At 72.0% G+C, this 181203-nt stretch carries 154 protein-coding genes, 2 pseudogenes and 1 riboswitch; of the genes and pseudogenes, 65 read left to right on the top strand and 91 right to left on the bottom strand.

Annotated elements, in window-relative coordinates; translation table 11 throughout:
• Nucleotides 1-48: 48 nt before the first annotated feature.
• From hutH to ACWF79_RS12000, 5 genes are all read right to left on the bottom strand, one after another.
• The gene (hutH, locus tag ACWF79_RS12020) at nt 49-1590 is read right to left on the bottom strand and encodes a histidine ammonia-lyase (protein ID WP_453727962.1); all 1542 of its coding nucleotides are present in this window, start codon (nt 1588-1590) and stop codon (nt 49-51) included.
• 111 nt (nt 1591-1701) lie between these two features.
• The gene (locus ACWF79_RS12015) at nt 1702-2826 is read right to left on the bottom strand and encodes a diguanylate cyclase domain-containing protein (protein ID WP_453727956.1); all 1125 of its coding nucleotides are present in this window, start codon (nt 2824-2826) and stop codon (nt 1702-1704) included.
• A 122-nt stretch (nt 2827-2948) separates the two neighbouring features.
• The gene (locus ACWF79_RS12010; protein WP_453727955.1) at nt 2949-3746 is read right to left on the bottom strand and encodes an enoyl-CoA hydratase/isomerase family protein; all 798 of its coding nucleotides are present in this window, start codon (nt 3744-3746) and stop codon (nt 2949-2951) included.
• Between the two features lie 47 nt (nt 3747-3793).
• Nucleotides 3794-4933 carry an adenylate/guanylate cyclase domain-containing protein gene (locus ACWF79_RS12005; protein ID WP_453727954.1) on the bottom strand — a complete coding sequence of 380 codons (1140 nt, stop codon included), beginning with the start codon at nt 4931-4933 and terminating at the stop codon, nt 3794-3796.
• A gap of 193 nt (nt 4934-5126) precedes the next feature.
• The gene (locus ACWF79_RS12000) at nt 5127-5978 is read right to left on the bottom strand and encodes a biotin--[acetyl-CoA-carboxylase] ligase (RefSeq protein WP_453727953.1); all 852 of its coding nucleotides are present in this window, start codon (nt 5976-5978) and stop codon (nt 5127-5129) included.
• 133 nt (nt 5979-6111) lie between these two features.
• Between ACWF79_RS12000 and ACWF79_RS11995 the strand changes: the two genes are divergently transcribed.
• The gene (locus tag ACWF79_RS11995) at nt 6112-7704 is read left to right on the top strand and encodes an acyl-CoA carboxylase subunit beta (RefSeq protein WP_453727952.1); all 1593 of its coding nucleotides are present in this window, start codon (nt 6112-6114) and stop codon (nt 7702-7704) included.
• Between the two features lie 16 nt (nt 7705-7720).
• A complete protein-coding gene (locus ACWF79_RS11990; RefSeq protein ID WP_453727951.1) occupies nt 7721-7933 on the top strand; it encodes an acyl-CoA carboxylase epsilon subunit in 213 nt (70 codons plus the stop codon).
• Nucleotides 7934-8006: 73 nt separating this feature from the next.
• Here the strand turns inward: ACWF79_RS11990 and ACWF79_RS11985 are convergent, their stop codons facing one another.
• Nucleotides 8007-9251 (bottom strand): SGNH/GDSL hydrolase family protein, encoded by a 1245-nt coding sequence (locus ACWF79_RS11985; protein WP_453727950.1) that lies wholly within the window; start codon nt 9249-9251, stop codon nt 8007-8009.
• 105 nt (nt 9252-9356) lie between these two features.
• The gene (locus ACWF79_RS11980) at nt 9357-10724 is read right to left on the bottom strand and encodes an MFS transporter (RefSeq protein ID WP_453727949.1); all 1368 of its coding nucleotides are present in this window, start codon (nt 10722-10724) and stop codon (nt 9357-9359) included.
• Between the two features lie 67 nt (nt 10725-10791).
• Here ACWF79_RS11980 and ACWF79_RS11975 point away from each other — a divergent pair, with 67 nt between their 5' ends.
• From ACWF79_RS11975 to ACWF79_RS11965, 3 genes are all read left to right on the top strand, one after another.
• Nucleotides 10792-11427, top strand: coding sequence for a TetR/AcrR family transcriptional regulator (locus tag ACWF79_RS11975; RefSeq protein ID WP_453727948.1), 636 nt, complete (start codon nt 10792-10794; stop codon nt 11425-11427).
• Between the two features lie 75 nt (nt 11428-11502).
• Complete coding sequence (mmpB, locus tag ACWF79_RS11970; protein ID WP_453727947.1) at nt 11503-11631, top strand: morphogenic membrane protein MmpB; 129 nt, start codon at nt 11503-11505, stop codon at nt 11629-11631.
• 130 nt (nt 11632-11761) lie between these two features.
• Complete coding sequence (locus tag ACWF79_RS11965; RefSeq protein ID WP_453727946.1) at nt 11762-12367, top strand: nucleoside triphosphate pyrophosphatase; 606 nt, start codon at nt 11762-11764, stop codon at nt 12365-12367.
• Between the two features lie 14 nt (nt 12368-12381).
• Here the strand turns inward: ACWF79_RS11965 and ACWF79_RS11960 are convergent, their stop codons facing one another.
• Complete coding sequence (locus tag ACWF79_RS11960) at nt 12382-12807, bottom strand: hypothetical protein (RefSeq protein WP_453727945.1); 426 nt, start codon at nt 12805-12807, stop codon at nt 12382-12384.
• A 362-nt stretch (nt 12808-13169) separates the two neighbouring features.
• On the opposite strand from ACWF79_RS11960, the gene ACWF79_RS11955 reads away from it, so the two are divergent.
• Together ACWF79_RS11955 and ACWF79_RS11950 are read left to right on the top strand one after the other, a co-directional pair.
• Nucleotides 13170-14924, top strand: a complete 1755-nt coding sequence (locus ACWF79_RS11955) for an acetyl/propionyl/methylcrotonyl-CoA carboxylase subunit alpha (RefSeq protein WP_453727944.1) — start codon at nt 13170-13172, stop codon at nt 14922-14924.
• Between the two features lie 78 nt (nt 14925-15002).
• Nucleotides 15003-15557, top strand: coding sequence for a TetR/AcrR family transcriptional regulator (locus tag ACWF79_RS11950; RefSeq protein ID WP_453727943.1), 555 nt, complete (start codon nt 15003-15005; stop codon nt 15555-15557).
• Nucleotides 15558-15782: 225 nt separating this feature from the next.
• Here the strand turns inward: ACWF79_RS11950 and ACWF79_RS11945 are convergent, their stop codons facing one another.
• Nucleotides 15783-16736, bottom strand: a complete 954-nt coding sequence (locus ACWF79_RS11945; RefSeq protein ID WP_453727942.1) for a DeoR/GlpR family DNA-binding transcription regulator — start codon at nt 16734-16736, stop codon at nt 15783-15785.
• A 177-nt stretch (nt 16737-16913) separates the two neighbouring features.
• A complete protein-coding gene (locus tag ACWF79_RS11940) occupies nt 16914-18353 on the bottom strand; it encodes an NAD(P)H-quinone dehydrogenase (RefSeq protein WP_453727941.1) in 1440 nt (479 codons plus the stop codon).
• Between the two features lie 204 nt (nt 18354-18557).
• Here ACWF79_RS11940 and ACWF79_RS11935 point away from each other — a divergent pair, with 204 nt between their 5' ends.
• From ACWF79_RS11935 to ACWF79_RS11920, 4 genes are all read left to right on the top strand, one after another.
• On the top strand, nt 18558-18995 hold the full coding sequence (locus ACWF79_RS11935; protein WP_453727940.1) for a gamma-glutamylcyclotransferase: 438 nt from the start codon (nt 18558-18560) through the stop codon (nt 18993-18995).
• 182 nt (nt 18996-19177) lie between these two features.
• Nucleotides 19178-19981, top strand: a complete 804-nt coding sequence (locus ACWF79_RS11930) for a purine-nucleoside phosphorylase (RefSeq protein ID WP_352190155.1) — start codon at nt 19178-19180, stop codon at nt 19979-19981.
• A 294-nt stretch (nt 19982-20275) separates the two neighbouring features.
• Nucleotides 20276-21928 (top strand): phospho-sugar mutase, encoded by a 1653-nt coding sequence (locus ACWF79_RS11925; protein ID WP_453727939.1) that lies wholly within the window; start codon nt 20276-20278, stop codon nt 21926-21928.
• Nucleotides 21929-22117: 189 nt separating this feature from the next.
• Nucleotides 22118-23308 (top strand): hypothetical protein, encoded by a 1191-nt coding sequence (locus tag ACWF79_RS11920; RefSeq protein WP_453727938.1) that lies wholly within the window; start codon nt 22118-22120, stop codon nt 23306-23308.
• A gap of 298 nt (nt 23309-23606) precedes the next feature.
• On the opposite strand, the gene ACWF79_RS11915 is transcribed toward ACWF79_RS11920, so the two are convergent.
• The 3 genes from ACWF79_RS11915 to ACWF79_RS11905 form a co-directional block, all read right to left on the bottom strand.
• Nucleotides 23607-24239, bottom strand: a complete 633-nt coding sequence (locus ACWF79_RS11915; protein ID WP_453727937.1) for a PH domain-containing protein — start codon at nt 24237-24239, stop codon at nt 23607-23609.
• 34 nt (nt 24240-24273) lie between these two features.
• Nucleotides 24274-24927 (bottom strand): class F sortase, encoded by a 654-nt coding sequence (locus tag ACWF79_RS11910; RefSeq protein ID WP_453727936.1) that lies wholly within the window; start codon nt 24925-24927, stop codon nt 24274-24276.
• A gap of 112 nt (nt 24928-25039) precedes the next feature.
• Nucleotides 25040-26242: a hypothetical protein gene (locus ACWF79_RS11905; protein ID WP_453727935.1), complete on the bottom strand. Its 1203-nt coding sequence runs from the start codon at nt 26240-26242 to the stop codon at nt 25040-25042.
• A gap of 233 nt (nt 26243-26475) precedes the next feature.
• On the opposite strand from ACWF79_RS11905, the gene deoC reads away from it, so the two are divergent.
• From deoC to ACWF79_RS11890, 3 genes are read left to right on the top strand one after another with little or no spacing between them, the layout of a single operon-like run.
• Complete coding sequence (deoC, locus tag ACWF79_RS11900) at nt 26476-27432, top strand: deoxyribose-phosphate aldolase (RefSeq protein WP_453727934.1); 957 nt, start codon at nt 26476-26478, stop codon at nt 27430-27432.
• Between the two features lie 5 nt (nt 27433-27437).
• On the top strand, nt 27438-28874 hold the full coding sequence (locus tag ACWF79_RS11895; protein ID WP_453727933.1) for an aldehyde dehydrogenase family protein: 1437 nt from the start codon (nt 27438-27440) through the stop codon (nt 28872-28874).
• Entirely contained in the window at nt 28867-29760 is an 894-nt protein-coding gene (locus ACWF79_RS11890; protein WP_453727932.1) for an aldehyde dehydrogenase family protein, read from the top strand. The genes ACWF79_RS11895 and ACWF79_RS11890 overlap by 8 nt, the downstream gene beginning before the upstream one ends.
• 54 nt (nt 29761-29814) lie before the next feature.
• Here the strand turns inward: ACWF79_RS11890 and ACWF79_RS11885 are convergent, their stop codons facing one another.
• Nucleotides 29815-30210: a hypothetical protein gene (locus ACWF79_RS11885; protein WP_453727931.1), complete on the bottom strand. Its 396-nt coding sequence runs from the start codon at nt 30208-30210 to the stop codon at nt 29815-29817.
• Nucleotides 30211-30264: 54 nt separating this feature from the next.
• Between ACWF79_RS11885 and ACWF79_RS11880 the strand changes: the two genes are divergently transcribed.
• Nucleotides 30265-30960: a uridine kinase family protein gene (locus ACWF79_RS11880; protein ID WP_453727930.1), complete on the top strand. Its 696-nt coding sequence runs from the start codon at nt 30265-30267 to the stop codon at nt 30958-30960.
• A gap of 115 nt (nt 30961-31075) precedes the next feature.
• On the opposite strand, the gene ACWF79_RS11875 is transcribed toward ACWF79_RS11880, so the two are convergent.
• Nucleotides 31076-31804, bottom strand: coding sequence for a SigE family RNA polymerase sigma factor (locus tag ACWF79_RS11875; protein WP_453727929.1), 729 nt, complete (start codon nt 31802-31804; stop codon nt 31076-31078).
• Between the two features lie 170 nt (nt 31805-31974).
• Between ACWF79_RS11875 and afsQ1 the strand changes: the two genes are divergently transcribed.
• The 5 genes from afsQ1 (at nt 31975) to ACWF79_RS11850 (ending at nt 35733) form a co-directional block, all read left to right on the top strand.
• Nucleotides 31975-32652 (top strand): response regulator transcription factor, encoded by a 678-nt coding sequence (afsQ1, locus tag ACWF79_RS11870; RefSeq protein WP_205628185.1) that lies wholly within the window; start codon nt 31975-31977, stop codon nt 32650-32652.
• 8 nt (nt 32653-32660) lie between these two features.
• Nucleotides 32661-34151 carry an ATP-binding protein gene (locus ACWF79_RS11865; RefSeq protein WP_453727961.1) on the top strand — a complete coding sequence of 497 codons (1491 nt, stop codon included), beginning with the start codon at nt 32661-32663 and terminating at the stop codon, nt 34149-34151.
• Nucleotides 34148-34768 carry a hypothetical protein gene (locus ACWF79_RS11860; protein ID WP_453727928.1) on the top strand — a complete coding sequence of 207 codons (621 nt, stop codon included), beginning with the start codon at nt 34148-34150 and terminating at the stop codon, nt 34766-34768. The genes ACWF79_RS11865 and ACWF79_RS11860 overlap by 4 nt, the downstream gene beginning before the upstream one ends.
• 89 nt (nt 34769-34857) lie before the next feature.
• A complete protein-coding gene (locus ACWF79_RS11855) occupies nt 34858-35439 on the top strand; it encodes a VanZ family protein (RefSeq protein ID WP_453727927.1) in 582 nt (193 codons plus the stop codon).
• 93 nt (nt 35440-35532) lie between these two features.
• Complete coding sequence (locus ACWF79_RS11850; RefSeq protein WP_315891756.1) at nt 35533-35733, top strand: PspC domain-containing protein; 201 nt, start codon at nt 35533-35535, stop codon at nt 35731-35733.
• Between the two features lie 77 nt (nt 35734-35810).
• On the opposite strand, the gene ACWF79_RS11845 is transcribed toward ACWF79_RS11850, so the two are convergent.
• Together ACWF79_RS11845 and ACWF79_RS11840 are read right to left on the bottom strand one after the other, a co-directional pair.
• Complete coding sequence (locus ACWF79_RS11845) at nt 35811-36176, bottom strand: hypothetical protein (protein ID WP_453727926.1); 366 nt, start codon at nt 36174-36176, stop codon at nt 35811-35813.
• 180 nt (nt 36177-36356) lie between these two features.
• Nucleotides 36357-37511, bottom strand: coding sequence for an adenosine deaminase (locus ACWF79_RS11840; RefSeq protein ID WP_453727925.1), 1155 nt, complete (start codon nt 37509-37511; stop codon nt 36357-36359).
• Nucleotides 37512-37626: 115 nt separating this feature from the next.
• Here ACWF79_RS11840 and ACWF79_RS11835 point away from each other — a divergent pair, with 115 nt between their 5' ends.
• Entirely contained in the window at nt 37627-38403 is a 777-nt protein-coding gene (locus tag ACWF79_RS11835; RefSeq protein WP_453727924.1) for an alpha/beta hydrolase, read from the top strand.
• A 13-nt stretch (nt 38404-38416) separates the two neighbouring features.
• Here ACWF79_RS11835 and ACWF79_RS11830 read toward each other — a convergent pair whose 3' ends face one another.
• Nucleotides 38417-39370: a LysR family transcriptional regulator gene (locus ACWF79_RS11830; RefSeq protein WP_453727923.1), complete on the bottom strand. Its 954-nt coding sequence runs from the start codon at nt 39368-39370 to the stop codon at nt 38417-38419.
• Nucleotides 39371-39432: 62 nt separating this feature from the next.
• Here ACWF79_RS11830 and ACWF79_RS11825 point away from each other — a divergent pair, with 62 nt between their 5' ends.
• From ACWF79_RS11825 to ACWF79_RS11815, 3 genes are all read left to right on the top strand, one after another.
• Nucleotides 39433-40695 (top strand): MFS transporter, encoded by a 1263-nt coding sequence (locus ACWF79_RS11825; protein WP_453727922.1) that lies wholly within the window; start codon nt 39433-39435, stop codon nt 40693-40695.
• A gap of 126 nt (nt 40696-40821) precedes the next feature.
• Complete coding sequence (locus tag ACWF79_RS11820) at nt 40822-41469, top strand: L,D-transpeptidase (RefSeq protein WP_453727960.1); 648 nt, start codon at nt 40822-40824, stop codon at nt 41467-41469.
• Between the two features lie 82 nt (nt 41470-41551).
• A complete protein-coding gene (locus ACWF79_RS11815) occupies nt 41552-42532 on the top strand; it encodes a sigma-70 family RNA polymerase sigma factor (protein WP_453727921.1) in 981 nt (326 codons plus the stop codon).
• 1 nt (nt 42533) lies between these two features.
• Here the strand turns inward: ACWF79_RS11815 and ACWF79_RS11810 are convergent, their stop codons facing one another.
• The 12 genes from ACWF79_RS11810 to ACWF79_RS11755 all read right to left on the bottom strand — a co-directional run bounded on the left by ACWF79_RS11810 (nt 42534) and on the right by ACWF79_RS11755 (nt 55994).
• Complete coding sequence (locus ACWF79_RS11810; RefSeq protein WP_453727920.1) at nt 42534-42806, bottom strand: STAS domain-containing protein; 273 nt, start codon at nt 42804-42806, stop codon at nt 42534-42536.
• Nucleotides 42807-42858: 52 nt separating this feature from the next.
• Nucleotides 42859-44136 carry a thymidine phosphorylase gene (locus tag ACWF79_RS11805; RefSeq protein WP_453727919.1) on the bottom strand — a complete coding sequence of 426 codons (1278 nt, stop codon included), beginning with the start codon at nt 44134-44136 and terminating at the stop codon, nt 42859-42861.
• Between the two features lie 82 nt (nt 44137-44218).
• Nucleotides 44219-44623 (bottom strand): cytidine deaminase, encoded by a 405-nt coding sequence (locus tag ACWF79_RS11800; protein ID WP_453727918.1) that lies wholly within the window; start codon nt 44621-44623, stop codon nt 44219-44221.
• Entirely contained in the window at nt 44620-45909 is a 1290-nt protein-coding gene (locus ACWF79_RS11795) for an ABC transporter permease (protein ID WP_453727917.1), read from the bottom strand. Before ACWF79_RS11795 ends, ACWF79_RS11800 begins: the two co-directional genes overlap by 4 nt.
• Nucleotides 45906-47018, bottom strand: a complete 1113-nt coding sequence (locus tag ACWF79_RS11790) for an ABC transporter permease (protein ID WP_453727916.1) — start codon at nt 47016-47018, stop codon at nt 45906-45908. Before ACWF79_RS11790 ends, ACWF79_RS11795 begins: the two co-directional genes overlap by 4 nt.
• Nucleotides 47015-48607, bottom strand: coding sequence for an ABC transporter ATP-binding protein (locus ACWF79_RS11785; RefSeq protein ID WP_453727959.1), 1593 nt, complete (start codon nt 48605-48607; stop codon nt 47015-47017). The genes ACWF79_RS11790 and ACWF79_RS11785 overlap by 4 nt, the downstream gene beginning before the upstream one ends.
• A 195-nt stretch (nt 48608-48802) precedes the next feature.
• Entirely contained in the window at nt 48803-49840 is a 1038-nt protein-coding gene (locus tag ACWF79_RS11780) for a BMP family lipoprotein (protein ID WP_453727915.1), read from the bottom strand.
• A 293-nt stretch (nt 49841-50133) separates the two neighbouring features.
• The gene (locus tag ACWF79_RS11775; protein WP_453727914.1) at nt 50134-51354 is read right to left on the bottom strand and encodes an amidohydrolase; all 1221 of its coding nucleotides are present in this window, start codon (nt 51352-51354) and stop codon (nt 50134-50136) included.
• Nucleotides 51355-51470: 116 nt separating this feature from the next.
• On the bottom strand, nt 51471-52610 hold the full coding sequence (locus ACWF79_RS11770; RefSeq protein WP_453727913.1) for a hypothetical protein: 1140 nt from the start codon (nt 52608-52610) through the stop codon (nt 51471-51473).
• Complete coding sequence (locus ACWF79_RS11765) at nt 52607-53500, bottom strand: N-acetylneuraminate synthase family protein (protein ID WP_453727912.1); 894 nt, start codon at nt 53498-53500, stop codon at nt 52607-52609. The genes ACWF79_RS11770 and ACWF79_RS11765 overlap by 4 nt, the downstream gene beginning before the upstream one ends.
• Nucleotides 53501-53514: 14 nt before the next feature.
• On the bottom strand, nt 53515-54696 hold the full coding sequence (locus ACWF79_RS11760; protein WP_453727911.1) for a cytidylyltransferase domain-containing protein: 1182 nt from the start codon (nt 54694-54696) through the stop codon (nt 53515-53517).
• Nucleotides 54696-55994: a DUF6716 putative glycosyltransferase gene (locus ACWF79_RS11755; protein ID WP_453727910.1), complete on the bottom strand. Its 1299-nt coding sequence runs from the start codon at nt 55992-55994 to the stop codon at nt 54696-54698. Before ACWF79_RS11755 ends, ACWF79_RS11760 begins: the two co-directional genes overlap by 1 nt.
• A 187-nt stretch (nt 55995-56181) precedes the next feature.
• On the opposite strand from ACWF79_RS11755, the gene ACWF79_RS11750 reads away from it, so the two are divergent.
• Nucleotides 56182-57180: a glycosyltransferase family 2 protein gene (locus tag ACWF79_RS11750; protein ID WP_453727909.1), complete on the top strand. Its 999-nt coding sequence runs from the start codon at nt 56182-56184 to the stop codon at nt 57178-57180.
• Nucleotides 57177-58490, top strand: a complete 1314-nt coding sequence (locus ACWF79_RS11745) for an alpha-2,8-polysialyltransferase family protein (RefSeq protein ID WP_453727908.1) — start codon at nt 57177-57179, stop codon at nt 58488-58490. The genes ACWF79_RS11750 and ACWF79_RS11745 overlap by 4 nt, the downstream gene beginning before the upstream one ends.
• A gap of 30 nt (nt 58491-58520) precedes the next feature.
• Here the strand turns inward: ACWF79_RS11745 and ACWF79_RS11740 are convergent, their stop codons facing one another.
• Both ACWF79_RS11740 and ACWF79_RS11735 read right to left on the bottom strand, forming a co-directional pair.
• Nucleotides 58521-59300 (bottom strand): DUF4253 domain-containing protein, encoded by a 780-nt coding sequence (locus tag ACWF79_RS11740; protein ID WP_453727907.1) that lies wholly within the window; start codon nt 59298-59300, stop codon nt 58521-58523.
• A gap of 71 nt (nt 59301-59371) precedes the next feature.
• Nucleotides 59372-65839, bottom strand: a complete 6468-nt coding sequence (locus ACWF79_RS11735) for an RHS repeat-associated core domain-containing protein (RefSeq protein ID WP_453727906.1) — start codon at nt 65837-65839, stop codon at nt 59372-59374.
• A 348-nt stretch (nt 65840-66187) separates the two neighbouring features.
• Between ACWF79_RS11735 and ACWF79_RS11730 the strand changes: the two genes are divergently transcribed.
• Entirely contained in the window at nt 66188-67270 is a 1083-nt protein-coding gene (locus ACWF79_RS11730) for a phage baseplate protein (protein WP_453727905.1), read from the top strand.
• 7 nt (nt 67271-67277) lie between these two features.
• Here ACWF79_RS11730 and leuE read toward each other — a convergent pair whose 3' ends face one another.
• Nucleotides 67278-67934 (bottom strand): leucine efflux protein LeuE, encoded by a 657-nt coding sequence (gene leuE, locus ACWF79_RS11725; RefSeq protein ID WP_453727904.1) that lies wholly within the window; start codon nt 67932-67934, stop codon nt 67278-67280.
• A gap of 90 nt (nt 67935-68024) precedes the next feature.
• Nucleotides 68025-69605, bottom strand: coding sequence for an acyl-CoA mutase large subunit family protein (locus ACWF79_RS11720; RefSeq protein ID WP_453727903.1), 1581 nt, complete (start codon nt 69603-69605; stop codon nt 68025-68027).
• Nucleotides 69606-69761: 156 nt separating this feature from the next.
• Here ACWF79_RS11720 and ACWF79_RS11715 point away from each other — a divergent pair, with 156 nt between their 5' ends.
• Nucleotides 69762-70619 (top strand): L,D-transpeptidase family protein, encoded by an 858-nt coding sequence (locus tag ACWF79_RS11715; RefSeq protein ID WP_453727902.1) that lies wholly within the window; start codon nt 69762-69764, stop codon nt 70617-70619.
• Nucleotides 70620-70777: 158 nt separating this feature from the next.
• On the opposite strand, the gene ACWF79_RS11710 is transcribed toward ACWF79_RS11715, so the two are convergent.
• Together ACWF79_RS11710 and ACWF79_RS11705 are read right to left on the bottom strand one after the other, a co-directional pair.
• The gene (locus ACWF79_RS11710; RefSeq protein WP_453727901.1) at nt 70778-71914 is read right to left on the bottom strand and encodes a hypothetical protein; all 1137 of its coding nucleotides are present in this window, start codon (nt 71912-71914) and stop codon (nt 70778-70780) included.
• The gene (locus ACWF79_RS11705) at nt 71914-72576 is read right to left on the bottom strand and encodes an RNA polymerase sigma factor (protein WP_453727900.1); all 663 of its coding nucleotides are present in this window, start codon (nt 72574-72576) and stop codon (nt 71914-71916) included. The genes ACWF79_RS11710 and ACWF79_RS11705 overlap by 1 nt, the downstream gene beginning before the upstream one ends.
• Before the next feature lie 393 nt (nt 72577-72969).
• Here ACWF79_RS11705 and ACWF79_RS11700 point away from each other — a divergent pair, with 393 nt between their 5' ends.
• Complete coding sequence (locus tag ACWF79_RS11700) at nt 72970-73704, top strand: Clp protease N-terminal domain-containing protein (RefSeq protein WP_453727899.1); 735 nt, start codon at nt 72970-72972, stop codon at nt 73702-73704.
• Nucleotides 73705-73762: 58 nt separating this feature from the next.
• Here the strand turns inward: ACWF79_RS11700 and ACWF79_RS11695 are convergent, their stop codons facing one another.
• The 3 genes from ACWF79_RS11695 to ACWF79_RS11685 form a co-directional block, all read right to left on the bottom strand.
• The gene (locus ACWF79_RS11695; protein ID WP_453727898.1) at nt 73763-74308 is read right to left on the bottom strand and encodes a hypothetical protein; all 546 of its coding nucleotides are present in this window, start codon (nt 74306-74308) and stop codon (nt 73763-73765) included.
• A 62-nt stretch (nt 74309-74370) separates the two neighbouring features.
• On the bottom strand, nt 74371-75003 hold the full coding sequence (locus ACWF79_RS11690) for a DUF4328 domain-containing protein (protein WP_453727897.1): 633 nt from the start codon (nt 75001-75003) through the stop codon (nt 74371-74373).
• 119 nt (nt 75004-75122) lie between these two features.
• Entirely contained in the window at nt 75123-76748 is a 1626-nt protein-coding gene (locus tag ACWF79_RS11685; RefSeq protein WP_453727896.1) for a beta-N-acetylhexosaminidase, read from the bottom strand.
• A gap of 255 nt (nt 76749-77003) precedes the next feature.
• Here ACWF79_RS11685 and ACWF79_RS11680 point away from each other — a divergent pair, with 255 nt between their 5' ends.
• The 6 genes from ACWF79_RS11680 (at nt 77004) to ACWF79_RS11655 (ending at nt 81734) form a co-directional block, all read left to right on the top strand.
• Entirely contained in the window at nt 77004-77525 is a 522-nt protein-coding gene (locus ACWF79_RS11680; RefSeq protein WP_453727958.1) for a 2-oxo-4-hydroxy-4-carboxy-5-ureidoimidazoline decarboxylase, read from the top strand.
• A 181-nt stretch (nt 77526-77706) separates the two neighbouring features.
• Nucleotides 77707-78087: a succinate dehydrogenase, cytochrome b556 subunit gene (sdhC, locus tag ACWF79_RS11675; protein ID WP_453727895.1), complete on the top strand. Its 381-nt coding sequence runs from the start codon at nt 77707-77709 to the stop codon at nt 78085-78087.
• A gap of 9 nt (nt 78088-78096) precedes the next feature.
• Nucleotides 78097-78585, top strand: coding sequence for a succinate dehydrogenase hydrophobic membrane anchor subunit (locus tag ACWF79_RS11670; RefSeq protein WP_453727894.1), 489 nt, complete (start codon nt 78097-78099; stop codon nt 78583-78585).
• Between the two features lie 25 nt (nt 78586-78610).
• Complete coding sequence (sdhA, locus tag ACWF79_RS11665; RefSeq protein ID WP_453727893.1) at nt 78611-80365, top strand: succinate dehydrogenase flavoprotein subunit; 1755 nt, start codon at nt 78611-78613, stop codon at nt 80363-80365.
• A complete protein-coding gene (locus ACWF79_RS11660) occupies nt 80365-81123 on the top strand; it encodes a succinate dehydrogenase iron-sulfur subunit (RefSeq protein WP_361864632.1) in 759 nt (252 codons plus the stop codon). Before sdhA ends, ACWF79_RS11660 begins: the two co-directional genes overlap by 1 nt.
• A 104-nt stretch (nt 81124-81227) precedes the next feature.
• Complete coding sequence (locus ACWF79_RS11655) at nt 81228-81734, top strand: hypothetical protein (protein ID WP_453727892.1); 507 nt, start codon at nt 81228-81230, stop codon at nt 81732-81734.
• A 15-nt stretch (nt 81735-81749) separates the two neighbouring features.
• On the opposite strand, the gene ACWF79_RS11650 is transcribed toward ACWF79_RS11655, so the two are convergent.
• Complete coding sequence (locus ACWF79_RS11650; protein ID WP_453727891.1) at nt 81750-82277, bottom strand: MarR family winged helix-turn-helix transcriptional regulator; 528 nt, start codon at nt 82275-82277, stop codon at nt 81750-81752.
• Between the two features lie 149 nt (nt 82278-82426).
• On the opposite strand from ACWF79_RS11650, the gene ACWF79_RS11645 reads away from it, so the two are divergent.
• A complete protein-coding gene (locus tag ACWF79_RS11645; protein ID WP_453727890.1) occupies nt 82427-83239 on the top strand; it encodes a TetR family transcriptional regulator in 813 nt (270 codons plus the stop codon).
• Nucleotides 83240-83249: 10 nt separating this feature from the next.
• Here the strand turns inward: ACWF79_RS11645 and ACWF79_RS11640 are convergent, their stop codons facing one another.
• Nucleotides 83250-84803, bottom strand: a complete 1554-nt coding sequence (locus ACWF79_RS11640) for an ABC transporter substrate-binding protein (RefSeq protein WP_453727889.1) — start codon at nt 84801-84803, stop codon at nt 83250-83252.
• Between the two features lie 206 nt (nt 84804-85009).
• The gene (locus tag ACWF79_RS11635; RefSeq protein WP_453727888.1) at nt 85010-86359 is read right to left on the bottom strand and encodes a metallophosphoesterase; all 1350 of its coding nucleotides are present in this window, start codon (nt 86357-86359) and stop codon (nt 85010-85012) included.
• A gap of 126 nt (nt 86360-86485) precedes the next feature.
• Between ACWF79_RS11635 and ACWF79_RS11630 the strand changes: the two genes are divergently transcribed.
• Nucleotides 86486-86725 (top strand): SCO4848 family membrane protein, encoded by a 240-nt coding sequence (locus tag ACWF79_RS11630; protein ID WP_453727887.1) that lies wholly within the window; start codon nt 86486-86488, stop codon nt 86723-86725.
• A gap of 21 nt (nt 86726-86746) precedes the next feature.
• Here the strand turns inward: ACWF79_RS11630 and galE are convergent, their stop codons facing one another.
• Genes galE through ACWF79_RS11610 form a run of 4 tightly spaced genes read right to left on the bottom strand, consistent with a single transcriptional unit; the run spans nt 86747 to nt 90424 of the window.
• Entirely contained in the window at nt 86747-87742 is a 996-nt protein-coding gene (gene galE, locus ACWF79_RS11625) for a UDP-glucose 4-epimerase GalE (protein ID WP_453727886.1), read from the bottom strand.
• Nucleotides 87739-88839 carry a DUF7405 family protein gene (locus ACWF79_RS11620; protein ID WP_453727885.1) on the bottom strand — a complete coding sequence of 367 codons (1101 nt, stop codon included), beginning with the start codon at nt 88837-88839 and terminating at the stop codon, nt 87739-87741. Before ACWF79_RS11620 ends, galE begins: the two co-directional genes overlap by 4 nt.
• On the bottom strand, nt 88836-89486 hold the full coding sequence (locus ACWF79_RS11615) for an NAD(P)-binding oxidoreductase (RefSeq protein WP_453727884.1): 651 nt from the start codon (nt 89484-89486) through the stop codon (nt 88836-88838). The genes ACWF79_RS11620 and ACWF79_RS11615 overlap by 4 nt, the downstream gene beginning before the upstream one ends.
• On the bottom strand, nt 89483-90424 hold the full coding sequence (locus tag ACWF79_RS11610) for a zinc-binding dehydrogenase (RefSeq protein ID WP_453727883.1): 942 nt from the start codon (nt 90422-90424) through the stop codon (nt 89483-89485). Before ACWF79_RS11610 ends, ACWF79_RS11615 begins: the two co-directional genes overlap by 4 nt.
• A 102-nt stretch (nt 90425-90526) precedes the next feature.
• Here ACWF79_RS11610 and ACWF79_RS11605 point away from each other — a divergent pair, with 102 nt between their 5' ends.
• Nucleotides 90527-91432 carry a LysR family transcriptional regulator gene (locus ACWF79_RS11605; protein ID WP_453727882.1) on the top strand — a complete coding sequence of 302 codons (906 nt, stop codon included), beginning with the start codon at nt 90527-90529 and terminating at the stop codon, nt 91430-91432.
• A gap of 113 nt (nt 91433-91545) precedes the next feature.
• Here ACWF79_RS11605 and ACWF79_RS11600 read toward each other — a convergent pair whose 3' ends face one another.
• The 6 genes from ACWF79_RS11600 to ACWF79_RS11575 form a co-directional block, all read right to left on the bottom strand.
• Nucleotides 91546-92622 (bottom strand): 3-oxoacyl-ACP synthase III family protein, encoded by a 1077-nt coding sequence (locus ACWF79_RS11600; RefSeq protein WP_453727881.1) that lies wholly within the window; start codon nt 92620-92622, stop codon nt 91546-91548.
• Between the two features lie 26 nt (nt 92623-92648).
• Nucleotides 92649-93428, bottom strand: a complete 780-nt coding sequence (locus tag ACWF79_RS11595) for an HAD family hydrolase (protein WP_453727880.1) — start codon at nt 93426-93428, stop codon at nt 92649-92651.
• Nucleotides 93428-94495, bottom strand: coding sequence for a ScbA/BarX family gamma-butyrolactone biosynthesis protein (locus ACWF79_RS11590; RefSeq protein WP_453727879.1), 1068 nt, complete (start codon nt 94493-94495; stop codon nt 93428-93430). Before ACWF79_RS11590 ends, ACWF79_RS11595 begins: the two co-directional genes overlap by 1 nt.
• A gap of 101 nt (nt 94496-94596) precedes the next feature.
• Nucleotides 94597-95685, bottom strand: a complete 1089-nt coding sequence (locus tag ACWF79_RS11585) for a ketoacyl-ACP synthase III family protein (RefSeq protein WP_453727878.1) — start codon at nt 95683-95685, stop codon at nt 94597-94599.
• Nucleotides 95682-97202, bottom strand: coding sequence for an FAD-dependent oxidoreductase (locus tag ACWF79_RS11580; protein ID WP_453727877.1), 1521 nt, complete (start codon nt 97200-97202; stop codon nt 95682-95684). The genes ACWF79_RS11585 and ACWF79_RS11580 overlap by 4 nt, the downstream gene beginning before the upstream one ends.
• A 151-nt stretch (nt 97203-97353) precedes the next feature.
• Nucleotides 97354-98835, bottom strand: a complete 1482-nt coding sequence (locus tag ACWF79_RS11575; protein ID WP_453727876.1) for an MFS transporter — start codon at nt 98833-98835, stop codon at nt 97354-97356.
• A gap of 167 nt (nt 98836-99002) precedes the next feature.
• Here ACWF79_RS11575 and ACWF79_RS11570 point away from each other — a divergent pair, with 167 nt between their 5' ends.
• The 7 genes and pseudogenes from ACWF79_RS11570 to ACWF79_RS11540 form a co-directional block, all read left to right on the top strand.
• Nucleotides 99003-99401 carry a nuclear transport factor 2 family protein gene (locus ACWF79_RS11570; RefSeq protein ID WP_453727875.1) on the top strand — a complete coding sequence of 133 codons (399 nt, stop codon included), beginning with the start codon at nt 99003-99005 and terminating at the stop codon, nt 99399-99401.
• Nucleotides 99402-99435: 34 nt separating this feature from the next.
• On the top strand, nt 99436-101952 hold the full coding sequence (locus ACWF79_RS11565; RefSeq protein WP_453727874.1) for an alpha/beta fold hydrolase: 2517 nt from the start codon (nt 99436-99438) through the stop codon (nt 101950-101952).
• 117 nt (nt 101953-102069) lie between these two features.
• On the top strand, nt 102070-102825 hold the full coding sequence (locus ACWF79_RS11560; protein ID WP_453727873.1) for a TauD/TfdA dioxygenase family protein: 756 nt from the start codon (nt 102070-102072) through the stop codon (nt 102823-102825).
• Between the two features lie 8 nt (nt 102826-102833).
• Complete coding sequence (locus ACWF79_RS11555; protein WP_453727872.1) at nt 102834-103631, top strand: TSUP family transporter; 798 nt, start codon at nt 102834-102836, stop codon at nt 103629-103631.
• A gap of 512 nt (nt 103632-104143) precedes the next feature.
• A complete protein-coding gene (locus ACWF79_RS11550) occupies nt 104144-105007 on the top strand; it encodes a helix-turn-helix transcriptional regulator (RefSeq protein ID WP_453727871.1) in 864 nt (287 codons plus the stop codon).
• 101 nt (nt 105008-105108) lie between these two features.
• Entirely contained in the window at nt 105109-105990 is an 882-nt protein-coding gene (locus tag ACWF79_RS11545) for a helix-turn-helix domain-containing protein (protein ID WP_453727870.1), read from the top strand.
• 211 nt (nt 105991-106201) lie between these two features.
• Nucleotides 106202-106924 (top strand): annotated as a pseudogene (locus ACWF79_RS11540) (D-alanyl-D-alanine carboxypeptidase family protein); the annotation flags it as partial.
• A gap of 346 nt (nt 106925-107270) precedes the next feature.
• Here ACWF79_RS11540 and ACWF79_RS11535 read toward each other — a convergent pair.
• The 3 genes and pseudogenes from ACWF79_RS11535 to ACWF79_RS11525 all read right to left on the bottom strand — a co-directional run.
• Nucleotides 107271-108245: a YihY/virulence factor BrkB family protein gene (locus ACWF79_RS11535; RefSeq protein WP_453727869.1), complete on the bottom strand. Its 975-nt coding sequence runs from the start codon at nt 108243-108245 to the stop codon at nt 107271-107273.
• 134 nt (nt 108246-108379) lie between these two features.
• Complete coding sequence (locus ACWF79_RS11530; RefSeq protein WP_453727868.1) at nt 108380-109354, bottom strand: decaprenyl-phosphate phosphoribosyltransferase; 975 nt, start codon at nt 109352-109354, stop codon at nt 108380-108382.
• Nucleotides 109355-109457: 103 nt separating this feature from the next.
• Nucleotides 109458-109955: pseudogene (locus ACWF79_RS11525) on the bottom strand (phosphatase PAP2 family protein); the annotation flags it as partial.
• A 267-nt stretch (nt 109956-110222) separates the two neighbouring features.
• Here ACWF79_RS11525 and ACWF79_RS11520 point away from each other — a divergent pair.
• A complete protein-coding gene (locus ACWF79_RS11520) occupies nt 110223-111587 on the top strand; it encodes an FAD-binding protein (RefSeq protein WP_453727867.1) in 1365 nt (454 codons plus the stop codon).
• 25 nt (nt 111588-111612) lie between these two features.
• Nucleotides 111613-112368, top strand: coding sequence for a decaprenylphospho-beta-D-erythro-pentofuranosid-2-ulose 2-reductase (locus ACWF79_RS11515; protein WP_453727866.1), 756 nt, complete (start codon nt 111613-111615; stop codon nt 112366-112368).
• Between the two features lie 19 nt (nt 112369-112387).
• Here ACWF79_RS11515 and ACWF79_RS11510 read toward each other — a convergent pair whose 3' ends face one another.
• From ACWF79_RS11510 to ACWF79_RS11500, 3 genes are all read right to left on the bottom strand, one after another.
• Nucleotides 112388-112975: a 2'-5' RNA ligase family protein gene (locus tag ACWF79_RS11510; protein ID WP_453727865.1), complete on the bottom strand. Its 588-nt coding sequence runs from the start codon at nt 112973-112975 to the stop codon at nt 112388-112390.
• A 94-nt stretch (nt 112976-113069) separates the two neighbouring features.
• The gene (gene trpS / locus ACWF79_RS11505) at nt 113070-114083 is read right to left on the bottom strand and encodes a tryptophan--tRNA ligase (protein ID WP_453727864.1); all 1014 of its coding nucleotides are present in this window, start codon (nt 114081-114083) and stop codon (nt 113070-113072) included.
• 207 nt (nt 114084-114290) lie between these two features.
• Nucleotides 114291-115556: a serine hydroxymethyltransferase gene (locus tag ACWF79_RS11500; protein WP_453727863.1), complete on the bottom strand. Its 1266-nt coding sequence runs from the start codon at nt 115554-115556 to the stop codon at nt 114291-114293.
• Between the two features lie 70 nt (nt 115557-115626).
• Nucleotides 115627-115717, bottom strand: a riboswitch (ZMP/ZTP riboswitch).
• Between the two features lie 107 nt (nt 115718-115824).
• Here ACWF79_RS11500 and rocD point away from each other — a divergent pair.
• Nucleotides 115825-117030: an ornithine--oxo-acid transaminase gene (gene rocD, locus ACWF79_RS11495; RefSeq protein WP_453727862.1), complete on the top strand. Its 1206-nt coding sequence runs from the start codon at nt 115825-115827 to the stop codon at nt 117028-117030.
• A gap of 77 nt (nt 117031-117107) precedes the next feature.
• Nucleotides 117108-117803, top strand: a complete 696-nt coding sequence (locus ACWF79_RS11490) for a polysaccharide deacetylase family protein (RefSeq protein WP_453727861.1) — start codon at nt 117108-117110, stop codon at nt 117801-117803.
• Here the strand turns inward: ACWF79_RS11490 and ACWF79_RS11485 are convergent.
• A complete protein-coding gene (locus tag ACWF79_RS11485; RefSeq protein WP_453727860.1) occupies nt 117793-118977 on the bottom strand; it encodes a glutathionylspermidine synthase family protein in 1185 nt (394 codons plus the stop codon). The genes ACWF79_RS11490 and ACWF79_RS11485 overlap by 11 nt on opposite strands.
• Before the next feature lie 16 nt (nt 118978-118993).
• Nucleotides 118994-119281 carry a hypothetical protein gene (locus tag ACWF79_RS11480; RefSeq protein ID WP_453727859.1) on the bottom strand — a complete coding sequence of 96 codons (288 nt, stop codon included), beginning with the start codon at nt 119279-119281 and terminating at the stop codon, nt 118994-118996.
• Between the two features lie 90 nt (nt 119282-119371).
• Between ACWF79_RS11480 and ACWF79_RS11475 the strand changes: the two genes are divergently transcribed.
• Entirely contained in the window at nt 119372-120214 is an 843-nt protein-coding gene (locus ACWF79_RS11475; RefSeq protein ID WP_453727957.1) for a hypothetical protein, read from the top strand.
• Between the two features lie 46 nt (nt 120215-120260).
• Here the strand turns inward: ACWF79_RS11475 and pdxR are convergent, their stop codons facing one another.
• The gene (gene pdxR, locus ACWF79_RS11470; protein ID WP_453727858.1) at nt 120261-121694 is read right to left on the bottom strand and encodes a MocR-like pyridoxine biosynthesis transcription factor PdxR; all 1434 of its coding nucleotides are present in this window, start codon (nt 121692-121694) and stop codon (nt 120261-120263) included.
• Nucleotides 121695-121741: 47 nt separating this feature from the next.
• Between pdxR and ACWF79_RS11465 the strand changes: the two genes are divergently transcribed.
• Nucleotides 121742-122257: a carboxymuconolactone decarboxylase family protein gene (locus tag ACWF79_RS11465; RefSeq protein WP_453727857.1), complete on the top strand. Its 516-nt coding sequence runs from the start codon at nt 121742-121744 to the stop codon at nt 122255-122257.
• 88 nt (nt 122258-122345) lie between these two features.
• Here ACWF79_RS11465 and ACWF79_RS11460 read toward each other — a convergent pair whose 3' ends face one another.
• The 4 genes from ACWF79_RS11460 to ACWF79_RS11445 form a co-directional block, all read right to left on the bottom strand.
• A complete protein-coding gene (locus tag ACWF79_RS11460) occupies nt 122346-123335 on the bottom strand; it encodes a malate dehydrogenase (protein WP_453727856.1) in 990 nt (329 codons plus the stop codon).
• Nucleotides 123336-123510: 175 nt separating this feature from the next.
• Nucleotides 123511-124524: a DUF2690 domain-containing protein gene (locus ACWF79_RS11455; RefSeq protein ID WP_453727855.1), complete on the bottom strand. Its 1014-nt coding sequence runs from the start codon at nt 124522-124524 to the stop codon at nt 123511-123513.
• Between the two features lie 210 nt (nt 124525-124734).
• Entirely contained in the window at nt 124735-125322 is a 588-nt protein-coding gene (locus ACWF79_RS11450; RefSeq protein ID WP_453727854.1) for a DUF3017 domain-containing protein, read from the bottom strand.
• 2 nt (nt 125323-125324) lie between these two features.
• Nucleotides 125325-126185 carry a bifunctional methylenetetrahydrofolate dehydrogenase/methenyltetrahydrofolate cyclohydrolase gene (locus tag ACWF79_RS11445; RefSeq protein ID WP_453727853.1) on the bottom strand — a complete coding sequence of 287 codons (861 nt, stop codon included), beginning with the start codon at nt 126183-126185 and terminating at the stop codon, nt 125325-125327.
• Nucleotides 126186-126443: 258 nt separating this feature from the next.
• Here ACWF79_RS11445 and ACWF79_RS11440 point away from each other — a divergent pair, with 258 nt between their 5' ends.
• Nucleotides 126444-127043, top strand: a complete 600-nt coding sequence (locus ACWF79_RS11440; protein ID WP_453727852.1) for a hypothetical protein — start codon at nt 126444-126446, stop codon at nt 127041-127043.
• Between the two features lie 59 nt (nt 127044-127102).
• Here ACWF79_RS11440 and ACWF79_RS11435 read toward each other — a convergent pair whose 3' ends face one another.
• From ACWF79_RS11435 to purN, 3 genes are all read right to left on the bottom strand, one after another.
• Nucleotides 127103-128557 carry a DUF2079 domain-containing protein gene (locus ACWF79_RS11435; protein WP_453727851.1) on the bottom strand — a complete coding sequence of 485 codons (1455 nt, stop codon included), beginning with the start codon at nt 128555-128557 and terminating at the stop codon, nt 127103-127105.
• A 177-nt stretch (nt 128558-128734) separates the two neighbouring features.
• Nucleotides 128735-130303 carry a bifunctional phosphoribosylaminoimidazolecarboxamide formyltransferase/IMP cyclohydrolase gene (gene purH / locus ACWF79_RS11430; protein WP_453727850.1) on the bottom strand — a complete coding sequence of 523 codons (1569 nt, stop codon included), beginning with the start codon at nt 130301-130303 and terminating at the stop codon, nt 128735-128737.
• The gene (gene purN, locus ACWF79_RS11425; protein WP_453727849.1) at nt 130300-130923 is read right to left on the bottom strand and encodes a phosphoribosylglycinamide formyltransferase; all 624 of its coding nucleotides are present in this window, start codon (nt 130921-130923) and stop codon (nt 130300-130302) included. Before purN ends, purH begins: the two co-directional genes overlap by 4 nt.
• Nucleotides 130924-131200: 277 nt before the next feature.
• On the opposite strand from purN, the gene ACWF79_RS11420 reads away from it, so the two are divergent.
• Nucleotides 131201-131944: a hypothetical protein gene (locus ACWF79_RS11420; RefSeq protein ID WP_453727848.1), complete on the top strand. Its 744-nt coding sequence runs from the start codon at nt 131201-131203 to the stop codon at nt 131942-131944.
• 73 nt (nt 131945-132017) lie between these two features.
• Here the strand turns inward: ACWF79_RS11420 and ACWF79_RS11415 are convergent, their stop codons facing one another.
• Nucleotides 132018-133571 (bottom strand): cell division protein PerM, encoded by a 1554-nt coding sequence (locus ACWF79_RS11415; RefSeq protein ID WP_453727847.1) that lies wholly within the window; start codon nt 133569-133571, stop codon nt 132018-132020.
• Between the two features lie 131 nt (nt 133572-133702).
• Between ACWF79_RS11415 and ACWF79_RS11410 the strand changes: the two genes are divergently transcribed.
• On the top strand, nt 133703-135145 hold the full coding sequence (locus ACWF79_RS11410) for a sigma factor-like helix-turn-helix DNA-binding protein (protein ID WP_453727846.1): 1443 nt from the start codon (nt 133703-133705) through the stop codon (nt 135143-135145).
• An 85-nt stretch (nt 135146-135230) separates the two neighbouring features.
• On the opposite strand, the gene sucD is transcribed toward ACWF79_RS11410, so the two are convergent.
• From sucD to ACWF79_RS11380, 6 genes are all read right to left on the bottom strand, one after another.
• Entirely contained in the window at nt 135231-136115 is an 885-nt protein-coding gene (sucD, locus tag ACWF79_RS11405; RefSeq protein WP_260229316.1) for a succinate--CoA ligase subunit alpha, read from the bottom strand.
• Between the two features lie 20 nt (nt 136116-136135).
• On the bottom strand, nt 136136-137314 hold the full coding sequence (gene sucC / locus ACWF79_RS11400; RefSeq protein WP_453727845.1) for an ADP-forming succinate--CoA ligase subunit beta: 1179 nt from the start codon (nt 137312-137314) through the stop codon (nt 136136-136138).
• Nucleotides 137315-137714: 400 nt separating this feature from the next.
• Complete coding sequence (locus ACWF79_RS11395; RefSeq protein WP_453727844.1) at nt 137715-138992, bottom strand: VWA domain-containing protein; 1278 nt, start codon at nt 138990-138992, stop codon at nt 137715-137717.
• Nucleotides 138993-139000: 8 nt separating this feature from the next.
• Entirely contained in the window at nt 139001-141340 is a 2340-nt protein-coding gene (locus tag ACWF79_RS11390) for a DUF5682 family protein (protein WP_453727843.1), read from the bottom strand.
• A gap of 266 nt (nt 141341-141606) precedes the next feature.
• Nucleotides 141607-142776, bottom strand: coding sequence for an ATP-binding protein (locus ACWF79_RS11385; protein ID WP_453727842.1), 1170 nt, complete (start codon nt 142774-142776; stop codon nt 141607-141609).
• 110 nt (nt 142777-142886) lie between these two features.
• Nucleotides 142887-143288, bottom strand: coding sequence for a hypothetical protein (locus tag ACWF79_RS11380; RefSeq protein ID WP_453727841.1), 402 nt, complete (start codon nt 143286-143288; stop codon nt 142887-142889).
• 145 nt (nt 143289-143433) lie between these two features.
• Here ACWF79_RS11380 and ACWF79_RS11375 point away from each other — a divergent pair, with 145 nt between their 5' ends.
• Both ACWF79_RS11375 and ACWF79_RS11370 read left to right on the top strand, forming a co-directional pair.
• The gene (locus tag ACWF79_RS11375; RefSeq protein ID WP_453727840.1) at nt 143434-144804 is read left to right on the top strand and encodes an SWIM zinc finger family protein; all 1371 of its coding nucleotides are present in this window, start codon (nt 143434-143436) and stop codon (nt 144802-144804) included.
• Between the two features lie 32 nt (nt 144805-144836).
• The gene (locus ACWF79_RS11370; RefSeq protein ID WP_453727839.1) at nt 144837-146468 is read left to right on the top strand and encodes a DUF5691 domain-containing protein; all 1632 of its coding nucleotides are present in this window, start codon (nt 144837-144839) and stop codon (nt 146466-146468) included.
• A 112-nt stretch (nt 146469-146580) separates the two neighbouring features.
• Here ACWF79_RS11370 and ACWF79_RS11365 read toward each other — a convergent pair whose 3' ends face one another.
• A complete protein-coding gene (locus ACWF79_RS11365; RefSeq protein ID WP_362426411.1) occupies nt 146581-146988 on the bottom strand; it encodes a cobalamin B12-binding domain-containing protein in 408 nt (135 codons plus the stop codon).
• A 296-nt stretch (nt 146989-147284) separates the two neighbouring features.
• On the opposite strand from ACWF79_RS11365, the gene ACWF79_RS11360 reads away from it, so the two are divergent.
• Together ACWF79_RS11360 and ACWF79_RS11355 are read left to right on the top strand one after the other, a co-directional pair.
• On the top strand, nt 147285-148082 hold the full coding sequence (locus tag ACWF79_RS11360) for an esterase/lipase family protein (RefSeq protein ID WP_453727838.1): 798 nt from the start codon (nt 147285-147287) through the stop codon (nt 148080-148082).
• A 256-nt stretch (nt 148083-148338) separates the two neighbouring features.
• Nucleotides 148339-149787 carry a M23 family metallopeptidase gene (locus tag ACWF79_RS11355; protein ID WP_453727837.1) on the top strand — a complete coding sequence of 483 codons (1449 nt, stop codon included), beginning with the start codon at nt 148339-148341 and terminating at the stop codon, nt 149785-149787.
• 67 nt (nt 149788-149854) lie between these two features.
• Here ACWF79_RS11355 and pcrA read toward each other — a convergent pair whose 3' ends face one another.
• The gene (gene pcrA, locus ACWF79_RS11350) at nt 149855-152314 is read right to left on the bottom strand and encodes a DNA helicase PcrA (RefSeq protein WP_453727836.1); all 2460 of its coding nucleotides are present in this window, start codon (nt 152312-152314) and stop codon (nt 149855-149857) included.
• A gap of 278 nt (nt 152315-152592) precedes the next feature.
• Here pcrA and ACWF79_RS11345 point away from each other — a divergent pair, with 278 nt between their 5' ends.
• Nucleotides 152593-153765: an NlpC/P60 family protein gene (locus tag ACWF79_RS11345; RefSeq protein ID WP_453727835.1), complete on the top strand. Its 1173-nt coding sequence runs from the start codon at nt 152593-152595 to the stop codon at nt 153763-153765.
• Nucleotides 153766-153775: 10 nt separating this feature from the next.
• Here ACWF79_RS11345 and ACWF79_RS11340 read toward each other — a convergent pair whose 3' ends face one another.
• Nucleotides 153776-154129 carry a hypothetical protein gene (locus ACWF79_RS11340; protein WP_453727834.1) on the bottom strand — a complete coding sequence of 118 codons (354 nt, stop codon included), beginning with the start codon at nt 154127-154129 and terminating at the stop codon, nt 153776-153778.
• Nucleotides 154130-154475: 346 nt separating this feature from the next.
• Here ACWF79_RS11340 and ACWF79_RS11335 point away from each other — a divergent pair, with 346 nt between their 5' ends.
• Nucleotides 154476-155567 (top strand): NlpC/P60 family protein, encoded by a 1092-nt coding sequence (locus ACWF79_RS11335; protein WP_453727833.1) that lies wholly within the window; start codon nt 154476-154478, stop codon nt 155565-155567.
• A gap of 118 nt (nt 155568-155685) precedes the next feature.
• On the opposite strand, the gene ACWF79_RS11330 is transcribed toward ACWF79_RS11335, so the two are convergent.
• Both ACWF79_RS11330 and ACWF79_RS11325 read right to left on the bottom strand, forming a co-directional pair.
• Complete coding sequence (locus ACWF79_RS11330) at nt 155686-156393, bottom strand: LuxR C-terminal-related transcriptional regulator (RefSeq protein WP_453727832.1); 708 nt, start codon at nt 156391-156393, stop codon at nt 155686-155688.
• Entirely contained in the window at nt 156390-157658 is a 1269-nt protein-coding gene (locus ACWF79_RS11325) for a PspC domain-containing protein (protein WP_453727831.1), read from the bottom strand. The genes ACWF79_RS11330 and ACWF79_RS11325 overlap by 4 nt, the downstream gene beginning before the upstream one ends.
• 171 nt (nt 157659-157829) lie before the next feature.
• Between ACWF79_RS11325 and ACWF79_RS11320 the strand changes: the two genes are divergently transcribed.
• Both ACWF79_RS11320 and ACWF79_RS11315 read left to right on the top strand, forming a co-directional pair.
• Complete coding sequence (locus ACWF79_RS11320; RefSeq protein WP_453727830.1) at nt 157830-159182, top strand: PspC domain-containing protein; 1353 nt, start codon at nt 157830-157832, stop codon at nt 159180-159182.
• Complete coding sequence (locus tag ACWF79_RS11315) at nt 159169-159429, top strand: hypothetical protein (RefSeq protein ID WP_453727829.1); 261 nt, start codon at nt 159169-159171, stop codon at nt 159427-159429. The genes ACWF79_RS11320 and ACWF79_RS11315 overlap by 14 nt, the downstream gene beginning before the upstream one ends.
• On the opposite strand, the gene ACWF79_RS11310 is transcribed toward ACWF79_RS11315, so the two are convergent.
• From ACWF79_RS11310 to guaA, 4 genes are all read right to left on the bottom strand, one after another.
• The gene (locus ACWF79_RS11310) at nt 159339-159884 is read right to left on the bottom strand and encodes a DoxX family protein (RefSeq protein WP_453727828.1); all 546 of its coding nucleotides are present in this window, start codon (nt 159882-159884) and stop codon (nt 159339-159341) included. The genes ACWF79_RS11315 and ACWF79_RS11310 overlap by 91 nt on opposite strands.
• Before the next feature lie 88 nt (nt 159885-159972).
• Nucleotides 159973-161205, bottom strand: coding sequence for a hypothetical protein (locus tag ACWF79_RS11305; protein WP_453727827.1), 1233 nt, complete (start codon nt 161203-161205; stop codon nt 159973-159975).
• Nucleotides 161206-161390: 185 nt separating this feature from the next.
• Nucleotides 161391-162191, bottom strand: coding sequence for a class II aldolase/adducin family protein (locus ACWF79_RS11300; RefSeq protein WP_453727826.1), 801 nt, complete (start codon nt 162189-162191; stop codon nt 161391-161393).
• 133 nt (nt 162192-162324) lie between these two features.
• The gene (gene guaA / locus ACWF79_RS11295) at nt 162325-163926 is read right to left on the bottom strand and encodes a glutamine-hydrolyzing GMP synthase (protein WP_453727825.1); all 1602 of its coding nucleotides are present in this window, start codon (nt 163924-163926) and stop codon (nt 162325-162327) included.
• A 323-nt stretch (nt 163927-164249) separates the two neighbouring features.
• On the opposite strand from guaA, the gene ACWF79_RS11290 reads away from it, so the two are divergent.
• Entirely contained in the window at nt 164250-164540 is a 291-nt protein-coding gene (locus ACWF79_RS11290) for a chorismate mutase (protein WP_453727824.1), read from the top strand.
• A 593-nt stretch (nt 164541-165133) separates the two neighbouring features.
• Here the strand turns inward: ACWF79_RS11290 and ACWF79_RS11285 are convergent.
• From ACWF79_RS11285 to ACWF79_RS11260, 6 genes are all read right to left on the bottom strand, one after another.
• Nucleotides 165134-166948, bottom strand: coding sequence for a GMC oxidoreductase (locus ACWF79_RS11285; protein WP_453727823.1), 1815 nt, complete (start codon nt 166946-166948; stop codon nt 165134-165136).
• A gap of 40 nt (nt 166949-166988) precedes the next feature.
• A complete protein-coding gene (locus ACWF79_RS11280; RefSeq protein ID WP_453727822.1) occupies nt 166989-168617 on the bottom strand; it encodes a succinic semialdehyde dehydrogenase in 1629 nt (542 codons plus the stop codon).
• 154 nt (nt 168618-168771) lie between these two features.
• Nucleotides 168772-170412, bottom strand: coding sequence for a serine/threonine-protein kinase (locus tag ACWF79_RS11275; RefSeq protein ID WP_453727821.1), 1641 nt, complete (start codon nt 170410-170412; stop codon nt 168772-168774).
• Nucleotides 170413-170549: 137 nt separating this feature from the next.
• Nucleotides 170550-173312 carry a protein kinase gene (locus ACWF79_RS11270; RefSeq protein WP_453727820.1) on the bottom strand — a complete coding sequence of 921 codons (2763 nt, stop codon included), beginning with the start codon at nt 173310-173312 and terminating at the stop codon, nt 170550-170552.
• Between the two features lie 164 nt (nt 173313-173476).
• Complete coding sequence (locus ACWF79_RS11265) at nt 173477-175822, bottom strand: protein kinase domain-containing protein (protein WP_453727819.1); 2346 nt, start codon at nt 175820-175822, stop codon at nt 173477-173479.
• Nucleotides 175823-176100: 278 nt separating this feature from the next.
• Entirely contained in the window at nt 176101-177807 is a 1707-nt protein-coding gene (locus tag ACWF79_RS11260) for a glycerol-3-phosphate dehydrogenase/oxidase (protein ID WP_453727818.1), read from the bottom strand.
• A gap of 226 nt (nt 177808-178033) precedes the next feature.
• Between ACWF79_RS11260 and ACWF79_RS11255 the strand changes: the two genes are divergently transcribed.
• A complete protein-coding gene (locus ACWF79_RS11255; protein ID WP_453727817.1) occupies nt 178034-179275 on the top strand; it encodes a nucleotide sugar dehydrogenase in 1242 nt (413 codons plus the stop codon).
• A 101-nt stretch (nt 179276-179376) separates the two neighbouring features.
• A complete protein-coding gene (locus ACWF79_RS11250) occupies nt 179377-179868 on the top strand; it encodes a hypothetical protein (RefSeq protein WP_453727816.1) in 492 nt (163 codons plus the stop codon).
• Nucleotides 179869-179943: 75 nt separating this feature from the next.
• Here ACWF79_RS11250 and ACWF79_RS11245 read toward each other — a convergent pair whose 3' ends face one another.
• Nucleotides 179944-181068: a GuaB3 family IMP dehydrogenase-related protein gene (locus tag ACWF79_RS11245; RefSeq protein ID WP_260229348.1), complete on the bottom strand. Its 1125-nt coding sequence runs from the start codon at nt 181066-181068 to the stop codon at nt 179944-179946.
• Between the last annotated feature and the right edge of the window lie 135 nt (nt 181069-181203).

Raw genomic sequence — 181203 nt, 5'->3', positions numbered from 1 at the left:
CCACTCCTCACCGGAGTGGCGGCCCTTCCGTTTTCCGGCTCCGTCCCGCTACGCCAGCGGACCGGTGACCGGCTCCACGGCGGCGACCAGCTTCCCTTCGCGTACGAACGCGTCGGCGGCCTCCAGGTCGGGGGCGAGGAAGCGGTCCGGGCCCGGGCCCTCGACCCCGGCGGCACGCAGGGCCTCGATGGCGGCCTGCGAGGCGGGGGCGGGGGTGAGGCCGCGGCGGAGCTCGATGCCACGGGTGGCGGCGTACAGCTCGACGGCGATGATCCGGTTGAGGTTGCCGATCGCGGTGCGCAGCTTGCGGGCGGCGGACCAGCCCATGGAGACGTGGTCCTCCTGCATGGCGGAGGACGGGATGGAGTCGGCGGAGGCCGGGACGGCCAGCCGCTTCATCTCGCTGACCAGGGCGGCCTGGGTGTACTGGGCGATCATCAGGCCCGAGTCGACGCCGGCGTCGTCGGCGAGGAAGGGCGGCAGGCCGTGGGACCGGTTCTTGTCGAGGAGCCGGTCGGTGCGGCGCTCGGCGATGGAGCCGAGGTCGGCGGCGGCGATCGCGAGGAAGTCGAGGACGTACGCGACGGGTGCGCCGTGGAAGTTGCCGTTGGAGCGGACCTGTCCGTCGGCCAGGACCACGGGGTTGTCGACGGCGGAGGCGAGTTCGCGCTCGGCGACCGTACGGGCGTGGGCCATGGTGTCGCGGCCGGCGCCGGCGACCTGCGGGGCGCAGCGCACGGAGTACGCGTCCTGGACGCGCGGGGCCTCCTCCTCCTGGAAGTGGCCGGTGAGCCCGGAGCCCTTGAGGACGGCGAGCATGTTGGCGGCGGAGGCGCCCTGGCCCGGGTGGGGGCGGATGGCGTGCAGCTCGGGTTCGAGGACCTTCTCGGTGCCGAGGAGGGCTTCGAGGGAGAGGGCCGCGGTGATGTCGGCCGACTTGTAGAGGGTGTCGAGGTCGGCGAGGGCCATGATCAGCATGCCGAGCATGCCGTCGGTGCCGTTGAGGAGGGCGAGGCCCTCCTTCTCGCGCAGCTCGACGGGCTGGATCCCGGCGGCGGCGAGCAGCTCGCCCGCGGGCCGCACGGTGCCGTCGGGGCCCTCGGCGTCGCCCTCGCCCATCAGGGTCAGGGCGCAGTGCGAGAGGGGCGCGAGGTCGCCGGAGCAGCCGAGCGAGCCGTACTCGTGGACGACCGGGGTGATGCCCGCGTTCAGGATGTCGGCCATGGTCTGCGCGACCTCGGGGCGGACGCCGGTGTGCCCGGAGGCGACGGTCTTCAGCCGCAGGAACATCAGGGCCCGCACGACCTCCCGCTCGACGCGCGGCCCCATGCCGGCGGCGTGCGAGCGGACGATGTTGCGCTGGAGCTGCGCCCGCAGTTCGGGGCTGATGTGCCGGGTGGCGAGGGCCCCGAACCCGGTCGAGACGCCGTACACGGGCTCGGGCTTGGCGGCGAGCGCGTCGACGACGGCACGGGACTCGGCGAGCGCCCGCACGGCCTCGGGGGACAGCTCGACGCGCGCGCCGTGGCGGGCGACGTCAAGGACGTCCTGGAAGGTGGTGCCGGACGTGCCGAGGACGACGATGTGCATATCCATATTCAGCACCCTACGGATTGAAGACCAACATGTCACTAGTCGGTCCGGAGGCAGGTCCTTACCGGCCGCCCCGGCGCACGGCCCGTCCCCGGGATCGTCGTGCGGCTACTCGCGGCCTCCGGGTGGCGCGTCGCGGAAGCGCCTGCGGTCGCGGGCTCCCGGCGGGGCGTCGGCGAGCTGGATGACCGTGCCGTCGCGGCCCGCCACCACCGGCTTCGACGAGCGGGCCGCCTTCGCCTGGTACTGGGCCGCGTCGGCGAGGCGGAAGAGGCGGCGGGCGGACGTGAGCGCGCCGATGGGGTCTCCGGTCGAGGCGACCCCGCATGCGACGCCCTCACCGAGCTCCAGTTCACCGGCGCGGACGCAGAGCTCGTCGGCGACCGCCACCACCTCGTCGGCCGTCGGGCCGAGGGAGAGCAGACAGAACTCGTCGCCGCCGAGCCGTGCCGACAGCGCGCCGGGCAGCATCGCCCCGCAGCGCGAGAGCACCGAGCCGAACCGTTCCAGCAGACGGTCGCCGACCGCGTGCCCGTGGGTGTCGTTGACCCGCTTCAGGCCGTTCAGGTCGCAGACCACCAGGCTCACCACGGAACCGTCCAGGCGGTAGCGCTCGATCGCCTCGTCGAGCCGGGTGTCGACCGCGCGGCGGTTCGCGAGCCCGGTCAGCGGGTCGGTGAAGGCCAGCTTCCGTACCTCCTCCAGGCGCTCCGCCTGCGCGATGCCCGCCGCGACGACGGCCGCGAGCACGGCCGCGAAATCGGCGTCGTCGCGGTCGAAGACCGGCGCCCCGGCCGGCCGGGCCACGTACAGCTCGCCCCAGGCCCGGCCGTGCAGCACCACCGGCGCGACCACGCAGCAGCCGCGCCCGCGCCTGCGCAGCCCGGTGACACGGCCGGTCGGGAGGCGGTCCCCCGCGGTCTCCACCCAGGCGTCCGGCTCACCGCCGCCCGCCCACCGCGCGTGCAGGAACTCGGTGATCTCGGGGAACTGGTGCACCGGGTACGTCTCGGAGTCGGGGAACTCCTCCTCGCCCACGGCCCGCTCGCCGGCGTTCACCAGCACCTTGAGCCGGCCGTGGTCGCGTTCCCAGACCGAGAGTGCGGCGAAGGTCCCGTCGAGCCCGTCGCGGGCGCCCAGCGCCGCGGCCCGCCAGAACTCGCGCGGGGTGTGCGCCGCCGCCATCGCCTGCGCCAGCGCCACTACGGCCCGCAGCCGCACATCCTCTCCCATTCCTCCAGCTTAGGGAGGTTTCATCCGTTTTCCCTTGTGGGGCGTCACTGAAAGTGACATAACGGGTCGATCGGGAGAATTCTCACCGAAATCTCAGAGCGTCGGCCGCCCTCACGCGGGGCTCAGACGCCCGGCCACCGCGGCTTCCGCTTCTCGTTGAACGCCGCCACGCCCTCCGCCCGGTCGCCCGAGAACGCGACCGCCCGCCACGCCGCGTCCTCGACCTCAAGGCCCGCCTTCAGGTCCAGGCCCTGCCCCAGGCGCAGCGCGCGCTTCGAGGCGCGCAGGCCGACCGGCGAGTTGGCCGCCATCCGCCCGGCCAGCTCCAGGGCGGCCGTACGGGCGTCCTCCGCGAGCACGTCGACGAGCCCGAGCTCGCGCGCCTCCGCCGCCTCCACCCGCCGCGCCGTGAAGACCAGTTCGGCCGCGCGCGCCGCGCCCACGCGGCGCGGGAGCAGCTGCGTACCACCGCCGCCGGGGATGACGCCCACCGAGACCTCCGGCAGACCGACCACGGCCGTCGCGTCGGCCACGATCACGTCACAGGCGAGGGCCAGCTCGTAGCCGCCGCCGAGGGCGAAGCCGTGGACGGCGGCGACGGTCGGCATCGGCAGGTCGAGCACGCCGCCGTAGGCGCCGCGCGAGACGGGCCGCTGACGGACCATGTCGGCGTCCGAGAAGGAGTTGCGCTCCTTGAGGTCGGCGCCGACGCAGAAGGCCTTGTCGTTCGAGGACGTCAGCACCGTCACCCGTACCGCCTCGTCGGCCGCGAGCGCCGCGCAGGCGGCGCTGATCGAGCGGGCCATCTCCAGGGAGACCGCGTTCATCGCCTTGGGCCGGTCGAGGACCAGCTCGGCGACGTACTCGTGCCGACGGACCCCGACGAACTCACCGAACCGCTGCTCGGACTGCTCGGACATGACCGCACCCTCCCGGTGAACGCCTGTTAACGCCTGTTCACCGGATCCTAGGTGGGGCGGCGGGTCAGGTGCCAGGGCTCCACGACGCCGAGACCACGCACCGGGCGCTGCCACATCGGCTGCAGCGCGAAGCGGTACGTCGGGGCCTGCTCGCCCTCCTTCTCGGCGCGGGCCGCCTCCTCGGCCGCCTGCGTCTCGGAGACGGGCGCCTCGCCGGTGCGGGTGAGCTCCTCGGCGAGCGCCCCGTCGACCAGGACGGTGTCCTTGGGCGCTATCGACGTGAGCCGGCTCGCGAGGTTCACCGTCGTCCCGAAGACATCTCCCATCCGGGTCGTCACCGTGCCGAAGGCGATGCCGACGCGCAGGGCGGGCATCGTCTCGTCGTGGCTGAGCGTCTCGATCAGGCGCAGCGCGATCTCGGCGGCGGTGCCGGCGTCGTCGGCGGCGTACAGCACCTCGTCGCCGAGGGTCTTGATGAGCCGGCCGCCGTGGGCGGCGACGAGGTCGGCGCAGGTGGTCTCGAAGGCCTCGACGAGCTCGCCGAGCTCCTCCTCCTCCAGGCGGCGGGTCAGCCGGGTGAACCCGACGAGGTCGGCGAAGCCGACGGCGAGCCGACGGTCGACCATCTCCTCGTCGTCGGCGGCCTGCACGACGCGGCCGGTGGCGGCGGCGAGCTGGCGGCGCCAGACGTAGATCAGGAACTCCTCCAACTCGGGCAGGAGCAGCTCGACCAGGGGGTACGTGACCTCCGTACGGGTCATTCCGGGCTCGGGCGGCTCGGTGAGGCCCTCCAGGAACGAGTCGATCTGCCACTCGGCGAGCCGGGCGGTGGTCTGGCCGGTGGACCGGGCGACCTGGACGGCCATGGGTTCGCTGAGCAGCCCGGCCTCGACGAGACCGGCGAGGCGGCGCAGGGCGAGGACGTCGGCCTCGGTGAGCGCCTTGGCCTGGCCGATGTCGGCGAAGCCCATGGCGCGCCAGAAGCGGGAGGCCAGCTCCATGGAGACGCCGGCGGTGCGGGCGGCCTGGAAGGGGGTGTAGCGGCGGTCCGCGCCCAGGATGAGCTGTTCGAGGCGGATCGCGAGGGGGTCGTCGGTCGGCTCGGCCGTGTGGTCGACGTGGTGGTGCGGCGTGGGGTACGCCGGGGGCTCCGCCTCACCGCCGTTGTGCGCGTCGTCGACGGTCACCGGCCGCCTCCTGCCGTTTCCCTGCCCACTGCCCTGCCGATCTGTCGCCCTGGATCGCGCTCCACGATACGACAGGTGTGTGCCAGCTCACGCCGTTCCGCTCCCGCGGGGCGGGACGGGTGGGCACGGCGGCGGAGGAGGCCCGGCGCCCGGACCGGTGGATGCGGCCCGGGTCGCAAGGGGAGCCCGGCCGTCAGCCCGTCGCGCGGACGTGGACGATGTCGCCCGCCCCGACCGCCTCCGTGCCGCCGCCCTCCGTCTCCACCACCAGGCGTCCGTCGCCGTCCAGGGCGACCGCCTCGCCCTCCAGCATCCGCTCGCCGGGAAGGTCGGCCCGGATGTGGCGGCCCAGGGTCGAGCAGCGCGCCGTGTACGCCGCCTGGAGGCCGGAGGCCTCGGGGTCGCCGTCCGCCCGCACCCACTCCCCGTACCAGTGCTCAAGGGACCGCAGGACCGACCGCAGCAGCGTGTCCCGGTCCGTCGAGACCGCGTCCGCGAGGAGCAGCGAACCGGCGCCCGGCACCGGCAGCTCCTCCTCCTTCAGGGTCACGTTGACGCCGATCCCGACGACGACCCCGTCCGCGCCCGCCCGCTCGGCGAGGATCCCGCCGGTCTTCCGCTCCTCGCCCCCGACCGAAACCATCAGGTCGTTCGGCCACTTGAGGGAAAGATCCACCCCGGCGGACTTCGTGAGCCCGGTCGCCGACGCGACGCCGGCGAGCAGCGGGAGCCAGCCCCACCGGTGCACCGGCACGTCCGGCTTGAACAGGACGGAGACGAAGATCCCGGCACGCGGGGGCGAGACCCAGTCGCGGTCGAGGCGGCCGCGCCCCGAGGTCTGCTCCTCGGCGACGAGCACCGCGCCCTCGGGCAGCTCGTCGGCGCGTGCGGCCAGGTCGGTGTTGGTGGAGCCGGTCGTGGTGACCAGGTCGAGCGAGGTCCAGAGCCCGTCGGGAAGGACGAGCGCGCGGCGCAGCGCGGAGGCGTTGAGCGGCGGACGGTCCAGGTCGGACCACCGCGCTCCTGAGGCATCGGAGGACGTCATGCAAGCCAGACTAGGTGTGGCAAAGACCGCAGTGCCGAACCGTATCGCCGTCGATACGCTACGGGTCAGTAGCCGAGCAGTAGCCCATTCGTAGCAAACGAACCCCCGTGACCAGGCAGGGAGCCGCATCCCGATGTCCGAGTCGGTAGAGCCGCAAGAGATCGACATTCACACGACCGCGGGCAAGATCGCGGATCTTCAGCGCCGTATTGACGAGGCCACCCACGCCGGTTCCGAACGGGCGGTGGAGAAGCAGCACGCGAAGGGCAAGCTGACCGCGCGGGAGCGGATCGCGCTCCTGCTCGACGAGGGCTCCTTCGTGGAGCTCGACGAGCTGGCCCGGCACCGGTCGACCAACTTCGGCCTGGAGAAGACCCGCCCCTACGGCGACGGTGTGGTGACCGGCTACGGCACGGTCGACGGCCGTCCGGTGGCGGTGTTCTCGCAGGACTTCACGGTCTTCGGCGGCGCGCTCGGCGAGGTCTTCGGCCAGAAGATCATGAAGGTCATGGACTTCGCCCTGAAGACCGGCTGCCCCGTCGTCGGCATCAACGACTCGGGCGGCGCGCGGATCCAGGAGGGCGTCATGGCCCTCGGCATGTACGGCGAGATCTTCCGCCGCAACACGCACGCCTCCGGTGTGATCCCGCAGATCTCGCTGGTCGTCGGCCCGTGCGCGGGTGGCGCGGTGTACTCCCCCGCGATCACCGACTTCACCGTCATGGTCGACCAGACCTCGCACATGTTCATCACCGGACCCGACGTCATCAAGACCGTCACCGGCGAGGACGTCGGCTTCGAGGAACTCGGCGGCGCGCGTACGCACAACACCACCTCCGGTGTGGCGCACCACATGGCGGGCGACGAGAAGGACGCCATCGAGTTCGTCAAGTCCCTGCTGTCGTACCTGCCGTCGAACAACCTCTCCGAGCCGCCGGCCTTCCCCGAGACCGCCGACACGGAGGCGACGGACGAGGACCGTGAGCTGGACGTCCTGATCCCGGACTCCGCCAACCAGCCGTACGACATGCACACCGTCATCGAACACGTCGTCGACGACGGCGAGTTCCTGGAGACGCAGGCGCTGTTCGCGCCGAACATCCTCACCGGCTTCGGCCGGGTCGAGGGCTTCCCGGTCGGCATCGTCGCCAACCAGCCGATGCAGTTCGCCGGTTGCCTGGACATCAACGCCAGCGAGAAGGCCGCGCGTTTCGTGCGGACCTGCGACGCGTTCAACATCCCGGTCATCACCTTCGTCGACGTGCCGGGCTTCCTGCCAGGCGTGGACCAGGAGTACGGCGGCATCATCCGCCGGGGCGCCAAGCTGATCTACGCGTACGCCGAGGCGACGGTCCCGCTGATCACCGTCATCACCCGCAAGGCCTTCGGCGGCGCGTACGACGTCATGGGCTCCAAGCACCTGGGCGCCGACCTGAACCTCGCGTGGCCCACCGCGCAGATCGCGGTCATGGGCGCGCAGGGCGCGGTCAACATCCTGCACCGCCGCACCATCGCCGCCGCCGAGGACCAGGACGCCGAGCGGGCGCGCCTGATCCAGGAGTACGAGGACACGCTGCTCAACCCGTACACGGCGGCCGAGCGCGGCTACATCGACGGCGTGATCCTTCCGTCGGACACCCGCCCGCAGATCGTCAAGGGCCTGCGTCAGCTGCGGACGAAGCGGGAATCCCTCCCTCCGAAGAAGCACGGCAACATCCCCCTCTAGGCCTCAGGGAGCCGACATGATCAAGGTCGTACGAGGTAACCCGACCCCGGAGGAGCTGGCCGCCGCACTGGCGGTGGTCCAGGCCCGGGCCGCGGCGACGGCGGCGGCGTCCGCGGCCGGCGGCGGCCCGGTGGCTCCGGAGGGCTGGTCGGACCCGGCCCGGATCGCCCGTTCGGTACGGCCCCGGCCGGGGCCGCGCTCGTGGGCGCGCTCCTACTGGCCGGTGTAGCGGGACACGTACGCCGAAAGGCCGGACCTCCTGTGCGGGAGGTCCGGCCTTCGCGCGTCCGGGGCAGGCCCCCTCAGACGAGGGGTGCGACCGCCTCGGCCATCACCCGGTAGCCGGCGTCGTCGGGGTGCAGCCGGTCCGCGTACGCGTACGCCGGGTTCAGCGCCTTCGGGTCCTTCGGGTCGGCGAGGAGCCTCGCGAAGTCGACGACCGCGTCGAACTCGCCCGAGGTGCGGATCCAGTGGTTGACCTCGGCGCTGGTCCGCTCGGAGGTCGGACCCCAGTGGCTGGTGCCCTTGAAGGGCAGCAGCGTCGAGCCGACGACCCGTACGCCACGGGCGTGCGCCGCTTCGATCAACTGGCGGTAGACGGCGATGAGTTCGGCCGCCGTGACGACGGGTGAGGGCTTGTAGGTGGGCTGGGGTTCGGGCTTCAGCGCGGCCTCGCTGTAGCCGATGTCGTTGAGGCCCTGGAGGAGAGCGACGGTGGTGACGCCGGGCTGGTCGAGGGCGTCGCGGCGGAAGCGGGCGGTGGAGCGTTCGCCGTACCAGGCCGAGTCGTTGAGGACCAGGTTGCCGCCGATGCCGGAGTTCACCACGGGGCGGTCGATGCGTTCGGCGAGCGCGTCGGAGTAGCGGCGGTTCGCGTGCGGGGTGGAGCCGAAGCTGTCGGTGATGGAGTCGCCGAAGAGCACCACACCGCCCTTCGGGGGCGGGGTTCCGCCGCTGACCTCCACACCGCTGAGGTAGTACCAGGACTGGCTGCGGGCCGTGAAGGCGCGGCCGTCGGTGTCGGCGCGGTGGTCGCCGTCGGCGCGGTAACTGTCGGCCCATGCCTGGGAGTGGAAGGTGGCCGGCCCGGTCGTTCCGGCGAGGTGGAGGGTGACGGTCACCGAGTCCAGGCGCCCGAGGTCGAGCCGGGCCGCGTCGCTGCGCCGTTCGCCGTGGGCGGGCACGGAGACGGACCGCTTGCCGCCGAAGGTGAGGTGGCGCACCGAGCCTGGTTCGACGGCCGCGCCGGTGGTGGTGCGGGAGACGGTGGCGCCGGCGACGTCCAGGGGTGAGGTCCCGTACGCGTTCGAGAGCCGGATCCTGACCCGGTCACCGTCCTCGGTGACGCGGACGACCTGCCGGAGTGTCTGGCGCGAGAAGCCCTCCTGGGACCAGTTGGCGGTGAAGCCGGTGGAGGGGAGCTGCGGGGCGGCGCCCCAGGCGGCGTGCCACCGCTCGGCGGGTGCGGGGCGAGCACCGGCCTCCGTGCCGGAGAGGAGGGTGAGGCCGAGGGCGGCGGTGAGCAGCGAGCCGAGGAGCTTCTTCATGGCGTGGTCCTTGAGGGAGAAGGGGCGTGCATGGGGATTCGTACGGGGGGCGCACGGGTGGGGTCGTACGGGCCGGGGCCGGGCGGCGGTTCGGGAGGCGGCCCGTCAGGAGCGGCGCAGGAAGAACGCGGCGAGGACCGCGCCCACGACGACGATCGCGGCGTTGACGAGGACCGCGAGGCCGATGCCGTCGAAGACCGTGGTGGAGGTGACGACGACGGCGCTCATGATCGGCGTGCCCATGGTGATGCCGATCTGCTGGGTCATCGTGGCGAGGCCGGCCGCCATGCCGTGCTCGGAGTCGGCCAGTCCGGAGGTGGCGGTGACCATGAAGCCGACGATGGCGAGCATGTTGCCGACGCCGCCGACGAACGTGCCGGCGAGCAGCAGCCAGAGCCAGCTCCGGTCGTCGCCGAGGGCGTGGAGGGAGACCGTGGCGGCGGCCTGGACGAGCCCGCCGACGACGAGGGCGGCGCGCGAGCCGTACCGGCCGATGAAGCGCGGCGCGAGGATCCCGCCGAGGACCGTGCCCGCGCCGAGCACGCCGAACGACAGGCCGGCGGCGAGGGGCGAGAAGCCCAGGACGTCCTGGAGGTAGAGCGTCATCAGGAAGACCAGCGAGGTCTCGGTGACGAAGGCGACGAGCCCGGCGAGGTTCCCCCAGATGACGGTGGGGCGGGCGAGGATCCGTACGGGGACGAGCGGTGAGGCGGCGCGGCGCTCCACGAACCAGAAGGCGACGAGAAGGGCGCCGCCGACGGGAAGCGCAAGGGGCTCGGTGGTCAGGCCGAGGACGAGCGCGAGGAGGCCGGCGGTGACGGTGATCGCGCCGGGGATGTCCAGGCGCGGGCGGACGTCGGGGCGGCTCTCCTTGAGCACGGCGGGCGCGACGAGGAGGACGGCGAGGGCGACGGGGACGTTGACGAAGAACGCCCAGCGCCAGGAGAGCAGGTCGGTCAGGACGCCGCCGAGGATCGCGCCCGTGGTGAAACCGGCCGACATCAGCGCGCCGTTGAGGCCGAGCGCCTTGGCGCGCAGTGGTCCTTCGGGGAAGGAGGACGTGAGCAGGGAGAGCCCGGCAGGGGTGACGGCGGCGGTGGCGAGGCCCTGGGCGACGCGGGCGGCCATCAGCAGCGCGGGTTCGGTGGCGAGGCCGCCGACGAGGGAGGAGACCCCGAGGAGGGCCATGCCGCCGAGGAAGAGACGGCGGCGGCCGACGAGGTCGGCGACGCGCCCGAAGAGGAGGGTGAATCCGGCGGCGGCGAGCGCGAAGGCGGTGGCGATCCACTGGAGGTTCGCCAGCGAGAAGCCGAGTCCTTCGCCGATGACGGGCAGCGCGACGTTCAGGATCGAGAAGTCGACGGCCAGCATGAACTGGGCGACGAGAAGGACGAGGAGGACGAGTCGCATCCGTCCGTCCATCCGGGCGGCGGGCTGGGCGCCGGCCTGTGACCGGACATCTGTGGCAACCATCGGGACCCCTTAATGGGATTATGGATCCGTTAAGATGTTCCGCACCGTAGCAGACTCGAAGGCGTTAATGGAACAGGAGACCCGTTTGAGTGAGAGCCAGCCGGCCGTGCCCGGCACCGTGCGCCCCGGGGGACGTACCGCGAAGGTGCGCCGGGCCGTGCTCGAAGCGACCGAGGACGCCCTGGCCGCCACGGGCTTCCACGGCCTGAACATGGACCACGTCGCGGCGGACGCGGGCGTGGGCAAGACGACCGTCTACCGGCGCTGGGGCTCCCCCGTCGGCCTCGTCGCCGACCTGCTGCGCGACATGGCGGAGCAGTCCCTGCCGGCCTCCGACACCGGCAGCCTCGCGGGCGACCTGCGCGCCAACGCCGCGCTCGTCGTCAAGACGCTCACCGACCCCCGGATGGGCGGCGTCTTCCGCGCGGTCATCGCGGCCGCGGCCTGCGACGAGGAGTGCGCCGAGGCCCTGAACGGCTTCTACCGGGCCCGCCTGGAGGAGTGGGCCCCGGTGGTGAAGCGGGGCGCGGCGCGCGGCGAGATTCCGCCCGAGACGGACGAGCTGGAGCTGCTGCGCGCGGTCTCGGCCCCGCTCTACTACCGCTTCATGATCACGCGCGAGCCGCTCGGACCGGAGGACGGCGAACGGGCGGTCCGGGCGGCGCTGACGGCGGCCGAGGCAGGGGTGTTCACCTCGATGTGACTAGTTCTTCGGCACCGGGACGCTTGAGTACGGGTACTCAGGCGCCCCGGCCGTCACACGAGCAGGATCGGAAGCATGCTGTGGTCCGACCCGAAGAACGAGCCGCCGAAGGAGATGCGCGACATGCAGGCGATGCTGCGCCGCGCGTCGATCCTGCTGGCCCTGGCGATGGTGGTGGCGATGGTGGTGGCGGGCATCCACTGACGGCGGCGGGACCTACGGCCTTGAGGGCCGGCGGGTGCTCGGCCCGGTGGGCGCCGAGGGCCGCTTCGCGCGTCCGTACTGGTGGGCGCCGAGGACCGCTTCGCGCGTCCGTACTGGCTACGCTTCCCCCATGACTCCTGATCGCCGCCGTGTCGTGCTCGCCTCCGCCTCGCCCGCCCGTCTCGGACTGCTGCGGCAGGCCGGACTCGCCCCCGAGGTCATCGTGAGCGGCGTCGACGAGGACAAGGTCCACGCCCCGACGCCCGCCGAACTCGCCCTCGCGCTCGCCGAGGCCAAGGCCGCCCATGTCGCCGCCCGACCCGAGGTCTTCGGTGCCCTGGTCATCGGCTGCGACTCGGTCCTCGAGCTCGACGGGCAGGCCCTCGGCAAGCCCGCCGACGCCGAGGAGGCCACCGCCCGCTGGAAGGCCATGCGGGGCAGGGTCGGCATCCTCCAGACGGGCCACTGCGTCTACGACACGGCCGCCAAGCGCTACGAGTCGGCGACGGCCTCGACCCTGGTCCGCTTCGGCGAGCCGACCGACGCCGAGGTCGCCGCGTACGTGGCGAGCGGCGAACCGCTGCACGTGGCGGGCGCGTTCACCCTCGACGGCCGCTCGGCGCCGTTCATCGACGGCATCGACGGCGACCCGGGCAACGTGATCGGCCTGTCGCTGCCCCTGCTGCGCCGGCTGCTCGGCAAGCTGGGGATCGCCATCACCGACCTCTGGCACTGAGCAGCCCGGAAGTCCTACGCGGGCGCCGGTGCCCCTTCGGGGGCGTCGGCGCCCTTGCCGTACGCCACCAGCGTCAACACGATCAGGCCGAGCACCACGGTCATGAACGCGAAGGCCCCCCAGCCGATCAGACCGACCGTCACCGCGCCGAGCAGCCCGTGCACCACGGCGCAGCCGATGAGCAGCGCCCGCCCGGCGCGCCCCGGGCGCCTGTCGCGGAGGCCCGCGATCAGCGCGACGGTGGCGCAGAGCGCGAGCAGCACGCCGGAGACGATGCCGAGCACCCACGTGCCGGTCACCATGTGGTCAGGGTCGAGTCCGTCCAGGGACATCGACTGGGCCTCGACGAAACGGGCCATGACGGCGTTGAGCGCGACGATGCCCGGCGCCTCCAGGAACAGCACCCCCGCCGTCACGAGCGCTATCGGTCTGCGGGCCACCTCGGCCACCCCCTGATGACGACTGTTACCGACAGTACGTACGACAGCGCGAAGGCTACTGCCGGGTAAACCCGCGGACAAGGGTCGGCAACGGACGATCCTCGGGCAAAGAATCATTGCGCCATTCGTAGGGACTCCACAAAGAAACCTGATCGGCGACTGGTCGCCCGAACAGAGACCTGTGCCACACCTCGGAGCTACTGTGCCGTAGAGGAGTCCTGCGTACCGTGGTACGACAAGGGATTTCATGACCCCGAACGCCTCGTATCACGCTCCGTGTGGGCAAGCTCACCACTGGGGACGGGTCGAAAGGCCGTGTCGGCAGTCCCTAAACTCAGCTTGTTTTCAAGGAGGGAGCCATCGTGCGCAAGGTGCTCATCGCCAACCGTGGCGAAATCGCTGTCCGCGTCGCCCGGGCGTGCCGGGATGCCGGGATCGCGAGCGTAGCCGTCTACGCCGAGCCGGACCGGGACGCCCTGCACGTCCGCGCGGCCGACGAGGCGTTCGCCCTGGGCGGTGACACCCCGGCCGCCAGCTACCTGGACATGGCCAAGGTGCTCCAGGCCGCGAAGGACTCCGGAGCGGACGCGATCCACCCCGGATACGGCTTCCTCTCCGAGAACGCCGAATTCGCCCAGGCCGTCCTGGATGCCGGCCTGACCTGGATCGGCCCGCCGCCGCAGGCGATCCGGGACCTCGGCGACAAGGTCGCCGCCCGTCACATCGCCCAGCGCGCCGGCGCCCCTCTGGTCGCCGGTACGCCGGACCCGGTCTCCGGCGCCGACGAGGTCGTCGCGTTCGCCGAGGCGCACGGCCTGCCGATCGCGATCAAGGCCGCGTTCGGCGGTGGTGGTCGTGGTCTGAAGGTCGCCCGCACCCTCGAAGAGGTGCCGGAGCTGTACGACTCCGCCGTCCGCGAGGCGGTCGCCGCCTTCGGGCGCGGCGAGTGCTTCGTCGAGCGCTACCTCGACAAGCCCCGTCACGTCGAGACGCAGTGCCTGGCCGACACCCACGGCAACGTGGTCGTCGTCTCCACGCGTGACTGCTCGCTCCAGCGCCGCCACCAGAAGCTGGTGGAGGAGGCCCCCGCGCCGTTCCTGTCCGAGGCGCAGAACGAGCAGCTGTACGCGGCCTCGAAGGCGATCCTGAAGGAGGCCGGCTATGTCGGCGCCGGAACGGTCGAGTTCCTCGTCGGCATGGACGGCACGATCTCCTTCCTGGAGGTCAACACCCGCCTCCAGGTCGAGCACCCGGTCACCGAAGAGGTCACCGGCATCGACCTCGTACGGGAGATGTTCCGGATCGCCGACGGCGAGGAACTGGGTTACGGCGACCCGGCGGTGCGCGGTCACTCCTTCGAGTTCCGTATCAACGGCGAGGACCCGGGCCGCAACTTCCTTCCCGCGCCCGGCACCGTGACCACCTTCGCGCCGCCGTCCGGCCCGGGTGTCCGCCTGGACGCCGGTGTCGAGTCCGGCTCCGTGATCGGCCCGGCCTGGGACTCCCTGCTCGCGAAGCTGGTCGTCACCGGCGCCACCCGCCAGCAGGCCCTGCAGCGCGCCGCCCGCGCGCTCGCGGAGTTCAAGGTCGAGGGCATGGCCACCGCCATCCCGTTCCACCAGGCCGTCGTGGTCGACCCGGCGTTCACCGCCGACCCGTTCCAGGTCCACACCCGCTGGATCGAGACCGAGTTCGACAACCAGATCAAGCCGTTCGCCCCGGCGGGCTCGGAGGCGGACGAGGACGAGACCGGCCGCGAGACGATCGTCGTCGAGGTCGGTGGCAAGCGCCTGGAGGTCTCCCTCCCGTCCTCGCTCGGCATGTCCCTGGCCCGTACGGGTCTGGCCGCCGGCGCCAAGCCGAAGCGGCGCGCCGCGAAGAAGTCCGGGCCGACCGCTTCCGGCGACACCCTGGCCTCCCCGATGCAGGGCACGATCGTCAAGATCGCCGTGGAGGAGGGCCAGGAGGTCAAGGAGGGCGACCTGATCGTCGTCCTGGAGGCCATGAAGATGGAGCAGCCGCTGAACGCGCACCGTTCCGGCACCATCAAGGGTCTGGCCGCCGAGGTCGGCGCCTCGGTCACCTCCGGCGCCGCCATCTGCGAGATCAAGGACTGATCTCGCGCACGTACCGTACGAAGGGCCCGCAGGCGCACCGCCGGTGGGCCCTTCGCCCGTATCCGGAGGGGAGGCGCCATGCGCGCCGACGCGCGCCGCAACCATGAGCGGCTGCTGACCGAGGCCCGTGCCGTCTTCGCCGTACACGGCACCGACGCCTCGCTCGAGGACGTCGCCCGTCGCGCGGGGGTCGGCATCGGCACGCTGTACCGGCACTTCCCCACCCGCGAGGCGCTGATCAACGCGGTCTTCCAGGAGGCCCTGGCGGCGCTGCTCCAGCGGGGCCGGGAGCTGGCGGAGGCCGGGGAGCCGTGCCCGGCGCTCGTGGAGTGGCTGCGCTCCCTGATCACTCATGCGAGTGAGTACCGGGGGCTGTCACGGGCGCTGATGCCCGCCATGTCGGGCTCGCTGAACGCGAGTTCGGTCCTCGCGCAGTGCGGTGTCACGCTGCGCGCGACGGGCGAGACCTTGCTGTCCCGGGCCCAGGAGGCGGGGACGGTACGCGACGACGTGTCGATCGGCGACCTGATGCGGCTCACGAACGCGATCGCGCTGGCGGCAGAACAGTCCCCGGAGGACCCGGAGTTGGCCGACCGTCTCCTCGAACTGACCCTGCGGGGCCTGAAGCGCTGAGCCGGCCTGGTCCTGTCGGGCCTCAAACGCTGGTCGGACTGATCCTGGCGGGCCTCAAGCGCAGGTCAGGCTGATCCTGGCGACCCTCAAGCGCTGGTCGGACTGATCCTGGCGACCCTCAAGCGCTGGTCGGACTGATCCTGCGGGGGCCTCAAGCGGCGAGCCGACGGGGATCTCGCGCCTTTGCGGCCGGGCCCCCTGGGGGAGGGGCCCCTGGAACGCCTTTCAGCGCCTCCGCATGTCCGCCACCCGCGCCGCGCGCTCGGGGGCGAGCACCTCACCGGTCAGCGCCCCGCCCGCGCTGCGGAGTTGACCGCCCGGATGGCGGCCCCGCTGCCCCGGGAGGGGGACGTCGCGGCGGGGGCGTCCGGGCGGGGGGACCTGGTCACCGCCCGCGCCGGTGCCGGCCACGGCGATCTGCACGCCCTGGTCGGCCAGCGCCTGGAGCTCCGTCGCGGCCCGGTCGTCGTGCGCCGGCGGCTCGTCGGTGACCAGCCGGGTGATCACGTCCGTCGGCACCGTCTGGAACATGGTGTCGGTGCCGAGCTTGGTGTGGTCGGCCAGGACCACGACCTCCGCCGCCGCCTGCACCAGCGCCCGGTCCACGCTCGCGGAGAGCATGTTGGACGTCGAGAGCCCGCGCTCGGCGGTCAGCCCGCTGCCGGAGAGGAAGGCCCGGGAGACCCGCAGCCCCTGGAGGGACTGCTCGGCCCCGCTGCCCACCAGCGCGTAGTTGGAGCCGCGCAGGGTGCCGCCGGTCATGACGACCTCGACCCGGTTGGCGTGGGCCAGCGCCTGGGCCACGAGCAGGGAGTTGGTGACCACGGTCAGACCGGGCACGCGGGCGAGCCGGCGGGCCAGCTCCTGCGTGGTCGTCCCGGCGCCGACGACGATGGCCTCGCCCTCCTCGACGAGGCTCGCGGCGACGTCGGCGATGGCCGTCTTCTCCGCTGTCGCGAGATGGGATTTCTGCGGGAAGCCGGATTCTCGCGTGAAGCCGCCCGGCAGTACCGCACCGCCGTGCCGGCGGTCGAGGAGTCCTTCTGCCTCAAGGGCCCGCACGTCTCGCCGTACGGTCACTTCTGAGGTCTGGACGACGCGGGCGAGCTCCCGGAGCGACACGGCTCCGTTGGCGCGCACCATTTCGAGGATCAACTGACGACGTTCTGCAGCGAACACGAAACTGACAGTAACCTGCGCGGCCGGAACTTTTCAGCACTATGCGCCGAATTGCAGAAGATACGCACAGACGGGGCCTCCAAGTGGTATGGGAGGCCCCGTCGTTGATCGTCCTATGCCCCGCCTTGCCGGGGGTTGTCCAGATCGCCCCAGGCGGGAGGGGGCACCGGCGGGTGATCAGGCCTCGCCCGTCGCCTTTCGGGTGTGCAACTGCCGTGCCACTTCCGCGATCGAGCCAGACAGCGAGGGGTACACCGTGAAAGCGTTTGCGATCTGTTCCACCGTCAGGTTGTTGTCGACCGCGATCGAGATCGGGTGGATCAGCTCGCTCGCCTTGGGGGCGACGACACAGCCGCCGACCACGATCCCGGTGCCCGGACGGCAGAAGATCTTGACGAAGCCGTCCCGGATGCCCTGCATCTTGGCGCGCGGGTTGCGCAGCAGCGGCAGCTTGACGACCCGGGCGTCGATCTTGCCCGCGTCCACGTCCGCCTGCGTGTAACCGACGGTCGCGATCTCCGGGTCGGTGAAGACGTTCGAGGAGACCGTCTTCAGGTTCAGCGGGGCCACCGCGTCGCCGAGGAAGTGGTACATCGCGATCCGGCCCTGCATGGCCGCCACCGAGGCGAGCGCGAAGACGCCGGTGACGTCACCGGCCGCGTAGACGCCGGGGGCGGAGGTGCGGGAGACCTTGTCGGTCCAGATGTGCCCGGAGTCCTTCAGCCGGACCCCGGCCTCCTCCAGACCCATTCCGGCCGAGTTCGGGATGGCGCCGACGGCCATCAGGCAGTGGGTACCGGAGATGACCCGGCCGTCGGAGAGGGTGACCTCGACCCGGTCGCCGACCCGCTTGGCGGACTCGGCGCGCGAGCGGGCCATGACGTTCATGCCCCGGCGGCGGAACACGTCTTCCAGGACGGCCGCGGCGTCCGGGTCCTCGCCCGGGAGCACGCGGTCACGGGAGGAAACGAGGGTGACCCGGGAGCCGAGGGCCTGGTAGGCGCCGGCGAACTCGGCGCCGGTGACACCGGAGCCGACCACGATGAGCTCCTCGGGGAGCTCCTTGAGGTCGTAGACCTGGGTCCAGTTCAGGATCCGCTCGCCGTCCGGCTGGGCGTCGGGCAGCTCGCGCGGGTGGCCGCCGGTCGCGATCAGCACCGCGTCGGCGGTCAGCGCCTCCTCGGAGCCGTCCGCGGCCGTCACGATCACCTGGCGGGAGCCGTCCACGGCCTGCCGGCCGGAGAGCCGCCCGCGCCCGCGCAGCACCCGGGCGCCGGCCCGGGTGACGGAGGCGGTGATGTCGTGGGACTGCGCCAGCGCGAGGCGCTTCACACGGCGGTTCACCTTGCCGAGGTCGACGCCCACGACGCGGGCGGCCTGCTCCACGTGCGGGGTGTCGTCGGCGACGATGATGCCCAGCTCCTCGTACGAGGAGTCGAAGGTCGTCATCACCTCGGCCGTCGCGATGAGGGTCTTCGAGGGGACGCAGTCGGTCAGGACGGAAGCGCCGCCGAGACCGTCGCAGTCGACGACGGTCACCTCCGCGCCGAGTTGGGCGCCCACCAGGGCAGCCTCGTATCCGCCGGGTCCGCCGCCGATGATCACGATCCGGGTCACTGGGATCTACGCCTCGCGCTCTCGTTCTGCCGGGGGGTCCCCCGCTGGGCTGCAGTGCGTACGCCATTGTCCCGCACGCTTCAAGTGCGTACCCCATTGTCCCGCACGTGCCCGCCCAGCTCGCGCCGGGGCCCGCGAACGGCCTCCCACCGGCCCCACCACGGACTTCCGCGGTCACCTCTCCCCTCCCGTACCCTCGGTCCCATGTCGCTCTACGCCGCGTACGCCGGCAACCTCGACGCGCGGCTCATGACCCGCCGCGCCCCGCACTCCCCGCTGCGCGGCACCGGCTGGCTCAACGGCTGGCGGCTGACCTTCGGCGGAGAGCAGATGGGCTGGGAGGGAGCGCTGTCCACCATCGTCGAGGCGCCGCGTTCCCAGGTCTTCGTCGCGCTGTACGACATCGCGCCGATGGACGAGGACTCGATGGACCGCTGGGAGGGCGTCAACCTCGACATCTACCGGCGGATGCGCGTGCGGGTGCACACCCTGGACGGCGACGAGCCCGCCTGGGTGTACGTGCTGAACGCCTACGAGGGCGGGCTGCCGTCCGCCCGCTACCTGGGCGAGGTCGCGGACGCGGCGGAGTCGGCGGGAGCGCCGCACGACTACGTGATGGAGCTGCGCAAGCGCCCGTGCTGAGGGGCTTCGTCGGTACCGCAGGGGGTCGGCCGTTAGGCCATTCGTCGGAAACGACAAGACAACGATCGCATGTCCGTCAGCATCGTCATCTACGCGCGTAGGAATTCTCGGGCTACGCTTCTGCGCGTACGAAATCCGTCCGGGGCTCCCCTCGGACCCCCCTCCCCGAGGCGAGAGAGTCAGTGAACGCAACTGCCACCCCGTACGAGGCCGCCGAGGCCGCAGCCACGCGACTTCGCGAGCTGACCGGAATCGAGAACCACGACGTGGCGCTCGTCATGGGCTCCGGCTGGGCGCCGGCCGTCGACGCGCTCGGCGCTCCGGAGGCCGAGTTCCCCGTGACCGAGCTGCCCGGCTTCCCGCCGCCGGCGGTCGAGGGCCACGGCGGCAAGGTCCGCTCGTACAAGATCGGCGCCAAGCACGTCCTGGTCTTCCTGGGCCGCACCCACTTCTACGAGGGCCGGGGCGTCGCCTCCGTCGCCCACGGGGTGCGCACCGCCGTCGCCGCCGGCTGCAAGACCGTCGTCCTGACCAACGGCTGCGGTGGTCTGCGCGAGGGCATGCGCCCCGGCCAGCCGGTCCTGATCAGCGACCACATCAACCTGACGGCCGCCTCCCCGATCGTCGGCGCGAACTTCGTGGACCTCACCGACCTGTACTCGCCGCGGCTGCGCGCGCTGTGCAAGGAGGTCGACGAGACCCTCGAAGAGGGCGTGTACGTGCAGTTCCCCGGGCCGCACTACGAGACCCCGGCCGAGATCAACATGGTCCGCGTCATGGGCGGCGACCTCGTCGGCATGTCCACCGTCCTGGAGGCCATCGCGGCCCGTGAGGCGGGCGCGGAGGTCCTGGGCATCTCCCTGGTCACCAACCTGGCGGCGGGGCTCTCGGGCGAGCCGCTGAACCACGAGGAGGTCCTCCAGGCGGGGCGGGACTCCGCCGCCCGGATGGGCGAGCTGCTGACGCGGGTCCTCGACCGCATCTGACGGCGCGGGGCGGGGCCGCTGCGCGGGGCTTGTTCCCCACCCCGCCCCTTCCCGAACCTGGGGGCAAGCCCCAGGCTCCCGTACGGCCTTCGGCCGTGTCCTCAGACGCCGGACGGGCTGGAGAATCCAGCCCCACTGGGGGTCCCCCACGCCGCCAGGCGTAGGGGGAGTTCGAGGCGCGGGGTCTGGGGCGGAGCCCCAGTTCGGGAAGGGGCGGGGCGGGGAAAGGCTCCGCGCAGCGGCCCGCCCACCCCGACGCCGCCGCCCACCGCCCGCACTCCCGAAAGGCACACCGTGACGCAGGACGACCTCCTCGCCCGAGCCCAGGCATGGCTCGCGGAGGACCCCGACCCGGAGACCCGTGAGGAGCTGGCCGCGCTCCTCGACCGCGGCGCGACCGACGAGCTCGCCGCCCGATTCAGCGGCACCCTCCAGTTCGGCACCGCCGGCCTCCGCGGCGAGATCGGGGCGGGCCCGATGCGGATGAACCGCTCGGTCGTCATCCGCGCGGCCGCCGGCCTCGCCGCGTACCTCAAGGCGAAGGGTCAGGAGGGAGGCCTCGTCGTGATCGGCTACGACGCCCGGTACAAGTCCGCCGACTTCGCCCGCGACACCGCCGCCGTGATGACCGGTGCCGGACTCCGCGCGGCCCTGCTGCCCCGCCCGCTGCCGACGCCCGTCCTCGCGTACGCCATAAGGCATCTGGGCGCCGTCGCCGGTGTCGAGGTGACCGCGAGCCACAACCCGCCGCGCGACAACGGCTACAAGGTCTACCTCGGTGACGGCTCGCAGATCGTGCCGCCCGCCGACGCGGAGATCGCCGCCGAGATCGACGCGGTCCGCTCCCTCGACGACGTCCCGCGCCCCGAGAACGGCTGGGAGACCCTGGGTGACGAGGTCCTGGGGGCCTACCTCGCCCGTACGGACGCCGTCCTGACCCCCGGCTCCCCGCGGGGCGTGCGGACCGTCTACACGGCCATGCACGGCGTCGGCAAGGACGTCCTGACGGCCGCCTTCGCCCGTGCCGGCTTCCCCCCGCCCGCGCTCGTCGCCGAGCAGGCCGAGCCGGACCCGGCGTTCCCGACGGTCGCCTTCCCGAACCCGGAGGAGCCGGGCGCGATGGACCTCGCCTTCGAGGCGGCCCGTGCCGTGGAGCCGGACATCGTGATCGCCAACGACCCGGACGCCGACCGCTGCGCCGTGGCCGTCCCGGACGGCACGGTCGTGGGCGGCTGGCGGATGCTGCGCGGTGACGAGGTGGGCGCGCTGCTCGCCGCGCACCTGGTGCACAAGGGCGCGCGGGGCGTCTTCGCCGAGTCGATCGTGTCGTCCTCGCTGCTCGGCCGGATCGCCGAGGCGGCGGGCGTCGGCTACGAGGAGACGCTGACCGGCTTCAAGTGGATCGCCCGCGTGGACGGCCTGCGGTACGGCTACGAGGAGGCGCTCGGCTACTGCGTCGACCCCGAGGGCGTCCGTGACAAGGACGGCATCACGGCGGCGCTGCTCGTCGCCGAGCTGGCCTCGGAGCTCAAGGAGCAGGACCGTACGCTGACCGACCTGCTCGACGACCTCGCCGTGGCCCACGGGCTGCACGCCACGGACCAGCTGTCGGTGCGCGTCGAGGACCTGAGCGTCATCGCGAACGCGATGAGCGCGCTGCGCGAGCGGCCGCCGGTGCAGCTCGCGGGGCTGACGGTGACGACGGCCGAGGACCTGACGAAGGGCACGGAGTCGCTGCCCCCGACGGACGGCCTGCGCTACTACCTGGAGGGCGCGCACAAGGCCCGGGTGATCGTCCGCCCGTCCGGCACGGAGCCCAAGCTCAAGTGCTACCTGGAGGTCGTCGTCCCGGTCGCCGACGCGAGCGAGCTGGCGACGGCCCGCGCGAAGGGCGCCGAGATCCTCGCCGCGATCAAGCGCGACCTGTCGGAGGCGGCCGGCCTGTAGGCCCGTGTCCTGCGGACCATGCCGCCCCGCGCCGCCCGAGGCCCGTACGGAATCGATTCCGTACGGGCCTCGCGGCCTCTCCCGTACGGGTGAATTCGCTGCGCCGGCCGGCGCAGCGCGCGTCCCGCGATCAGGTGGTTCCGGCCAGGGTGACCCGGTGTCCCGCCGAGCTTCCCTGGAGCTGCCGCAGTGCCTCCGGTCCTGACCGCCCGACCGACCGTTCCCGCCTCCCGCCGGCCGCCGTCCCCGCGCGGCGTCCGGCTCCCGAAGCGGGTACGCGGCACCCTGCGCCACGCGGCTCCCGCGCTTCTCGGGTACGTGGCCGTACGGCTCCTGGGGCTGCTGGTGCTCGGCCGCTGGGCGCATCTGCAGGGCCACGGGATCTGGCCGACGCTGGCGACGAGCTGGGACTCGCGCTGGTACCTCGCGATCGCCGACCACGGGTACGAGCCCGGGCCGCCCGGCGAACCGCCCGGCAGCGATCGGCCGATGGCGTTCTTCCCGCTCTTCCCCGCCCTGGTCAAGGCGGTCGCGACGGTCGCGCCCGGCTCGCGCGCCTCCGTCGGCCTGGTCCTGGCCGTGCTCTGTTCGCTGGCCGCCGCCTGGGGGGTCTTCGCGGTCGGCGACCGGCTGTACGGGCGCCGGGTGGGCACCGTCCTCGCGGTGCTGTGGGGCGCGCTTCCGGTGGCCGTCGTCCAGTGGATGGGGTACACGGAGTCGCTGTTCACGGCGCTGGCCGCGTGGGCGCTGTACGCGGCCCTGGACGGGCGCTGGGCCTGGGCGGCCGGGCTCGCGGTGGCGGCGGGGCTGACCCGGCCGACCGGGATCGCGGTCGCCGCGGCCGTGACGGTGGCCGGGCTGCTCGCCGCGCGCGGGGGCAGCCGCCCGGCGCTCGTCGCCGCGCTGGCCGCTCCCCTGGGCTGGCTGGGGTACGTCGGCTGGGTGGGGCTGCGCGTGGGCCGCTGGGACGGCTACTTCACGGTGCAGGAGTCCTGGGGCAACGCGTGGGACGGCGGTTCGGTGACGCTGCGCCAGCTGCGCAGGCAGCTCGTCTACACCCAGGACCCGCAGCTCTTCCTGGTCATGGTCGCGCTCGTCCTGATCGCGGCCACCGCGCTGTTCGCGCTCTGTGTCGTCGACCGTCAGCCGCTGCCGCTGCTCGTCTTCGCGGGCGTGCTCCTGCTCGTGGTCCTGGGCAGCGGGGGCGTGTTCTTCTCCCGCGCCCGGTTCCTGCTGCCCGGCTTCCCGCTGCTGCTCCCGCTCGCCCTCGCGGTCGGCCGGGCGCGCCGCCACGTCGCCGCGCTGGTGCTCGGCGGGGCGGCGCTGTCCTCGGCGTGGCTGGGCGCGTACATGCTGCTGGTGTGGCCGGGCGCGCCGTGAGCTCCGTACCTCCGGTACCGACGTGCTCCCGGTACCTCGGTGCCCCCCAGTGCCCCGGGGCCCCCGTGCCCCCGGTACCTCCGTGCCTCGGGCCCCGAGCCCCCGGAATCTCCGTGCCCCGTGCCCCCGGAATCTCCGTGCCCCGTGCCCCCGGTACCTCCGTGCCTCGGGGCCCCCGTGCCCCCGGTACCTCCGTGCCCCCGTACCTCCGTGCCCCCGGGCCCCGTGCCGCCGCGCCCTCCGTACGGCTCAGCCGAAGCGGCCGTTGACGCTCCGGGGGAGGTCGGGTCGAGCGGGCTCAGCCGATGGCGAGCAGAATCACCAGCAGGACGAGCCCCGCCGCCGCCGGCGCGACGATCTCGTACGCCCAGCGCACCTGCGGCTCCCCCTGGGCCTCCGGACGGTTGGCGCAGCGCTCGGCCAGTTCGCGCAGGTCGGCGACCGTCTGATCGGCCGGGGCGAGCCGGTCCCGGTCGTCCACGCGCGCCTGGACGGACGTACGGCCGTGCGGATCGTCCTGGGAGGCGCGCGCCTGCCGCCGCGCCACGCGCTTGCGCTGCCGCAGCGAGACGGGCACGGCCCAGAGCTGGTACTTGTCCCCGGTCCGGGTGAGGGCTTCGCTGGAGTACCCGGCGCGGACGTCGGCGACCGAGGCCCAGGGCAGGGTGATGTAGCGGAAGGGGTTACGGATCCGCAGCCGCTCCTCGTTGGCGTACACCGCCGGGCGGATCGTGAACGCCACCACGAGCGGCACGACGAGCAGCAGGCTCGCGAGGGCCAGCCACGGCGTGCGGCCCGTGCCCCGGATCATCGCGTCGACGCAGAACCAGGCCGTGAGAGCGATCAGCAGGACACCGCCCGCGATCCCGAGGGGCGAACGGAAGACACGGTCGGCGAAGGCCGGCTCGGCGGGCTGCTGGGGGCTCGTCATGGTGCCGATTCTGCCTCAGCCCCGGCCGCCCGGCTCAGGCGGCTCGGGCGACCAGATCGGCGTAGAGAATGATGTTGTCGGGACGGTGGCCGTCGGTCAGCTCTCCCCCGCAGGTGATGAGCCGCAGCTCGGGCCGGGTGGTGTCGCCGTAGACCTTCCGCGTCGGGAACGCCTTCTTGTCGACCTGCTCCAGCTCGCGCACGCGGAAGACGGCGTCGGTGCCGTCGGCGCGGGTGACGGTGATCTCGTCGCCGACGCGGACCTTCGCGACGTTCTTGAGCACGGCGGGTCCACGGGCCGTGTCGAAGTGGCCGATCAGGATGGCGGGGCCGGTCTGGCCCGGCGTGACGCCCTTGTCGTACCAGCCGATGCGGTCGGCGTCGGCCTCGGAGGGGACCTCGACCGTGCCGTCGGCGGCGAGTCCGAGTTCCAGGACGGGGCCCGAGGAGCGGGTGTCGACCCCGGCCGAGGGGAGCTGGACGCGGACCGGCTTGGAGCGCGGCAGCGGCGTGACCGCGGCGAGGCTCGCCGTGGGCGCGGGCGCGGCGGTCTCCACGACCTTCGCGGGCGGCGTGGCAGCCGCTTCACCGGCGGTGCCGGAGGCACCGGCGCAGCCGGTGAGCGCGCCCAGGGCGGCGAGGGCGAGCAGGGCGCGGGCGGTACGGCGGCGAGGGGTACGGCGGTTCACGGGGCGGCTCCGGGCGGGGATGCGACCGGCCGCCGCACGGGGTGTGCGGCGGCCGGCCCGGGGTGGGGTGGTGCTCCTGCTCGGGTCAAGGGGCAGGGTGGGACGTCGGTGGTCAGCCGCGGGCGGCGGCCCGGCGGCGCAGGACGGTGAAGCCGAGGCCGGCGGCGACGACGGAGGCCGCGCCCAGGCCGGAGGCCATCAGCGCCGTGTCGTTGGCGCTCTCCACGGTCCCGGTCTCCGCTCCGGCGGCGACGCCGCCCTGGGGCACGACGGTGGTCTGGCCCGAGGTGCCGGCGGGCGCGGACGTGGCCGGCGCGGGGGTGGTCGCCGCGGGGTCGGGGGTGCCGGCGGCGCAGCCCTTCGGCAGCGCCGGGAAGCGCACGGTGAGGAGTTCATTCGGGTAGGCGGTGCGCATCTGCACGAACGGCACCTTCGCGCCGGGCGCCCCCTCCGACATCCACACACCGCCGGCGAGGCCGGTCGGCTTCTTGTGGGTCAGGGTCGCCACGACCTTGTCGTCGTCGTTGAGGCGGGCGACCGCGCCCGAGGGGCTGTTGACGAGCTCCAGGCCCAGCTCGCCGAAGGCGGAGCCGCTGTGCCGGGTGACCGTGCAGCCCTTGGTGGTGTCGGAGTAGTCGGTGCCGACGATCTGGTTGAGCCAGGAGCCCACCTGACCCTTGTTGTCGAGGGTCACCCACATCTCGCCGAACTGGTCACCCTTCTCGGCGGCGCCGCCGGGGCCACCGGCGGTGATGCTGCCGCGCGGCTTGCCACCGGCCGTGCGCAGCTCCAGCGTGTACCAGCCCTTGCCCTTGCGCCACAGCTCGCCCACCGTCCCGTCGGCGAGCTGCTTGCGGCCGAGGTTGTCACCGACGGGGGTCTCGGGGCCCTGGCCGCCGCCGCCGTGGTCCTGCACGGAGGTGACCGCGCCGGTGGAGTCGAGCGTCACCGCGTATCCGGAGAAGACCTTGGTGTCCTTGGGGGCGTGGCCGGTGCCGGCCGTCAGCGTGCCGAGCTCCTTGCCGTCCTTGAGGACGGTGGCCGTGTAGTACGCCTGCGGCTCGCCCTCGGCGAAGACCTTCGCGGTCAGGCCACCGTCGAGCGCGACGGTGCGGACCGGGGTCCTGTCGGCGGGCTTGCCAGGCGTGTCGGCGGCCGCGACGGGCTTGTCGGCGGTACCTGCCGTCGTGTCGGCGAGGGTCGCGTTCACCTTGCCGTCCGCGGCGAAGGCGGATCCGGCGGTCAGGGCCGGGGTGGCGAGGGCGACGCCCGCGACGAGGGCGGTGGCGACGGCGGTGCGAAGGGCGGTGCGCACAACGACTCCTGTGAGGTCATGACAGGTCGGGTGAGGAAGAGCCGCATGCCGCTGACATCTCGTTCGGTTGGGGCCGGTGAGTTCTGGCTGGCTGCTGAGAAAAAACTTAGTGATCTTGTATGCGGGAGCTGTCCGTTCCATGTCACAGCGGCGTGACAGGGCTCACGAACCCAGTTCCGGAAGCGCGGGGCTGTACAGGTCGCTACGCGCGTAGATATGCTCGACTGGTGACCATGCCCACCACTGCAACCGCAGCTTCCGCTTTCGCCGACGCGACCGCGTCCGACGGCGCGCTGCGCCGCTTCCTCCACGGGCTGCCCGGCGTCGACGCCGTCGGCCTGGAGGCGCGCGCCGCGTCCCTCGGCACCCGCTCGATCAAGACCACGGCCAAGGCCTACGCCATTGACCTGGCCATTTCCATGATCGACCTGACGACGCTCGAAGGCGCGGACACCCCGGGCAAGGTCCGGGCGCTCGCCGCCAAGGCCGTCAATCCCGATCCGACCGACCGTACGACCCCGACGACCGCCGCGGTCTGCGTCTACCCCGACATGGTGGCCACCGCCAAGGCCGCCCTGAAGGGCTCCGACGTCAAGGTCGCCTCCGTCGCCACCGCCTTCCCTGCCGGTCGCGCCGCGCTCGACGTGAAGCTCGCGGACACCCGCGACGCCGTCGCCGCCGGGGCCGACGAGATCGACATGGTGATCGACCGCGGTGCCTTCCTCGCGGGGAAGTACCTCAAGGTCTACGAGGAGATCCGGGCCGTGAAGGAGGCCTCCGGCGCGGCGCGCCTGAAGGTCATCTTCGAGACCGGCGAGCTCTCCACGTACGACAACATCCGCCGCGCCTCCTGGCTCGGCATGATGGCGGGCGCCGACTTCATCAAGACCTCGACCGGCAAGGTCGCGGTCAACGCCACCCCGGCCAACACGCTCCTGATGCTGGAGGCGGTCCGCGACTTCCGCGCGCAGACCGGCGTCCAGATCGGCGTGAAGCCGGCCGGCGGCATCCGTAACACCAAGGACGCCGTCAAGTTCCTGGTCCTGGTCAACGAGACCGTCGGCGAGGACTGGCTGGACAACCACTGGTTCCGCTTCGGTGCCTCCAGCCTGCTCAACGACCTGCTCATGCAGCGTCAGAAGCTGGCGACCGGCCGCTACTCCGGCCCCGATTACGTGACGGTGGACTGATCAACATGGCATCTGCATTCGAGTACGCACCGGCGCCCGAGTCCCGCTCCGTCGTCGACATCGCTCCCTCCTACGGGCTGTTCATCGACGGCGAGTTCGTCGAGGCGGCCGACGGCAAGGTCTTCAAGACCGTCTCCCCCGCCACCGAGGAGGTCCTCTCCGAGGTCGCCCAGGCCGGCGCCGAGGACGTCGACCGCGCGGTGAAGGCGGCACGGCGGGCGTTCGAGAAGTGGTCGGCGCTGCCCGGCTCCGAGCGCGCCAAGTACCTCTTCCGGATCGCCCGGATCATCCAGGAGCGCAGCCGCGAGCTGGCCGTCCTGGAGACGCTGGACAACGGCAAGCCGATCAAGGAGACGCGCGACGCGGACCTCCCGCTGGTCGCCGCGCACTTCTTCTACTACGCGGGCTGGGCCGACAAGCTCGACCACGCGGGCTACGGCGCGAACCCGCGCCCGCTGGGCGTGGCCGGCCAGGTCATCCCCTGGAACTTCCCGCTCCTGATGCTGGCCTGGAAGATCGCCCCGGCGCTCGCGACGGGCAACACGGTCGTCCTGAAGCCCGCCGAGACGACCCCGCTCTCCGCCCTGTTCTTCGCGGACATCTGCCGCCAGGCCGGGCTGCCGAAGGGCGTCGTCAACATCCTTCCCGGTTACGGGGAGGCGGGCGCCGCGCTCGTCGAGCACCCGGACGTGAACAAGGTCGCGTTCACCGGCTCGACCGCGGTCGGCAAGGCCATCGCGCGCTCCGTCGCCGGCACGGACAAGAAGGTCACCCTGGAGCTGGGCGGCAAGGGCGCGAACATCGTCTTCGACGACGCCCCCATCGACCAGGCCGTCGAGGGCATCGTCAACGGCATCTTCTTCAACCAGGGCCAGGTCTGCTGCGCGGGCTCGCGCCTGCTGGTCCAGGAGTCGATCGAGGACGAGCTGCTCGACGCGCTCAAGCGCCGCCTGTCCACGCTCCGCCTCGGCGACCCGCTGGACAAGAACACGGACATCGGCGCCATCAACTCCTCCGAGCAGCTGGCCCGCATCACCTCGCTGGTCGAGCGCGGCGAGGCTGAGGGCGCCGAGCGCTGGACGGCGGCCTGCGAGATCCCGTCCGCCGGTTACTGGTTCGCCCCGACGCTCTTCACCGGCGTCACGCAGGCGCACACCATCGCCCGCGACGAGATCTTCGGCCCGGTCCTGTCCGTGCTGTCCTTCCGTACGCCGGACGAGGCCGTCGCCAAGGCCAACAACAGCCAGTACGGCCTGTCGGCGGGCATCTGGACGGAGAAGGGCAGCCGCATCCTCGCGGTCGCCAACAAGCTCCGCGCCGGTGTCGTCTGGGCCAACACGTTCAACAAGTTCGACCCGACCTCGCCCTTCGGCGGCTACAAGGAGTCGGGCTTCGGCCGCGAGGGTGGCCGTCACGGTCTGGAGGCCTACCTCGATGTCTGAGCAGCAGACGCGCCTGAACGTCTTCAAGACCTACAAGCTGTACGTCGGGGGCAAGTTCCCCCGCTCCGAGAGCGGCCGGGTGTACGAGGTGACGGACTCCAAGGGCAAGTGGCTGGCGAACGTGCCGCTCTCCTCCCGCAAGGACGCCCGTGACGCGGTCGTCGCGGCGCGCAAGGCGTTCGGCGGCTGGTCGGGCGCGACGGCGTACAACCGGGGCCAGATCCTCTACCGCGTCGCGGAGATGCTGGAGGGCCGCCGTGAGCAGTTCGTGCGCGAGGTGGCGGACGCGGAGGGCGTGTCGAAGTCCAAGGCGGCGGCGATCGTCGACGCGGCGGTCGACCGCTGGGTCTGGTACGCGGGCTGGACCGACAAGATCGCCCAGATCGTGGGCGGTGCGAACCCGGTGGCGGGCCCGTACTTCAACCTGTCGACCCCGGAGCCGACGGGCGTGGTCACGGTCGTCGCGCCCCAGGACTCCTCGTTCCTCGGCCTGGTCTCGGTCATCGCCCCGGTCATCGCGACGGGCAACACGGCGGTCGTCATCGCGTCGGAGAAGTCCCCGCTCCCGGCCCTCTCCCTGGGCGAGGTCCTGGCGACCTCGGACCTTCCGGGCGGCGTGGTCAACATCCTCTCCGGCAAGGCCTCGGAGATGGGCCCGCACCTGGCGGCCCACCAGGACGTCAACGCGATCGACCTGACGGGCGCGGACGCGGACCTCGCGCGCGAGCTCGAGATCGCCGCGGCGGACAACCTCAAGCGCGTTCTGCGCCCCCGCCCGGTGGACTTCACGCAGGCCCCGGGCACGGACCGCCTGACGGCCTTCCTGGAGACGAAGACGGTCTGGCACCCCACGGGCTCACTCGGCGCGAGCGGCTCGTCGTACTAGCACCGCACGACAGACGGCCCCCGGGTGAACCCGGGGGCCGTCTCGTCCGTGCCGCTACGTCGTCGGAAGCAGCCCCGTCACCTCGCCGACCAGCGGCAGGTCGTCCAGCCCTCCGCCCTTCGTGACGCGGTCCGTCACCAGGTTCGTCCCCACGGGCTTGAAGTCGGCGACCTGGGTGCCGAGCCCGTTGTTCAGCGGGTCGACGGGGGTGTTCGCCAGCGGGTCGAGCTGAAGGCTCGTCAGCGGGCCCACGGCGTGGCCGGTGGCCCCGAGCACCGCGACGGCGTCGCTGCCGACGAGCGAGTCGACCGGCAGCGGGGCGGCGGCGGCCGGGGCCGCCTGGGCGGCGGCGCCCAGACCGAGCACGGCCGCGCCGGCCGCCGTCGCGGTCAGCCCGGCCTTCAGCAGGGCGCCGCGACGGGAGGCCCTGGATTCCTTGTGACGCGCCATGAGAGTCCTTCGACGTCGAGTAATCAGTGGGGCACCGAGCGTAGTTGAGGTGTGATGCTGGATACCAACCCCCTCCCTCGGGGGTCCCCTGCCCGGGGGAATGGTTCACACTGGTGTCCCGTGAGTTCCCAACCGATCCCGACCCGTGTCGTCCTGCTCGCGGGCCCCTCAGGCTCCGGCAAGTCGTCCCTCGCCGCCGTCACCGGCCTCCCGGTCCTGCGCCTCGACGACTTCTACAAGGAGGCGGACGACCCGACGCTCCCGCTGGTCGCGGGCAGCGCCGACATCGACTGGGACGCCCCGGGCTCCTGGGACGCGGACGCGGCCGTCGCCGCGATCATGGAGCTCTGCCGCACGGGACGCACGGACGTGCCCGTCTACGACCTCGCCACCAGCGCCCGCGTGGACCGCGAGGCCCTGGACATCGGCCGGACCCCGCTCTTCGTGGCGGAGGGGATCTTCGCGGCGGAGATCGTGGAGCGCTGTCAGGACCTCGGCGTCCTCGCCGACGCGCTGTGCCTGCGCGGCCGCCCCTCGACGACGTTCCGCCGCCGTCTCCTGCGTGACCTCAAGGAGGGCCGCAAGTCGGTCCCGTTCCTGCTCCGCCGCGGCTGGCGCCTGATGCGCACGGAGCGCTCCATCGTCGCCCGCCAGGCAGCGCTGGGCGCCCACCCCTGCGCCAAGCAGGAGGCCCTGGGCCGCCTGGCGGCGGCAGCGGCGGGCCGCCACCGCACCCCGGTGGCGCGCTGACGGCACGCGACGCCGACCGCACAGAGCGACGCGGGCGGTACAAGCTCCCCCGGCTTGTACCGCCCGCGCCTTTCCCCCGTACCCCCGTACGTCCCCCCGTGTTCCCCCCGTACCTTCAGGCCACCAGCTCGCCGAAGGACTCCTCCTCGTCACGGCCGAAGCTCAGCACCTCGTCCTCGCGCAGCCTCCGCAGCGAGCGCCAGATGCTCGACTTCACCGTGCCGACACTGATGTCCAGGATCTCCGCGATCTCCGGATCCGTACGGCCCTCGTAGTAGCGCAGCACCAGCATCGTGCGCTGGAGCTCGGGCAGCCGGGCCAGGGCCTGCCACAGGACCGCGCGCAGCTCCGTGCCGCGCATCGCGTCCGTGTCGCCCGCCGTCTCCGGCAGCTCCTCCGTCGGGTACTCGTTGAGCTTCCGCCGGCGCCACGCGCTGATGTGCAGGTTCGTCATGGTGCGGCGCAGATAGCCGCCCACCGCCGCCTTGTCGCTGATCCGGTCCCAGGCCCGGTACGTCGAGAACAGCGCGCTCTGCAGCAGGTCCTCGGCCTCGAACCGGTCCCCGGTCAGGTGGTAGGCGGTGGCGTACAGGGAGGCGCGACGCTCGGCGACGTAGGCGGTGAATTCCGCCTCGGACGCCGAGTGCCGCTCCCCCTTGACCTCCCCGTACGCCGCTCCCCCGTCAGCCACGGCGACCATGTAGGGCGCCTTGTGCTGACGCCCGGCGCTGCGAGCGCACCCCCGTCCGCTGTTCACCGCGCCGGACTTCTCCGGGCTCCGCACGACGACATCGTGGAGACGCGTGACAACTGCGCTCGTGGTGGTGCTGTGCAGTGCGTTCATCTCGCGCCCCCCGTCGGTTGGAGTCTGTTCGGTCCGTGTGCCAAGAAGCTTGCCCGGGCCACTTCATCGCGGTGTCCGCCGACTGTCACAGCCGTGTCACAGGGGCTGCCGCGGGGGTGGGTCCCGCCACACAGTCGAACTCGGTGGCCGCATGGGACAGAATGGCGTCCGTGCCTTTCCTGTTGCTGATCGAGGACGACGACGCCATCCGCACGGCCCTCGAACTCTCCCTGTCACGCCAGGGCCACCGAGTGGCCACCGCGGCGACGGGAGAGGACGGTCTGAAACTGCTCAAGGAGCAGCGTCCTGACCTGGTCGTCCTGGACGTCATGCTGCCCGGCATCGACGGCTTCGAGGTGTGCCGGCGCATCCGGCGCACCGACCAGCTGCCGATCATCCTGCTGACCGCGCGCAGCGACGACATCGACGTCGTCGTCGGACTGGAGTCCGGCGCCGACGACTACGTGGTCAAGCCGGTCCAGGGGCGTGTCCTGGACGCCCGGATCCGGGCCGTACTGCGGCGCGGCGAACGGGAGTCGACGGACTCGGCGAGCTTCGGTTCGCTGGTCATCGACCGTTCGGCGATGACGGTGACGAAGAACGGGGAGGACCTGCAGCTCACGCCGACCGAGCTGCGGCTGCTCCTGGAGCTGAGCCGGCGGCCCGGACAGGCCCTCTCGCGCCAGCAGTTGCTGCGCCTGGTGTGGGAGCACGACTACCTGGGCGACTCGCGGCTCGTGGACGCCTGCGTCCAGCGGCTGCGCGCCAAGGTCGAGGACGTACCGTCCTCGCCGACGCTGATCCGTACCGTCCGGGGTGTGGGCTACCGGCTGGACGTTCCTGCGTGAGAAGAGGGATGTTCGCCGGGCTGCGCTTCACGAGCCTGCGGCTGCGCCTTGTCGTCGTCTTCGCGCTCGTCGCGCTCACGGCCGCGGTGTCCGCGTCCGGGATCGCGTACTGGCTGAACCGTGAGGCGGTGCTGACGCGGACGCAGGACGGCGCGCTGAACGACTTCCGGCAGGAGATGCAGAACCGGGCGGCGACGCTGCCGCTGCGGCCCACCGAGGACGATCTGCGCCGCACCGCCGAGCAGATGGCCAGCGGCAGCGCGGGGTACAGCGTGCTGCTGCTCGGGGAGCGGGAGGCGGGCAAGCCGATCATCGGCGCCTCGAACCCGGACACGTTCACGCTGGCCGACGTGCCGGAGTCGCTGCGGGTGGCGGTGGACACCGCGCGCCCCGCGACGGACGGCGACTCCAGCCCGTACCACCTGTTCTGGCAGCGGACGCAGCGCGGGAAGACGCCGTATCTGGTCGGCGGGACGCGGATCACCGGCGGCGGGCCCACCGGCTACATGTTCAAGTCCCTGGAGGCCGAGCGGGCCGATCTGAACTCGCTCGCCTGGTCGTTGGGGATCGCGACGGCGCTCGCGCTGGTCGGCTCCGCGCTGCTCGCGCAGGCCGCGGCCACGACCGTGCTGCGGCCGGTGCACCGGCTCGGCGAGGCGGCCCGGCGGCTCGGCGAGGGCAAGCTCGACACCCGGCTGCGGGTCTCGGGCACGGACGAACTGGCCGACCTGTCACGGACGTTCAACAGCGCGGCCGAGTCCTTGCAGAAGAAGGTCGACGACATGAGCGCGCGGGAGGAGTCCAGCCGGCGTTTCGTCGCGGACATGTCCCACGAGCTGCGGACGCCGCTGACGGCGCTGACGGCCGTGACGGAGGTCCTGGAGGACGAGCAGGACGACCTCGACCCGATGATCGCGCCCGCCGTGGCGCTCGTGGTGAGCGAGACGCGCCGGCTCAACGACCTGGTGGAGAACCTGATGGAGGTGACCCGCTTCGACGCGGGCACCGCCCGGCTGGTCCTCGACGACGTCGACGTCGCCGACCAGGTCACCGCGTGCATCGACGCCCGGGCCTGGCTGGACGCCGTGGACCTGGACGCCGAGCGCGGGATCATGGCGCGGCTCGACCCGCGCCGGCTCGACGTGATCCTGGCGAACCTCATCGGCAACGCGCTCAAGCACGGCGGTTCGCCGGTGCGGGTGTCGGTGCGTACCGAGGACGGCGAACTGGTCATCGCGGTACGGGACCACGGCCCGGGCATCCCGGAGGAGGTCCTGCCGCACGTCTTCGACCGCTTCTACAAGGCCAGCGCGTCCCGGCCCCGGTCGGAGGGCAGCGGTCTGGGGCTTTCGATCGCCATGGAGAACGCGCTGATCCACGGCGGTTCGATCACCGCCGCGAACTCGCCGGACGGCGACGGCGCGGTGTTCGTCCTGCGCCTGCCCCAGGGCGAGGAGCAGGACGAGCGGGAGGAGCAGGACGGGGTGGAGGAGAGTTGAGCCGCCGCAGAGCGGTCCGTACGGGAATGGTGACGGCGGCCGTGGTCATGGCCGCGCTCGCCTCCGGGTGCGGGATCAGGACGACGTCGGTGCCCGTGGACGCAGGCCCTGGCCCCTCGCGGGTGCCGTGCAGCGTCACGGGCGACGAGATCACCACCCAGTCGACGGGCGTCCCGGTCCGGGTCTACCTGGTGTGCGGCTCGCAGCTGGAGGTGGTGGACCGGCGGTCGCCGCTGCCGGAGGAGAAGGCGAACGGGAACCCGGTGGCCACCGCGTCGGCGCTGCTCTCGCAGCTGCTGGACGAGCCCTCGGAGAGCGAGCGGCAGGCCGGGTTCTCCACGGCCGTCAAGGGGCCGCTGGTCGTCAGCGGCGGGCACCTGGGTGATCCGGCGGACACGCTGCGGCTGAGCCGGCAGCCGGAGGACCTGACGCCGACGGCGCTGTCGCAGATCGTCTGCACCTTCGCGCACAGCTCGGCGGGCGCGGGCGAGGCGAGCGTGGTCCTCGGCGGCCCGGGCCGCTACGCCCCGCGCCGGTACGCCTGCACGACCGAGCTGCGCGAACGCCCGGAGTCGGCGCCCCCGACGCTGACCCTGCCGAGCCCGTCGGCGTCCTGAGGCGGGCCCCGAGGGGGCCGCGCGGGATCGAACCGGTTGTTCCGGTGCGCGGCGGAACCGATTCCGGCACGGGGCGCGTCTTGGGGGGCGTGCAGCGTCAAGGTTCGGGCGGCAGCGCCGCCGTGGTCGTACGCGTGGTGGGGTTCGCTCTGCTCCTCGCGCATCTGCTGCTCGTCGCCTGGGTGACGCTCCGCCCACGCGACGTGGCCTGGGTGACCGCGCCGAACCTGACCCCACTCGCCGGGATCCGCGGGGATCTCGCGCTCGGCCCCGCCGAGGCGGCCCGGCGGATCGGCGAGGGTCTGCTGCTCCTGGCCCCGCTCGGGGTGCTGCTCCCGATGGCCGAGGGGCGGCTCCATGTGTCGCCCTGGGCCTCCCTGGCCCGTACGGTCGCCGCCGGGGCGCTGGTGTCGCTCGCCGTCGAGCTGCTGCAGACCGCCGTACCCGGGCAGGTCGTCGACATCGACTCACTGCTTCTGAACACCGCGGGGGTGGCGCTCGCGCATGTGCTCGTGGTCCCCGCCGGGCGGGCGCGGCTACGCCGGGGGCGGGACGGGAGGAAGGGCCGGTCCTCCTCGCGGACCAGGCCGGGCCGTGGTTCCGCCCTGCTGCGGGACGAGGGTTCTCAGGGGCCTACCCCGACGATTCCCAGGGTCGGGATCGCCCCGTAGACCGACGCTTTGTCCCCCCGTCCGGGGCGAGTATGGAGTCATCGGGAGCCCGACGGAGCGGCTTCCGGAAGACCCTTCCCGAAGGAGCCCACCATGGCCGCACTTGCCCGCCCCCGTGACGGACGCATGATCGGCGGAGTGTGCGCAGCGCTGGCACGGCGCTTCGGCACCTCGGCCACCACCATGCGGGTCATCTTCCTCGTCTCGTGCCTGCTGCCGGGTCCGCAGTTCCTGCTGTACCTGGCGCTGTGGCTGCTGCTCCCGTCGGAGAAGTCGGCGAGCACCGCCTGGTAGGTCGCGAGGACGCACGTACGCCGATGGGGCGCTCACCCGGTCCGGGTGAGCGCCCCATCGGCGTGCGTGCGCCGAGATCAGATCGGCAGGCCACCGAGCGGCAGGCCGTTGAGCGGCAGGCCGCCGAGCAGGCCGCCGACCGGGGTGTTGGCGAGCGCGCCGGTGGCGCCGTCGAGCGGGGCGTGCTCCAGCGCCTGGCCGGCGGCGGCCGGGACGGCCTTGGCGCCCTGGTCGACGGCGTCCTGGCCGCCCAGGAGGGACTCGGTGGCCCCCTCGGGGAGTTCGGTGAGGCCGTCGCCCAGCGGCACGGTCGAGGTGACCAGGCCGAGCGCGTCCGGGGCGGCGGGCAGTGCCGGGGCGGCGGTGGCCGTACCGGCGGCGGCAGCGGCGAAAGCGGCACCGAGAGCGGCGACACCGAGCGTCTTGGCGGCAGACTGCTTCATCAGAGAATCATCCTTGAGGATTTCGAGGTTCTTGAAGCTTCGGAGAAAGCGGGAATGCAGGTCACTCGGGGAATGCGGAGCGGCTTTGCAACTTAGCCACCGGACGACGCTCCCGCAAACACCGAAAGGCGGCCGGTCAGATGTTCCCCGGCCGCCCCGGTTCCTTCCCGAAGCTCCTGCTCAGCTCTCCTGCCCGGAAGACTCGCTGGTCGTGGCGGTCTGCTGGAACAGCCATTCGGACTTCAGCTCGGCATATCCGGGCTTGATGACGTCATTGATCATGGCGAGACGTTCATCGAAAGGAATGAACGCTGATTTCATCGCATTGACCGTGAACCACGCCATGTCGTCGAGCGTGTAGTCGAATGCCTCGATCAGCAGCTCGAATTCCCGGCTCATGCTCGTCCCGCTCATCAACCGGTTGTCGGTATTGACGGTGGTACGGAAGTGCAGGCGGCGGAGCAGGCCGATCGGGTGCTCGGCGATGGACTCCGCCGCGCCGGTCTGGAGGTTGGACGTCGGGCACATCTCCAGCGGGATGCGCTTGTCCCGTACGTACGCGGCGAGCCGGCCGAGTCGGACCGAGCCGTCGTCGGAGACCTCGATGTCGTCGATGATGCGGACGCCGTGACCGAGCCGGTCGGCGCCGCACCACTGCAGGGCCTGCCAGATCGACGGCAGCCCGAAGGCCTCGCCGGCGTGGATGGTGAAGTGGTTGTTCTCCCGCTTGAGGTACTCGAAGGCGTCGAGGTGGCGGGTGGGCGGGTAACCGGCCTCGGCGCCCGCGATGTCGAAGCCGACGACACCGGAGTCGCGGTAGCGGTTGGCCAGTTCGGCGATCTCCAGGGCGCGGGCGGCGTGCCGCATGGCGGTCAGCAGGGCGCCGACGCGGATGCGGTGCCCGTCCGCCCTGGCCAGCCGCTCGCCCTCGCGGAAGCCCTCGTTGACGGCCTCCACGACCTCCTCCAGGGTGAGCCCGCCCTCCAGGTGCTGCTCGGGGGCGTAGCGCACCTCGGCGTAGACGACACCGTCCTTCGCGAGGTCCACCGCGCACTCGGCGGCGACGCGGAAGAGGGCGTCACGGGTCTGCATGACGGCACACGTGTGCGCGAAGGTCTCCAGGTACCGCTCCAGGGAGCCGGAGTCGGCGGCCTCACGGAACCAGATGCCGAGTTTCTCGGGCTCGTTCTCGGGGAGATGTTCATAGCCCTGGGCGCGGGCGAGTTCGATGATCGTGCCGGGGCGCAGCCCGCCGTCGAGGTGGTCGTGGAGGAGCACCTTCGGGGCGCGGCGGATCTGGTCCGCGGTGGGGACGCTGTGGGTCTGGCTCGTCATTGCCGCACTCTAGCCCCTACGCGCGTAGAGCGCCCCTCCTCAACTCGCTTGTCGATACGTAACAGTGACCGCGCGTACGGATGGCGTACACCTCGGCTTCTGAGACTGTTCTGCCATGGCGCACTCCGCACTCGTAGGGACCGCAGGGGGCCGGACACCCCGGCTCGGACGGCCCGTCGGCGCATCGCACCCCGGTACGGCGGTGGGCGGTGTGGTCCTGCTCCTTCCGGACGGGGAGCCCACATCCGCAAGGGGCGCCTCGGTCAGGGCGCACGCGGCGCTGCTGCCGCTGGGCCGCCGGCTGGTCAGGGCGGGGCTCGGGGAGGGCCTGGTGGCGCACGTGGTGCGGTACCGGGGGCGCGGCTGGAACGGTACGGACGCCCAGTTGGCCGCGGACGCGGCGTGGGCGGTGGCGGAGGCGGTACACCGGTACGGCGACGTGCCGGTCTGCCTGGCCGGCCACGGGATGGGCGCGCGGGCGGCGTTGTGGGCGGCGGGGCACCCGGCGGTCGACGCGGTGCTCGCGCTCGCGCCGTGGCTGCCGGAGGACGACGTGGCGGCGGAGCCCGAGCCCGTACGGCAGTTGGTGGGGCGGCGGATCCTGATCGTGCACGGCACGAACGACGCGCGGACGGATCCGGAGCTGTCGTACCGGCTGGCGGAACGGGCGAAGAAGGCCAACCGCGACACGTGCCGCTTCGAGGTCCACTCGGACGGCCACGCGCTGCGCCAGTACGGCGAGGAGATCCGCGCCCTGGCGGCCGACTTCGTCCTCGGCTCCCTCTTCGCCCGCCCCTACGCCCGCCCGGTCGCCGACGCCCTGGCGGCCCCGCCGCCCCTGGGTCTGCGCATGCCCCTGGCAGCGGGCTTCGGCCGGGCGCTGCGGCGATAGAGCACCCCCGGGGTCACTCCGGGAGGAGGCTGCCGCGTTTGCTCAGGAGGAACTTCTTGAAGGCGGCCACCGGGGCGGTGTCCGGGTGGCCGTCGAGCCACGCGACGCCGATCTCGCGGACCGCGCGGGGCGCCGTCACCGTGAGCTCGACGACACCGGGGCGCGGGACGGCCGGCGGCGGGAGCAGGGCGACGCCGAGGCCCGCCGCCACCAGGCCACGCAGGGTCTCGGCCTCCTCGCCCTCGAAGGCGACGCGCGGTGTGAAACCTGCCTCGGCGCACAGGTCGTCCGTGATGCGCCGCAGCCCGTAGCCGGGTTCCAGGGTCACGAAGGTCTCGTCGGCCGCCTCCGCCAGGCGGACCCGCTTGCGGGAGGCCAGGCGGTGGTCGTCGGGGACGACCAGGCGCAGCCGCTGTTCGTCGAGGCGGCGGGCCACCAGGTCAGGCGCGTCCGGCACGGGCGACGTCAGGCACAGGTCGAGGTCCCCCGCCCGTAGCCGCTCGATCATCGCCTCGCCGTAGTTCTGGACGAGCGTGAAGCGGACCCGGGGGTGGTCCACACGGAAGGCCCGGATGAGCGCCGGTACCGTCTCGGAGCCCATCGTGTGCAGGAACCCGAAGGCGACCCGGCCGGCCGCCGGGTCCGCGTCCGCCCGTACGGAGTCGGCCGCGCGCTCCACCTCCGCGAGCGCCCGCTCGGCCGAGCCGAGGAACGTCCGGCCCGCCGGGGTCAGCGAGACCGTCCTGCCCTTGCGTGCGAAAAGGGCCACCCCGAGGTCCTGTTCGAGCCGGACCATCGCCCGCGAGAGCGTCGACTGCGGCACCCCCATCTCCGCCGCTGCCCTGGTCACATGCTCGTGCCGGGCCACCGCCGCGAAGTACGCGAGCCGAGGCGCGAGCAGCAGCCCCATGTCTTCTTCGTAACTACTCGGTGACAGCCGACCCTGTGACCTGTACTCATGCACCATGGGAACGATTACAGCAGTTCCATGCATTGGACGCATGAAACGAATCGTCCTACGTTCGAGACATGCCTTCCGCCAGTACCAAGGCGGCCGCCACCAGCACGGCCGCCGACACCCGCCTCGCCCCCGGAGCACCCGGCCACCGCCGGATGAGCTTCGCGCTCTTCGCCGCAGGTCTCGCCGCCTTCGCGCTCCTCTACTCCACGCAGGCCCTCCTGCCCGCGATCTCCGCCGAGTTCGGAGCCACCGCCTCCGCGGCCTCCTGGACGGTCTCCGCCGCGACCGGCGCCCTCGCCCTCCTCGTCCTCCCGATGAGCGCCCTCTCCGAGCGCTTCGGCCGGCGCCGGATGATGACCGTCTCGCTGGCCGTCGCGGTCGCCGTCGGCCTGCTCGTCCCCTTCGCCCCGAGCCTGGAGTGGCTGGTCGCGCTGCGCGCCGTCCAGGGCGCGGCGCTCGCGGGCCTGCCGGCCTCCGCGATGGCGTTCCTGGCCGAGGAGGTACGGCCGAAGGCGCTGATCGCCGCGATCGGGCTGTTCGTCGCGGGCAACTCCCTCGGCGGGATGAGCGGCCGCATCGTCACCGGCTGGGCGTCGCAGCTGTGGGGCTGGCGCGCCGGGCTCCTCGCGGTCGGTCTGATGGCGGCGCTCTGCGCGGTCGCGTTCCGCGTCCTGATCCCCAAGGCCCGTCACTTCACGCCCGGTTCGCTCAACCCGAAGGCGCTCGCGGCGACGGTCCGCACTCACCTCGCCGACCCGCTGCTGGTGCGGCTCTACGCGATCGGCGCGCTGTTCATGACGGTGTTCGGCGCGGTCTACACCGTGATCGGCTACCGGCTCGTCGAGGCCCCGTTCTCGCTCCCGCAGGGTGTGATCGGCTCGGTCTTCCTCGTGTACCTCGTCGGTACGGTCTCCTCGGCCGCGGCCGGGAAGCTGGTCGGGCGGCTGGGCCGGCGCGGGGCGCTCTACCTGGCGGTCGGCACGACCGCCGCCGGGCTGCTCCTCTCGCTCGCCGACGACCTCGTGGCCGTCCTGGCCGGTCTGGTCCTGATCACGGCCGGCTTCTTCGCCGGGCACGCGGTCGCCTCCTCCTCGGTGAGCCGGACGGCGAAGACCGGCCGGGCGCAGGCCTCGGCTCTCTACCAGTCCGCGTACTACATCGGCAGCAGCGTGGGCGGCACGCTCGGCGCGATCGCCTTCCACTCCGGCGGCTGGGCGGGCACGGTCCTGCTGGGCCTGGTCGCGGTCCTCGGGGTCGTGTCGATCACCCTCTACGGCAGCCACAGCGCCCGGGTCGAGGCGCGGCGCCTCCCCCTGCGTACGGCGCACTGAATCCGTATCCGAACCGGTACAACCGCACGGCTCCCCCGACCGTCCTAAGTCATAGGACCCAAGGGGGAGTTGGTGATCATGAACGGGATACGCAAGCGGGCCGGGATCGTCCTCGGCATCACCTCGATGGTGGTGCCGCTGACGGTCGCCCTCGGCTCGGGGACGGCCCAGGCCGCGTCGTGCAACGTGACGACGGGCCCGTACCAGAAGCAGGTCGAGAAGTTCCTGGGCCGGACGGCCGACGGGAAGCAGTCGCTCGCCGACTGCAAGGCGATCCAGTCCTTCCAGCGCACGCACGGCATCACCCCGTCGATGGGGTATGCCGGGCCGCTGACCTGGCGGACGATGAACACGATGCTGCAGCAGAAGGCGGCCGGCAAGAACCCGAACGCGGCCGGGAAGTGTCCGACCAACAAGGGCCGGATCGCCTGCGTCGACCTGACGCGCCAGCTGTCCTGGATCCAGGACGGCAAGAAGCTGAAGTACGGCCCGGTGCCGGTGCGCACGGGCAAGGACGGGACGGAGACCCGTACCGGCGCCAAGAAGATCTACTGGCGCAACATCAACCACTGGTCGACGATCTACCGCGTCTCCATGCCCTACGCGCAGTTCTTCGACGGCGGGCAGGCCTTCCACTCCACGACCAAGTCCATGTGGAACCCCCCGGGCTCCGGCGGCTGCGTCAACATGCGCCCCGCCGACGCCAAGGCCTACTGGAACCTGCTGAAGAACGGCGACGACGTCTACGTCTACGGCCGGAAGCCGGGAACCTGACCCCGGCTGTCAGTGGGCTGCGGTAGCTTCCCCTCATCGGCACAGCACCGGTGCCGGTGAGGGGCGAGTGGGGTGGACCTGCATGAGTGATCTTGCTACCGCGACCGAGGACCGGCACTCCGAGCTGGAGAAGTACCGCACGGAGCTGACGGGTTACTGCTACCGGATGCTCGGCTCCTCCTTCGAGGCCGAGGACGCCGTGCAGGACACGATGGTCCGCGCCTGGCGGTCCATCGACTCCTTCGAGGGGCGTTCCAGCCTGCGCTCCTGGCTCTACCGCATCGCGACCAACGTGTGCCTGGACTCGCTCAACGCGGGGAACAAGCGGGCGCGGCCGATGGACCTGACGGCCGCGACCCCGGTCGCCCAGGCGCAGTTGAACGCCCGGCCAGAGATCACCTGGCTGGAGCCGATCCCGGACGGGCGGGTGCTGCCGTCGGTGGCCGACCCGGCGGAGACGGCCGTGTCCCGCGAGACCGTGCGGCTCGCGTTCGTCGCCGCCCTCCAGCACCTGCCCCCCAAGCAGCGGGCCGTGCTGATCCTGCGCGAGGTGCTTGCCTGGAAGGCGAGCGAGGTCGCCGAGCTGCTCGACACCTCGGTCGCCTCCGTCAACAGCGCGCTCCAGCGGGCGCGCGCCACGATCGCGGAGAACGAACCGGCGACCTCGGACGCGGCGAACCCCCTGGACGAGGAGCAGAAGCAGCTCCTGGAGCGCTATGTCGCGGCCTTCGAGGGGTACGACATGAAGGCGCTGACCGCGCTCCTGCACGAGGACGCGACGATGTCCATGCCGCCGTACGACCTGTGGCTGCGCGGCCACGACGACATCGTGGGCTGGATGCTGGGCGTCGGCGACGTCTGCCGGTGCTCGAAGCTGGTGGCGACGGTGGCGAACGGCTCGCCCGCGTTCGCGCACTACCACCCGGACCCGGAGGGCGGTTACAGCCCGTGGGCGCTGATCGTCCTGGAGCTGCGGGACGGCAAGGTCGGCGGGATGGACTTCTTCCTGGACACCAAGCGCTGGTTCCCGCTCTTCGACCTCCCGGAGCGCCTGGAGGCCTGACTCAGAGGACGGTGTCGGCCAGTCCGACAAGGTCGAGGAGGAGCCGCAGCTCGCTTCCGGTTCCCCGGAACCGGAGGCGGTGTCCGACGCGCCCCGCGGTGAGGCGTAGCCGGGCGAGGGCGTTCACCGCGGCGAGATCGGCGTGCGCCAGCCCACCGACGTCGCAGACGACGTCGGTGGGCGCGGCCTCTTCGAGCAGGGCGCACAGCCGCGCCACCTCCTCGGGGGTGGCGCGGGCTGCCAGGGTCAGGACGAGCGGTTGACTGGTCTCCACACCAAGGAGACCGGCAGGGCTGCCGGAACTCATCGGAGCGGCCCGTCGTGCCTCAGGCGATGCGGTCCAGGACGATCGGGTTCGGGGTGAACGCGGTGCCCTCGGGGGCGATGTCCCAGGAGGCGTCCAGGGACTTCAGCGCGTAGTCGAACTTCTCCGGGGTGTCCGTGTGAAGGGTCAGCAGGGGCTGGCCCGCCGTGACCGTGTCACCCGGCTTGGCGTGCATCTCGACGCCCGCGCCCGCCTGGACCGGGTCCTCCTTGCGGGCCCGGCCCGCGCCGAGGCGCCAGGCCGCGATGCCGATGTCGTACGCGTCGAGGCGGGTCAGGACGCCCGAGGACGGGGCCGTGACGACGTGCTGCTCGCGGGCGACCGGGAGGGTCGCGTCCGGGTCGCCGCCCTGGGCCGCGATCATCCGGCGCCAGACGTCCATCGCCGAGCCGTCCGCCAGCGCCTTCGCCGGGTCCGCGTCCTTGATGCCGGCCGCGTCGAGCATCTCGCGGGCCAGCGCGATCGTCAGCTCGACGACGTCCGCCGGGCCGCCGCCCGCCAGGACCTCGACCGATTCGCGGACCTCCAGGGCGTTGCCGGCGGTCAGGCCGAGCGGGGTCGACATGTCGGTGAGCAGCGCCACCGTCTTCACGCCGCTGTCCGTGCCCAGGCCGACCATGGTCGAGGCCAGTTCACGGGCGTCCTCGATGTTCTTCATGAACGCGCCCGAGCCGACCTTCACGTCCAGCACCAGGGAGCCCGTGCCTTCGGCGATCTTCTTCGACATGATCGAGCTCGCGATGAGCGGGATCGCCTCGACGGTGCCGGTCACGTCGCGCAGCGCGTAGAGCTTCTTGTCCGCCGGCGCCAGGCCGTCACCCGCCGCGCAGATCACCGCGCCGGTCGTGTCCAGGACGTTCAGCATCTCGTCGTTGGAGAGCAGCGCGCGCCAGCCCGGGATGGACTCCAGCTTGTCGAGGGTGCCGCCGGTGTGGCCGAGGCCCCGGCCCGAGAGCTGCGGCACGGCCGCGCCGCAGGCGGCGACGAGCGGGGCGAGCGGCAGGGTGATCTTGTCGCCGACGCCGCCGGTGGAGTGCTTGTCGGAGGTGGGGCGGGAGAGCGAGGAGAAGTCCATGCGCTCGCCACTCGCGATCATCGCGGCGGTCCAGCGGGCGATCTCCGCGCGGTTCATGCCGTTGAGCAGGATGGCCATGGCCAGGGCGGACATCTGCTCGTCGGCGACCACGCCGCGGGTGTAGGCGTCGATGACCCAGTCGATCTGCTCCGGGCTCAGCTCGCCCTTGTCCCGCTTGGTGCGGATGACGGAGATGACGTCCATGGTGGTGCCTCTTTCTACGCGCATAGAGGGGGAAAGGGGGAGCGGCCCTTCCCATCGTGCCGGAAGGGCCGCTCTTCAGGTGTTACTTGGCGAGGTGGCCCGGGCCGAAGGCCTGCGGCAGCATCTCCGCCAGCGTGACGAACCCGGCCGGGGTCTCCAGGACGAGCTCGGGGCCGCCGAACTCGTACAGCAGCTGCCTGCACCGGCCGCACGGCACGAGGGGCTCGCCCTCGCCGTCCACGCAGACGAAGTGGGTCAGCCGGCCGCCGCCGGTGGCCTGGAGCCGCGAGACGAGCCCGCACTCCGCGCACAGCCCGAGGCCGTACGAGGCGTTCTCCACGTTGCAGCCGGCGACCATGCGCCCGTCGTCGACGAGGGCGGCCGCGCCGACCGGGAAGCCCGAGTACGGGGCGTAGGCGTGGGACATGGCGTCCCGGGCCTCCGCCCGCAGGGCCTCCCAGTCGGCCTCGGAGAGCGGCGTGGTCACTTGCCCTCGCCCTTGCGGTAGCGCATGCCGTCCGCCTTGGGCATCCGCAGGCGCTGCGCGGAGAGCGAGAGCACCAGCAGGGTCACCACGTACGGCGTGGCGCTGACGAACTCGACCGGGACCGTGTCCGTACCGAGGTACCAGATCAGCACGCCGACGGCGATGACGGCGCTGATCGCGGCCGTGATCCAGCGCTTCTTGTACGCCTTCCACGCGGCGATCGCGACAAGGACCGCGAACAGCAGCAGGAGCAGCGCGTGCACGGACTCGCCGCCGCTGCGCAGCTGGAGCGCGTCGGCGAAGCCGAACAGGCCCGCGCCCATGGCGAGGCCGCCCGGACGCCAGTTGCCGAAGATCATCGCCGCGAGGCCGATGTAGCCGCGGCCACCGGTCTGGCCCTCGTTGTAGATGTGCGAGGTGACCAGCGACAGGAACGCGCCGCCGAGACCGGCGAGACCGCCGGAGACGATCACGGCGATGTACTTGTACTTGTACACGTTGACGCCGAGGGACTCGGCCGCGATCGGGTTCTCGCCGCAGGAGCGCAGCCGCAGACCGAACGAGGTCTTCCACAGCACGAAGAACGTGGCGATGACGAGCAGCACGGCGAGGATCGTGACCACGGAGAGGTTGGTGACCAGACCGCCGAGGATGCCGGCGATGTCCGAGATCAGGAACCAGTGGTGCTTCTCGATGTCGGCGAGCCAGTCGGAGAGACCTGGCACGGTGATCGAGGTGATGTCCTCGGCCGGCGGGGACTGCTTGGGGCTGCCGCCCTTGGCCGCGGCCTCGCCGGTGTTGAACCACAGCTTGGCGAAGTACGTGGTGATGCCGACCGCGAGGATGTTGATCGCGATACCGGAGATGATGTGGTCGACGCCGAAGGTGACGGTGGCGACCGCGTGCAGCAGACCACCGAACATGCCGCCCACGATGCCGGCGAGGACGCCGAGCCAGGGGCTGGTCTGCCAGCCGGCCCAGGCACCGAAGAAGGTGCCGAGGATCATCATGCCTTCGAGGCCGATGTTGACCACGCCCGCGCGCTCGGCCCACAGACCGCCGAGACCGGCGAGGCCGATCGGCACGGCGAGGGAGAGCGCGGCGCTGATCTGGCCGGCCGAGGTGAGGTCCTGCGCCCCGGTGATGGCCCGGACGGCGGAGAGGGCGAGGAGCCCGCCCGCGACGATCAGCAGGATCCAGGGCAGGGAGAGGCGGGTGCGTCCGCCCTTGCCACCGGCCGCCTTGGGTGCCGCGGGCGGCGGGGTGGAAGTCGCCGTGGCGCTCACGCCGACACCTCCGTCGAGTCGTTGGAACGGGCCTGGGCCGCGAGCTTCTCGCCGACCTGACGCTGCTGGCGCTTGAGGCCGTAGCGGCGGACGACTTCGTAGGCGATGACGACGCAGAGGACGATCACGCCCTGCATGACGCCGACGATCTCCCTGTCGTAGTCCTCGAACTCCAGCTGCTGGCCGCCACGCTCCAGGAAGGCCCAGAGGATCGCGGCGAGCGCGATGCCGACCGGGTGGTTGCGGCCGAGCAGGGCGATGGCGATGCCGGTGAAGCCGATGCCGACGGGGAAGTCGCCGCCGAACTCGTAACTGTCGTTGAGCAGCGTCGGCATACCGATCAGACCGGCCATGGCGCCGGAGATCAGCATGGAGGTGACGACCATCTTCTTGACGTCGACACCGCTGGCCGCGGCGGCCGTGTCGGACTGGCCGACCGTGCGCAGGTCGAAGCCGAAGCGGGTGCGCGAGAGCGTGAACCAGTACGCGAGGCCCGCGACGACCGCGATCACGACGAAGCCGTACACCGGGGTCGGCGTGGTCGGGAACTCGAAGAAGTGCGAGGACTCCGGCAGCGGCGTCGTGGCGACCTTGGTGCCGGCCGCGTCCAGGTGGCCGAGGCGGCCGGGCTGGAGGAGGTAGGCGATGATCGAGGTCGCGATGAAGTTCAGCATGATCGTCGAGACGACCTCGCTGACACCCCGAGTGGTCTTCAGAACACCGGCGATGCCCGCCCACATGGCGCCGACGATCATCGCGGTGACGATGATCAGCGGGATCTGGACGATGCCCGGCAGGGTCAGCGCGCCACCGACGGCGGCGGCGAAGAAGGCCGCGAGACGGTACTGGCCGTCGACACCGATGTTGAACAGGTTCATGCGGAAGCCGATGGCCACCGCGATGCCCGCCAGGTAGTACGTCGTCGCCTTGTTGATGATGTAGACCTGGCTGTCCGACTTGATGCCGTAGTCGAACATGATCCCGAAGGCGCTGAACGGCTCCTTGCCGGTGGCCGCGAGCACCAGTGCGGTGATCAGGAAGGCGGCGACGATCGCGAGCAGCGGTGCCGCGATGCCGAGGAGCACCCGCTCCTTGTCGAACTTCTTCATCGGGCCTCGTCCTCCGGGCCGTCGGTGCCCTCAGGGCTGTCTTCGTGCGCGAGGTGACCGGCGGCGGCGCCGGTCATGGCCGAGCCCAGCTCCTCCGGTGTGATGGTCGCCGGGTCGGCGTCCGCGACGAGCCGGCCGCGGTACATGACGCGCAGGGTGTCGGAAAGGCCGATCAGCTCGTCCAGGTCGGCGGAGATCAGCAGCACCGCCAGGCCCTCGCGACGTGCCGCGCGGATCTGGTCCCAGATCTGCGCCTGCGCGCCGACGTCCACGCCCCGGGTGGGGTGGGCGGCGATCAGCAGCTTGGGGTCGTGGCTCATCTCGCGGCCGACGATCAGCTTCTGCTGGTTTCCGCCGGAGAGGGAGGCAGCGGTGACGTCGATTCCGGGGGTCCGGACGTCGTACTCGCGGACGATCCGCTCGGTGTCCCTGCGGGCGGCCTTGAGGTCGAGGATGGCGCCCTTGGAGTTGGGCTTCTCGGTGACGTGGCCGAGGATGCGGTTCTCCCAGAGGGGGGCCTCCAGGAGCAGACCGTGCCGGTGGCGGTCCTCGGGGATGCAGCCGATGCCGTCCTCGCGCCGCTTGCGCGTGGGAGCGCTGGAGATGTCGGCGCCGTCGAGGGTGACCACACCGCGGTCGGCGGTGCGCATGCCCATGATGGTGTCGACGAGCTCGGACTGGCCGTTGCCCTCGACGCCGGCGATGCCGAGCACCTCACCCTTGTGGATGGTGAGGTTGATGCCGTCGAGGACCGCGCGGACCACTCCGTCGGGGTCGACGGCGCTGAGCGACAGGTCCTGGACCGTCAGCATCGGTACGTCCGTGACCGTCGACTCGCGGGTCTCCGGCGAGGGCAGCTCCGCGCCGACCATCAGCTCGGCGAGCTGCTTGGTCGTGGTGTGCTTCGGGTCGGTGGTGCCGACCGTCGTACCGCGCCGGATGACGGTGATGTCGTCGGCGACCGAGAGGACCTCGCCCAGCTTGTGCGAGATGAAGATGACGGTCAGACCCTCGGCCTTGAGCTCGCGCAGGTTGTCGAAGAGCGCGTCGACCTCCTGCGGGACGAGCACGGCGGTCGGCTCGTCGAGGATCAGGGTGCGGGCGCCGCGGTAGAGGACCTTGAGGATCTCCACGCGCTGGCGGTCGGCCACGCCGAGGTCCTCGACGAGGACGTCGGGGCGGACGCCGAGGCCGTACGCGTCGGAGATCTCCTTGATCTTGGCGCGGGCCTTGTCACCGATGCCGTACAGCTTCTCGGAGCCGAGGGCGACGTTCTCGAGGACGGTGAGGTTGTCCGCGAGCATGAAGTGCTGGTGCACCATGCCGACACCGCGGGCGATCGCGTCGCCGGGGCTGTGGAACGTCACCTGCTCGCCGTCGACCGTGATGGTGCCCTCGTCCGGCTTCTGCATGCCGTAGAGGATCTTCATCAGGGTCGACTTGCCCGCGCCGTTCTCGCCCACGAGGGCGTGCACGGTGCCGCGGCGCACGGTGATGTCGATGTCGTGGTTGGCCACGACTCCGGGGAAACGCTTGGTGATGCCGCGGAGTTCTACGGCGTTCGGACTGCTGGGGCTGGAGGCTTTGATGACGCACTCTCCTAGGCAGGGAGCGTGAGGAGGATCAGGCGGGAACGCAGGCGCTGTCGGTGGCGAAAAATACCCTGTGGGCCGCGCGCTACGCGCGTAGCATCAGGAAAATCGTTCAACTGCCCACGGGGGTACGTGTGAAGGGGGCCCGGAGTGTCGGCCGAAGCCGCTCTCCGGGCCCCCCTCCGACGTGTGTCAGAGGGTCGTGTTGACCTTGATCTGACCGTCGACGATCTTCTTCTTGGCCTCGTCCAGCTGGGCCTGGATGTCCTTGAGGTGGTCACCCGTGGTGGTCAGGGAGACGCCGTTCTCGGCCAGGGAGTAGACGTGCGTGCCGGTCATCGGCTTGCCGTCCTTGACGGACTTGACGAGCTCGAAGACACCGGTGTCGACGTTCTTGACGACCGAGGTCAGGATCGAACCGGCGTACTTCGACAGGGCCGGGTCCTTGGCCTGGTCCGAGTCGACGCCGATCGCCCAGGTGCCCGGCTTCGCGGCGACGGCCTCGATGGCGCCGGCGCCCGAGCCGCCCGCGGCGGCGTAGATGACGTCGATGCCCTTGTCGAGCATGCCCTTGGCAGCGGCCTTGCCCTTGTCCGGGGCGCCGAAGCCGGACATGTCCGTGCCGGTGGACAGGTACTGGATCTGGACCGAGGCGTTCGGCTTCGTGTCCTTCACGCCCTGCTGGAAACCGGCGGCGAACTTCTTGATCAGCGGGATGTCGACGCCGCCGATGAAGCCGATCTTGCCGTCCTTGGACTTGAGGGCGGCCGCGACACCGGCGAGGTACGAGCCCTGCTCCTCGGTGAAGACGATCGAGTCGACGTTCTTCGCCTCGGAGACCGAGTCGACGAGACCGAAGGTGGTCTTCGGGTACTTGGCCGCGACCTTGTCGATCGCGTCCTTGTAGGCGAAGCCGACGCCGATGACCGGGTTGAAGCCGCCCTCGGCCAGGGAGGCGAGGCGCTGCTCACGGTCGGCCGGGGTCTCACCGGTCTTGGCGGTGAGCTCCTTGGTCTCGACGCCGAGGTCGGCCTTCGCCTTGTCCAGGCCACGCGCGGCGGAGTCGTTGAAGGAGTTGTCGCCACGGCCGCCGACGTCGTAGGCCATGCCGACCTTGATGGTGCCCGAGTCGGAACCGGACTCGGTGGACGACTCACCGCACGCGGTGGCGGTGAGAGCGAGGGCCGCGGTCACTGCGGACGCGGAAACGATCTTGGATACCCGGCGCAAGAGGAGGGTCCCTTCGAGACTGACCGAAAGCGCCTCTTCCGGCGCTGGTTTCGCGTGGATCGTAACGCGCGTAGATGTCAGTTAAAGACCCGTTCATGAGTCGTTATCGGATCGTCGCGAACCGGCCAGGAGGACCGCCCGGGGGACCACCTGGGGCGACCGTCCCGGCACCGCCGGTTATACACCCGGGTGCGGAGGTTCGGGCCGGGTCCGCGCGACGACGCGCGGACCGTGGGGCCGAACGGGTGGAGGACGTTTCGGCCGTCCGGGCCAGGCGGACGAGGCCCGGCGGGTCAGCCCTTCGGCGCGGCGTCGATCAGTGCGGCGGCGGTGAAGAGCTCGACGCCGACCTCGATCGCCGCCTCGTCCACGTCGAAGTCACCCGCGTGCAGGTCACGGCGTGTCGTGTCGCCGGGGGCGCGGACGCCGAGGCGGGCCATGGCGCCCGGGACGTGCTCCAGGTACCAGGAGAAGTCCTCGCCGCCGAGGCTCTGCTCGGTGTCCTCGATCGCGTACGGGCCGCGCCGGGCGGTCATGGCGTCACGGAGCAGTTCGGTGACGACCGGGTCGTTGACGACCGGGGGGACGCCGCGCACGTAGTTGATGGTCGACTTGGCGCGGTGGAGGGTGGCGATCTCGTCGATCGCCGCGTGGATCAGGTCGGGGGCGTCGCGCCAGCCGGGCAGGTCGAGGCAGCGGACGGTGCCGGAGAGCTCGGCGTGCTGCGGGATGACGTTGCAGGCGTGGCCGGCCTCGATCCGGCCCCAGGTGACCGCAAGGCCGGAGCGGGCGTCGACGCGGCGGGCCAGCAGGGCGGGGACGTCGGTGGCGATCCGGGCGGCGGCGGTGACCAGGTCGGTGGTGAGGTGCGGGCGGGCCGTGTGGCCGCCGGGGCCGTCGAGGGTGACCTCGAGCCGGTCGCAGGCGGAGGTGATGGGCCCGGGGCGCAGCCCGATCACGCCGGCGTCCACCTTCGGGTCGCAGTGCACGCCGATGATCCGGCCGACGCCGTCCAGGACCCCGGACTGGATGGCGTCGGTGGCGCCGCCGGGCAGGACCTCCTCGGCGGGCTGGAAGATCAGCCGTACGGCGCGCGGGAGCAGCCCCTGCCGGTCCAGCTCGGCGAGGACGAGACCCGCGCCGAGGACGGTGGTGGTGTGGACGTCGTGTCCACACGCGTGGGCCCGGTTGGGCACGGTGGAGCGGTACGCGACGGTCTTGGCGTCCGGAATGGGCAGCGCGTCGATGTCGGCGCGGATCGCCAGCATGGGCCGGCCTCGGTCCCAGGTGCCGATGTCGCAGACGAGTCCCGTGCCCGTCGCGAGGACCTTCGGCGCGAGTCCGGCGGCCTCCAGGCGCGCCTTCAGGGCCGCGGTCGTACGGAACTCCTGGTTGCCGAGCTCGGGGTGCATGTGCAAGTCGCGGCGGAAGGCGATCAGTTCCGCGCGCAGCGAGGCGGACAGCGTTCCGGGCAGGGCGACGGAGCCGGGCTCACGGGACTTCAACTGGTTCACCTTTTGAAGGGTAGGCCCCTTCGGTGGTCAACTGCCCGTTGATCACGAAAAGTTCAGCCCGATAGGGGAAAGAATCTCGGTTTACCAGGCTTGACGACCATCCTGTGTGGGTAAGCTCACCCGAATTCGAGCCGTTGCGACGACTGGGCCTGGGCGGTCAGTCGGTCGACCTCGTGCGCCGCCGTGCCCGTGACCCCGGCGAGGAAGCCCTGGGCCCGCGGGGAGGCGTTCTCCTTGAGCCACTCGGGGGCGATCTCGCAGACGGCGACCTTGACCCCGGTGCCGACAAGGGCGAGCGGCAGGGTGTGCACGACCGTCGAGGGGAAGCTGACCACTGTGCGGCCGATGGGGCCGCGCCGGGCGATGAGCTCCAGCGGCAGGTCGGGCCGGACGATCTCCAGACCTGTCTCCACGGCGATCCGGTGCAGCTTCTCGGTGGACTCCCGGCGGTGCGCGAAGTAGCGGGTCGCGCCGTGGGTGCGGGCCAGCTCGGCGACGGCCAGCGCGTACTGGTCGGCGTCGACCACGCCCGTCTCGACCAGCGAGGTCCCCACGAGGTCGGCGCCCTTGGTGATGCGGGGCGGGCCGAAGCGGGACCGGGTCCAGGCGAAGGTGTTGGCGGTGACGGTCGTGCCGGGCGGCGGCTCGACCGGGAGCGAGGTGAAGATCTCGACCGTACGGCGCCGGCCCGGGGCGAGCTTGCGGCGGGCGGCGGCGGTGACCGGGGCGAGCACGAGCTCGCGCGGCCCCCGGCTGCCGCGCCGGTGCCAGCGCACGAGACGTTCGCCACGGGCCAGTTGGGCGGCGTACTCCATGGTGGCGGTGCCGTCGTCGACGACGGTGAGGTTCTTGGGCGCGAAGAGGGTCAGCAGGAGCTGGACGTAACGGGAGAACGGGTCGCCGACGATCACCCGGTCCGCGGAGCGCAGCAGCGGGGCGAGCTCCCGCAGGGTCTGCGCGAGCGAGCCGCGTCCACCGCGGGCGTCCTGCCAGCGGACGGTGAACCCGTCGTCGCGGGCCAGCTGTGCCATCCGGCGCAGCTGGCCACGCGACATCGGGTCGGTCGGCGAGAGCACGACGACCGTGAGCCCGGTCCGAGCGGGCGGGGCGGACGCGAGGACCGCCGCGGGGGCGGCGGCCTCCGTCCCGGGGCGGCTGGCGTGTATCGCGGCCCCGCCGTCGGACTGGGTGTGGGCCCACTCCAGGACGTTCAGGAGCTGGACAGGGCTCTCGACGAACGCCAGCTGGCCGGTCATGCGGCGACGGACCCCTGGACCCGGCGGAGCTTCTTCATCGGGCCGAGCTCCGACTCGTAGACCTTCTTGACGCCGTCACCGAGCGCGGTCTCGATCGTGCGGATGTCGCGGACCAGGCGCTGCAGGCCCTGCGGCTCGACGGACGCGGCCTGGTCGGAGCCCCACATGGCGCGGTCGAGGGTGATGTGACGCTCGACGAACGTGGCGCCGAGGGCGACGGCGGCCAGCGTGGTCTGCAGGCCCGTCTCGTGGCCGGAGTAGCCGATCGGGACGTTCGGGTACTCCTCCTTCAGCGTGTTGATCACGCGGAGGTTGAGCTCCTCGGCCTTGGCCGGGTACGTGGACGTCGCGTGGCAGAGCAGGATGTTGTCCGAGCCGAGGACCTCGACCGCGTGGCGGATCTGCTTCGGCGTCGACATGCCGGTGGAGAGGATGACCGTGCGGCCGGTGTCGCGCAGGGCGCGCAGCAGCTCGTCGTCCGTGAGGGAGGCGGAGGCGACCTTGTGGGCCGGGACGTCGAACTTCTCCAGGAAGGCGACGGCCTCGGTGTCCCACGGGGAGGCGAACCAGTCGATGCCGCGCTTCTTGCAGTGCTCGTCGATGGCGCGGTACTCGTCCTCGCCGAACTCCACGCGGTGGCGGTAGTCGATGTACGTCATGCGGCCCCAGGGGGTGTCGCGCTCGATGTCCCACTGGTCGCGCGGGGTGCAGATCTCGGGCGTGCGCTTCTGGAACTTCACGGCGTCGCAGCCGGCCTCGGCGGCCACGTCGATGAGCGCGAGGGCGTTCTCGAGATCGCCGTTGTGGTTGATGCCGATCTCACCGGTGACGTAGACGGGCCGGCCGGGGCCCGCGGTCTTGCTGCCGAAGGTGCGGAGGCGAGTGGTCATGGTTCTGGTGTTCCTTAGGAGTTGGGGGAGATGAGCTCGGGTCCGAGAAGCCAGGCCGCGATCTCGCGGACGGCGCCGGAGCCACCGGGGGTGAGGGTCACCGCACGGGCGGCGGCCCGTACGGAGTCGTGCGCGCTCGCCACCGCGACGGGCCAGCCGACGAGGTGGAAGCACGGGAGGTCGTTGACGTCGTTGCCGGCGTAGAGGACGCGCTGCGGGTCGATGCCCTGTTCCTCGCACCACTGCTTGAGGGCGAGGTCCTTGCGGTCGATGCCGTGCAGGACGGGGATCTTCAGCTTGCGGGCGCGGGCGGCGACGACGGCGTTCTGCTCGGTCGAGAGGATCAGGACCGGCATGCCGGCGCGGCGCAGGGCCGCGATGCCGAGGCCGTCGCCGCGGTGGGCCGAGACGAACTCGTGGCCCTCGGCGTCGAGGTGGACCCGGTCGTCCGTCTGCGTGCCGTCGAAGTCGAGGACCACGGCGTCGATGTCGCCGAAGGCGGGGACGACCGGGGTGTCGAGCAGCGGCGCGAGGGCGCGGGCGCGGGCCAGGTCGTGCGGGTCGTCGATCTCCAGGACCCGCAGGGGGTCGGTGACGACGAGCGCGGTGTGGCCGAAGAACCGGTGGTTGTGGGTACGGAAGCCCTCGGCGGCCATCGCGTAGACGGCGCCGGTCTCCAGGTACTCGGGCTCGCGGTCCTGGCGACGGGGGCGGAAGGCCTTGTCGTGGTTGACGCCGGTGGCCCCGTCGGCGGCCTCCCGCCAGAGGAAGCCGTGGGTCGGGGCGGCCGTGAAGGCCGTGTCGGCGCCGCGCTCGACGATCTCCTCGACGGTGCCGTTGACCTCCTCCGCCGTGATGAAGGGGCTCGTGCACTGGACGAGGAGGACCACGTCCACGCGGCGGCCGCTCGTCGCCTCGAAGGCGTCCATCGCGTGCAGGACCGCCGACTCGCTGGTCGCGGTGTCCCCCGCGATCGCCGCCGGGCGGTGGACCGCCTCCGCACCGGCCGCGCGGGCGGCCGAGGCGATCGCCGCGTCGTCCGTGGAGACGACGACGTCGGTGACCAGGCGGGCGCCGAGGCAGGCGCGGACCGCGCGGGAGACCAGCGGGACGCCCGCGACCGGGGCGAGGTTCTTGGCGGGGACGCCCTTGGAACCGCCACGCGCCGGGATGACGGCAAGCACGGTCGTGGTCATCAGAGTTCTCCAAGCCGGCGGATGACGGGCGCCACGCGCTGGACGCCGTGGCGGTACGCGCCCCGCGCCGCCTCCCGGACGATCCGGCGCAGCCCGCTGTCGCGGATCTCCGGCCCGGTCACGTCCAGGCGGTGGCGGGCGAGGATCCCGGGCAGGTACCCGGGGGCCGACTCCGCTGTGTAGTAGGGGTTGATCGGGGGCAGCGCCGGTCCGGCGAGCAGCTCGGCGACCCGCTCGCGGGCGGCGTCGAAGGCCTTCTCGTAGCCGCCTCCCCCTCCGCCTTGCGGCGTGGGGGGACCCGCAGCGGCCACGCCCTGGCGGGCGAGCCACTCCTCGTCCGCCGTGGGGCGCACGTCCGCGTCGAGGCGGTCGAAGGAGGTCAGCAGCCCCGAGCCGATGAAGTGGTGGTTGCCGAGGACCTCGCGTACGCCCATGTCGGTGAGGATCGCCGTGGGGATCCTGCGGTGGAGCGCTTCGAGCGCGGCCGTCGAGGAGACCGTGACCAGCAGGTCGGTGCGGTCCAGGACCTCCCCCATGTGCCCGTACACCAGGCGGAAGTTGGGCGGGGTGTCCAGGTCGCGCACCAGCCTCTGGTACGGCAGTTCCTCCAGGTGCGTCGTGTGCTCGCCCGGCTTGGAGCGGAGCTTGAGGAGGACCTCGCGCCCCGGGTGCTTGCGGGCGTGCTCGACGAGCCTGCGGAGCAGGTACGCGCGGTCGGCGCGGGTGACCGGCACGGAGGGCTGGGCGGCGAAGACGAGGGTGTCCCGGCCGGCCTCGGGGGCGTAGGGCGCGCCGCCGAGGAACGGCAGCGCGGCCTCCACCACCGAGGAGGCGTCGGCGCCCACCCCTTCGTACACGGCGCGGAAACGCTCGGCGTCGTGGCGGGAGTTGGCGAGGACGACGTCCGCGCCGTGGCGCAGCAGGAGACCGTCGGCGAGCTTCTCGTAGACGACTCCGACGTAGCCGGTGACGATCACGGGGCGGCGCTCCAGGCCCAGGTCGGCGATCCCCTGGAGGACCGCGCGGACCGTGCCGCCGACGAGGGCGAGCACGACGAGGTCGTACGCCCCGTCCCGTACCTCACGAAGGAACTCCGTGCCCGTCACCTCGCGCGGGGATGTGTCGGAGACCCCGGTCTCGGCGAGCTGGCGCGCGGTGGGGGTGGCCCGGCCGCGCAGGACGAATCCGGTGGGTTCACACGACGCGATACGGCGCGCGGTGAGCGCGCCCCATTTCCACCGGGTGTCGGAGTCGGCGAGTACGGCAATGCGTACTCGTTCATGGGTACGTGATGGCACGTCGAGGACGCTAGATAGGCATTTCGTTCGCTGGCCCAACTGGGCCACAACAAACGGTGAACAGAGCCTCTCCGCGCGCTGAAAACGGGCAGGATCGGGGGCGGTTAAGGCCCCCGCCGCTTCGTGTTCACCGAACATCCCTCTGCCGGTCAGAACGAAGGCCGGAGCGGCGCCTAGCGTCGGCCGGGTGGTCAAGCTCTCCGTCGTCGTGCCGTTCTTCAACGTGCAGACATATGCCCCCGACACCCTGACAAGCCTGCGCGCGAATGCCCGCGAGGACTTCGAATTCCTTCTCGTCGACGACTGCTCGACGGACGGAACGCCGGAGATCCTGCACAGGGCCGCGCGCGAGATCCCGGGGGCCGTCCTGCTCCGACACGAGAGGAACGAGGGGCTGGCCACGGCGCGCAACACCGGCCTCGACGCCGCCCGCGGCGAGCACATCGCCTTCCTCGACGGCGACGACTGGCTCGCCCCCGGCCATCTGGCGCGCCTTGTGGCGGCCATGGACGGGCTCGGCTGCGACTTCCTGCGCACCGACCACGTGGTGAACACGGGCCGTGCGCGGTCGGTGAAGCGCGCCCCCGTCGCGCGCCGGAACGAGGTGCTGCGTCCCCGGGACGCGATCCTGCCGGCGCACCGGACGACCTCCGTGGACTACCCGTACGCGTGGGCGGGGATGTACCACCGGCGCCTGCTCGACCGGGGACTGCTCCACTTCACGCCCGGTCTGCGAACGGCGGAGGACCGGCCGTGGATCTGGAAACTGCACCGGGAGGCGGAGTCCTTCGCGGCGGTGAGCACGCTCGGAATCTTCTACCGTCGCGGTGTCGCCACTTCTCTCACGCAGATCGGCGATATTCGCCAGCTCGATTTCATTCGGGCCTTCGATCAGGTGATCGAGGAAACTGCGAACGACGTGGACGCGGACCGGCTTCTCCCGAAAGCCGTCCGTACCTATTGCGCACTCATTTCGCACCACGTCTCCTCCATTGAACGATTCGAACCGGCGGTGGCGAAGAAATTGCGTTCGATGAGTGCGGCGGCGCTGCGGCGCATGCCCCAGGACGTGCTCGACGAGGCGCTGTCCTCGATGGACGAGGAGCGGGCGGGCGCGCTGCGCAAACTGCGCCGGCGCCGCGTCGGCGTGGCTTCCCTCGGCCAGGGCGCGGGGGTCGCCGCGTGAGGACCACCCAGATCTTCTACGCCTCCACCCTGTACGGCGCGGCGACGCTGGCCGCCGCCCTGGACAGCGGCTGCTTCGGCCCGGCCGACCGGCGGCTGCTGCTCGTCGGCAACAACGCGGCGGTACCGGAGACCACACCCGCCCTCGACGCGATGCCCGGCTTCGAGCGGCTGCGCGGACGCTTCGACGACGTGCTGTCCTGGAACGAGGCGATCGAGCCGCTCCACCCGGCGGGCTGGTCGCCGCGCGGTGACGACATCCCGCTGCTCGAACGGCACTTGCGGCGGCTGTGGGACCTCGGCGACGACCGGATCGAGATCGCCCTGGAGTCGGTGCAGGTGGCACCGGCGCTGACGATCGCGCGACTGTTCCCGGAGGCGGCGCTCGACGTGTACGCCGACGGCCTGATGAGCTACGGCCCCACCCGTAACAAGATCGACCCGCTGGTCGGCGACCGGGTACGGCGGCTGCTCCACCTCGACCTGGTGCCGGGGCTCGCGCCGCTGCTGCTCGGCGAGTTCGGGCCGACGGCGGAGGTGGTGGAGACCGAGGCGTTCACCAAGGTGGTCGCGGAGCTGGCGGACTCGGCCGGTCCGGCCGCCGAGGAGGACGGTCCGGCGCTGCTGCTCGGCCAGTACCTGGCGGCGCTCTCGCTGCTCACCCCGGCCGAGGAGGAGGAGCTGCACGTTCGGATGGTCCGGGGCGCGATCGCGCGCGGGCACCGGCGGCTCGTCTTCAAGCCGCACCCCACGGCGCCGGACGCCTGGACGCGCCGGCTGGCCCGGGAGGCGGAGGCGCTCGGCGCCGAACTGACCGTCCTCGACCGACCGGTGCTCGCCGAGGTGGTGTACCGGGAGCAGCGCCCCGCGCTCGTGGTGGGCTGCTTCTCGACGGCGCTGATGACGGCGCACGCCTTCTACGGGATCCCGGTGGCGCGGGTCGGCACCCGGATGTTGCTGGACCGGCTGACCCCGTTCCAGAACAGCAACCGCGTCCCGGCGACCCTCGTCGACGCGCTCGTCCCGGACCTGGAGGACGGCGCCACGTCGGCCCCGCCCCCGGACGCGGAGGCCCTCGCGGGCCTGGTCGCGGCGGTCGGCTTCGCGATGCAGCCCAAGATCCGGCCGGACCTGCGGGGCGCGGCCGTCCGCCACCTGTCGGGCCCGCTCGCGGAGCGGACGCGGCACTACTTCAAGCGCCGCCGCCTCACCGTCCTGGGCCTCCCGGGCGGCATCCCGGTCCCCCGCCACCCGAGGGTCCGACGGCTCGCCCGCCGCGCCCTGAAGCTGAAGCGGGCACTGGCGAAGTAGGGGCACGTCGGCGGGGCGAGGTCACGGGGGTCACGACCAGGAGAAGGACCAGACGCCCGCCCGCGCCTGACCGTTGCCGATGATCTCGGCGTCCCGGCGGTCGGAGCTGTAGGCGTACTGCTCGATGGCGACCCGCGCCACGCTCACCAGGTCCTCGGGGGGCCTGGTGACGGCCAGTTGGACCAGGCCGCCGTCGAGGTAGCGCAGTTCGGCGCCGAACCGGTCGTGCCAGGAGTGCAGGAACGCCACGTGGTCGGAGGCGCGCATCGACCGCCCCTCCGGGCCGTTGTACCAGTTGGGCACCGACGGGTACCCGGGCAACAGGCCCGGCACGGCGTACCCGTGGCGGCTCTCGACCAGGCAGAGCCAACGGGGAGACTCCCGGCGCCAATGGGGCTCGACCGTGTACGCGCCGGACAGTTCGAGCGCGAGCCGCTCGGGGTCCAGCTCGGCGCGCCATTCCTCCTGCTCCTCCTCGTCGGAGGAGTGGGCGAGGCGGTCGCGCAAGGTGGACTCCACGAGCTCGGCGACGATCTCGTGGGGTGCCGTCTCGGCCCGCCCGTCGAAGGGACCGACGTCCCTGAGCGGGGCGGCGACCAGGGCCGAGGGAGGCTCGCTCGACAGCACGGGATGGAAGCCCGTGCCGTCGCGCGAGGCGAGACACAGCCGCCAGGCGTCCTCGGCGGCCTCCGAGGTGACGGCGAGGCCGAGAACACGGGCGCCGGAGCCGGTGACGGCCTCCTCGACCCGACCCTCCGGGGCGGCGAGACCGGCGTCCCGGAGCGCCGTGATCATCCTCTGTACGTCCATGCCCAGGTCCATGGGGTGCCTCGTCCTTCCCTCGGCCTCATTCAACTACTGCCGGATCCCGCACGCACGCGTCAGCGAAGCTGCTTCGTGAAGTCGAAGCCGTCGCCGATCATCCGGATGCTGGTGAGCCCGAGGGGCGTCTTGGAGGTGAACGCCGTCTTCTCGGCGGATTTGACGGCCGCGCGGGCGAGCCGTTCGTCACCGGTGATGCGGATGATCACGGCGTCCGCTCCCTGCGCGTGTGCGCTGCGGATCTCCCGGGCGATCGTCTTCGGTTTCTCCGTGGTCTCGAACTTGAACTCGGTGCGGACTCCGTCCACCCAGGCGTCGAAGGTCTTCTTGTTCCCCTCCGACCCCTGCGCACCGGTGTCCGAGCTCCTTGCGGTCACCGATTGCCCCTCGAGGGCCAGCATCAGGGCAATCTCGAACTCCTCGTCGTCGAATCCGAAGTCACCGGGCTTGTTGCGCGACAGGGCGGACTCGTCGATGCGGTCCAGCGCCTCCTTGAGGTTGTCCTCGAGGCTGTCCTCCATCATCAAGTTGGCGAACCGGCACCCGGCCCTGCCTCCGGCCGGCTCCATCCGACAGGACCTGTCGTTGATGTCGTCGATCTCGTCGAGGAACTCCCCGTAGAAGGTCTTGCCGGCGACGATCTGCTTGAACCGCTCCTGGCGCTGCCACGCGGCCCGCTTGGCGTTGGTGCTCTGCTGTCGCTCCGTGTAGTCCTGTTGGGCGTGGGTCTTGGTCTTCTCGTTCTTGTCACCCGAGTTGACCGAGTCGCCGAACTCCCAGCCGTTCGACCCGAGGGTGCACTCGTAGTAGATGCAGTCGTCGGGCTTGAGGCCGGTGGGGTCGCTGTAGTTGACCGGGTCGTTGACGGAGTAGCTGTACCCGTTCAGGTTCTGCGGACCGTACGGCGTGCTCAGCGGGTCGGGGCTGAGGAACCGTCCCAGGGACGCGTCGTACATCCGGGCGCCGAGCAGGGACAGGCCGGTGTCGGTGTCCTCGGTCTTGCCGAGGAAGCCCTGGTCGGTGCCGCTGGGCAGGGCCGAGGTGCCGCGTACCGCGCCGAAGGGGAGGTAGCGGCGGCGGGTGGGCGTTCCGGTGGTGGCGTCGACGGACAGCTGGGTGGATGCCTGCTGGTCCGCCATGAGCCAGGTGAGGGTGCCGTTGCCGCCGGTGGCCACGCGCATGGCGGCGTTGCCGTAGTAGCGGGTGGCCTTGGCGGTGCCGCCCGGAGCCTTACGGATCTCCTGGCTGCCGAGGTAGAGGACGCTGCCGTCCTTGCCCTTGCGCAGGAGGAGGTTGCCCGCGGCGTCGTAGACGTATCCGGTGTTCGACGCACCTGTGGTGGCGGTGACGCGGCCCAGCTCGTTCCAGACGAAGCCGGTGGTGACCCCGCCCACGGTGCGGGTCTGAAGCTGGCCGGCCGCGTCGTAGCCGTAGGTGTCGGTGCCGGTGGGCGTCTTGACGGAGGTGACCGCGTGCGGCCGGGGCGCGCCGGGGGTGTACGTCTGCTGGTCGGCGGAGTAGCCGGGGTAGACGTAGTCCCGTACCTGGGCTCCGGCGCTGGTGGTGTTGGTGACCTTCTGGAGGTTGCCGATGCCGTCGTAGCTGTAGTCGAGCTGGTACGGGTCCGGCCCGCCGGTCAGGTCGGGGGCGAAGGGGCCCGCGCATCCGCCGGCGCTCTTCGTGGTCCAGGCACGGGAGAGCCGGTTGAGCTCGTCGTAGCTGGAGCACTGACGCTGGCCGGTGAGCTGGTCGGCCACGTCGGTGATCTTGCCCGCCGCGTCGCGGAGGTACTCGTCGTTCTGGACGGTGCCCTTGGCGCTGGTGGTCGTGGTGATGTTCTTGAGCCAGCCCGTGCCGGTGGCGTCGTCGTACCCGTAGGTGCGCTTCGCGGTACCCGTCGTGGTGGCCGTCGTGCCGTAGGTGCGGCCGGTCAGGCGGCCGAGGGTGTCGTAGTCGGTGGCGTCGACGTAGGTGGCGAGCGGGCTGGTCATCCGGTCCGGCAGGCCGTACGCGTCGTAGCTGGTGGTCACCTTTTCGGCCGGGAGCCCCGCGGTCGCGGGGTGACTGATCGCCGTCTGGTGGCCGGCCGCGTCGTACTCGTAGGAGGTGGTGTACGTGCCCTCCAGGCCGGACCCGTCGGCGGGGATGGTCACCGCGGAACCGGTGGACTGCCCGTTGACGTCGTACCCGGTCACGCTCGTGCTGTAGGCCCGGCCGCCGGCGTACGAGGTGCTGGTGGCCGGTAGGCCGATACCGAGGGGGGCCGTGTCGTACGTCGTGCGGGTCAGCACCGTGCTGCCATTCTGGACGGTCAGCGGCCGGTTGAGGTTGTCGTAGGTGTACGTCAGCGTGGTGCCGTCGCCCCGCGTGAGGGTCTCGATGTTGCCGTTGGCGTCGTAGCCGGTGACCGACGCGCCCGCGTCCGGGTCGGTGGCGGTGAGGCGCTCGCCGAGCCAGTTGTACGTGTAGCTGGTGACGTTGCCCTTGGCGTCGGTGATCTTCGCGAGCTTGCCGCTGCGGGTGTACTCGTAGGACGTCGTGTAGGTCGAGGGCCCGAACTGCACGATCTTCGTCGTCTCGCCGAAGACGTTGGTGTACGTGTTCGTGCGCTCGCCCGCGGGCGGCACGGTGGTGGTGTAGTCGCCGTGGTGGTTCGCGAACGACTGGCCCTGGACCTGCGGCTCGCCCTTGACCATCAGACGGGACTGGGTGACCCGACCCGCGAAGTCGACGACGAGGTCGGTGTAGGAGGGCAGGCTCTCCACCGTCGGCAGCACCATGCCCGAACCGGCGGCGCCCGCGTTGTGGAACGGCGCGCTGGTGCCGGTCACGTTGCCCGACGTGTCGTACCGGGTGGAGACGACGGTCCGGCCGGTGCCGTTCGGGGACGGAGTCTGGGTCTCGCGGGGGCGGCCCAGACCGTCGAGATAGGCGTGGCTGGTCAGCACCGTCGACCCCGACTGCAGGGTCTTGGTGGTGACCTTCGGCGGCACGCCGGCGACCAGGTCCGGCACGCCGTCCGCGTTGTCCTCGGTGGTGACGGTGTACTCGACCTGGAGGGACGGCGTCCCGTCGGGGTAGGCCCCGATCTGCGAGGGCCGGAAGACCTGCACGGTGCGGCCCACGGAGTCGGCGACGATACGGGTCGTCTGCCCGTTGGCGTTGAGCACCCGGTAGGGGGTGCCCCACAGCCGCGAGTACCACGTCGTGCCGCTACTGGCAGTGCCCGGACCGGCGCCGTCGGGGTCCGGCGTCGTCACCTTGACTCCGCCGACAGGCCAGGAGGTGGCCGGGGTGTACGTCGTCGTGGTGGTGTTCTGCTTGCCGTCGGTGGTGGAGACGATCCGGCCGGCCGCGTCGTAGGCGGTCTTCGCCTCGCGGTAGTGGGTGGCGTCGGTGTACGCGCGGACCGTCGTCGGGTTGCCGTCGGTCGGCTTGTTGCCGGCGACCGAGGTGGCACCGTCGTACAGCGTCACCTCGTACGCGTCCTGGTTGGCGGCGGCCCGGGCGGCGCAGTCCGCGGCGTAGTGCCGGGTCTCGTCGGGCAGCACCATCCAGCGCTGTACGGAGGAGCCCGGGAACAGGTCGGTGTTGTAGGCCCGTCCGTAGGTGGTGCAGCGGTTGTCGTCCGTGGCCGACAGGCCCCAGTCGTTGGTACGCATCGGCAGGCCGTACTTCGTACTGGCCGCCTCCGCGCTGTCGAACTCGTTGTTGACGACGTGCTCGCGCCAGCCCGTCGAGGTCAGCTCGTGCGTGGTGGTCTTCGACTCCCGTACGAACCGGGCGTCGGGCAGGCCGTCGTAGTGGGCCGTGACATGGGTCCAGTACTCCTGCCAGATCCGCTTGTGCGACTGTCCCGAGCCGTCGCGGAGGCTGGTCTCCAGCGTCTTTCCGCCGAGCCAGGCGTGGTCGGTCACGGGCGGCCTGCCGCTGTCACCGTCGTCGACGGTCACCGAGCGTCTGGCCGAGGGGTCGGTCTTGGACGTCCGGTCGCCGTCCATGCCCCGGTACAGCCAGTGGTAGGTCGAGGAGGCGTTGTCCTTGGTGCCGCTGTGCACCTCGACCTGCTGGTAGCCGCGCCACTCCGTCCAGGACTCGTCCTCGTCCTTGGTCAGCGGGTCGTTGGGGAACGCCCAGGCCGGCTTGCCGACGTAGTCGTAGGTGGTGGTCATCACCGGGTCGCCGTCGTGGTTCGGGCCGGTGCCCGGGCCGGGGTCGACGCTGACCTTGGAGACGACGTACTTCTTGAACCAGCCGGTCTTCGCCTCGGTGGCGCCCTCCGGCGTCCACTTCTGCTTGAAGCAGGCCTGGGTGTTGTTGGACTCCGACGGCGGGTTGTCGATGTCGCAGGCGTCCTGCTCGTCGTAGTGGCGGTACGTGACGTTGGTGAACGAGCCGAGGTCGCCGTGGATCTGGGTGACCCGGCGGAAGTTCAGCACCCCGCCGCCGAGCTGGTTGTCGCGCCACTCGCCGTTGAAGTTGATGGTGGGCAGCGTGATGTCGGGACCGTCGCCGTACCCCTTGCGCTGGATGTAGTCCAGCCAGAGCGTGCTGTCGACGGTGCCTTCCGGGTTCGGCAGGCCGTACTTCATCTGGTACTGCATCGCCGGGTCCCACGCCGATGCGTCGTTGTCCCGGACGAACGTCTTGATGTCCCACAGCATCTTGGTCGCGAAGAACGTCGGTGAGTACGTCTCGCCGTGGATGGACCTGCAGGAGTCGGCGGCCGCGGCCCCGTCGCACATCAGGTCGGTGGGCACGTCCGGGTAGGAGCCCGGGTTGGAGGAGATGGCCGGGCAGTCGCCCGGCTCACTCGCCAGCGGGTCCTTGTCGGCCATGCGCTCCACGCAGCGGCCCACGTAGCGCAGTTCGACCTGTGCCGGGAGCTGCGCGCCGGGGATCTGGGACGCCCAGCCGTACTCGATCCGTACCGGGTAGGCCGCCGAGTCGTAGCCGCGCGCCTTGTCCTCCAGGAGGACCGAGCGGTAGTGGTTGCGCTCCTTCTCGTAGAAGTACGCGGTCTCCACCTCGTGCGGGTCGACCACCCGGTCCAGGCCCCAGCGGTACGCCTGCGTCATCACGCCGATGCCGCCGCTGTAGCCGGGCTCGCCCGCGTCGTCGCCGAACACCGGCACGGTCAGCACCGAGCTGGTGGCCTTCTGCTCACGCTCGGAGCGGCCCCAGCCGAAGTAGTAGCGCATCCCGTCCTGGGTGGAGACCGCCCAGTACTCGTCGTCCGCCCCGTGACCGCCGGTCAGGTGCTGGACGCGCCAGCCCGGATCGTCCTTGAGGTGGTACCAGCCGGTTCCGTGGTCGTCCTGGACGAGCTCGGAGGTGACGCCGTTGAGGTTGATGACGTAGTACGCGCCGTCGATCTCCCGGGTGGAGTTGGGCGAGTCCCAGCACAGGTCACCCACCCAGCCGGAGCCGGTGCCGTCGCTCTGGCAGCTGCGGTAGCGCCGCTCGATGTAGCCGATGCCCAGGTCCCAGCCGAGACCGGACCAGGACGCCTGTGTGTTCTGCGCGGAGGTCAGGGCGTCCACGGACTGCGAGTTGTACGAAAGCGACAGCGTGGGCGCGTTGCCCGCCGGGGGCTTGGGGACCTGGATCGGCAGGTTGTAGGTGAACGCGCCCGATCCGGTGGAGACGTTCCACGAGCCCGACGGCTTCAGCGACGAGGCGCGGTAGTCGCCCGCGTCCGACGAGGAGGACGAGGCGAGGGCGTAGACGGTGCCGCCCGAGGCCATGGCCATCGTCGAGGGGGCGGCGGCCGTGGTGAAGGGGGAGGTGGTGTCGGTGCCGCCGGCGGGCAGCCGGAACGTCTTCGCGGCGGGGTCACCGTCGGCCTGCACCGTCGCCGTGATCCTCCCCGCCTTCACGTCGTTGTCGGCCTTGACGAAGGCGGCCTGGTCGGGGGAACAGCCCTTCACGTCCGGGGTCGTCAGCGCACAGGCCGGCAGCTTCAGCAGGCGCAGCCGGGAGGCGAAGCCGCCCCCGTGGGCCTGCCGGAAGCCGGAGTAGTCCAGGGACACATGGACCGGCCCGGCCTGGGCCGCGCCGTCCCGCCGGGTCACCTGCACACCCAGGCCGACGGCGCCGACCGGCGCGAGAGCGGCCCGGTCGAGGACCTTCACGTCCACGTCCGTGGGGGCGTTGCCGGGCCGTGCGACGGAGCCGGACCTGAGGCCCGCGACCGGGTCGAGCGAGGGTCCCACCGAGACGGCGGCGGGGGCCGCGCCGTCCGCGCCCACCGGGGCGACCGGCAGCGACGCGCCGCGGGCCACGGCCGACAGGTCCAGGCGCGCCTGGGCCTTCTTGGGCCAGACGGCCTTGAACGGCTTCGTCAGCGTCGGCTCCGCACTGTCCCGCCGTGCCGAACCACCGGGCTGGGCAGGAACGTTCACCGAGGGCTTCGCCGCCGCCCGCTCCACGGCAGCCCCGGCCGCCACCGGAGCCTGCGCGGAGAGCAGACCCACCGTCAACGCGCCGGAGACCACAAGCGCCACACGCTTCGCCAGCCTGGACATCGAACTCCCCACCCGAAGGACGCCGTCGCGCCCCGTGGAGGGCCGCGCTCGGCAGAGACCGACCGACCTCGCGCCGGGCACATCCGGAATGAGCCAGTCCGAAGAGAAGTTAAGGCACGGTGAACCGGCAGCGAAGGGCGTCGATTTGGGGCACGGAAAGACAATCCATGATCGATCCAGACGGAACCCCAATGTGTCGTGAGTCACACCGCGTGTCGGTGCTTGACCTGGCAGAACGGCACTGGCGCGCCTGGGCCGCCGGGTGGTTCAATCGCCGCCGCAGGTGTCTGGGGCACACAGCGGGTCCCGTCGCCCCACGACGTCACGAGCAAGGAATGGGGATCGGTCATGGCCAGCGAGGCATCTGCCATCAGCCGTCGTCAGCTGTTCACCTGGGCGGCGGGCGCCCTGGGGGTCGGCGCCCTGGGCACGGCGGGCGTCGTCGCCGCCGGCGGACCCGCCTCGGCCGTCGGCGCGTCCAAGCGCTTCGACCTGACCGACCCCTCCTCCGAACTGCTCCGGGAGATCTGGCTGCAGGAGGTACGCGTCCTCCAGTCGTTCTCCTTCGACAACACCAACAAGCACCTCTACACCGTGAGCCTGGTCCAGGGCGGCCGCCAACTCCCCGGTGAGACGCGGACCTACACGGGTGACGAACGCGCGAAGTACGGCGATCTGTGCGTCACCCGCCTCGACCTCGGCGGCGCCCAGATCGGCCACATGTACCTCAAGGGCTTCGGTCACGGGGTGTCCATCGCCGTCGAGCCCTCGGGCAACAGCGCCTATCTGTGGACGGAGACCGACTCCGTCGAGGCGCCGGACCCCAACCACCCCACCGACCCGTCCAAGAACATCGGCTGGGGCAGCCGGATCGCCCGGTTCAAGTTCGCCAACGGGGCCGTGCTTACGCCCACTTCCCACCTGATCACCAAGCACACCCCGGTCGCCGGGGCGGACCGCACCACCATCGCGGTCGACCCGGCCAACAGCCGTCTGGTCGTGCGCTACCGGCTGGGCGGCGCCTTCCACTTCGGCCTGTACGACCTCGCGGCCTTCAGGTCCGGCACCTACACGCAGCTCGCGCACGTGCTCCAGCCGACCGACGTCGCGAGCCCTCCCCCCTTCCAGGGCTTCACCAGCCTCGGCCAGTACCTCTACCTCCTCGAAGGCTCCGCCTACGGCACCGCCAACCCCGCCCCCGGCAACACCTACCAGTCCGTCATCGACTGGAACACGGGGACGAGGATCGACCGCCGTCTCACGGAGGCAGGCAAGAGCCTGCTCTACCGCGAACCCGAGGGGCTCGCCATCCAGCTCCCCGACCCGGCCAACCCCGCGGCCGCCCGGCTCGTCACCGGATTCGCCTCCACCGCCTCGGCGACGGACACCGACAAGAAGGCGAGCTTCTACTACAAGGACGCGCTCGTCTGACGCGGCGTCACGCCGCGCTGCTGAGTGAGAGCTTCGCGGCGAAGCCGAGGAAGAGGGCGCCTGCGGCGGAGGTCGCGCCGGCCGAGAGGCGCCTGCGGCGGCGGAAGACGGCGGCGAGTCGCGTGCCGCCGAATATCAGCATCGTGAGGTAGAGGAAGCTGCCGATCTCCAGCAGCGTGCCCAGCACGAGGAAGGACAGCGCCGGGTAGGCGTAGCCGGGGTCCACGAACTGCACGAAGAAGGAGATCAGGAAGAGGATCGCCTTCGGGTTGAAGAGGCTGATGATCAGTGCCCGGCGGTACGGGTTCTCCCCGGCGGCGGCCGACGCCTGGGCGCTGTCCTCGTCGAGCGCCTCGTTCCTGCCGCGCCACATCGACCAGGCCGACCGCATCATCCCGTACGCCATCCACGCCAGATAGCCCGCGCCCGCGTACTTCACGATCATGAAGAGCAGGGGGGTGGTCTGGAGCAGCGAGGCCGCGCCGAGCGCGGCCAGCGTCATCAGGACCGCGTCGCCGGTGAAGACACCGGCGGCGGCCTTGTACCCGGTCCGCGTGCCCTTGCGGGCGGCGACGGACAGCACGTACAGCGAGTTCGGCCCCGGCAGCAGGATGATGAGGACGAGGCCCACGAGATAGGTCGGAAGATCGGTGACACCCAGCATGAGGCGGAGTGTCGCACGGGGGTACGACAACGCGCTCGCCTGTTTCGCATCGCGGAAGATCAGGCCGAGCCGACCACCGGCGCGCGTCCGTCAGAACGCGTCGGTCGGTTCGTACGTGCCCCAGACCTGCCGCAGCGCGTCGCAGACCTCGCCGACCGTCGCCCGCGCCCTGAGCGCGTCCTTCATCGGGAAGAGGACGTTCTCCGTGCCCGCCGCCGCCCGCCGCAGCGCGGCGAGCGCCGCGTCCACGGCCGCCCCTTCGCGCTCGGCGCGCAGCCGCGCCAGTCGCTCCGCCTGCTGGGCCTCGATCGCCGGGTCGACGCGCAGCGGCTCGTACGGCTCCTCGACGTCGATCGTGTAGCGGTTGACGCCGACGACGACCCGCTCGCCGCTGTCGGTCTGCTGCGCGATCCGGTACGCGGAGCGCTCGATCTCGCCCTTCTGGAAGCCGCGTTCGATCGCCTCGACCGCACCGCCCAGCTCCTCCACCTTCCGCATCAGCTCCAGCGCGGCCGCCTCGACGTCGTCCGTCATCTTCTCCACGACGTACGAGCCGGCGAACGGGTCGACGGTGGCGGTGACGTCCGTCTCGTACGCCAGCACCTGCTGCGTCCGCAGGGCGAGGCGCGCGGACTTGTCCGTCGGCAGGGCGATGGCCTCGTCGAAGGAGTTGGTGTGCAGCGACTGCGTACCGCCGAGGACGGCCGCGAGGCCCTGGACGGCCACCCGGACGAGGTTCACCTCCGGCTGCTGCGCGGTCAGCTGGACGCCCGCCGTCTGCGTGTGGAAGCGGAGCATCAGCGACTTCGGGTTCCGCGCGCCGAACTCCTCCCGCATCACCCGCGCCCAGATCCGGCGGGCCGCCCGGAACTTGGCGACCTCCTCCAGGATCGTCGTCCGGGCCACGAAGAAGAAGGAGAGCCGGGGCGCGAAATCGTCCACGTCCATGCCGGCGGCGACGGCGGTACGGACGTACTCGATGCCGTCGGCGAGGGTGAACGCGATCTCCTGCGCGGGCGAGGCTCCGGCCTCGGCCATGTGGTAGCCCGAGATCGAGATCGTGTTCCACTTCGGGATCTCGGCGGCGCAGTACGCGAAGATGTCGGCGATCAGCCGCAGCGAGGGCTTGGGCGGGAAGATGTACGTGCCGCGCGCGATGTACTCCTTGAGCACGTCGTTCTGGATCGTGCCCGTGAGCCGGTCGGCCGGGACGCCCTGCTCCTCGCCCACGAGCTGGTAGAGGAGCAGGAGGAGCGCGGCGGGCGCGTTGATGGTCATCGAGGTGGAGACCTCGCCCAGCGGGATCCCGTCGAACAGCACCCGCATGTCGTCGATCGAGTCGATGGCGACCCCCACCTTGCCGACCTCGCCGTGCGCGAGCGGGGCGTCCGAGTCGTACCCCATCTGCGTCGGCAGGTCGAAGGCGACGGACAGGCCCGTCGTGCCGTGTGCGATCAGCTGACGGTAGCGGGCGTTGGACTCGACGGCGGTGCCGAAACCCGCGTACTGCCGCATCGTCCAGGGCCGGCCGGTGTACATGGTCGGGTACACCCCGCGGGTGAAGGGGTACGCGCCCGGTTCGCCCAGCTTCTCGGCGGGCTCCCACCCGGCCAGGGCCTCCGGTCCGTAGACCGGCTCGATGGGCAGTCCCGACTCCGACTCGCGCGCCATCGCTCCGCCTTCCGAAGAGATCTCACTTATGTCACAGCATGGTCCGCGCTGCCGCCTTGTGCGCAACCAAGGGCGCGCGGGAAGCATCCAACAGGTACACACGCAGATTCCCGGGGGGCACAGATGCGCCGTTCTTCCGTCATACGCAGAGCACTCATGGCCGCGGTCGCCGTGGCGGTCGCCACGGGCTGTACGGCCCAGGCCGCCGGCGGCTCGGGCGCCGCACCGTCGACGGGAGGGAAGCCGTCGAGCTCCTCCTCCGCCCCGGCCACGAGCGAGCCGGCCTCTCCCCCGGCCTCCGCCTCGCCCAGCGGTACGCCGACGACGGACGACAAGCCGTCCGCGACGCCCAGCTCCTCCCCCACCTCGGCGCACCCGGTCGGCAAGGTCCTGATGAAGGACGGGGACGAGAACGAGAAGGTGCGCGAGCTGCAGGCGCGGCTGCGCCAGATCGGCTACTTCGACCGGGCGCCCACCGGCTTCTACGGCTCGATCACGGGCAAGGCCGTCACGGCGTTCCAGAAGAAGCGGGAGCTGCCGCAGAGCGGCTCGGTGGACGAGGTCACCTGGCAGCGGCTGCTGGGGATGACCCGTAAGCCGACGGCCGCCGAGCTGAAGCCGGCCACCACCAACACGCTGGACACGCCGGACCCGCGCTGCATGACCGGCCGCGTGCTGTGCATCAGCAAGGAGACCCGGACGCTGGCCTGGATGATCGACGGCAAGGTCGTCTCGTCGATGGACGTCCGCTTCGGTTCGGAGAACACCCCGACCCGCGAGGGCACCTTCCAGGTCGACCGGAAGGTGCGCAACGACTGGTCGAAGCTCTACCACACGCCCATGCCGTACGCGATGTACTTCAGCCGGGGCCAGGCGGTGCACTACTCGTCGGACTTCGCGGCCCGGGGCTACAACGGGGCCTCGCACGGCTGCGTCAACGTCCGGGACAAGGGGAAGCTCTCCGCGCTCTTCGACCAGGTGAAGGTCGGCGACAAGGTCGTCGTGCACTGGTAGGCCTGCGCGGCAGGTGAGGGAGAGGGCGCGGGTGGGACCGGGGGAACGTGTCCCACCCGCGCCGGTGCGCGGAGCCGAAGGTACGGGGGGAACCCCGGCTCACGCGCGGCCGATGACCAGTCGGCTCACTTAGTACTGCGCCGACAGGCCGAAAAGTGTCACACCGAGTTCACCGCGGCGACTTCGACCGGGTCCCCGAGGGGGGCGGTACCGCTGTCGACGGCGCGGTCCGGGGCGGGTTCCCCGGTGGGGGCGAGGCCCTGGGAGCCGACGGCGGCGCTGTTCCTGGCGCGGCCGTCGTCCCTCTTGCCGCCGCGCTTGGAGCTTTTGGGGTCCTTGCTGCCCCTGGGGCCCGTTCGTTCGCCCTCGCCGTCGCCCGAGGAGTCCTCACCCCCGCGGTCGCCGGAGGATTCGCCGTCGCCCCTGCCGGACGAGCCGGCGGGATCGGCCAGGACGCGGTCGCAGAAGCGGCGCAGGGTCTCACCCGTGCGGGCCGACTTCGCGAGCCGGTCCTTGGCGGTGGCGTCGATGCGTCCGGCGCGGTAGTCCTGGCACGCCTTGATGAGCCTGGCGCCGGTGATCTCGCCGTCGTTGTCCCTCGGCCCGGTGCTCGTCCCCGGCTCCGGGGTGGCGCCGCCGTCCGTACCGCCCGTGCCACCGCCGGAGCCGGACGTGGCCGGGGGCGCGGACGTGCCGGGCGACGACGGGGACGCGCCGGGGCTACCGGTCCGGGGCGCCGAGGGCGTGACCGAGTCGACGTGCGGTCCCGATGACTGCGAGGAGTCCGGGGAGGAGGAGACCGGCCCGGGGGTGTCGGCCGCCGAGACGGAGCCGGCCGGAGCCGGACCGTCCTCGGTGAACGGCAGCATGCCCGCACCCGAGGCGACCGCGACCCCGCCGACCGCCACGGCGGCGACCGCGGCCGCAAGGCCGTACCGCAGCGAGCGGCCCCAGCGCCGGGCGGCCTCCGCCCGGGTGATCCGTACCGCGTCGAGCTCGGCGACGGCGGCCACGGTGGCCTGGGGGTCGGGCGGGACGGGGGAGGCGTGGGCGGCGGAACGCACGGTCTGGCCGCGCTCGGCGGCGGCCGCGCGGAAGGCGGCCAGGGCGGCCGCCTCACCCGGGAGTTCGGTGTCCGTCGTGTGGGCGAGGCAGGCCGTACGGGCCTCGGCGAGGGCCCGGGCCAGCCGCTCGGCCTCGGCGCGGTTGTGATCGTCGACGGCGTCGACCGGCTCACCGCGGAGCAACCGCTCCGCGGCCTCCTGGTCGAGCCATGGGTACCGCTCGTCGGCCATCACATGTCCTTCTGCGTCCGCGGGCGCGATTGCGTCACACCACCGGGCGCCTGGGCCCCCGGTCTGCGACCGCGCTGCGGTGGTACGCCCCCGAGGGGGGCGCCGTCGTCGGCCTCGACGCCGAGGAGTTCGGCGAGCCGCTTCAGGCCGCGGTGGGCCGCGGTCCGTACCGCGCCGGGGCGCTTGCCCAGGGTGTCGGCGGCGCTCTTGGCGTCGAGGCCGACGACGACGCGCAGGACGACGGCCTCGGCCTGGTCCTGTGGAAGTTGGGCGATCAGATGCATGGTGTCGCCGGTGGCGAGTGCTTCCAGTGCCTCGTCCGCGGTGTCGGACTCGGCGGGCTTGTCGGTGAGTTCGGTCTCGTCGCCGCTGGTGGCGGGGCGTCTGCCACGCATCCGGATGTGGTCGAGGGCCCGGTTGCGGGCGATGCGGGCCGCCCAGCCGCGGAACCGGTCGGCGTCGCCGCTGAAGCGGTCGAGGTCACGGGCGATCTGGAGCCAGGCCTCGGACGCGACGTCCTCGGCGTCGGCGTCCCCGACGAGCGAGCGCAGGTAGCCCAGCAGCCGGGGATGCACGGCGCGGTACACAGTACGGAAGGCATCTTCGTCCCCGTCCTGCGCAGCGAGCACCGCGGTCGTCAGCTCCGCGTCCTCCCCCAGCACTCCCCACCCTGTTCGTCATCACGGCTGGTCACCACCGCCGCACCGCTCGGCACCCCGCAGACGCTACGTCCTTCTCCGCCGTCCCGTCCACGTTCGTCCGCTCTTTGTGCAACCTGCAACCAACTTGGGACATGGGCGATGGTGTGACAGAAAACGCTTGTACGGCGCTGAAGGGAGTACGGGGCCGTGCTGCGGCTCCGCGGACGACGACCGGGGCCTCTCCTGTGGGGGGTGGCGGCCCCGGTCGTCCTCCTTTTTCCGCCCGGTTCAGGGCACTCCCTCTCCGCGACCGGCGCCGCTTCGCCGCGCCTCTCTTCGGCATGCCTCGACACCCGCCCACCGACTGTCAACTGATGGTTGACACCCCCGGAGTGTCAACCTAGGGTTGCGCTCATGACGAAACCAGTCGGCATGACCCTCCCCGTCCGGCTCGACGAGCTCATCGAAGCGATCAAGAAGAGCCACACCGACGCGCTCGACCAGCTGTCGAACGCGGTGATCGCGGCAGACCACCTCGACGACGTGGCCGACCATCTGATCGGGCACTTCGTCGACCAGGCCCGGCGCTCGGGCGCCTCCTGGACCGACATCGGCAAGAGCATGGGCGTCACCCGCCAGGCCGCCCAGAAGCGCTTCGTCCCCAAGGAGCCCGACGCGGAGAAGATGGACCCGAACGCCGGGTTCAGCCGCTTCACCCCGCGGGCCAGGAACGTCGTCATGGCCTCCCAGAACGAGGCCGCGGCCGCGCGCAACGCCGAGATCACCCCCGCGCACGTGGCCCTCGGGCTGCTCGCCGAGCCCGAGGGGCTCGCGGTGCACTGGATCACCTCCCAGGGCGTGACGCCCGAGGCGCTGCGCGAGGCGATCACCCCGACGCTGCCGCCGGCGGCCGAGGAGGTGGGCGCGCTCATCCCGTACGACGCGGCGGCGAAGAAGGTGCTGGAGCTGACCTTCCGCGAGGCGCTCCGGCTCGGCCACAACTACGTCGGTACCGAGCACATCCTGCTCGCGCTGCTGGAGTTCGAGGACGGCGAAGGGGTCCTGACGGGCCTCGGCCTCGACAAGGCCCGGGCGGAGGCGGACATCGCGGCGGCCATCGATCAGATCGCGGTGAAGCCGGCGGAGTGACGCCGTGACGGTGGGGAGGGTGGGGCCGGGCGCCCGGCCCCTCCTCCCTACGCGGGCCTCAGGCCGTACGGGCCCGGCGGGAGACCACGGCGCGGAGTACCCGGCCACCCTCCGTGGAGAGTTCGCGGGCCCGGCGCAGGCCGGTCGGCCCGTGGGCGACCGACTCCAGGACCGCCTGCTGCCGGCGCAGCTCGCCGGCGACGAGCGGTCCGGCCCCGGTCGCGTCGCCTGCGCGGCACCGCTCGATCAGCTCGTCCGTGACCTCGGCGGCCTCGTACCGGCCGTGCAGGGCGAGCGCGCTGACGGAACATCCGGCGGCCCAGACCTTGAGCGGCTCCTCGGCCCACTCGGCGGGCGCGGTGCCCAGCATCTCGCGCACGAGCCCGGCCGCCACCCCTTCCGTACAGGCGCCGTCCAGCTCGACGCGGGCCTTGGCTACCGCCTCGCCCCAGGCGTCACCGTCACCGCGGGCCACCGCCGCCCAGACGGGCCGCAGCACGTCGTCGTCGGGGGCGAGCAGCGGCAGACAGCGGTCCAGACAGGCGAGCCCGGCAGCCGCCAGGCTCCGCTCGTCGGCCCGGTCGATCAGTTCCAGCAGGCTCATCGAGGCCTCCCGTCGCGGTCGCGGCACTTCCTCTTACTGCGCCGCCTGGCGCGAATACGTCACTACGAGGCCGGAATCATGCCAGTGGCCTTCTGGTGTTGCATAGAGGTGAGACGGCGGACGAAGAGGATGGCGAGGACTGCGGCGGCGATGTCGAGTGCGTAGCCCAGGAGGGACCACCAGGTCGCGGTGGTGTAGGCCTCGAACGTTTCGGCCCGCTTGGACAACTGCGCGGCGATCCGGTCCACCACGATGTCGGCGACCCAGAAGGCCCACCAGCAGTGGAGGAGCGTCAGCTCGCCGGCACCGTCGGCGGCGTACGGCCGCAGGCGGCTGGCCCGCCAGATGTCGGCGGCGATCCCCCGGGGAATCCACAGATTGCCGATCGGGATGAACCAGCTGCCGATGGCCCAGCCCTTTCCGCGGCTCTGCAGATCACCGGCCCAGACCTCGGCGTTCTGTCGCAGCCGGTGGAACCAGATGATGAAGACGATCCCCGTCGCCACGAACAGCGTGAACCCCATGCTGTACGCCACGTTCAGGTTGAGCGCTCCGAACACGGCCGGATCGGAGTAGTCCGCGCCGTCGGCCGACAGATGGCGGACGTCGATCGCGCCGAGCAGCAGGTCGAAGGCGATGTTGCCGGCGAGCAGGGTCATGACGGCGTAGGACAAGCCGTTCGGATTGCGGAGCATGGTTGAGCGACCCCCACGGGTGAGCGGCGCCCCTCCCCGAGGCCCCGGCGCGGCCGAGTGGCCGCCGCGGACGGGACCGTACGCGAACGGACCCGTCCCGTCCACGGGGAAACCGCTGGTCAGCCGCGCACCTTCACCGCGAGCGCCCGGAAGGCGTCCCAACTCGCCGTCGGGGTTCGGGAGTCCCAGAGCTTCTGGGCCGTCGCCGTCAGCGGCATCCGGATGCCGTCGGCCACCTGTGTCGCGGTCTGCGCCTGGGACAGGTCGCACCAGACCGCGAAGCGGCCGCCCAGGATCTGGGGTCCGTACCGCGCCGGCACGGGTGTCGTGCCGCGCAGCACCAGCGGGGTCCACTGCTCGTAGATCCGGCGGCCGGTGGGGTACGTGAACTGGTTCGGCTCGCCGAGGACGTAGTAGAGGAACTCGTCGTTGAGGTTCACGACCTTCCGGCCTTCTTGGAGGTACTCGATCGGCGGCCGGGCCCCTATCTCCTTGCCGGTCCAGTACTCGACCTCGATGCGCCGGTCGGCGGAGACGACCCCGCCGCGGAAGAACCCGTCGTTCCAGGCCTTCGCCACCTTGCCCGTGCCGCGCACCACCGCCGCGCGGTCGTTCAGCCAGCCCTCCGCCAGATCCTGGACGCCCGCCTGCTGCCCGTACTTCTGGCGCGCCGCCGTCGCCAGCTGCGGATAGGAGGCAGCCGGGTCGCGGACGGTCAGCGCCTGGTACTCGTCGGCGCCGACGTGGAACCAGCCGCCGGGGAACAGCCCGGCGTACTCGCGCAGCAGCTCGTCCACGAGCCGCGCCGAGGCGGGCTTGGAGATGTCGATGGCGCCCTGGCGCGGAACGCCCGAGACGTTGCGCAGCTGCAGGTCCGGGTGGGCGCGCAGGACCGCGCCGAGGTGTCCGGGCGAGTCGATCTCGGGCACGACGGTGATGTGCAGGGTCTGCGCGAGGGCGAGGATGCGGCGCACCTCGGCCTTGGTGAGGTGCTGGGCCGAGACGATCTCCGGGTGGGTGTCGGAGGCGATCCGGAAGCCCTGGTCGTCGGAGAAGTGCAGACCGAACTGGTTGAGCTTGAGGTCGGCCATCTCGCGCAGGCGGGCCTCGATCCACTCCGCCGTGAAGAACTTGCGGGCGATGTCGAGGTTCAGTCCGCGCTGCGGCTTCGCGGGCGCGTCGGTGACCGTGCCCTCGGGCATCGCGCCGGAACCCTTCACCGACTGCTTGAGCGTACGGGTCCCGTAGAAGACGCCGGCCTCGTCGGGGCCGGTGATCCTGACCCGGTCGTCGCGGGTGGTGAGCGTGTACGACTCGGGGGCGCCCTTGCCGCCGAGGGCCAGCTCGACGTCGCCCGCGCGGGCCGCCACGGCACCCCGGTACGCGATCTTGAGCTCTCCGGCGAGCAGCCGGCCCTCGTCGGCGAGGCCCTCGCTGTCGGCCGCGACGACAACCCCGGCCTGGGGCGTCGGGCGCCAGCCCGGTCCGCGCGCCGCCTCGTGGGAGCGGACGGCGGGGATGGTGAGCGGGGCGGAGGAGAGGGGGTAGGTCCGGGTGGGCGTGGGGCTCGGCGGCGGGGACGTACGCGTCGGCGCGCTGGTGACGGGGGACGGCGTCCCGACGCCGGACGTGGGTCCGGCGGGGCCGTCGGACGAGCCGTTGGCACAGCCCGTCACGGCGGCCAGTGCCACCACGGCCGCGAGGAGGGTGGTGCCCGCATGGGGCCTTCGTATGGCGTAACGCATCACTCGGAATCCTCCCTCAGCGGGTGGGGCGGGGCCATTCGAGGCACAGAGATCTGTACCGGAACGTCACGCACCCGTTCTGAAACTCTCCCTTCCGGGTGAAATTCGCGCATCCGTCGGACAGTTCTCCCTCACCGTCGATAACGTTGAGTCACATCCACCCCACCCTTCCCGGAGTCCACGCTGACCAGCGACACCCGCGCCCCTTCCCGGAACGGGAACCTGGGCTCCGCCGCGGCCCCCGCCGCCCCTGCCATACCGGCCCAGCAGGGCGAATCCCGGCATCTCGGCACGCCCGACGGCCTGGGGCGCTTCAACGCCGCTCCGGCCGCCGACGCCCATGAGCTGCTGCTCTCCTGCTGCCACAGCCACCGCTGGGCCGAACGGGTGACCGCGCACCGTCCGTACCCGACGCTCGACGCGCTGCTCGCCGCCGCCGACGAGGCCGGGTACGACCTGTCCGCCCCGGATCTGGACGAGGCACTCGCCGCCGAGTCCTCGGCCGCGCCCCACCCCGACGCCCCGCCCGCCGCGCACACCGCCCTGCGGGCCGCCCACGCCGCGTACGAGAGCCGCTTCGGGCACGCGTTCGTGATCAGCCTCGACGGCGTACGCCCCGGTGAGCGCCTCGACCAGGTGCTCGCGGGCATCCGGTCCCGTCTCGCCAACGAGCCGGAGGAGGAGCGGGTGATCGCCGCGGACGAGCTGCGCCGGCTGGCCCGCGCCCGGCTCGCCCACCATGTCGGAGCCCCCGCCATTTCCGTACAGGCGTCCTGAATGCGGTGATTCGGGCTTGTACGATAGCCCGTCCGTGCCTGTTTGATCACACCGATGGACCCCGCGCGAGCGAACCGACAACTCGTCGCTACGATGACCAGGGCCGGTGGACCGTACCCGGCCGGGTCAGACCGACATCGAAGCCGGCCGACCCTGATCCCCGCTCCCGGAGGGTTTTTCCGTGCCGGCTGGAACGCTGTACCGCGGCCGGGAAGGAATGTGGTCCTGGGTGGCTCATCGAGTCACCGGCGTCCTCATCTTCTTCTTCCTGTTCGTACACGTGCTGGACACCGCTCTCGTCCGCGTCTCCCCCGAGGCGTACGACGAAGTGGTCGCGACCTACAAGACGCCGATCGTCGCTCTGCTGGAGTACGGCCTCGTCGCCGCCATCCTCTTCCACGCGCTGAACGGCCTGCGGGTCATCGCCGTGGACTTCTGGTCCAAGGGCCCGCGCTACCAGAAGCAGATGCTCTGGACCGTGATGGCCATCTGGATCATTCTGATGGCGGGCTCCGTCTACCCCGTCCTCGGCCACGCCGCACGTGAACTGTTCGGGAGCTGACGCCAGACCATGTCTGCAAACAACACAGTCGCTGACACCACTTCCGCGATCGGTCCCGTCGAGGGCGCTGCCTACGACGCGGACAACCCGGCCCCGTACATCGAGGCCCCCCGCAAGCGCACCGGCAAGACGCCGAAGGCCACGCGAGGCAACTTCGAGATGGCCGCGTGGCTCTTCATGCGCCTCTCGGGCATCGTCCTCGTCGTCCTGGTCCTCGGCCACCTGCTGATCCAGCTCTTCCTCGACGGCGGCGTCTCCAAGATCGGCTTCGCCTTCGTGGCCGGCCGCTGGGCCTCGCCGTTCTGGCAGGTCTGGGACCTCCTGATGCTCTGGCTCGCCATGCTGCACGGCGCCAACGGCCTCCGCACGGTCATCAACGACTACGCGGAGCGGGCCAACACGCGCCTGTGGCTCAAGGGCCTGCTGTACACCGCCACGGTGTTCACCATCCTTCTGGGCACGCTGGTGATCTTCACCTTCGACCCGAACATCCGCTAGGCACGGGGCTGAGGTAATCCACGTCATGAAGATCCACAAGTACGACACCGTCATCGTCGGCGCCGGCGGCGCCGGCATGCGCGCCGCCATCGAGGCGACGAAGCGCAGCCGCACCGCCGTCCTGACGAAGCTCTACCCCACCCGCTCCCACACGGGCGCCGCGCAGGGCGGCATGGCCGCCGCGCTCGCCAACGTGGAGGAGGACAACTGGGAGTGGCACACCTTCGACACGGTCAAGGGCGGTGACTACCTGGTCGACCAGGACGCCGCCGAGATCCTGGCGAAGGAGGCCATCGACGCCGTCCTCGACCTGGAGAAGATGGGCCTGCCGTTCAACCGGACCCCGAACGGCACCATCGACCAGCGCCGCTTCGGCGGTCACTCCCGCAACCACGGCGAGGCGCCGGTCCGCCGGTCCTGCTACGCCGCGGACCGCACCGGTCACATGATCCTCCAGACGCTGTACCAGAACTGCGTCAAGGAGGGCGTGGAGTTCTTCAACGAGTTCTACGTCCTGGACCAGCTGATCACCGAGGTCGACGGCGTCAAGAAGTCGGCGGGTGTGGTCGCGTACGAGCTGGCCACCGGTGAGATCCACATCTTCCAGGCCAAGGCCGTGATCTACGCCTCCGGCGGCACGGGCAAGTTCTTCAAGGTGACCTCCAACGCGCACACGCTGACGGGTGACGGCCAGGCGGCCTGCTACCGCCGCGGTCTGCCGCTGGAGGACATGGAGTTCTTCCAGTTCCACCCGACGGGCATCTGGCGCATGGGCATCCTGCTGACGGAGGGCGCCCGTGGTGAGGGCGGCATCCTCCGCAACAAGGACGGCGAGCGCTTCATGGAGAAGTACGCGCCGGTCATGAAGGACCTCGCGTCCCGTGACGTCGTCTCGCGCTCCATCTACACGGAGATCCGCGAGGGTCGCGGCTGCGGTCCCGAGGGCGACCACGTCTACCTGGACCTGACGCACCTCCCGCCGGAGCAGCTCGACGCCAAGCTCCCGGACATCACCGAGTTCGCCCGAACGTACCTGGGCATCGAGCCGTACACGGACCCGATCCCGATCCAGCCCACCGCGCACTACGCCATGGGCGGCATCCCGACCAACGTCGAGGGTGAGGTCCTGGCGGACAACACCACCGTCGTGCCGGGTCTGTACGCGGCCGGCGAGGTCGCCTGCGTGTCGGTGCACGGCGCCAACCGCCTGGGCACCAACTCGCTGCTCGACATCAACGTCTTCGGCAAGCGCTCCGGCATCGCCGCCGCCGAGTACTCCGCAAAGCACGACTTCGTCGAGCTTCCGGAGGCCCCGGAGGCGTTCGTCGTCGCGCAGATCGAGAAGCTGCGCAACTCCACGGGCAACGAGCGGGTGGCCGACATCCGCCGTGAGCTGCAGGAGACGATGGACGCCAACGTGATGGTGTTCCGTACGGAGCAGACCATCAAGACGGCCGTCGAGAAGATCGCCGAACTGCGCGAGCGCTACGAGAACGTGTCCATCCAGGACAAGGGCAAGCGCTTCAACACGGACCTGCTGGAGGCCGTCGAGCTGGGCAACCTGCTCGAACTGGCCGAGGTCATGGCCGTCTCGGCCCTGGCGCGCAAGGAGTCCCGCGGCGGTCACTACCGCGAGGACTACCCGAACCGCGACGACGTCAACTTCATGCGTCACACGATGGCGTACCGCGAGGTCGGCGAGGACGGCTCCGAGACCGTGCGTCTCGACTACAAGCCGGTCGTCCAGACCCGCTACCAGCCGATGGAGCGTAAGTACTGATGGCTACCCCCGTACTGGACAAGGTCGAGGCGGACTCCGCCGCCTCCCCGTACATCACGGTCACGATGCGGATCCGCCGCTTCAACCCCGAGGTGTCGGACGCGTCGGTCTGGGAGGACTTCCAGATCGAGATCGACCCGAAGGAGCGTGTGCTCGACGCCCTTCACAAGATCAAGTGGGATGTCGACGGCTCGCTGACGTTCCGCCGCTCGTGCGCGCACGGCATCTGCGGCTCGGACGCGATGCGGATCAACGGCAAGAACAGGCTCGCCTGCAAGACGCTGATCAAGGACATCAACCCCGAGAAGCCGATCACGGTCGAGGCCATCAAGGGCCTCACGGTGATGAAGGACCTCGTGGTCGACATGGAGCCCTTCTTCCAGGCGTACCGGGACGTCATGCCGTTCCTGGTCACCAAGGGCAACGAGCCGACGCGTGAGCGTCTGCAGTCGGCCGAGGACCGCGAGCGCTTCGACGACACCACCAAGTGCATCCTGTGCGCCGCGTGCACGTCGTCCTGCCCGGTCTTCTGGAACGACGGGCAGTACTTCGGCCCGGCCGCGATCGTCAACGCGCACCGCTTCATCTTCGACTCGCGCGACGAGGCGGGCGAGCAGCGCCTGGAGATCCTGAACGACAAGGACGGCGTGTGGCGTTGCCGCACGACGTTCAACTGCACGGACGCCTGCCCGCGTGGCATCGAGGTCACGAAGGCGATCCAGGAAGTGAAGCGCGCGCTGATCACGCGCCGCTTCTAGTCTTCTGACACCTGGTCACAACGGGGAAGCCCGCTTCTGTACGCTCGGCGTGCAGAAGCGGGCTTTTCCGTCGGTGGAGCCGTTGGTGGAGAGAGCGGGGAGAGATGAGCGAGCCGAACCCATACGCGGACGGTGAGTACAAGTGGGGTCCCGGGCAGCAGGCGGGGGCTCCGGGGTACGGCTATCCGCAGGGGGTGGGCGGCTACGAGCCGACGCTCGCGGGCGGAGTACCCGTGCCGCCGCAGTATCCGTCGGCGGGGCACGACGGTGGCCACCTCTTCATCCTCGGGGACATCACCATCGCCGGCGATCAGATCATCACGCCGGGTGGGCCGATGCCCCTCAAGGGTGCGGCCTGGAACGTGATGGACATGTCACGGAGCGAGGAGAAGATCTCCACTGCCGGGATCGTGCTGGCGTGCGTCTTCGTGGCGGCCTGCGGACTCGGCCTGCTGTTCCTGCTGATGAAGGAGCGCACGACGTCTGGCTTCATCCAGGTCTCCGTGACCAGCGGGGGCCGGTACCACTCGACGATGATTCCGGCGGTCCGGCCGGACACCATCCACTGGGTGATGGGCCAGCTCAACTACGCGCGTTCGCTGAGCATGTAGCGCTCGAGCCGCGACTCAGCCGTGCCACGGGGTGGTCGTGCCGGCCTCTGCGGCCACCATGATCCGGCGGAGGAGGTCGTTGAGGAGGGCCCGCTCGTCCTCGTCGAGGACACCGAGCAGGCGCTCCTCCTCGTGACCGAGGACGTCCATCGCGCCGAGCCAGGTCTCCCGGCCCGGAGCGGTGAGTTCGACGACGACCCGGCGGCGGTCGGTCGTGGACGGCGTACGGCGGACGAAGCCTCGCTTCTCCAGGGCGTCGAGACGGCCGGTGACCGAGGCGGGGGCGAGGTCGAGGTCCTGGGCCAGTTCGGAGGGGGCCGCGCTGCCGCCGCGGCCGGCGAGCTTGTGGAGCGTGTCGAACTCGTGGCGTTCGAGCTCGAAGTCGAGGAGGGACTGCTCGCGGACGCGCCGCAGGTGGACGGAGAGCTTCTTCATCCGGGTGACGGCGCCCTCCACGACCGGGTCGAGACCGGGCAGAACAGGCTGCCAGCGCTCGACGTGCTCGTCGGTCCAGTCGCGCGGGGTGGGCTCGGTCGGCTCCATGGATCGATCGTACGTCGACGGCGGCGACCCTTCGGTTTCGAATACTTTCGTTGCCGAATTATTCGACAACGAAGCTCTCTCCTCGCGCGCGGACCTGGGCGCTGCGAGGCGGCCCGGGCGCCCGGCTAGGCTCGGGGACTGTGAAGGACGTGAAGGAAGACAAGCCCGCCGAGCGTGGCGCACAGGTCGGCGAGCACGAGGCACCGGCCGCGAAGGCCCCGGCCAAGGCCGCGAAGAGCGAACAGACCCGCACGCTCATCCTCGAAACCGCCCTCCGGCTCTTCAAGGAGCGCGGTTACGACAAGACGACCATGCGGGCCATCGCCCAGGAGGCCGGGGTCTCCGTCGGCAACGCGTACTACTACTTCGCGTCCAAGGAACACCTGGTCCAGGGGTTCTACGACCTGATCGCCGAGGAACACCAGTCGGCGGTCGCGGGAATCCTCGACGGCGACGAGAAGGACCTGACGGCCCGCATCCGCGGGGTCCTCCTCGGCTGGCTCGACATCGCCGAGCCGTACCACGAGTTCGCGTCCCAGTTCTTCAAGAACGCCGCCGACCCGGACAGCCCGCTGAGCCCCTTCTCCCCCGAGTCGGAGGGCCCGCGCGAGGCCGCGATCGACGTCCACCGCCGCGTCATCTCCGGCGCGAACGTCAAGATCGACCCCGAACTGGCCGAGCCGCTCCCCCAGTTGCTCTGGCTCCAGCAGATGGGCCTGGTGCTGTTCTGGGTGTACGACCGCTCCGAGGGCTGCGCCAACAGCCGCCGGCTCGTCGAGCGCCTCGCGCCCGTCACCGCCCGGGCGATCTCGCTCTCCCGCTTCCGGCTGCTGCGCCCCCTGGTGCGCGAGACCCACGACCTCCTCGCCGACTTCATGCCGACGGCGGCGGGCATGGCGGCCTCGGGCAGGCCTCAGCGCACCAAGGCCCCCAAGGCTCCCAAGGCCCCCGAGGAGAGCTGACGGACGGGCGTCAGATCCAGCTCAGCTCCCAGAGCCGCCAGATCCCGGTGCCGTCGGTGAGGTACTGCGAACCGGCGACGTCGGTCGTCGCGAGCACGTAGTCCTTCTTCTGCCAGAGCGGGATCAGCGGAACGTCCTTCGCGACCTCCGACTGGATGTCCTCGAAGTCGTTGGCGGCCGCCGCCCGGTCGCTGTACTGCTGCGTCGCCGAGATCAGCGAGTCGATCTTCCCGCTGGAGAACCCGGTGTGCATGGCGTTGCCCGCACCCACGAGCGGGGCGGTGAAGCTGTCGGAGTCCGGGAAGTCAGGCAGCCAGCCGACGGGGAACGCGTCGTACTCGCCCTTCGCGTACGCCTTCTGGAAGTCCTGCCACTCCGCCTCGACCAGCTTCACCTTGAACAGACCGGACGCCTCCAGCTGGCGCTTGAGCTCCTTCGCCTCGGCGGCGTACGTGACGTCCTTGCGGTAGCCGAGGGTGAAGCTCACCGGCGTCTCGACGTCCGCGTCCTTGAGGAGCGCCTTGGCCTTCTTCGAGGACGGCTCGGGGTAGGTGTCGTAGAACGAGGTGCTGTGGCCGTTGTAGCCCTGCGGGATGAGGGAGTACAGCGGTTCGACCGTGCCGTGGTACGCGCCGGTGACGATGGCGGGGCGGTCGACGACGGCGGCGACGGCCTGCCGGACCTCCTTCTTCGCCATCGGCGAGCCGGACTTCACGTTGAAGTAGAGATTGCGGACCTCGGCGGTCTGCGCCTCGGTGATCCGGGCGGAGTCCTTGCCGTTGCCCACCTCGGAGAGGAACTCCGGCGGCATCTGGCGGTGCGCGATGTCGATCTGCCGGCTCTTCCAGGCGTTCGCGAGCTGCTCGGACTCCTTGTAGTACTTCACGACGACCGGCCCGCCGGCCTTGGCCGCGCCCCTGTACTTCGGGTTGGGCTCCAGCCGCGCGCTCTCGCCGGGCTTGAACTCCTTGAGGACGTAGGGCCCGGAACCGTCGGCCGTGACGCCGTCGCGCACCTGCTTCCCCGGGTACTGGCTGCTGTCCACGATCGAACCGGCGCCCGTGGCGAGCTTCAGCGGGAAGGTCGCGTCCCGGCTGTTCAGGTGGAAGGTGACCTTCTGCCCGTCGGCGACGACGCTCTTGAGGGTCGGGAAGAGCGGCGCGGGACCCGCGTCCGCCTTGATGTCCAGGATCCGCTCGAAGGAGTGCCGGACGTCCTCGCCGGTCACCTTGCGGCCGTTGGAGAAGGTGAGGTCGTCCCGGAGTTCGCACTGGTACGTCGTGAGCTTCGCGCCGACGAACTTGCAGCTCTCGGCGGCATCCGGGACCGGGGTGACGATGCCCGGCTTGAAGCTCAGCAGCGTCTGGTAGACGTTGCTGTACATCGCCCAGGAACCGGCGTCCCACGCGCCGGCCGGGTCGAGCGAGGTCACCTCGTCCGTGGTGCCGATGGTGATCGGATCGGTCCGCTCGTCGTCGGAGGGGAGCAGTTGCCAGCCCCCGACTCCGGCGACCACCAGAACTCCACAAGTGATGAGGATCCGAAGACGGACCGTCGACCGCATCGCCGTGCTTCCTTCATGTCGAGCCCACCCCTGCCGCGGCGGCGCCCAGCCGGCCGCGATGGCGTCACCCAATCACACGAGCTTCACAAGTGGAAGAGGAAACCTTCACGATGCAGTTAAATGTCCGTGATGAGCCTTGACGGGATCGAACGGTCCGTATGACTCCCCTGCGCGCGGAGTGACTCCTTCCGCTCCGTCCCGTTCTGTCACGCCTGCTTCGAGGCCAGTTGGACGACGGTGATGTCGGAGGGCGCGCCGACCCGGACCGGGGGACCCCAGGCGCCCGCGCCGCGGGAGACGTAGAGCTGGGTGTCGCCGTACCGCTCCAGACCGGCGACGGTCGGGTTGGCCAGCTCGGCGAGGTAGTTGCCCGGCCAGAGCTGGCCGCCATGGGTGTGGCCGGAGAGCTGGAGGTCGACGCCGTGGCGGACGGCGTCGTCGATGACGATCGGCTGGTGCGCGAGGAGGACGGCCGCCTTCGCGCGGTCGCGGTCGCCGAGCGCGGCGGCGAAGTCGGGGCCCTGGCCCTCGCTCTCGCCGGCGATGTCGTCGACCCCGGCGAGGTCGAAGCCGGCCGCGATCTCCAGGCGCTCGTTGCGCAGCGGGCGCAGACCGAGTTCGCGGACGTGGTCGACCCAGGCGTCCGCGCCGGAGAAGTACTCGTGGTTGCCGGTCACGAAGAACGAGCCGTGCCGGGCCTTGAGCCGCGCGAGGGGTTCGGCGGCGGAGCCGAGGTTCTCGACGGTGCCGTCCACGAGGTCGCCGACGACGGCGATCAGGTCGGGCTGGGTGGCGTTGATGGTCTCCACGATGCGCTGGGTGTGGGCGCGGCCGAGGATCGGCCCGATGTGGATGTCGGACACGACGGCGATCCGGTACCCGTGCAGCGCGCGCGGCACCTTGGCCAGCGGCACGGTGACCCGCTTGACGCGCGGCCCGCGCAGGACGCCGTACGTCCCGTACCCGACGGTCCCCACGGCGGCGGCGGCCGCGGCCCCACCGACGACCCGCGACACGAACAGCCGCCGGGAGACCGAGGCGCGGTCGGCGTCCGGGGCGCTCTCCACGGGGGCGCCCTCCACCCGGGCGTCCGGCGCGGGGGCGTCCTGAGGGGCGGGCGCGGCAGCGGGCGCGGGCGCCGCGGCGGAAGCCGCGGCCGGGGCCTGCGCCGGGGTCAGGGCCTCCGCGGCGCCGAGGGTCAGCGGTGCGGCGGCCGGGGCCGTGGCCCGGGCGCCCGCCCGGCGCTCCAGCGCGCGCCGCAGCAGCGGACGGACGGCCTCCCCGACGACGAGGGCGAGGGTCACGTACAGGAGCAGGGCCAGCCAGAGGTAGCCCGGCCAGGCCACGACCTGCTGGAGCCAGAACGGTGCGCCGGCCCTCGACGAGGTCAGGGCCGCGAGCGACAGCACGGGCAGGACGAACGCGGCGGCCGTCCCCAGCCGCCGTGCCACGCTCCCCCGCGCGGTGACGTCGCGCACGAGGCGCAGCCACACATACCGGTGGACCCCGCCCAGCAGGGCGAGGACCACCACGAGCACCAGCAGGAAGACGACCACGCCTCGTAACCCCTATCCGCGTCCGTGCGGCCCGATCACCGCGGCCATGGTCCCCCCACCGGCAGGACGCGCGGATGCCCGACACATACTGGCAAGGCACGACCGATCCGCCGCGAAGGGCTTCCCATGAAACTCAGCCGCCCCGTCTCCTGGTTCCTGACCGTCTTCGGAATCTGGTCGTGGGTGATCTGGATCACCTTCGTGAAGAACCTGTTCAAGGACGCGAGCGGCCTCGCCTTCGAGGACGGCAGCCCGACGGCGTACCTGTGGGTCCACCTCGCCCTTGCCGTCACGTCCTTCATCCTAGGCACGGTCGTCGGAGTGATCGGCGTCCGGGGCGTACGGTCGGCGCGCACGAGCAGCTAGGGGGAACCCTGCGGGGGCCCTCTAGGGAGCGAGGACTCCGTCGCGCAGCGCCGCCCACTCCAGGGAGTGGCGGATGCCGTCGGCGACGGAGTACCGCGGCTCCCAGTCGAGCAGTCGCTTCGCGCGGTCGCTGCGCGTGTAGGAGCCCACCACGTCGCCGGGGCGGGCGGCGGTCTCGACGGACGCGACCGGTGTCCCGACGACGCTGCGGAAGGCGTCGAGGAGCTCGCGCACGGTGGTCCCGGTGCCGGTCCCCAGGTTGATGACGGCGGAGCGTTCCCCGTCCGTCACCACCTCGTCGAACCTGACCAGGGCGGCCACGTGCGCGGCGGCCAGGTCCCACACGTGGACGTAGTCGCGGATGCCGGATCCGTCGCGCGTGGGCCAGTCGGTGCCGGTGACCGGGAAGGCGACCCCCTCCTCCTGGGCCTGGATCATCTTCCCCAGGGCGTGGCTGGGGCGGCGCAGCTGCAGCCCGGTGCGCATCCCCGGGTCCGCGCCGATGGGGTTGAAGTAGCGCAGGGACAGCACCCGCAGCGGCCCGCTGGCGGCGATGTCGGCGAACATCGCCTCGCACACCGCCTTGGTGCGGGCGTACGGGCTCTGCGGGTCGATCCCGGAGTTCTCGTCGACCGTCAGGTCCTCGTTCGGGCGGTAGATGGACGCCGAAGAGCTGAAGATCATCCGCTCGCAGCCGTTGCGCAGCAGATGGGAGACGAAGTCCAGGCTCTTCGCCACGTTCGCCCGGTAGTAGCCGACCGGGTCGGCGACCGAGTCCGGGACCACGATCAGTGCCGCGCAGTGGACGACGGCCTCGATGTCCGGCTGCTCGGCGAAGATGCGGTCGATCAGCGCGCCGTCGGCGATGTCTCCCTCGTAGAAGTCCCGTCCCGCGGCGAACTCACGTCGGCCCGTCACCAGACTGTCCAGGATCACCGGGGTGATCCCCGCGTCGACGCACGCCGAGGCGATCGTGCTCCCGATGAAGCCGGCGCCGCCGGCGATCAGCACCTTCATGACGCGCTCCTCTCGGAACCCTGGCCGGCGCCCGCCGTCAGGAGCGGGAAGGCCCGGTCGCGGCGCGCGGGCACCGCGAACGTGGCGCGGCTGCGGACCTCCATGAAGGCGTTGATGCCGTTGCGGCGCCGCACGCCGATGCGCCGGTCGTGCGTGGTGGCGTCGGCCGCGTTCATCACCGCCCGGGTGGCGTGGAAGTCCTCCATGGTGCGCTGCAGCGAGACGAAGTGGGTCCCGGGCACACCGTGGTCGAGGGTGGCGAAGTCCCTGCGGTTGATGCGCGGGACGCCGGCGAGCCGGGCGCGACCGGTGGCCTGGGCGTGGCCGACACGGCCGTGGGCGGCGGCCACCGCGGGCATGCTGTCCGCGTCGCTCGTGGCGTCGTCGACCAGTTTCTCCGCCTCGTCGGCGCTGACGCGCGGGGAGTACATCTGGGCGCTGCGGGTGTCGGCGTCCTGTTCGTACCAGCTGTCGACGTCCAGTTCGATGTAGCTGACGTGCATGGTGGTTCCGCCGGTCAGGGGGCCCGAGGTGACGGTGATCCGGTCCTCCGGGGCCTGGTTGCCGCGCAGCCCGGAGTGGAACCCGAGCATCAGCGGCGCGCGGCCGGGGATGCCGGCGTCGGGACGGCGGGCGGCGGGCAGGCCGCGTCCGACGAAGCCCGTGCGCACCTCGGCCAGCCGCAGCCGCCCGCGCTGGTCGAGGGGGCCGTCGCCGAAGAGGCTGTCGGTGACGTCGGCGAGGGTGTCCTCCTCGTCGGCGGCCAGGTGCAGGCAGGCGTCGAAGTGCTCCAGGCGTGGGTTCTCCCAACGGGCCATGGGGACCGGCCGGTTCACCGGTGGCCGCACCCCGGTGTACGCGTCGAAGTAGCCGGGACCCCAGCCCAGACAGGTGAGCAATCCCTGGGGCCCGTAGGGCAGTTCGCGCTCCAGGGTGCGCAGAGCCCCTTCCAGGTGTGCGGAGTCGGCCGCGGTGGGCGCGCCGCCGGTGACGTCCAGCAGGAGCAGCCGGTGGAAGCGCGGGGCGAGCGGGCGGCCTTCCTCGTCGTGGTGGAAGGTGTCCTCCCACGCGTGTTGGGCGGCGGGTACGTCGGTCATGTCAGGTCCTCGCTGTCGGAACTGTCCTGGCGCAGCCGGGCGAAGGCGGCGTCCCAGTCCGCGGTCGGCTCGCCGGGCTCGTTGAACAGGGCGAAGGTCGTCCCGCGCGCGGAGGGGTGCTCCACGGCGGCGATCATCGCGGCGGCGATGTCCGCGCGGGACACCATGCCGTCGGTCCGCGGATGCTGGGACAGGGTCAGGGCGTGCGAGCCGGGCGGGTCGTCGGTCATCCAGGTGGGGCGCACGATGGTGTACGGCACTCCGCCGGTCCGCAGGGCCTGTTCGGCGGCGATGCGGGAGGGCAGCAGCGCGGCGCTGGTCCGGTTGAGCGGGTGGGCCGGCCCGTGGCCGACGGCGAAGGAGCTGAGCAGCACGAACTGCGGCGGCGTCGGACGGCCGGCGGCTTCTCTCAACAGCAGGTGCGTGGCCTGCTCGGTGTGGCGCAGGGGGTCGCCCCTCTTCGGTACGAGGACGACGGCGTCCGCGTCGCGCAGGGCGGTCCGCAGGGCCGCCGCGTCCTCGACGTCGGCGACGAACCGTACGTCGTGGCCCCGGCCGGCGGCGTGGTCGGCGACGAGGCGGCCGGTGGAGGCCTTGAAGCCCGACGAGGCGATGGCGATACGGGCGCCGGCGCCGGACGTGGTCACGCCGCACCGCCGACGAGGAGGGCCGCCTTGCCCGCCAGCCGGCGCTCACGCAGGGCGGTCATCACCTCGGGGAGCCTCTCCCAGCTGTCGGTACGGCCCACGACGGGCCTCAGCTGCCCGTCCCGGACGGTACGCAGCAGCAGGGCGAGATCGTCCGAGACGGGCTCGCCGGAGCCGAACACCCAGAAGGGGTGCAGGGTCTGGCGCACGTGCGGGACGAAGGAGGCGAGGGACAGGCCCGCCGTGCGACCCGAGGAGGTGCCCAGCATGACGATGTGGCCGAGGGGGGAGAGCCGCTGGAGGGCGGCGGTCAGGACCTCGCCGCCGACGGACTCCAGGACGAGGTCGAACGCGCCCTCGGCCTGGTCGAGCGAGGTGATCACATGGCGGGCGCCGAGCCCGGCCAGGTCCAGGGAGCGGTGCATGCCGGTCAGGGCGGTCACCTCCGCGCCTTCCGCGGCGGCGAGCTGGACCGCGAAGGAGCCGACGCCTCCGCTGGCACCGGTGATCAGCACCCGGCGTCCGATCAGGGGTCCGCCGCGTCGCAGCGCACGCAGTGCGGTGAGCCCGGCCACCCCGAGGGTGGCGGCCTCCTTGGTGGAGACGCTGTCGGGGAGCGGCGCGAGCCGGTCCGTGGGAACGGCGGCGTACTCCGCCCAGCCGCCGAAGTCGGCCATCGCCGCCACCCGGGTGCCGACGGCCGGTCCGCTGCCGTCGGCGGCCTCCTGGACGACGACGCCGGCCAGGTCCTGTCCGGGCCGCCAGCCCTCGGCGCGCTTGGCGAACAGGTGCAGTTCGCCGCGGTTGACGGAGAACGCGCCGACACGCACCAGGACTTCATGGGGGCCGGGCTGCGGCAGGGGGACCTTGCGCAGATCGGGTCCTTCGGGTGTGCCGACGTAGCCGCGGATGGCCTCGGGCAAGGGAGTGAATGTCATGTCCCCCACGCTAGGAACGGGCACGTGGGTGAGGGAAAGACCAGGTGACTCTGGATTCAGAACTCACGGTTATCAATGCGGGCGGCCGCGTACGCTGAGGCGGTGAGTCCTGAGGCACGTCTGCTGCGCTATTTCCTCGCGGTCGCCGAGGAAGGGAACTTCACGCGCGCCGCCGAGCGGCTGCACATCGCGCAGCCCGCGCTGAGCGCGCAGATCCGTCGTCTGGAGAGCCGGCTCGGCGTCCAGTTGCTGATCCGGACCACGCGCACGGTACGTCTCACCGAGGCCGGGCGGGCGGTGCTCGAGCGCGGGCCCGCCGCGCTGGAGGCGCTGGACGAGGTGTGGGAGTCCGCCCGGCGCGCGGGACGGGGCGAAGTGGGGCGGCTGCGGCTCGCCTACAGCGCGACCGCCGGGTACGGGACGGTACCGCAGCTGGTGGAGGCCCTGGCGGCGCGCTATCCGGAGATCCAGGTGAGCGCGGAGATGACACGGACCCCGGACATCGCGCACGCGGTACGTGAGGGCCGCGCGGACGCGGGGGTCGTCCGCGCGGCCGAGCCGGTACCCGGGGTCCGGCTGCGGCTGCTGCGCGAGGCACGCCAGGGGCTGCTGGTCTCGGCGGACCACCCGCTGGCCGGCGCGGAGGCGGCGGACCTGGCGGACGCGGCGGCCTACCCGGTGCTGGTCCACTCCCGGGAGGCGAACCCCACGCACTACGACGCCCTGGTCGACATGTTCGTACGGGCCGGGCGGCGCCCGGAACTGGTGGAACGGCCGATGGCCTTCGACCCCACCCAACGGCTCCTGCGCGACGGGCGGTTGATGGGACTGGTGGCCGAGACGTCCAAGGACGGTCTCGCGGACTGGCTGCGCTGGATTCCGCTGACCGGCGCACCACCGCAGCGCGTTCACCTGGCGCTGCCGGACGGTCCGCTCGCACCGGTGGCCGCCCGCTTCGAGGAGACGGCGCTGACGGTCGCGGAGTCGGAGGGCTGGCTGCCCGTCTGACCGAAGCCGGAGACGGAGAGCCGCGGCATGGCCGTGCCGCTCCGGCCGGTACGCGGGGCGTACGGGCGGCCGGAGCGGCACGGTGGGACGGGGTGCGGCGAGGCCGCGGAGGGTTACAGACCGGCCGGGAGCAGCGGGATCATTCCCCGGCAGCGCTCCGCGAGCGGCCGCATGTCGGCGCTCGGCCCCCCGTGTGCCGTCGGGGCCCAGCTCAGCAGGGCGGACCCCACCGACATGCCGCCGCCGAACGCGGTGAGCACCAGCAGGTCCGCCTCGTCCAGCAGACCCGCTCGGTGCACCACGTCGAGGGTGACGGGCACGGACGCCGCGCCCGTGTTGCCGTAGTGCTCCAGGGACAGGTGCATGGCGGCGGAGCCGAGCCCCAGGCGCGGCCAGACGTCGGCGAGCATGACGCCGTTGGCCTGATGGGGAACGACGTGCGCGATGGCGTTGCCCGGCGTACCCGAGCGCTCCAGGAGCTCGCGCACGGCGGCGGGCAGCTGCTCCTCGACGAAGGCGCGCACCCCGCGCCCGTCCATGCGGAAGAAGTGCCCGCCGTCCTCCACGGTCTCGGCCGAGGCGGGCCGCCGGCTGCCGCCCGCGGGCACGCTGATCAGACCGTGGGCGTCGCCGTTGGTCCGCAGGACGGTCCCCAGGACCCCCCGCCCTTCGGGTACGGGCCCCAGTACGACGGCCCCCGCGCCGTCGCCGAAAAGGATCGCCGTCCTTCGGTCCGAGTAGTCCAGGATCCGCGAGTAGATGTCGGCCCCGATGACGAGGCCGTACCCCTGGCCCCCGTCCGCGCGCAGCATCCGCTCGGTGACGGCCAGGCCGTAGACGAAGCCGCTGCACACCGAGTTGACGTCGAAGCAGGCCGCCTCGCGCGCCCCGATGATGTCCTGCACGATGGTGGCCGTCGCGGGCTGCGGGTGGTCGGGGGTGGAGGTGGCCACGACGATGTACGAGAGGTCCGCGGGGCTCAGGCCGCACTGTTCCAGCGCCCGGCGCGCGGCTTCGGCCGCGAGGTCCGAGGTGGCCTCGTGGGGGGCCGCTCGGCGGCGCTCCCGGATGCCGGTCTTGCGCACGATCCATTCGTCGGTGACGCCCGCGGTGCGGGCGATCTCCTCGTTGCCGACCACGTCATCGGGCAGCCGGGAGCCGGTGCCCACGATTCCAATGGGATGGTGCATGGCCTCTCCTGAGGGTTGGTGAAAGGTCATCGGATTCGGCTCGGCTCCGGCCGCGGTGCCGAGCGTGCCGGAGCGGGCGCCGGCGCGTGTGCGTGTGGCTGGGCCGGGGCCGGGGCCGAGCGTGCCGGGGCCGGCGTGAGCCGCTCCCAGCCCAACCGTCCGGCGTGCTCGACGAGTACGGGGTCGTCCCCGACCACGACCGCCTTGCCCGCGAAGGCCAGCAGGTCGGCGTCGCTGCGGTGGTCGCCGTAGGCGGTGCACTCCGCCGCGTCCAGGCCGCGCACGGCCGCGACCGCGCGCGCCGCCCGGCCCTTCGCCGCCCCGATCATCGGGGTGACCACCTCGCCCGTGAGTACCCCGCCGCGCACCACGGGGCGGGTGCCGATCGCCCAGTCGGCACCCACGTGTGCGGCGATCGGGTCCAGGCAGACCCGGAACGAGCCGGAGAGCAGGACCACGAACTCGCCGTGCTTCCGGTGCCGTTCGAGACGGTCCACGGTCTCGGGCAGGAAGACGTCACCGTTCGTCAGCAGCGCGTCGAACCAGGCCCGGCCCGCCTCGGCCAGATCGGTCTGCCGCTCGCCCGCGTACAGCCGGTAATAGCGGCGGTTGATCTCCTCGCGGGGCACTCCGCGAGCCGCGTCCCGGTGCAGCCCCGCCGTCAGGCGCTCGAACGTGCCGTCCGGCTCACCGCGCCGAGCGAGGTGGAAACGGAGGAAGGAGAACATGCTCTTGACCCGGACGAGCGTCTCGTCCACGTCGAAGAAGGCCGCGGCTCCACCGGCCCGCCCGCTCTCGGCAGCCATCAGCCCAGATCCCCGACACGGGAGAAGGAGAGGAAGAAGACGCAGAGCGACTCGCCGTTCTGCGTGGCGTCGACGCGCACCGCGAGCTGGTCCACACCGGCCCGGTCGCCCTCGCCCAGTTCCACCACGCCGCCCTGCGTGTAGTACGCCCCGGTGGCGGCGTCGCGGTCGGCCCTGCCCACCTCGCCCACCTCGGCGGTCAGCTCCGTGGTGTGTTCCAGCTCGCCGAACCGGCTGAAGACGACCGCCAGGTCGGTGGGGAAGGTCCGCGACGGGGACATGCCGTGCACCTCGAGCGCCCCGAACAGGGCCAGTTGGCGGGCCGCCTCGGCGAGCACCATGCCGGGCAGGTGGTCCTGCGGGTGGTCGAACATGCTCGGGTGGTCCCCCGGTACGCGCAGGACCGCGCCGACCGTGGCGCCCTCGCGCGTGGCCTCGCCGAGCACGACGTTGTCGGCGTTCGCGCGGCCGACGCGGTAGGGCTCGACCGAGCTGCCCCGGCCCGTGTGCGCGTACGCGGCCGAGCTGGGCAGCTCCTTGCCGTCACGGTTGCGCAGCCTCAGCGCCAGGTAGTCCTCCGGGGACTTGAACCGCAGGCCGACCGAGGCGCGGCCGATGACGGTGCCCTGGACGCCGAGGTCGATGTCGTAGTCGAGACCCGTGGTGCGGCCGTCTCGCTTACGGTGGCCGGTCACCGTGACCCGCAGGGTCAGGGCGCACGGCCCCGCGCCGACGATTATCCGCTCCGGGTGCGTCAGGTGGATGCGCAGGTGCGTGAGGATGAACTTGTGGTCCGCCGGCACTCCGTAGAAGGCGTGCGCGCCGGCGAGGGCCGACTGGCGGCAGGCCTCCAGGAGCAGGACCGGGTCATGCGTGCTGGGGCGCAGCAGGTGGTCGCCGTAGTAGGCGTGCGAGCGGGGCAGCTGTGCGGCCGCCGCGTACGAGGTGTCGCCGACCGGCTGCAGGTCGGTGAGGAACACCTCGCCCAGCGAGTCGCGGTGCACCAGGCCGCGGTCGACGGTACGCGCGTAACTCAGTGCGGGAGTCTCGGGAAGCGTTGCGGTCATGGAAGGGACCTGCCTTCTCAGAGTGTCCGACGGTTCGGTGAGATCGGTGAGATCGGTGAGATCGATGACGGAAGGAGAGGGAACGGGGCGGCGGCCGCGGCTCAAGCGGTGCGCTCCAGGAGCGCACCGGTCCAGGTGAACCCGGCGCCCGCGCCCAGCAGGAGCACCCGGTCTCCCGGCTCCAGTTCGTCCTGGGACGCGAGGTGGTGCAGGCCGGCGATCTGGTCACCGCTGCCGAGGTGGCCGACGGTGCGTCCGAAGTCCCACAGGGACCGCTTCTCGCCGCCGGGGAATTCCGGGAAGTAGTTCTCGGCGAGCAGCGGCAGCCCCAGGTTGGGGTAGACGATCCGGCGCAGCCGGGGGTCGTCGCCGTCCGGCAGCAGCGCGGCGCGGATCTCCCGGACCGCCGCACGGGTGCTGTCGCGCAGCCGGTCCTTGCCCTGCTCGGCCAGGAATCGCCGCTTGGCCGCGCGTACGTCGTGCTCGGCCGCCAGCAGCTCGGGCCGCTCGGGCGCCGGGGCATCGTCCCGGTGCAGGCCTTCCAGGTGCGGGGCGCTGACCGTGTGCCGGGCCAGCATCCGCCATCCGTCCGTGGGCTGTCCCGCGGTCCGTTCCGTCGGCCGGCCCGACGTCATGACGGCGGCGGCCGCCCCGTCGCCGTACACGATGCCGTAGTCGGCGGTGAACCGGTCGAAGCCGGAGGAGGCGAACTGGTCGGTGGCGACGACCAGGGCGGTGCCGCTCCGCCGCCCCCGCAGGAACCCGGCGGCCATGTCGAGGACCAGCATCTGGGCGTTGCAGCCCTGGTTGACGGTGAGCGGAAGCGCCTGGGGGCAGCCCAGCTCGGACTGCAGCCAGGAGGCGGGCGACCACAGCCGCTTGTGGCCGTGGCGGTGGATGGAGGTGACGACGAGCAGGTCGAGCTCGTGGGCCTCCAGGCCGGCGGCGCGCAGGGCGTCGTGAGCCGCGAGAAGCGCCATGTCGGCCGGGTAGAGCGTCTCCTCGACGCAGACGGTGGTGTAGCCGTTGGCGCGGATCCGGTCGCCGTCGCCGCCGTCGCCGTCGTAGCGCGCCGCGGCGTCCGCGACGTCGAGGCGCTCGGGCAGATAGCTGCCGGTCCCGGCGATGGTGATGAGCTCGCTGGTGAGCTCGGCGGTGGTCTTGACGGTGGTCGTGGTGGCCGTGCTCACGCGGCCACCTCCTCTCGGTGGGGCTCCGTGGTGCCGCCCCGCCACCTGGCGGCCTGCGGGATGACGGCCGCCACGTGCCGGTCGGGCCTGACCAGGACCGCTTCGGCCCCGGCGGGCAGCCAGGCGGACTGGCGGGTGGACAGGGCGACGCCGCAGGTGCCGGCCGGAAGCAGGTGCCGGTACGTCCACGGGTTGCCGCCGGGGCGGTGCAGCACCATCGGGTGGCTGGGGTGCGGGACGTGGCCCGGCACGCGGGCGCCCGGGTCGAGGCGGTAGGTCTCCCGGCGCGGCAGCGCGCCGGCCGGCTCCGTCGCGTACGTCGTGTAGAGCTGGCTCCACGCCTCGGCGTACCCGGTGAGCGCCTCCTGCACCTGCTGTCGGCTCTCCTGGGTCGTCGCCTCCCGCATGGCCTGGAGCAGGCCCAGCGCGCTGGTGGCCCGGCCCACTTCGGCGGCGGCGTGGCGGCGCTCGCGGGCGTAGTCCGCCAGGACGTCGTCGTCGGCCCGCCCCTCGACCAGCGCGGCCAGCCGCCAGGCCAGCGCGGTGGCGTCGGCGAAGCCGGTGTTCATGGCCTGGCCACCGGCGGGCGAGTTGAGGTGTGCGGCGTCCCCGGCGAGGACGACCCGGCCGCGGTGGAAGTCGTCCGCGAGCCGCTCGTGCACCTGGTAGTGGGCCAGTCGGTCCGTACGGGCCAGCCGGAGCGCGGCGCCGAAGCCCAGGGTGTCGACGGCCGAGGCGAACGCGGCGGCCGTGACCTCCTGGTCGCGTCCGAGCAGGTCTGCGGAGGCGGGGCCCGCGACGCGCACGGTGCCCCCGGGCAGGGGCAGCAGGGAGACCGCGCCGGCGGGTCCCACGTACATCGCCGAGGTGTCGGGGTCGGGAGCCGTCCGAGGCCTGCCCTCGGCGAGCAGGTAGCTCATGGGGTAGGTGACGCCGTCGAAGGCCACGCCGAGGTGCTGGCGGACGGTGCTGCTCGCTCCGTCGGCTCCGACCAGGAAACGGGTGCGGACGGTGAACGTTCCGCCGTCCGTGGCCAGTTCGACGAGGAGTTCCGCGCCCGGCCCGTCCTCGCGGTGCCGCTCGTACCGCACCGACCTGACAAGCCGGCCGCCTCGTTCGGTGAAAGCCGCGGCCAGCACCTCCTCCACCTGCGGCTGCGGGACGTTGAGGTAGTACGGGTACGGGGTGTCGAGTCCGGCGAACTCCACGGTGTGCACCGACCCGTGGTGGACGTGGAAGGCGATGCGCTGCTGGCGCACGCCGTGGCGTTCGATCTCGGCGCGCAGTCCGAGGTCCTCCAAGGTCTCCAGGCTCGCCGCGTGCACCATGACGGCGCGGGTGCGGCGGTCGATGTCCGGCGCCTGGTCGACGACGGTGCATTCGATGCCCCGGCGGCGCAGTTCGCACCCGAGCAGCAGACCCGTGGGCCCCGCGCCGACGATCAGTACGTTCGTGCTGTCGTCCAGGACGTTCGCGCCCTCGTCCGGGAGTGCCCCGGACGCGGTGTGGCGGTTCATCGTTCTCCTCTCAAGCGAAGCAGAAGCGGAAGACGTGCCGGTAGGTCGCGGCCGGGGCCGGGCGGGGCGGGCCCCGACCGCGAGCGAGGGGGTGGGGGTGGGGGTGGGGGTGGGGGTGGGGGTGGGGGTGGGGGTGGGTGCGGGGCGCCGGTCAGTCGGAGGCCGCCGCGGCGCGGCGCTTGACGAACAGGGCGACCAGCAGTGCGACACCCACCAGGAGCAGCCCGTTGACGAGGATGGCCACGTTGATGCCGTGGAGCGTGGCGGCCTTGGCGGTGGCACCCTCCATCGCGCGGATCTGGGCGACCGCGACGGCGCTCATGATCGGAATGCCGACGGTGATGCTCACCTGCTGGGTCAGCGTGGTGATGCCGGTGGCCAGGCCCTGCTGCTCGTTGGGGAGTCCGGAGGTGGCCGTGACCATGAAGCCGACGATCGCGACGACGTGGGCGTAGCTGCTGAGGAACGCGAGGCCGAGCACCGCGTAGAGCCAGCCGCGGCCGTCACCGGCGAAGAACAGCGCGCCCACCGTGATGCCCTGGGCGAGGAGACCGGCCACCAGAACCGCGTGGCTGCTGCCGAACACGCCGATCCAGCGCGGTGCGGTGACGCCGCCGAGGAAGGCGCCGACGCCGAGGACGCCGAAGGTGAGGCCGGTCGCCATCGCGGAGTAGCCCAGCACGTCCTGCAGGTACAGGGTGAGCAGGAAGATCATGGCGGTGAAGCCGATGAAGGTGACCGCGCCGCCGATGTTGCCCCAGGTGACGGTCCGCCGGCTCAGGATGCGCAGCGGGGCCAGCGGCTCCGGCGCGCGGAGCTCGATGAAGCCGAAGGCGATCAGCAGCACCACACCGACGGCGAGGGAGATCAGCGCGGTGGGGTTGGTCCAGCCCCGCTCGCCGGCCGCGGAGATGCCGTACACCAGGGCGATGAGGCCCGCGCTGACGGTGATGGCGCCGGGGATGTCCAGCTTGCCGCCCCGGCGCGGCTCGCTCTTGGCGAGGAGCATCGGCGCGACGACGATCAGCAGGATGCCGATCGGGACGTTGATGTAGAAGCCCCAGCGCCAGCTCAGCGCGTCGGTGAGCAGGCCGCCGACGATGGCGCCGCAGGTGAATCCGGCCGAGAGCATGGCGCCGTTGAGGCCGAGCGCGCGGTCACGCAGCGGGCCCTCGGGGAACGAGGTGGTCAGCAGCGCGAGGCCGGCGGGGGTGACCATCGCGGTGGCCAGGCCCTGGGCGACGCGGGCGGCGAGCAGCGGGCCGGCCGCGTCCACCATGCCGCCGAGCAGCGAGGAGACGGTGAGCAGGGCGAGGCCCGCCAGGAAGACCTTGCGCGCGCCGATGAGGTCGGCGACGCGGCCGAACAGCAGGCTGAAGCCGGCCGCGCTCAGCGCGAAGGCGGTGGCGATCCACTGCAGGTTCTCCTGGGCGAAGCCGAGTTCACGACCGATGACCGGGACGGCCACGTTCATGATGGAGAAGTCCACGGCGAGGGTGAACTGGGCGCCCAGGAGCAGGACGAGTACGAGCACCTGACGGCGCGTCATCCGCCCGTCGGACGGCTCTGGGGTCGGCGTCGGAGCCGACGCCTGGCCGGCCCGGGTCTCCCCGGACTTGTTGATGGTTGACATGAGAGGCCTTTCGCTTCCTGCCGGTTGATTAGGCCTCGAGCATCCGGGGAAGAACCGAAGGCGAGCCAGTACCCGCCCCTTCATATGGCAGCGCTGGGTACCACTGGCCCTGGGTACCACTGGCTGGGTCTGTCTCATGGCGTGCGTTCGTGCGTACCGTTCCGGCCATGCCCACAAACACACGTTCCACCGTCGACGCATTCTTCGCCGGAATCGGCTCGGGCGACGTGGAAAGCGCCCTGGAACTCCTCGCGGAACCGCTCGACTGGTTCACTCCCGGCGACACCGGACTCATTCCGTGGATGGGTCAGCGGAAAACCCGTTCCGACGTCCGGGAATTCTTCCGGATGGCCGGCGAGAACATGACCCCCGAGGCCTTCGAGATCAAGCACACGCTCGTGGACGGCGACATCGCGGTGGTCCTCGGAAGCTTCCAGTACCGCGTCAATGCGACGGGAAAGAGTTTCTCGTCGGAATTCGCGCTGGAACTGCGGGTCACGGACGGCCTGATCGACCGCTACCACATGCACGAGGACAGCTACGCCATCGCTCTGGCCTTCCGCTGACCCGACCCGATCCGCGAGCACGCAGGAGACCACCATGTTGACCGAGACCGATACCGAGTCCGAGACCGAGTGCGACGTGCTCGTCGTCGGCGCCGGCCCGACCGGGCTCACCGCGGCCTGCGAGCTGCTGCGCCGCGGCGTCAGGGTGCGGCTCGTCGACTCCGCCGCGGGGCCGAGCGTCCACTCCAAGGCCATGCTCGTGTGGCCGCGCACCCTCGACATCCTCCAGGACCTGGGGCTGTCGGACGGCCTGGACGACGTGGCCGTGAAGCTCCGTCAGATGACCTATTACTCGGAGAAGCGCCCGGTGTCCCGGATGCGGATGACCGAGGACATGGCCCCGTACTGCCTGCCCCAGCGCGTCACCGAGGAGATCCTCACCGACGGCCTCAAGGGGCTCGGCGGCACCATCGAGCGCGGGGTGCGGCTCCTCGCCCTGCACGGCGTCGACTTCTCCGGCGCCATCACCCCGGGCGGCCGGGTCACCGCCACCCTCGAGCACGCCGACGGCTCCGTCGAGCGGTTCTCCGTGCCGTGGGTGATCGGCGCGGACGGTGCGGCCAGCGTCGTGCGCAACCAGCTGGGGATCGCGTACGAGGGAGCGACGTACGAGAACCGCTTCCTCATCACCGACGCGCACATCGAGAACAACCCGCTCGACCCGGACGAGATCCACTACCACCAGTCCCGCCTGGGAGTTCTGGCCATCGTCCCCCAGCCGCACGGCCTGTACCGGTTCTTCACCAACGCCCCCGCCGAGCTCACCGAGGGCACGCTCGAGGACATGCAGCGCCTGGTCGACATGCGAGGCCCCGGCGGGCTGCGTCTGACGGACCCCGACTGGGTCACCACCTTCCGGGTGCACCGCCGGCGCGCGGCCTCCTTCCAGCTGAGCCGGGTGTTCCTGGCCGGCGACGCGGCGCACGCGCACAGCCCCATGGGCGGCCAGGGCCTGAACACCGGGATGCAGGACGCCCAGAACCTGGCGTGGAAGCTGGCCTCGGTGGTGCGGGGTCACGCACGGACCGGGCTGCTCGCCACGTACACCCCGGAGCGGGCCGCGGTGGCCGACGCGGTGGTCCGCGACACCGACCTGCAGACCCGCGCGGCCATGTGGACCGGCACCGCCCAGGTCACGCTGCGGGACGCCGCGATGCGGGCCCTCGACCGCACGCGCGCGATGGACCGCTTCTACCTGCCGATAGCGGCGGGCCGGCGCTGGGTCTACGCGCCCGGGCCGGACGCCCCGCGTCGCCACCGCTCACACCCGACCAGCTGGTGCTCGGTCAAGTCCGCGCTGCGCCGGCATGCCCGGGAGGGCGCCGCCCTCCCCCGCGAGCTGGCCGTCGACCTGGGCCTGGCCGGCCCCGGAGCCGATCCCGGGCCGTTCCGTGTGCTGGTCTCCCCGGACGCGCGGCGATCCGCCGGCTCGGGTCTGGCCGAGGCGGTACGGCGACTGGCACAGCCCTTCGGCGACGCGGTCCGCGTCGTGGACGTGACGGCGCCGGCGCCGCGCCGCGGGGGTCGCCGAGGGGCGCATTGGGGGGCACGCCGGGAGGCCGACCTCGCCCGCCGCGCGGCCCGCGAACTGCACTGCGGGCGCGCCGGGTTCCATCTGGTCCGCCCCGACGGGCACATCGTCCTGCACGGGCACCGCGAGGACCTCGACGAGCTGCACACCGAGCTCGGTCGCCTGCTCCTCCCCGGGCCCACCACCCACAGCGACACCGATTTCGATGTCGCAGCACATCCCACCGATTCCCTCATGGAGGAAGCCATGGCCGGACCCGGCCGCTATGTCCCGCCCGCCCACATCACCGGAGACGGGCCGCACAAGGTGATCGTGCTGCACTCGCTGTTCGGCGGGCACGAGACGTTCAGCGCCTGGTGGCCGTATCTGGACGGGAGCCGCTTCTCCTACGCGTTCATGGACGCGCGGGGCTTCAGCGACGCCCTCGACGAGGCGGGGACGTACAGCACGGACGAGATCGCCTCGGACGTGCTGGCGCTCGCCGACCACCTGGGCTGGCAGGAGTTCTCCCTGATCGGCCACTCGCTGGGCGGCCAGCCGGTGCAGCAGGTGCTGCTCAAGGCTCCGCACCGGGTGCGCAAGCTCATCGGGCTGAGCCCGGTGCCGGCGTCCGGGATGCCGATACCCGACTCGGACTTCCCGCTGTTCGCCGAGGCCGCGCACAAGGTGGAGAACCGCCGGATCATCATCAACCTGACCACCGGGGACAAGCTCTCGTCGACCTGGGTGAACTCCTGGGCGGACGCGTCGATGAAGGCGGTCGGCCCGGTGGCCTTCCGCAGCTACCTGGACTCCTTCCGGACCACGGACTTCTCGTCGCGGATCACGGGCTCCGAGGTGCCGGCGCTCGCGGTCGTCGGCGAGAACGACCCCGCGGTCACGGCCGAGGCGATGAACGAGACCTGGATGAAGCACTACCCCAACAGCGAGCTGTCGGTCATCGGAAACGCGGGCCACTACCCGATGGTGGAGACGCCCATCGCGCTGGCCACGCTGCTGGAGGACTTCCTCGCGAAGTAGTGCGCGAGGAGGCGGCGGATATCCGGTATTCCACCTGTCGGTTGTCCGGATATCCGCCGCGTTTATCTGTCCCGCCTCTCTCCCTCGGATCCCCGCACGGAAGGACATACGAGACCGATGCCCAAGCTTCCCGACAGTGTGTTGTCCTGCCACGACGTGAATGGCGACCTGCTGCCCGACGCGGTGCTGCGCTACGCGTTCGACCAGCTGCTGAAGAACAACGGCTATGTCCATCTGGTGAACGTTCCGGAACAGTTCGACCATGTCGCGTTCCTGAAGGAGCTGGGAGATTTCCAGCCCACACCCACCGGAACGGTGGTCGGCGATCTGAAACCGGAACCCGACATGGACGACGTCTACCACGCACAGAACCGCAGGTCCCTTCTTCCGCACACCGAGGGGTACGAGTACCGCGGCATTCCTCCGCAGTACTTGGCCCTGTGGTGTGTGAAGCCCGCCTCCGGGCCGGGCGGCGAGACGACCCTGCTCGACTCGCGGCAGCTGCTCGCCGGCTTCGACGAGGACGAGCTGCGGGGCTTCACGGAGACGCCGTACCGGTGGAGGTCGACCGAGGGCCTGGCCCGGCGCGGGGTCGAGCACACCGCCGAACATCCGGTGCTCGAGGAGTACGCGGGTCGGACCCTGCTGCGCTACTCGCACAACAACCTGGTGGTACCGGAGGGCGACACGGCTGCCCGCCGGCTGCTGGAGCGCTGTGAGCAGCTGTACGCGGAGCAGCACGTCTCCGTGGTGTACGCGGCCCGGGACATGATCGTCTGGGACAACTGGCGCATGCTGCACTCCCGTAACGCCTTCGACGACCCGGACCGCCACCTCAAGCGCGTCCAGATCGCCGCCCCCGTCGCCGCCTGACCCGGGGCGTGGACGGGACGACCGTCGCGGTACTGCTCACCGTCGCCGCGGCCGCGGGCTGGATCGACGCCGTGGTCGGCGGCGGCGGACTGCTGCAGTTGCCCGCCCTGCTGATCGGCGGCTCCTCCCTCCCGGTGGCATCGGTGCTCGGCACCAACAAACTGGCGGCGACACTCGGCACGTCGGCGGCGGCACTGGCCTACCAGCGCCGCCATCCGGCGGACGTACGGACCGTGCTGACGGGCGGGGGGACGGCGGTGGCAGGGTCGGCCGGCGGGGCCCTGGTCGCCTCCTCGGTCTCCTCAGACTTCCTGCGGCCGTTCGTCCTGGTGCTGCTGATCGCCGTGGCCGCACTCGTGCTGCTCAGGCCGCAGTTCGGCAGGAGGCTGGAGCAGGGCGGGCCGGAGCCGACGGGGCCCTCCCCTGTCGCCGTACGGCAGCGCAAGGTGGCCGCACTGGTGGTGCTCGCGGGGGGCGGCATCGGTTTCTACGACGGCCTTGTGGGGCCGGGCACCGGCACCTTCCTGATCATCGCCTTCACCACCGTGCTGAGCCTGGAGTTCGTCCGGGCCCTCGCCACGGTCAAGATGGTCAACGTGGGCACCAACCTCGGGGCGCTGCTGGTTTTCGCGGCGCAGGGCCATGTGCTCTGGGGCCTCGGCCTGGCCATGTCGGTCTTCAACGTCGCGGGCGCGCTGGTCGGCGCACGGATGACGCTGGCCCGCGGCAGCGGGTTCGTGCGAGCCGTCCTGCTCACGGTGGTGGCGGTGATGGTGCTGCGGCTCGGCTACGACCAGTTCATGTGACGACGCCGGCCCGTCGCCCGGTACGTCACCCACCTCTCAGGCCCCTGGTACCCCCGCCAGGGGCCTGAGCCATGTCCTGTCGGCGGATGCGCGGCCGAGAAGGGAGCGGGTGAATCCCGGGAAAGCGGAATCACCCTCTGTGCTTTCTCCTGTCGGCGGCAACTGCCCCGCGAAAAGTTAACTTGATGGACTACAGACAGTTGCTATGATCGCGCCGACTGGGTCATGCACACGACGACTGGACCCGCCGGAGGTCAACTTCGAAGCCAAATTGTTCAAGGGGCAACGGGTTGGCTCGGCATTACAACAGGGGGAAACACATGGGGCTCGCCTCCCCACGGCCGGGCAATTCAGCGAAAAGACCAATCGGAATCGATCCATCCGCCTCCCTGCCGGGCCATTTATCCTCCCCGCCTCTTGTCGCAAGAGAAGCGGGGGCTTTTCACTTTCCGAGGCAATCGAGAACCGAGCGGCCGGCCACTGCGCGCCGCGAAGGCCGAGAGGCGGTCATCGTGCAGAAGACAACGGGGGAACGGGGCACCGATCTGGGGCGTTTCCTCCAGATCAGACGTAGCCAGTTGAGCCCCGAGGACGCCGGCCTCACGGGCGACGCCGGAAAGCGCCGTCGGGTGACCGGGCTGCGGCGGGAGGAAGTGGCGCAGCTCGCCCGGGTGAGCGTCAACTACTACACGCGGCTCGAGCAGGGACAGAACCGCAGCGCCTCTCCCGAGGTCCTGGACGCCCTGGCCGCCGCGCTGAGGCTGAGTCCGGACGAGAGGGCCCATCTGCACGACCTGGCCGCCCGGTCGGGCACGGCTCCCAGGAGCCCGGAGCCGACGGCCGAGCAGGTACGGCCGGCGGTTGCCCGGATGATCGCGGCATATGAGAACGGGCCCGCCGTGGCCCTCGGACGCCTGGTCAACATCCTGGCGTGGAACCGGCTGGCCCGGATCCTCTTCTCCGGCCACGTCGACCTCGGCCGGGCGACGCGCGGCGGAGCCCTGCCCAACCTCGCCGAACTGGTGTTCCTGGAGCCCGGCGCCCGTGAACTGTATCCGTGCTGGATGGACGAGGCCCAGGAACTGGCGGGATATCTACGGGTCATGGCGGGCCGATATCCGGGGGACGAGAAGCTGGCCCGGCTGATTCACCGGCTCCACGAGAAGAGCCCGGAATTCGCCGAAATCTGGTCCGGCCACGTGGTGTGGGACAAGACGCACGGCACCCGTTCCCTGCATCACCCGAAGGTCGGCCAGCTGACACTGTCGTTCGAAACTCTCCGTATCCCGGACGCCGCTGACCAGTGCGTCGTCCTCTACCGGGCCGAAACCGGATCGCCGTCGGAGGACGCGATTGCCTCGCTGCTGAGGAACTGAGGAGAACGGGGACGGCGGCCGTGACTGGCCGAAATAGGGAATGATCAACAGGGGCAGGCTCGGGGCTGGTGGGTATTCCATCCCCGTGGAACCTTGAATCCATGGATTCTGCTGCCCGTCTGGGCGATTTTCTCCGGTCCCAGCGCGGCCTCGTCACGCCCCAGGACGTCGGCCTGCCACCCGGCGCGGCCCATCGCCGGGTCCCTGGACTGCGCCGGGAGGAGGTGGCGCTGCTCGGCGGGATCAGCCATGACTACTACGTCCGCATCGAGCAGGGCAGAGTACGGCGGGTCTCCCCCGCCGTACTGGACGCGATCGCCCGCGCCCTGCTCCTCAGCAGCACCCAGCGCGCCCATCTGCACTGGCTGGCGCACCAGGGTGCGGTAGGGGACGGAGCCGACGCCGTACGCCGGGTCGCCTCGTCGATGTCCTCGCTGCCCACGGTGGTCCTCAACCGCCGCTTCGACGTCGTCGACTGGAACCCGCCGGGGCGCGCGCTGCTCGCCTGGCACCTGCGGGGGACCGCGACCCGGCCGACCCCCGACGGGCAGGTGGTCGTACGACCCAACCTGGCGCGGATGGTCTTCCTCGACCCACGCACCCGCGCCCTGTTCGGGCGATGGGAGCAGGAGGCGGCCTGCGTGGCCCGCTCGCTGCGCCGGGCCGCCGAGCGGTACCCCTCGGACCGCCGCCTCACCGATTTGATCTCCGAACTGGCGGAGAGCAGTGCGGAGTTCGCCCGCCTTCTGTGGCGCTGCCCAGCCGCGGAAGCGGGCGGCGCACACCCGGACGCCTGCCGCACCGCCTCGTTCGAGCACCCGGCCGCCGGACCCATGGAGCTGTCCTTCGCGGTCCTGGAACACGGCGCCGGGTCGGGCGAGCGGGCGGTGGTGTTCAGCGCGGAGGCGGATTCCCCGTCCGAGCACGCCCTCGGCCTGCTTCTCTCCCTGCTCCCCCGGTCGACGCGGTGCAGCACGCCGTAGTCCGGGGCTGACAGGTGGACAAGTCAGGACAAATCGCACGACGGTATTCGGATCCCCGTTCTCTGCCTGTACGTTTTCGATCGTGCCTGCTTCGAAGAAGACCGCTCGCGCGGTCCTTGCTGCCGCGCTGCTCCCCCTCCTGGCCGCCGTCCCCGCCCACGCGGACACGGTGGACAACAAGGAGGACCAGCAGCCCAAGCCGCCCGCCCTCATGTCCTCCGTGGGCGGGTCGCTGCTCAGCAGGCCGGGGACGCAGGTACAGCTCGGGCCCGGCGCGCCGGTACTGCCCAAGGAGCTGAGCGCGCGGTCGTGGATCGTCGCGGACGCCGAGACCGGCGCCGTGCTCGCCGCGCACAACTCCCACTGGCCGCTCGCGCCCGCCTCCACGCTCAAGATGCTCTTCGCGGACACGGTGCTGCCCAAGTTCCCGAGGACGGCGACCCGCACGGTCACGGCCCAGGACCTGGCCGGGCTCGGCTCGGGCTCCAGCCTGGTCGGGATCAAGGAGAAGCAGACCTATACCGTCCATGACCTCTGGCTCGGTGTCTTCCTCCGCTCGGGCAACGACGCCGTGCGGGTGCTCTCCGCGATGAACGACGGCATCGACAAGACCGTCGCGGACATGAACGCCCGCGCCGACGAGCTCCAGGCCCTCGACACCCACGTCGTCTCGCCGGACGGCTACGACGCCCCGGGCCAGGTCTCCTCCGCGTACGACCTCACGCTGATCGCCCGCAGCGGCATGCAGAAGGCGGACTTCCGGGAGTACGCCGCGACGTCCCGCGCCGCCTTCCCCGGCGAGCAGAAGCCGGGCAAGAAGCGGGAGACCTTCGAGATCCAGAACACCAACCGGCTGCTGACCGGCGACCTCGGCGTCGCGCCGTACCAGGGCATCGCCGGCGTCAAGAACGGCAGCACGACGCACGCCGGCTCCACGTTCACCGGCGTCGCGGAGCGCAACGGCAAGGTCCTGCTCGTGACGGTGATGAACCCGTCCTCCAAGGAGCAGTACGCCGTCTACAAGGAGACCGCGCGGCTCCTCGACTGGGGTTTCGCCGCGACCGGGAAGGTGAAGCCGGTCGGCGAGCTGGTCGCGCCGAAGTCCGCCCTGACGAACGGCACCGGAAGCGACGGCTCGGCCGCACCGGCCCCCGGCAAGGACGGCCCGGGCGCGGACGGCCCCAAGAACGTCGCCGCCCAGGAGCGGGCGGGAGGCATCGGCACCGCCCTGGCCATCGTCGGCGGGGTCCTGGTGCTGCTCGCGGGCGCCGCCTTCCTCGTCAACCGCCGCTGGCCGCTGGGCCGCCCTCGGACGGCCGGCCCGGGCGCCCCGCACTCCCCCGACTCTCCGGTGCCGTCTCCGGACTCTCCGGCCCCTGCGGGCTCTCCTGACGTGCGGGATCCGAGCGTGACCCCGTAGCCGTCCAGGCTGCGCAGAACAGCAGCAGCTTCGCGGTGAAGTTGATCCACAGCATCAGCGCGACCGGCACGCCGAACGCGCCGTACATCGACTTCGACGCGACGCCCCGCATGTAGCCGCCGATCAGCAGCTTCAGCAGCTCGAAGCCGACCGCGCCGATCACCGCCGCCACCACCAGACGGCGGCGCGGCGGCTGGACGCCGGGCAGCAGCGTCAGCATGTAGAGCAGGATGAGGAAGTCCGCGAGGGCGGCGACGGCGACGGCGGCGATCTGGAGCAGGATGCCGCCGGCCCCGGAGTCGGGGATGCCGATCCGGTCCGCGGTCCAGCCGACCGCCGTCGAGCCGAGCCAGGACGCGGCGAGCGTGCAGAGCCCGACCCCGCCGAGCCCGACCAGCACGACCGCGTCCTTGGCCTTGCGCAGGACCGGATTGCCCTCGTCCTCGTCGTCGACGCCCCAGACGGCGCGCAGACAGTCCCGCATCGAGCCGACCCAGCCGATGCCGGTGAAGAGCAGCAGCGCGCCCGCGACGAGGCCGACGGTGCCGGCGTTGTCCACGAGACCGCCGATGTTGAGCTGCTCGGAGATGCCCGGGACCTGCTCGGAGATCTTCGCCTCGATCTTGTCCAGCTGCTCCTTGCTGAGCAGCGCGGCGCCGATCGCCGCGCCGACGGTGATCAGCGGGAAGAGAGCGAGGAAGCTGAGGAAGGTGATCGCGGCGGCGAGCCGGGTCCAGTGGACCTCGTCGAGGGTCTCGTACGAGCGCCACGCGTGGGTCCGCATGAGCCGGGCCACCCAGGGGCCGATGACGGGGAGCTTGGTCAGCCAGTCCATGTCCTACGCGTACCCCTTGAGCCGGCGTTTGAGCGGAAGACGATCGTCCGGGTTCCCCGGAATCGCGGACGGGTCGCAAGAACCCCGCCGACACCGCGCCCTGACACCGTGTCGGCCCCCTGGGCGAACGGCCCTCACAGGTCCGCGACCGCCATGCCGTACATCGCCGCCCAGGCCAGCCCGATGACCGCGAGCGGGCGGTCGCGCAGGACGACGTCCTCGGGGGCTCCGGCGGTGCCGCGGTCGGCGAAGACGGCGTAGCGCAGGACGGCCAGGATGAACGCGATCATGGAGAGCTGACGCCAGGGCAGCAGGGAGCCGGTGGCGACGCCACCGCTCTCCAGCGCCCACAGGCAGTAGCCGAGGACGGCCACGCCGGCCGCCAACTGCCAGACGAAGCGCAGGTATCCGGTCGTGTACTGGGTGAGCAACGCGCGCGTGGCGCCCTGCGCGGCCTCCATCTGGACGGCCTCGGAGTAGCGCTTGGCGGCGACCATGAAGAGGGCGCCGAATCCGGTGGTGATCAGGAACCAGCGGGAGAGCGGGATGGCGAGCGCGACCCCGCCGATCATCGCCCGCATGAGGAAGCCGGTCGTGACGACGGCGAGGTCGACGACGAGGACGTGCTTGAGGCGCAGGCAGTACGCGCACTGCATGACGAGGTACGCGATGAGGAGCGCGGCGGTCATGGCGTTGCACAGGACCGCGCTCGCGACGGCCGCCCCGAGGCCGAGGAGCGCGCCGGTGGCGTACGCGAGGGGGACGGGGACGAGGCCGGCGGCCACGGGACGGCGGCACTTGACGGGGTGGGCGCGGTCGGCGGCGGCGTCACGGGCGTCGTTGACGAGGTAGACGGCGGCCGCCGCGGCCGTGAACAGGGCGAAGACGAGGGCGAGTCGGGCGGCCGTGTGCCAGGAGACGAGCTGCCCGGCGGCGACGGGCGCGGCGACGACGAGCACGTTCTTGACCCACTGCCGGGGCCTCGCGGTCCTGACGAGCCCGACGGCCGTCGCGGCCACCTGTCGAGCGCCGGGCCCCCGCTGCTGTTCCCGTACGGCGACGGGCTTGTCGAGAACGGCCGCGAGGCCGGTCGTGGCGCGGTCAGCCACGGCCGCCGCCGGGGAGGTGGAGGGCGGGTCGCGAGACGGGGAGGCGGTCCGGCGGCAGGGGCGCCACGCGCGCGTGGGGCGGGGTGCAGGCGGGGCCGGGCACCCGGAGCCAGGTGCGCCCCAGGGTGGCCGTCACCGCGCCCAGGAGGGCGCCCGCCGCCACGTCCGTGGGGTAGTGGACGCCGACGACCAGGCGCGAGACGCACATCGCGGCCGCCACGGGGGCGGCGAGACGGCGGGCCGCCGGATGGAGGGCGCCGAAGGCGACGGTCGCGGCGACGGCGGAGGTCGCGTGGGAGCTGGGGAAGGAGTGCCGGCCTGCGGTGCGGACCAGGGGCGCGTACTCCGCCGTGCCCGGCCGTGGCCGCCGTACCACCCGCTTGACGCCCATGCTGGCCAGATGCGCGCCGGCGACCAGCGCCGTGCCGCGCAGCCAGCCCGTCCGCCGTGCCGGGTCCACCGCCGCGCCGGTGAGCCCGGCGGCGAGCCAGAGGGCGCCGTGCTCGCCGCCGAAGGACAGCGCGCGGGCGGCCGCCGCGACGGGCGCGCGGCGCCCGCAGCCGCGCAGGGCCCCCAACAGCCGCCTCTCGGCCGAGACCACGCGTCCGGCCCAGTCGGCCGTCACGGCCCGGTCGCAGGTCCCGGCCACGTCCGCGTGCGCGTTTCGCATCGGCTCCGCCTCCCCGGATCCGGTCGACTCCGCCGTCGACCCGGTCGAGCTCGTCGAGCTGGTCGACCAGGGGTGACTCTGACCCGGCGGCGCGCCGACCGCACGGCAATCTTTCCTGACACTCCTTTAATCACCCATTTCGGCGAACCGCAGGGCATACCAGGCATAACGCATAGACCGGGCGATACGGTCGCCTCCATGGCTGCCCACACCGACGTCGAGCCCCTCACCGGCTGGGGCCGCACCGCCCCCACCCTCGCGCGCGTGCACCGCCCCCGCACCTACGAGGAGGCCTCCGAAGCCGTCCGCGCCTGCGGCGCCCGGGGGTCCATCGCACGCGGCCTCGGCCGCGCCTACGGCGACGCCGCGCAGAACGCCGGCGGCTCCGTCCTCGACATGACCGGCCTCGACCGCATCCGCTCCGTCGATGCCCTCGCGGGCGTCGTCGTCTGCGACGCGGGCGTCAGCCTGCACCGCCTGATGGAGGTCCTGCTCCCGCTCGGCTGGTTCGTCCCGGTCACTCCCGGGACGAGGTACGTGACCGTCGGCGGCGCGATCGGCGCCGACATCCACGGCAAGAACCACCACGTCTCCGGCTCCTTCAGCCGCCATGTGGTCTCCCTCGAACTCCTCACCGCCGACGGGGAGATCCACACCGTCGTCCCCGGCACGGACCTCTTCGACGCCACCACCGGCGGCATGGGCCTGACGGGCGTCATCCTCTCCGCGACCCTGCGGCTGCTTCCCGTCGAGACCTCGCTCATGTCCGTCGACACCGAACGTGCCACGGACCTCGACGACCTGATGGCCCGGCTCACCGCCACCGACGACCGGTACGGCTACTCGGTCGCCTGGATCGACCTCCTCGCGCGCGGCGCCGCCACCGGCCGGTCCGTCCTCACACGCGGCGACCACGCCCCGTACGACGCGATCCCCGTCCGGGACCGCCGCTCCCGCCGCGCGCCCCTAGCGTTCCGCCCGGGGCAGCTGCCGGCCGCGCCCGCCCTCGTCCCCGAGGGGCTGCTCGGCCGGACGACCGTGGGCCTGTTCAACGAGCTCTGGTACCGCAGGGCGCCCCGGCGCCGCACCGGCGAACTCCAGCGGATGTCCGCCTTCTTCCACCCCCTCGACGGCGTCCCGCACTGGAACCGGATCTACGGGCGCGGCGGCTTCGTCCAGTACCAGTTCGTCGTCGGCCACGGGCACGAGGAGACCCTGCGCCGGATCGTGAAGCGGATCGCGCGGCGCGGCTGTCCGTCGTTCCTCGCGGTCCTGAAGCGCTTCGGCGACGGCGACCCGGGCTGGCTCTCGTTCCCCGTGCCCGGCTGGACGCTCGCGCTCGACATCCCGACCCGGCTCTCCGGCCTCGGCGCGTTCCTCGACGAACTGGACGAGGAGGTGGCGGACGCGGGCGGCCGGGTCTACCTCGCCAAGGACTCGCGCCTGCGGCCCGAGCTGCTGCACACGATGTACCCGAGGCTCGCCGACTTCCGCGCGCTGCGGGCCACGCTCGACCCGCGTTCCGTGTTCACGTCCGACCTCTCCCGTCGTCTCGCCCTGTGATTGCCCTCTGAGGAGTTTGATCGTCATGAAGGACGCCTTCGGCACCCCGCAGTCCCTGCTCCTGCTCGGCGGCACGTCCGAGATCGGGCTCGCCACGGCCCGCCGGCTGATCGCCCGCCGCACCCGTACGGTCTGGCTCGCCGGACGCCCCTCGCCCGCCCTGACGGCCGCCGCCGACTCGCTGCGGGCGCTGGGCGCGGACGTGCGGACGGTGCCGTTCGACGCGCTCGACACCGAGTCGCACGAGGAGCGGCTCGGCAAGATCTTCACCGAGGGCGACATCGACATGGTGCTGCTCGCCTTCGGGATCCTCGGCGACCAGGCGCACGACGAGGCCGATCCGCTCGCGGCCGTCCGGGTCGCCCAGACCAACTACACGGGCGCGGTCTCGGCGGGCCTGGTCTGCGCGGCGGCGCTCCAGGCGCAGGGGCACGGCTCGCTGGTGGTGCTGTCCTCGGTGGCGGGCGAGCGCGCCCGCCGCGCGAACTTCATCTACGGCTCGTCCAAGGCCGGTCTCGACGCCTTCGCCCAGGGCCTCGGGGACGCGCTGTACGGGACCGGGGTGCACGTGATGGTCGTCCGCCCCGGGTTCGTACGGTCACGGATGACGGCCGGCCTGGAGGAGGCACCGCTCGCGACGACTCCGGAGGCGGTCGCCCTGGCGATCGAGCTGGGACTGCGGCGCCGCTCGGAGACGGTGTGGGTGCCGGGCGCGCTGCGGATGGTGATGTCGGCGCTGCGGCACGTACCGAGGCCGGTCTTCCGGCGGCTTCCGGTGTGATCGTCCCCGACGCCCGGGATCAGCAGGTCGCGGTCGGGGTGTCCACCGAGGTGCCCTGGGCCGGGACCCCGGAGACCTGGCGGGCGTCGCCGAACTCGAAGACGCGGAGCTTGCGCCAGACCCCGTCCGCGCCCTGCTCGTACAGGGCGAAGGAGGAGCAGGTCCAGGCGGCCTCGAAGTCGGCCAGCTCGGTGTACGCCCGGTCCATCGCCTCCTCGGCGATGCCGTGGGCGACGGTGACGTGCGGGTGGTACGGGAACTGCAGCTCGCGCACGAGCGGCCCGGACTCGTCCCGTACGCGTTCCTGGAGCCAGCCGCAGGAGGAGACGCCCTCGGCGAGCCGCACGTACACGACCGGGGAGAGCGGGCGAAACGTTCCCGTGCCGCTCAGCCGCACCGGGAAGGACCGGACGCCCGCGGCGACCTCGGCGAGGTGCGCCTGGATCGCGGGCAGCCGCTCCTCGTCCACCTCGGTCGGCGGGACGAGGGTGACGTGCGTGGGGATGCCGTGCGCGGCAGGGTCCCCGAAGCCGGCGCGCAGCTCCTGGAGCAGGCTGCCATAGGGCTCCGGGACCGCGATCGAAACGCCGAGCGTTACGGTCCCCACGTCGTTCTCCTCCGTAGTCGTGTCCATTCGGGACGGTGGTGGTGCAGCCGCCAGTGTGCGGCCTGCACCACCTCTGAGGCCAGAGTCCTTGGACTCAGTGCTTGGCGGGCAGGAAGCCCACCCGTTCGTACGTCTGCGCCAGGGTCTCCGCGGCGACCGCGCGGGCCTTCTCCGCGCCCTTGGCCAGGATCGAGTCCAGCGTCTCCGGGTCGTCCAGGTATTCCTGCGTACGGGACCGGAACGGAGTGACGAAGTCCACCATGACCTCGGCCAGGTCGGTCTTCAGCGCGCCGTACATCTTGCCCTCGTAGCTCGTCACCAGGTCGGGGACGCTCGTCCCGGTGAGCGTGGACATGATGGAGAGCAGGTTGGAGACGCCGGCCTTGTTCACCGGGTCGAAGCGGATGACCGTGTCGGTGTCGGTGACGGCGCTCTTGACCTTCTTCGCGGTCACCTTCGGCTCGTCGAGGAGGTTGATCAGCCCCTTCGGCGTGGACGCCGACTTGCTCATCTTGATCGTGGGGTCCTGCAGGTCGTAGATCTTCGCCGTCTCCTTGAGGATGTACGGCGACGGGATCGTGAACGTCTCGCCGAAGCGGCCGTTGAACCGCTCCGCGAGGTCGCGGGTCAGCTCGATGTGCTGGCGCTGGTCCTCGCCGACCGGGACCTCGTTGGCCTGGTAGAGGAGGATGTCGGCGACCTGGAGGATCGGGTACGTGAAGAGGCCGACGGTGGCCCGGTCCGCGCCCTGCTTGGCGGACTTGTCCTTGAACTGGGTCATGCGGGAGGCCTCGCCGAAGCCGGTGAGGCAGTTCATGACCCAGCCGAGCTGCGCGTGCTCGGGGACGTGACTCTGCACGAAGAGGGTGCACCGCTCCGGGTCGAGGCCGGCGGCGAGCAGCTGCGCGGCGGCGAGCCGGGTGTTGGCGCGGAGCTCCGCGGGGTCCTGCGGGACCGTGATCGCGTGCAGGTCCACCACCATGTAGAAGGCGTCGTGGGACTCCTGCAGCGCGACCCACTGACGGACCGCACCGAGGTAGTTGCCGAGGTGGAACGAGCCTGCGGTGGGCTGGATTCCGGAGAGCACGCGGGGGACATCAGAGGCCATGCTCCACATTCTCTCAGGTGCGCGAAGCGATCCCGGCCTGGGAACCGATCCGGTTCTGCCGGTGTGACGAAGGCGTGACGACGCTGGAGGGGGGCCGGGTCGTCGGGGACCACGCCGAGGACCTTGGCCGATGAGACGAGGAACACAGTGCGCGGCGGCCCCCCACGCTCCTCCGGACGAGGAACGCGGGAGACCCTCGTCGCCGGGTCAGGCCGGCAGGCCGGGGGCCGGGAAGGCGGCCATCAGCTCCGCGACCTCGGCGCGGATCGTGCGGAGCGCGTCCTCGTCGCCCGCGCCCGCGGCGGCGACGCCCCGGTCGATCCAGTCGGCGACCTGGGCCATGTGCGCGGTGCCGAGGCCTCGGGAGGTGAGGGAGGGGGTGCCGATGCGGACGCCGGAGGGGTCGAAGGGCTTCCGGGTGTCGTAGGGGACGGTGTTGTGGTTGACGACGATCCCGGCCCGGTCGAGGGCCTTGGCGGCGACCTTGCCGGGGACCTCCTTGGGGGTGAGGTCCATCAGGATCAGGTGGTTGTCGGTGCCGCCGGAGACCAGGTCGAAGCCGCGGGCGAGGAGGGCCTCGGCGAGCGCCTTGGCGTTGGCGACGACCGCGTGGGCGTAGTCGCGGAAGGAGGGCTGGGAGGCCTCGCGCAGGGCGACGGCGATGGCCGCGGTGGTCTGGTTGTGCGGGCCGCCCTGGAGGCCGGGGAAGACGGCCTTGTCGAGGGCCTTGGCGTGCTCCTCGCGGGACATCAGCATGGCGCCGCGCGGGCCGCGCAGGGTCTTGTGCGTGGTCGTCGAGATGACGTCGGCGTACGGGACCGGGGAGGGGTGGGCGCCGCCGGCGATCAGGCCGGCGATGTGGGCGATGTCGGCGACGAGGACGGAGCCGGCCTCGCGGGCGATCTCGGCGAAGGCGGCGCAGTCGATCGTGCGGGGCAGCGCGGTGCCGCCGCAGAAGATCACCTTCGGGCGCTCCTTGAGGGCGAGCTCGCGGACCTGGTCGAAGTCGACGAGCCCGTTGTCCTGGCGTACGCCGTACTGCACGCCGCGGAACCACTTGCCGGTGGCGGAGACGCCCCAGCCGTGGGTGAGGTGGCCGCCCATCGGCAGGGCCATGCCCATCACGGTGTCGCCCGGCTCGGCGAAGGCGAGGTAGACGGCGAGGTTGGCGGGGGAACCGGAGTAGGGCTGGACGTTGGCGTGGTCGACGCCGAAGAGGTCCTTGGCGCGTTCGACGGCGAGGGTCTCGACCTGGTCGATGTTCTGCTGGCCCTCGTAGTACCGGCGGCCGGGGTAGCCCTCGCTGTACTTGTTCTGCAGGACCGTGCCGGAGGCCTCCAGGACGGCGGCGGAGACGTAGTTCTCGCTCGGGATCAGTCGCAGGGTCTCGGCCTGCAGCCGCTCCTCGGCGCCGACGAGTGCGGCGAGTTCGGGGTCGGTGGCGGCGAGGGCGGGGCGGGTGGGCGCGTTCATGGCGTTCCTCCGGGCGTTGCGGCGGGTCCCGGGGCACTGCGGCGGCGCGGCGCCACACGGGACGGGGTCCTTGTGGTGCCCAGGCGGGCGGCACCGCGTGTGGTCTGCCGCGCACGGCTCCCCCAGGGTCGATTCCCCGTACGCCAGTCGCCGTGCGTGTTTCCAGCCTATCTGGCGCGCCGTCGCAAAGGTTTCCTCGTCCGTCATTCGAGCGACGATAAGAAGGGGAGCCACACCCGCCCCTGGCCGCAGGACGAACGGAGATCCCGTGTCGAGTACGCAAGACGCGATCGCTTCCGCGGAGGCGCACAGCGCGCACAACTACCACCCCCTCCCCGTCGTCGTCGCCTCGGCCGACGGGGCCTGGATGACCGACGTCGAGGGGCGTCGCTATCTGGACATGCTCGCCGGGTACTCGGCGCTCAACTTCGGGCACGGCCACCGGCGGCTGATCGACGCCGCGAAGGCGCAGCTGGAGCGGGTGACGCTGACGTCGAGGGCGTTCCACCACGACCGGTTCGCGGAGTTCTGCACGCGACTCGCGGAGCTGTGCGGCAAGGACATGGTCCTGCCGATGAACACGGGCGCGGAGGCGATCGAGACGGCGGTGAAGACCGCCCGGAAGTGGGGGTACGAGGTCAAGGGCGTGCCGGACGGGCACGCGAAGATCGTGGTCGCGGCGAACAACTTCCACGGTCGCACGACGACGATCGTCAGCTTCTCCACGGACCACGAGGCCCGGGACCACTACGGCCCGTACACGCCGGGCTTCGAGATCGTCCCGTACGGCGATCTGACGGCGATGCAGGCCGCGGTCACCGCTCACACGGTCGCGGTGCTGATCGAGCCGATCCAGGGCGAGGCGGGGGTCCTCGTCCCTCCGGCCGGGTACCTGCGCGGGGTGCGGGAGTTGACCCGGGAGCGGAACGTGCTGTTCATCGCGGACGAGGTCCAGTCGGGCCTCGGCCGGACGGGGCGTACGTTCGCGTGCGAGCACGAGGGTGTGGTGCCGGACGTGTACGTCCTGGGCAAGGCGCTCGGCGGTGGTGTCGTCCCGGTCTCCGCGGTGGTCGCGGACCGGGACGTGCTGGGGGTGTTCCGGCCCGGTGAGCACGGTTCGACGTTCGGCGGGAACCCGCTGGCGTGCGCGGTGGCCCTGGAGGTGATCGCGATGCTGCGGACGGGCGAGTACCAGCAGCGGGCGGCGGAGCTGGGCGAGCATCTGCACGCGGAGCTGGGTCTGATGGTGGGCGGGGGCGCGGTGGACGCGGTGCGCGGGCGCGGCCTGTGGGCCGGGGTGGACATCACGCCGTCGCGGGGCACGGGCCGGGAGATCTCGGAGAAGCTGCTGGAGCGGGGTGTGCTGGTGAAGGACACCCACGGTTCGACGATCCGGATCGCTCCGCCGCTGGTGATCAGCAAGGAGGACCTGGACTGGGGCCTGGAACAGCTGCGGTCGGTACTGGCGGGCTGACGGGTCCGTACCGGCGGCGGGAGGCGGGGCAAGTCGCGGCATTGACAGGGTTGTTGGTCTAGGCCAATGATGCCGCCATGCCGAGACCCCGCCCCCGCCGCGCGCTGCGTGGCGCACTCGCCGCTCTCGTCCCGCTCGCGCTGCTCGGCGCGTTCGGGGGCCCCGCGCACGCCGCCCCGACGGCGGCCTGGCCCGCACCCGTCCCCGTCGTCTCCCATGTCGAGACCACCGACCCGGTCGTCTTCATCACCATCGACGACGGCTGGTTCCACGACCCGGCCGCCGCCACGATCCTCCTCGACCGCCGGGTGCCCGCCTCGCTGTTCCTGCTCCCGGGCGCGTACTCGTACGACTCCGGCTACTTCCACACCCTCCTCGACCACGGCCGCTCCCGCGTCGAGAACCACACCGTCGACCACGCGGACCTGACCGGGCTCGACGCGGCCGGCCAGAAGGCGGAGGTCTGCGGCGCGCGCGACCGGCACCTCGCCGAGTTCGGGGACGGCCCGCGCCTGCTGCGCCCGCCCTACGGCACGTACGACGAGACCACCCGCACCACCGCCCGCGCCTGCGGGGCGAAGGCCGTGGTGACCTGGACGTACGACCTCACCACCTGGGGCCAGTGGTCCCCGCCGACCCCCACGCTCAAGGCCGGCGACATCATCCTGCTGCACTTCAACGAGACGCTGGAGCAGGACCTGACCCGCGCCCTGGCCGCCGCCGAGGCGGCCGGCCTGAAGCCCGCGCCCCTCAGGGACTACGTCACAGAATGACGTGCGGCAGGAAGCGGGCGTACTCGTCGGTGATCAGGCCCGCCGACTCCCGTATGCCGAGCCCCGCCGCCTCGTCCTCGACGACCCACGCGCCGAGCACCACGCGGTTGCCGTCGAAGTCCGGCAGCGGGGCCAACTCCTGGTAGCAGCAGGGTTCGTCGCGTACGACGGGCGCCGGGCCCGGTTCGTGGACGGTGACGCCCGCGCCCTCCCGGCCGAGGAGGGGCTTGGCGACGTAGCCGCCGCGCGTGGCGAGCTCGCGCGGGCCGTCGAGGTAGGCAGGCAGCAGGTTCGGGTGGCCCGGGTAGAGCTCCCACAGGATCGCGAGCAGCGCCTTGTTGGAGAGCAGCATCTTCCAGGCCGGCTCGATCCAGCAGGTCGTACCCGTGCCGCCGCCGTTGTCGAGGGTGTCCAGGACGTACGGGCCGAAGCGGTCGGTGGCCAGCCACTCCCACGGATAGAGCTTGAAGCAGCTGCGGATGAACCGCAGGCGGTCGTCCACGAACCGTCCCGAGAGCCGGTCCCAGCCGATCTGTTCGACCGACAGCGCCTCCGTGTCGAGCCCGGCCTGCTGGGCGGTCTCCCGCAGATACGCGACCGTCATCAGGTCCTCGCCCAGCTCGTCGCCCTCCGAGTGGACGAAGTGCACCGGGCTGCCGGGCGGCAGCAGCGGGGCCTGGCGCTTCCAGGCGTCGACGAGCCGTTCGTGCAGCGAGTTCCACTGGTCGGCGCCGGGGAAACGATCCTCCATCCAGAACCACTGCGGGCTCGCGGCCTCGACCAGCGAGGTCGGCGTGTCGGCGTTGTACTCCAGCATCTTGGCCGGGCCCGTACCGTCGTAACGGAGGTCGAAGCGTCCGTAGAGCGAGGGCAGTTCGGCCCGGCGGCGCCAGGACTCGGCGACGAGGGAGGCGAGCCGGGGGTCGGTGAGACCGAGCTCGGCGAACCGGTCGTGCTCGACGATGTGGGCGGCCGCCGCCAGGCACATCGCGTGCAGCTCCTCGACGACCTCCTCCAGGGCCTCGACCTCGGGGAGCGTGAAGGAGTAGTACGCGCTCTCGTCCCAGTACGGGCGCAGGGAGTCGTCGGGGTAGCGGGTCAGGGGGTAGACGAGCCCCTGCTCCTCCACCGTCTGCTGCCACCCCGGCCGGGGTTCGATCGTGTGCCGCCGCATGGTGCCGGGTCTCCGCTCAGCCGCCGCTGGAACCGGAGCAGCCGAAACCACCGGTGTCGACGGCCTTCTTGTCGAAGCTGCCGCCGCTGACCCTGTTGTCGCTGACGCTGCCCCCGTAGTAGTACGAGCCGCGGGCCGTGCTGCCACTGCTGCCGTTGCCGCTCTCGCACTCGTAGCTCGGGAGCTTCTCGCGCGTCAACGGGTCGACACACCGCTTGTCGGGCTCGGAACCGCAGGACGTGATCGTCGCCGCGAGAACCCCCATACCGCCGAGCACCACGGTGCTCGACCTCAGCCTGCGCATGAATCTGCCTCCCCATCCCATCGTCGCGACCGCACAGTTTAGGCCGGTGCCCAAGCGGCCTCGCACTAGAGTCCTTTCGTGCTCTTTGGGATGATCTGTGCGCTGGGTTCCTCGGTCTGCTTCGGTACGGCGTCGGTGCTGCAGGCGCTCGCCACACGGGCCGTGGCGCCCGGGACGGGCAGCGGCGTCGACGTCGCCCTCTTCCTGCGCGCGGTGCGGCAGTGGCGCTATCTGGCCGGTCTCTCGCTGGACGGGATCGGCTTCGGCCTCCAGATCGTCGCCCTGCTCACCCTGCCCATCTACACCGTGGGCGCGGCGCTCGCGGCGAGCCTCGCGGTGACGGCGGTGGTCGCCTCGTGGCTCCTGAAGGTCCGGCTGAGCCGCGTCGAGTGGGGCGCGGTGGCCGTCGTCTGCGCGGGGCTCACGATGCTGGCCTTCGCGTCCGGGACGGAGGGCGAGGAGACCGGGTCGGACGCGCTGCGGTGGGCGATGCTGGCGACGGCCTTCGGGGTCCTCGCGCTCGGCGTGGTGGCGGGGCGGCTGCCGGACCGGGCACGGGCGCTCGCGCTGGGCCTGGGCGCCGGGTTCGGCTTCGGGGTGATGGAGGTGGCGGTCCGGCTGATCGACGGGCCGGATCTGGCCAACCCCGCGTGGTACGCGCTGCTGCTCGGGGGCGGGGCGGCGTTCCTGCTGCTGACGTCCGCGCTGCAACGGGGTTCGGTGACGACGGCGACGGCGGGCGCGGTCCTAGGAGAAACGATCGGCCCGGCGCTGGTGGGGGTGGTGTGGCTGGGAGACCGGACGCGGGAGGGACTGGCGTGGATGGCGATCCTCGGCTTCACGGTGGCGGTGGCGGGAGCGTTGGTGCTGGCACGGTTCGGAGAGGCGCCGCTGCCCACTCCGGTCACCGAACGCACGCGCACGCCCGACTGACCGCCGGCCCGAGGCCGCCCCTCCGTGGGGCCGGTGCGCGGGGGTGTTACGCGGGGAGGACTCGGCACAGGGCCGCGAGCGCGCCCGACCAGGCACTGTCCGGAGGGGTCGCGTAGCCGACGACCAGGCCGTCCTGGGTGCGGGGGACGTCCGGGTGGCGGAAGCGGTCGAGGCCGAGGACCGCCAGGCCCTGCCACGCGGCCGAGCGGACGACCTCCTGCTCCTGCCCCCGGGGGAGCTCCAGGACCGCGTGGAGTCCGGCCGCGATGCCGCTCACCCGGGTCGTCGGGGAGTGCGCGGCCACCGCCGCCACGAGCTCGTCGCGGCGCCGCCGGTAGCGCAGCCGCATCGCCCGTACATGCCGGTCGTACGCCCCCGAACCGAGGAACTCCGCGAACGTCAGCTGGTCCAGCACGCTGCCCGACCAGTCCACGTGCCCCTTGGTCGCCACGACCTCGTCGACCAGACTCTCCGGCACCACCATCCATGCCAGCCGCAGCCCCGGCGCGAGGGACTTGCTGGTGGTGCCGAGGTAGACGACCCGCTCCGGGTCGAGGCCCTGGAGGGCGCCGACCGGCTGGCGGTCGTAACGGAACTCCCCGTCGTAGTCGTCCTCCAGGACCAGCCCGCCCGAGGACCGGGCCCAGTCGATCGCCGCCACCCGCCGGTCGGGGTGGAGCGCGCCGCCGAGCGGGAACTGGTGCGCGGCCGTCATCAGCACCGCGCCCACGCCCTTCATCCCGCCAAGGCCCTCCGTCCGCGTGCCGACCGCGTCGTACGGCAGGGCGGGCAGCCGAAGCCCCACGCGCGTCAGCAACTCCCAGTGCACGTCGAGCCCGTAGGACTCGACCGCCACCTCCCGCACCTTCCGCCCGCGCAGCACCTCCCCCATCAGCCGCAGCCCGTGCACGAACCCGGAGCAGATCACGATCCGTTCCGGCCGCGCGTACACGCCGCGCGCCCGCGCGAGGTACTCGGCGAGCACGGTGCGCAGTTCGATCCGGCCGCGCGGATCGCCGTAGCCGAAGGCCTCGTGGGGCGCCGCCGTGAGCGCGCGCCGGGAGGCCTTGAGCCACTCGGCGCGCGGAAAGGACGCGAGGTCGGGCACGCCCGGCTTCAGGTCGTACGCCGGCCGCGACCGGGCCCTGCGGGCCGCCGGCGTCGTGGCCCGCGCGCCCGAACCGGTCGCCGGCCGGCGCGGCACCGACCGCTGGGCGACCCGCGTCCCCGAGCCCTGACGGGCGGTCAGCCAGCCTTCGGCGACCAGCTCGGCGTACGCGTCGGCGACGGTGTTGCGGGCGATCCCCAGGTCGGCGGCGAGCGAGCGGGAGGACGGCAGCCGTACGCCCGCCTCCAGACGCCCGCTGCGCACCGCCTCCCGCAGCGCGTCCATCAGCCCCGCGCGCAGTCCCGCGCGCGACCCTGGTCCGCGCAGGTCAAGGTGGAGGTCGGCGCCGAAAGTGGCCCACTCGTCTGCCATACGAATGGACCATACTCCTGTGCCAACCGCCTCGTACGGTGAGAGGCATGACGACGACCACCACCTCAGACGCCACCAGGACCGAGTACGCCCACGAGCACGCGCCCCGCCTCAACTTCGGCGATCGCGTCCCTGAGTTCTACCGGGCCATGCTGCGGCTCGAACAGGCCGCGGCCAAGGACGTCGACCCCACGCTCTACCACCTGATCAAGATCAGGGCCTCGCAGGTCAACCACTGCGCCTTCTGCATCGACATGCACACCAAGGACGCCCTCGCCGAGGGCGAGTCGGTGGAGCGGATCGTGCAGCTCTCCGCGTGGCACGAGTCGCGGCACTTCTACACCGAGCGCGAGCTCGCCGCGCTCGAACTGACCGAGGCGGTCACCGTCCTCACCGACGGCTTCGTGCCCGACGAGGTGTACGCGCGGGCCGCCGCCCACTTCGACGAGACGGAACTGGCCCGGGTCATCAGCGCCATCACCGTCATCAACGCCTGGAACCGCATCGCCGTCTCCACGCGGATGACGCCGGGCCACTACACGCCCGGCCAGTTCAAGAACTGACGGCTCACAGCAGAGCGAACCGCCCCCGGCCGAGAAGGCCGGGGGCGGTTCGCTGTTCAGTCGTCGCGTTCGGTCGTCGCGTTCGGTCTCAGATGAGGTCGAGCGCGCGGACCGCGTCGCGCTCCTCCGCCAGCTCCTGCACCGAGGCGTCGATGCGGGCGCGGGAGAACTCGTTGATGTCCAGGCCCTGGACGATCTCGTACTTGCCGTCCTTGCAGGTGACGGGGAACGAGGAGATGAGGCCCTCGGGGACGCCGTAGGAGCCGTCCGACGGGATGCCCATGGAGGTCCAGTCGCCCGCGGCGGTGCCGTTGACCCAGGTGTGGACGTGGTCGATGGCGGCGTTGGCGGCGGAGGCGGCCGAGGACGCGCCACGGGCCTCGATGATCGCGGCGCCGCGCTTGGCGACGGTCGGGATGAAGGTGTCGGCCAGCCACTGCTCGTCGTTGACGACCTCGGCGGCGTTCTTGCCGGCGATCTCCGCGTGGAAGATGTCCGGGTACTGGGTCGCCGAGTGGTTGCCCCAGATGGTGAGGCGCTTGATGTCCTCGACCGACGCACCGGTCTTGGCCGCGAGCTGCGAGAGCGCGCGGTTGTGGTCCAGGCGGGTCATCGCGGTGAAGCGCTCGGCCGGGACGTCCGGGGCGGCGGCCTGGGCGATCAGGGCGTTGGTGTTGGCCGGGTTGCCGACGACGAGGACCTTGATGTCGTCCGCGGCGTGGTCGTTGATGGCCTTGCCCTGCGGCTTGAAGATGCCGCCGTTGGCGGCGAGCAGGTCACCGCGCTCCATGCCCTTGGTACGCGGGCGGGCGCCGACGAGCAGCGCCACGTTCGCACCCTCGAAGCCCTGGTTCGGGTCGTCGAAGATGTCGATGCCCTTGAGCAGCGGGAAGGCGCAGTCGTCGAGCTCCATGGCGGTGCCCTCGGCGGCCTTGACGCCCTGCGGGATCTCAAGGAGGCGCAGCTTGACCGGCACGTCCGCGCCGAGCAGGTGGCCGGAGGCGATGCGGAACAGCAGCGCGTAGCCGATCTGGCCGGCCGCGCCGGTCACGGTGACATTCACGGGAGTGCGGGTCATGGCGATCTCCGTAAGACAGCTGGCGGGTGGGGGCCCTGCCCCGGGTGCTGGAACAGCTCTTCTTGATCGATCGGTGTCTCGACGTGAAGAGATATTCCAGCGGTCAGGCTATCCGACCCTGACCCGGTCGAACCCCCACCCCCTTGTGGTCCGGCTCACTGCCACCCGACTGGGGTCAGCGGCCGCCGGTGCACGCCCGGCCGCCCGTCGTCGGCGTCGCGCAGGCGGTCGCGTCCGCCCCGTCCCGCACGGCGACCATCGGGCTGTACGCGTCCGGGTCCGCGCCCACGGTCATGTCCTGGCTGCTCCCGGCGCCGTTGACGTGCAGGGTGTCGCCGGGCGAGGCACCGGTGATCCGCGCCCAGGCGGCGCCGCAGACCCTGCTGAACCGCAGCTCCAGCTGCCCGGCGACGCCGACCGGGGTACGGGAGAGGGTGGTGGCGAACGCGCCTCCACAGCCCATGACTTCGGGGTCCTGACCCGTACATCCGGCGCCCGCGCATTTCACCCCCGCGGGGAGGGGCGTCGTGCTCGGCCCGGGGCGGGGGGTCGTGGCGGGCGCGCGGGTGGCCTCCTCGCCCCGGCCGTCGGCGCCCACGCCTCCGCCGCTGCCGCCGAGGTCGGCGAGGAGGACGGCGGCGGTGACGACGAGCAGGGCGCCGAGGACACCGGTGAGGAGCAGGAGGGCGCGGAGCGCGGCGCGTCGCCGGGGCGGTACGGGGGCGGGGGCGGGGGCTTGGGTTCCGGCTCCAGTAGCTCCGGTACTTCCGGTGCTTCCGGTGCTTCCGGTGCTTCCGGTGCTTCCGGTGCTTCCGGTGCTTCCGGTGCTTCCGGAGACGCTGTGGCTGCTGCTGACACTGGTCTCCGTCGAGGCGTTCGCGGTCGGAACGGCGTCGGCGATGTCGCGGGGGCCCTGCCCGGAGCCGTTCCAGGCGCGCTCGGCCCGCTCCCACTCCGCCGTGAGCCGTCCGGGATCGGCGCCGGTCAGCTCGGCGAGCGCGAGGACGGCGTCCCTGGGTGCGAGGAGGCGGCCGTCGAGGTACCGCTCCCAGGAGGTCCTGCTGTGGCCGGTGCGGTCGGCGACGGCGGCGACGCTCAGGCCGCTGCGGTCGACGAGCCGTCGTAACCGACCCGCGAACTCGCGCACGCCCGGGTCGGGTTCGTCGGGCGACTCCTGCCCACGAGGCATGTGCGGTTCCCCCTCGCCTCCTCGCGACCCCCGGAAGGATCGCCCCGCTCAGGATGGCAGCTTCCCGGGGAGGGCGGGAGTGACGGAGTGGCGGAATGGTCACTTCCGTGCCACAACGCACAGGCGACTCTTGAAAGATCATTGGCACGTACATGACCCTCAAGAGGACGGCGCCCGTCCTCCCTCGGGGGAGAGGACGGGCGCCGGTCCCTAAGTGATCGTCAGATGGAGGATGTCCTCCAGGAACGGGATCCTCAGCCAGGGATCCGGCTGCACCATGAGCGCGAGCAGCACGATGAGCCCGCCCATGACCCCGTACGTGACCATGTCGGTGAACCGCGACCGTACGGCGAGCATGCCGACCGACGGCAACGCGCGCCGCAGCCCCGCGCCGGCGAGCAGCGCGACGCCGACGAGCATCGTCCCGACCCGGAACGACTGCGCGAAGAGGTCGGTGCCGACGATCAGCAACCCCAGCGTGGCGAGCCCGAGCACGGTCAGCAGCGGCCACTGGCGCGCGGGGGCCGAAGCGTCACCGGCGGCGGCCCGCCCGCCACCTTCGGGGCGCGCGGTGTCCGTCGTGAGCGACGGGGGCCGCCGCTTCCGCGCGGCCACGTCACCGGCCGCCGTACCGTTGGCACCCTCGACGCCCGCGGAATCGCCCGTCGAGCCGGCCGAGGCCCGGCCCCGCGCGCTCTCCGCACCGGAGCCCGCACCCGCGGCGGAGCCCGAGCCGGCCACGGCCTCCTCGGCGCCCTCGGCCCCAGGCGTGTCGCCGCCCGCCACCCGCGACGTCATCGTCAGAGGGCCGCGGCCGCGCGCTCGGCGGCCTCGACGACGTTGACGAGCAGCTGCGCGCGGGTCATCGGGCCCACGCCGCCGGGGTTCGGGGAGATCCAGCCCGCGACCTCGGTCACCCCCGGGTGCACGTCGCCGACGATCTTGCCCTCGCCGTCGCGCGAGACGCCGACGTCCAGGACGGCCGCGCCCGCCTTCACGTCGTCCGGCTTGATCAGGTGCGGCACACCCGCCGCCGCGACGATGATGTCCGCCCGCCGCAGGTGCGCGGAGAGGTCGCGCGTACCGGTGTGGCACTGCGTCACCGTCGCGTTCTCCGAGCGCCGCGTGAGCAGCAGCGGCATCGGGCGGCCGATCGTGACCCCGCGCCCGACGACCACGACCTCCGCGCCGTTGATCTCCACGCCGTGGTTGCGCAGCAGGGTGATGATGCCGTTCGGGGTGCACGGCAGCGGCGCCGGCTCGTTCAGCACGAGCCGGCCCAGGTTGGTCGGGTGCAGGCCGTCGGCGTCCTTGGCCGGGTCCATCAGCTCCAGGACGCGGTTCTCGTCGATCCCCTTGGGCAGCGGGAGCTGGACGATGTAGCCGGTGCAGGCGGGGTCCTCGTTGAGCTCCCGTACGACCGCCTCGATCTCCTCCTGCGTGGCGGTCGCGGGCAGTTCGCGCTGGATCGAGGCGATGCCGACCTGCGCGCAGTCGCGGTGCTTGCCCGCGACGTACTTCTGGCTGCCCGGGTCGTCGCCGACCAGGATCGTGCCGAGGCCGGGCGTGACGCCCTGCTCCTTCAGGGCCGACACGCGGACGGCCAGTTCGGACTTGATCGCGGCTGCGGTGGCCTTGCCATCGAGAATCTGGGCGCTCATGGGCCCATCCTCCCGGATGACCCCTCGCTTGTTCCAATTCGGCTCCGCACGGGCGGCGCGGAGGCGGCGACAGCGCTTCGCGGAAAGGTTGCACTCGCACAACGCCCCGCGTACCGACTGGACAAAAAGTCGAGGGTACGACGACGATAACGGCGAAGTGCCGCGGGCAGTGCCGGGGGGCGATCCGCTCATATGCCGTAGAAGCTCCTCCGTCGCGGGCCGCGTCGTCCCCGCACAGACCAACGGAGGAATCCCGCGATGAGCTTCGGCGAACCGAACAACCCCTACGGCCAGCAGCCCCAGGGCCAGCAGCCGGGCTACGGCTACCCCCAGCAGCAGGGCCAGCAGCCGGGCTACGGCTACCCGCAGGCTCCCCCGGTCCAGCAGCCGTACGGCGGCGGCGGTTACCCGGGCGCGACGATGGAGATGCCGGGCGGTGTGAAGGCGGCGCGCGTCCTGCTGTGGATCCTCGGCATCGTGCAGTCCCTCATGGCCGTCCTCGCGATCGTCGCGGGCGGGTGGATCGCGGACCAGCTGGCCAACTCCAGCGAGTTCAGCGGCAGCGACGGCCAGGACGCGGCGTCGGTCATGACCGGCGTCATGGTGGTCGTGGGCATCATCGCGCTCGCCTTCGGCGTGTGGGCCATCATCACGGCGGCCAAGATCCGTTCCGGCGGCAACGGCCTGCGCATCTCCGGCATCGTGTACGGCTCGCTGGTGACGGCGGGCAGCGTGGTGAACCTGCTCGGCGCGAACATCTTCGCCCTGATCAGCCTGGTCATGGGCGTCCTGATCATCGTCTTCCTTGCGAAGTCCGACGGGGCGGCCTGGTTCAAGCGCAACACGCAGCAGTACTGATCCACCCACGTCGAGGGGCCCGGTTCCACACGGAACCGGGCCCCTCGCGTATGCGCAGCTCACACGCGGCGTAGCACCACGAACTGTCCCGCCCGTGCCGACACCTCGTACCGCGCCTCCGGATGCAGCTGGGACGCCAGCTGCGCCGGATCCGTCACCGGCTGGGACCAGCCCGAGGAGAGGTCGAGGGCGAGGTAGTCGGGGCTGACGCCCTTCGCCCCGCCCACCCAGTAGACCTTGCGGTCGGCGGTCAGGTGCGCCATGAGCGGCACGTTCGTCTCCACACTCGCGCCCTTCGGCACCGCGTCCACCGCCTGCCGGGCCTCCAGCGTCCGGGCGTCCGTACGGTACGTCTCCGCGCGCAGCAGCTCCCGCAGGGGCAGGTCGAGGGCGATCACGATCGCGACGGCCGTGACGACCGGGACGACGACCTTCCCGTACGCCACGAGCCAGGCGCGCGGCGAGCTGCGGACGGCGCGGACCGCGTCGACCAGGGCGAGGAAGACGATCGGCATCAGGATGGCGCTGTAGTGCCAGATCATCCCCCAGTGGTTCGGGTCCTGGGAGAGGAAGCGCCAGCCGAGCGTCGGCAGCACCAGCAGCATCAGCGGGGAGCGCAGCGCCAGGAAGCCGGTGATGCCGACGAGGAAGAAGACCATCTCCCACTTCACGTCGGAGCCGAGCGAGGTGAGCAGCACCTGGGCGAAGGAGACGTCCGCGCCCTCGCCGGTCTTCTCGATCTTGGCCCAGTAGTCGTACTGGCCGACGCGGCTCGCCGCCGGGATCAGGACCAGGACCGTGAGGGCGAAGAACGCGACGCCGAAGGCGGCCAGGGCCGCGGCGAGCCGCTTCTGCCCCTTCAGGAAGAGGACCGCGCCGACCATGGCGACGGTGAGCCCCATGTCCTCCTTGACCAGGACCAGGGGCGCGGACCAGGCGACGGCGGCCGTCCAGCGCCCGAGGAGCAGGGCACGGCAGGTCAGGGCGAGCATCGGGACGGCGAAGGCGATCTCGTGGAAGTCGGACTTGACCGCTTCCTGGAGGCCCCAGGACAGGCCGTAGGCGACGGTGAGCCCGAGGCCGGCGGCGCGGCTGCCGAGCACCTGGTGCGCGGTGCGGCCGACGACGGCGGCGGAGGCGGCGAAGAGCGCGGCCTGCGCGAAGAGGAGGGCGAGGGGCGAGGACCAGATCCAGTACAGGGGCGCGAGGAGCGCCGTCACGGGACTGAAGTGGTCCCCGAGTATGAGGAAGCCGGGGCCCTTGATGTCGACGATCGGGGCCCGGAGCTCGGCGTAGGCCCGGACGGACTGGTTGAAGATCCCGAGGTCCCAGGAGGGCGTGCGGAAGTGCGCGTACTGGACCCAGGAGTAGAGGAAGTAGAGCGCGCAGAGCACGCCCGCGACCAGGGCGTACGGGCGCAGGGGAGCCTCGGCGAGGTCACGCTCGGGCGGCCCGGCCCGCTCGGCCTCCGGGGCGGCGGCCTGGGCCGGCACCCCGTTCCGTACATCCAACACCGCGCCCCCCACATAGAGCCGCCGACAAAAGAGCAACCCATTAGACCAGAGGCACGAGCCGGCCCCCGGTCCTCGACGACGGGGACGGACCGGGACGGCCCGGGGGACGGCGGGAACGGACCCGGGGGCCCGCCGGTGGATACCGGCGGGCCCCCGGGCCGTGTTCCGACGGGTGCGTCAGTGGAAGAAGTGGCGCGTGCCCGTGAGGTACATCGTCACGCCTGCGTTCTTCGCCGCCTCGATCACCTGCTCGTCACGGACCGAGCCGCCCGGCTGCACGACCGCCTTGATGCCCGCCGCCGTGAGGATCTCCAGGCCGTCCGGGAACGGGAAGAACGCGTCCGAGGCCGCGTACGCGCCGCGCGCCCGCTCCTCGCCGGCCCGCTCGACCGCGAGCTTCGCGGAGTCGACGCGGTTGACCTGGCCCATGCCGACGCCGACCGAGGCGCCGTCCTTCGCGAGCAGGATCGCGTTGGACTTGACCGCGCGGCAGGCCTTCCACGCGAACGCCAGCTCGGCCAGCTCCTCCGCCGACAGCGCCTCGCCCGTCGCGAGCGTCCAGTTCGCCGGGTCGTCGCCCTCCGCCTGGAAGAGGTCGAGGTGCTGGACGACCGCGCCACCGGAGATGGGCTTGATGTCGTCGATCATCGCTGCCGGGTAGCCGTCGACCTTGAGGACGCGGATGTTCTTCTTCCGCGCCAGGATCTCGACCGCGCCGTCCTCGAAGTCCGGGGCCGCGATGACCTCGGTGAAGATCTCCGCGACCTGCTCGGCCATCGCGACGGACACCGGACGGTTCACGGCGATGACGCCGCCGAACGCCGACAGCGGGTCGCAGGCGTGCGCCTTGCGGTGCGCCTCGGCGACGTCCTCGCCGAGCGCGATGCCGCACGGGTTGGCGTGCTTGATGATCGCGACACAGGGCGCGTCGTGGTCGAAGGCGGCGCGCCGGGCCGCCTCGGTGTCCACGTAGTTGTTGAAGGACATCTCCTTGCCGTGCAGCTGCTCGGCGTTGGCGAGTCCGCCGCGCAGACCGTCGGTGTAGAGCGCGGCGCTCTGGTGCGGGTTCTCGCCGTAGCGCAGGGACGACTTGCGCTCCCACGTCTTGCCGAGGAACTCCGGCAGCTCCGCGTCCTCGTCGGCCGCGTAGCTGTCGGTGAACCAGGAGGCGACGGCCACGTCGTACGCGGCCGTGTGCTGGAACGCCTCGGCCGCCAGGCGCTTGCGCGCGGTCAGGTCGAAGCCGCCGCCCTTGGCCGCCGCGAGGACGTCGGCGTACCGCTGCGGACTGGTGACGACCGCCACGGACGGGTGGTTCTTGGCGGCGGCGCGGACCATCGACGGGCCGCCGATGTCGATCTGCTCGACGCACTCGTCGGGGGTGGCGCCGGAGGCGACGGTCTCCTTGAACGGGTACAGGTTGACGATCACCAGGTCGAAGGGCTCGACACCCAGCTCGGCGAGCTGGTTACGGTGGTCCTCCAGGCGCAGGTCGGCGAGGATGCCGGCGTGCACGCGCGGGTGCAGGGTCTTCACCCGGCCGTCCAGGCACTCGGGGAAGCCGGTGAGCTCCTCGACCTTGGTGACCGGGACACCGGCCGCGGCGATCTTCGAGGCGGTGGAGCCGGTGGAGACGAGGGCGACACCCGCCTCGTGCAGGCCGCGGGCCAGCTCCTCAAGGCCGGTCTTGTCGTAGACGCTGACGAGTGCGCGGCGGATGGGGCGCTTCGTACCTTCGGCGGTCACGGGATTGTTACCTTTCGTCCCTCAATGCGGTAGCCGTGCCGGGCCAGACGCCCCACGACCTCGACGAGCAGCGAGCGCTCGACTTCCTTGATGCGCTCATGGAGCGCGGCTTCATCGTCCTCGTCCCGGACCTCGACCACGCCCTGGGCGATGATCGGGCCGGTGTCGACGCCGTCGTCGACGAAGTGGACGGTGCATCCGGTGACCTTCGCGCCGTACGCGAGTGCGTCCCGCACTCCATGGGCACCGGGAAAACTGGGCAGCAGCGCCGGGTGGGTGTTGACGACCCGGCCGCCGAAGCGGGCGAGGAACTCCTTGCCGACGATCTTCATGAATCCGGCCGAGACGACGAGGTCGGGGTCGTACGCGGCGGTGGCCTCGGTCAGGGCACGGTCCCACTCCTCGCGGGTTCCGTAGTCCTTCACCCGGCAGACGAAGGTGGGCAGCCCGGCGCGCTCGGCCCGCTCCAGACCGGCGATGTTGTCGCGGTCGGCGCCGACGGCGACGATCTGGGCGCCGTATCCCTCGGGGCCCTCGGGGTCGGCGGCGATCGCGTCGAGCAGGGCCTGGAGGTTGGTGCCGGAGCCGGAGACCAGGACGACGAGGCGGGCGGCGGCCACTGGGTCACTCTTTCCGTGGTGTTTGTACGGTCGCACGAACGAATCGTGCCTCTGGATACGGGGAACCCTACGAAGGCCCCGACCGTCAGCAACGATACCGGCACACCGGAAGGCCCCCACGGGACGGGGGCGTGGCCGGGGGGTAGCGTCGGGTTCACGACGGTGGAGCCCGTGAGTGAGCCCGCAGTTGGACCTGTGGCCGAACCGGTGGTTCGGCCAGGAGTTGAGACGGCAGTTGAGACAGCAGTTGCGACGACAGAGGGAAGACGTTCAGCAGATGCCGGAACGCCAGTCCACGGACGACAACAATCCGTTCGCGCCGCCGCCCGAGGGGCAGCCGGACCAGCCGTGGCAGCCGCGGCGGCCGGAGGGCTCGGACGACGACGCGTCGTCCGGGTCGTCCGGGCCCGCCGACGGCTCCGGCCGCTCCGGAGGCCGCTGGAGCAGCCGCCAGCCGGGCCGCTCCTCCGACGGTTTCGGCCGCCGCCCGGAGCGCCCCTCCGGCCCTGAGGGGCAGGGCCAGAAGCCGGGGCCCAAGTGGGACCCCACGGACCCGATGCAGCGGCGGGCGCGGTACTCGCTGCTCGCGGGCATGTGGGCCTTCTTCTTCGCCCTCTTCGAGATCCAGGAGCTGGCGCTGCTCCTGGGCGCCCTGGGTCTGTACTGGGCGATCAGCGCCCTGCGCGCCAAGCCGAAGGCGCAGGCCCCTGCGCAGGCCTCGGCGCAGGCGCAGGTACGGGGGCAGGTGTCGGCCGCCGAGGAGACTCAGGGCCCGTCGGCCGCGCAGCCGGCCGTCCGGACGGGGCCCAGCCTGGCCGCCCGTACGCAGCGCACGGCGGCGGTGAGCGGTCTGGTCGCGGCGGCGCTGGCGCTGCTGATCGTCGCGGGCAGCTTCACCATCCAGCTCGTCTACCGCGACTTCTACACCTGCGCCGACGACGCCCTCACCAGGTCGGGCCAGCTGGCCTGCAACGAGCTGCTGCCGGAGCCCCTGCGGGACGTCTTCGGCGTACGGGAGTAGCGGGAGCGGCGGCAGTAGCGGGAGTAGCGGGAACGACAGCCAGGCGGCCACCGGGTGGCCGCCTGGCTGTCGCCTAGCTGTCGCCGTCCGCCGGAGGCGCCGAGGGCTGGGACTGGGGCGGCAGAGGCGGGGGCGGGGGCGGCAGGGCCGGTTCCCAGGCCGCCGGCAGGAAGTCGTACGACTCGAACCCGTCCTCGTCGTACGCGTCCTCGCGCCCGGCGCCGGCCGCGCCCTCGCCTTCGCCCTTGCCCTCGCCGTCGCCCTTGCCGTTGCCCTTGCCCGCGTCCACCGGCCCGCCGTCGGGGAGCCCGGCGGGGGCGAGCCGGGCCGAGGACCGGCCAGGAGTCCACCACAGCCCCCGGGACGGGGGCGTCGGCTTCGGCTCGCGCGCCGGCTTCGTGCCGCGCAGGCCCCAGGCCCGTACGCCCAGCGACACCGGCACCCCGACCGCCGCGCACCACAGCACCGCCGCCGCCCCGGTCTGCCACCACACCGGGCCGAACACCGAGAGCCGCCCCGAGCCGAGGGGCCCTCCGGCGGCCGCCGCGAGGAGCGCCGTCGCCGCCCCGCACACCCAGGCGCCGATCAGGGCCGTCAGCGCCGCCTCCCGGACTGTCCAGGCCCGCGCCGGCCTGCCCACACCCACGCCGAGGACCACGGCCGCCACGAGCGGGACCGTCACGGCGGCCCAGTGCGCCCAGCCGCCCGGGCCCTCGCCGGGCAGCGCGGCCAGGAGCGGGAAGGGCGGGACGGCCGTGGTGCCGGTGAGGCCCAGCGGCGTCGCCGAGGCGCCCGTACCGATCGCGAATCCTGGCCCAAGGGCGTACGAGGTTGCCCACACCGCCGCGTTCGGCACCAGTGCGGCGGCCAGGAGCAGCACCGACACGCGGCCCGACCACTCCCCCGCGAGTCCGGCGAAGGACTCCTGCGCGGCGCCCGCGTGCCAGACCAGCGAGGTCCCGAACACCGCCGCACCGCCGGCCAGCAGGACCACGAGCGCCGGGGTCACGGAGCGCAGGGCCACGGCGGCCTGTTCCTGGCGCGGGAGGGGCCGTCCGGCCGCCGTCCACGCGCCGAGCCCGGCGGACGCGGCCACCGTCGAGGGCAGCCACAGCCCCGCGGTCAGCAGGTCGGCCGGGAGCGGCCCGCTCGCCGAGTAGAGCACCACACCGGCCGCGACCAGCAGATACCCGCCGCACACGGCAGTCAGGGCCCCCAGCGCGGCCGCCGTGCCACCGCTCAGGGAGACCCCGTCCGACGCCTCCTCGGTGTACGGCTCCAGGGTGTCGCGCGTGGTCCGGTGCACCAGCCAGACCGGCACCGCCATGAGCAGCAGCGGGGCGACGCCGAGCGGCGCGGGCACGCCCGTGAGGGTCTCCGTGCGGATCAGGTCCACCCCGTGGGCCAGCAGCCACAGCCCGGCGGCCGTGTGCAGCGCCTCGCCGGGGCCGCTCTCGGGGTACGGCGAGCTGATCCACGCCGCCGTCACCAGGACCGCGAGCGCCCCGAGCCCGAGCCCCGCCGCCACCCCGCCGCGCACGAAGGCGACCGCCAGGTCGGCGGACCGGCCGCCCTGGACCAGCGGATCGGCCTGGAACGAGGGGGTGTGATCGGTCAGATGGGTCACGCGCCCATGCTGCCAACGACACGCGCTTTTCTCACGTAACAGGCAAAACGCCGTTGTGTCGCTCAAGATACGTTTATGTACTTTTCCGCCCGGAGCTGCTCTGCGGGAGGTCGTCGGCGATGAACCGGAGCATGCCCTCCCCCAAGGAGCGCCGCAGACTGCGCGTAGCCAGGGGATTGACCGAGGACCAGGTCGCGGAGGCCGTGGGCGTCACACGGGCCACGGTCCGCTCGTGGGAAAGCGGCCGCACCACACCACGCGGGCGCAAGCAGGAGGCGTACGCGAAGCTGATCGGCGCGTACGAGGACGAGAGCGCCCCCACCTCGACGCCCGCGCTCTCCCGCGAGCCCCGCACGCCCTCCGAGTCGTCCCTGTCGTCCGCGCAGGCGGCCGAGCCCGCGAGGCCCGCCGTGGGCGTCGCTGCCGCCGGCGCGGCGCCCTCCGCGAACACCCGCCCGAGGGCCGCGGCCAAGCGGTCCGCGAGGCCACCGAAGGCCCCTCCGGCGGCCAGCCTGGGCGTCGGCTCCGGCGCGGGCTCCGGCCAGAAGCCCCCGCGCGCCGTCCGTGCGGGCGCCCCGGCCGCCCAGCAGCCGCTGGAGAAGCTGAAACCGGTGGAGGCCCCACCCGCGCCGAAGCGCCCGCCCCACGCGCCGCGCCGGCTCGAGTCCCCGACTCCCCCGGCGCCCCCGGCCGCCGCGGAACCCCCGCCCCCGGGGGAGCGACCGGCCCGCGCGGAGCTGCCCCCGCCCGCCCCCGGAGAGCCGGTCAGGCTTTCGCTCACCCCGGAAGAGGCCTTCGACGCCCTCTACGCGCACGCCGCGCCCGGGCTCGTCCACCAGACGTACCTGCTCACCGGCCGTCGCCGGCTCTCCCGGGAGTCCGTCGAGCACGCCTTCCACCACGCCTGGCAGCACTGGCCCGAGGTCGCGGTCGACCGGGACCCGGTGGGCTGGGTGCGGGCGGCGGCGTACGAGTACGCGCTCTCCCCCTGGCACCGGCTGCGCCGCGCCCACAAGCACCCGGACGCCCCGCCCACCGAGACCGGGCGGCGGAACCTGCTCGCGGCGCTGCTCGAACTGCCGCCGCCGTATCGCCGTACCGTCCTGCTCTACGACGGGCTCGGCCTCGACCTGCCCGACACGGCGGCCGAGACCGAGGCGAGCACCCCCGCCGCCGCCAACCGCCTGCTGCACGCCCGTACCGTCATCGGTGAGCGCGTGCCCGAGCTGGCCGACGCCGACGCCCTGCACCGGAGGCTGAGCGCGCTGGTCGCGGAGGCTCCGACGGCGACGCTCGCGGACGCCCGGGCGGTACGGGCGGGCAGCGAGCGGCGCGCGCGGATGTGGACGCGGGCGGTGCTCGCCGTGACGGCGGCGCTCATCGGGGTGACGGCCTTCACGGCCGCGACCGCGCCGACGCAGTACCTTCCGCTGATCCATCCCGGCGAGACCGTCAACGGTGTCCCGGTGCGCGGTGGGCCGCAGCAGCTCACCCCGGAGGACGTGGAGCTGCGCGACAGCCTCCGCTCCCAGCCCCACCCCGGGCCCGAGCGTCTCGTCCCGGACCCGCACTAGCGGCCGTCCACGAACGCGCGTGGGCCCCGCCCCCGCCCGGTTTCCCGGGAGGGGGCGGGGCCCACCTGTGCGGTCGGACGCTGTTTCAGCCCGCGAGGATGGCGCGCGCCAGCTTGGCGGTCTCGGTCGGCGTCTTGCCGACCTTGACGCCGGCGGCCTCGAGGGCCTCCTTCTTCGCCTGGGCGGTGCCGGAGGAGCCGGAGACGATGGCGCCGGCGTGGCCCATGGTCTTGCCCTCGGGCGCGGTGAAGCCCGCGACGTAGCCGACGACCGGCTTGGTGACGTTCTTCGCGATGAAGTCCGCCGCGCGCTCCTCGGCGTCGCCGCCGATCTCGCCGATCATGACGATCAGGTCGGTGTCGGGGTCGGCCTCGAACGCCGCGAGGGCGTCGATGTGCGTGGTGCCGATGACCGGGTCGCCACCGATGCCGACGGCGGACGAGAAGCCGATGTCACGGAGCTCGTACATCATCTGGTACGTCAGCGTGCCGGACTTCGAGACCAGGCCGATGCGGCCCGGCTTCGTGATGTCGCCCGGGATGATGCCGGCGTTGGACTGGCCCGGGGTGATGAGACCGGGGCAGTTCGGGCCGATGATGCGGGTCTTGTTGCCCTTCGACTGCGCGTACGCCCAGAAGGCGGCGGAGTCGTGGACGGCGATGCCCTCGGTGATGACGACGGCGAGCGGGATCTCGGCGTCGATCGCCTCGACCACGGCGGCCTTGGCGAAGGCCGGCGGGACGAAGAGGACGGAGACGTTGGCGCCCGTCTTCTCCATCGCCTCGGCGACGGAGCCGAAGACCGGGACCTCGGTGCCGTCGAAGTCGACGGACGTGCCGGCCTTGCGGGGGTTCACGCCACCGACGATGTTGGTGCCGTCACCCAGCATGAGCTTGGTGTGCTTCATGCCCGTGGCACCGGTCATGCCCTGGACGATGACCTTGCTGTCCTTGGTGAGGAAGATAGCCATGGTGTGCTTGACCTCGTCCCTTACTTCGCAGCCGCGAGCTCGGCGGCCTTGTCGGCCGCGCCGTCCATGGTGTCCACACGCTGCACGAGCGGGTGGTTCGCGTCCGACAGGATCTTGCGACCCAGCTCCGCGTTGTTGCCGTCGAGGCGCACGACCAGCGGCTTGGTGACCTCTTCGCCCTTGGAGGCGAGGAGCTCCAGGGCCTGGACGATGCCGTTGGCGACCTCGTCACAGGCGGTGATGCCACCGAAGACGTTGACGAACACGGACTTGACGTCCGGGTCACCCAGGATGATCTCCAGGCCGTTCGCCATGACCTCGGCGGAGGCGCCGCCGCCGATGTCGAGGAAGTTGGCCGGCTTCACGCCGCCGTGGTTCTCACCAGCGTACGCGACGACGTCCAGGGTCGACATGACCAGGCCGGCGCCGTTGCCGATGATGCCGACCTCGCCGTCCAGCTTGACGTAGTTGAGGCCCTTGGCCTTGGCAGCAGCCTCGAGCGGGTTGGCTGCGTCCTTGTCCTCAAGGGCCTCGTGCTCGGGCTGACGGAAGTCGGCGTTGGCGTCCAGGGACACCTTGCCGTCCAGCGCCAGGATGTCGCCGGAGGCGACCTTGGCCAGCGGGTTCACCTCGACGAGGAGCGCGTCCTCGGCGACAAAGGTGTCCCACAGGGTGACCATGACCTCGGCGACCTTCTCGGCGACCTCGGCCGGGAACTGCGCCTGGGCGACGATCTCGCGGGCCTTCTCGATGGTCACGCCCTCGACGGCGTTGACCGGCACCTTCGCGAGCTTCTCGGGGGTCGTCGCGGCGACCTCCTCGATGTCCATGCCACCGGCGACGGAGGCCATGGCGAGGAAGGTGCGGTTGGTGCGGTCGAGGAGGTACGAGACGTAGTACTCCTCGAGGATCTCCGGAGCGGTCTCCGCGATCATCACCTTGTGGACCGTGTGGCCCTTGATGTCCATCCCGAGGATGTCCGTCGCGCGGGCGACGGCCTCGTCCGGGGTGGCGGCCAGCTTGACGCCGCCGGCCTTGCCGCGGCCGCCGACCTTCACCTGCGCCTTGACGACCGACTTGCCGCCAAGACGCTCGGTGGCCTCGCGCGCCGCCTCAGGCGTGTCGATGACTTCACCGGCCAGCACCGGTACACCGTGCTTGGCGAAGAGGTCCCTCGCCTGGTACTCGAACAGGTCCACGCGCGTCCGTCCCTTTTCTGATGATCGCGGTTCGTTGTCTGCGTGGGCGTGCCGCGAAGGGCAACGTGACTGCGCTGTCACAAGGGAGGCGTACACGGTGTCCGTGGACGCGGCATGTCCGTCTCGCAGGTTATCCCCGCAGGACGTTGGTCCCTAAATCGCAGGTCACACCGGAGCGGTGATACGGGTCACAGATCGTAGGGGTACGGAGGCGGTCCGTGGAGGACCGGGCCGGTGACCTCGGCACCCTCGGCACAGGTGGGAACAGGGCTCCGGGTGCCTCACGACCCGCCCGGCCCCGAAGTGAGGGACTCCACGGCCCGGATGTGATATGGGCCTCAGTGCGCCCGGGTGGGGCCGTGCGGGTGGCGTCGGAGCTACGGATTCCTGACCTACGCGGCTACGGATTCCGCAGCCCCTGGGCCGCGTCCGGCACGGGCAGGGGGCGCTTCTCGATCGCCGCGGCCATCACCTCGGGGAAGAGGTCGGGCGTGCAGGCGAAGGCCGGCGCGCCGAGTGCGGCGAGGGCCGCCGCGTGCTCGCGGTCGTAGGCGGGGGCGCCTTCGTCGGAGAGCGCGAGCAGGGCGACGAACTGCACGCCGGACGCCTTCATGGCCGCGACCCGCTTCAGCATCTCGTCGCGTATGCCTCCTTCGTAGAGGTCGCTGATGAGGACGACGACGGTGTCGGCCGGGCGGGTGATCCGCGACTGGCAGTACGCGAGGGCACGGTTGATGTCGGTGCCGCCGCCGAGCTGCGTGCCGAAGAGGACGTCGACCGGGTCGTCGAGCTGGTCGGTCAGGTCGACGACGGCCGTGTCGAAGACGACGAGCCGGGTCGCGATCGCCCGCATCGAGGCGAGGACGGCGCCGAACACGGAGGCGTAGACGACGGAGGCGGCCATGGAGCCGGACTGGTCGATGCAGAGGACCACGTCCTTCTTGACCGACTGGGCGGCGCGGCCGTGGCCGATGAGGCGCTCGGGGACGACCGTGCGGTACTCGGGCAGGTAGTTCTTGAGGTTGGCCCGGATCGTGCGGTCCCAGTCGATGTCCCGGTGGCGCGGGCGGCTGATCCGGGTGGAGCGGTCGAGCGCGCCGGTGAGGGTGGCCCGGGTGCGGGTGGCGAGGCGCTTCTCCAGGTCGTCGACGACCTTGCGGACGACGGCGCGGGCCGTCTCCTTGGTCGTCTCGGGCATGGCCTTGTTGAGGGAGAGGAGCGTGCCGACGAGATGGACGTCGGCCTCGACGGCCTCCAGCATCTCGGGCTCCAGGAGCAGCGTGGAGAGCCCGAGGCGGTCGATGGCGTCACGCTGCATGACCTGGACGACGGAGCTGGGGAAGTACGTCCTGATGTCGCCGAGCCAGCGGGCGACGGAGGGCGCGGAGCCGCCGAGCCCGGCGGACCGGTCACGTCCGGCGGCTCGGTCGCGTCCGGCGGCGCGGTGGTCGGCGCGGCCGTAGAGCGCGGTCAGGGCTCCGTCCATGGCGGCGTCCGTACCGGCGAGGGAGCAGCCTGTGCCGTCGGCCTCGCCGCCGCCGAGGACCAGGCGCCAGCGCCGCAGCCGTTCGTCGTGACCGGCTCCGCCTGCGGCGGGGCGGTCGGTCGTCACGGTCGTCGGTCCGGTCGTCGGTCCTGTCGTGGGTCCTGTCGTCTGTCCGGTGGTCGGTCCGGTCATCTGTCCGGTCATCGGTTCGCCCCCACGAGGTCGATGTCTCCCAGAATCAGTTCGAGCACCGGCAGGACACCGTCGGCCCGCTCCTCGTCGAGCGTGGCGCCGAAGCCGGGTGCGACGGCGTCCGTGCGGCTCGCGGCGGAGGCGGACGGGCCGCGGGCGACCAGCTCGCCGAGGGTGCGGCGCACGCCTGGTTCGTACGCCGAGAAGGTGCGGCGCAGCAGCGGCAGGACGTCGGTGAACGCGTCCGCCGTGACGCCGGTCAGCCAGGCGTCGACCAGGGCGAGCAGCCGTTCGTCGTGGACGAGGAGCATGCCTCCCCCTGAGGCGCCGCCGACGAAGCCGTCGATCCAGTCGGCCGCGTCGGCGGGCGGGGTGCCGGGTGAGAGGGCGAGGCCCATGAGCCGCGCGGCCTCCTCCTCCTCGAGCCGGCCCTCGTCGAGGAGAAGCCGGGCGGCCCGTCCCCGGATGGTGCCCGGCACGCTGTCGCGGGCGGCGAGCCCGCGCAGGACGCCGGCCCATCTCCGGCTCGTCCCCGTGGCGTCGGGGAGCAGCGGCAGCGCGCCGTGCACGGCGTCGAGATGGCCGCGCATCTCGGCGGCGGCGTCGGCGTCGAGGCCGGTGCAGGCCGGGGGCAGGCCGACGCAGATCCGCTCGGCGAGCCCGGTCGCGACCTCACCGAGCGCGGCGGTGTCGGTGGCGCGGACGTCTCCGTAGCGCAGGGAGCGGGCGAGGGCGGGGAGGGCCTGGGCGAGGTGGGCCACGTCGGTGTCGAGCGCGGCGCGGTCGGCGAGGGCGGTCATGACGACGGGGAGGGCGGCGCCGAGTCCGGCGAGCAGGCACTGCTCGGCGAGCGCGGTGACGTCCGCGAGCGCGGTCGCCTCCTGGGCGCGGGCCTCGGCCTTGGCGACGGCTGCCGAGCCGACGGTGGTGCCCCAGACGCCGGCCTCGGCGACCCGGACGTGCAGTTCGGGCTGCCAGCGCAGCCGCCAGGTCTCGCGGAAGGTGCCGGTGCTGCCGCGTCCGGCGACGGGCGCGCCCCATTCGACGGCGAGTAGCCGCAGGCGGTGGAGGAGGCGGCTGCGGGCGGCGTCGTTCTCCTTGCGCAGGTCGAGTTCGAGCTCCCGCTCCTGCGCCTCCGGCTTCAGGCGCAGGCTGCGCTGGAGCCGGGCGAGGTCACGCTGGAGCGGAACGGCGGGGGCGTCGTCGGGGACCTCGCCGAGGACGTCGCCGACGACGAGGCGGTCGCGCACGAGGTCCAGCGGGACGTCGGAGCCGTCGCACATCACGGCGCGTATGGCGTCGGTGGTCTCGCCGAGCCCGGCGAGCGGTCGGCCGCGCATCGCCGCGAGGGTCTCGGCGAGGCGGACGGCCTCGATGACGTGGGCTGAGGAGACGAAGGTGTCCTCCGCCCTGAGGAGGCCGGCGACCTTGGTCATCCAGCGCTCGATCGGGCGGTCGTGGGCGGCGAAGAGGTGTCCGTACCAGCCGGGGGCGTCGATGCCGGCGCCGTAGCCGGAGCGGCGGGCGAGGCGGCGGTGGGTCCAGGGCACCCACGTCATCGCGGTCTTCACCTTGGGCAGGCCCTTGAGCAGGGCGCGGTCGGCGGTGGCGGTCGTCGCGCGGGTCAGCGCGGGCACGTGCCAGGCGCCGCAGACCACGGCCACGTCGTCCCCGAACTCCTTGCGGGCGGCCCGGAGCTGGAGCCGCATGTACGCCTCGCGGACCAGGTCGCGGGCGTGGCCGCCGTGGCCGTACGTCTCGCGCAGGGCGCCCATGGCGTCGGCGAGCGCCTCGAACGGGGCGACGGGGTCGGCGGCGCCGCGCAGCTCGACGGCGTCCTCCCACCAGCGCTCGGGGTCGTCGTATCCGGCGGTACGCGCGAGTTCGGCGATCGGGTCGATGCGCAGGCCCTGGTCGGCCTCGTCCTCCTCGCCGTCGCCCCAGGTGGGGTCGGTGGCGGCGAGGGTGTGGGCGGCGGGGAGGTCGATGAAGCGGACGGCGGCGCCGTGGGCGAGGGCCCAGCGGATCGCCACCCATTCGGGCGAGAACTCGGCGAAGGGCCAGAACGCGGCGCGCCCCGGGTCGTCCACGGCGTGCCCGAGCAGCGCGACCGGCGGCCGCATCCCGTCGTCCCCGGCGAGCGCGAGGATCCCGTCGGCCTCGGGCGGCCCCTCGACCAGCACGGCCGCCGGCCGCCGCACCTCCAGCGCCCCCAGCACGGCCCGGGCCGACCCGGGCCCGTGATGCCGCACCCCGAGCAGGAGAGGCCCACCCGGCCGGGACAGGGCGGGGACGTCCCCGGCCGCCCTGGCCCCGGACGCGGACCCTGCCGCTCGGCTCCCGCGCACGGGCCCCCCGACCCGTCGCGCGGCAGCCGTCACCGCCGCGGAAGCCACGCCCGACGTCGGAGCCGAACCCGGCGCGGAAGCCGAACCCGTCGCGAGAGCCGCGCCCGTCGTCGGAGCCGAACCCGGCGCGAGAGCCGTGCCCGGTGACGTCGGATCCGAGCCCGGCGCGGAAGCCGAACCGGTCGCGAGAGCCACGTCCGTCGTCGGAGCCGAACCCGGCGCGGAAGCCGAACCGGTCGCGAGAGCCGTGCCCGGTGACGCCGCCGTCATGCGCTCACCTCGCGGCAGGCGCGGTAGAAATCCTTCCAGCCGTCTCGCTCACGGACGACCGTCTCCAGGTACTCCTGCCAGATGACGCGGTCCGCCGCCGGGTCGCGGACGACCGCGCCGAGGATGCCGGCGGCGACGTCGGCGGGGCGCAGGATGCCGTCGCCGAAGTGGGCGCAGAGCGCCAGGCCGCCGGTGACGACGGAGATCGCCTCGGCCGTGGACAGCGTCCCCGAAGGGGACTTGAGCTTGGTGCGGCCGTCCGCCGTCACCCCGTCCCGCAGTTCGCGGAAGACGGTGACGACCCGTCGGATCTCCTCCACACCCTCCGGCACGGCCGGGAGGTCCAGCGAGCGGCCGATCTGGTCGACGCGGCGCGCGACGATGTCGACCTCCGCCTCCGGGGTCGCGGGCAGCGGCAGCACGACCGTGTTGAAGCGGCGCCGCAGCGCGCTGGAGAGGTCGTTCACCCCCCGGTCGCGGTCGTTGGCGGTGGCGATCAGGTTGAAGCCCCGTACCGCCTGCACCTCCTGCCCCAACTCCGGTATCGGCAGGGTCTTCTCGGACAGGATCGTGATGAGTGTGTCCTGGACGTCGGCGGGGATGCGGGTGAGCTCCTCGACGCGGGCGGTCAGCCCTTCGGACATGGCGCGCATGACGGGGCTGGGCACGAGCGCGTCCCGGCTGGGGCCGTGGGCGAGCAGCCGGGCGTAGTTCCAGCCGTACCGGATCGCCTCCTCCGGCGTCCCGGCGGTGCCCTGCACCAGCAGCGTCGAGTCGCCGCTGACCGCGGCGGCGAGGTGCTCCGACACCCAGGTCTTGGCGGTGCCGGGCACACCGAGCAGCAGCAGCGCCCGGTCGGTGGCGAGCGTGGTGACGGCGACCTCGACGATCCGGCGCGGCCCGACGTACTTCGGTGTGATCACCGTGCCGTCGGGGAGCGTCCCGCCGAGGAGATAGGTGGCGACGGCCCACGGCGACAGCTGCCAGCGGGCGGGCCGCGGCCGGTCGTCGGCGGCGGCGAGCGCCTTGAGTTCGTCCGCGAAGGCGTGTTCGGCGTGCGGTCGCAGGGCCTCGGAGCCGAGGTCCGCGGCGGGCGGCACAGCGCCCGCCGCGGTGCCGGTTCCGGCACCGGCCACGGCGCTCGCGATGGTTTCGGACACGGTCATGGATCCCCCTCCAGATCGTTCGACCTGATGTGGGATCCACCGTGCACCATGCCACTGACAGTCGGCCGTAACCGCAGGTCAGCGGGGAACTGCGGCCGTGCGTACGGGTGTCAGCCGGCGATCGGGGAGACCGCGACGCAGCCTCCGGCCATCGCCTCCTGGCCCTTCGCCTCCTTGATGACCTTGCCGTCGTGGATGACCTTGCAGGTGAGGTCGGCCGGGTCGAGCGCCATGGGCATGACGGCGGGCGGCATGATCCCCTTCAGCGTCACCGTCTTCTTCCACGGGGTGGTCGGCTTCGCCTCGGTCTCCAGCTTCGGGTCCATGGCCGTACCGCTGCCGCCGTGGAACTGGATCGACTCGATGCCCTTGCCGGTGACCTCGTACGTGACCTCGTAGGTCTCGTTCACGGCCTTGTCGACCTGGTCGGCGGCCTCGGAGCAGGCGCCGAGGCCGAGCGCCAGGCCGGTGACGGCGAGCGCCGCGACGGCGGTGCGGATGGTGCGCTTCATAAGGGTCCCCCCAGCGGAGATCTGTGATCGGCCTCGGCAGACAATCGCGAAGAGCAGGCAAAGTCAAATGTCTCCCGCGGCCCGCTCACGCCTTCGAAAACGCAGGTCAAGTCCGTTGTCAGTGGCGCCCCCTACCGTCGAGGGCATGGACACACAGGGGGTGCGCTGGACGACGGATCAGGTGCTGGCACTGGCTCCTGACGACGCCTCGCGCAGAGCGGGAAGCAAACTCGGCACGGCCGGTCCGTGGTCGGGTACGGGCACCGGCGGAGAGGGGGCCGTCTGGGGCCTGTGCCGGGGCAGCGGCAGCAAGCCGTACCGGACGGTCGTCGACACGACGGGCCCGGCGTACGCGTGCAGTTGTCCCAGCCGGAAGTTCCCGTGCAAGCACGCGCTGGGGCTGCTGCTGCTCTGGGCCGGAGACACGGAGGCCTTCGCTCCGGGGGGCGACGTGCCCGACTGGGCGGAGACGTGGCTGGCGGGCAGACGCGAGCGCGCCGCCGCGCGCACGGGCGCCGCGGAGGGGAGCGGGCCGGCCGCCACCGCCGATCCCGAGGCCGCACGGCGCAGGGCGGAGCGGCGCGCGGCCCGGATCACCTCGGGCGCCGAGGAGTTGGAGCAGCGCCTCGCCGACCTGCTGCGCGGCGGCCTGGCCTCGGCGGAAGGCGCCGGGTACGCCTTGTGGGAGGAGACGGCGGCCCGCATGGTCGACGCCCAGGCGCCGGGGCTCGCGGGCCGGGTCAGGGAGTTGGGCGCGATACCGGGCTCGGGTCCCGGCTGGCCGGTCCGGCTCCTGGAGGAGTGCGCGCTGACCCATCTCCTCGACCGGGCCTGGCTCTCCGTCGACCGCCTGCCGGGCCCGCTCGCGGCGACCGTGCGGACCCGGGTGGGCCTGACCTCGCCCGCCGAGGGCCCTTCGGTGCGGGACCAGTGGCTGGTCCTCGCCCAGTACGACACGGGTGACGGCAAGCTGACGACCCGCCGCGTCTGGCTGCACGGCAGCGCCACCGGGCGCACGGCCCTGCTCCTCTCCTTCGGCGCGGCCGGTCGCGCTCCCCAACTGGCCCTGCCCGTGGGCGCGGTCGTCGACGCCGCGCTCGTCCTCCACGCCGGCGCCGGGGCGCTCCGCGCGGAGCTGGGCGAGCAGTTCGCCGCTCCGTCGCCGCTCGACGCCCCGCCCCGGGGCGGCACGGTCGGCGACGCGCTCACGGCGTACGGCCTCGCCCTGCGGGAGGACCCCTGGCTGGACTCCTGGCCGGTGACGCTCTCCGACGTCGTCCCGATACCGACGGAGCACGGCTGGCAGCTCGCCGACGCGACGCCGGGGCCGGACGCCGCCCCGGGCGAGGCGCTGCCGCTGAGCGGCGCCGCGCTCGGACGGCCCGGCCTGTGGCGGCTCGCCGCACTCTCCGGCGGCGGCCCGGTGACCGTCTTCGGGGAGTGCGGGCACCGGGGGTTCACCCCGCTCGCCGCCTGGTCGGCCGACGCCCCGGGCGAGACGGTCCCGCTCCACTGAACCCCGATCGGTACGACGGCCTGGAGGCCTCCATGGACGCCTGGGAAGAACTCGTCACGTCGGCGCTGCTGGGCACGGACCGCAGGCCGCCCGCACTCCCCGCGCTCGCCCCACGCGCGGCGCGCTCCGCGCTCACCGACGCCGGGGCCGGCGGCGCTCCCGTCGCCCTGCTCGACGCCGCCGCTCTGCACACCGTACGGAGAAGGGCGGGCCTGCGGCCCGGACCCGCCGTCCCGGCACCCGAGCCGGCACCGGAGGACCACCGCAGACCGCTGCCCGAGGCCGCCCGCCGTCGGCTCGGCCAGCTCCTCGCGGGCCGCGCCGCCCCCGCACCGTCCGGCGGGCGGCGCGGCGCGGCGCCCGACCTCGCCGAGCTGCTCCCCCAGTGGCTCGCCGCCGCCAACGCACACGGCTACAGGGCCCCGGCGTCCGCGCTGCCCGCTCTCCTCGACGCCGCCCGCGCCCGCACGGACCTGCGGCCCCAGGCGCTCACCCTCGCCGGGCCGCGCGGCCTGTGGCTGGCCCGGCTCAACCCGGACTGGAAGTTCGCCCTGCGCGGTGCGGGAAGCGGCGCCGCGCTCCCCGACGCCCGGGACGGCGAGGCGGTCAAGGCCCTGTGGGACGAGGGCCTTTTCGCCGAGCGGGTCGCGCTGCTCACCGCCGTACGGACCGAGGACCCGGCGGCCGCGCTGGCCCTGCTGCGGTCCACCTGGGCGGCGGAGCGGGCCGAGGACCGGCTGATGTTCCTGGACTCGCTGCGGGCCGGACTCTCCGACGCGGACGAGGAGTTCCTGGAGGAGGCCCTGTCCGACCGCAGCCGTAATGTCCGCTCGACCGCCGCCGAACTGCTCGCCGCCCTGCCCGGCTCGGCGCTCGCCGGCCGCATGGCGGACCGGGCGACGTCCTGTGTGTCCCTCGACCGTACGGAAGGCGGCGCGACGATCGTGGTCGAGGCGCCGCACGAGTGCGACGCCGGGATGCAGCGGGACGGAGTCGTCGCCACCCCGCCGACGGGCCGGGGCGAGCGGTCGTGGTGGCTGGGCAAGCTGGTCGACTCGGCGCCGCTGTCGTGCTGGCCGGCGCGGTTCGGGGGGCGCTCGCCCGAGGAGATCGTGGCGCTGCCGGTGGCGGACGACTGGGAGGGCGAGCTGCACGCGGCGTGGTGTCGCGCGGCGGTCCGCCAGCGGGACGCCGACTGGTCGCGGGCGCTGCTCGGTTCTCCGGCAGTCCCGCCGGCGACGGGCCCGGGCACGTCGTCGCTCGCGGAGCGGGCGCAGTTGCTCTCGACACTGCCGGACGAGGAACGGGCCCGCTGGGTCGCCTCGTTCATCGCTGCGCACGGCCTCTCGGAGGCGTTCCAGCTCCTCGGCGTCTGCACGGTGCCCTGGTCGGGTCCCCTGGGCGGCGCGGTGATCGACGCGCTGGACATCGCCCGGGACGCGGGCAGCTACCCGTGGAGCTTCAGCGGCGTGATGGGCCTCGCGGAGCGCTGCCTCTCCCCGGAGGCCGCCGCCCAACTGGAGTCCCTGACCGCCCTCACCGCCGAACCGGAAGACGCGTCCCCGGGAGCGGGTGGCTACTGGTCGGAGGCGTTCCAGCGCCTGGTCTCCACCCTGCGCCTGAGATCCCAGATGCAGGCGGAGCTGGCGCCCCCGCAGCCCTGACCCCACGCGGCCGCACAGGGCGGCGCGGGCTCCCGGACCGGCGGGTGAGGCAGCCGCCGGTCCCGGAGCCCGCGGCGCGGGCCAGGGGTGCCCTGTGGATCAGGCCGGGCCCCTAGGCGGCGACGCGGACGTTCGCGTTCACCCATTCGACGATGGATGTCGTCGTCGCGCCGGGCGTGAAGATCTCCGCCACGCCCTTCTCCTTCAGCGGCGCGATGTCCGCCTCCGGGATGATCCCGCCGCCGAAGACCTTGATGTCCTCCGCGTCGCGCTCCTTCAGCAGCTCCAGGACCTTCACGAACAGCGTGTTGTGCGCTCCCGAGAGGATCGACAGGCCGATCGCGTCGGCGTCCTCCTGGATCGCCGTGTCCACGATCTGCTCGGGCGTCTGGTGCAGCCCCGTGTAGATGACCTCCATACCGGCGTCGCGCAGCGCCCGCGCGATCACCTTGGCCCCACGATCGTGGCCGTCGAGACCCGGCTTGGCCACCACCACGCGGATCGGACCGGTCACACCCATCTCAGCCTCCACATGCGACCCCCGCGCTTCATTGCCCCGGGGAAGTGAACGAACGTTATCGCCAGCATCCCGCACCCCGCCGTTTCGCGGAGGGCTCCGAGGGGGAAATCACACATGGGACATGTTCGCTCTGCGCAGGACCCTCCCGGGCCCTCCCCCTGGGCCCACCAGCCGCAAAGGGCCGTGCGCAAGGGAGCCGCTACGGGGTAGCAGTACGTCCGGGCCGCAGCCGCCGGTCCGGACGTACTGCACACCGCATGCCGTTCGGCGCCCGCCTGCCGTTCGGGAGGTCGCCGATGGAGCTCACCAGGCTCACGAAGGTCACCACTGCGCTGAAGGCAAACGCCCTCGAGCTGGCGATCCTCACCGGCCACCTGTTCCTCTACCCCTCCGGGATGGTCGCCGAGCGCCTCGCCGACGACACGCCCGGCGAGGACGGCGCGGGCCCCAGGCCGGGCACAGGGCGGCCCGTCGTCCTTCTCCACGGCTTCGTCGACAACCGCTCCGTCTTCGTCCTGCTGCGCCGCTCCCTCCTCCGCAACGGCCGTCACCGGGTCGAGTCGTTCAACTACTCTCCGCTCACCTGCGACCTCCGCGCCGCCGCCGCGCTCCTCGGCCGCCACATCGAAGAGCTCCGCGCCCGGACCGGCCACCGCGAGGTCGACATCGTCGGGCACAGCCTGGGCGGCCTCATCGCCCGCTATTACGTACAGCGCCTGGGCGGTGACGCACGGGTGCGCACGCTCGTCATGCTCGGCACCCCGCACGCCGGCACCACCGCCGCCCCCTGGGCCGGCGCCCATCCCCTCGTACGCCAGATGCGCCCCGGTTCGGACGTGCTCCAGGAGCTCGCCGAGCCCGCCCCCGGCTGCCGGACGCGCTGCGTCAGCTTCTGGAGCGACCTGGACCAGGTGATGGTCCCGGTGGAGACGGCCCGTCTGGACCATCCGGATCTGCGGGTGCACAACGTACGGGTCAGCGGCATCGGCCATCTCGCCCTGCCGGTGCACCCGACGGTGGCGGCGGGAATCCGCGCGGCGCTCGACGCCGACGACGCGGAAGCGTCCGAGCCCGGAGCGGCCTCCGTGGCGTGAGCCGCAGGCGAATCCTCGACGCCTGACGACCCGCCAGAAGGCGCCTGTTCTTCGAACGTTCCTCGAACACAGAGCCAAAGCTCTCCCCCGAGGCCACCGAAACACGGCCGATTGCCCGTTTCCTGTGGACCCAAAACCCTCGGAAGATTGTCGCTTGCGTATACCGCCGGGTACAGTCGCGCCACTGCTTTACCCCGGGACACCCTCATCGGGATCGCCCCGGACTGGTTCTGCCGCCGAGGCGAGAGAGAAGTTGGTGAACGACCAGCACCCCCACGCCGGGTACGTCGGAGACGGCGCCCACAGCACCGGCAGCTTCGCCACCGACCCGCTCTTCGGCACCCTCCCGGGCGGTTACGACGCCGGTCACAGCGGCCAGTACGACAGCACGCAGTGGAACGGCACGCAGCAGTGGGACACCGCCGCGTACGGCACCACCGGTCAGTACGACACCACCGCGTACGACACGACCGGCCAGTGGGACGCCTCCGCCTGGAACGAGGCGCAGCAGACCGGTCAGTACGAGACCGCGCACCTCACCTCGTACGACACCACGGGCCAGTGGACGACCCCCGCCTTCGAGACGGGGACGTACGACGCCACCGCCTGGAACTACGCCGCGCCGCAGCAGGATGTCCTGGTCGCCGAGCCCGTCGTTCCGCAGCAGTACACCCCTGACTACGAGTACGAGTTCGTCCCCGAGCCGCAGGCCGAGCAGACCGCCGCGTACGAGGAGAGCACGTACGACGAGGCCGCGTACGCGGAGACCGCCTACGCGGGCGAGTCCACGTACGAGCAGGGCTACGAGCACGACTACACCTACGCGCACGACCACGACGAAGCGGCCATGGAGATCCTCACGGAGACCCCGGCCGTCCCGGAGCAGGCCGCCGGCTCCACCGCCGCGTCCGCCGCCACCGCCGGCCGCCCCGTGCGCCGCTCCTCCGGTGGCAGCCGAGGCCGGCGCCGTACGCCCGCCAAGCGCTCCGCGCTGCTGACCGTCGCCGTCCCGTCCGCCTGCGTCATGGGCGTTGCCGGGATCGCCGCCGCCTCGGTCAGCGGCCTGACGGACCCGGCCGCCGGTACGAAGGACGACACGACGGCGCTCGCCGCCGCCGACCCCGCCTCGGTGAAGCCGGTCGCCGCCAACAACAAGCTGGACACCCAGCTCGCCGCGCTGAGCGCCGACGCCCGCGACTTCGGTGACCGCGCCAGCCGCACCCAGGAGCGCATCGACCTCAAGGCCCGCCAGGAGGCGGAGCGGAAGAAGCGCGAGGAGGAGGCGGCCCGCAAGGAGGCGCTGCGTCCCAAGTTCGCGCTGCCGGTGAAGCTGCACCAGCTCAGCGCGAGCTACGGCCAGGCGGGCGTCAACTGGATGTCCGTGCACACCGGTATCGACTTCCCCGTGCAGTACGGCACGAAGGTGATGGCCGCGACCGACGGCACCGTCCGCACCCAGTACAACTCCGCCTACGGCAACATGGCGATCGTGACCGCGCCGGACGGCACCGAGACCTGGTACTGCCACCTGAGCAGCACCAAGATCCGCTCGGGCAAGGTCCAGGCCGGCGACGTCATCGCGTACTCGGGCAACTCGGGCAACTCCACCGGTCCGCACCTCCACTTCGAGGTCCGCCCGGGCGGCGGCGCGGCGATCGACCCCGAGGCATGGCTGCGCAGCCACGGCCTCAGCCCGACGGGCTGACGCCTGTCGTAGCGACGAAGCGAGAGGGGCCCCGGCCGAAGCCGGGGCCCCTCTCGCATGCGTACCGCTACAGCTTCTCGACCGGCGCGTACCGCAGCAGCAGCCGCTTGGGCTTCTCGTCGCCGAAGTCGATGGTCGCCTGCGCGTCGGCGCCGGCGCCCGTGACCTGCATGACCGTGCCGAGGCCGAACTGGTCGTGCGTGACCCGGTCGCCGACCTGGAGCGCGATGACCGGCTTGTCGCTGGTGCGGCGGGTGGCGAAGCCCGAGGGGCCCGAGCGCGAGAGGGAGGAGGAGAGCGAGGAGGTGATCCCCGAGGTCGGCCCGGCGGGCTTGACCATCGGGCCGGTCCGCTTCCACTCCAGATACGTCGGCGGGATCTCCTCCAGGAAGCGCGACGCCGGGTTGTACGAAGGCTGGCCCCAGGCGCTGCGCATCGAGGATCGCGTCAGATACAGCCGCTCGCGGGCGCGCGTGATGCCCACGTACGCGAGCCGCCGCTCCTCCTCCAGCTCCTTGGCCTGGCCGAGGGCGCGCATGTGCGGGAAGACGCCGTCCTCCATGCCGGTCAGGAAGACCACCGGGAATTCGAGGCCCTTGGCGGTGTGCAGGGTCATCAGCGTGATGACGCCCGACCCCTCCTCGTCCTCGTCGGGGATCTGGTCGGAGTCGGCGACGAGCGCGACCTTCTCCAGGAACTCGGCCAGGGTACCGGTCTCGTCCTCACCGCGCTCCTGCTCGAACTCCAGGGCCACGGCGGCCAGTTCCTGGAGGTTCTCGATGCGGGTCTCGTCCTGCGGGTCGGTGGAGGCCTGCAGCTCGGCGAGGTACCCGGTCCGCTCCAGGACGGCTTCGAGGACGACGGCCGGACCGGCGCCGGAGTCCACGATCGTGCGGAGCTCCTCCATGAGGGTGTTGAAGCGCTTGACCGCGTTCGCGGAGCGCGCCGCCATGCCGTACGCCTCGTCGACCCGCTTCAGCGCCTGCGGGAAGGTGATCTTCTCCCGGAGGGAGAGGGCGTCGATCATCGCCTCGGCGCGCTCGCCGATGCCGCGCTTGGGCACGTTCAGAATGCGGCGCAGCGGGACGTTGTCCTCGGGGTTGGCGAGGACGCGCAGGTAGGCGAGGACGTCGCGGACCTCCTTGCGCTCGTAGAAGCGCACGCCACCGACGACCTTGTAGGGCAGGCCGACGCGGATGAAGATCTCTTCGAAGACACGGGACTGGGCGTTGGTCCGGTAGAAGACGGCGACGTCGCCGGCCTTGGCGTCGCCCGCGTCCGTGAGCCGGTCGATCTCGTCGGCGACGAACTGGGCCTCGTCGTGCTCGGTGTCGGCGACGTAGCCGGTGATCTGCGCGCCCGCGCCCGCGTTCGTCCACAGGTTCTTGGGGCGGCGGGACTCGTTGCGCTCGATGACGGCGTTGGCGGCGGAGAGGATCGTCTGCGTGGAGCGGTAGTTCTGCTCCAGGAGGATCGTCGTCGCGTTCGGGTAGTCCTCCTCGAACTGGAGGATGTTGCGGATGGTCGCGCCACGGAAGGCGTAGATCGACTGGTCCGCGTCACCGACGACGCACAGCTCGGCCGGGTCCAGGTCCTCGTACCCGGTGCCGACCAGTTCCCGTACGAGGGTGTACTGGGCGTGGTTGGTGTCCTGGTACTCGTCGACGAGGACGTGGCGGAAGCGGCGGCGGTAGTGCTCGGCGACGTCCGGGAAGGCCTGGAGCAGGTGGACCGTCGTCATGATGATGTCGTCGAAGTCCAGGGCATTGGCCTCGCGCAGCCGCGCCTGGTACATCCGGTACGCCTCGGCGAGCGTCTTCTCGAAGCCGTCGGCGGCCTGGTCGGCGAAGGTCTCCTCGTCGATCAGCTCGTTCTTCAGGTTCGAGATCTTGGCGTTGAAGGACTTCGGCGGAAACTTCTTCGGGTCGAGGTCCAGGTCGCGGCAGACCAGCGCCATCAGGCGCTTGGAGTCGGCGGCGTCGTAGATCGAGAAGGACGACGTGAAGCCGAGCCTCTTGCTCTCGCGGCGCAGGATGCGGACGCACGCGCTGTGGAAGGTCATGACCCACATGGCGTTGGCGCGCGGGCCCACGAGGTGCTCGACGCGCTCCTTCATCTCGCCGGCGGCCTTGTTGGTGAAGGTGATCGCCAGTATCTGGCCGGGGTGGACGTGCCGGGTGGCCAGGAGGTGGGCGATGCGGTGGGTGAGCACCCGGGTCTTGCCGGAGCCGGCGCCCGCGACGATGAGCAGCGGGGAGCCGGTGTGGACGACGGCGGCGCGCTGCTGCTCGTTCAGCCCGTGCAGGAGCGCGGCGGCGTCCACGACGGGGCGGGGGGCTCCGTCGCGGTAGTGCGTGTCCCGGACCGGCGGCGCGTCGAAGCGCCCCTCGAAGAGGTCGTGCGGGACCTCCTCCGCGGCCGGGACGCCGTGGGCGTGGTGCTCGTCGTCCTCGGGCGGGGGCGGAGGCTCCTCCGAGGAGTGGTTCTGGAGGCTCGCCAGGAAGCTGTCGTCAAAGAGGCTGCTCATCGCCTATCGAGTCTAGGCCGCCGCACTGACAGCCCGCTGCCACCTCCTGAAGTGACCGGTATATCACGGACGGTGACAGTCCGCTTCAGGTCACGAAAATGTATCGGGCATATCGAACATCGGCCTTCCCACCCGCACCGCGGGTTGGCTAGCGTGCTCGCCCAGGCAGCCCGTCCCCTCCGGCGGCGAAACGCGCCGAGCGGGCCGCTCACGCCGAACCCGGCCTGCCTCCGGGCAGTTGAAACGCCGGTCGTCCCTCTCGGCGGCCACGGAAGGAGATGCCGGTCTTGGCGTCCCATCGCAAGCCGCGCACCACACGTTCGCACTCCCCCGCCGTCGGGGTCACGACGGCCGCCCTCGCCGGAGTCACCCTGCTGACCACGCAGAGTGCCCAGGCCGCGCCCGCCGCCCCGCCGAAGCCCACGGTGGAGGAGGTCCAGAAGAAGGTCGACGACCTCTACCGGCAGGCCGGCACGGCGACGCAGCAGTACAACCGCGCCAAGGAGTCCACCGACGAACAGCGCCGCAAGGTCGACGGCCTGCTCGACGACGTGGCCCGGCGCACGGAGGAGATCAACGAGTCGCGGCGGGCACTCGGCTCGTACGCGGCGGCGCAGTACCGGGCGGGGGCCGTCGGCCCGACCGCCGCGCTGATCTTCGCGGACAGCCCGCAGTCGTACTTCGACCAGACCCACCTCATGGACCGGCTCTCCGAGCGGCAGCGCGGCGCGGTGGCGGAGTACGAGGGCAAGCGCGTCGCGGCGGCGAAGCAGCGCGCGGAGGCGACGAAGAGCCTGGACGCCCTGACCGAGTCGCAGGCGACGCTGCGCACCACCAAGGAGACCGTGCAGCGCAAGCTGGGCGAGGCCCGGACGTTGCTGGACCGGCTGACGGCCGAGGAGAAGAAGCGGCTGGCGGAGCTGGAGCGCAAGCGGGAGGCCGAGGCGCGGCGCAAGGCGGAGGCGCGGGCGAAGGCGGAGGCCGAGGCGCGGGCGAAGGCGGAGGAGGCCGAGCGGCGCAGGCAGGAGGAGGCCCGGCAGACGCAGCCCACCCAGCCCGCCGATCCGCCCCCGCCGCCCGCGGACGGCGGCTCGACGTACGCGGCGAAGGCGGAGAAGGCGCTGGCCTTCGCCCGGGCCCAGATCGGCAAGCCCTACGTGTGGGGCGCGACGGGCCCGAGTTCGTACGACTGCTCGGGCCTGACGCAGGGCGCCTGGAAGGCCGCGGGCGTCGACCTGCCCCGGACCACCTGGGACCAGGTGAAGGTGGGGACGCGGGTCGCGACGGCCGATCTCCTCCCCGGCGACCTCGTCTTCTTCTACGACGACATCAGCCACGTCGGCCTGTACATCGGCGGCGGGAAGATGATCCACGCGCCGAAGCCGGGCGCGAACGTGCGCGAGGAGTCGATCTACTACATGCCGATCTACGGCAGCGTGCGCCCGGCCTGAACCGGTTCCGTCAGGTCCAGAGGGTCGCGATGAAGATGTTCGCGACCGTCAGGCCGCCCACGGCGCCGAAGAGGCCCTTGTCGACCGTCTCCTCGTCCCGCTTCACGTAGACCAGGGCGAGGATGACGACCAGGACGGCCATCTTGATGCCGATTTTCACGTTGTTGACCGTCTGGTCGTCCGCCTGGTTGAGGCCGACCAGTGCGACGCCGGTGATCAGCATCGTGAGCGCGCCGTGCAGCATGGCGGGGCTGAAGCGGGCCGTACCCGCTCCCATGGCCTTCATCTGCGTGAGGAATCCGCCGAGCAGGGAGGCGATTCCGATGATGTGCAGGGCGACGAAGACATTGATGAGGACGTCCATGGGGCGGAGCCTAACCGGGGCATAGCACCTGCGTTCGGCCGGGTCCAGCTCGTCGGGCTCTTCGGTCACGCCCGCGTCGGAATGCGGCGTCCTCCCGTCGCGACGGCCGGACGGGAACGGTCCCCAAGCGTCAACTGGCGCCAATAGCGGTCAACTCCCCGCCGCCGCCCGAGGGTCAGGTTTAGCGTCCTCCTCCAGGTGGCCGGCTCCCCACCACCGTCGGTCCGTCCGGCGGCAGTCGGCCGCCCCCGCCGAGAAATCCGGCGGTGGGCCGTCTCCCCTGTGCGGTCCACCGCCGGACCCGGTGGGCATCGACCCCCTCAGGGAGAGGATGTGACCCGCCCTCGTGGCAGCGCACCGGAAGCCCAAGCACTCCGCCCTCGGTGGCCAGGCGGCGCGGACCGCCGCCACGTTCGCCCTCGCCTCGGCGGCGACGGCGACCGTCTTCGAGGGCTCCGGGCACGCCGAGCCCCGGCTCACCCCCGCTCAGGTCAAGGCGAAGGTGGACCGGCTGTACCAGGAGGCCGAGGTGGCCACCGAGAAGTACAACGGCGCCAAGGAGAAGGCGGACGCGGCGCGCGGCGCCCTCGACCGGCTGCGGGACGAGTCGGCCCGCAGGACCGATCGGCTCAACACCGCGCGCAACGGGCTCGGTTCCATCGCCGCCGCGCAGTACCGCTCCGGCGGCCTGGACCCCGCCGTGCGGCTCGCGCTCAGCTCCGACCCGGAGCAGTACCTGGCGCGCGCCGCCATCGCCGAGAAGGCCGGAGAGCGGCAGGCGGCGGCGATCACGTCCGTACGGCGTGAACTCACCGGCATCCGCCAGCTGCGGGCCGAGGCGGACAGGCGGCTGATCGAACTGCGCGGGCACGAGGCCGATCTGCGGCAGCAGAAGGCGGCCGTGCAGGGCAAGCTCGCGCAGGCGCGCTCGCTGCTGGCCCGGCTGACCGCAGAGGAGCGGGCGCGGTACGAGGCGGCGGCATCCGGCTCGGGGCGGGGCGACTCCGGTGGCTCTCAGGCCGCCTCGGACACGGCCGGGAGCCGGGCCGACCGGGGCTCGGCGCCGCGCGGCCCGGTCACGGCGCCGAACAGCCGCGCCGCGCAGGCGATCTCCTTCGCCCGGGACCAGATCGGCAAGCCGTACGTGTGGGGCGCCACGGGGCCGTCGGCGTACGACTGCTCGGGGCTGACGCAGGCCGCCTGGCGCGCGGCCGGGGTGTCGCTGCCCCGGACGACGTACACGCAGATCAACGCGGGGCAGCGGGTCTCCCGCTCCGAACTGGCCCCGGGCGACCTGGTGTTCTTCTACTCCGGCATCAGTCACGTCGGGCTGTACGTCGGCGGCGGCCAGATGATCCACGCGCCCCGGCCGGGCGCGCCGGTGCGGGTCGCCCCGATCGACGAGATGCCCTTCGCGGGGGCCACCCGGGTGGGGTGACGCGCGGGGGGGGCGACCGGGTGGGGCGACACGCGGCGGGTGACCCGCGTGAGGTGGCCCGCGGGGGGCGAAGCTCGGGCGCGACGCGGATGGGCGCCCCCGAGCCGGCGCGAGTCCCTCAGACCAGTCGGCGGGCGGTCGCCCAGCGCGTCAGCTCGTGCCGGTTGGAGAGCTGGAGCTTCCGCAGGACCGCCGAGACATGGGACTCGACCGTCTTCACGGAGATGTAGAGCTGCTTGGCGATCTCCTTGTAGGCGTAGCCGCGGGCGATCAGCCGCAGCACCTCGCGCTCGCGCTGGGTCAACCGGTCCAGGTCCTCGTCCACCGGCGGGGCGTCGGTGGAGGCGAAGGCGTCCAGCACGAAGCCGGCGAGCCTGGGCGAGAACACCGCGTCGCCCTCCTGGACGCGGAAGATCGAGTCGACCAGATCCGTGCCCGTGATCGTCTTCGTCACGTAGCCGCGGGCGCCGCCCCGGATCACCCCGATCACGTCCTCCGCCGCGTCCGAGACGGAGAGGGCCAGGAACCGGACCGGGTCCTCGCTCGCCGCCATCAGGTTCGCGCAGCGCCGCAGCACCTCCACCCCGCCGCCGCCCGGCAGGTGCACGTCGAGCAGGACGACCTCGGGACGGGTCGCGGTGATCACCGTGACCGCCTGGTCGACATCGGCGGCCTCGCCGACCACCTCGACACCGGTGACGTCGGTCCGGCCGATCTCGGCCTGCACACCCGTACGGAACATCCGGTGGTCGTCGACGAGCACGACCCGCACCCGACGCTCCGTGCTCGGTGCCGCCGTCGTCCCGGTCCCGGTCTCGTCGCTCATCCGTCCGCCCTCTCCATCTCAAGCTCCACTTCGGTGCCCCCGCCCGGCACGGACCGCAGCCGGGCCGAACCGCCGTTGCGCTGCATCCGGCCGATGATCGATTCTCGTACGCCCATCCGGTCGTCGGGCACCGCGTCGAGGTCGAAGCCGGGCCCCCGGTCCCGCACGGAGACGAAGACCGTACGGCCCTCGACCTCCGCGTAGACCTGAACGGCCCCGCCCTCGCCACCGTACTTCGCGGCGTTGACCATCGCCTCGCGCGCGGCCTGCATCTGTGCGGCCAGCTTCTCGTCGAGCGGGCAGTCGCCCACGACGACGACCTCCAGAGGGACTCCGTGCTTGTCCTCGACCTCGGCGGCGGCCCGCTTGACCGCCTCCGCCAGGGTCTCGGGCTCCTCGCTCTCGTCCTTGCCGGTGCCCTCCGGCTTGTACAGCCAGTTCCGCAACTCCCGCTCCTGCGCCCGGGCGAGCCGACGCACCTCGCCCGGCTCGTCCGCGTTGCGCTGGATCAGCGTGAGCGTGTGCAGGACGGAGTCGTGGACATGGGCCGCCACCTCGGCACGCTCCTGCGCGCGGATGCGCATGGTCCGCTCCTCGGAGAGGTCCTGCGACATCCGGACCAGCCACGGCCCGGCGAGCAGGGCTATGCCGGTGAGGACGGCTATCGCCGCGGTCAGCGCCGTGCCCAGCTGGGCCGCCGAGCCCCGGACCACCATGAAGACGGTCAGCCCCATGCCGACGAGGGCGACGCCCGCGAACCCCCGGGCGAGCTGCAGTGCGCGCCGGCGGCGGCCGGCCTCGGTCCAGCTGGCCCGCCGGGCGTTGTCCGCCTGACGCCAGACGAGGACCACGCCGACGCCGATGAGGAGGATGGGCCAGACATAGCGGTCCGTCCGGTTTCCCCAGTCGATGTTGCCCGCGAAGATGGCGGCCCCGACGCCGAGCGCGATCAGCGCGAAGACCTGGCCCCGGTCGGGCTTGCGCAGTCGGCGCCGGCCGTCCGGGGTGGTCTCGAAGACCGGCCGGGGCGCTCTGCGGCCGCCGACACCGAGCGGCACGACGATCCAGAACACCGCGTACAGCAGTGCGCCGAGGCCGTCCGCGAGGAGCAGGACGACGAACAGCACGCGGACCCAGACCACGGGCAGTCCGAGATGTCCCGCGAGGCCGCGTGCGACACCGCCGAGCCACCGTCCGTCGGCGCTCCGGTAGAGCTTGCGCACGGGCGGTTCGTCGGTCTCTGTGACGCGGGCGGTTGCTGGCATGCACCGATCGTCACACGTCCGGCCCGGGCGGCACATCAGGGTCGGTCCCTGAGATCGCCCCTAGGAGGCAGCCCTGCGGAACCTCTCAGGGTGGAGGGGCCCCGGAATATCAGGGTCGGGCCAGGGTCGATCCCGGTGCCGCGGCGGGGCGGTGGCGGTCACCATGGACGCATGACGAGTTCGACGCCTTCTTCGCACGAGGCCCCGCCGCCGGCGGAGGCCTCACCCGTCGCACTCCTGCGCCGCTCGCGGCAGCACCGGGTCGTGGCCGGGGTGTGCGGTGGCCTCGGCCGGCACTTCGACCTGGATCCGGTGATCTTCCGTATCGCGATCGGCGTGCTGTCCGTGACCGGCGGGCTCGGGCTGATCTTCTACGGATTCGCGTGGCTGCTCATCCCGGTCGCGGACCAGGAGGAGAACGAAGGCCGCAGACTGCTCTCCGGCCGGGTCACCGGGTCCGCGCTCGCGGCCGTGCTGATGGCCCTGGTGGGCTGCGGCGTCTTCCTGTCGATGCTGCACAACGGCGGGATGCTCGCGTTCGCGATGATGCTGTCGATAGCGGTGTGCGGCGCGGCGGTCTGGTCCCAGCGGCGTGCGCAGGTCTCCTCCGGCGACGCTGAGGGCCGAGGGGACGCGGGCGCGGCGGCCGCCGTCGCGGACGCCCCGCCGGAGGCGAAGGCTCCGCCGCTGGTGGAGTTCCCGTCCTGGTGGAAGGACCCCATAGTCAAGGACGGCTCGACGGGGAAGATCGCCGTCGGCTATCTCTGGGGCCCGCACGGCGCGGACGCGGACGGCCGGCTCCCGAACGGCGAGGTCCCGGTGCCCGGCAGCCAGTGGGGCACGGACGAGTCGGCGGCCGAGCGGCGCCCGGAGGCATCCAGAGCCCCGCGCGGCCCGCGCTCCATCGGTGGCCCGGTCTTCCTCCTCGCGCTGCTCGCGGGCGGCCTCGGCACGGGACTGTCCTGGGAGACCCAGCCGTTCGGCACGAGCCTGCAGATCGGCCTGGTCGCCGCGCTGGTGGTGTTCGGCCTGGGGCTGGTGGTCAGCAGCTTCCTCGGGCGGACCGGGTTCGGCACGATCTTCCTGACGGTGGTCACGGCGGGCCTGCTCGCGGTGGCGGCGGCGCTGCCCAAGGAGATCTCCACGGAGTGGGTCCGTACGACGTGGAAACCGGCGTCGGTCGCCGCCGTCCAGCCCCGGTACGAACTGGGCACGGGCGTCGGCACGCTCGACCTGTCCACGCTCGCCGTCCCGGCGGGCACCACGGTCGACACCGAGGCGGAGGTCGGCGCCGGAAAGCTGGAGGTGGTCGTGCCGAAGAACGTCACGGTGAAGCTGCGGGCCCAGGTGGGCCTGGGCGATGTGCAGCTGCCGCAGCAGCGCCCCGAGGACATCGACATCGCGCCCGACCTCGACGAGAGCCGGACGCTGCCCCCGGAGGCGGGCACCACGCCCGGCGGGACGGTGAACCTCTCGTTGGAGATCGGTCTCGGACAGGTGGAGGTCACCCGTGCTGCTTCATGAGTTCCGACCCGGCCGGCTGATCGCCGGCGCGACCGCCCTCGCCCTCGGCGTGATGTACGCGGGGGACGCCGCGAAGACCTGGGAGATCCCCTGGTACGAGGTCGTCCCGGTCCTCTGCGGCGGACTGGGCCTGGCCGCCCTCGCGACCTGGGTCGCCTACCGGGTGCGTCGTCGTTCGGCGAGCAGGGCGTCGAGCGAGAAGTACGAGGCCCCGGCGAGCACGAGCGGGAGCCAGGCCATGAGATAGGCCAGGTCGTTCCCGTAGTAGTACGGGTTGGTCTGCCAGCTGACCGTCAGCCAGAGGCTCAGGGAGATCAGCGCTCCGCCGAGCGCGGCCACCCGGGCGAACAGGCCCAGGAGGGTCCCGATGCCGACAGCCAGCTCGCCGATGGCGATGGCGTGGCCGAAGCCGACGGGGCTCTTGAGCGCCAGGTCGACGAGGGCGGGGATGGCCGAGCCGTCCCGGACGCCCCGCATCATCTCGCCGATCGACCCGCTGCCGGTGTCGGACATGAAGGCGGAGTCGGTGAGCTTGTCGAGCCCGGCGTAGATGAAGGTGACCCCGAGGAATACGCGCAACGGCAGCAGCGCGTACCGCGACGCGGTCTCCTTCCAGGCGGCGACCCGGCCGGTCCCGCCCGAAGCCCCGGACACCCTGGACCCCCGGGACACTCCGGACGTTCTCTCGTTGCGCTGTGACATCGTCGGCCTGCCTCTCCACGCCACGGCCCGCAGAACCGATTGTCCCCGGACCCCCTCAGTCTGGATACGTGGGCAACGCCGAGAAGGTTCAGTCGACGACGTCGATGGTGACCCGATTGGTCTCCACGCCCGAGGCCGTCACCACCCACACCTCGACCCGCCCCGGCTCCACGTCCACGGGGAGCGGGACGGTCAGGGCCGAGTCCGTGGGGTTGGCGAAACCGCCCGGGACGGGGACCAGGGGGACGTGGGCGTGGACGGTGCCGACGCGCACGACCAGCCGGGTCAACGCGTCCGGGCTCCATGCCCCTGCCGGTACGAACCCCGCCCCCCGGATCTCGATGTCGTCGCCCGTGCGGATCGGGGCGTCCAGGTCACCGGCCTCGCGTGAGCGGACGACGGAGAGGATCGTGGGCCGGCCACCCTGGGTGCAGAGGGCGGCGAGGTAGCAGGCCGCCGCGACGGCGACGAGGAGCACGAGGCTCCAGGGCACCGCGGGCAGCCGGTCGGGGGCGCGCCCGAGCCGCACGGCGGCGAGCACGAGGGCGGCGCCGGAGGTCAGGACGTAGGCGACGTCGGTCAGGGTGGCGCGGCCGTTGTCGTCGCAGAGCAGGTCGGCGGCGCGTGGCCGGTCGGCGCGCACCTTCTGCATCCGCTGCCCGACCACCCGCCCCCACACGATCCGGCGGGCGGCGACGGCGACGGCCGCCGTCAGCGCGAAGACGGTGAGCAGTCCTGCGCCGTGGCGGATCCCGAGGCCGACGCGGTCGGCGTCGCCGGTGACCAGGCGCAGGGCGAGGAAGAGCACGCCGTAGACGGCGAGGAGCAGCCAGCCGGCGGCGACCGCGCGGGAGGTGGAGAGCCGGTTGTCCTCGCCGATCAGGGGGGCGAGGGCCCCGCCGCGCGCCTGGTGCGCATGGGCGGCGACGGTGAGGGGGACGGCGAGCGCGAGCGCGGCGACAAGGCCGGCCGTGCGCGCCCCGGTCCAGCCGGCGCCGATCGCGGTGAGCGCCTGCCCGAGGAGCAGGGCGACGACCCCGCCCCAGACGACGCCAAGGGTCGCGTACCGGACCCGCCGCAGCCAGGCCTCCCCCGCGCCGTGCCCGCGCGCCGTGACCGCGCGGGCCGACTGGGCGAGTGCGTCGGAGACCCACTGCCGCGAGGCACCGGGCGAGTGCGCGACGGCGGCGGGCACGCCCTCGCCGACGGCGAGTTCGTCCCGCCGGGCGAGGAAGGCGGCGACCGCACGCCGGTGACCCGCGCGCCCGCTCTCCGCACACCCCGCGTGGTCATGGCACTGTCTCGCCTCTTGCACCGCCACGGCGTTCACTTCCCCATCCGTCCGTCGACCGTCCGTCAACTGACCCCGTCCGTCAACTGACCCTTGAGTATGGGGAATTGTGCCGCACCGAAAAGCCTCCGGCCCGCTCCGAGCGCCCCGCGCGGGGGTGATTGAACCGTCATCACATTGACGTAAAGGACGTAAAGAGAGCTGAGGGCGCCGTCTTACGACAGGAGTTCGGGCTCCGCGCGGCTGATCCCCCTCCACAGCGGCTGGTAGTTGACCCAGGCGGCGAGGTCGGTGCCGAGCTGCTCGCGGGTGGCGACCGCCTCCTTGTGCCCGATCGGCACCGGTTTGCCCGCCGCCCGCGCGGTCAGCTGGACCTGGGCGCACCGCTCCATGGCGATGAACCACCAGGCGGCCGCGTCGACCGAGGTCCCGACGGTCAGCAGGCCGTGGTTGCGCAGCACGATCCCCTTGTACGGGCCGAGGGCGGTGGCGATCCGCCGCCCCTCCGCGCGGTCGACGGCGACACCGGTGTACGCGTCGTAGAGGGCATGGTCCTGGTAGAAGGCGCAGGCCTCCTGCGTGATCGGCTCGATCAGCTCGCCGAGGGCGGCGAGCGCCCGCCCGTACAGGGAGTGGCTGTGCGCGACGGCGACGACGTCGGGCCGCGCCCGGTGCACCTCGGCGTGGACGGCGAAGGCGGCCTGGTTGACGTGCGCGCCGCCCCGCACGACCTGCCCGTCCCCGTTGACCAGGACGAGGTCGCTCGCGGTCACCTCGGCGAAGGGGGCGCCGAAGGGGTTCACCCAGAAGCAGTCGGCGTACTGGGGGTCCCGGACCGTCACATGACCGGAGACGCCCTCCTCGTACCCGAACCGTCCGAAGAGCCGCAGTGCGCCCGCGAGTCTCCGCCTGCGGTACGCCCGCTCCTCCTCGACGGTGTCGTGCACGGGAGGCATCGCGACATGGAGCTGCTCGACGGGTACGGGCGAAGGGACGGGTGCCGGTGTCTCGCTCATGCGCGGGAAGGTAACGCCGGGTCCCGCAACTGACCAGACAGATCACACACCGAAGAAGCCGAAGAGGCCGAGGACGACGAAACCGCCGTCCCCGGATGGTGGGGGCGGCGGCTTCACACACGTACGGGAGCGACTACTCCCACTCGATGGTGCCCGGCGGCTTGCTCGTCACGTCGAGCACCACACGGTTCACATCGGCGACCTCGTTGGTGATCCGGGTCGAGATCTTCGCGAGCACGTCGTACGGCATCCGCGTCCAGTCCGCCGTCATCGCGTCCTCGGACGAGACCGGGCGCAGGACGATCGGGTGGCCGTACGTCCGGCCGTCACCCTGCACGCCCACGGAGCGCACATCGGCGAGCAGGACCACCGGGCACTGCCAGATCTCGCGGTCGAGACCGGCGGCCGTCAGCTCCTCGCGGGCGATGGCGTCGGCCTCGCGCAGCAGGTCCAGACGGTCCTTGGTGACCTCGCCGACGATCCGGATCCCGAGGCCGGGGCCCGGGAACGGCTGCCGCTGGACGATCTCCTCCGGCAGGCCGAGCTCCTGGCCGACCATGCGGACCTCGTCCTTGAACAGCTGGCGCAGCGGCTCGACGAGCTCGAACTCCAGGTCCTCGGGGAGGCCGCCCACGTTGTGGTGGGACTTGATGTTGGCCGTGCCGGTGCCGCCGCCGGACTCGACGATGTCCGGGTAGAGCGTGCCCTGGACGAGGAACGCGACGTCCTCGCCGTGGCCCGCCGACTCGGCGACGATCTCGGCCTGCGCCTGCTCGAAGACGCGGATGAACTCGCGGCCGATGATCTTCCGCTTCTCCTCGGGGTCGGAGACCCCGGCGAGCGCGGTGAGGAACCGCTCCTGCGCGTCGACGACCTTCAGCTGCACGCCGGTCGCGGCGACGAAGTCCTTCTCCACCTGCTCGGTCTCGCCCTTGCGCATCAGACCGTGGTCGACGTACACGCAGGTCAGCTGCGAGCCGATGGCCTTCTGCACGAGCGCGGCCGCCACGGCGGAGTCGACGCCGCCGGACAGACCGCAGATGGCGCGCTTGCCGCCGACCTGCGCGCGGATGGCCGCGACCTGCTCGTCGATGACGTTGCCGGTGGTCCAGGACGGCTCGATGCCGGCGCCCCGGTAGAGGAAGTGCTCCAGGATCTGCTGGCCGTGCGTGGAGTGCAGCACCTCGGGGTGGTACTGGACGCCGTACAGCTTCTTCTCGTCGTTCTCGAAGGCGGCGACCGGCACGACGTCCGTGGACGCGGTGACGGCGAAGCCCTCGGGGGCGGCGGAGCAGGCGTCACCGTGCGACATCCACACCGACTGCTCGGTCGGGGTGCCCTCGAAGAGGGTCGAACCGGCCTTGGAGACGTGCAGCGGGGTGCGGCCGTACTCGCGGGCGCCGTTGTCGTCGACGGTGCCGCCCAGGGTCTGGGCCATCAGCTGGAAGCCGTAGCACATGCCGAAGACGGGGATACCGGCCTCGAACAGGGAGCGGTCGAGGCGCGGGGCACCCTCCGCGTACACGGAGGACGGGCCGCCGGAGAGGATGATCGCCCTCGGCTTCTTGGCCAGCATCTCGGCCACCGGCATCGTGGACGGGACGATCTCGCTGTAGACCCGCGCCTCACGGACGCGACGGGCGATGAGCTGGGCGTACTGAGCGCCGAAGTCGACAACGAGGACTACGTCCGGGTTGGTGACGTCGGGCGCGGCAGCGGGAGTCGCTGATGACACTTCGGCGGCCTTCCGGCGGTAGGGGGGGTTCCCCCGAAGGGGGGCTCTTTGTCGATTCTACCGGCGCGCCGGTGTCACTTTTCGTCTCACCATCCGAACCCGGTTTGTCCCGGGCCCCGCGGCTGGGGCCATACTGTCCGCATGCGCAAGCTCACGACCTTCGTCTTTACCTATGGCACCGGCCCGTCCGGCTGCCATGGTCGTGCTGCTTGAGCTACTGACAAGCGACTTCCCAGGCGCCCCGGGCCGACAAGGCCCGGGGCGCTCTGTCGTTTCCGGGCCGTGTCGCTCCGGGGCATCCCACACGCACAAGGAGCCCCGACGTGACCACCACCACTCAGACGGAGAAGACCGGCGCCCGTACCGACGAGGCCGCCACGCTCATCGGCGACGCGCGCGAGCGGATCGACGCGCTCGACGACCGGATCATCGGCCTGATCCAGGAACGGATGGCCGTGTCGGCCCTGATCCAGGAGGCCCGGATCGGTTCGGGCGGCCGGCGCGTGAACCTCGCGCGCGAGATGGAGGTCCTCGGCCACTACAGGGACGCCCTCGGCAAGCCGGGCACGGCCCTCGCGATGACGATGCTGGAGCTCTGCCGGGGGCGCATTTGAGTGCCGTCCCGCATCTGAGTTCGGGCCCGCTCTCACCCGTACGGCGCGTGACCGGCTCCCGCACCCCTTCGTTGGTCCCGATGTCCGTGCCAGCCAGGGGCGGGCCCGAAAAAACCACGCGTGGCTTCGTTGGGGCGTGTGACGTACCGCAAGTACGTCGTGGGACCTCGCCCCAGCGCACGTGACCGGACGGCAGGGGACAGCAGCCCGGTCACCCAAAAGGGCGGTCGGCCCCGGGGACGCCCGGGGCCGACCGCAACCGGTCCAGAGTCCAGACGAACACCCCACACCTCCCGTCCCCTCCTCCCCACATGCCCCTCGCGGTGCACCCCCCGGCGCCGCGCTCCCCCTCGGCACCGCCGCTGCCCTGACACCGGTGCCGACCGCCAAGGGCCCCGTCGCGCGACCGGAATCGCGCCACGGGGCCCTTGCGCGCACCCCACACCGCCATGTGACGCGCGTCACATGACATTTCCAGGTTCGGCCTACAACCAATCCCCCTGGCCACAGGTCATGCATGCAGCACCACCCAGAAACTGGAGAGGCGCTGCACTCGGAGGGGGGTGCAGCGCCTCTTCCGTCTCCAGGTCCGGCTACGCCTTCTTCGGCGGAACCGCCGGCATCCCCAGGAACGGCAGCTTCAGCGCGCCGAACGCGTCCGCCGGGACCGTCGGCGCCTTCGGGGCGACGGCCGCGAGACGGACGTACGCCTCGCCCTGCCGGGGCCGCGGGTCCTCCTCGCCCTTGTTCGGCCAGAAGGACATCGCCCGCTCCGCCTGCGCCGTGATCGTCAGCGACGGATTGACGCCGAGGTTGGCCGAGACCGCCGCACCGTCGACGACCGAGATGCCCGGGTGCCCGAAGAGCCGGTGGTACGGGTCGATGACACCGGACTGCGCGTCCGCGCCGATCGGACACCCACCCAGGAAGTGCGCGGTGAGCGGGGTGCCCATCAGTTCGCCGATGTTGGAGCCCGCGAATCCGTTGATCTCCTCGGCGAGCAGGGACGCCGCCCGGGTCGCCTCGGGGATCTGGTTCGGGTTGGGCGCGCCGTGCCCCTGGCGGGCCGTGAGCAGGCCCTTTCCGATGCCGTCCGGCTTGCGGTACGTCGTCAGGGAGTTGTCCAGGGACTGCATGACGAGCCCGATGATCGTCCGCTCCGACCAGCGGCGGTTGGAGAGGGAGCGGGCGGCGAGGGTGGGGTGCTTGACGAGTTCCAGGAGCCAGTTCCGTACGCGATGGGCGCCGTAGGGCACCTGGAGGACGGTCATGCCGCCCATGGCGTTGGAGCCCTTGCCGTAGCGGACCGGCTCGATGTGGGTGTTCTCGTCGGGGTGGATCGAGGAGGTGATCGCGACCCCGCGCGTGAAGTCGACCTTCGCCGCGCCGTGCTTCTTCCGGTAGCGCCGGTCCGTGGTCTGGGAGCCGACGAGCGCCTCCGAATTGGTACGGGTCAGCTCGCCGAGCCGGGCCGAGATCCGGGGCAGAAGGCCGGAGTCCTTCATCCGGTGGAGCAGGGTCTGCGTGCCGTACGTACCGGCCGCGACGACGACCCGTCCGGCGGTGAACGTCCGGCCCTTCCCCTTCTTCTTGTTGTCCGTGGGCAGGGTCTTGACCGCGTACCCGCCCCGCGAGTCCTCCGTCAGGGCGACGACCGAGGTCATCGGGTGGACGACGGCGCCGGCCTTCTCGGCGAGGTGGAGGTAGTTCTCGTTCAGGGTGTTCTTGGCGCCGTGCCGGCAGCCCGTCATGCACTCGCCGCACTCGGTGCACGCCCTGCGCGACGGCCCGGCGCCGCCGAAGTACGGGTCGGCGACCTCCTCCCCCGGCTTGGCCTTCACCGCGCCTTCGGCGTCCTGCCCGTCGCCGAAGAAGACCCCGACCGGCGCCATGTGGAAGGTGTCGCCGATACCCATGGCCTGCGCGGTCGCCTTGAGGTGGACGTCCGAGGGGGTCATGGTCGGGTTGATCCGGACGCCCAGCATCCGCTTGGCCTGGTCGTAGTACGGGGCCAGCTCCTCCTGCCAGTCGGTGATGTCCTTCCACTGCGGATCGTTGAAGAACGGCGCGGGCGGTACGTAGAGGGTGTTGGCGTAGTTCAGAGAGCCGCCGCCCACGCCCGCTCCGGCCAGGACCATCACGTTGCCCAGCAGGTGGATGCGCTGGATGCCGTAGAGGCCGAGGGCGGGGGCCCAGAGGAAGTTCTTCAGGTCCCAGGAGTTCTTGGGCAGGTCGGCGCGGGTGAAGCGGCGGCCGGCCTCCAGGACGCCGACCCGGTAGCCCTTCTCGGTCAGGCGCAGGGCCGTGACGGAGCCACCGAAGCCGGAGCCGACGACGATGACGTCGTAGTCGTACGCCGCGTCCAGGGCGTCCTCGTCCTGATTTCGGGCAGGGGGTACCGCGGTCATGGCTCTCCTCGTACGAAACCGGTGTGAAGGGGCGGAGTTGTCAGCGCAGGCGCAGGGCCTTCATCGCCTTCAGGGACAGGCTCATGAACGCGGCGTACTTCTCGTCGTCCATGCCGAAGGACGGCGCGAGCGGGATCAGCCGCTGCTGGGCGACGGTCTGCGCCTCGGTGAACTTGAGGATGCCCTCCGAGCCGTGGCGCCGGCCGAGCCCGGAGTCCTTCATGCCGCCCATGGGCGCCTGCACGCTGCCGTACGCAGGCGCGTACCCCTCGTTGATGTTGACGGTGCCGGTGCGCAGCCGGGCGGCGATGGCGTGGCCGCGCCGGGAGTCCTTCGTCCAGACGGAGGAGTTGAGGCCGTACGGGGTGCCGTTGGCCAGCTCGACGACCTCGTCCTCGTCCTTGAAGCGGTAGATGGAGACGACCGGGCCGAAGGTCTCCTCGGTGCAGACGGCCATCGGGGCCTCGACGCCGTCGAGGATGGTCGGCTCGTAGAAGAGCGGGCCGATGTCGGGGCGGGCGACACCGCCGGCGACGAGCTTGGCGCCCTTGGCGACGGCCTCCTCGACGTGCCTGGTGACCGTCTCCAGCTGGCGCTCGCCGACGAGCGAGCCCATGTCGGCGCCGTAGGAGAGCGAGTTGCCGAGGCGCATCGCCTTCGTGCGGGCGGCGAAGCGGGCGACGAAGTCGTCGGCGACCGACTCGTGGACGTACAGCCGCTCGATGGAGATGCAGAGCTGTCCGGCGGAGGAGAAGCAGGCGCGGACGGCGCCGGCCGCGGCCTTCTCGATGTCGGCGTCCTCGAGGACCAGCATGGCGTTCTTGCCGCCGAGTTCGAGGGTCACGCCGACGAGCCGGGCGGCGGCGCCCTGGGCGACCTCGCGGCCGGTCCGGGTGGAGCCGGTGAAGGAGACGTAGTCGGCGTGCTTGACGACCTCGGGGCCGACGACCGGCCCCTCGCCGATGACGACCTGGAAGACCTCGGCGGGCAGCCCGGCCTCGATGAGCAGGTCACGGGCCCAGAGCGCGGTGAGCGCGGTCTCGGTGTCCGGCTTCATGACGACGGCGTTGCCGGCGACGAAGGCGGGCAGCGCGTCGCCGACCGACAGCTCCAGGGGGTAGTTCCAGGGCGCGATCATGCCGACGACCCCGCGCGGCTGGCGCAGCTCGGTGACCTTGGTGAGGGTCGGTACGACACCGGTGTGGCGCTTGGGGCGCAGGTAGGCGGGGGCCTTGCGGCCGTAGTGGCGGGCGGCGACGGCGACCGCCAGGACCTCCTCGTGGGCATGCAGCCTGGCCTTGCCGGTCTCCAGCTGAATGAGGTCGAGGACCTCGCCCTGGCGCTCGAGCATCAGGTCGTGGAAGCGGAGCAGCACGGCGGCGCGTGCCCTGGCGGGGGTCGCGGCCCAGGCGCCCTGGGCGGCGCGGGCGCGGGCGAAGGCCTCGGCGACGTCCTCGGGGGTGGACTCGGGCAGGTCGGCCAGCTTCTCCCCGGTGAAGGGGGTGTGGTTGGCGGTGCGGCCGGAACCGGCGACGCCGCGGGTGAGCTGGGCGACCACCTCGGGCGTCACGACGTCGGCGGCGGTGCGGGCACCGGCCGGCGAGGGCGCGAGGGGGTTCGTGCCGGGAGGGGCGGTGACCAGGGTGGTGAGTGCCTGCGAGTCCGTCATGAGGGCGAGAGTAGGCCGCGAACGGGGCTTTGGGTACCCGTCGGTAACGCGTTTTCACGGCGTGCGCACAATCGCGCCAGCGATCGCTGGCACATAAGCCCTGATCAGGGGCTTACGGTCGGGCGCACGTGCGATTGGCGGATTTCCCGCCCGCTCAGTCGACCTGCTCGCCCGGCGCCCGCCAGTGCCGCAGGACGATGTCGAACTGTTCCCGGGTGGTCTCCCAGCTCGACTCCGGCGAGGCCATGTAGATGGCGTACTCGGTGCCGTCGTCCGCGAAGTACAACTGGTCGATGGCGTGCCTCGGGCCCGGGAACTCCTGCCTCTCGTACCAGGTGAACTCCCACCGGGCGGAGCGGACCTGGTCACGGTAGGTGTTCTGGTTCAGCTTGATCTTCTTGTACTGCATGCGCTTCTTGAGAGTCTTCTCCAGGTCCAGCACGTGCACGTACGGGTTCTCGTAGTCGGGCGTGGGGTCGATGCTGATCCGGATCCTGTGGCGTCCGTTGTCCGGGGTGTAGTCGATGCTGTCGCCGTCGGACATCCGCTTCCAGCCGTCGGGGACGAGGAGGCTGAAGCCCTCGGGGTCGTCGACCCGGTGCCAGCCGGCCGGGACGGCGGGCGGGGTCTGCCCCGTCACGGCGGGGGTGGTGGCGCCCCGGCCGATGTCCTCGCCCTTGGCGACGCCGGAGTAGTTCATCGCGGCGAAGACGGCTCCACCGGCGACCAGACCGGCGAGGACGGCCGCCAGGACCGCCGTACGCCAGCGTCCCCGGCCACCCTTGGGCCCGGGACCGGCGGGTCTGGGCGCCACGGTGGGGGTGTGCCCGGACGGGGACGCGGGTGCGGCCGTGGACGCGGAGTCGTCCCCGGTCGGCATCGGGGTGGTGGCGGAGGTCAGCTCCTCGCGCCCCACGCGCTGCGTCGGTACGTACGCCTGCGCGGCCTCGGGGGTACGGCCCTCCATGGCGTCGAGCAGCATCCGCTCGGCCTCGTCGGCGCCCGGCCGGTCCGCCGGGTTCTTGCGGAGCAGCGCGACGATGACGGAGGCCAGCGGGCCCGCTTTCGCCGGGTGCGGGGGCTCCTCGGTCACGACCGCCTGCATGGTGCTGATCGGCGAGGTCCGCCGGAACGGCGAGGTGCCCTCCACCGCCGTGTACAGCGTGGCCCCCAGCGACCAGAGGTCCGAGGCCGGGCCGGGATCCCCGCCCCGTACCCGCTCCGGCGCCAGATAGTCGATGGAGCCGACGAGTTCGCCGGTCCGGGTGATCGTCGAGTCGCCCTCGATCGCCGCGATGCCGAAGTCGGTGAGCAGGACGCGTCCGTCGCGGGCCAGCAGCACGTTGCCGGGCTTGACGTCACGGTGCAGCACTCCGGCGGCGTGCGCGGCGCGCAGGGCCCCGAGGACGTGCAGCCCGATGCGGGCCCCCTCGCGGGGCTCGATCGTGCCGGCCTCCTTCGCCGCGTCCGCGAGCGAGGGCCCGTCGACGTACTGCATGACGATCCACGGGCGGTCGTCGTGCTCCAGGACGTCGTGGACGGTGACCACGCCCGGGTGGGTGATCCGCGCGGCGGCGCGGGCCTCCTTCTGCGTACGGGCGTGCAGCACGAGGCGGTCGGCCTCCGCGACGAACCGACCCGCCGTCAACTCCTTGACCGCCACCACCCGGTGCAGGACCTCGTCGTGCGCCCGCCAGACCTTGCCCATGCCGCCGCGACCGATGGTCTCGCCCAGCCTGTACCGTCCGGCCAGCAGCAGCCCCGTGCCCGTGTCCGTGCCCTGAGAATGTTCCACAGTCCCCCGCCCGTTCCTTCGGATGCCAGGTTACGGAGGGGGAGACGGGGGACGGAACCTCGGGGCTCGCAAAGGAACCGCACTGTGACCGGGCGGGGGCCCGGCCGGGCGTCGGTGAAGGGGCGGATGCGGCGGTTTCAGCGGGTGGCGCGGTAGGCCTTCACCGCCTGGTCGTAGATTTCCGACACCTTGTCGCGTTCGCTCTCCGGGCCGATGACCTGCACCACGTGGTAGCGGCCGGCCTCGATCAGGGCGAGGTTGCGGACGAAGACCTCACGCCCCGTGGTGTCCTGCCAGGTGAACTGGCCCACCGCCATGGCCTGCTGCCCCACGTCGATCCGGCGCAGACCGGAGGCGCTGGACCAGGAGGAGTCCCGCCACGGCTGGAGCTCGCGCTCCTTGGTGCGCTGGTACGCCATCGGGTCCGAGCCGTTGGCCTGCACGGTGTCCCGCCCCGGGACGACGATCAGGGTGAAATCGCCGCCCGTGTAGCGGACTTGTCCGGCGTCGTTGATCGGGCTGCGCCGCCATCCGTCGGCGACACCGACCTCGAAGCCCTCCGGGTCCTTGCGGAGGGTGTACCCGGCGGCGAGGGCGGGTGCCCCGGGAGTGGTGGCCGGCGGGGTGGTCTTGGCGGCGCTGGGCTTGGAGGTGGGCGTCGCGCTCGGCCTGGCGCTGGGCGTCGGGTTCGGCTTGTCGCTCGGTCCGGCCGAGGGTGTGACGGTCCGTCCGGAGGGCCCTTGGCCCTCGGCGCCGTCCTTGGGCATGAACAGCACGGCGTACGCGACGGCCCCGACCAGCAGAAGCATCACGAGCAGGAGGAGCGTCAGACCGAGTGCGCGCGGGGAACGCGCTCCTCCGCCCGCGCCGCGCGGGGCCCTGGGTGCGCGGGGCGCGCGCTGCGGAAGCTCCTCGTGGAAATGCTCCTGCGGGAACTCCTGGCGCTGTTCGTACCGCCTGCTCCGGGCCCGTCCTTGCACGTCGTCGTACCGCTCGCCCTGCCGTACGGCGGCCTGAGGCTCGTCGTGGGCGACGACGTCCTGCCGGCTCCTGCCCTTCCGGTGGCGATGGCGGCCGCCCGCCGCTCCCCCTCGGCGCCTGCGCACCAGCTCGCCACGGCGCCGCACGATGGGCAGCTTCGTGGCGTCGACGGACGGCAGCGGTATGACCCCCACGCCCGCGTCCGGCTCCGGGGCGGAACGGACGAGGGAGCGGAGCCAGCCGCTCAGCTCCTCGAAGTCGGGGCGCTCGGTGGGGTCCTGACGCAGCAGGGACTCCACGACGGGCCGCAGCGGGCCGCACTCCTCGGCGAAGGCCGGGGGCTCGGCGCAGACCAGCTGGACGAGTTCGGCGGCGCTGTCCTCGGGGTACGGGGCGTGGCCCTGGACGGCGCGGTAGAGGAGCGCGCCGAGCGCCCAGAGGTCGGTGGCGGGGCCGATGGGCGGGGCCAGGCGCCAGTTCTCGTGGACCGGTCCCGCCTGCTCGGGCGCCCAGCGCTCGGTGACCGCTCCGACGACGGCGATCCGTGCCTGGCGGGCCCGTTCGGCCGCGAGCCGGGTGGCCGGGCCTCGGTAGACGGGCAGGGAGGCGTCGCCCGACGCGGAGGCCCCGTCCCAGCCGCCGGAGGCCGGTGCGGGGACGCGGGCGGGGTTGGGGGCCTGGTCGGCGTTCGGGTCCGGGAGCTGCGCCGGGGTGTAGCCGGCCGGGAGCGCGGGCAGCGCGGGGCCTCCGCCGCCTGCGGGGACGGGTGCTGAGGCGTCGCGCGAGGCGTGCGGGCCGTCGCTCCAGCTCCCGGCGAGCATCGCACGGGTCGGGCCGCCGCCTTCGCTCCCGTACCCCTTGCGGTACGGCGCCGGGTACTCGTCGTCGGCGTCGTCCTCGTCCTCGTCGTCCCCGGTCTGGGACCACCAGTGCGGCTCAGGCCCGAGGCCCTGCGCGGGTACGGGGGCGGGCGCGGGCGGCATCGGGTGGGGCGGGGCGAGGGGTTCGGACTCCGGGGCTTCGGGGGCTTCGGGGGCCTGCGGGGCTTCGGGGTCTTCGGGGGCTTCCGGGGCCGGCTCGGGGGTCGGGCGCTGCACCGGCACGACGCCGGTCTCGCCGATGTGCGCGGCGGCGCGGGCACCCGCCCGGTACGCGGCGATGGCGTCCGCGCGGACGGCCCGTACGTCGGCGGCCGGTGCGGCGGCGCCCGCAGGGAGTTCGGGCCGCGCGAGAGGTTCGCCCGCGAGGGCGCCCGTACTCGTACCCGTATACGCATCCGGGTCCGTGCCCGGGTCCGTCGGCTCGTCCCCGTCGCCGTCGTCGGTGAACGGCACCGGCGCGTAGCCGCACAGGGCCTCCTCCGCCGCGCCCGCCGCGAGCCCGGTCAGCACCACGCGGCCGTCGTCGCAGACGAGCACGGTCCGTGGGGTGATGTTCCGGTGGGTCCAGCCGTGCGCGTGCAGGGCGCGGAGGGCGGTGAGGACGTCCGAGCCGATCTCCGCCGCGCGGTACGGGCTCAGCGGCCCTTCGGCGAGCAGCGCCGCGAGCGGCGTGGCCACGACCAGTTCACTCACTATCCACAGCGAACCGGCCTCCGCGAACACGTCGAAGACCTGGTCGAGGCGGGGATGGTCCGGGATCTGGGCGGCGGCCTGGGCCGCCTCGACCGCGCGTCGCACCGCCGGGTCGGCGGGCCGCCGGGTCGCCCGGCCGGAACTCGCCCCGTGCGGGGCGTATCCGCTGCCGTCCTCGTCGACGACCTCGGCGTCGATCACCTCGGGCAACGGCACCTGGTGGACCAGGACTTCCTGGCCGCTGTACGTGTCGAAGGCGCGGGTCTCGACGAGTTCGTACGCGTCCTGCGGAGGTACGGGCAGGCGATAGCGGTCGGCGAGCACCCTTCCCGCGTAGTCGTCCACGACGCCTCCCCACCGAGCGCGCTGTCCCCCGGGTCGCACGGATCCCGCTCAGCTCATGAATCGCACGGACCGCGCGAAACCGTCAGTTCCGGTCCTGGACCGTACAGTTGGCGATTGTTTTCGGCTTCGTACGGTCCACGACCTCTCACGATACGTGGCGCCTGTCAGTCCTTGGGGCTGAACGTGGCGAACGCCGTGTTCCGCAGCGTCGTGCACGCGGCGCCGTTCCACTCGTCCGACTTGCAGGTGATCATGATCGAGTAGCCGTGGGTGGCGTCGACCTTGAAGCCCCGGTTGAGTATCCGGACGCGCATGCCCTTCTCGTTGCGCTCGAACTCCCAGTCGGCGACCGTCGGGTACCCCTTGTACGGGACGCCCTTGATGCTGATGTGCCGGTAGCCGTTGCTGCTGCTGGAGACGGCGGCCACGGCCGCGGTCCACGCGGCGACCGCGTCGTCCTTCGGGGAGTCGTTGTAGTCGACCTGGACGCGCGGGTATCCACCGTCGGCGTTGAAGATCCCGCCCGAGTTACGGCCCGCTATGCCGTTGAGCTTGAACGTGGACGGCATCGCCATGGTGAAGTGGAACCGGCTGTTCGTCACCGTGGTGTAGCCGGGGGGCAGCTGCGCCCCGGGCGCGCCGGTGTCGGGCTTCCCGGAGGGCGTACCGCTCTGCCCGGCCGAGTCCGCCCCGGAGCCCGGGTCGGTCGGATTCTCGCTGCCCTGCTGACCGGGGTCGCTCGGGGTCTGGCCCTTGCCCTGCGTGGTGGTGTCGCCGTTGCCCGCCGTGGCGCCGGCGGTGGTCGCCTTGTCGGAACCCTTGCCACCGCCCTTGGTGTCCTTGCCGTCCTCACCGCCGCCGAGCGCGACGGCCAGGATGGTGCCGAGCAACGCGAGGACGACGACGCCCGCGATGATGACGAGCGTGCGGCGCGGCACCACGTCGGTGAGCGAGGCACGCGGCTGGAGCGGCCTGTTCGAACCGTGGATCGGCTCCGGCTTCGGCCGCTGCTCGGACCGCGCCGTGACGGCCGCGTTCCGTACGGACTTCAGCGCACCGAACACCCGCTCGGCGCCCACGTCCGGAGTCCTCTCCCGCGCGGCGGCCGTCGGCGGCACCGGGGGAACCGGGGGCAGCGGCACGACCCTGGTGGCCTCGGCCGACGGCTCCGGCTCGACGACCGGCGCGGGCGCGTCGAGCACGGCGCGGAGCAGCACGCGCGCGCCGGCGTCGTCGAGCCGCTGCGCGGGGTCCTTGGCCAGCAGGCCGTAGATGACCTTCTCCAGGAGCGGCCCGGCGTTCTTCGGCGGGTCGACGGGCTCGGTCATCACGGCGGTGAGCGTCGCGATCGCGGAACCCTTGTCGTACGGCGGGCTGCCCTCCACGCTCGCGTACAGCAGTCCGCCCAGCGACCACATGTCGGCGGCGGGGCCGGGCTTGTGGCCACGGGCCCGCTCGGGCGAGATGTAGGAGGGCGCGCCGACGAGCATGCCGGTGGAGGTGATCGACGGGTCGCCCTCGACCTGCGCGATGCCGAAGTCGGTGAGGACGACCCGGCCGTCCTCGGCGATCAGGACGTTCGACGGCTTCACGTCGCGGTGCAGGATGCCCTGGCGGTGCGCGGAACGGAGCACGTCGAGGATGGCGAGGCCGACCTCGGCGGCGCGGTGCGGGGTGAGCGTGCCGTCCTCACGGACTGCGTCGGCGAGGGACTTGCCCTCGATCAGCTCCATGACGATCCACGGCCGGTCGTCCTCGTCTACGACGTCGTAGACGGTCACGGCGCCGTTGTTACGGATCCGGGCGATGGCCTTCGCCTCGCGCAGCGTCCGGGTGATGAGCCGTCGCTTCTCGTCCTCGTCGATGCTGTTGGGGAAGCGGAGCTCCTTGACGGCCACGGTCCGGCCGAGGGTCTCGTCGACCGCACGCCACACGGTGCCCATGCCGCCGCGCCCGAGCACCCCGTCGAGCCGGTACCGCCCGGAGAGCAACCGCCCCTCGGCCGTCACCCCACCGCTGGCGCCGGCCCCGGACTTCCGCAGCCCGACCCCACCACGGGCGCCCGGCACGTCGGCCTTCGCCGCTCCCGCGGGCTTCGCCTCGGCTCCCGCGGCCTTCTCCGGCGCAGGCGCCTTCTCCGCGTCGCCAGGCGCCGCCTCGGCTCCCGTGGCCTTCTCCGACCCGGGCGCCTTCTCCGCTCCCGGCTTCGCCTCGGCTCCCGGGGTCTTGTCCGACGCGCGCGCCTTCTCCGGCTCAGGCGTCTTCTCCGACGCAGGCGCCTTCTCCGCGTCGCCGGGCGCGGCCTCGGCCGCGTCGGCGGTCACGGCCGCCTCCGTACCGGCGGCAGTACCCTCCGCCGCGCCCGCGTCCGTGTCCGTGCCGGACTTCGCGTCCTGCTCCGCCTCACGTGCCGCGGGAACCACACCTCGGTCGCCGTCGGTTCCGGCACCCGCGCCGGCGTCCCGCCGAGGGTCCCGCGCCGTGTCCCGCGACTGCTCCGCCTCCGACATGCGTCCCCTCTGCGATCCCTGATCTTCGCCCGCGTCGGCCGCTTCCCGCGCGATGCGGTAACCCGCCCTGGAAGAGAGCCCATTGTCTCTCACCCTGGGACCGATCCCGCCCGCGGGTCCGCACTCCGAGAGGGCGGCCCGGCGGGAAAGCGCTCCCACCCTGACACCCGACGCCGGCACACCCCCCTCGGGTTCCGCACCCGTACGAACAGGATGCCGCACCCGGCTCTCAACGTCCCCTCGCGGACGCGGAGTTCGTCCCGGACCGCCCGAACGGCTCAGATCGGCACGATGTCCGGGGCCCCGAGCCGCGCCGCGTCCGCCGTCAGGTCGTCCGGCTGCCGCTGCGACTCACGCTCCGCCTCCACCCGCTTCTCGTAGTGCTCCACCTCCTTCTCGATCTGGCGCTCGTCCCAGCCGAGCACGGGCGCCATCAGCTCGGCGCACTCCCGCGCGCAGCGCGTCCCGCGGTCGAAGGTCTCGATGGAGATCCGGGTCCGTCTGGTCAGGACGTCGTCCAGGTGCCGGGCGCCCTCGTGGGAGGCCGCGTAGACGATCTCGGCGCGCAGATAGTCGTCCGCTCCCGTCAGCGGCTCGGCGAGACCGGGGTCGGCGGCGATGAGCTCCAGGATCTCCTCCGTCAGCGCACCGAACCTGTTGAGCAGATGCTCCACGCGCACCACATGGAGGCCGGTCCGGGCGGCGATCCTGGCCCTGGCGTTCCACAGGGCCTTGTAGCCCTCGGCGCCCAGGAGCGGGATGTCCTCGGTGACGCAGGAGGCGACCCGCTGGTCGAGCGCGTGCACGGCCTCGTCGACGGCGTCCTTGGCCATCACCCGGTAGGTGGTGTACTTCCCGCCGGCCACGACGACGAGGCCGGGGACCGGGTGCGCGACGGTGTGCTCGCGCGAGAGCTTGCTCGTGGCGTCCGACTCGCCGGCCAGGAGGGGCCGCAGGCCCGCGTACACGCCCTGGACGTCGTCCCTGGTGAGCGGCGTCGCCAGGACGCTGTTCACATGCTCAAGGAGATAATCGATGTCGGCGCTGGAGGCGGCCGGGTGGGCCTTGTCCAGATCCCAGTCGGTGTCGGTGGTGCCCACGATCCAGTGCCGCCCCCACGGGATCACGAACAGCACGGACTTCTCGGTCCGCAGGATCAGTCCGGTGTTGGAGTGGATCCGGTCCTTGGGTACGACCAGATGGATGCCCTTCGAGGCCCGTACGTGGAACTGGCCCCGCTCCCCGATGAGCGCCTGGGTGTCGTCCGTCCACACCCCGGTCGCGTTGACGAGCTGCTTCGCGCGGATCTCGTACTCCCCGCCCGCCTCGACGTCCTGCACCCGGGCGCCCACCACCCGTTCGCCCTCGCGCAGGAAGCCGACGACCCGCGCGCGGCTGGCGACCTTCGCGCCGTAGCTCGCGGCCGTGCGCACGAGTGTGGTGACGAAACGGGCGTCGTCCATCTGGGCGTCGTAGTACTGCAACGCGCCGACCAGGGCGTCCTTCTTCAGGCAGGGGGCGACCCGCAGGGCGTTGCGACGCGAGAGGTGGCGGTGCACCGGGAGTCCTCGGCCGTGGCCGGAGGAGACCGACATCGCGTCGTACAGCGCGACGCCCGAGCCTGCGTAGAGCCGCTCCCAGCCCTTGTGCTGCAAGGGGTAGAGGAAGGGGACGGGCTTCACGAGGTGGGGCGCGAGCCGCTCCAGGAGCAGGCCGCGCTCCTTCAGCGCCTCCCGCACGAGCGCGAAGTCCAGCATCTCCAGATAGCGCAGGCCGCCGTGGATCAGCTTGCTCGACCGGCTGGAGGTGCCGGAGGCCCAGTCGCGGGCCTCGACGAGGCCCGTGGAGAGTCCTCTCGTGACCGCGTCGAGGGCCGTCCCCGCGCCGACCACTCCGGCACCCACGACCAGCACGTCCAGTTCCCGCTCGGCCATCGTCGCGAGCGCCTCGGCGCGCTCGGCCGGTCCCAGTGTCGCTGTCCTCACCGCTGCCTCCCGTCGTCCCCCCGCGTGATCGGGCTCACAGACTCGATTCTGTCCCGGCCCTCCGACTTCAGCCACCGCCTGTGGATAACACTCGGCGACCTTTGACCCAGCAATACGGCATATCGGTCATATTTACGCCTAGTCTGACATTGCACTCGCCCCGTTCTGTCCACAGGGCTTGCGCGTCTCGTCCCCTCCGGCTACTGGGAAGGACGGCCCACCCCCCATGCCCGCTGATCTCGCCGTCATCGGCCTCGGCCACCTCGGACTCCCCCTCGCCCAGGCCGCGATCGCCGCCGGCATCGACACCATCGGTTACGACACCGATTCCCGGCCCGTCGCCGAACTCGCCGCCGGCCGCCCTCCGGTCGACGGCTCGCTCACCGCCTCGGAGATCCGCCGGATGGTCTCGGCGGGCTTCCGGCCCACCACCAACCCGGCCGAGCTCGGCCGGGTCCGTACCGCCGTCATCTGTGCCCCGACCCCGCTCGGCCCGGACCGGACCCTCGACCTCACCGCCATGGTCGACGCGGCCCGCGCCCTCGCCGCACGCCTGCGCCCCCACACGACGGTGCTCCTCGAATCGCCGGTGCACCCCGGCACCACCGAAGGTGTGCTGCGGGACCTCCTGGAAGAGGGCTCCGGGCTGCGCGCGGGCCGCGACTTCCATCTGGCGTACTCCCCCGGCCGGCTCGACCCCGGAAACCGCGCGCACGGCTTCGCGGGCACCCCGAAGGTCATCGGCGGCCTCACCCCCGCCTGCACGGAGTCCGCCGCCGCCTTCTACGGCCGGATCACCGACAAGGTGGTACGCGCGCGTGGCCCGCGCGAGGCCGAGACGGTCAAGCTCCTGGAGACCAACTTCCGGCACGTCAACATCGCGCTCGTCAACGAGATGTCGGTGCTCTGCCACGACCTCGGCGTCGACCTCTGGGACGTCATCCGCTGCGCCGAGACCAAGCCCTTCGGCTTCCAGGCCTTCCGCCCGGGCCCCGGCGTCGGCGGCCACGGCGTCCCCGTCGACACCATCGGCCCGCACCGCCCGCTGCGCATGGTCGAGCTGGCGACCCAGGTCAACGACCGCATGCCGCAGTACGTCGTCCAGCGCTGCGCGACGCTCCTCAACGAGCACGGCAAGTCGGCGCGGGGTGCCCGGGTGCTTCTGCTGGGCATCACGTACAAACCCGATCTCGCCGACCGCGAGAGCTCCCCGGCCGACGAGATCGCCCGCCGCCTGATGGACCTCGGCGCCGTCGTCAGCTACCACGACCCGCACGTCCTGGACTGGCGCGTGCGCGACCTCCCGGTCCCCCGCGCGGACTCCCTCTACGAGGCCGCCGCCCAGGCCGACCTGACGGTGCTTCTGCAACACCACCGCACGTACGACCTCCAAGGCCTGGCGGTGAAGGCCCAACTCCTCCTCGACACCCGCGGCGCCACCCCGGCGGGCGCGGCCCACCGGCTCTGAGCCCCGCGAATCCCCCAGGCGCGCTGTCGGAGCGGGCTGCTAGTCTCCGGGCTCTTCTCTCGCACAACCGTGCGTGTACGTGTCCCTGGGGGATCAGCACCATGTCTCAGCCCGTTCCGCCGCCCGGCAACCCCTTCGCCGACGGCGCCGCACCCACCCCGTACCCGGCCGCCCCGCCGCCCGCCCCGGCGCGCAACAACGTGGGCCTGGGCCTGGTGGCCGCCCTGGTCGCCGCGCTCGTCGCCGCCGGCGTCTACGGCGGAATCGCCGGCGCCATCGAGCGGGAGATCGGCTGGGCCGCCATCGGCGTCGGTTTCCTCATCGGCTTCGCCGCCTCCAAGGCCGGCGGCTCGAACCCGGTCCTGCCGGTGGTCAGCGCCGTGCTCGCCGTCGGCGCCGTCTACCTCGGCCAGATCCTCGGCATCGCGATCATCGGCGGCAAGGAGCTGGGCGTCCCGGTGACGGAGATGTTCTTCGAGAACTTCTCCCTGCTGACCGACGTGTGGAACGAGGGCAAGGACTTCATGACGTTCGTCTTCCTCGCCGTGTCCGCCGTCGCCGCGTTCGGTGGAGCCCGGCGCGCCGGCCGCTGACACAACGCCACCACGCGCACGTGAAGGGCCCCGCACCACCCGGTGCGGGGCCCTTCACGTGCGTACGAGAACGCGTCAGCGCTTGTGCTGCGAGTCCGCGACCGTGACCTCGACGCGCTGGAACTCCTTGAGCTCGCTGTAGCCCGTCGTCGCCATCGCGCGGCGCAGGGCGCCGAAGAAGTTCATCGAGCCGTCCGGGATGTGCGACGGACCGGTGAGGATCTCCTCGGTCGTCCCGACGATGCCCAGGTCGACCAGCTTGCCGCGCGGCACGTCCTCGTGGACGGCCTCCATGCCCCAGTGGTGGCCCTTGCCCGGCGCGTCCGTGGCACGGGCCAGCGGGGAACCGATCATGACCGAGTCGGCACCGCAGGCGATCGCCTTCGGCAGGTCGCCCGACCAGCCCACGCCGCCGTCGGCGATCACGTGCACGTACCGGCCGCCGGACTCGTCCATGTAGTCGCGGCGGGCCGCGGCCACATCGGCGACCGCGGTCGCCATCGGGACCTGGATGCCGAGCACGTTGCGCGTGGTGTGCGCCGCGCCGCCGCCGAAGCCGACCAGGACACCCGCCGCGCCGGTGCGCATCAGGTGCAGGGCCGCGGTGTACGTGGCGCAGCCGCCGACGATGACCGGGACGTCGAGCTCGTAGATGAACTGCTTGAGGTTCAGCGGCTCGGCCGCGCCCGAGACGTGCTCGGCGGAGACCGTGGTGCCGCGGATGACGAAGATGTCCACGCCGGCGTCGACGACGGCCTTGGAGAACTGCGCGGTGCGCTGCGGGGAGAGCGCGGCGGCGGTGACGACACCCGAGTCGCGCACCTCCTTGATGCGCTGCCCGATCAGCTCCTCCTTGATGGGAGCCGCGTAGATCTCCTGCAGACGGCGGGTCGCGGTGGCCTCGTCCATCTCGGCGATCTCGTCGAGCAGCGGCTGCGGGTCCTCGTACCGGGTCCACAGGCCTTCGAGGTTCAGGACGCCGAGGCCGCCCAGCTCGCCGATGCGGATGGCGGTCTGCGGCGACACGACCGAGTCCATGGGGGCGGCCAGGAAGGGGAGCTCGAAGCGGTAGGCGTCGATCTGCCAGGCGATCGAGACCTCCTTCGGGTCCCGGGTGCGCCGGCTCGGTACGACGGCGATGTCGTCGAACGCGTACGCCCTGCGGCCGCGCTTGCCGCGCCCGATCTCGATCTCAGTCACGATGTGTGGCCTTTCCCTCTACGTCTGCGCCTACCAGTATCCCCGACACACGCGCGTGGGGGGGGGGGGGGCCCCAACCGCGCCCCCCCCCCCCCCCCCCCCCGGGGTCTTACGGGTGTTGTTTTGGGGCCCCCC

Source organism: Streptomyces sp. NPDC054975 (assembly GCF_053609105.1).
Note: the sequence above shows the minus strand (reverse complement) of the source record. Positions and strands in the feature narration are given on the sequence as shown.

Bases quoted from the DNA above. Each gene is read 5' to 3' on its own strand.
- hutH (WP_453727962.1), bottom strand. From the start codon at position 1,590: ATGCACATCGTCGTCCTCGGCACGTCCGGCACCACCTTCCAGGACGTC.
- ACWF79_RS12015 (WP_453727956.1), bottom strand. From the start codon at position 2,826: ATGGGAGAGGATGTGCGGCTGCGGGCCGTAGTGGCGCTGGCGCAGGCG.
- ACWF79_RS12010 (WP_453727955.1), bottom strand. From the start codon at position 3,746: ATGTCCGAGCAGTCCGAGCAGCGGTTCGGTGAGTTCGTCGGGGTCCGT.
- ACWF79_RS12000 (WP_453727953.1), bottom strand. From the start codon at position 5,978: ATGACGTCCTCCGATGCCTCAGGAGCGCGGTGGTCCGACCTGGACCGT.
- ACWF79_RS11995 (WP_453727952.1), top strand. From the start codon at position 6,112: ATGTCCGAGTCGGTAGAGCCGCAAGAGATCGACATTCACACGACCGCG.
- ACWF79_RS11990 (WP_453727951.1), top strand. From the start codon at position 7,721: ATGATCAAGGTCGTACGAGGTAACCCGACCCCGGAGGAGCTGGCCGCC.
- ACWF79_RS11985 (WP_453727950.1), bottom strand. From the start codon at position 9,251: ATGAAGAAGCTCCTCGGCTCGCTGCTCACCGCCGCCCTCGGCCTCACC.
- ACWF79_RS11980 (WP_453727949.1), bottom strand. From the start codon at position 10,724: ATGGTTGCCACAGATGTCCGGTCACAGGCCGGCGCCCAGCCCGCCGCC.
- ACWF79_RS11975 (WP_453727948.1), top strand. From the start codon at position 10,792: ATGGAACAGGAGACCCGTTTGAGTGAGAGCCAGCCGGCCGTGCCCGGC.
- mmpB (WP_453727947.1), top strand. From the start codon at position 11,503: ATGCTGTGGTCCGACCCGAAGAACGAGCCGCCGAAGGAGATGCGCGAC.
- ACWF79_RS11965 (WP_453727946.1), top strand. From the start codon at position 11,762: ATGACTCCTGATCGCCGCCGTGTCGTGCTCGCCTCCGCCTCGCCCGCC.
- ACWF79_RS11950 (WP_453727943.1), top strand. From the start codon at position 15,003: ATGCGCGCCGACGCGCGCCGCAACCATGAGCGGCTGCTGACCGAGGCC.
- ACWF79_RS11935 (WP_453727940.1), top strand. From the start codon at position 18,558: ATGTCGCTCTACGCCGCGTACGCCGGCAACCTCGACGCGCGGCTCATG.
- ACWF79_RS11915 (WP_453727937.1), bottom strand. From the start codon at position 24,239: ATGACGAGCCCCCAGCAGCCCGCCGAGCCGGCCTTCGCCGACCGTGTC.
- deoC (WP_453727934.1), top strand. From the start codon at position 26,476: ATGCCCACCACTGCAACCGCAGCTTCCGCTTTCGCCGACGCGACCGCG.
- ACWF79_RS11895 (WP_453727933.1), top strand. From the start codon at position 27,438: ATGGCATCTGCATTCGAGTACGCACCGGCGCCCGAGTCCCGCTCCGTC.
- ACWF79_RS11890 (WP_453727932.1), top strand. From the start codon at position 28,867: ATGTCTGAGCAGCAGACGCGCCTGAACGTCTTCAAGACCTACAAGCTG.
- ACWF79_RS11885 (WP_453727931.1), bottom strand. From the start codon at position 30,210: ATGGCGCGTCACAAGGAATCCAGGGCCTCCCGTCGCGGCGCCCTGCTG.
- ACWF79_RS11880 (WP_453727930.1), top strand. From the start codon at position 30,265: ATGCTGGATACCAACCCCCTCCCTCGGGGGTCCCCTGCCCGGGGGAAT.
- ACWF79_RS11875 (WP_453727929.1), bottom strand. From the start codon at position 31,804: ATGAACGCACTGCACAGCACCACCACGAGCGCAGTTGTCACGCGTCTC.
- ACWF79_RS11865 (WP_453727961.1), top strand. From the start codon at position 32,661: ATGTTCGCCGGGCTGCGCTTCACGAGCCTGCGGCTGCGCCTTGTCGTC.
- ACWF79_RS11850 (WP_315891756.1), top strand. From the start codon at position 35,533: ATGGCCGCACTTGCCCGCCCCCGTGACGGACGCATGATCGGCGGAGTG.
- ACWF79_RS11845 (WP_453727926.1), bottom strand. From the start codon at position 36,176: ATGAAGCAGTCTGCCGCCAAGACGCTCGGTGTCGCCGCTCTCGGTGCC.
- ACWF79_RS11840 (WP_453727925.1), bottom strand. From the start codon at position 37,511: ATGACGAGCCAGACCCACAGCGTCCCCACCGCGGACCAGATCCGCCGC.
- ACWF79_RS11835 (WP_453727924.1), top strand. From the start codon at position 37,627: ATGGCGCACTCCGCACTCGTAGGGACCGCAGGGGGCCGGACACCCCGG.
- ACWF79_RS11830 (WP_453727923.1), bottom strand. From the start codon at position 39,370: ATGGTGCATGAGTACAGGTCACAGGGTCGGCTGTCACCGAGTAGTTAC.
- ACWF79_RS11825 (WP_453727922.1), top strand. From the start codon at position 39,433: ATGCCTTCCGCCAGTACCAAGGCGGCCGCCACCAGCACGGCCGCCGAC.
- ACWF79_RS11820 (WP_453727960.1), top strand. From the start codon at position 40,822: ATGGTGGTGCCGCTGACGGTCGCCCTCGGCTCGGGGACGGCCCAGGCC.
- ACWF79_RS11815 (WP_453727921.1), top strand. From the start codon at position 41,552: ATGAGTGATCTTGCTACCGCGACCGAGGACCGGCACTCCGAGCTGGAG.
- ACWF79_RS11805 (WP_453727919.1), bottom strand. From the start codon at position 44,136: ATGGACGTCATCTCCGTCATCCGCACCAAGCGGGACAAGGGCGAGCTG.
- ACWF79_RS11790 (WP_453727916.1), bottom strand. From the start codon at position 47,018: ATGAAGAAGTTCGACAAGGAGCGGGTGCTCCTCGGCATCGCGGCACCG.
- ACWF79_RS11770 (WP_453727913.1), bottom strand. From the start codon at position 52,610: ATGACCGGCCAGCTGGCGTTCGTCGAGAGCCCTGTCCAGCTCCTGAAC.
- ACWF79_RS11765 (WP_453727912.1), bottom strand. From the start codon at position 53,500: ATGACCACTCGCCTCCGCACCTTCGGCAGCAAGACCGCGGGCCCCGGC.
- ACWF79_RS11760 (WP_453727911.1), bottom strand. From the start codon at position 54,696: ATGACCACGACCGTGCTTGCCGTCATCCCGGCGCGTGGCGGTTCCAAG.
- ACWF79_RS11740 (WP_453727907.1), bottom strand. From the start codon at position 59,300: ATGGACGTACAGAGGATGATCACGGCGCTCCGGGACGCCGGTCTCGCC.
- ACWF79_RS11735 (WP_453727906.1), bottom strand. From the start codon at position 65,839: ATGTCCAGGCTGGCGAAGCGTGTGGCGCTTGTGGTCTCCGGCGCGTTG.
- ACWF79_RS11730 (WP_453727905.1), top strand. From the start codon at position 66,188: ATGGCCAGCGAGGCATCTGCCATCAGCCGTCGTCAGCTGTTCACCTGG.
- leuE (WP_453727904.1), bottom strand. From the start codon at position 67,934: ATGCTGGGTGTCACCGATCTTCCGACCTATCTCGTGGGCCTCGTCCTC.
- ACWF79_RS11720 (WP_453727903.1), bottom strand. From the start codon at position 69,605: ATGGCGCGCGAGTCGGAGTCGGGACTGCCCATCGAGCCGGTCTACGGA.
- ACWF79_RS11715 (WP_453727902.1), top strand. From the start codon at position 69,762: ATGGCCGCGGTCGCCGTGGCGGTCGCCACGGGCTGTACGGCCCAGGCC.
- ACWF79_RS11710 (WP_453727901.1), bottom strand. From the start codon at position 71,914: ATGGCCGACGAGCGGTACCCATGGCTCGACCAGGAGGCCGCGGAGCGG.
- ACWF79_RS11700 (WP_453727899.1), top strand. From the start codon at position 72,970: ATGACGAAACCAGTCGGCATGACCCTCCCCGTCCGGCTCGACGAGCTC.
- ACWF79_RS11695 (WP_453727898.1), bottom strand. From the start codon at position 74,308: ATGAGCCTGCTGGAACTGATCGACCGGGCCGACGAGCGGAGCCTGGCG.
- ACWF79_RS11690 (WP_453727897.1), bottom strand. From the start codon at position 75,003: ATGCTCCGCAATCCGAACGGCTTGTCCTACGCCGTCATGACCCTGCTC.
- ACWF79_RS11685 (WP_453727896.1), bottom strand. From the start codon at position 76,748: ATGCGTTACGCCATACGAAGGCCCCATGCGGGCACCACCCTCCTCGCG.
- ACWF79_RS11670 (WP_453727894.1), top strand. From the start codon at position 78,097: ATGTCTGCAAACAACACAGTCGCTGACACCACTTCCGCGATCGGTCCC.
- sdhA (WP_453727893.1), top strand. From the start codon at position 78,611: ATGAAGATCCACAAGTACGACACCGTCATCGTCGGCGCCGGCGGCGCC.
- ACWF79_RS11660 (WP_361864632.1), top strand. From the start codon at position 80,365: ATGGCTACCCCCGTACTGGACAAGGTCGAGGCGGACTCCGCCGCCTCC.
- ACWF79_RS11655 (WP_453727892.1), top strand. From the start codon at position 81,228: ATGAGCGAGCCGAACCCATACGCGGACGGTGAGTACAAGTGGGGTCCC.
- ACWF79_RS11650 (WP_453727891.1), bottom strand. From the start codon at position 82,277: ATGGAGCCGACCGAGCCCACCCCGCGCGACTGGACCGACGAGCACGTC.
- ACWF79_RS11640 (WP_453727889.1), bottom strand. From the start codon at position 84,803: ATGCGGTCGACGGTCCGTCTTCGGATCCTCATCACTTGTGGAGTTCTG.
- ACWF79_RS11630 (WP_453727887.1), top strand. From the start codon at position 86,486: ATGAAACTCAGCCGCCCCGTCTCCTGGTTCCTGACCGTCTTCGGAATC.
- galE (WP_453727886.1), bottom strand. From the start codon at position 87,742: ATGAAGGTGCTGATCGCCGGCGGCGCCGGCTTCATCGGGAGCACGATC.
- ACWF79_RS11620 (WP_453727885.1), bottom strand. From the start codon at position 88,839: ATGACCGACGTACCCGCCGCCCAACACGCGTGGGAGGACACCTTCCAC.
- ACWF79_RS11610 (WP_453727883.1), bottom strand. From the start codon at position 90,424: ATGACATTCACTCCCTTGCCCGAGGCCATCCGCGGCTACGTCGGCACA.
- ACWF79_RS11600 (WP_453727881.1), bottom strand. From the start codon at position 92,622: ATGCACCATCCCATTGGAATCGTGGGCACCGGCTCCCGGCTGCCCGAT.
- ACWF79_RS11595 (WP_453727880.1), bottom strand. From the start codon at position 93,428: ATGGCTGCCGAGAGCGGGCGGGCCGGTGGAGCCGCGGCCTTCTTCGAC.
- ACWF79_RS11590 (WP_453727879.1), bottom strand. From the start codon at position 94,495: ATGACCGCAACGCTTCCCGAGACTCCCGCACTGAGTTACGCGCGTACC.
- ACWF79_RS11580 (WP_453727877.1), bottom strand. From the start codon at position 97,202: ATGAACCGCCACACCGCGTCCGGGGCACTCCCGGACGAGGGCGCGAAC.
- ACWF79_RS11575 (WP_453727876.1), bottom strand. From the start codon at position 98,835: ATGTCAACCATCAACAAGTCCGGGGAGACCCGGGCCGGCCAGGCGTCG.
- ACWF79_RS11570 (WP_453727875.1), top strand. From the start codon at position 99,003: ATGCCCACAAACACACGTTCCACCGTCGACGCATTCTTCGCCGGAATC.
- ACWF79_RS11565 (WP_453727874.1), top strand. From the start codon at position 99,436: ATGTTGACCGAGACCGATACCGAGTCCGAGACCGAGTGCGACGTGCTC.
- ACWF79_RS11560 (WP_453727873.1), top strand. From the start codon at position 102,070: ATGCCCAAGCTTCCCGACAGTGTGTTGTCCTGCCACGACGTGAATGGC.
- ACWF79_RS11545 (WP_453727870.1), top strand. From the start codon at position 105,109: ATGGATTCTGCTGCCCGTCTGGGCGATTTTCTCCGGTCCCAGCGCGGC.
- ACWF79_RS11535 (WP_453727869.1), bottom strand. From the start codon at position 108,245: ATGGACTGGCTGACCAAGCTCCCCGTCATCGGCCCCTGGGTGGCCCGG.
- ACWF79_RS11520 (WP_453727867.1), top strand. From the start codon at position 110,223: ATGGCTGCCCACACCGACGTCGAGCCCCTCACCGGCTGGGGCCGCACC.
- ACWF79_RS11515 (WP_453727866.1), top strand. From the start codon at position 111,613: ATGAAGGACGCCTTCGGCACCCCGCAGTCCCTGCTCCTGCTCGGCGGC.
- trpS (WP_453727864.1), bottom strand. From the start codon at position 114,083: ATGGCCTCTGATGTCCCCCGCGTGCTCTCCGGAATCCAGCCCACCGCA.
- ACWF79_RS11500 (WP_453727863.1), bottom strand. From the start codon at position 115,556: ATGAACGCGCCCACCCGCCCCGCCCTCGCCGCCACCGACCCCGAACTC.
- ACWF79_RS11490 (WP_453727861.1), top strand. From the start codon at position 117,108: ATGCCGAGACCCCGCCCCCGCCGCGCGCTGCGTGGCGCACTCGCCGCT.
- ACWF79_RS11485 (WP_453727860.1), bottom strand. From the start codon at position 118,977: ATGCGGCGGCACACGATCGAACCCCGGCCGGGGTGGCAGCAGACGGTG.
- ACWF79_RS11480 (WP_453727859.1), bottom strand. From the start codon at position 119,281: ATGCGCAGGCTGAGGTCGAGCACCGTGGTGCTCGGCGGTATGGGGGTT.
- ACWF79_RS11475 (WP_453727957.1), top strand. From the start codon at position 119,372: ATGATCTGTGCGCTGGGTTCCTCGGTCTGCTTCGGTACGGCGTCGGTG.
- pdxR (WP_453727858.1), bottom strand. From the start codon at position 121,694: ATGGCAGACGAGTGGGCCACTTTCGGCGCCGACCTCCACCTTGACCTG.
- ACWF79_RS11465 (WP_453727857.1), top strand. From the start codon at position 121,742: ATGACGACGACCACCACCTCAGACGCCACCAGGACCGAGTACGCCCAC.
- ACWF79_RS11460 (WP_453727856.1), bottom strand. From the start codon at position 123,335: ATGACCCGCACTCCCGTGAATGTCACCGTGACCGGCGCGGCCGGCCAG.
- ACWF79_RS11455 (WP_453727855.1), bottom strand. From the start codon at position 124,524: ATGCCTCGTGGGCAGGAGTCGCCCGACGAACCCGACCCGGGCGTGCGC.
- ACWF79_RS11450 (WP_453727854.1), bottom strand. From the start codon at position 125,322: ATGACGTCGCGGGTGGCGGGCGGCGACACGCCTGGGGCCGAGGGCGCC.
- ACWF79_RS11445 (WP_453727853.1), bottom strand. From the start codon at position 126,185: ATGAGCGCCCAGATTCTCGATGGCAAGGCCACCGCAGCCGCGATCAAG.
- ACWF79_RS11440 (WP_453727852.1), top strand. From the start codon at position 126,444: ATGAGCTTCGGCGAACCGAACAACCCCTACGGCCAGCAGCCCCAGGGC.
- ACWF79_RS11420 (WP_453727848.1), top strand. From the start codon at position 131,201: ATGCCGGAACGCCAGTCCACGGACGACAACAATCCGTTCGCGCCGCCG.
- ACWF79_RS11410 (WP_453727846.1), top strand. From the start codon at position 133,703: ATGCCCTCCCCCAAGGAGCGCCGCAGACTGCGCGTAGCCAGGGGATTG.
- sucD (WP_260229316.1), bottom strand. From the start codon at position 136,115: ATGGCTATCTTCCTCACCAAGGACAGCAAGGTCATCGTCCAGGGCATG.
- ACWF79_RS11395 (WP_453727844.1), bottom strand. From the start codon at position 138,992: ATGACCGGACCGACCACCGGACAGACGACAGGACCCACGACAGGACCG.
- ACWF79_RS11385 (WP_453727842.1), bottom strand. From the start codon at position 142,776: ATGACCGTGTCCGAAACCATCGCGAGCGCCGTGGCCGGTGCCGGAACC.
- ACWF79_RS11380 (WP_453727841.1), bottom strand. From the start codon at position 143,288: ATGAAGCGCACCATCCGCACCGCCGTCGCGGCGCTCGCCGTCACCGGC.
- ACWF79_RS11375 (WP_453727840.1), top strand. From the start codon at position 143,434: ATGGACACACAGGGGGTGCGCTGGACGACGGATCAGGTGCTGGCACTG.
- ACWF79_RS11370 (WP_453727839.1), top strand. From the start codon at position 144,837: ATGGACGCCTGGGAAGAACTCGTCACGTCGGCGCTGCTGGGCACGGAC.
- ACWF79_RS11365 (WP_362426411.1), bottom strand. From the start codon at position 146,988: ATGGGTGTGACCGGTCCGATCCGCGTGGTGGTGGCCAAGCCGGGTCTC.
- ACWF79_RS11360 (WP_453727838.1), top strand. From the start codon at position 147,285: ATGGAGCTCACCAGGCTCACGAAGGTCACCACTGCGCTGAAGGCAAAC.
- pcrA (WP_453727836.1), bottom strand. From the start codon at position 152,314: ATGAGCAGCCTCTTTGACGACAGCTTCCTGGCGAGCCTCCAGAACCAC.
- ACWF79_RS11345 (WP_453727835.1), top strand. From the start codon at position 152,593: ATGCCGGTCTTGGCGTCCCATCGCAAGCCGCGCACCACACGTTCGCAC.
- ACWF79_RS11340 (WP_453727834.1), bottom strand. From the start codon at position 154,129: ATGGACGTCCTCATCAATGTCTTCGTCGCCCTGCACATCATCGGAATC.
- ACWF79_RS11330 (WP_453727832.1), bottom strand. From the start codon at position 156,393: ATGAGCGACGAGACCGGGACCGGGACGACGGCGGCACCGAGCACGGAG.
- ACWF79_RS11325 (WP_453727831.1), bottom strand. From the start codon at position 157,658: ATGCCAGCAACCGCCCGCGTCACAGAGACCGACGAACCGCCCGTGCGC.
- ACWF79_RS11320 (WP_453727830.1), top strand. From the start codon at position 157,830: ATGACGAGTTCGACGCCTTCTTCGCACGAGGCCCCGCCGCCGGCGGAG.
- ACWF79_RS11310 (WP_453727828.1), bottom strand. From the start codon at position 159,884: ATGTCACAGCGCAACGAGAGAACGTCCGGAGTGTCCCGGGGGTCCAGG.
- ACWF79_RS11300 (WP_453727826.1), bottom strand. From the start codon at position 162,191: ATGAGCGAGACACCGGCACCCGTCCCTTCGCCCGTACCCGTCGAGCAG.
- ACWF79_RS11285 (WP_453727823.1), bottom strand. From the start codon at position 166,948: ATGACCGCGGTACCCCCTGCCCGAAATCAGGACGAGGACGCCCTGGAC.
- ACWF79_RS11280 (WP_453727822.1), bottom strand. From the start codon at position 168,617: ATGACGGACTCGCAGGCACTCACCACCCTGGTCACCGCCCCTCCCGGC.
- ACWF79_RS11265 (WP_453727819.1), bottom strand. From the start codon at position 175,822: ATGTCGGAGGCGGAGCAGTCGCGGGACACGGCGCGGGACCCTCGGCGG.
- ACWF79_RS11255 (WP_453727817.1), top strand. From the start codon at position 178,034: ATGCCCGCTGATCTCGCCGTCATCGGCCTCGGCCACCTCGGACTCCCC.
- ACWF79_RS11250 (WP_453727816.1), top strand. From the start codon at position 179,377: ATGTCTCAGCCCGTTCCGCCGCCCGGCAACCCCTTCGCCGACGGCGCC.